The 230,686-nt window shown below is 43.3% G+C and carries 241 protein-coding genes and 4 pseudogenes (2 of these 245 cut by a window edge); 144 read left to right on the top strand and 101 right to left on the bottom strand.

The features are described from left to right. A protein-coding gene (locus tag AACU28_RS17000) for a S8 family peptidase (protein WP_017090254.1) crosses the window boundary here: on the bottom strand, window positions 1-292 show its 5' end (the start). Its footprint begins 1,427 nt before the window's first position; the window shows 292 of its 1,719 coding nt (coding positions 1-292); the start codon lies at window positions 290-292; its stop codon lies off the left edge, out of view. A 504-nt stretch (window positions 293-796) separates the two neighbouring features. Between AACU28_RS17000 and AACU28_RS16995 the strand changes: the two genes are divergently transcribed. The 7 genes from AACU28_RS16995 (at window position 797) to AACU28_RS16965 (ending at window position 9,929) form a co-directional block, all read left to right on the top strand. Beyond that, complete coding sequence (locus AACU28_RS16995; RefSeq protein ID WP_017080700.1) at window positions 797-1,393, top strand: LysE/ArgO family amino acid transporter; 597 nt, start codon at window positions 797-799, stop codon at window positions 1,391-1,393. A gap of 188 nt (window positions 1,394-1,581) precedes the next feature. Then, on the top strand, window positions 1,582-2,238 hold the full coding sequence (locus AACU28_RS16990) for a glutathione S-transferase family protein (protein ID WP_121603289.1): 657 nt from the start codon (window positions 1,582-1,584) through the stop codon (window positions 2,236-2,238). Window positions 2,239-2,746: 508 nt separating this feature from the next. Next, window positions 2,747-3,316: a porin family protein gene (locus AACU28_RS16985; RefSeq protein WP_017078062.1), complete on the top strand. Its 570-nt coding sequence runs from the start codon at window positions 2,747-2,749 to the stop codon at window positions 3,314-3,316. 213 nt (window positions 3,317-3,529) lie between these two features. Further along, on the top strand, window positions 3,530-4,783 hold the full coding sequence (sbcD, locus tag AACU28_RS16980; protein WP_102570878.1) for an exonuclease subunit SbcD: 1,254 nt from the start codon (window positions 3,530-3,532) through the stop codon (window positions 4,781-4,783). A gap of 5 nt (window positions 4,784-4,788) precedes the next feature. Beyond that, complete coding sequence (locus AACU28_RS16975) at window positions 4,789-8,505, top strand: SbcC/MukB-like Walker B domain-containing protein (protein WP_121603288.1); 3,717 nt, start codon at window positions 4,789-4,791, stop codon at window positions 8,503-8,505. Window positions 8,506-8,807: 302 nt separating this feature from the next. Next, window positions 8,808-8,951 (top strand): DUF2256 domain-containing protein, encoded by a 144-nt coding sequence (locus AACU28_RS16970; RefSeq protein WP_017078065.1) that lies wholly within the window; start codon window positions 8,808-8,810, stop codon window positions 8,949-8,951. Window positions 8,952-9,044: 93 nt separating this feature from the next. Then, the gene (locus AACU28_RS16965) at window positions 9,045-9,929 is read left to right on the top strand and encodes a PA4780 family RIO1-like protein kinase (RefSeq protein WP_029221996.1); all 885 of its coding nucleotides are present in this window, start codon (window positions 9,045-9,047) and stop codon (window positions 9,927-9,929) included. Between the two features lie 147 nt (window positions 9,930-10,076). Here AACU28_RS16965 and AACU28_RS16960 read toward each other — a convergent pair whose 3' ends face one another. The 4 genes from AACU28_RS16960 to AACU28_RS16945 all read right to left on the bottom strand — a co-directional run bounded on the left by AACU28_RS16960 (window position 10,077) and on the right by AACU28_RS16945 (window position 14,464). Continuing rightward, a complete protein-coding gene (locus tag AACU28_RS16960; protein ID WP_121603287.1) occupies window positions 10,077-10,817 on the bottom strand; it encodes an SDR family oxidoreductase in 741 nt (246 codons plus the stop codon). Further along, the gene (locus AACU28_RS16955) at window positions 10,817-12,388 is read right to left on the bottom strand and encodes a cryptochrome/photolyase family protein (protein WP_121603286.1); all 1,572 of its coding nucleotides are present in this window, start codon (window positions 12,386-12,388) and stop codon (window positions 10,817-10,819) included. Before AACU28_RS16955 ends, AACU28_RS16960 begins: the two co-directional genes overlap by 1 nt. After that, a complete protein-coding gene (locus AACU28_RS16950; protein WP_121603285.1) occupies window positions 12,385-13,767 on the bottom strand; it encodes a DASH family cryptochrome in 1,383 nt (460 codons plus the stop codon). Before AACU28_RS16950 ends, AACU28_RS16955 begins: the two co-directional genes overlap by 4 nt. 274 nt (window positions 13,768-14,041) lie before the next feature. Then, on the bottom strand, window positions 14,042-14,464 hold the full coding sequence (locus tag AACU28_RS16945; protein WP_004733915.1) for a universal stress protein: 423 nt from the start codon (window positions 14,462-14,464) through the stop codon (window positions 14,042-14,044). Between the two features lie 243 nt (window positions 14,465-14,707). On the opposite strand from AACU28_RS16945, the gene AACU28_RS16940 reads away from it, so the two are divergent. The 11 genes from AACU28_RS16940 to AACU28_RS16890 all read left to right on the top strand — a co-directional run bounded on the left by AACU28_RS16940 (window position 14,708) and on the right by AACU28_RS16890 (window position 23,401). Next, window positions 14,708-15,838 carry a PcfJ domain-containing protein gene (locus tag AACU28_RS16940; protein ID WP_108123212.1) on the top strand — a complete coding sequence of 377 codons (1,131 nt, stop codon included), beginning with the start codon at window positions 14,708-14,710 and terminating at the stop codon, window positions 15,836-15,838. A 24-nt stretch (window positions 15,839-15,862) separates the two neighbouring features. Beyond that, window positions 15,863-15,997, top strand: coding sequence for a hypothetical protein (locus AACU28_RS16935; protein ID WP_017078071.1), 135 nt, complete (start codon window positions 15,863-15,865; stop codon window positions 15,995-15,997). Window positions 15,998-16,063: 66 nt separating this feature from the next. Further along, a complete protein-coding gene (locus AACU28_RS16930; RefSeq protein WP_108123211.1) occupies window positions 16,064-16,498 on the top strand; it encodes a GNAT family N-acetyltransferase in 435 nt (144 codons plus the stop codon). 240 nt (window positions 16,499-16,738) lie between these two features. Continuing rightward, on the top strand, window positions 16,739-16,993 hold the full coding sequence (locus AACU28_RS16925) for a DUF3297 family protein (RefSeq protein ID WP_004733911.1): 255 nt from the start codon (window positions 16,739-16,741) through the stop codon (window positions 16,991-16,993). 499 nt (window positions 16,994-17,492) lie between these two features. Next, entirely contained in the window at window positions 17,493-18,866 is a 1,374-nt protein-coding gene (gene glpT, locus AACU28_RS16920) for a glycerol-3-phosphate transporter (protein ID WP_017083570.1), read from the top strand. Window positions 18,867-18,944: 78 nt separating this feature from the next. After that, complete coding sequence (gene glpQ, locus AACU28_RS16915; protein WP_102444683.1) at window positions 18,945-20,000, top strand: glycerophosphodiester phosphodiesterase; 1,056 nt, start codon at window positions 18,945-18,947, stop codon at window positions 19,998-20,000. Window positions 20,001-20,262: 262 nt separating this feature from the next. Further along, window positions 20,263-20,730 (top strand): ASCH domain-containing protein, encoded by a 468-nt coding sequence (locus AACU28_RS16910; RefSeq protein WP_009846847.1) that lies wholly within the window; start codon window positions 20,263-20,265, stop codon window positions 20,728-20,730. Between the two features lie 93 nt (window positions 20,731-20,823). Further along, the gene (locus AACU28_RS16905; protein ID WP_102481711.1) at window positions 20,824-21,768 is read left to right on the top strand and encodes a D-2-hydroxyacid dehydrogenase family protein; all 945 of its coding nucleotides are present in this window, start codon (window positions 20,824-20,826) and stop codon (window positions 21,766-21,768) included. Between the two features lie 28 nt (window positions 21,769-21,796). Continuing rightward, the gene (locus AACU28_RS16900; RefSeq protein WP_102481725.1) at window positions 21,797-22,300 is read left to right on the top strand and encodes an HAD family hydrolase; all 504 of its coding nucleotides are present in this window, start codon (window positions 21,797-21,799) and stop codon (window positions 22,298-22,300) included. Between the two features lie 112 nt (window positions 22,301-22,412). Further along, window positions 22,413-22,793 carry a SpoIIAA family protein gene (locus tag AACU28_RS16895; RefSeq protein ID WP_102462976.1) on the top strand — a complete coding sequence of 127 codons (381 nt, stop codon included), beginning with the start codon at window positions 22,413-22,415 and terminating at the stop codon, window positions 22,791-22,793. Between the two features lie 206 nt (window positions 22,794-22,999). Then, window positions 23,000-23,401: an NUDIX hydrolase gene (locus AACU28_RS16890; RefSeq protein WP_017099883.1), complete on the top strand. Its 402-nt coding sequence runs from the start codon at window positions 23,000-23,002 to the stop codon at window positions 23,399-23,401. 53 nt (window positions 23,402-23,454) lie between these two features. Here the strand turns inward: AACU28_RS16890 and AACU28_RS16885 are convergent, their stop codons facing one another. Beyond that, window positions 23,455-23,856, bottom strand: coding sequence for a YkgJ family cysteine cluster protein (locus AACU28_RS16885; protein WP_121603284.1), 402 nt, complete (start codon window positions 23,854-23,856; stop codon window positions 23,455-23,457). Between the two features lie 208 nt (window positions 23,857-24,064). Here AACU28_RS16885 and AACU28_RS16880 point away from each other — a divergent pair, with 208 nt between their 5' ends. The 35 genes from AACU28_RS16880 (at window position 24,065) to AACU28_RS16710 (ending at window position 45,085) form a co-directional block, all read left to right on the top strand. Beyond that, window positions 24,065-24,226, top strand: a complete 162-nt coding sequence (locus tag AACU28_RS16880; protein WP_012604036.1) for a hypothetical protein — start codon at window positions 24,065-24,067, stop codon at window positions 24,224-24,226. Further along, window positions 24,199-24,924 carry a pseudouridine synthase gene (locus tag AACU28_RS16875; protein WP_121603283.1) on the top strand — a complete coding sequence of 242 codons (726 nt, stop codon included), beginning with the start codon at window positions 24,199-24,201 and terminating at the stop codon, window positions 24,922-24,924. Before AACU28_RS16880 ends, AACU28_RS16875 begins: the two co-directional genes overlap by 28 nt. A gap of 78 nt (window positions 24,925-25,002) precedes the next feature. Beyond that, window positions 25,003-25,377, top strand: coding sequence for a VOC family protein (locus AACU28_RS16870; protein ID WP_102481714.1), 375 nt, complete (start codon window positions 25,003-25,005; stop codon window positions 25,375-25,377). 96 nt (window positions 25,378-25,473) lie between these two features. Then, window positions 25,474-26,082, top strand: coding sequence for a sugar O-acetyltransferase (locus AACU28_RS16865; RefSeq protein ID WP_061024768.1), 609 nt, complete (start codon window positions 25,474-25,476; stop codon window positions 26,080-26,082). Between the two features lie 160 nt (window positions 26,083-26,242). After that, window positions 26,243-26,581 carry a hypothetical protein gene (locus tag AACU28_RS16860; RefSeq protein ID WP_065681862.1) on the top strand — a complete coding sequence of 113 codons (339 nt, stop codon included), beginning with the start codon at window positions 26,243-26,245 and terminating at the stop codon, window positions 26,579-26,581. A 434-nt stretch (window positions 26,582-27,015) separates the two neighbouring features. Beyond that, window positions 27,016-27,429, top strand: a complete 414-nt coding sequence (locus tag AACU28_RS16855; RefSeq protein ID WP_017087120.1) for a GFA family protein — start codon at window positions 27,016-27,018, stop codon at window positions 27,427-27,429. A 235-nt stretch (window positions 27,430-27,664) separates the two neighbouring features. Further along, window positions 27,665-27,916 (top strand): hypothetical protein, encoded by a 252-nt coding sequence (locus AACU28_RS16850; protein ID WP_017083586.1) that lies wholly within the window; start codon window positions 27,665-27,667, stop codon window positions 27,914-27,916. 234 nt (window positions 27,917-28,150) lie between these two features. After that, the gene (locus AACU28_RS16845) at window positions 28,151-28,360 is read left to right on the top strand and encodes a DUF3955 domain-containing protein (protein ID WP_121603281.1); all 210 of its coding nucleotides are present in this window, start codon (window positions 28,151-28,153) and stop codon (window positions 28,358-28,360) included. A 217-nt stretch (window positions 28,361-28,577) separates the two neighbouring features. After that, window positions 28,578-29,054 (top strand): GNAT family N-acetyltransferase, encoded by a 477-nt coding sequence (locus AACU28_RS16840; RefSeq protein WP_102481718.1) that lies wholly within the window; start codon window positions 28,578-28,580, stop codon window positions 29,052-29,054. Between the two features lie 61 nt (window positions 29,055-29,115). Continuing rightward, window positions 29,116-29,748: an RraA family protein gene (locus AACU28_RS16835; RefSeq protein ID WP_121603280.1), complete on the top strand. Its 633-nt coding sequence runs from the start codon at window positions 29,116-29,118 to the stop codon at window positions 29,746-29,748. A gap of 126 nt (window positions 29,749-29,874) precedes the next feature. Then, window positions 29,875-30,855, top strand: coding sequence for a phosphotransferase enzyme family protein (locus AACU28_RS16830; protein ID WP_102447896.1), 981 nt, complete (start codon window positions 29,875-29,877; stop codon window positions 30,853-30,855). Between the two features lie 116 nt (window positions 30,856-30,971). Then, window positions 30,972-31,574: a glutathione S-transferase family protein gene (locus AACU28_RS16825; RefSeq protein WP_017087126.1), complete on the top strand. Its 603-nt coding sequence runs from the start codon at window positions 30,972-30,974 to the stop codon at window positions 31,572-31,574. Between the two features lie 250 nt (window positions 31,575-31,824). Beyond that, window positions 31,825-32,646 carry an NAD-dependent epimerase/dehydratase family protein gene (locus AACU28_RS16820; RefSeq protein ID WP_121603279.1) on the top strand — a complete coding sequence of 274 codons (822 nt, stop codon included), beginning with the start codon at window positions 31,825-31,827 and terminating at the stop codon, window positions 32,644-32,646. Between the two features lie 110 nt (window positions 32,647-32,756). Then, window positions 32,757-33,110, top strand: a complete 354-nt coding sequence (locus AACU28_RS16815) for a tRNA-binding protein (RefSeq protein ID WP_017083591.1) — start codon at window positions 32,757-32,759, stop codon at window positions 33,108-33,110. Between the two features lie 96 nt (window positions 33,111-33,206). Further along, entirely contained in the window at window positions 33,207-33,464 is a 258-nt protein-coding gene (locus tag AACU28_RS16810; protein ID WP_121603278.1) for a hypothetical protein, read from the top strand. A 98-nt stretch (window positions 33,465-33,562) separates the two neighbouring features. After that, window positions 33,563-33,979, top strand: a complete 417-nt coding sequence (locus AACU28_RS16805; RefSeq protein ID WP_121603277.1) for a nucleotide triphosphate diphosphatase NUDT15 — start codon at window positions 33,563-33,565, stop codon at window positions 33,977-33,979. Window positions 33,980-34,004: 25 nt separating this feature from the next. Further along, complete coding sequence (locus tag AACU28_RS16800; RefSeq protein ID WP_102569678.1) at window positions 34,005-34,442, top strand: NUDIX hydrolase; 438 nt, start codon at window positions 34,005-34,007, stop codon at window positions 34,440-34,442. An 87-nt stretch (window positions 34,443-34,529) separates the two neighbouring features. Beyond that, the gene (locus AACU28_RS16795) at window positions 34,530-34,937 is read left to right on the top strand and encodes a bleomycin resistance protein (RefSeq protein ID WP_102455653.1); all 408 of its coding nucleotides are present in this window, start codon (window positions 34,530-34,532) and stop codon (window positions 34,935-34,937) included. A gap of 151 nt (window positions 34,938-35,088) precedes the next feature. Further along, entirely contained in the window at window positions 35,089-35,520 is a 432-nt protein-coding gene (locus AACU28_RS16790) for a DUF2000 domain-containing protein (RefSeq protein WP_108109447.1), read from the top strand. A gap of 222 nt (window positions 35,521-35,742) precedes the next feature. Next, window positions 35,743-36,663, top strand: coding sequence for an alpha/beta hydrolase (locus AACU28_RS16785; RefSeq protein WP_102447889.1), 921 nt, complete (start codon window positions 35,743-35,745; stop codon window positions 36,661-36,663). Window positions 36,664-36,789: 126 nt separating this feature from the next. Next, on the top strand, window positions 36,790-37,209 hold the full coding sequence (locus AACU28_RS16780; protein WP_121603276.1) for a GNAT family N-acetyltransferase: 420 nt from the start codon (window positions 36,790-36,792) through the stop codon (window positions 37,207-37,209). Window positions 37,210-37,243: 34 nt separating this feature from the next. Beyond that, complete coding sequence (locus AACU28_RS16775; protein WP_121603275.1) at window positions 37,244-37,678, top strand: GNAT family N-acetyltransferase; 435 nt, start codon at window positions 37,244-37,246, stop codon at window positions 37,676-37,678. 89 nt (window positions 37,679-37,767) lie between these two features. After that, entirely contained in the window at window positions 37,768-38,124 is a 357-nt protein-coding gene (locus AACU28_RS16770) for a hypothetical protein (protein WP_121603274.1), read from the top strand. Window positions 38,125-38,160: 36 nt separating this feature from the next. Next, window positions 38,161-38,631 (top strand): GNAT family N-acetyltransferase, encoded by a 471-nt coding sequence (locus tag AACU28_RS16765; protein ID WP_102455649.1) that lies wholly within the window; start codon window positions 38,161-38,163, stop codon window positions 38,629-38,631. Between the two features lie 88 nt (window positions 38,632-38,719). Beyond that, window positions 38,720-39,064 (top strand): VOC family protein, encoded by a 345-nt coding sequence (locus AACU28_RS16760; RefSeq protein ID WP_102455648.1) that lies wholly within the window; start codon window positions 38,720-38,722, stop codon window positions 39,062-39,064. A 119-nt stretch (window positions 39,065-39,183) separates the two neighbouring features. Beyond that, the gene (locus AACU28_RS16755) at window positions 39,184-39,600 is read left to right on the top strand and encodes a VOC family protein (protein ID WP_102454165.1); all 417 of its coding nucleotides are present in this window, start codon (window positions 39,184-39,186) and stop codon (window positions 39,598-39,600) included. Window positions 39,601-39,656: 56 nt separating this feature from the next. Continuing rightward, window positions 39,657-40,070 carry a GNAT family N-acetyltransferase gene (locus AACU28_RS16750; protein ID WP_017078758.1) on the top strand — a complete coding sequence of 138 codons (414 nt, stop codon included), beginning with the start codon at window positions 39,657-39,659 and terminating at the stop codon, window positions 40,068-40,070. 94 nt (window positions 40,071-40,164) lie between these two features. Continuing rightward, window positions 40,165-40,572 (top strand): GNAT family N-acetyltransferase, encoded by a 408-nt coding sequence (locus tag AACU28_RS16745; RefSeq protein ID WP_121603273.1) that lies wholly within the window; start codon window positions 40,165-40,167, stop codon window positions 40,570-40,572. A 66-nt stretch (window positions 40,573-40,638) separates the two neighbouring features. Next, window positions 40,639-41,220 (top strand): HD domain-containing protein, encoded by a 582-nt coding sequence (locus tag AACU28_RS16740; protein WP_121603272.1) that lies wholly within the window; start codon window positions 40,639-40,641, stop codon window positions 41,218-41,220. Between the two features lie 122 nt (window positions 41,221-41,342). Beyond that, window positions 41,343-41,735, top strand: coding sequence for a hypothetical protein (locus tag AACU28_RS16735; RefSeq protein ID WP_017087140.1), 393 nt, complete (start codon window positions 41,343-41,345; stop codon window positions 41,733-41,735). Window positions 41,736-41,933: 198 nt separating this feature from the next. Further along, entirely contained in the window at window positions 41,934-42,191 is a 258-nt protein-coding gene (locus tag AACU28_RS16730) for a hypothetical protein (protein WP_121603271.1), read from the top strand. A gap of 140 nt (window positions 42,192-42,331) precedes the next feature. Next, window positions 42,332-43,336: a S66 family peptidase gene (locus AACU28_RS16725; protein ID WP_121603270.1), complete on the top strand. Its 1,005-nt coding sequence runs from the start codon at window positions 42,332-42,334 to the stop codon at window positions 43,334-43,336. Between the two features lie 151 nt (window positions 43,337-43,487). Then, complete coding sequence (locus AACU28_RS16720; protein WP_121603269.1) at window positions 43,488-43,946, top strand: DUF302 domain-containing protein; 459 nt, start codon at window positions 43,488-43,490, stop codon at window positions 43,944-43,946. Between the two features lie 266 nt (window positions 43,947-44,212). Next, window positions 44,213-44,728: an adenylate kinase gene (locus tag AACU28_RS16715; protein ID WP_121603268.1), complete on the top strand. Its 516-nt coding sequence runs from the start codon at window positions 44,213-44,215 to the stop codon at window positions 44,726-44,728. Window positions 44,729-44,860: 132 nt separating this feature from the next. Continuing rightward, on the top strand, window positions 44,861-45,085 hold the full coding sequence (locus tag AACU28_RS16710; RefSeq protein WP_032555842.1) for a hypothetical protein: 225 nt from the start codon (window positions 44,861-44,863) through the stop codon (window positions 45,083-45,085). Between the two features lie 96 nt (window positions 45,086-45,181). On the opposite strand, the gene AACU28_RS16705 is transcribed toward AACU28_RS16710, so the two are convergent. Then, window positions 45,182-45,514, bottom strand: a complete 333-nt coding sequence (locus tag AACU28_RS16705) for a PBPRA1643 family SWIM/SEC-C metal-binding motif protein (RefSeq protein ID WP_004733856.1) — start codon at window positions 45,512-45,514, stop codon at window positions 45,182-45,184. A gap of 253 nt (window positions 45,515-45,767) precedes the next feature. On the opposite strand from AACU28_RS16705, the gene AACU28_RS16700 reads away from it, so the two are divergent. The 4 genes from AACU28_RS16700 (at window position 45,768) to catB (ending at window position 48,486) form a co-directional block, all read left to right on the top strand. Next, complete coding sequence (locus tag AACU28_RS16700) at window positions 45,768-46,484, top strand: HAD family hydrolase (RefSeq protein WP_102561969.1); 717 nt, start codon at window positions 45,768-45,770, stop codon at window positions 46,482-46,484. A gap of 97 nt (window positions 46,485-46,581) precedes the next feature. Beyond that, entirely contained in the window at window positions 46,582-46,965 is a 384-nt protein-coding gene (locus tag AACU28_RS16695; protein ID WP_121603267.1) for a nuclear transport factor 2 family protein, read from the top strand. 69 nt (window positions 46,966-47,034) lie between these two features. Further along, window positions 47,035-47,766 carry a glucose 1-dehydrogenase gene (locus AACU28_RS16690; RefSeq protein WP_004733853.1) on the top strand — a complete coding sequence of 244 codons (732 nt, stop codon included), beginning with the start codon at window positions 47,035-47,037 and terminating at the stop codon, window positions 47,764-47,766. Between the two features lie 93 nt (window positions 47,767-47,859). Continuing rightward, on the top strand, window positions 47,860-48,486 hold the full coding sequence (catB, locus tag AACU28_RS16685; RefSeq protein WP_121603266.1) for a type B chloramphenicol O-acetyltransferase: 627 nt from the start codon (window positions 47,860-47,862) through the stop codon (window positions 48,484-48,486). A 96-nt stretch (window positions 48,487-48,582) separates the two neighbouring features. On the opposite strand, the gene AACU28_RS16680 is transcribed toward catB, so the two are convergent. Then, on the bottom strand, window positions 48,583-49,761 hold the full coding sequence (locus tag AACU28_RS16680) for a BamA/TamA family outer membrane protein (RefSeq protein ID WP_121603265.1): 1,179 nt from the start codon (window positions 49,759-49,761) through the stop codon (window positions 48,583-48,585). A 118-nt stretch (window positions 49,762-49,879) separates the two neighbouring features. After that, window positions 49,880-50,245, bottom strand: coding sequence for a c-type cytochrome (locus AACU28_RS16675; RefSeq protein ID WP_121603264.1), 366 nt, complete (start codon window positions 50,243-50,245; stop codon window positions 49,880-49,882). A 244-nt stretch (window positions 50,246-50,489) separates the two neighbouring features. On the opposite strand from AACU28_RS16675, the gene AACU28_RS16670 reads away from it, so the two are divergent. The 3 genes from AACU28_RS16670 (at window position 50,490) to AACU28_RS16660 (ending at window position 51,500) form a co-directional block, all read left to right on the top strand. Beyond that, window positions 50,490-50,741: a Rho-binding antiterminator gene (locus AACU28_RS16670; RefSeq protein WP_004733849.1), complete on the top strand. Its 252-nt coding sequence runs from the start codon at window positions 50,490-50,492 to the stop codon at window positions 50,739-50,741. A gap of 8 nt (window positions 50,742-50,749) precedes the next feature. Beyond that, a complete protein-coding gene (locus tag AACU28_RS16665) occupies window positions 50,750-50,983 on the top strand; it encodes a hypothetical protein (RefSeq protein WP_004733848.1) in 234 nt (77 codons plus the stop codon). A 67-nt stretch (window positions 50,984-51,050) separates the two neighbouring features. Further along, a complete protein-coding gene (locus AACU28_RS16660; protein ID WP_029224136.1) occupies window positions 51,051-51,500 on the top strand; it encodes a GyrI-like domain-containing protein in 450 nt (149 codons plus the stop codon). Window positions 51,501-51,650: 150 nt separating this feature from the next. On the opposite strand, the gene gltS is transcribed toward AACU28_RS16660, so the two are convergent. The 3 genes from gltS to AACU28_RS16645 all read right to left on the bottom strand — a co-directional run bounded on the left by gltS (window position 51,651) and on the right by AACU28_RS16645 (window position 55,131). After that, window positions 51,651-52,874, bottom strand: coding sequence for a sodium/glutamate symporter (gene gltS / locus AACU28_RS16655; RefSeq protein ID WP_121603263.1), 1,224 nt, complete (start codon window positions 52,872-52,874; stop codon window positions 51,651-51,653). A gap of 77 nt (window positions 52,875-52,951) precedes the next feature. Continuing rightward, window positions 52,952-54,325: a patatin-like phospholipase family protein gene (locus tag AACU28_RS16650; RefSeq protein ID WP_076647047.1), complete on the bottom strand. Its 1,374-nt coding sequence runs from the start codon at window positions 54,323-54,325 to the stop codon at window positions 52,952-52,954. 209 nt (window positions 54,326-54,534) lie between these two features. After that, window positions 54,535-55,131 (bottom strand): glutathione S-transferase, encoded by a 597-nt coding sequence (locus tag AACU28_RS16645; RefSeq protein WP_258185665.1) that lies wholly within the window; start codon window positions 55,129-55,131, stop codon window positions 54,535-54,537. Between the two features lie 173 nt (window positions 55,132-55,304). Here AACU28_RS16645 and AACU28_RS16640 point away from each other — a divergent pair, with 173 nt between their 5' ends. Continuing rightward, a complete protein-coding gene (locus tag AACU28_RS16640; RefSeq protein ID WP_017083618.1) occupies window positions 55,305-57,560 on the top strand; it encodes a peptidase U32 family protein in 2,256 nt (751 codons plus the stop codon). 170 nt (window positions 57,561-57,730) lie between these two features. On the opposite strand, the gene AACU28_RS16635 is transcribed toward AACU28_RS16640, so the two are convergent. Both AACU28_RS16635 and AACU28_RS16630 read right to left on the bottom strand, forming a co-directional pair. Beyond that, the gene (locus AACU28_RS16635) at window positions 57,731-58,195 is read right to left on the bottom strand and encodes an acyl-CoA thioesterase (protein ID WP_121603262.1); all 465 of its coding nucleotides are present in this window, start codon (window positions 58,193-58,195) and stop codon (window positions 57,731-57,733) included. Between the two features lie 242 nt (window positions 58,196-58,437). Continuing rightward, window positions 58,438-60,261, bottom strand: a complete 1,824-nt coding sequence (locus AACU28_RS16630; protein WP_121603261.1) for an ABC transporter ATP-binding protein/permease — start codon at window positions 60,259-60,261, stop codon at window positions 58,438-58,440. A 576-nt stretch (window positions 60,262-60,837) separates the two neighbouring features. Here AACU28_RS16630 and artP point away from each other — a divergent pair. The 6 genes from artP (at window position 60,838) to AACU28_RS16600 (ending at window position 65,973) form a co-directional block, all read left to right on the top strand. Beyond that, window positions 60,838-61,566, top strand: coding sequence for an arginine ABC transporter ATP-binding protein ArtP (gene artP / locus AACU28_RS16625; protein ID WP_004733840.1), 729 nt, complete (start codon window positions 60,838-60,840; stop codon window positions 61,564-61,566). A 120-nt stretch (window positions 61,567-61,686) separates the two neighbouring features. Further along, complete coding sequence (locus tag AACU28_RS16620) at window positions 61,687-62,418, top strand: lysine/arginine/ornithine ABC transporter substrate-binding protein (protein WP_004733839.1); 732 nt, start codon at window positions 61,687-61,689, stop codon at window positions 62,416-62,418. Between the two features lie 3 nt (window positions 62,419-62,421). Further along, on the top strand, window positions 62,422-63,108 hold the full coding sequence (artQ, locus tag AACU28_RS16615) for an arginine ABC transporter permease ArtQ (RefSeq protein ID WP_017083621.1): 687 nt from the start codon (window positions 62,422-62,424) through the stop codon (window positions 63,106-63,108). After that, complete coding sequence (artM, locus tag AACU28_RS16610; protein ID WP_121603260.1) at window positions 63,105-63,773, top strand: arginine ABC transporter permease ArtM; 669 nt, start codon at window positions 63,105-63,107, stop codon at window positions 63,771-63,773. Before artQ ends, artM begins: the two co-directional genes overlap by 4 nt. A gap of 311 nt (window positions 63,774-64,084) precedes the next feature. After that, window positions 64,085-64,822 carry an HNH endonuclease signature motif containing protein gene (locus AACU28_RS16605; protein ID WP_121603259.1) on the top strand — a complete coding sequence of 246 codons (738 nt, stop codon included), beginning with the start codon at window positions 64,085-64,087 and terminating at the stop codon, window positions 64,820-64,822. A gap of 152 nt (window positions 64,823-64,974) precedes the next feature. Beyond that, on the top strand, window positions 64,975-65,973 hold the full coding sequence (locus AACU28_RS16600; protein ID WP_121603258.1) for a PD-(D/E)XK nuclease family protein: 999 nt from the start codon (window positions 64,975-64,977) through the stop codon (window positions 65,971-65,973). 8 nt (window positions 65,974-65,981) lie between these two features. On the opposite strand, the pseudogene AACU28_RS16595 reads toward AACU28_RS16600, so the two are convergent. Further along, window positions 65,982-66,250: pseudogene (locus AACU28_RS16595) on the bottom strand (IS110 family transposase); the annotation flags it as partial. A 105-nt stretch (window positions 66,251-66,355) separates the two neighbouring features. Here AACU28_RS16595 and AACU28_RS16590 point away from each other — a divergent pair. Both AACU28_RS16590 and AACU28_RS16585 read left to right on the top strand, forming a co-directional pair. Continuing rightward, a complete protein-coding gene (locus AACU28_RS16590; protein WP_121603257.1) occupies window positions 66,356-67,156 on the top strand; it encodes a phospholipase D-like domain-containing protein in 801 nt (266 codons plus the stop codon). Between the two features lie 112 nt (window positions 67,157-67,268). Further along, a complete protein-coding gene (locus AACU28_RS16585; RefSeq protein ID WP_017083627.1) occupies window positions 67,269-67,565 on the top strand; it encodes a hypothetical protein in 297 nt (98 codons plus the stop codon). Between the two features lie 35 nt (window positions 67,566-67,600). Here AACU28_RS16585 and AACU28_RS16580 read toward each other — a convergent pair. Beyond that, window positions 67,601-67,805, bottom strand: a pseudogene (locus tag AACU28_RS16580) (IS110 family transposase); the annotation flags it as partial. Then, a pseudogene (locus AACU28_RS16575) lies at window positions 67,805-67,942 on the bottom strand (IS110 family transposase); the annotation flags it as partial. The pseudogenes AACU28_RS16580 and AACU28_RS16575, both read right to left, overlap by 1 nt. 155 nt (window positions 67,943-68,097) lie before the next feature. Here AACU28_RS16575 and AACU28_RS16570 point away from each other — a divergent pair. The 24 genes from AACU28_RS16570 (at window position 68,098) to AACU28_RS16450 (ending at window position 81,121) form a co-directional block, all read left to right on the top strand. Further along, complete coding sequence (locus AACU28_RS16570) at window positions 68,098-68,481, top strand: nuclear transport factor 2 family protein (protein ID WP_059019760.1); 384 nt, start codon at window positions 68,098-68,100, stop codon at window positions 68,479-68,481. Between the two features lie 118 nt (window positions 68,482-68,599). After that, window positions 68,600-69,208, top strand: coding sequence for a DUF922 domain-containing protein (locus AACU28_RS16565; protein WP_121603256.1), 609 nt, complete (start codon window positions 68,600-68,602; stop codon window positions 69,206-69,208). A gap of 389 nt (window positions 69,209-69,597) precedes the next feature. Next, on the top strand, window positions 69,598-70,023 hold the full coding sequence (locus AACU28_RS16560; RefSeq protein ID WP_017083679.1) for a hypothetical protein: 426 nt from the start codon (window positions 69,598-69,600) through the stop codon (window positions 70,021-70,023). 126 nt (window positions 70,024-70,149) lie between these two features. Beyond that, complete coding sequence (locus AACU28_RS16555) at window positions 70,150-70,521, top strand: hypothetical protein (RefSeq protein ID WP_228607527.1); 372 nt, start codon at window positions 70,150-70,152, stop codon at window positions 70,519-70,521. Window positions 70,522-70,713: 192 nt separating this feature from the next. After that, entirely contained in the window at window positions 70,714-71,085 is a 372-nt protein-coding gene (locus AACU28_RS16550) for an acyl carrier protein (RefSeq protein WP_061024103.1), read from the top strand. Between the two features lie 78 nt (window positions 71,086-71,163). Further along, window positions 71,164-71,808, top strand: coding sequence for an HAD-IA family hydrolase (locus AACU28_RS16545; protein WP_061024348.1), 645 nt, complete (start codon window positions 71,164-71,166; stop codon window positions 71,806-71,808). 116 nt (window positions 71,809-71,924) lie between these two features. Then, on the top strand, window positions 71,925-72,272 hold the full coding sequence (locus tag AACU28_RS16540; protein ID WP_121603255.1) for an SH3 domain-containing protein: 348 nt from the start codon (window positions 71,925-71,927) through the stop codon (window positions 72,270-72,272). A 152-nt stretch (window positions 72,273-72,424) separates the two neighbouring features. After that, the gene (locus tag AACU28_RS16535; RefSeq protein ID WP_017083684.1) at window positions 72,425-72,763 is read left to right on the top strand and encodes a hypothetical protein; all 339 of its coding nucleotides are present in this window, start codon (window positions 72,425-72,427) and stop codon (window positions 72,761-72,763) included. 148 nt (window positions 72,764-72,911) lie between these two features. Beyond that, window positions 72,912-73,313 (top strand): hypothetical protein, encoded by a 402-nt coding sequence (locus AACU28_RS16530; RefSeq protein ID WP_102441526.1) that lies wholly within the window; start codon window positions 72,912-72,914, stop codon window positions 73,311-73,313. 132 nt (window positions 73,314-73,445) lie between these two features. Next, a complete protein-coding gene (locus AACU28_RS16525; protein ID WP_102456829.1) occupies window positions 73,446-74,258 on the top strand; it encodes a class I SAM-dependent methyltransferase in 813 nt (270 codons plus the stop codon). Window positions 74,259-74,390: 132 nt separating this feature from the next. Further along, window positions 74,391-74,807 carry a GFA family protein gene (locus tag AACU28_RS16520; RefSeq protein ID WP_102441528.1) on the top strand — a complete coding sequence of 139 codons (417 nt, stop codon included), beginning with the start codon at window positions 74,391-74,393 and terminating at the stop codon, window positions 74,805-74,807. Between the two features lie 120 nt (window positions 74,808-74,927). Continuing rightward, on the top strand, window positions 74,928-75,332 hold the full coding sequence (locus AACU28_RS16515; protein WP_054543306.1) for an NUDIX domain-containing protein: 405 nt from the start codon (window positions 74,928-74,930) through the stop codon (window positions 75,330-75,332). 213 nt (window positions 75,333-75,545) lie between these two features. Then, window positions 75,546-75,743 carry a hypothetical protein gene (locus tag AACU28_RS16505; protein ID WP_102249980.1) on the top strand — a complete coding sequence of 66 codons (198 nt, stop codon included), beginning with the start codon at window positions 75,546-75,548 and terminating at the stop codon, window positions 75,741-75,743. Continuing rightward, window positions 75,740-76,285: a GNAT family N-acetyltransferase gene (locus tag AACU28_RS16500; protein ID WP_121603254.1), complete on the top strand. Its 546-nt coding sequence runs from the start codon at window positions 75,740-75,742 to the stop codon at window positions 76,283-76,285. Before AACU28_RS16505 ends, AACU28_RS16500 begins: the two co-directional genes overlap by 4 nt. Before the next feature lie 112 nt (window positions 76,286-76,397). Continuing rightward, window positions 76,398-76,880 (top strand): AAA family ATPase, encoded by a 483-nt coding sequence (locus AACU28_RS16495; RefSeq protein WP_121603253.1) that lies wholly within the window; start codon window positions 76,398-76,400, stop codon window positions 76,878-76,880. A 207-nt stretch (window positions 76,881-77,087) separates the two neighbouring features. Then, window positions 77,088-77,510: a hypothetical protein gene (locus AACU28_RS16490; protein WP_017063908.1), complete on the top strand. Its 423-nt coding sequence runs from the start codon at window positions 77,088-77,090 to the stop codon at window positions 77,508-77,510. Between the two features lie 26 nt (window positions 77,511-77,536). Further along, a complete protein-coding gene (locus AACU28_RS16485; RefSeq protein ID WP_121603252.1) occupies window positions 77,537-77,989 on the top strand; it encodes a hypothetical protein in 453 nt (150 codons plus the stop codon). Window positions 77,990-78,093: 104 nt separating this feature from the next. Further along, window positions 78,094-78,498 carry a DUF1801 domain-containing protein gene (locus tag AACU28_RS16480; protein ID WP_121603251.1) on the top strand — a complete coding sequence of 135 codons (405 nt, stop codon included), beginning with the start codon at window positions 78,094-78,096 and terminating at the stop codon, window positions 78,496-78,498. A gap of 194 nt (window positions 78,499-78,692) precedes the next feature. Next, the gene (locus AACU28_RS16475) at window positions 78,693-78,974 is read left to right on the top strand and encodes a hypothetical protein (protein WP_017077829.1); all 282 of its coding nucleotides are present in this window, start codon (window positions 78,693-78,695) and stop codon (window positions 78,972-78,974) included. A gap of 90 nt (window positions 78,975-79,064) precedes the next feature. Then, on the top strand, window positions 79,065-79,523 hold the full coding sequence (locus tag AACU28_RS16470) for a GNAT family N-acetyltransferase (protein WP_102488034.1): 459 nt from the start codon (window positions 79,065-79,067) through the stop codon (window positions 79,521-79,523). Window positions 79,524-79,616: 93 nt separating this feature from the next. Beyond that, on the top strand, window positions 79,617-80,066 hold the full coding sequence (locus tag AACU28_RS16465) for a DUF3291 domain-containing protein (RefSeq protein ID WP_004733818.1): 450 nt from the start codon (window positions 79,617-79,619) through the stop codon (window positions 80,064-80,066). Window positions 80,067-80,170: 104 nt separating this feature from the next. Beyond that, window positions 80,171-80,467, top strand: a complete 297-nt coding sequence (locus tag AACU28_RS16460; RefSeq protein ID WP_121603250.1) for a hypothetical protein — start codon at window positions 80,171-80,173, stop codon at window positions 80,465-80,467. Between the two features lie 71 nt (window positions 80,468-80,538). Further along, entirely contained in the window at window positions 80,539-80,871 is a 333-nt protein-coding gene (locus AACU28_RS16455) for a YnfA family protein (RefSeq protein ID WP_004733816.1), read from the top strand. Window positions 80,872-80,905: 34 nt separating this feature from the next. Beyond that, window positions 80,906-81,121, top strand: coding sequence for a DUF6434 domain-containing protein (locus AACU28_RS16450; RefSeq protein ID WP_121603249.1), 216 nt, complete (start codon window positions 80,906-80,908; stop codon window positions 81,119-81,121). 117 nt (window positions 81,122-81,238) lie between these two features. Here AACU28_RS16450 and AACU28_RS16445 read toward each other — a convergent pair whose 3' ends face one another. The 22 genes from AACU28_RS16445 to AACU28_RS16340 all read right to left on the bottom strand — a co-directional run bounded on the left by AACU28_RS16445 (window position 81,239) and on the right by AACU28_RS16340 (window position 108,078). Further along, a complete protein-coding gene (locus AACU28_RS16445; RefSeq protein WP_121603248.1) occupies window positions 81,239-82,747 on the bottom strand; it encodes an efflux transporter outer membrane subunit in 1,509 nt (502 codons plus the stop codon). Between the two features lie 2 nt (window positions 82,748-82,749). Next, a complete protein-coding gene (locus AACU28_RS16440) occupies window positions 82,750-85,869 on the bottom strand; it encodes an efflux RND transporter permease subunit (protein WP_183091211.1) in 3,120 nt (1,039 codons plus the stop codon). Between the two features lie 10 nt (window positions 85,870-85,879). Next, window positions 85,880-87,013 (bottom strand): efflux RND transporter periplasmic adaptor subunit, encoded by a 1,134-nt coding sequence (locus tag AACU28_RS16435; RefSeq protein WP_121603246.1) that lies wholly within the window; start codon window positions 87,011-87,013, stop codon window positions 85,880-85,882. Window positions 87,014-87,112: 99 nt separating this feature from the next. After that, window positions 87,113-87,991 carry a LysR family transcriptional regulator gene (locus tag AACU28_RS16430; protein WP_121603245.1) on the bottom strand — a complete coding sequence of 293 codons (879 nt, stop codon included), beginning with the start codon at window positions 87,989-87,991 and terminating at the stop codon, window positions 87,113-87,115. A gap of 216 nt (window positions 87,992-88,207) precedes the next feature. After that, the gene (locus tag AACU28_RS16425) at window positions 88,208-88,867 is read right to left on the bottom strand and encodes a sugar transferase (RefSeq protein WP_017083640.1); all 660 of its coding nucleotides are present in this window, start codon (window positions 88,865-88,867) and stop codon (window positions 88,208-88,210) included. 9 nt (window positions 88,868-88,876) lie between these two features. Beyond that, complete coding sequence (locus tag AACU28_RS16420; protein ID WP_017077277.1) at window positions 88,877-90,064, bottom strand: glycosyltransferase family 2 protein; 1,188 nt, start codon at window positions 90,062-90,064, stop codon at window positions 88,877-88,879. Then, complete coding sequence (locus AACU28_RS16415; RefSeq protein WP_121603244.1) at window positions 90,061-91,161, bottom strand: glycosyltransferase; 1,101 nt, start codon at window positions 91,159-91,161, stop codon at window positions 90,061-90,063. The genes AACU28_RS16420 and AACU28_RS16415 overlap by 4 nt, the downstream gene beginning before the upstream one ends. 376 nt (window positions 91,162-91,537) lie before the next feature. After that, the gene (locus AACU28_RS16410) at window positions 91,538-92,962 is read right to left on the bottom strand and encodes a GumC family protein (protein WP_108151623.1); all 1,425 of its coding nucleotides are present in this window, start codon (window positions 92,960-92,962) and stop codon (window positions 91,538-91,540) included. Next, entirely contained in the window at window positions 92,959-94,077 is a 1,119-nt protein-coding gene (locus AACU28_RS16405) for a glycosyltransferase (protein ID WP_121603243.1), read from the bottom strand. The genes AACU28_RS16410 and AACU28_RS16405 overlap by 4 nt, the downstream gene beginning before the upstream one ends. Further along, window positions 94,070-94,855 (bottom strand): acyltransferase, encoded by a 786-nt coding sequence (locus AACU28_RS16400; protein ID WP_102452667.1) that lies wholly within the window; start codon window positions 94,853-94,855, stop codon window positions 94,070-94,072. The genes AACU28_RS16405 and AACU28_RS16400 overlap by 8 nt, the downstream gene beginning before the upstream one ends. Before the next feature lie 92 nt (window positions 94,856-94,947). Continuing rightward, window positions 94,948-96,324 (bottom strand): O-antigen ligase family protein, encoded by a 1,377-nt coding sequence (locus AACU28_RS16395; RefSeq protein ID WP_121603242.1) that lies wholly within the window; start codon window positions 96,322-96,324, stop codon window positions 94,948-94,950. A gap of 248 nt (window positions 96,325-96,572) precedes the next feature. After that, on the bottom strand, window positions 96,573-97,697 hold the full coding sequence (locus AACU28_RS16390; protein ID WP_121603241.1) for a glycosyltransferase family 4 protein: 1,125 nt from the start codon (window positions 97,695-97,697) through the stop codon (window positions 96,573-96,575). Next, complete coding sequence (locus AACU28_RS16385; RefSeq protein ID WP_121603240.1) at window positions 97,678-99,189, bottom strand: sigma-54-dependent transcriptional regulator; 1,512 nt, start codon at window positions 99,187-99,189, stop codon at window positions 97,678-97,680. Before AACU28_RS16385 ends, AACU28_RS16390 begins: the two co-directional genes overlap by 20 nt. Before the next feature lie 217 nt (window positions 99,190-99,406). Then, window positions 99,407-99,817 (bottom strand): Hpt domain-containing protein, encoded by a 411-nt coding sequence (locus tag AACU28_RS16380; protein WP_102490796.1) that lies wholly within the window; start codon window positions 99,815-99,817, stop codon window positions 99,407-99,409. A 378-nt stretch (window positions 99,818-100,195) separates the two neighbouring features. After that, entirely contained in the window at window positions 100,196-101,428 is a 1,233-nt protein-coding gene (locus AACU28_RS16375) for a quaternary amine ABC transporter ATP-binding protein (RefSeq protein WP_004733799.1), read from the bottom strand. Continuing rightward, window positions 101,421-102,320 (bottom strand): ABC transporter permease, encoded by a 900-nt coding sequence (locus tag AACU28_RS16370; protein WP_004733798.1) that lies wholly within the window; start codon window positions 102,318-102,320, stop codon window positions 101,421-101,423. Before AACU28_RS16370 ends, AACU28_RS16375 begins: the two co-directional genes overlap by 8 nt. Window positions 102,321-102,515: 195 nt before the next feature. After that, the gene (locus AACU28_RS16365; RefSeq protein WP_004733797.1) at window positions 102,516-103,508 is read right to left on the bottom strand and encodes an ABC transporter substrate-binding protein; all 993 of its coding nucleotides are present in this window, start codon (window positions 103,506-103,508) and stop codon (window positions 102,516-102,518) included. Window positions 103,509-103,840: 332 nt separating this feature from the next. Then, the gene (locus AACU28_RS16360; protein ID WP_133151093.1) at window positions 103,841-104,047 is read right to left on the bottom strand and encodes a hypothetical protein; all 207 of its coding nucleotides are present in this window, start codon (window positions 104,045-104,047) and stop codon (window positions 103,841-103,843) included. Window positions 104,048-104,064: 17 nt separating this feature from the next. Then, a complete protein-coding gene (locus AACU28_RS16355; RefSeq protein WP_004733796.1) occupies window positions 104,065-104,754 on the bottom strand; it encodes a tyrosine-protein kinase family protein in 690 nt (229 codons plus the stop codon). After that, window positions 104,754-106,853, bottom strand: coding sequence for an SLBB domain-containing protein (locus AACU28_RS16350; RefSeq protein ID WP_121603239.1), 2,100 nt, complete (start codon window positions 106,851-106,853; stop codon window positions 104,754-104,756). The genes AACU28_RS16355 and AACU28_RS16350 overlap by 1 nt, the downstream gene beginning before the upstream one ends. Next, on the bottom strand, window positions 106,850-107,686 hold the full coding sequence (locus AACU28_RS16345) for an OmpA family protein (protein ID WP_017077265.1): 837 nt from the start codon (window positions 107,684-107,686) through the stop codon (window positions 106,850-106,852). Before AACU28_RS16345 ends, AACU28_RS16350 begins: the two co-directional genes overlap by 4 nt. A 62-nt stretch (window positions 107,687-107,748) precedes the next feature. After that, window positions 107,749-108,078: an STAS domain-containing protein gene (locus AACU28_RS16340; protein ID WP_017094038.1), complete on the bottom strand. Its 330-nt coding sequence runs from the start codon at window positions 108,076-108,078 to the stop codon at window positions 107,749-107,751. Window positions 108,079-108,389: 311 nt separating this feature from the next. Here AACU28_RS16340 and AACU28_RS16335 point away from each other — a divergent pair, with 311 nt between their 5' ends. Next, window positions 108,390-109,232 (top strand): DNA ligase, encoded by an 843-nt coding sequence (locus AACU28_RS16335; RefSeq protein ID WP_102502760.1) that lies wholly within the window; start codon window positions 108,390-108,392, stop codon window positions 109,230-109,232. Between the two features lie 118 nt (window positions 109,233-109,350). Here the strand turns inward: AACU28_RS16335 and AACU28_RS16330 are convergent, their stop codons facing one another. Next, complete coding sequence (locus AACU28_RS16330; RefSeq protein WP_004733791.1) at window positions 109,351-110,721, bottom strand: MATE family efflux transporter; 1,371 nt, start codon at window positions 110,719-110,721, stop codon at window positions 109,351-109,353. A 426-nt stretch (window positions 110,722-111,147) separates the two neighbouring features. Here AACU28_RS16330 and AACU28_RS16325 point away from each other — a divergent pair, with 426 nt between their 5' ends. Beyond that, window positions 111,148-111,759 (top strand): riboflavin synthase subunit alpha, encoded by a 612-nt coding sequence (locus AACU28_RS16325; protein ID WP_102497949.1) that lies wholly within the window; start codon window positions 111,148-111,150, stop codon window positions 111,757-111,759. 181 nt (window positions 111,760-111,940) lie between these two features. Here the strand turns inward: AACU28_RS16325 and AACU28_RS16320 are convergent, their stop codons facing one another. Then, a complete protein-coding gene (locus tag AACU28_RS16320) occupies window positions 111,941-112,144 on the bottom strand; it encodes a CPXCG motif-containing cysteine-rich protein (protein WP_004733789.1) in 204 nt (67 codons plus the stop codon). A 74-nt stretch (window positions 112,145-112,218) separates the two neighbouring features. Next, the gene (locus AACU28_RS16315) at window positions 112,219-113,085 is read right to left on the bottom strand and encodes a fructosamine kinase family protein (protein WP_004733788.1); all 867 of its coding nucleotides are present in this window, start codon (window positions 113,083-113,085) and stop codon (window positions 112,219-112,221) included. A 616-nt stretch (window positions 113,086-113,701) separates the two neighbouring features. Here AACU28_RS16315 and AACU28_RS16310 point away from each other — a divergent pair. Next, entirely contained in the window at window positions 113,702-114,046 is a 345-nt protein-coding gene (locus tag AACU28_RS16310) for a DUF3802 family protein (RefSeq protein WP_004733787.1), read from the top strand. Window positions 114,047-114,160: 114 nt separating this feature from the next. On the opposite strand, the gene AACU28_RS16305 is transcribed toward AACU28_RS16310, so the two are convergent. Continuing rightward, on the bottom strand, window positions 114,161-114,646 hold the full coding sequence (locus AACU28_RS16305; protein WP_017083653.1) for a C40 family peptidase: 486 nt from the start codon (window positions 114,644-114,646) through the stop codon (window positions 114,161-114,163). A 104-nt stretch (window positions 114,647-114,750) separates the two neighbouring features. Between AACU28_RS16305 and AACU28_RS16300 the strand changes: the two genes are divergently transcribed. Then, entirely contained in the window at window positions 114,751-116,796 is a 2,046-nt protein-coding gene (locus AACU28_RS16300; protein WP_121603238.1) for a methyl-accepting chemotaxis protein, read from the top strand. A 241-nt stretch (window positions 116,797-117,037) separates the two neighbouring features. Here the strand turns inward: AACU28_RS16300 and AACU28_RS16295 are convergent, their stop codons facing one another. Next, the gene (locus AACU28_RS16295) at window positions 117,038-117,841 is read right to left on the bottom strand and encodes a sterol desaturase family protein (RefSeq protein ID WP_121603237.1); all 804 of its coding nucleotides are present in this window, start codon (window positions 117,839-117,841) and stop codon (window positions 117,038-117,040) included. A 68-nt stretch (window positions 117,842-117,909) separates the two neighbouring features. On the opposite strand from AACU28_RS16295, the gene AACU28_RS16290 reads away from it, so the two are divergent. After that, a complete protein-coding gene (locus tag AACU28_RS16290) occupies window positions 117,910-118,656 on the top strand; it encodes a tRNA-uridine aminocarboxypropyltransferase (RefSeq protein ID WP_121603236.1) in 747 nt (248 codons plus the stop codon). A gap of 163 nt (window positions 118,657-118,819) precedes the next feature. Then, window positions 118,820-119,728 (top strand): N-acetylglucosamine kinase, encoded by a 909-nt coding sequence (gene nagK / locus AACU28_RS16285; protein WP_004733781.1) that lies wholly within the window; start codon window positions 118,820-118,822, stop codon window positions 119,726-119,728. Window positions 119,729-119,914: 186 nt separating this feature from the next. Here nagK and AACU28_RS16280 read toward each other — a convergent pair whose 3' ends face one another. From AACU28_RS16280 to AACU28_RS16255, 6 genes are all read right to left on the bottom strand, one after another. Then, complete coding sequence (locus AACU28_RS16280) at window positions 119,915-120,181, bottom strand: DUF2960 family protein (RefSeq protein ID WP_004733780.1); 267 nt, start codon at window positions 120,179-120,181, stop codon at window positions 119,915-119,917. 282 nt (window positions 120,182-120,463) lie between these two features. Then, window positions 120,464-122,281, bottom strand: coding sequence for a bifunctional molybdopterin-guanine dinucleotide biosynthesis adaptor protein MobB/molybdopterin molybdotransferase MoeA (locus AACU28_RS16275; RefSeq protein WP_121603235.1), 1,818 nt, complete (start codon window positions 122,279-122,281; stop codon window positions 120,464-120,466). Then, complete coding sequence (gene mobA, locus AACU28_RS16270) at window positions 122,281-122,865, bottom strand: molybdenum cofactor guanylyltransferase MobA (protein WP_004733776.1); 585 nt, start codon at window positions 122,863-122,865, stop codon at window positions 122,281-122,283. The genes AACU28_RS16275 and mobA overlap by 1 nt, the downstream gene beginning before the upstream one ends. Further along, window positions 122,843-123,562 carry an energy-coupling factor ABC transporter ATP-binding protein gene (locus tag AACU28_RS16265; protein ID WP_004733775.1) on the bottom strand — a complete coding sequence of 240 codons (720 nt, stop codon included), beginning with the start codon at window positions 123,560-123,562 and terminating at the stop codon, window positions 122,843-122,845. The genes mobA and AACU28_RS16265 overlap by 23 nt, the downstream gene beginning before the upstream one ends. A gap of 10 nt (window positions 123,563-123,572) precedes the next feature. Beyond that, complete coding sequence (locus AACU28_RS16260) at window positions 123,573-124,271, bottom strand: ABC transporter permease (RefSeq protein ID WP_004733772.1); 699 nt, start codon at window positions 124,269-124,271, stop codon at window positions 123,573-123,575. A 231-nt stretch (window positions 124,272-124,502) separates the two neighbouring features. Beyond that, window positions 124,503-125,309: a substrate-binding domain-containing protein gene (locus AACU28_RS16255; protein WP_121603234.1), complete on the bottom strand. Its 807-nt coding sequence runs from the start codon at window positions 125,307-125,309 to the stop codon at window positions 124,503-124,505. A 303-nt stretch (window positions 125,310-125,612) separates the two neighbouring features. Between AACU28_RS16255 and AACU28_RS16250 the strand changes: the two genes are divergently transcribed. The 3 genes from AACU28_RS16250 to AACU28_RS16240 all read left to right on the top strand — a co-directional run bounded on the left by AACU28_RS16250 (window position 125,613) and on the right by AACU28_RS16240 (window position 130,998). Further along, window positions 125,613-127,076 carry a sigma-54-dependent transcriptional regulator gene (locus AACU28_RS16250; protein ID WP_054542123.1) on the top strand — a complete coding sequence of 488 codons (1,464 nt, stop codon included), beginning with the start codon at window positions 125,613-125,615 and terminating at the stop codon, window positions 127,074-127,076. Then, window positions 127,066-129,093 carry a sensor histidine kinase gene (locus tag AACU28_RS16245; protein WP_121603233.1) on the top strand — a complete coding sequence of 676 codons (2,028 nt, stop codon included), beginning with the start codon at window positions 127,066-127,068 and terminating at the stop codon, window positions 129,091-129,093. The genes AACU28_RS16250 and AACU28_RS16245 overlap by 11 nt, the downstream gene beginning before the upstream one ends. A 285-nt stretch (window positions 129,094-129,378) precedes the next feature. Continuing rightward, window positions 129,379-130,998 carry a methyl-accepting chemotaxis protein gene (locus tag AACU28_RS16240; RefSeq protein WP_121603232.1) on the top strand — a complete coding sequence of 540 codons (1,620 nt, stop codon included), beginning with the start codon at window positions 129,379-129,381 and terminating at the stop codon, window positions 130,996-130,998. 134 nt (window positions 130,999-131,132) lie between these two features. Here the strand turns inward: AACU28_RS16240 and AACU28_RS16235 are convergent, their stop codons facing one another. Continuing rightward, window positions 131,133-132,020: a mechanosensitive ion channel family protein gene (locus tag AACU28_RS16235; protein WP_121603231.1), complete on the bottom strand. Its 888-nt coding sequence runs from the start codon at window positions 132,018-132,020 to the stop codon at window positions 131,133-131,135. Window position 132,021: 1 nt separating this feature from the next. Beyond that, window positions 132,022-134,367, bottom strand: a complete 2,346-nt coding sequence (locus AACU28_RS16230) for an ATP-binding protein (protein WP_121603230.1) — start codon at window positions 134,365-134,367, stop codon at window positions 132,022-132,024. 451 nt (window positions 134,368-134,818) lie between these two features. Between AACU28_RS16230 and AACU28_RS16225 the strand changes: the two genes are divergently transcribed. Further along, entirely contained in the window at window positions 134,819-136,402 is a 1,584-nt protein-coding gene (locus tag AACU28_RS16225) for an ABC-F family ATPase (protein WP_017077249.1), read from the top strand. Window positions 136,403-136,589: 187 nt separating this feature from the next. Here AACU28_RS16225 and AACU28_RS16220 read toward each other — a convergent pair whose 3' ends face one another. From AACU28_RS16220 to fdhD, 10 genes are all read right to left on the bottom strand, one after another. After that, window positions 136,590-138,479 (bottom strand): methyl-accepting chemotaxis protein, encoded by a 1,890-nt coding sequence (locus AACU28_RS16220; protein ID WP_121603229.1) that lies wholly within the window; start codon window positions 138,477-138,479, stop codon window positions 136,590-136,592. Between the two features lie 373 nt (window positions 138,480-138,852). After that, complete coding sequence (gene cydX / locus AACU28_RS16215) at window positions 138,853-138,957, bottom strand: cytochrome bd-I oxidase subunit CydX (protein ID WP_080585223.1); 105 nt, start codon at window positions 138,955-138,957, stop codon at window positions 138,853-138,855. Window positions 138,958-138,983: 26 nt separating this feature from the next. After that, window positions 138,984-140,120, bottom strand: a complete 1,137-nt coding sequence (cydB, locus tag AACU28_RS16210) for a cytochrome d ubiquinol oxidase subunit II (RefSeq protein ID WP_121603228.1) — start codon at window positions 140,118-140,120, stop codon at window positions 138,984-138,986. 9 nt (window positions 140,121-140,129) lie between these two features. Then, the gene (locus AACU28_RS16205; protein WP_121603227.1) at window positions 140,130-141,746 is read right to left on the bottom strand and encodes a cytochrome ubiquinol oxidase subunit I; all 1,617 of its coding nucleotides are present in this window, start codon (window positions 141,744-141,746) and stop codon (window positions 140,130-140,132) included. 108 nt (window positions 141,747-141,854) lie between these two features. Next, window positions 141,855-142,463, bottom strand: a complete 609-nt coding sequence (locus AACU28_RS16200) for an HvfX family Cu-binding RiPP maturation protein (RefSeq protein WP_102362192.1) — start codon at window positions 142,461-142,463, stop codon at window positions 141,855-141,857. Beyond that, a complete protein-coding gene (locus tag AACU28_RS16195; RefSeq protein ID WP_121603226.1) occupies window positions 142,460-143,245 on the bottom strand; it encodes an HvfC family peptide modification chaperone in 786 nt (261 codons plus the stop codon). Before AACU28_RS16195 ends, AACU28_RS16200 begins: the two co-directional genes overlap by 4 nt. After that, the gene (locus AACU28_RS16190) at window positions 143,238-144,140 is read right to left on the bottom strand and encodes a DUF692 domain-containing protein (protein ID WP_121603686.1); all 903 of its coding nucleotides are present in this window, start codon (window positions 144,138-144,140) and stop codon (window positions 143,238-143,240) included. Before AACU28_RS16190 ends, AACU28_RS16195 begins: the two co-directional genes overlap by 8 nt. Before the next feature lie 83 nt (window positions 144,141-144,223). Beyond that, entirely contained in the window at window positions 144,224-144,538 is a 315-nt protein-coding gene (locus AACU28_RS16185; protein ID WP_004733741.1) for a hypothetical protein, read from the bottom strand. 1 nt (window position 144,539) lies between these two features. Continuing rightward, window positions 144,540-145,481, bottom strand: a complete 942-nt coding sequence (locus AACU28_RS16180; protein WP_108195274.1) for an MBL fold metallo-hydrolase — start codon at window positions 145,479-145,481, stop codon at window positions 144,540-144,542. A 333-nt stretch (window positions 145,482-145,814) separates the two neighbouring features. Then, window positions 145,815-146,639, bottom strand: a complete 825-nt coding sequence (gene fdhD / locus AACU28_RS16175; protein ID WP_004733738.1) for a formate dehydrogenase accessory sulfurtransferase FdhD — start codon at window positions 146,637-146,639, stop codon at window positions 145,815-145,817. 370 nt (window positions 146,640-147,009) lie between these two features. On the opposite strand from fdhD, the gene AACU28_RS16170 reads away from it, so the two are divergent. The 11 genes from AACU28_RS16170 to cobB all read left to right on the top strand — a co-directional run bounded on the left by AACU28_RS16170 (window position 147,010) and on the right by cobB (window position 158,636). Continuing rightward, window positions 147,010-147,474, top strand: coding sequence for a DUF3305 domain-containing protein (locus AACU28_RS16170; RefSeq protein WP_004733736.1), 465 nt, complete (start codon window positions 147,010-147,012; stop codon window positions 147,472-147,474). Further along, window positions 147,464-148,135: a DUF3306 domain-containing protein gene (locus tag AACU28_RS16165; protein WP_121603225.1), complete on the top strand. Its 672-nt coding sequence runs from the start codon at window positions 147,464-147,466 to the stop codon at window positions 148,133-148,135. The genes AACU28_RS16170 and AACU28_RS16165 overlap by 11 nt, the downstream gene beginning before the upstream one ends. Window positions 148,136-148,434: 299 nt before the next feature. Next, the gene (locus tag AACU28_RS16160) at window positions 148,435-150,096 is read left to right on the top strand and encodes a 4Fe-4S dicluster domain-containing protein (RefSeq protein WP_017087794.1); all 1,662 of its coding nucleotides are present in this window, start codon (window positions 148,435-148,437) and stop codon (window positions 150,094-150,096) included. Window positions 150,097-150,105: 9 nt separating this feature from the next. Next, window positions 150,106-150,774 carry a TorD/DmsD family molecular chaperone gene (locus AACU28_RS16155; RefSeq protein ID WP_004733730.1) on the top strand — a complete coding sequence of 223 codons (669 nt, stop codon included), beginning with the start codon at window positions 150,106-150,108 and terminating at the stop codon, window positions 150,772-150,774. Between the two features lie 76 nt (window positions 150,775-150,850). Beyond that, complete coding sequence (locus AACU28_RS16150; RefSeq protein WP_004733728.1) at window positions 150,851-151,051, top strand: twin-arginine translocation signal domain-containing protein; 201 nt, start codon at window positions 150,851-150,853, stop codon at window positions 151,049-151,051. Window positions 151,052-151,061: 10 nt separating this feature from the next. Then, entirely contained in the window at window positions 151,062-153,917 is a 2,856-nt protein-coding gene (locus AACU28_RS16145) for a formate dehydrogenase subunit alpha (RefSeq protein WP_121603224.1), read from the top strand. Between the two features lie 11 nt (window positions 153,918-153,928). Further along, window positions 153,929-154,537: a formate dehydrogenase FDH3 subunit beta gene (gene fdh3B / locus AACU28_RS16140; RefSeq protein ID WP_004733723.1), complete on the top strand. Its 609-nt coding sequence runs from the start codon at window positions 153,929-153,931 to the stop codon at window positions 154,535-154,537. Window positions 154,538-154,550: 13 nt separating this feature from the next. Next, window positions 154,551-155,624 (top strand): formate dehydrogenase subunit gamma, encoded by a 1,074-nt coding sequence (locus AACU28_RS16135; protein ID WP_121603223.1) that lies wholly within the window; start codon window positions 154,551-154,553, stop codon window positions 155,622-155,624. After that, window positions 155,608-156,024: a hypothetical protein gene (locus AACU28_RS16130; protein WP_017077240.1), complete on the top strand. Its 417-nt coding sequence runs from the start codon at window positions 155,608-155,610 to the stop codon at window positions 156,022-156,024. Before AACU28_RS16135 ends, AACU28_RS16130 begins: the two co-directional genes overlap by 17 nt. A gap of 453 nt (window positions 156,025-156,477) precedes the next feature. Next, entirely contained in the window at window positions 156,478-157,698 is a 1,221-nt protein-coding gene (locus AACU28_RS16125; protein ID WP_102456342.1) for an ammonium transporter, read from the top strand. Between the two features lie 203 nt (window positions 157,699-157,901). Beyond that, window positions 157,902-158,636 carry a Sir2 family NAD+-dependent deacetylase gene (cobB, locus tag AACU28_RS16120; protein ID WP_102534245.1) on the top strand — a complete coding sequence of 245 codons (735 nt, stop codon included), beginning with the start codon at window positions 157,902-157,904 and terminating at the stop codon, window positions 158,634-158,636. Between the two features lie 126 nt (window positions 158,637-158,762). On the opposite strand, the gene AACU28_RS16115 is transcribed toward cobB, so the two are convergent. From AACU28_RS16115 to potA, 6 genes are all read right to left on the bottom strand, one after another. Further along, entirely contained in the window at window positions 158,763-159,551 is a 789-nt protein-coding gene (locus AACU28_RS16115) for a GGDEF domain-containing protein (RefSeq protein WP_121603222.1), read from the bottom strand. Window positions 159,552-159,641: 90 nt separating this feature from the next. Then, window positions 159,642-160,679: an extracellular solute-binding protein gene (locus AACU28_RS16110; RefSeq protein ID WP_004733709.1), complete on the bottom strand. Its 1,038-nt coding sequence runs from the start codon at window positions 160,677-160,679 to the stop codon at window positions 159,642-159,644. A gap of 227 nt (window positions 160,680-160,906) precedes the next feature. After that, window positions 160,907-161,941, bottom strand: a complete 1,035-nt coding sequence (locus tag AACU28_RS16105) for an extracellular solute-binding protein (protein ID WP_017080468.1) — start codon at window positions 161,939-161,941, stop codon at window positions 160,907-160,909. A gap of 148 nt (window positions 161,942-162,089) precedes the next feature. Beyond that, complete coding sequence (gene potC, locus AACU28_RS16100) at window positions 162,090-162,860, bottom strand: spermidine/putrescine ABC transporter permease PotC (protein ID WP_102534244.1); 771 nt, start codon at window positions 162,858-162,860, stop codon at window positions 162,090-162,092. Then, the gene (gene potB, locus AACU28_RS16095; protein ID WP_004733704.1) at window positions 162,860-163,717 is read right to left on the bottom strand and encodes a spermidine/putrescine ABC transporter permease PotB; all 858 of its coding nucleotides are present in this window, start codon (window positions 163,715-163,717) and stop codon (window positions 162,860-162,862) included. Before potB ends, potC begins: the two co-directional genes overlap by 1 nt. Next, a complete protein-coding gene (gene potA / locus AACU28_RS16090; protein WP_017077234.1) occupies window positions 163,701-164,816 on the bottom strand; it encodes a spermidine/putrescine ABC transporter ATP-binding protein PotA in 1,116 nt (371 codons plus the stop codon). The genes potB and potA overlap by 17 nt, the downstream gene beginning before the upstream one ends. A gap of 329 nt (window positions 164,817-165,145) precedes the next feature. Here potA and AACU28_RS16085 point away from each other — a divergent pair, with 329 nt between their 5' ends. The 4 genes from AACU28_RS16085 to ttcA all read left to right on the top strand — a co-directional run bounded on the left by AACU28_RS16085 (window position 165,146) and on the right by ttcA (window position 168,861). After that, window positions 165,146-166,003, top strand: coding sequence for a hypothetical protein (locus tag AACU28_RS16085; protein ID WP_102571466.1), 858 nt, complete (start codon window positions 165,146-165,148; stop codon window positions 166,001-166,003). Continuing rightward, entirely contained in the window at window positions 165,996-166,844 is an 849-nt protein-coding gene (locus AACU28_RS16080) for a glucosaminidase domain-containing protein (protein WP_121603221.1), read from the top strand. Before AACU28_RS16085 ends, AACU28_RS16080 begins: the two co-directional genes overlap by 8 nt. 123 nt (window positions 166,845-166,967) lie before the next feature. Next, window positions 166,968-167,618, top strand: a complete 651-nt coding sequence (locus tag AACU28_RS16075) for a DUF2987 domain-containing protein (RefSeq protein ID WP_102490818.1) — start codon at window positions 166,968-166,970, stop codon at window positions 167,616-167,618. Between the two features lie 349 nt (window positions 167,619-167,967). Beyond that, entirely contained in the window at window positions 167,968-168,861 is an 894-nt protein-coding gene (gene ttcA / locus AACU28_RS16070) for a tRNA 2-thiocytidine(32) synthetase TtcA (RefSeq protein WP_004733695.1), read from the top strand. Between the two features lie 101 nt (window positions 168,862-168,962). On the opposite strand, the gene uspE is transcribed toward ttcA, so the two are convergent. The 10 genes from uspE to ccoN form a co-directional block, all read right to left on the bottom strand. Beyond that, window positions 168,963-169,910 carry a universal stress protein UspE gene (gene uspE / locus AACU28_RS16065; protein ID WP_004733693.1) on the bottom strand — a complete coding sequence of 316 codons (948 nt, stop codon included), beginning with the start codon at window positions 169,908-169,910 and terminating at the stop codon, window positions 168,963-168,965. Between the two features lie 132 nt (window positions 169,911-170,042). After that, window positions 170,043-170,789 (bottom strand): FNR family transcription factor, encoded by a 747-nt coding sequence (locus AACU28_RS16060; protein ID WP_004733691.1) that lies wholly within the window; start codon window positions 170,787-170,789, stop codon window positions 170,043-170,045. Window positions 170,790-170,875: 86 nt separating this feature from the next. Further along, window positions 170,876-171,550, bottom strand: coding sequence for a sulfite exporter TauE/SafE family protein (locus AACU28_RS16055; RefSeq protein WP_004733688.1), 675 nt, complete (start codon window positions 171,548-171,550; stop codon window positions 170,876-170,878). Next, on the bottom strand, window positions 171,540-171,776 hold the full coding sequence (gene ccoS / locus AACU28_RS16050) for a cbb3-type cytochrome oxidase assembly protein CcoS (RefSeq protein WP_004733686.1): 237 nt from the start codon (window positions 171,774-171,776) through the stop codon (window positions 171,540-171,542). Before ccoS ends, AACU28_RS16055 begins: the two co-directional genes overlap by 11 nt. After that, window positions 171,776-174,148 (bottom strand): heavy metal translocating P-type ATPase, encoded by a 2,373-nt coding sequence (locus AACU28_RS16045; RefSeq protein WP_121603220.1) that lies wholly within the window; start codon window positions 174,146-174,148, stop codon window positions 171,776-171,778. Before AACU28_RS16045 ends, ccoS begins: the two co-directional genes overlap by 1 nt. 5 nt (window positions 174,149-174,153) lie before the next feature. Further along, entirely contained in the window at window positions 174,154-174,633 is a 480-nt protein-coding gene (locus tag AACU28_RS16040; protein WP_004733683.1) for a FixH family protein, read from the bottom strand. Between the two features lie 108 nt (window positions 174,634-174,741). Further along, window positions 174,742-175,716 carry a cytochrome-c oxidase, cbb3-type subunit III gene (ccoP, locus tag AACU28_RS16035; protein ID WP_004733681.1) on the bottom strand — a complete coding sequence of 325 codons (975 nt, stop codon included), beginning with the start codon at window positions 175,714-175,716 and terminating at the stop codon, window positions 174,742-174,744. Continuing rightward, window positions 175,716-175,889 (bottom strand): CcoQ/FixQ family Cbb3-type cytochrome c oxidase assembly chaperone, encoded by a 174-nt coding sequence (locus AACU28_RS16030; protein ID WP_004733679.1) that lies wholly within the window; start codon window positions 175,887-175,889, stop codon window positions 175,716-175,718. The genes ccoP and AACU28_RS16030 overlap by 1 nt, the downstream gene beginning before the upstream one ends. A gap of 9 nt (window positions 175,890-175,898) precedes the next feature. Next, entirely contained in the window at window positions 175,899-176,519 is a 621-nt protein-coding gene (gene ccoO / locus AACU28_RS16025; protein WP_004733677.1) for a cytochrome-c oxidase, cbb3-type subunit II, read from the bottom strand. A gap of 11 nt (window positions 176,520-176,530) precedes the next feature. Further along, window positions 176,531-177,958, bottom strand: coding sequence for a cytochrome-c oxidase, cbb3-type subunit I (ccoN, locus tag AACU28_RS16020; protein WP_032497766.1), 1,428 nt, complete (start codon window positions 177,956-177,958; stop codon window positions 176,531-176,533). 258 nt (window positions 177,959-178,216) lie between these two features. Here ccoN and AACU28_RS16015 point away from each other — a divergent pair, with 258 nt between their 5' ends. The 3 genes from AACU28_RS16015 (at window position 178,217) to AACU28_RS16005 (ending at window position 181,606) form a co-directional block, all read left to right on the top strand. Beyond that, on the top strand, window positions 178,217-178,582 hold the full coding sequence (locus AACU28_RS16015) for a hypothetical protein (protein ID WP_017083692.1): 366 nt from the start codon (window positions 178,217-178,219) through the stop codon (window positions 178,580-178,582). Between the two features lie 115 nt (window positions 178,583-178,697). Then, the gene (locus tag AACU28_RS16010; protein WP_004733673.1) at window positions 178,698-179,882 is read left to right on the top strand and encodes an FIST signal transduction protein; all 1,185 of its coding nucleotides are present in this window, start codon (window positions 178,698-178,700) and stop codon (window positions 179,880-179,882) included. After that, window positions 179,882-181,606 carry an ATP-binding protein gene (locus AACU28_RS16005; protein WP_121603219.1) on the top strand — a complete coding sequence of 575 codons (1,725 nt, stop codon included), beginning with the start codon at window positions 179,882-179,884 and terminating at the stop codon, window positions 181,604-181,606. The genes AACU28_RS16010 and AACU28_RS16005 overlap by 1 nt, the downstream gene beginning before the upstream one ends. Window positions 181,607-181,756: 150 nt before the next feature. Here AACU28_RS16005 and AACU28_RS16000 read toward each other — a convergent pair whose 3' ends face one another. Beyond that, window positions 181,757-182,125, bottom strand: a complete 369-nt coding sequence (locus AACU28_RS16000; protein ID WP_048612089.1) for a DUF3693 domain-containing protein — start codon at window positions 182,123-182,125, stop codon at window positions 181,757-181,759. Between the two features lie 213 nt (window positions 182,126-182,338). Here AACU28_RS16000 and AACU28_RS15995 point away from each other — a divergent pair, with 213 nt between their 5' ends. The 11 genes from AACU28_RS15995 (at window position 182,339) to AACU28_RS15945 (ending at window position 189,066) form a co-directional block, all read left to right on the top strand. Then, window positions 182,339-182,635, top strand: a complete 297-nt coding sequence (locus AACU28_RS15995; protein ID WP_121603218.1) for a hypothetical protein — start codon at window positions 182,339-182,341, stop codon at window positions 182,633-182,635. Between the two features lie 2 nt (window positions 182,636-182,637). Further along, window positions 182,638-182,901: a hypothetical protein gene (locus AACU28_RS15990; RefSeq protein ID WP_102441572.1), complete on the top strand. Its 264-nt coding sequence runs from the start codon at window positions 182,638-182,640 to the stop codon at window positions 182,899-182,901. A 2-nt stretch (window positions 182,902-182,903) separates the two neighbouring features. Continuing rightward, entirely contained in the window at window positions 182,904-183,104 is a 201-nt protein-coding gene (locus AACU28_RS15985) for a hypothetical protein (protein WP_016793342.1), read from the top strand. Next, window positions 183,094-184,206: a replication initiation factor domain-containing protein gene (locus AACU28_RS15980; RefSeq protein ID WP_065606962.1), complete on the top strand. Its 1,113-nt coding sequence runs from the start codon at window positions 183,094-183,096 to the stop codon at window positions 184,204-184,206. Before AACU28_RS15985 ends, AACU28_RS15980 begins: the two co-directional genes overlap by 11 nt. After that, window positions 184,194-184,535 (top strand): DUF1293 family protein, encoded by a 342-nt coding sequence (locus tag AACU28_RS15975; protein ID WP_019350628.1) that lies wholly within the window; start codon window positions 184,194-184,196, stop codon window positions 184,533-184,535. Before AACU28_RS15980 ends, AACU28_RS15975 begins: the two co-directional genes overlap by 13 nt. Window positions 184,536-184,551: 16 nt before the next feature. Further along, window positions 184,552-184,779, top strand: coding sequence for a hypothetical protein (locus AACU28_RS15970; protein WP_019350627.1), 228 nt, complete (start codon window positions 184,552-184,554; stop codon window positions 184,777-184,779). Window positions 184,780-184,798: 19 nt separating this feature from the next. Next, entirely contained in the window at window positions 184,799-185,014 is a 216-nt protein-coding gene (locus AACU28_RS15965; protein ID WP_019350626.1) for a hypothetical protein, read from the top strand. 167 nt (window positions 185,015-185,181) lie between these two features. Then, window positions 185,182-186,396, top strand: a complete 1,215-nt coding sequence (locus tag AACU28_RS15960) for a hypothetical protein (protein WP_183091198.1) — start codon at window positions 185,182-185,184, stop codon at window positions 186,394-186,396. 3 nt (window positions 186,397-186,399) lie between these two features. After that, window positions 186,400-186,744: a hypothetical protein gene (locus AACU28_RS15955; RefSeq protein ID WP_019351056.1), complete on the top strand. Its 345-nt coding sequence runs from the start codon at window positions 186,400-186,402 to the stop codon at window positions 186,742-186,744. 1 nt (window position 186,745) lies between these two features. Continuing rightward, the gene (locus tag AACU28_RS15950; protein WP_121603217.1) at window positions 186,746-188,170 is read left to right on the top strand and encodes a zonular occludens toxin domain-containing protein; all 1,425 of its coding nucleotides are present in this window, start codon (window positions 186,746-186,748) and stop codon (window positions 188,168-188,170) included. A 560-nt stretch (window positions 188,171-188,730) separates the two neighbouring features. Beyond that, window positions 188,731-189,066 carry a hypothetical protein gene (locus tag AACU28_RS15945; protein WP_121603216.1) on the top strand — a complete coding sequence of 112 codons (336 nt, stop codon included), beginning with the start codon at window positions 188,731-188,733 and terminating at the stop codon, window positions 189,064-189,066. A 200-nt stretch (window positions 189,067-189,266) separates the two neighbouring features. On the opposite strand, the pseudogene AACU28_RS15940 reads toward AACU28_RS15945, so the two are convergent. Further along, window positions 189,267-189,383 (bottom strand): annotated as a pseudogene (locus tag AACU28_RS15940) (regulator); the annotation flags it as partial. 90 nt (window positions 189,384-189,473) lie between these two features. On the opposite strand from AACU28_RS15940, the gene AACU28_RS15935 reads away from it, so the two are divergent. Next, complete coding sequence (locus AACU28_RS15935; RefSeq protein ID WP_121603215.1) at window positions 189,474-189,659, top strand: hypothetical protein; 186 nt, start codon at window positions 189,474-189,476, stop codon at window positions 189,657-189,659. Between the two features lie 16 nt (window positions 189,660-189,675). Then, window positions 189,676-190,038: a hypothetical protein gene (locus AACU28_RS15930; protein ID WP_121603214.1), complete on the top strand. Its 363-nt coding sequence runs from the start codon at window positions 189,676-189,678 to the stop codon at window positions 190,036-190,038. A gap of 34 nt (window positions 190,039-190,072) precedes the next feature. Here the strand turns inward: AACU28_RS15930 and AACU28_RS15925 are convergent, their stop codons facing one another. Continuing rightward, complete coding sequence (locus tag AACU28_RS15925; protein WP_121603213.1) at window positions 190,073-190,441, bottom strand: phage protein; 369 nt, start codon at window positions 190,439-190,441, stop codon at window positions 190,073-190,075. A 187-nt stretch (window positions 190,442-190,628) separates the two neighbouring features. On the opposite strand from AACU28_RS15925, the gene AACU28_RS15920 reads away from it, so the two are divergent. Beyond that, window positions 190,629-191,975: an ISNCY family transposase gene (locus tag AACU28_RS15920; RefSeq protein WP_121602780.1), complete on the top strand. Its 1,347-nt coding sequence runs from the start codon at window positions 190,629-190,631 to the stop codon at window positions 191,973-191,975. 87 nt (window positions 191,976-192,062) lie between these two features. Here AACU28_RS15920 and AACU28_RS15915 read toward each other — a convergent pair whose 3' ends face one another. Further along, a complete protein-coding gene (locus tag AACU28_RS15915) occupies window positions 192,063-192,194 on the bottom strand; it encodes a hypothetical protein (protein ID WP_259462820.1) in 132 nt (43 codons plus the stop codon). Between the two features lie 400 nt (window positions 192,195-192,594). Here AACU28_RS15915 and AACU28_RS15910 point away from each other — a divergent pair, with 400 nt between their 5' ends. Then, on the top strand, window positions 192,595-193,197 hold the full coding sequence (locus AACU28_RS15910) for a porin family protein (protein WP_121603211.1): 603 nt from the start codon (window positions 192,595-192,597) through the stop codon (window positions 193,195-193,197). Window positions 193,198-193,541: 344 nt separating this feature from the next. Further along, on the top strand, window positions 193,542-194,144 hold the full coding sequence (locus AACU28_RS15905; protein ID WP_121603210.1) for a DUF2971 domain-containing protein: 603 nt from the start codon (window positions 193,542-193,544) through the stop codon (window positions 194,142-194,144). A gap of 99 nt (window positions 194,145-194,243) precedes the next feature. Here AACU28_RS15905 and AACU28_RS15900 read toward each other — a convergent pair whose 3' ends face one another. The 4 genes from AACU28_RS15900 to matP form a co-directional block, all read right to left on the bottom strand. Further along, window positions 194,244-195,464: a hypothetical protein gene (locus AACU28_RS15900; protein WP_017088516.1), complete on the bottom strand. Its 1,221-nt coding sequence runs from the start codon at window positions 195,462-195,464 to the stop codon at window positions 194,244-194,246. Window positions 195,465-195,611: 147 nt separating this feature from the next. Beyond that, window positions 195,612-195,920 (bottom strand): hypothetical protein, encoded by a 309-nt coding sequence (locus tag AACU28_RS15895; protein ID WP_108093245.1) that lies wholly within the window; start codon window positions 195,918-195,920, stop codon window positions 195,612-195,614. Between the two features lie 105 nt (window positions 195,921-196,025). Further along, complete coding sequence (locus AACU28_RS15890; RefSeq protein WP_017082208.1) at window positions 196,026-196,334, bottom strand: DUF3634 family protein; 309 nt, start codon at window positions 196,332-196,334, stop codon at window positions 196,026-196,028. Window positions 196,335-196,357: 23 nt separating this feature from the next. Then, window positions 196,358-196,813 (bottom strand): macrodomain Ter protein MatP, encoded by a 456-nt coding sequence (gene matP / locus AACU28_RS15885; RefSeq protein WP_004733655.1) that lies wholly within the window; start codon window positions 196,811-196,813, stop codon window positions 196,358-196,360. A 188-nt stretch (window positions 196,814-197,001) separates the two neighbouring features. Between matP and AACU28_RS15880 the strand changes: the two genes are divergently transcribed. Both AACU28_RS15880 and fabA read left to right on the top strand, forming a co-directional pair. Then, complete coding sequence (locus tag AACU28_RS15880; protein WP_054542642.1) at window positions 197,002-198,654, top strand: AAA family ATPase; 1,653 nt, start codon at window positions 197,002-197,004, stop codon at window positions 198,652-198,654. A 70-nt stretch (window positions 198,655-198,724) separates the two neighbouring features. Next, complete coding sequence (fabA, locus tag AACU28_RS15875; protein ID WP_010440782.1) at window positions 198,725-199,240, top strand: bifunctional 3-hydroxydecanoyl-ACP dehydratase/trans-2-decenoyl-ACP isomerase; 516 nt, start codon at window positions 198,725-198,727, stop codon at window positions 199,238-199,240. A 248-nt stretch (window positions 199,241-199,488) separates the two neighbouring features. Here the strand turns inward: fabA and rmf are convergent, their stop codons facing one another. The 14 genes from rmf to AACU28_RS15805 all read right to left on the bottom strand — a co-directional run bounded on the left by rmf (window position 199,489) and on the right by AACU28_RS15805 (window position 221,098). After that, on the bottom strand, window positions 199,489-199,662 hold the full coding sequence (gene rmf, locus AACU28_RS15870) for a ribosome modulation factor (RefSeq protein WP_017074275.1): 174 nt from the start codon (window positions 199,660-199,662) through the stop codon (window positions 199,489-199,491). A 160-nt stretch (window positions 199,663-199,822) separates the two neighbouring features. Then, on the bottom strand, window positions 199,823-201,586 hold the full coding sequence (locus AACU28_RS15865; RefSeq protein ID WP_121603209.1) for a DUF3466 family protein: 1,764 nt from the start codon (window positions 201,584-201,586) through the stop codon (window positions 199,823-199,825). Between the two features lie 9 nt (window positions 201,587-201,595). Beyond that, window positions 201,596-203,512 carry an ABC transporter ATP-binding protein gene (locus tag AACU28_RS15860; protein WP_017088511.1) on the bottom strand — a complete coding sequence of 639 codons (1,917 nt, stop codon included), beginning with the start codon at window positions 203,510-203,512 and terminating at the stop codon, window positions 201,596-201,598. After that, a complete protein-coding gene (locus tag AACU28_RS15855; RefSeq protein ID WP_017077217.1) occupies window positions 203,490-203,750 on the bottom strand; it encodes a glutaredoxin family protein in 261 nt (86 codons plus the stop codon). Before AACU28_RS15855 ends, AACU28_RS15860 begins: the two co-directional genes overlap by 23 nt. A gap of 25 nt (window positions 203,751-203,775) precedes the next feature. After that, complete coding sequence (gene rlmKL / locus AACU28_RS15850) at window positions 203,776-205,896, bottom strand: bifunctional 23S rRNA (guanine(2069)-N(7))-methyltransferase RlmK/23S rRNA (guanine(2445)-N(2))-methyltransferase RlmL (RefSeq protein WP_121603208.1); 2,121 nt, start codon at window positions 205,894-205,896, stop codon at window positions 203,776-203,778. A 561-nt stretch (window positions 205,897-206,457) separates the two neighbouring features. Further along, window positions 206,458-207,006, bottom strand: a complete 549-nt coding sequence (locus AACU28_RS15845) for a cell division protein ZapC (protein ID WP_004733648.1) — start codon at window positions 207,004-207,006, stop codon at window positions 206,458-206,460. A gap of 205 nt (window positions 207,007-207,211) precedes the next feature. After that, complete coding sequence (gene pyrD, locus AACU28_RS15840) at window positions 207,212-208,222, bottom strand: quinone-dependent dihydroorotate dehydrogenase (RefSeq protein WP_017082214.1); 1,011 nt, start codon at window positions 208,220-208,222, stop codon at window positions 207,212-207,214. Window positions 208,223-208,557: 335 nt separating this feature from the next. Then, window positions 208,558-213,402 (bottom strand): NAD-glutamate dehydrogenase, encoded by a 4,845-nt coding sequence (locus AACU28_RS15835; protein WP_121603207.1) that lies wholly within the window; start codon window positions 213,400-213,402, stop codon window positions 208,558-208,560. A gap of 228 nt (window positions 213,403-213,630) precedes the next feature. Continuing rightward, entirely contained in the window at window positions 213,631-213,849 is a 219-nt protein-coding gene (locus tag AACU28_RS15830; protein ID WP_004733645.1) for a DUF2835 domain-containing protein, read from the bottom strand. Between the two features lie 237 nt (window positions 213,850-214,086). Next, window positions 214,087-216,693: an aminopeptidase N gene (gene pepN, locus AACU28_RS15825; protein ID WP_121603206.1), complete on the bottom strand. Its 2,607-nt coding sequence runs from the start codon at window positions 216,691-216,693 to the stop codon at window positions 214,087-214,089. 218 nt (window positions 216,694-216,911) lie between these two features. After that, window positions 216,912-217,598 carry a hypothetical protein gene (locus tag AACU28_RS15820; protein WP_054547714.1) on the bottom strand — a complete coding sequence of 229 codons (687 nt, stop codon included), beginning with the start codon at window positions 217,596-217,598 and terminating at the stop codon, window positions 216,912-216,914. Between the two features lie 275 nt (window positions 217,599-217,873). Further along, window positions 217,874-219,868 (bottom strand): carboxy terminal-processing peptidase, encoded by a 1,995-nt coding sequence (gene prc, locus AACU28_RS15815; RefSeq protein WP_004733642.1) that lies wholly within the window; start codon window positions 219,866-219,868, stop codon window positions 217,874-217,876. Window positions 219,869-219,885: 17 nt separating this feature from the next. After that, window positions 219,886-220,509, bottom strand: coding sequence for an RNA chaperone ProQ (gene proQ / locus AACU28_RS15810; protein ID WP_004733641.1), 624 nt, complete (start codon window positions 220,507-220,509; stop codon window positions 219,886-219,888). Between the two features lie 97 nt (window positions 220,510-220,606). After that, on the bottom strand, window positions 220,607-221,098 hold the full coding sequence (locus tag AACU28_RS15805; protein ID WP_004733640.1) for a GAF domain-containing protein: 492 nt from the start codon (window positions 221,096-221,098) through the stop codon (window positions 220,607-220,609). Window positions 221,099-221,187: 89 nt separating this feature from the next. On the opposite strand from AACU28_RS15805, the gene AACU28_RS15800 reads away from it, so the two are divergent. The 4 genes from AACU28_RS15800 (at window position 221,188) to rsmF (ending at window position 228,635) form a co-directional block, all read left to right on the top strand. Continuing rightward, a complete protein-coding gene (locus AACU28_RS15800) occupies window positions 221,188-222,984 on the top strand; it encodes an ABC transporter ATP-binding protein (RefSeq protein WP_017086285.1) in 1,797 nt (598 codons plus the stop codon). A 78-nt stretch (window positions 222,985-223,062) separates the two neighbouring features. Then, window positions 223,063-224,400, top strand: coding sequence for a paraquat-inducible protein A (locus AACU28_RS15795; protein WP_121603205.1), 1,338 nt, complete (start codon window positions 223,063-223,065; stop codon window positions 224,398-224,400). Further along, complete coding sequence (locus tag AACU28_RS15790) at window positions 224,387-227,044, top strand: MlaD family protein (protein ID WP_017077209.1); 2,658 nt, start codon at window positions 224,387-224,389, stop codon at window positions 227,042-227,044. Before AACU28_RS15795 ends, AACU28_RS15790 begins: the two co-directional genes overlap by 14 nt. 169 nt (window positions 227,045-227,213) lie before the next feature. After that, entirely contained in the window at window positions 227,214-228,635 is a 1,422-nt protein-coding gene (gene rsmF / locus AACU28_RS15785) for a 16S rRNA (cytosine(1407)-C(5))-methyltransferase RsmF (protein ID WP_121603204.1), read from the top strand. A gap of 303 nt (window positions 228,636-228,938) precedes the next feature. Here the strand turns inward: rsmF and AACU28_RS15780 are convergent, their stop codons facing one another. Next, window positions 228,939-229,847, bottom strand: a complete 909-nt coding sequence (locus AACU28_RS15780; RefSeq protein ID WP_004733627.1) for a CvfB family protein — start codon at window positions 229,845-229,847, stop codon at window positions 228,939-228,941. A 28-nt stretch (window positions 229,848-229,875) separates the two neighbouring features. Between AACU28_RS15780 and AACU28_RS15775 the strand changes: the two genes are divergently transcribed. Further along, window positions 229,876-230,686, top strand: partial view of a hypothetical protein gene (locus AACU28_RS15775; protein WP_004733628.1) — the 5' portion only. Its footprint extends 545 nt past the window's final position; 811 of the gene's 1,356 nt are visible here — the first part of the coding sequence; the start codon lies at window positions 229,876-229,878; its stop codon lies beyond the right edge, outside the window.

Raw genomic sequence — 230,686 nt, 5'->3', positions numbered from 1 at the left:
GGTAGTCATACACAATATCTGAACCCACGCCCTGAAGTCTTGTGTAGCTCGCCGATAAGTTAAACCAATCGCCGCGCTGTTCATCGGCGTTACTCATCATTCTCATAGAGAAGAATGAAGGTTGAATAGTTTCTCGTGAGTAATCCTCAACAATCGTGCCTTTTACATCTTGAATAAAAGGAGAGTTGATAGGTTGTGGCTCTGGGCTACTCTCGTTCAGAGTCGTAGCTGATACGTGGGTTGAAGCCATAATAGCTAGGGCTATAGTGGTAAGTCTTTGTCCGTGATTCATCTGTGGTGCATCCTTATCATTGTGCGACTAAATAGTTGTGCGACTAACGCTGACTTCTTCGAAACGAAGTGTAAAAAACACGCAGTAAGTCAGTTGAGTGAGAGGGAAATGCCCGCTCAAAACGCAGTTAAAAGGTAATATGCAATCAGACTTGTATCATTCGCTTGGTCAATGAAATGGTAGGAAGATCTCACTGTGATCGATTTTTAATTCTCAAACTTTGAGCTGAATTCTATTAATAAAATCAATATTTATAAAATAAAGCTTGGAATTAAAGGTGTTTAAAATCAATTGATTGGATTGTTAATTATTGTGTCTGAGAGTAGGGTGACTCGTTTCGGTTAGAGTCGAAGTGTGCGTCTGCTCCTCGTGTTTTTGTTACTCTAATGGCCAAAAATACACGAAACGTGTCATTGATAAACAACAGAGTCACTTGTTAACAATCTGATTAATTGGCAGTATTGTGTCAATTATTACCGTCACTACTTTTACAGACCTTTTTCCATGACGACTTATTTTGCTGGTTTTTCCCTTGGGCTTTCGCTGATTCTTGCAATCGGTTCTCAAAATGCATTTGTTTTAAAGCAAGGGCTTAAGAATCAACACTTATTGGCAGTTTGTGCTGTATGTGCCATTTCTGATGCCTTACTAATTAGCTTCGGCGTTACAGGCTTTGGCGCAATCGTTAAACAGTTCCCACAAATTGAGCAGCTCGCTCGTTATGGCGGCGCTATCTTTTTGGGTGTCTACTCATTCTTAAGCTTCCGTTCAGCATTTACTGAAACCCACGCCTTAGAAGCCACTGCTGAAACCAAAGACTCGTTAACCAAAGCGATTGCGATGTGTTTGGCGTTTACTTGGCTTAATCCGCATGTGTATTTGGATACTGTGGTATTGCTGGGTTCTATCTCAACGCAATATCAACCTAATCAAATGTTGTTTGGCGCTGGTGCAGTATCGGCGTCGTTTGTGTTCTTCTTTTCACTTGGATATGGCGCACGCTTCTTGGCTCCAATGTTTAAGAACCCGAGAGCGTGGAAGGTGTTGGAATTTGTCGTTGGCATGATCATGGCGTCTATTGCAATATCTTTGATCGTTTAGCCGCTCGTAATTAGGCATTCAAACATATTATCTAAAGTTCCTACCGAAAGTGACGACTTAAAGTGACTGCCTTTAGTTGCCTTCGTATTTAATTATTTCCACAAAAATGGAATTATTTTTCGTCTTTCGGTTTTGGCGTTCGTCTTAGGGGTACAAATACAAATTAATGACCTAATTCGGAGTCAACCATGATTAAACTTGTTAGCTTTAAAAACTGCCCATTCGTTCAACGTGTAATGGGTGCTTTAGTAATGAAAAATGTCCCATTTGAAATTGAATACATTGAGCTAAATAATAAACCTCAATGGTTCCTAGATATTTCGCCAAACGGACAAGTGCCAGTATTGATTACAGAAAATGACACAGTTCTGTTTGAGTCAGATGCAATTGTTGAATACTTAGACGATAAATATGCGCGGATAGAAGAGGTGTCTCCAGAGCAAAAAGCACTAGATCGCGCTTGGTCTTATCAGGCAAGCAAACATTACATGCCGCAATGTGGAACGATGGGCAGTAAAGATAAAGAAACCTTTGAGACGCGTTTAGCGAATCTTCAAAAATCCTTCCAAAAGGCCGAGAACAAGCTGGGTGACAGCGACTTCTTCAAAGGCGATTACATCTCTAACGTCGACATCGCTTGGCTACCACTGTTGCACCGAGCGTCAGTAATTAAAGAGGGCTCTGGTTTTGATATGCTTGAAGGCTTCCCTAAAGTACAGAAGTGGCAAGTGGCGCTGATTGAATCTGGCTTGACCGATAAAACCGTTCCTGCGGACTTTATTGAGAAGTTCAGCGGCTTTTATTTAACGAATAACTATTTGGCTAGTCTCGCTGAAGCTCGTTAATAATATGAATTAAATTGAAATATATTTTAATAGCAGGCTGTTCTAAATAAATACCCTCCCAAAATTAAACTCATTCTTCTCTTTATATCTTTTATTGGAAAAAGGGAGGAGCAGGATGAGTTTTTATATTTAGGCGTGAAGATTCAGGTTGTTTTTGAGAACGAGTAACAATTTAGTTATTACTGTAACGACATGATTATAAATAATTTAATTTTTATGATGCTCAGGTTTACTATCAGGTTTATACGTATTTTAGTACTCGTTACGCCGCAGGAAATGCATCTGTCTCATAAATAAGACTGGATTAAATATCTATGATTGTTCGTTTGATGACCTAAAAATCTTGTGATACCTTCTCATTCGCTCCGTAAATGAACAGTGTTTTATTATTCATTAGGAGTTGCTTATTTAATTTATTTTAAACAGTAGCGCAACAGGTGAAATAGTGTCGGAAACTATTGGCTGTTGATCAACGTTACTGTAGGACAGACAAAAAAAGGGTATTTTCATGCTTAAATCATCATTTCTATTGGGCCTAATTGGCTTAGTTTCACTTCCTACACTTGCTGCTGGTATTGAGGGCGGTCCATACATTGGCGCAGGCCTTGGTGTGTATCAAGACTCAGACACTGACGGCGCAGGCAGTCTAGATGCTGAAAGCATGGGATATAGCCTTTACGGTGGTTACCAATTTAACCGCATTGTTGGTATCGAACTTGGTTACACAGATTATGCTGATTACGAAAAATTTGGCACTAAGGTACTATCACCAACATCTTTCTCTGTTGCGGCAAATTTGGGTTACACGTTTGATAATTCAATTCGTCCGTTTGTAACCGCAGGCCTTAGCTACGTTGATCTAAACTCTAAGGGCTCTAGTTACATTGATGATGATTCTGGTGCAGGCTTCCATTTTGGTATAGGTGTTGAATACACGCCAGTAGAAAACCTAACCTTACGTTTAATCTCGCAAGCAGATGCAGTAAATATCGAATTCTTCGGCCCTAATGGTAATAGGCTGGCGAGTCGCGATGTCGCGTTTAGCACAGTAACACTGGGTGCTTCGTACAATTTTTAATGACCTCTGTGAAATAACTTACAGTTAATGTCATGGACACCCATAACCGCTCTAACGTTGAGCGGTTTTTTTATATCAAAAATAACGATTGGTCACGCTATGGGCGGAGTTGGTCCAAAGCCTGAAATTAGTTGGTTTTCACAAGCTTATAAAAGGGAATTATGTCGACTATTTTGTTAGATTAAAGGTATTACCGACTTCCAGTGAGCAGCAATGAAGATTCTTCACACGTCCGATTGGCACCTTGGCCAAAACTTCTACAATAAAAGCCGTAAGAATGAACATGAACGGTTTTTACAATGGTTACTTGAGCAAGTTACAGAGCACGACATCGACGCGATCATTGTTGCTGGCGACATTTTCGATACCAGTACTCCGCCGAGTTACGCTCGTGAGATGTATAACAAGTTTGTGGTCGATTCGAACAAGATCGGCTGCCAATTGGTGTTATTAGGTGGAAATCACGATTCAGTCTCTGTGCTTAAAGAGACACAACAGTTGCTCAAATACATGGGTGCAGACGTGATTCCGAACACCAATGAAGATCATGCGACTCAGGTTGTCGAACTAAAAGGCAAGAACGGCGATGTAGAAGCGCTGGTTTGTGCCATTCCTTTTATTCGCCCTCGCGATGTGTTGACCAGCCAGGCGGGTGTCACAGGCGTTGAGCGTCAGAAGCAACTCGGCGATGCAATCAAACAGCACTACCAAAGTGTTTATGATGCCGCTGTAGAAAAACGTGCGACGTTTGAAAACAGCGAGCACATGCCGATTATTGCTACGGGTCATTTAACGGCGATGGGTGTTCAACAATCGGATTCTGTACGCGATATCTATGTCGGCAACCTTGATGGTTTTGCCGCTGATGGCTTCCCAGACGCAGACTATATTGCACTTGGTCATATCCACCGTCCACAAGTGGTGGCAAAGCGTGAATACATTCGTTACTGCGGCTCACCAATACCATTAAGCTTTGATGAACTTAAATCTCAAAAGCAGGTCTGTGTGGTTGAGTTTGTTGAAGGCGAGCGCACCATTTCTCAATTGCCAGTTCCAACGTTCCAACCCCTAGCTGAAATCAAAGGCGACTTGAGCGAGATCGAATCTCAACTGAATCAATATATAGGCTTAGATAGCGACCAAAGCGTGTGGTTATCGATAGAAGTGCAAGCGCAAGATTACTTGTCGGATCTTCAAGAACGTATGCGCGCACTAACCGAAGGTTTGAATGTGGAAGTGCTTCAATTGCGCAGAGCAAGAGAACGTCGTAATCAAGCATTAGAGCAAGAGTCAGCAGAAACGCTGTCAGAATTGAGCCCGATGGACGTGTTTACGAAGCGTATTGCCTTAGAAGAATTTGAAACCGATTCTGAAAAAGCACGTTTAGAGCGAATGACGGTGAAGTTTAAACAAGTGATGGTTGAAGTGTCTGAAAGAGCTCAAACACCAAACAAAGTAGAAGAGTAACCAGTATGAAGATTTTAAGCCTAGAATTTGAAAACCTGAACTCTTTGAAAGGACGTTGGAAGCTCGATTTTACCCAATCACCGTTTGCGGAAAATGGCTTGTTTGCGATTACTGGCCCAACAGGAGCGGGTAAAACCACCATTCTTGATGCGATTTGTTTGGCGTTGTTCCACCGCACGCCACGTTTGAAGAGTATCGCCAAAGGCAACAATGAATTAATGACGCGTGGCACGGGTGAGTGTTTTGCTGAGCTGGAGTTTGAAGTACAGGGCAAAACCTACCGCTCGAACTTCCACCAAAAGCGAGCGCGCGGAAAACACGATGGCGCATTACAAACGCCAACGTGTGAGTTTGCTGATGCGGACACCGACAAAGTTTTAGAAACTATGTTGACCAAGAAGACCAAGTTGGTGGAGCAGGTAACCGGTCTCGATTTCTCACGCTTCACTAAATCGATCATGTTGTCTCAGGGTGAGTTTGCGGCGTTCTTAAATGCCAATGCTAACGACCGTGCAGAGCTACTTGAAGAGCTGACGGGAACAGAAGTCTATAGCCTGATCTCTGAGCGCATCTACGATCATTTCAAGTCGAGTGAAGAGTCGCTTAATCACCTTAAAGCGAAAGCAGAAGGTGTGAGCTTACTCTCTGAAGAGCAAATCAAAGAGCTAACCACAGAACGAGAAACGTCAGAAGCGGAACAGAAGCGTTTGTCTGAGCAGTTAAAAGAGTGGCAAGCGCATCTTAGCTGGTGGAAAGACGTGACCAAAGCTGAGCAAACTATTGCGGCCAGTGATCACGATCTTAAAACAGCTCAAGATGAACTAGACCGAAACCAACCTGCACTAGAGCGTTTGGCAAACAGTGCACCAGCTGAAAAGCTGCGCCCAATGCACAAAGATTTAAAGCGTTGCGAACAAGAGGTGAACACCACTCAAGCTCACTTAGATAACAGCACCAAGTTACTTGCTGTTCGTGATGCAGAGAAGAAAGACGCGCAAACTAAACTGACTCAAAGCAGTGCAATTGTCGAACAGGTTAAAACCGAGCAACAAGAACAAGAGAAGATCATCGATCTTGTCCGTCCGCTAGATAACCAAATTGCCGTACTCAAAGATAAGCAAACTGCGGCCGTTAATGCAGCAAATACGCTAAACGAGAAACATACGCAGCAGCGTAATCAACAAGTCGTTTTAGTCCAAAAAACAGATGCACTGAAGCAACAAGATCAACTCAGCACTGAGTATTTAAATACACATCAAGCTGACCAACATCTGGAAAAATACCTAGGTCAATGGCAAGCCAAAGTTGAGCAAGTTCGTACTTTAGAGCGCCAACATGCAGAACAACTAAACTCAGCGAAGCAAGCTTTGTGTGCGGTTGATGCACAGCAAACGATCATCAAATCTGCGCAAGACGCTAAAGCAACGCAAGACAAAACTTTAAGTGAATTGGTTGTGCTAGAGAGTAGTGCAAAGCAACAGTGGGAAGCATTGCAGGGCAACATCAGCGAACAAGTATTGAATGCGCAAAAAGATCTGTTGGAGTACTGGAATCGCAATACGCACTCATTACTTGAGATCAACCGTGGTTTCCTAAATGCCCAGCAACAGCTGCATGCAAAAACACAGGCACATCAAACTAACATTCAGTTGGTCGACAAGCTTTCGAAAGAACGTGAAGTGCTGGTGGAGCGATATAAAGAGAAAGAGACTTCGCTTGAGCGATTAACGCGTTTGATTGATCAAGAGGGCGAATTAGCAAAATACCGTGCAGCTCTAGAATCTGGATCTGAATGCCCGCTATGTGGTTCAACAGACCATTCGATTGAACAGTCGCAAGACACTGCAAATTTGGTTGCTCAAAAAGAAACGGAAAACCTAGAGCTAACGGCTATCAAAAAAGAAGGCCAAGAGCATCGTCAGCAGTTAGATTCTCTTGCCCCTATGATTGCTGCGCTTAACGATGACATTCAACGTGCGCAAGCGGATATTCAGCAGGCTCAATTGAATTGGCATGGCGTTGTTGGCAAGCTTCAACAGAGCTTATCGGATTTCGTTGGCACGGCTCCTGAACTGGCGCTGCTAACGATTAACGATTTAGGTAATGAAGTTATAGTCGCGACCTTTGCTCAGCAGTGTGAACTTCAACTAAGTCAGAGCTCACAGCAACTCAAAGCATTGGGTGATGCTAAAGCGCACTATGTGGAAGCTGAAAAACAACGCTTGTCTGCAAGCGTTATGGCTGACAAGGCGCAGTCTAATCTCGAGTTGGCCGAGCAACGCTTAGCGGATCTGAATAAGCAAAACCACAGCACAAACGAACAAGTGGCTCAGATTGCTCAAGCGAAAGAGCAGCAATGGAACGCTCTGAAAGAGAGCATGGTTCAAACGGCTATCGAAGCGCCTGAACTTGAACATATCGATGATTGGTTTACTGCGAAATCACAGGCATCAAGCATGTGGCAGCAAACTAAACAACAACAGGCCGATATTGAGAAGCAGCTGATCACTCAAAATGCCGAATTGAAAACCTTAGATGACAAGCTAAGCAGTGTTGAGAAAGAGCTCGCGACACTGAAGCAACAGAGTGAGTCTCTAGTGTTAGAGCTGACTCGTGTAACGGCTGAAAGAACAGAGTTGTTTGGTGACAAAGACATTCAAGCCACCAGCAATACGATGAAGCAAAAAGTCACCGAAGCGGTAAATGCATTTGATGCCGCGCAGTTGGTGCTTAACCGTTGCGAGCTGGAACATCGAACCGAGCAAACCAAACACACTGGTTTCTCGGACGAGTTAGTCAGTAAGCAATCGAGCTACATACAAGCGTCGAATGCTTGGTTAGCAGCGCTGAAAACCAGCCCATTCGAAGATGAGGCTAATTTTGAAGCAGCGTTGTTAGATGAAGAGGTTAGAACTCAACTTCAAAGCTTGAAGAAGTCTTTAGACGAAGCGATTGTCAGTGCGCAAGCTAGGTTGAACACCGCCAAAGCGACACAAGTGGAGCTACAAAATCACGAAAATGCGAAAGCATGGCAAGAGCAAGACCAACAGCAAGTTGAAGAAGCGACTACTGAGTGTCAAAACGCACAGCAAAGCCATGCGACAAAGATCGGTGCAATTTCTGCCAATCTTGAAACGGATAGCCAGAACCGCAGTAATCAGCAAGATCTGTTCAAGCAGATCGACGAGCAGCAGGTCGAGTTTGATGATATTTCACGTCTGAATTCACTTATTGGTTCTAAGAACGGCGACAAGTTCCGTAAGTTTGCTCAAGGTCTAACACTGGAAAACTTGGTGTACTTGGCGAACAAGCAGCTACAGCGTTTGCATGGTCGTTACGAACTTAAACGTAAAGCCGATGATGGCTTAGAACTGCAAGTGCTCGACACATGGCAGGGCGATGTGATGCGTGACACCAAAACCTTATCCGGTGGCGAAAGCTTTTTGGTGAGCTTGGCGTTGGCATTAGCGCTTTCTGATCTTGTGAGTTACAAAACCAGTATTGATTCTTTGTTCTTGGATGAAGGTTTCGGCACGTTGGATAGTGACACCTTAGACATTGCCCTAAACGCGCTCGATAACTTGAATGCATCAGGCAAGATGATTGGCGTCATTAGTCACGTTGAAGCACTGAAAGAGCGAGTGCCTGTTCAGCTTAAAGTAACAAAACACTCTGGCTTAGGTGTGAGTGAGATGGAGAAGCAGTACAAGGTTGTTGCTTAGCTTCTAGTCATATTCATCAGCGCAGAAATAGAAACAGGGCTGGATTAAGCAGATCCCCGACTCAGTCGTTCCTCCTTCTCGAGGATGACGGAGTTTCGGGGCTGTTATCAATCACTCCGCCGTCACGTTCTGCAGTGAAGAGTGATTAGAGTTTCTGTCGCTATTCCCTAAAATGAGTTACGAACGTAGTAGGAACTCTAGGTTTGTTAGTTTTACCTTCGTCATTCCCTGAAGCGAGAATCGAGCGTAATAAGGATTCTCTGGCAAACGCAGGAAGTGGACTCATCAAAAAGGAAACGGCCATGCACAAGAAGCCTCATTTACCAACTAAGACATGTCCTATTTGCCAAAAGCCTTTCTCATGGCGTAAAAAGTGGCAGCGTTGTTGGGATGACGTGATTTACTGTTCTGAACGTTGCCGTCGTCATAAGCCAACTTTGGCGTAATTTCTGTTCGTTTTTAGAACACGTTAATAGTTTCGTCATTCATTTCTTAAGTTAATATTTCTATCTGTAAGACAACTAATGTATAAAGGCGGCATGAAGATACCTAAAAGAATACAGCCCTTAGTTGACGATGGTTTAGTCGACGAGGTGACAAGCCAATTAATGAGTGGCAAAGAAGCGTCAGTGTACATAGTACGCTGCGGCGATACGATCCGTTGTGCCAAGGTATATAAGGAAATAAGCCAGCGCAGCTTTAAAAAAGCAACGGCGTATCGTGAAGGCCGAAAAGTCCGAAATAGCCGCCGTGCTCGAGCGATGGAAAAAGGCTCTGGCTTTGGTCGTGAGCAACAAGAGAAAGTGTGGCAAAGCGCTGAAGTGGATGCCTTGTATAAACTGGCAGAAGCGGGCGTACGTGTGCCTGTTCCTTATGGCTGTTTTGATGGCGTGCTGCTTATGGAGCTAGTCACTGATGATGACGGTTATGTGGCTCCAAGATTGAACGATGTTGTAATGCCACCAGAACAAGCGATTGAAGATCATGCGGTGATGATGACTTACGTGGTTAAAATGCTTTGCGTTGGTTTGATCCATGGTGACTTGTCTGAGTTTAACGTATTGGTTGATGAATACGGCCCTGTGATTATCGATCTACCACAAGCTGTCGACGCTTCGGCTAATAACAACGCTGAGTGGATGTTGGCTCGTGACATCAATAACATCCGTGATTATTACGCTCAGTTTGCCCCTGAATTGGCGAAAACCGAGTATGCCAAGGAAATGTGGGCTTTATACGAGAAAGGCGACTTAAAGCCAGACAGCAAGCTGACGGGCGAGTTTACAGAAACTGACGATTTGGCAGACATCGAAGCCATTATGCAAGAGATAGACGCTGCGCGAATTGAAGAACAACACCGACGCGAGCGTGTTAAAGAAGAAAAAGAAGGTGTAGACGACAGCAAGTTCAATTGGGCTGAGTAGTCGTGATCATCGTTTTTGATCTTTCTTTAAATGTCAGTCATAACGCCTTAAAAAACTAAGGCGCTCTTTCAAAAAGTAACCCAATAGAGCCTCAGCTCTGTTGGGTTTTCTTTTTTTGCACTCATGAAAGACGGCCACTGGTATTAACTACCACTTTAACTGCTCACCATCGTAAGCGTAGAAGTGCCCACTTTTGTCCGGCGTGGCAGTGCGAATAATATCGACCAATTGATGGGCGACATAGCTCGACTCAAACAACTTACCTTCAGGGACATTGGTCTGAAAAGGCTTCGATAAAGCCGTGTCTGTTGTGCCCGGGTGTAGCGCTAACACGGTGCCTTTCTTTATGGTGCGTTGCCATTCAATCGACATGGTTTTGATAAACATATTGAGTGCCGCTTTCGATGACCGATAGCTATACCAACCACCTAATCTGTTATCTGAAATGCTACCTACCTTTGCGGAAACTACAGCAAACTTTGGATTGTCGCTCGTTCTAAGAACTGGTGTGAAGTGCTTTGCCAATAATAAGCTGGGTAGGGTATTCACCGAAATGTTTTTCAGGAAAAACTCAGGGTCGATAGAAGACAAGTTTTTTTCCGGCCCGAGCTCTGGTGTGTGAAGCATACCCACGCAGTTTATCAACCAGTCCAATTTTTCAAACTGTTTGCTGAGTTGCTCAATATCAGCTTCATTGGTTGCATCGACTTTGTGCCAGCTCAAACGACTGTTTTCTAGTTCTGGCTGTTGAGAGTGGTAAGTCGCGTCTACTTGCACATCAAGAAAATCAAACCGAGACAGCTCAGATAATAGGTGTTTAACCACAGCGAAACCAATACTGCCACTCCCACCGACAACTAGTATGTGTAATCTGAGTTGCTCAACCATTATAAATTCTCCAAGTTTGTGATTCGTTGTTCTGCGGTCTCGAGTATCGCTTGTTGGTCTTGTTCATCCATATTGTCCCAAGAGCGATATAACATGCCCATGCGTGGGTTACGGTTTAACGCATCGCGGTGCTGGTTCATAAAGCGCCAGTACAAGCTATTGAAAGGGCAAGATTGTTCTCCGCTGCGTTCTTTTATCTTGTAGTGACAGCCTTTGCAGTAGTCACTCATACGGTTGATGTAAGAACCGCTGGCAGAGTATGGTTTGGTTCCGACGATCCCGCCATCCGCAAAAAGTGCCATACCTCGCGTATTTGGCATTTCGACCCACTCAATCGCGTCGACGTATATACCAAGGTACCAACTGTCTACTTGATCGGGGTCTATGCCCGTAATTAAGCAGAAGTTGCCAGTGATCATTAACCTTTGGATGTGATGCGCGTAAGCAAATTCAAGGGACTGGTCAATCGCATGCTTCATGCAATTCATATTGGTTTGTCCGTCCCAAAAATAATGGGGCAGCTTATTGGTTGCTGAATAATGGTTTTTAATGGCGTACGCAGGCATGTTTGCCCAATAGACGGCGCGTATGTACTCACGCCACCCCAGTATTTGGCGTACAAACCCTTCGACCTGTGCAATGTCGATGCTTGGTTTATTTGAAGAACTGTCTCGATGACTGGATGCTTGGTAGGCCGACAGCGCTGCATCAATCACTTCTTTAGGGCTCAGCAGTTTACTGTTCAGTGAGAACGAAAGACGGCTATGGTACAAGCTCCATTTTGAATCGTGTTCTGTCGTCATCGCATCTTGAAACTGACCGAACAGCGGTAAACAGACTTGGCAGAAGTGCGCGAGTAAAGACAAGCTTTGTGCGCGGTTAACTGGCCATAATAATTGGTCGCCAACTTCACCAATGGTTTGAATTTGATGACGCTCGATGCGTTCTAAAATCGCGGAAATGTCGTTGGCAAACATCAGAGGTTGAGGCAGGCTTTCAATGTCTTGTTTCTTGAGTTTCTTTCGATTGTTCGCGTCGTAATTCCATTTGCCGCCAACTGGCTTTCCGTCTTCTAGCAAAATGTCGAAGCGCTTTCTCATTCGGCGATAGAAGTGTTCCATCATGATGTGTTTGTCTTTCGGAAACTGTTGTTCGATTTCTTCGAATTGAAAGAGGAAGTGTTCGGAATCACAACAACCTTTGGTTGCATTAGTAAGTTTGAGCTTGTTCATCTGCTCTAAAAGGCGATATTCATCTGGCCTTTGATATTCGAATTTCTCAGCGCCGAATTCGTGTACGTAGTGTTGCAATAGAGCATCGAGATTTTCAAATTGCGTGGTGTCATCAAGAGTGAGGTGGAGTACCTGATGACCTTGTTGTTTGAGTTCGTCGGCAAAATAGCCCATCGCAGAGAAAAAAGCGGCCACCTTTTGGATGTGCGATGCAACGTAGTCAGTCTCTTGCTTAAGTTCAGCGATGATGTAAACAACCTCGTCATCAACCTGTTGATACCAAGAGTGCTGGATATTGAGTTGGTCGCCTAAGACAAGGCGCACGGTTTTGAAATTCATAACACATCCTGATTGTTGGTTAAGACAAGTTCTTTGCTTCTGACATTCCACTTGTTGATGAACGCATGGTCTGGGTCGTACATATCCGTTTGCTTACCCAAATCAAAATGACGTGATTTGGGTTGTGCTTGGTTGGCATTCTTTTGCTTGTTGGTTTGAGTGCTTACCTGAGGTCTCAGCGCTCCGGCTATATACGCCCAATTGCCCCAGTTTGATGCCACGTCATAGTCGATAAGTTGGCTCTCAAAATAGGCTGCGCCGTGTCGCCAATCGATCCCTAGTTCGTAGATCAAACAGCTGGCTGCCAGTTGTCTTCCTCTGTTCGACATATAGCCAGTTGTATTGAGCTGACGCATACACGCATCGACAATCGGATAGTTGGTATTGCCACTTTTCCATTTGGCTAAATTCAGGTTCAACGTCGCTGAGGAGTTTGAAGAGTCGAGTTTATGGTTTGAGGTTTCACCGAACAACGAGGAACCCAGTGACAAACACTTCCAATAGAAATATTCGCGCCATAACAACTCAAAGTAGATCCAATAGGTTGAATCGTTAATGCCATGATCGGCTTCGAACTGTTTTAAATGGCAATAAATCGTTTTAGGCGAAACGCAGCCGAGCGCTAACCACGGTGAGAACTTGGTTGAGTTTTCGATGCCGTCAAATGCGTTTCGAGTCTGCTTGTAATTAAAAGCGTAGTCATGTGAAAAGTAGTTTTCTAAATGCGCTAGTCCTGCGTCTTCTCCACCCCAATAATCGCTTATTACTGCGCTTTCATCATTTGGTGAACTGAATAATGAGATTGTCGATGTTAATGCTAGTCTCACTGCTGGTGGTAGAGCTGAAATAACCGTCTCATTGCGATTAACATCCAAGTGCTCGACTAGCTTTCTAAATTTGGTAAAAGAGCTCGGGACTTTTGATAATTCGAACGGTAGCTCATGTGAGTCAAACAAGGTTGAGTGATGTGGTAAACACATTACTAAGTTAGGCGACTGTCTTTGTATTGATCGAATCAATCGTCGCTCATCGTAACCGCAGTGTGCATTGGCGAAAAAGTGGGTGACGTGCTGTGTAGCAATAATTTGGCTGAGTGTTTGCTCAGCAGCGCCTGGTTCTAAATGGTTACTGCGAATCAAGACAAGTTGCTGCCCAAGCTTTACTAAATTCGATTCTAAATTGGCTATCGATTGTGAAACAAAAGCCTGGCGATGTGCGCCATAACTTTGCTCTTGCGCGAGATCAGCAGAGAAACGAACCAAAGTGGGTTCGACAATCACGCAAATGAGATTATCGACGCCATGTGCAGCGCAATTTAGCAATTGATTGTCGTTGATTCTTAAGTCGTTTGTAAAAAGATAGAGACCAATCTTTTTCATTGCTTGCACTCGTGATTTGTTAGTTATTAGACGGTTACGAGTGGATGAGTAAACAAGATCACAAATGATTACGTCAAATGGGTAATGGTTGAATTTGAGGAAAGAAGAGGATCGAGGAGGGAATAGAAGCCAACCAATAATACCGATAGAGGTTGGCTAATGAAGCCTGGCTTTATAAGCCCAAACAGCTATTTTTTAAGAGCGACAGTCTTTAGGAGCAGACCGTCCATAGAAACTCTAGTCCATAGCAGCAGTCAGTCTTTAGGAACGAGCTCTAGTCCATAGGAACGACGAGTATGTCGACGGGAGAAGAGTCTATCAATTGCTTCGAGTGCGAGATGATCTTATGCCAAAAATCATGATGATGACCACAGAGCATTAGATCAATGTTGTGTGTTTTCACAGCATCTTTGAGTTTGTCATTCAAATCACCCGTACCTACAAAAATATGCTGAACCGGCTGTTTAGCGTAAGCCTCAAACTCTCTTAAGTGTTTTATCGCATCATCATTGACAGGTAAGTCACCATTATTTTGTTGAATATCAACGAGTTCTGGGTAGATTTCTCCGTGAGTACCGTCGATATAAACAAACGAAAGTTCCGTTTCTAGTTTGTTCGCGAAGAAGGTTGCTCTATCAATGAGTATTTTCGAGTCATCAGACATTTCAAGTGCGACCAGAATATGTCGGTATTCCATAATTAAAGCCTCTTGTTATTAGTGATGTTACAAGCATAGTTTCTCTCTAAGTAAATGATATCGAAGAGGTCTCATATTGCGTAAAATCATCATTCAAAGATCTTCTAAGTACTCTCGTATTTATATCGCTTTGATTGATAAGAAATTTACAAAAGGTTGTTATAGTGAAGTGAGTTCGATCTTTGCGCTTTTTGCTATTAGATAAGCTCGCTAGTCCAACTCGTCAATAACCAAGAGGCATTAATGACAGCATTACTCACCATCCCAACTCGAACATTAGGCTTTGACTACGATATTGAGATCCGCGATTGGTCTCAAAAGCTTGTCGGTTTTCACGTATTTGAAGATGGTAGACGACCGCTCGATGGTGGCATTGGCTTGAGCTTAAACCTCGTTGAGCAGTTTGATGTGAATGGTCGTTGGTTAGATTCATTGCCAGCTCGTTATCGTGAGATAACCGATGATTTCCCAGAGTATCAATACCAGATGCTTTGGCTCGCGGCGAATACTTATGAAGCTGCTCAACTGCTTGAATTAAGACCGGTTATCTTGGCATTAATCTGCATGAAGCACAGTGTCGATAACAAGAAAGCGTTGGAACTGAGTCGCCTAGGGCAGAAGAGAATCTTAACCAAACTGGGCTTAGACGGCAGTAAAGCCACACTCAAATTTATCGATAAGCTAGAGCTTCATTACAACATCGGTGATGAGCTTGACCACATTGTGCGAATTCTCGAACCGCTGCAAAGACGTGTTCTTAAATTCAAGCATTACTCCAAAGTTGGCTACACAGCGCTTCGTTTGGACCAAGTTCATCCATTTCTAACCGGCAGTCGATTGGGCATTGCGATGGTGGAAGAGGGCAGGCTCAATGCGCCTTCAAAGATGGCGATGTTCCAAGACGCGATATTGTTAGGACTAGATTTGGAGATGGATGATCCATTACGCGCCATTACCAGCCAGAACTCATTTGCGATGTTCGAACAACTTCACGATAGATGGACAGAGCAGCGTCAACTGCGTCGTTTAGAGGGTAACCGCCCGATGGATAAAGACATTCCTTATCCGGTTCCTTTGCTAGGTAACGACAACATTCATCCGCTTACTGATTACTACGACCTTGAAAAAGAAGGCATGGAGCAAAAACACTGCATTGGTGTTTATCATAATCGAATCATGAGCGACCGCTATGTGGTATTCCGCATGTTCAAACCTCAGCGTTTAACCATAGGTTTACGTCGTGTCCCGAGCAAAGCGTTTCCGTTTGAGATTGACCAAATTTGCGGAAAACGAAATGCACCACCGTCGGAGTCGGCTCGCCAAGTCATCCATGACTGGTTAGAAGCGAGTAAGCAAAAGTACCCTAAGCAATAGCCATGAAGTAGAAGGAATAGCAGGATGTTTCAACAAGGCGATTTATGTCCGCATTGTGGTTTGATTATTATTATGCCAACAGATTTGCAAGCCGAATGCTTAGGGTGTGGCGAAGAAATCAATCAAGACCCTGCAGACGATTACGACGAAGAAGAGTAACTTTACCTACACTGATATAAACCAAGGCTAGGATGGCCGTATTAGCCCTTCAAAGGATGGAAAGACATGCAGAAAGTAATCTTTAGAAATTGCGATGAAAGTTCGCCATATTGGAGTGAATTAGAGCGCTTGTTTCAAAGTGAATGGTCGGATTTTAAGTTTAAAGATAACTATAAAGACTGCGTACAATTCCCTCCAGTAATAGTAGTGCTTCGCGATAATGTGGTCATTGGTGGCTTGGCATATTCCCATTTTCAGGAACCTCATCAAGTTCGGGATGTGGTTTGGATTAATGCTGTTTATGTTGATGCTCAATGGCGTGGCCAAGGTATTGCAAGTGAATTGATTAGTCGCGGTGTAAAACAGGTTTCTTCTACAGTACAAACTCAACTGTACGTGTACACCAATGTAATGGAACTCTACCAAGGGTTAGGTTGGTCAGTCGTCGATATCGACTCAGAAGCAAACCATAAAGTGATGAGTATAGAGCTTATTCGATAAGCTCGGAGCAAAGCCGACTATTAGGTTATCTACCTATCGAGTATTGAACCTATCTCTTTATCAACAACGTATAATCCTGTTAAATTTTCGTTTGAAATGATACCTATATCGCCTTTAAATCAAACAACTCGCTGTTGATTAAAACGATCACTACGATTTATTGCAGCAGTTGTTGAGCACAAAGCCTATATTGACTAGAATGGCGCACTTTTTTTATTTACGTACATACAGGTAATGAACATGAGCGATACTAATTCAAAACCAGCTTTACCAGATCATCTAGCAGGTAACCCACGCAGCCCACACCACGTGGCTGAGTGTTTCGAATACCCAATCGGCATTCGTCTAAATGGTAAAGAGCGTACTGATGTTGAAGAATACTGCATCAGCGAAGGTTGGGTTAAGATCCCTTCTCCAAAAGCGCTAGACCGCCGTGGTCAGCCAATGCTTATTACTCTAAAAGGCTCTGTAGAAGCTTTTTACATCGAAGAATAATCGCTTTGTGTGACGCGCTAGTTAGCAAATGTTTTGTCTAATTAGCCAACATAAAGTCACTAAGAGTTATTACTTGAAAGGGTCTAGAGAAATCTAGGCCCTTTTTGTTTGCATTAATGCTGGCGAACTTGTTTAACCAATAACCAATAACCAAAACCACCTTCATAACTCCACAAAGCTTATCGAACTTGTCGACGTCTACTATGCATACGTAGGAATAATGCGTTTACTGCTGGTTGATTTATGTTCGCTCGCTCGTTTTGGGTTGATTCACATTCGAAATTACTGCTGATAAATTAACCCATCAAAAACAAAAATATGAAGCGTAGTCTAACTAAATGAAACTAAAGTGCTGTATTTAAGGTTATTTTTTGTTAATGGCTATCTCTATCACAGAAAATAATCCTGAAGCACATACAATTCCCAGACTTTCGAATGAGCGCTGAACTTTTTTCGTTCGAGCATTTTATTTCTATCGCCCAATACACATGAGGTTCCTATGTTTGGAATATTCAAACCTATGGCGCATATCGATCGCTTATCTACCGATAAGATCGATAGCACCTACACACGATTACGTTGGCAGCTTTTTCTCGGCATCTTTGTTGGCTATGCCGGTTACTACCTAGTCCGCAAAAACTTCAGTTTGGCGATGCCATACCTGATTGAGCAAGGGTACAGTCGAGGAGAGCTAGGGATTGCTTTAGCCGCAGTATCCATCGCTTACGGTTTATCTAAGTTTTTAATGGGCAGTGTTTCTGATCGCTCTAATCCTCGTTATTTTCTCAGTGGCGGCTTGTTAATGTCGGCATTGGTCATGTTCTGCTTCGGCTTCATGCCATGGGCGACAGGCAGCATCACTGCGATGTTTATCCTGCTGTTCTTGAATGGTTGGTTTCAAGGCATGGGCTGGCCAGCTTGTGGGCGAACCATGGTTCACTGGTGGTCGCGTAAAGAACGTGGCGAGATCGTATCGGTATGGAACGTTGCTCACAACGTGGGCGGCGGCTTGATTGGCCCGATGTTCTTATTGGGACTGTGGGCTTTTAACGACGATTGGCGAACCGCTTTTTATGTTCCTGCATTTTTTGCCACTCTCGTTGCTATCTTCGTTTGGTTTACGGTAAGAGACACGCCTCAATCTTGTGGACTACCACCGATTGAAGAACACAAAGACGATTACCCAGACGACTACGATACGTCTCACGAGAAAGAAATGACGGCGAAAGAGATCTTCTTTAAGTACGTTTTCTCTAACAAGTTACTGTGGTCAATCGCGATTGCTAACGCGTTTGTATACCTTATCCGCTATGGCGTACTCGATTGGGCTCCAGTTTACTTAAAAGAAGCAAAAGACTTCTCGGTAGATAAATCCTCTTGGGCTTACTTCCTGTATGAGTGGGCAGGTATTCCTGGCACGTTATTGTGTGGTTGGATTTCAGATAAATTGTTCAAAGGTCGACGCGCTCCAGCAGGGATCCTGTTTATGGTTCTCGTAACTGTCGCAGTGTTGGTGTACTGGTTGAACCCAGCGGGTAACCCAACGGTTGATATGTTGGCACTGATTGCGATTGGCTTCCTTATTTATGGTCCAGTAATGCTAATCGGCTTGTATGCACTTGAACTTGCACCAAAGAAAGCGGCGGGAACAGCAGCTGGCTTAACCGGTTTGTTTGGTTACCTGGGCGGGGCAGTTGCTGCCAATGCCGTGCTTGGTTTCATGGTTGACCATTACGGCTGGGATGGCGGCTTCATGATTTTGGTCGGAGCTTGTGTTGCTTCAATAATTTGTCTGCTTTACGCCTTCCTCGGTGAGCGTGCGCACCATAAACAAAAAGATCTCGAACGAGAGAAAGAAGCGCTAACTCAGTAGTTTATTAGCTGAACCACACCATACTAATAACAACAGAGGCAGGTATATCCTGCTTCTGTTTTATCAAGGGAAACAATAATGAAAACAACGTCACTGTCTCTGACTTTATTAGCACTTAGCTTATCTGCAAATGCGTTCGCCGATCCTTTAGTGATTGCGCATCGCGGTGCTTCTGGTTATTTACCCGAGCATACATTACCGGCTAAAGCACTCGCTTACGCAATGAAACCTGACTATATCGAACAAGATGTAGTGATGACCAAAGATGACCAATTGGTGGTTTTGCATGATCACTATTTAGATCGCGTCACTGATGTTGCTGACCGCTTTCCAGACCGTGCACGAGCAGATGGCCGCTATTACGCGATTGATTTTACGCTTGCCGAGATCAAATCATTAAAAGTGACTGAAGGCTTTAACCTAGATGACCAAGGTAATCGAGTAGCTGGGTTCCCAGCACGCTTCCCTATGTGGCAGTCTGATTTCCGTGTCGCTACCTTTGCAGAAGAGATTGAGCTGATCCAAGGCTTAAATAAGACCTTAGGTTATGACGTGGGCATCTATCCAGAGATTAAAGCACCTTGGTTCCATCGTCACGAAGGAAAAGATATCTCTAAAGCTGTACTTGCCACCTTGCAACAATATGGGTATCTATCGAAAGACGACAAGGTGTACTTGCAGTGTTTCGACGCCAATGAACTTCAACGCATCAATGATGAACTTATGCCAGCGATGGAAATGGATCTTAAGCTCGTTCAGTTGATGGCTTATACAGATTGGAATGAAACCATGACGTACCAAGGTGACAAAGCAACGCCGTACAGTTATGACTGGATGTTTGAGAGGGGCGGAATGGCAAAAGTCGCTAGCTATGCTGATGGCATTGGCCCATGGAAACCTATGCTGGTGGACGATGCATCGACCAAAGATAACATCATTATTAAACCATTGATGAAGTCAGCAAAAGACGCGGGCTTAGACGTTCACCCGTACACGTTCCGTGCTGACCCTGGGAGAATCCCAGCTTATGCCGATAATTTTGATGGCATGTTGGATGTTTTTTACAATCAAGTAAAAGTCGATGGTGTGTTTACCGACTTCCCGGATAAAGCGGTCGACTTCTTAAAACGTTAATTTCCTGCTCAGTTACGAGGTTCTAGTAACGAGATACGAAGAGCTAAAAGCACAGCCTAAAGGCGCTTTTAGCTCTTTTTTACTTTTTGGCTCTTCTTGTACTGGCCTCGAAATCCTACCCATATTCTTCTTTCTCAGCCCACATTTTGATATTCACTCGGTTTACAGCAATAACCTGACTTGATAGGTTACTCCCAATGCAGCCAGATGCTTAATCTATAAGTATTTATCGGCTCAACCTAATATTGAATTTGGAAAGATCATGGAAGAAAGAAGCAAAGCTTATCTTGATAACTACCTCAACACATTGCCAGCAGACATTGCCTCGCAATACACCTCCTTTAGTGCTGATTATTACTGCGCCGACGAGTACAACGCCAACCTCTGCGCGCAGTTGATTTTAAAAGGTGAAAAACAAGCGTCCTGCGGCCTTGAACACTGGTATACCCATGAAGGCGAGACGAGACCCATCGTTGGTCACTTGCAAGTCGTCACCGATTGGGATGGTAAGCCCGTCTGTATTGTTGAGATCACGTCGGTTTCGTCGTGCAAATACAACGAAGTGAGTGCGGAGTTTGCTGCTGCAGAAGGCGAGGGTGACAAAACACTAGAATGGTGGAGAAAAGCGCACTGGAACTTCTTCTCTCGTGAATGTGAAGAGCTCAAGATCTCACCAAGTGAAGACATGTTACTTATGTTGGAGCGTTTCAAAGTGGTTTATCAACAGTGAAGCCCAAGTGAGTGCCGTGTTGAATCTCAAGGCATGGCACTTTGATCTTCATTTGACCAATACAAGATAACTAACAATCACAAGGAGAGTGATGTGAAAATAGCGATATTGGATGACTATCAGAACGTCGTTAAAGACCTCGATTGCTTCAACAAACTCGAACAACACGATGTCACTGTATTTACCGAGACTTATTCAGAGCAAGATCTTGTCGCTAAGTTGATCTCGTTTGAAACCATTGTACTCATTCGTGAAAGAACCGAGATCACCGAATCTTTGTTATCGCAGCTCCCAAACCTCAAGCTCATTAGCCAGACGGGCAAAGTGAGTAATCATATCGACCCACAAATGTGCGAACGATTTGGTGTTACTGTGTTAGAAGGCCGAGGCTCGCCAGTTGCACCCTCTGAATTATGCTGGGCGTTGATTATGGCTGCATCGCGCCACATTCCCACTTATGCTTCAAACCTTAAGCAAAACCAGTGGCAAGATTCTGGCTCGTTAAGGTTAGGTCGAACTTTGAAGGGCTTGAAGCTTGGTATTTGGGGCTACGGCAAGATCGGCAAATGCATTGCACAATATGCCCAAGCATTTGGGATGTCTGTCGTAGTGTGGGGGAGCCAAGCTTCACGCGATCAAGCACAAACAGATGGCTTCAAAGCAGCAACAACCAAAGAAGACTTCTTTCAAGAAGTTGATGTGCTTTCTTTGCATTTGCGTTTGAATGATGTCACCAGAGGATGTGTTACGGCACACGACCTTAGCTTGATGAAGCCGAACTCACTGTTTGTGAACATTAGTCGTGCCGAGTTAGTGGAACCGATGGCTCTGTATCATGAACTACGCGAGGTACCGACCAAAACAGCCGCTATTGATGTGTTCGATTGTGAGCCAGTAACAATAGACACCGAACCGCTATTGTCCTTAGCAAATGTCACTGCGACACCGCATTTGGGCTATGTTGAACAAAATAGCTACGAACTCTACTTCGATATCGCTTTCGACAACATTCTGTCCTATCAAAGAGATGGCCTATAAAGGCGCGATGACTAATGCAGGAGGCAAGATGACAAAGCTAATCGAATTAACAGAAATAGTCTTATTCGACTGGGGCAATACGCTGATGGTCGACTTCCCAGACGCACAAGGGAAGATGTGTGACTGGGAAACCGTACAAGAAGTGAGCGGTGCTCGTGCATTACTGGCTGAACTCTTCAAAAATCATCAAGTCTATGTTGCCACCAATGCTGGTGATTCCAGTAAAGACGACATCATTCGAGCCTTCGAGCGTGTTGGCCTGTCTCAATATATTTTGGGTTACTTTTGTAAGGCGAGCATTGGTTTTTCTAAGTTCGAGTCGGGCTTTTATCCGGCCATCATTTCCAAACTCGGTGTTGCACCACAAGATATCACCATGGTTGGCGACACCTTAGAAAAAGACATTTACCCAGCACTTGAAGCGGGTTTGCAAGCGGTGTGGTTGAACACGGAAGGTGTTGATCTTAAGTCACAGCATCCACGTATCGTGCAAGTTCAATCCCTAAGCGAACTGTTGGAAAAGCGCGATTAACTCTCTGATATTAAGTTCAGATAAAGTGCTTGTTCGTTTTGACGCCAACCTCTCACCTCTTTGTTATTTAATCCTCTAAGCTAACTCTAGTTTCTACTATGAGGGCTAGGTTATGAGTATCGAACGTCATGGAATATCGGTTGGAATTGAACGTGTTAGCGGTGAAACTATCGTTGTGTTCAAAGCGAAAGGCAAACTCACACACGATGACTATCAAGCAATGATGCCAATTCTAAATACCACGCTAGAAGAACTCGATTCATCGAAACTCAAGATGCTGGTCGACATCTCCACCTTAACGGGTTGGGAGTTACGTGCTGCTTGGGATGATTTCAAACTGGGATTAGAGCTCAATTCGAAGATAGACAAAATCGCGATATATGGTGATAAAAGCTGGCAAGAATTCGCTTCAAAAGTAGGGGGTTGGTTTGTGTCTGGTGAGATAAAGTCATTCGAAGACCATGACTCTGCGCTTAATTGGCTAGTCGATTGATTCTATCTGCGGACAGCTAGCTAACAATCCCTAAACAACGCCAATGACAGTAGACGAGCATTGTCTCGAAAGCTGTTATTTTTCGTTTTGGCGATGATATTTCCTATTCGATTTAATAGAATATGTTCACTGCTGGATGTAATATACGCCTAGCGCGATACGTTGTGCTAACCAAAATAATAAACACAATAACAAGGTCTAAGAACATGAATAAGGTAATTGATAAGCTGGCTTGGATATTCATCAAAGACGGTAAGCTGTTGATGGTCAGATCAAAAGGCAAAGAACTGTTCTATCTACCGGGTGGTAAGCGTGAAGCTGGCGAAAGTGACGAGCAAGCACTGGTTCGCGAAATAAAAGAAGAGATCTCAGTAGATTTAATGCCTGATTCAATCAAATACGTTGAGACGTTTACAGGCCAAGCTGATGGCAAAGCGGAAGGCGTATCAGTGCAATTGACTTGCTATCTTGCTGATTATACTGGCGAACTGTCTCCAGATGCCGAAATCGAAGAGCTTAAGTTTGTTGATGGCAACGACAGAGCGGTATGTTCATTGGCAGCACTGGTTGCGCTTGATTGGTTAGAAGCGAACCAGTATTTGGCTTAAGGTTTTAGCGGCTATTAGCTAACGCTGAAGATTGATCTTCAAAAGATCATCGCTTACGAATAGCTTGAAGGGCGGCTGTCTTTCATCAACAGGTCGAGTTTCCTTTGAGCTTTCTTCGTGTCTTGTAAATCCACCACCTCAATCATTTCACACTCATCTCGTACCATCTCATTAATCAGGCTTGGATAGTGTCGGCAATCTTCTGGTCGGTCTAAGTAAATGCTGCATGTGTACTTGGCTTGAGGCTTGGTATCTTTCGTCGGAACTAGCTCCAGAAAAGGGCAGCGAGTTAAACGTTCACCAGATTCAGGGTCGAACCAGATCTCGCTTCCTCGGACATACTCAAAGATGTCTGGGTTGAACAACTCCCACAAATCAATCTCTTCTTGCGTTGCGGCAAGGTCACCATCTCCGTATTTGATACAGCATTTCCCGCATTGATTACAATTTTTCATTAGTGACTTCATTGGTTGGTGAGCTTTTATCATTTTACCACTGATAGGCGTGGCACGTTGACTTTGTTGTTCATGGTTAAACTGTTTCGGGAAGGGAGCCTAAAATAGAAGTACTTAAAATTACTTTAACTACCTAACACCACTCCAAACAAGGCTGTAAACAGTGATACAATTTGCGTCTAGCAAGTTATTAAAACAAGGCATAAAAATGAGAACCGTATACACCACCGAAGGCGACATCAACGCAAAGAAACAGAAAGACGCTTACCCAAAGTTGGCGCTATGTGATAACTGCGTTCGAGACTATGTGGTGATTGCTCAAGGCGAGCGTACTTATAAGCCATGCGCAAAATGTGGTGCCGACGATTAATGCGCCTTGATAAATATCTATGTAAAAGCACTGACCTAACCAAGCCTGAAGCGATTGAACGCATCCATAATGGCGAGGTGAACGTAAACTGTGAGATTGTCACCGATGAATCGACTCAGGTTCATGAAAGCAACGCTATCTTGTTGAATGGCACGCCGCTTAAGTTGCGTGAATTTCGTTACCTCCTAATGCACAAGCCTGCGGGTACTATCTGCTCCAATATCGACGAAGTTTATCCCTCGCTGTTCAACTACATTGAGATAGACAAAGCATCAGAACTGCACATAGCAGGGCGCTTAGATGCCGACACCACAGGCTTAGTCTTGATTACCGATGATGGGCGCTGGTCATTCAATATCACACTGCCAACCAAGTCATGTAAGAAGGTTTATCGCGTGACATTGGCACGAGACATCAAAGACGATGTCGCTGACAAGTTCAAAGCGGGCGTTCAATTGCAAGGTGAGCAAAAACCGACGCGTCCGGCAGAACTCGAAGTGATTACCAATAAAGAAGTGCTCCTGACTATTACAGAAGGTAAGTTTCATCAAGTAAAACGAATGTTTGCTGCGGTAGGAAACCGAGTTGTTGGCCTTCACCGTGAACAGATTGGTAATGTTCGTTTAGATGTTGAAGCAGGTCAGTGGCGTTATCTAACTAAAGCCGAAGTCGACTCATTTCAGCAGGGCTATGAATAAGAGCTCGGAATAAACGCCGTAACCACTTAAAGCGTTAAGCGTGTCAGCACCAGAACATCAACACTATAAGGATGTAGGATGGAAAATCTAAAAGTCTCAGAAATTAAGTCTTTCGTACCCGCGAAAGACTTCGATTTATCCAAGCGTTTTTATCAGTCAATCGGCTTCGAAGTGATGTCTGAGTTTCACGACATCGCCTATCTGCGACACGGCGGTTGTGCGTTCCTTCTGCAAAACTTTTATGAACCTGCGCACTGTCACAATTACATGATGCACTTGCTGGTTGAAGACGTAAAAAGTTGGTATCAACACATCCAAAACTCTAATGTAGTGTCGGAATTTGAAGTTACCGTTTCCGAGGTTGTTGAACAGCCTTGGGGAATGCTTGAGTTTTGTATCACTGACCCAAGTGGTGTGCTGTGGCGTGTGGCTGAAAACATCAGGTCGCGCTGATTCATCCAACTTGCATTGAGGCCAGTGAAAACTTCAAATTATCCATCTGTTTCTTTATTTATGCCGATATAAGGCAATGATCAAATAGGTTCAAACATGGATATAAAGGCTAAAATGCACAGCCAAGACGTTTACTACTGTGACGACGTTGATTTGGTTGCTGAGCAAACTCAATGCTTAGAAGTGCTATACGATTTCAACCATACTCGCCCGAGCGAAGGTGATAAACGACAACAAATCATGAAGCAGTTGTTCGCCGAAGTCGGTGAGGGCTGCTACATTGAACCACCATTACATGCGAACTGGGGGCGTCACACGCACCTAGGCAACAACGTATACGTGAACTTTAATCTAACTCTGGTCGACGACACAGACGTATTCATCGGCGACAACGTGATGATAGCGCCTAACGTGACCATTGCCACTGGCACACATCCCATCAGCCCAGAACTCAGGCTAAAAGCAGCGCAGTTCAATGTTCCCGTTCGTATTGGTAACAACGTATGGCTTGGCGCGCACACAGTCGTACTTCCCGGTGTCACCATTGGTGAAAACTCAGTAATAGGCGCAGGCAGCATCGTCACCAAAGACATCCCAGCCAATGTCGTCGCAGTTGGCAACCCATGCAAAGTGATACGCGAAATCAACGAGAGCGACCGAGAGTATTACCACAAAGATCGCCGCATTCCAGATGAACTAAAGTAGCCGGTTTTTCACACGCCTGAAATTAGCTGTGACATAAGTCATTGTTATGCAATGGCTTAGTTGTATATTACTTATCTATCTTAGAAACTAGACAAAATTATTCTGGAGTTAAGTGCAGAATTTTTCTGTCTGATAGCTGTTATATGTACAGGGAGTTTCAATGAAGGGTTTTCTCAAAGGGATTTTAGCTTATCTTGTTGTGATCTCGGTAGCTCTGCTAATTTCTCGCAATTTTTTTGATTACCTATCCACAATAGACTTGGTTGACTACATTGCATATGCCGGGGTTTTACTTGTTGTATTGGCAGGCATTACATTTGATGGTAACAATCCAGCTAATCAAGACTTTTTATCGTTAATGATTCATCGTGAACTTGTGTCCCGAACCAATGACTTTCAAGACGAAAGTAATAAAGTAAGTTTTGCAGTTAATGTCGGATTGATAGGTATATTTTTACTTATTACTAGTGGTGTAATGGCTTGGCATATTAGTAAGTAAAACATATAACAAGGCGCCTAAATCTGAATTGTAAACGCGTGCCGAACTCGCTTCGCTCAGACATGACACACACCCACTCACAGCGTAGCTAAGCGTTATGCCTCGTATTTCTTCCAGAGTTAAAGCAACTACCATATCTAGTCTTAATAGTTTGTTTAGGTTCACGGTGCCTTTCTTAACTATTTGGTAGAGTGACATTTCAATGAGCATGGAGGTTTTGTAATGGGAACTGTAATCGGTTTGGTGATTCTAGCTGCTATAGATTGGTATCTCTTTCGTAAAACAGGGCTCCATATTCATAAATGGATCTCTAAAAAGTATGCCGCGTATCTGTCGGATAAGGGAAACAAAAAATAGCCTTTTCTTATTACGTCATCGGTATAAAAAACGTTATCCGCTATTCATTTACACACATTGCAAAGATTGGAGGATTCATGAAAGGCAAAGGAAAGTGCCTATGTGGCTCGGTTGAGTTGGAAGTAGAGTACGCCAGTAATGAATTGGGGGCTTGTCATTGTAGTATGTGTAGAAATTGGTCTGGCGGTCCGATGTTAGTCATTGATTGCTCTGATTCCGCCAAAATATCAGGTGAATCAAATGTAGTGAGATATAAGTCATCCGATTGGGCTGAGAGAGGGTTCTGCGGTAAATGTGGTACTCACTTGTTTTACTTTTTGGTGCCAAATAATCAGTATCATCTTCCTGTCGGTTTATTGATGTCTGGGGATGACTACAAGTTAACTCATCAGATATTCATCGATGAAAAGCCCGAATACTACGAATTTAAAAATGAAACACAAAATATGACTGGCGCAGAAGTATTTGCCCACTTTGAAAGTGGAGAGTAGCACTTAGTTTTTATTAGCTTAAGACTAATTCACAACGCTCGGCATTTTTTAGTTTCGGTCGAGTTTTGTGTTTGCGGTGTAATGGTTTTGGTGAGGTGGTAGCGTTGCCCACGCTTAACCTCCCAGCATCAACCCCCAACTTGAAGTGCCTCGAAACTCCATTATGTGAACTCCTAATAGCTGAATAGTTACTCTAATATACACTGAGTTTTCTAATGGCTCTTAGGGGGCGGAAATGACAGATATGGCAATATCAAGTTACCTTGGCTGGTTGTTACTTCTGATAGGTTGTTATCCTTTCTTGCTTGTTGGTGTCAGTATGTTTTTCTATGATGCAGAGCGTAAACAAGCATTAAGGTGGTTGAACGGAGTTAGTTTTCTATTGGCTGCATTCCTTCTTTACATGCATATGCAGACAGAAGTCATCTATGGTCGGGAACTGCTCGAAGCCTGGTATCGTGATAACCCAGAAGATAAGCCTCAATAAAAAGCACATAACAAGTGTCTATTATCCATATCGGTATATAAGAGTGATGTTATACGCTTGGCATTTCCAGCTCGAGTCAATCTTAGTGTTTTCGGCACAATGGTGAGGTGAGGTGATCGCGATGTCAGCCACTTCAAGGGTCGGTAACTCGTCTATCCAATTATGCTTATCGGAGTGAACCATGCTCTCTTATAAAGTGTCTGATATTTTAGATATTCAAATGTTGAGGCTCCGATGAATTTTCTCCGTAAGTATAAAATCAGCTTTCTTTTCTGCGTTAGTGGACTTTTATGTTTCATTGTTTATAACACCATAGGTTCATACGTAGATGAAAATGGTGTGTTGGTTGAGCCATTCGGGTTTATTCCTATATTTTGGCTTTTTGAGCTACTTGCGTTGGTGGCTTTGGTCGTGACCTTCGTTAGACATAAAAAGTGCCAGTAATCCAGTTAAGCTACGAGTACACGAAGGTGTTTTGTGATCACAAACAACTTAAGCGTGATTCGGTACGCTTGGCATTTTGGCATGCGGCGGTATTGGTGTTTCCACTCGTTTTAACTTCAGTGGGTTAGGTGTTAAATTTGAGAGCATTAGTAGCGTTGCCATCTGCTCAAGCAGGCGTTATGTTACTAATTGAATTCAACGTTTATAAAGGATGAACATGGTAGTACTTAGAGGAATGCGCCAAGACGAATATCCAGCATATTGTCAGTATTTTATTGACGATTACAGTCAGGAAATAGCTAGAAACTATGGGCATTCTTTAGACGTTGCAGTCGAATTGGCAAAGAAGGACTTGCATCGCAGCTTCCCTAACGGACTAGAGGGCAATGAGCATTCGCTATTATGCATTGATGTTGAAGTCGATGGTGAACGTAAGCTTGTGGGTTACCTTTGGCACTCAGTAAATATTGGGGATAAATCTACGTTTATCTATGACTTCTTCATTTCGAATGAACATCGAGGCCTAGGTTATGGTACTCAATCAATTTCTGCGTTAGAGACCCAACTACTTGCTATTGGTATCAATCAAATAAAACTGAGGGTCGCATATCATAATGAGCGGGCGCTTAAGTTGTATAAAGAAGTTGGCTTTGAGGTTACCGGTTTCAATATGTCTAAGAAACTAAGCGGGTAGCCTCAACATATCAAGCAACATACATAGACCGGCAGGTTTCATTCAAACATGGAGTGAAAATATGAAGTCAGATTTTTCAAAACTTGCGACAACTGAGTACGGAAACATACTAAGTAACGACCATTTTATCAACTTTAGCATTGGTCCTCTTTGGCAGGGAATGCCGCCAATTTTTGGAGAAGCGTTTACTGTCCAGTTAACGTCTGGTGATAATTTAATGCTTCATTCAGCCATATACGAAGCACCAGAAGGTTCCATCATTGTAGTGGATGGAGTTGATAGCGAATATGCAGTAGCCGGCGGTAATGTATGCGCAGTCGCTAAGAGTCGAGGTATCAAAGGTTTTATTATTGATGGTGTCATTCGAGATTTGAGTGAAATTTCAGATATGAAGTTTCCAGTTTTTGCGAAAGGTGTTCATCCAGTACCGGGAAAGAAAGAGGTCTATTCTGAATTGGGTGCTCCAATCACTTGCGGGGGAGCAAAGGTCTCTACGGGAGATATCATTGTTGCTGATGTAGAGGGTATTGTCGTTATTCCTAAATCAAGAAAAGATGAAGTGTTTCTAATGGCTTCAAAGAAAGCAAGTGACGAAGCTTCATTAACACTCGCTGAGTGGGAAACGAGTCATAGGGCTAAAATAGCCCAAGCAATAACGTCTGCGAAACGAAAATCTGAGAGCACTTTAAACTGATTCGCAATGCGCGGCATTTTGATCTTAGGCTAGCTCTGTATTTGAAGTTTACTGGTTTATCTTTAGCGCTTTGTCGTTTCTCACTGCTTAACGCTACGTCATGTACCTATGAGGTTGATTTGAACTATGAGTGATTTTATTCGTGAGGCAAGTGAACACTGGAGCCAAATCGATCCAGATATGAGTTTAGAGCTGCAATCGTTAGGCGCAACGAATCATGTCTTTCGAGTTCAATCCTCACAGACTTTTTACCTCAGAAAATATCGTGCTCGCGACGTTGTACAAATCCAGCGTGAGCATGAGCTCTTACAAAACCTTTCGAAAAATTTAAACATTATAATTGCTCCAGTTTTGACTAGAGATGACAGTACCTTTTGTAAAATTGGTGAGGATTTTTATGCTTTATTCCCTGAAGCCAAGGGTACGCTAATTGAAAAAGACGAGTTGTCTGAATTGCATGCTTATGAGTTAGGAAAAGCTCTCGCAAATTTGCATATTCAACTCGCTTCCATTACTGGGAATGATTTCCCAACAATTGCTCTCTCTTGGGATAAAAATGCTTGGGTGGGTAGGTTAGAAAAAATAATTGCGGTTATAGAAGCCAATAGTGAATTCAATACGAATGATTCGGTTCTACGAAGAGTAAAGCAACAGCGTGATTATCTCGCCAGTTCAAAAGCTATACACTCGTATACCCCTTTAACAAGCATGCAATTGATTCACGGCGACTTTCATCACTTCAACGTCTTTTTTGCTTCTAATTGCGCCGTAAGCAATGTGATCGATTGGGATCTTATACAAAACATGCCTGCTGGTTATGATGTTGCGAGAGCTTGTATGTACATCTTTAATATGGAACTTACGAGGTCATTAGTTTTGTTAAAAGGTTATCTGTCTGTTAAGCCTCTATCACGATTCGAGCTAAATGATGGGGCAAAGGCGTGGGCTGTTTATGCTGACCATCATGTCTGGGCTTTAGAAGAGGTGTTCTTAAAAAACAATACCGCAGCACAAAAATTCATACCTCAAAGTGACTTTATCCCTTTTATGGAGCAATGGTCCAAAATTGAAAGTGCCTTGTTTGAATCGGTACATAGAAATGTTTAATAATGAATCTTAACATGCGTTATTTTTAGTTGAAGCTAGTTCGGTTTGTCGATAAATGGGGAAGTCCGGTTTCGTAGTTTACAAATTAACGCATCGGCATGCTTTGGGGAGGATGTATGCAAGTCTTATTGTATAGCGCACAAGGATCGAACAGTTCCGAAAGGGTCGAGTGGGTGCTTAATTTCAAGCGGATACCTTACGATAGAATCGAGGTTAACTCTGATGAACTAACGACAACATACCTAGATATAAATCCTTTTGGTTATGTTCCATCACTCTCGGTCGATGGTTCGGTGTTTTCTGAATCAATGGCGATTGTAGAGTATCTTGAAGAGCGATTCCCTAAGCCCAACTTATTTGGTAAAGACCTTGTTGAGAAAACGCACATTCGTAGAGTTTGCGAATACGTAAACTCTAGTATTCATTCCCCTCAAAACAGAACAGTATTAAGGTTTATGCGTCCAGAGCTAGATGAGCGTTCAAAGCGTGAGCTTCGTGGGGAATGGATTATGTGCTGTCTAGAAAAGTTAAGTACGTCAATCTGTCGTGAATCAGAGTTTGCAGTAGGCAGTGACTTTAGCGTTGCTGATATATTTGTGGCTTCAATCTATAAAAAGGCGTTACAACATGGTTGTGCGAGAAATGATTTCTACGACAACCACTTGATGTATATAAGGTTAAATGAAAGTGTTGCAGTTTCAGAACCACAAACAACTTAGATGTGAATCGTGGCATGTGGTATTTCCAAAAATGTGTACGCTTAATGTTTAAGTTAGTCGGGTTTCGGCATTGTATGTGACCGACAGACCTTAACAGCACTTGCCGTAAATGAATCAAAAGGGAACTATGAAAATAACGACGCTGGTTGATAACTCTCGACTGGATAACAGGAAAGATTTAGCCGTTGAGCGCGATGTTCTGGCTTAGAAGTAAAGCTAGGGCTTCATATATGCAAAGTTCAGGGAAAGAATGAAAGTATTAATTGCAGGGGCTAGTGGATACATTGGCCGTCACGTTACATCGCTATTCGCAAAAAGTGGATTTGAAGTTTTTACATACGGTAGAGACAAAATCGTCATTCCTCTTAGAGTAGGGTTGATAGAAGATAGAGCCGATTTTGAAGGTTATTTTGATGTGGTTGTGAATTGCGCGCGTCCACATTGGTCACAATTCTCAGCACATGAAATTGCAGATGTGGAGCAGAAGTTACTCTCTGAGTTAGATCTACTTGCCGCTAAATATGCAACAAAGATACATACATCGGGTGTTTGGCTCTTTGGTAACGCCTCTGGTACTGATTTGCGTCAATTTAGGTTGAAACCCTTGGAATCCGTTAGATTAGACGTAGAAACAATACATAATGCCATTGGAAACAGTTGGCACGTCGTTTACTGTCCTAGTTTGGTTTATGGTGGTGAGAACTGTCAGTTAAAGCGAATTGTTAAATCTTTCGCTAGCCAAACGATTCAAGTAGGTATCCCGTCTATAGGCTTTAACCAATATGTTCATGTCTACGATATTGCGCGGTTCTATTTACTTTTGGCGCAAGGCCGAACCTTAGAAAAGCAGCATTTTATTGCAGAGACTCAAGGTTATAGTCCTGCAGAATTCGTTCAACTCTTATTGGCCGCCAAAGCTGTAACAAAAGTGAGAAAGATCAGTTGGGAAGAGTTTGAGTCAGAAAATGGCTCTATGGCTGTTGGTATTGAACAACTGAATCTAAAACTACCAATTAGTCCTTCGTTTGAGGCTACTGAGTTGGTTGGGAATTACATAATACAAAGCATATAAACGTGACTCTCAACGCTTGGTTAGCGTCAGTGGTAAATTTGAATCTAGTCTCAGCATTGTTAGTGACTTAGTTATACGTTATGTGATTTGGAAACAACGAGGTCTGGTTTATGAAATACGCTCCAATTAAAGATGAAATTACGTTTGATGATTTCGCAAAATTAGATATTCGTGTCGGCTTAATCGTAAAGGTTTCTGAAGTCGCTAAATCAGATAAGCTGATGAAACTCACCGTCGACTTTGGCGATCATCAGCGATCAATCTTGGCTGGCATTAAACAAGAGCGAGAAAACCCGAAAGAAATCGAAGGTAAGCAAGCCTTGTTTGTCGTGAATCTACCCGAAAGAAAGATGGCGGGTGAAATGTCTCAAGGGATGTTGTTTGATATTGGTTATGAAGACAAATTAAATCCGTGTTTAGCTTGTCCTGAAACCGAAATGCCTAATGGTGCTCGAGCTGGGTAACGTACACATAAACGTGAACAATAATGTAAGACGACATAACGCGTATCGTAACTTCAAGCGAACATCATAAATGAAACACAAAACAGAGTACAAGAGATGAAAGCAGGTACGCCAAGAGATTATAGCGAAGACATTTATAGCGTTTATTTTGAAGTTGGAGAGTGGGAGGGAACTGCGCTCAGCATACTTGAGTCGTTTGTTGGTCAGTCACCGTCAACGTCTATTTCACATTTGGAGTTTGGGTATGAACTTGCGATGCCTATCCAATGTGTACCAGATCTCGTGAGGCTTTTGACTGAGAAAAATATCGCTATTTATCAGATCGTACGTGGTAACAAAATACTAGAGTCATAAAGATATTGGTCGAAGTAGAACAGTGAATTAATCGAGATTGATTCGTTATACATGGTACTTATCGTTGAAGGTTGGATTTCTTTCTTAAGGAGTTTTAAGTGAGTCAGGAAGTAAGAGTAGGTGTAGCTGCGGTTATTCTACGTGAAGGACGAGTACTACTTGGAGAACGAATTGGTTCTCATGGGGCTCATACATGGGCAACGCCGGGCGGACACCTTGAGTGGGGTGAAAGTATCGAAGAGTGTGCCAAACGCGAAACACTCGAAGAGGCTGGTTTAGTTGTTAGTGCATTTGATAAGCTGACTTTTACCAATGATATTTTTGAGAAAGAGAACAAGCACTATATAACGCTGTTTGTTGTTGCTTCTGACGCTAGCGGCGAAGCGCAGGTGACAGAGCCTGATAAATGTAAGCAATGGAAATGGTTTAAGCTAGAGGAGTTACCTGAGCCACTGTTTCTTCCTCTGACGAATCTGTTGAGCGATCCGGTCATCCTTGGGAAGCTAGCGCAGTAAACGCGAAAGATTGGAGGGCACATCAATGAGAGCACCTTTTCAGATTTTAGTCTTTCCCTACAAAACAGTCGATAACAAATATCGATTTTTAATCGCACGCAGAAGGGACAATGGTGTTTGGCAGGCAATATCGGGTGGTGGCGAAGACAATGAGTCATTACTTGAAGCAGCAAAACGAGAGCTCTCTGAAGAGACTCAGCTAGTCGGTTGTAATTGGCAGTTGCTCGATTCAATGTGCATGCTTCCAAAAGTCTTTTATGCAGGAAATCACAATTGGACTGAGCATCCATTCGTCATTCCTGAGCATTCCTTCTCAGTTAAAGTGACGGAAGATCCTCAATTATCAAATGAACATACAGATTATCGTTGGTGTGACTACCAAGAAGCTATTGAACTTCTAACATATGACTCGAACAGAAACGCGCTTTGGGAGATCAATGAAAGGCTTTACAAAGCTAGCTAAAGTACACAGATTAATTAACTCTATATTAGAGTGGAAATCCTGATTAGATTCTTACTAATCTCTCGCTATTTAGTGAATAGGTAAATCATGACATTACGAGTAGTTCCAGAGCTTTATTGTTTCGATATTAATGTGAGTAAATCCTTCTTTGTCGATGTGTTGGGGTTTGAAGTGAAATACGAGCGCCCAGATGAAGAGTTTGTTTATCTAACGCTTGATGGTGTTGATGTGATGCTTGAAGGGATTGCGGGCCAAAGTCGAAAATGGCTTTCAGGTGACCTGGAATTTCCTTTAGGGCGTGGCGTTAACTTTCAATGGGATGTTATCGACATCGAACCTCTATATCAGAGAGTTAACGAAAACGCCGCTGATTCTATTTACTTAGTGTTAGAGTCGAAGTCTTATCAATGTGGTGATTCGATCGCGACTCAGAAGCAGTTCATCGTTCAAACTCCAGACGGTTATCTCTTTAGGTTCTGCCAAGATATTCATTAAATCATGACCTTGTTGTTGGATACCAAATACTGGTCTTTGCTCGAAATTATTGGATGGACTAAACGTATTAACTGAGTACTAAGGTTGCATTGCTCACGCCCCAGTAATGCGTTATACAAATACTGTGATTAAGAATGAATGAGGATATGTAGTGAGCCATTTACCAGACGAAAGCCAAAAACGATTCATAGCGATTTTAAGCAAAAAGATGGATTTAGGAAGAACATTGAACGTGCTAGGGCACCTGAGCGTTGGCCTATCTAACCTATTAGAAGGTGACGAGACTTACTACGTTGACTATGAAGACTTGGATGGCAATGTTCACCCAAACCTATCTCACTATCCTTTCATCGTGCTGAAAGCAGACAACTCAAATAAGCTTAGAAAAGTGCGTGAAGAAGCCTTTAGCCGCGGTATTAAATTTACCGATTTTACGAGCTCAATGATCGAAGGTGGTTCTGCTGAACAGCAGCAACGAACCAAAGAAATCAAAGAAGAAGATCTTGAGTATCTTGGTGTATGCCTGTTTGGTGACACGGAAATCCTACGTGAGTTTACAAAGAAGTTTAGCTTGTATAAGTAAATGTCCGTATTACCTATAAATTAATAACACTATTAATGCTTAGTCTTCGAGATCAAACTTAGATTTGGTGCTTTGGTCTGAAGCATTTATGTAGTTATTGCTTTCGGCTTATTAAGAGTCTGAACAAGAGTTTTAATTGAGCTCACAAATTAAGACTGTATGTATGTACATGCCTTTCTTTTGATATATCATCCCTCGATTTTTCAATCATTGAGTCATAAAATGACGAATCATTTAGAACCAGGCATTAAAGATCTAGTCGAAGACTTCCAATCCAATGGTAAACCTTGTCCATCACTCCAAACCATCGAAGAGCGACGTACTGGCTATATTGGCAGTACCGTTTTAGCGGGGAAGAGTCCTAAAATAGAACACGAATTCTTAGATGCATTAAATGGTGTGCAGATAAAAGTTTATAAGCCTACGACCGAATCGAATCTACCTATCACAGTGTACTTCCACGGTGGTTGCTTTATCAGCGGTGGCTTTGAAACACATGATGTTCAATTAAGACAGATTGCCCTTCAATCTAACTCAATTGTTATTTGCATCAAATATAGACTGGCACCTGAGCATACATATCCAGCGGCGCACGACGATGTGTATCAAGCTGTACTTGGTATCAAGGAGTTTGGTCGCAAATATGGTGGCAATATCGAACAAATGGCGTTTGTTGGTGATAGTGCCGGTGGGCAATTAGCGTTGGCGACAACATTGAGACTAAAAAAGTATGAATCTTGGTTACCGAGCCAGCAAATTCTTATCTATCCGATGCTAGATCCTAAAGGAAGTTCACGCAGTTACGTGGAAAATGGCACAAACTATATTATAACGGCAAACATGTTGCTTTCCGGCTTCGAGTTATACACAAATAATAAATCTAATTCATTCAATGAACCTGAACTCAACCTTTTGAACTGTGATTTTAACGGACTGCCAACGACAACCATCATCACTGCCGAGTTCGATCCATTACGTGACGAAGGCGAACAGCTCTATAAGTTAATGGTGTCGCAAGGTGTTGATGCTAGTTGCCAGCGCTATTCGGGTGTAATCCATGGTTTCTTTCAGTTATCGGGTGTTAGTCAATCCGCAAAGCATTGTGTTGAGTTAATTTCAAAAAAATTGATGCCTCGAAATTAAAATTATAGATAGTACAATTAGTTAGGGTTAATCTGGACGCTGTGTATATCTCAATTAGCGCCAGATAGACCTTATTTAAGACTCAATTATTATAAGACAATCGGTTAATCTATAGATAGGAAGTCAATGGAATACCAATTAGATATCGAGCCCTGCGATGAAAACATTAATGAAGTCCGAGGCGGGTTAATCAAACACAACACACCGTTTCTGGAAGGGATAGCCAAGTCTCAAGTTGCGTACTACGCGATGGAGGAAGGTAACAAAGTCGGTGGCATTATTGCTGATCTTTGGGGAAACTGGTTACTGATTAAGTTTCTCTGGGTCGATGATTCGAGGAGAGGAAAGCAAGTCGGTAGTGCGCTGCTTGAACTTATTGAAGAGTATGCGCAGTCTCAAGGTTGTACGTCGTCATTGGTAGATACATTAAGTTTCCAAGCGAAGCCTTTTTATGAGAAACGAGGGTATGAATGCCAGATGGTGTTAGAAAATTACCCTGTAGATTCCTCGCTATCGTTTCTCACTAAGTCGCTCGTCAAAAAGTAGCGTATTAAGCGCCCGTTTATACAAGGAGAGTAGAGTGGTCAACATTCGGGAAATGGCAATTTCAGACTACGACTCAGTGATCGCGTTGTGGTGTCAGACAGAAGGCATGAGTATTCGCGATGCCGATTCGAAAGAAAGCATTGCGAGCTATTTAGAGCGTAACCCCGGTCTGAGTTTTGTGGCTGAAAGTAACAACGAGATCATTGGCGCTGTGTTGGTCGGAACGGATGGACGTCGTGGGTATTTACAACATTTAGCTGTCTCGGGCAACTTCAGAGGGCAAAAGCTAGGTTGTAAGCTTGTCGCAGAGGCGGTCAACGCACTTGCAGGGTTAGGTATCCCTAAGACTCACTTGTTTGTCTATAACGACAACATCAATGCTCAACAGTTTTACGAAAAGTTGGGCTGGTTTCCTCGCGATGAAGTTCGAATGTACTCGTTTAATAGCTCGGATAATAGTAACGTTTAGCCTTATAAGTTCGCGTTGGATGATCTTGAATTTGTAACAGATTCGCGCGCATCCGGACAATATCAAAACAATCCTTAGAGTATTTAGAAATGTTGTTTTCTAGTCTGTCTAAACCATCGGTTCATGGCTCCGAGTTATGTTCTGAACTGCTCAATTTCTTAACCGAGCATAAGAGTGATTTCGAAGAAAAGTTAATCCCAGATCTGTCATACATCGATGATATGGCACATGTGGTGAACGGTATTAAAATCAAAGACGTTCTACACATCAGTAGCAATCAATACCGACTTCAATATTCGTTTGATTGGGAGTTGTTTCTAGGTTGTTCAGATAGGAACGAAATCGGTGTAGAGAATGGAAGTGTTCTATTCACGCTTGAGGACGATAACGTTCTTAATATCAACTTCCCAAACTACGGTTCTCGAGACACTAGCGATGAGCTCTAGTCGGTTTTCCGTGCGTGTTATACAGAAGGAACAACAATGATAACTATCGAAAGGCTTGAAGAATCACATGTGGCGTTAGTTCAGGCCATCCAATTAGCCGATGAACAGGTCAAGTTCGCTGGCACAGCTGCAGAGTTTTTATTAGACGGCAGTGAAACGACGCACTTGCACGTGATTAAGTCTGATAACGAAGTTGTGGGTTTTTTTAAGCTGGATATCGCTTACGCAGAGCACTACGAATTCTGCCCTGAAGGAAGTATTGGCTTAAGAGCTTTTGTGCTTGATAAAAACCAGCAAGGTAAAGGTTTAGGAACTGGCACGGTCAAAGCTTTGTTTCCATATTTAAAAGCGAATTACTCAGCGTATGAGTCGATTTACTTAACTGTGAATTGCAAAAATCCCGCAGCATTTAACTGTTATCAGAAAGGCGGCTTCGAAGATACCAATCAACAGTATCTAGGTGGCGCAGCAGGCCCGCAATTTATCATGCGCGGTCAAATTGCTTAGTAATATGAAACCGACTAATTGTTGATGAGAAATACCTGCACAGCTGTATGCAGATTGAGAGTCTTAAAGAACACGAAAAGGAAATTTGATGAAAGTTCAATATCTTGAAGTGGTTACCCCAGAAGTCGATGTTGTTTGTGCAACATACGCTCAGCTCTACAACGTGAAATTCAGTGGTGCAGATGTGAACCTTGGTGGGGCGCGTACTGCAAAGCTATCTAATGGCGGGGTAATTGGCATTCGAGCACCGCTTCGTGAAACTGAAGAACCAACTGTTCGTCATTACACGCTGGTTGAGGATATTCAGTCTGCAGTCAACGCAGCCGAGAAACTAGGCGCCGAAGTTACGGTGCCGCCAATGGAGTTACCACGTCACGGAATGTGTGCCATTGTTATTCAAGGTGGCGTCGAGCTCGGATTCTGGGAGTTATAGGTGATGCGTAGCTTTTAGATTTTGAAGGACGAGATACTACGATTTATGATGCGACACCTAGTGTCTTTGCCAGCTTCATGGCATCATTCCACGCAGCTAAAACCCCAACAAGGTATGTTATGAAACAGAATATTGTCCACATTGCACTCGTGGTAAAAGACTACGATGAAGCGCTTGATTTCTATGTAAACAAGCTTAAGTTTGATCTCATCGAAGACACGTATCTACCAGAAGAAGATAAACGCTGGGTTGTTGTTGCTCCACCAAATTCAACCGGTGTGAGCCTGTTGCTTGCTAGAGCTTCCAAGCCAGAGCAACTTGACTTCATCGGCAACCAAGCTGGCGGACGCGTATTCCTATTCTTAAACACCGATGATTTCTGGCGTGATTACGAACGAATGATGTCTTTGGGCATTAACTTTGTCCGAGAGCCTAAAGAGCAAGGCTACGGTACCGTTGCTGTGTTTGAAGATCTTTACGGTAACTTGTGGGATCTGCTTCAGTTAAACCCTGAACACCCTATGGCTAACAGATAGACAAGCAAGCTTAGCCCACAACCATAATTCTAGTCATACGGATTGGCAGGAGCGACATGGAAGTCACAAGGTATCACCCCAAGTATTTAACCGCTTTACAGGCGATCTATCTAGAATCAAGACAGAACACCTTTCATTGGGCTGATGCCGACGCTTTTAAGTTATCCGATTTCGATTTAGATACAGAAGGTGAGCAAATATGGGTGGTTGTTTCTGGCGACAAGGTTTTAGGTTTTGCCTCTGTTTGGGAACCTGAAAGCTTCATCCATCACCTCTATGTTTGCCCGCGAACGCTACGTTCTGGGGCTGGTTCTGCTTTACTCAATACTTGCAAACAACATTACTCTGGTCTGACATTGAAGTGTCTGACTGCTAATGAAAATGCGATTGGCTTTTATCAGTCGCAAGGCTTTGCTATCTCGTCCACAGAGGGAGAGGGATTAGAGCGTTATCACTTAATGACTTACTAAGCTTGGTAATAATAAGCTTAGTAATAACAATCATAGGAATTACAAGCGCTGCCATTACAACAAGGGTAATCAAGTCGGGAGTTAAACAGATAATATGGAAATAAAACAGCTGTCAGCGATTGAGGTACTTCCGGTTAGGCATCAAGTGCTTTGGCCTGATAAACCGATGTCGTTTTGTATGGTGCCAGATGACGAACAAGCAACGCATTACGGCGCGTTTATTGGTGAGCAGTTGGTCTGTGTCGCGTCTATCTATATTCAAGACAATGAAGCTAGGTTGAGAAAGTTTGCTACGCTGCCTGAATTCCAAGGGCAGGGAATCGGTTTCAACGTGATTGAGCATGCGATCTCTAACCTCAAAGATTTAAACATCCATTACTTTTGGTGCGATGCACGTACTACGGCTTTAGGTTTTTATCAAAAGTTTGGGATGGCTGTAGAAGGCTCTGAATTTGAAAAATCGGGTGTCGCGTATTACAAAATGTCGGTTTATTGGGAGTAACGCTTCTCTTTGGTGAGGTTAACCCTCCGCACCGCTAAATCACAACTTAAGTTAAGGAAGCTCATCGTGGAAGAAATCAAAGGCATTCTGCAATTCATGGTCGAAATTGAACAATTAAAGGATGTTCATCGTCAAACAAAACCAGTTGGATTGGAGCGATATGAAAACTCGGCAGAGCACAGTTGGCACGTCTGTTTGAGCGCACTCATGTTAAAAGATTATGCCAATGAAGAAATCGATATTACGCGAGTGATGAAGATGTTGCTGATTCATGATCTTGGGGAAATCGATGCTGGAGACACCATCATTTATGCCAGTGAAACCGAAGAAAACAAGCTCAAAGAGAGAAACTGTGTCGAGCGCTTGCTGAAATCATTGCCGAGTCATTTAAGAACCGAGTATTTGGAGTTATGGCTTGAGTTCGAAGCGGGTGAGTCACCGGAAGCTCGATTTGGTAAGGCGATCGATAGAGTGCCACCTTTGCTTCATAACATCCATGGTGATGGTCACAGCTGGAAGAAGCACAACATATCCAAAGACAAAGTACTGACCTTCAATGGCGAGCGTATTTCTAAAGGCAGTCGTGCTCTATGGAATGAACTAGAAGTGCAACTTGAAGGGGCTGCGGACAAAGGGTTATTAAAGTAAAAATTAACTATCTTGCCAAGTAATGACAAAGAAGTTTCAACCTAACAACGTTTAAATTAAACTCGGGAATTCATAGTGTTACTTCAGCGTAGCAAGCCCATTGTTAAAGGAATAAGAACAACATGAAAACCACTGCTTTAGCTTTATTGCTGCTTAGTGTTTCTGGTAGTGCATTTGCAACCAATACCAATATTGAAGCGATCGATTACCAAGTGTCGGTCACTGTCGAGGATTCTGAATCAAAACTCAACTTCCCAACCTTTAAGTTCGACTCTTTCGGACAGGAAGTCACATCTCAAACTGAAAAGTGCATTTATTCGGGTGTTCTTTCTAAGCATGAAGCTAACGCTATTCTATTAGAGGCCAAAATGTCATGCGATTATGAAAATGGTGAGTCTAGTAGTGAGATGCCGGTTTTTATTCTTGATCAAGAGGGTGGAGAAGCAAGTATCGAGCTTGGAGAAGATGAAACAAACCTGTGGAAATACACGGTTCTAATTAAAGCGCTTAACTAAATTTCAAACGATACACAGTTACTCTTTTGTTCTGCTATCGAACACCGCAATGCCTATTAAAGTAGATGCATGACACATGGTATTATCTTGTGTCTCATTTCTTTCTAATAAAACTCTAATGGAAAACAATAAGTTCGAGAATCGAGTGATAAGTTGTTAGTATGCATCAACTTTATAAATGTTAGTTGGCTTATATAAATGCTTGATAATAAGTATATTAAACACCCTTATCACTGTGAGCAGTGCAACGCACTTACCCCGCACCTTGCTGTTAACGCTTCCGATGCTGAATCTAAAGCGGACGCTGAATCTGAAAAGAAGCAATGGAAATTAGGCGTGTTGGTGGAGTACCTGATGACGTTATTGTTTAGAGGTGACCATAATGTTCCCGGTTTTTATGTCGACAGTGATTATGAATACCAATGTGAAAAATGCGGGACTAAGTCGTGGCACTGATTGGGTATGAAAATTTGATATGACCCTAACTATCGAGCTCTAATCCTCGAAATTAACTCGTTTAAAGAACCTGTTAGCTTAAAGAATTAGTGAGTTTCAATCAGGCGTATTATTCCTATTTTGTTATGGAGGACAAACGAGTGATATACCCAAAAGCTTTAAGTATCGGTGACAAAATCGGATTTTTCTCACCGTCATCGCCCGCAACTGTCTTTGCTCCTAATCGATATGCTCGTGCTAAACGCTATTTGGAAAAGCGGGGCTTTATTCTGGTTGAAGGTTCGTTAACTGGAGAGTCAGAAGGGTATCGTTCTGGTTCCATTCAAGCGCGAGCCGAAGAACTCAATCAGCTCATTCGAGATCCTGACGTGCGCTGCATTATGTCGACCATTGGTGGTAACAACAGCAACTCACTGTTGCCATACATCGATTATGATGCCCTTAGAAACGACCCTAAGATCATCGTCGGCTATTCAGATGCCACCGCATTACTGTTAGGCATCTACGCCAAAACTGGATTGGTGACTTTCTATGGCCCGGCACTCGTCGCGTCATTTGGTGAGTTCCCGCCGTTAGTCGACGAAACCTTCCAATCATTTACTGACATCTTATGTTCGGATTCAAGCCAACATCAGTACACGATGCCTGAGAGTTGGACGGACATTAAACACGACTGGGAAACTCAAAACTCTGCAAAGACAGTTTACGATAATGAATGGCGCTTCATGGGAAGTGGTCAAGTAAGCGGTCGCGTGATTGGCGGCAATCTGAGTACCATGGCGGGGATTTGGGGCAGCGAATACATGCCAGAAATTAAGTCAGGCGATATTCTGCTTATTGAAGATTCACTAAAAGGCATCGAAGCCGTCGAGCGCTCATTCGCGCACTTATTGGCTTGCGGAGTGTTCGATAGAGTAGGCGCTATTGTACTCGGCAAACATGAGCTGTTTGATGACAAAGGGACAGGGCGAACACCACTCGATGTACTTATTGAAGTGCTGAACGGTAAAAATGTCCCGATCCTGTATGGTTTCGACAGTTGCCACACTCACCCTATGCTAGTCACTCCACTAGGTGTGCAAGGTACCATCGATTTTGATGACCAGACATTCAAGCTTCAAAGCCAATGGTTAGCGTCGAGTTAGCCTAAACTGATGATAATAAGACGCATTAGAAAAGTGATCCTCTCTGCAAACTGAGAATGGAAACGCGTCTATACTGACATGGGTTGCGTCACTGATTTAAGAAGTGGCGCTATGAATGTAAGTTTGATTAGGCTAAATCTCAGAGGTGACGATGAAAAAATTACTACCACTATGCGCCATTTTACTCTCGGCATCATTTTCAGCTGCGGCTTCTGATGGTTTGATTAAATACCAAAGTAATTACTCAGTGAAAGGGACCGCTGACCGCTTTGAAGAAATCGCCAAAAGCAAAGGTTTGACCTTGTTTGCGAGAATCGACCATCAGAAAAATGCGAGTAAGGTCGATCTTGAATTGAGACCAACGGAAGTCATCATCTTTGGTAACCCAAAAGTAGGGACACCATTAATGCAATGCGCTCAAGATGTCGCGATAGATTTACCGCAGAAGGTATTAGTCACTGAGGATTCTAATAAAGAAGTATGGCTATCTTACAACGATCCTAATTACTTGGTAGAGCGTCACGCAATCAATGGCTGTGACGAAGTGGTTAAGAAGATATCGGGTGTACTAAGCAAGCTTTCAGAAGCGACAGTGGCGAAAGCTGAATAACCGAGCCAATAAGCACTCATTTAGACCATTAATGGGTGCGACTTGACGATGATATAGCTTCCCAATCAACGTTTGGCTGCATTGACAACTAAGCAACAATATATAAAAGTAGTGTTATGAAACTGAATTTAGCGTCATCTAACCAACGAATTATCATCATTCCATAGGAATGGTGGGATTGTTGATGCGCTTTGTTTATCGAACCCACCCGTAAGGTGGGTTTTTTGTCGCTGTCTTATGGGTTTTATCTGAATAGAGGAAGTCATATGAAAAAGGTCGCGGTTTTTGGCAAGCCTGGGAGTGGAAAGTCCACAATCAGCAAAGCGTTAGCACTAGCTACAGGCATAGAGCTTCACCAGTTGGACTCTATTGTTTATAAGGCCAGCGGAGAGTTTGTTGAGCGTGAAGTGTTCGACCTAGCACACGACAACATAATCAATTCTGAAAGCTGGATCATCGATGGTTTTGGCCCTCTAGGCTCATTCAACACACGTTTAGAAGCCGCAGATACTTTGGTTTATATCGACCTTCCTTATCCAATTAGCTACTGGTTTGTTACCAAGCGAATGCTCAAAGGGTTGTTCGTTAAACCTGAAGGCTGGCCTGATGGAAGTTCAGTGATAAAAGGCACGATACAAAGTTATAAGACACTAAAATTGTGCCCGAAATTTTGGAATGACGACTTTAGAGCACGGTTAGAATTACGCGCAAAAGAGAAAGAGGTTCACATCATCAGAAGCGTGAGTGAATTGAATAACTTTGTCCGCCAACACGTCACTTAACAGGTGAGAGCTTACCTTTCTTTGAAACGCTTTAATTTGCTCATAACTTCATGAAAATATTTAGATTTAATTCAACATGTGGCATATTTGCCATATGTTGAATTCGTGCTTTAAGTTAAGGCTATAGATATTATGTATGGAAGTGAGAAGACGAGAGCGTTCTGCTGTAACTGTAAGGAACTTACACTGCATAAGTACACTATGTTCAGTAACCAAGCCGAAAAAGCGCCACAAGATGTAAAGAAGCCAGGGTTGCTGGGAATGATTTTATCGTCATTAGCTTCAAGCGGCGGAACCGGTGACTATAAATGTATAAAGTGTGGAACCAATTTGCGAACACCAGACAATCTAGACTGAGTTTGGCTTGGACAAATAAAAACGGGAAGACCTCAATGATCTTCCCGTTAGGTATTACTTAACTCATCGTGCTATTGGCAGTTTGAGTGAGAAGCCTTATGCACAACACTTCTTGTATTTCTTACCGCTACCGCAAGAACATGGGTCGTTACGGTTAGGTGTCTTTTCGAACGTCATTGTTTTTGGCTTGTTTAGCAACGTGTCGAACTCAAGCGTGTTTTCTTCTTTAGTTGCATCAACAGATACAGTAACAAAGATTGAATGCTCGGCCGCGATTGCTTCAACTTCTGCTTTACGAGCTTCAGTTTGAACCATTACCGCAACTGGTGACTCTTCAGTACCCACTTTAACATCGCGGTTTACATTGTAGCCAGCAAGAACGTGGTTCTGTCTTGTTTCGATACGGCCTTTGAAAAATAGTTTCGACATTGGGTACTCACAAAATTTGGGATGACGCTATTCCTATGATGGGTAGCGTTATAGAGCGGGGGATTATACGCATATATTCCAATTGATAAAGCAGTGATGTGAGTAAAGATTGTTGGTTTTTGTTTGCCAGCAATTATTTGTTTTATAGCTTTATTCTAATTAGACTGATTTTGAAACTCAAGACAATAAGATTTCCCTTAACAGGGCCTCAAGTGATAAATTGAAATCGTCAATTTAAACAACGAGATACCCCATGAAGTTAGATGCCATCCTGTGGGATTACGATGGAACCTTAGTGAATTCAGTTCCAAAGAATATCGCAATTACTAAAGATATTATCTCTGTGGTCGCGCCACACTTATCAGGTGAGAACTTACCTAAATATCTGCTGAGCGAAACGCTTTATCACGAAGCCAACCATGGTGCTAAAAACTGGCAAGCTTTATATGTCGATTATTACGGCTTATCACACGATGAAATGTTGATCGCCGGTGGAATGTGGGCAGAGCATCAAGAGAAAAACCAAACTGCTGTCGCCTTGTTTGACGGGATGAACACTGTGGTAAGTCAGTTTGCTCATCTTCCTCATGGGATCTGTTCTCAAAACTCACAATTGAATATTCGTGGTGTACTCGACAGTTATGGCATTGGCGATTTGTTTAAATCGGTAGTGGGCTATGACGATGTCTCGAACGGCCACCAAAAGCCACACCCGTTTGGTGGCGTAAAATGTGTTGAGAACATATTTGGCGCCGATCCGTCTAACGAGCTTTGTTTGATGTACATCGGTGACCATGAAGCGGACACACAGTTTGCTCGCAATATTGAAGCAGCATTGGGTAAGAACGCAAAAGTGATTGCCGTGGCCGCCGGTTATAGCCGATCTGAACCTGAAAATTGGCAAACCAAGCCCGATTATATTGCCAACCATGTCGATGATCTTTTAACGATCATCGGTAAGTATACGTAGAGGTATATAGTTTAAGCATGCTTAAAGCGATGTCTTCACGTCCATAAATAGCTATGTATGAAAATTCGTTATAACTGAACGATGTTAAGGAAGAATAATGACACCAAAACAAGTGGTATTAGGTTTTTGGGATGCAATGCGCAGTAATGATTTTGCCAAGGCAAGCGAATGGCTAGCCGCAGATTTTGAAGGCTATTGGCCGCAGTCGGCTGAATTGACGGTAGGGCGCGATAACTTTACGGCAATCAACTCTGAATACCCAGCCAATGGTGTTTGGGAATTCACCCTCAATTCGATTGTTTGTGAGGGTGACACGGTAGTCACGGATGTGTCAGTAACTGATAGTGTATTAAACGATCGTGTGATTACCTTTCACACGGTGGTTGATGGCTTAATTCAAAAGCAAACTGAGTTTTGGCCAGACCCATTCGAAGCGCCGGCTTGGCGATCGCAGTGGGTTCAGGTTGTATCGAAAAATTAGTTTGTATCGGTACGATCAGTTTGTAACGAAAACCCAGGTTATAACAAACAAGTGCATTAGGAGGTTTCATTGAGCAAGGTAGTGATTGTAACAGGCGGGAGCCGAGGTATTGGCGCAGCGACGTCTAAATTATTGGCCAGTAAAGGCTATGCCGTATGCGTTAACTTTATACACAATGAGTCGCGAGCTGAAGATCTAGTGAACGAGATTCGCGAACAAGGCGGAACCGCGATAAGCGTGCGTGCGGATGTGTCTGTTGAATCGGATGTGAAATCTTTGTTTGAGATTGCTCGTAACAAGCTAGGCCCAGTGACTCATTTGGTCAATAATGCCGGGATCTTGTTTACCCAGTCACCATTGGTTGATATCGAATTGGATCGCTTTGAAAAGGTGATGAAATCGAACGTATCAAGCTGCTTCTTGTGCAGTAAAGCCTTTATCAAACAAGCTGATGGTGCAGGTTCTATTGTGAATGTATCGTCTGCGGCTTCTAGAACAGGTGCGCCGTTTGAATATGTGGATTACGCAGCATCCAAAGGTGCGATGGATTCACTCACCAAAGGCTTATCACTTGAATTGGCTTCACGCAATATCCGAGTGAATGGCGTAAGGCCAGGCTGTATTTATACTGAGATGCACGCAGACGGCGGAGAGCCAGATCGCGTAGACAGACTAGCTTCGCAGTTACCATTACAACGAGGTGGCACGCCAGAAGAAGTCGCTAACTCTATCGCATGGTTATTATCGGACGAAGCTTCGTATGTAACCGGCTCATTTATTGATATTGCGGGCGGTCGATAGGGCACGTTGGCCTTTACACTCAGATAAACCAGTTAAAACCATAAACACGCAACAAAAGTACCTAACTAAAAGAACGAAACTAAGAGTACAAACATGAAAAATTATTTTGAAAGTCCGTTTGTCGGAAAGTCACTCAAAGAACAAGTGACCAACCCAAACATCATCGTGGGCGAGCACAGCTATTACTCGGGTTATTACCATAACCACAGTTTTGATGACTGTGCGCGTTACCTATTACCGGATAGAACCGACATCGATAAGCTGATCATCGGTAGCTATTGTTCGATTGGTTCTGGCGCAGTCTTCATGATGGCGGGCAACCAAGGCCACCAAAATCAGTGGGTGAGTACCTTCCCGTACTTCTATCAAGACGACGAGAAATTTGAAGATGCGATAGACGGTTTTGAACGCTCTGGTGATACCGTGATTGGTAACGATGTGTGGATTGGCACAGAAGCCATGATCATGAGTGGTGTTAAGGTCGGTGACGGAGCCATCATCGCAAGTCGAGCTGTTGTGACGAAAGACGTCGCACCATACTCGATTGTGGGTTCAAACCCTGCGCGTCACATCCGTTATCGTTTCAATGAAACTGAAATTGCTCAGTTGTTAGAAATGAAATGGTGGGAGTGGAGCGAAGAACAAATCAAAGGCGCAATGTCGTTGATGTGCTCTTCAGATATCGATGGGCTTTATCAATATTGGAAAGCGCTTAAGTAATCGCTGTTACCTGAGCACTTTGTCTCATCGTTGCCGCGTTAGTTTTATCGCTTTCGTTTATCGCTTTGGTTTATTGGGTAAGCACAGCGTAATGAATTAGATACCAGCACCGACTTGGAAGTAGAGGGCGGTATCTTCTTCACTGAACGCAATATCAATCCCTGAAATCAAACCATAGCGTCTTGCGATAAGGTATCGGAAACCGACACCGTAAGCCGCGTGAGAGCTTTGATCAAACATGTCTTTATCGCTGTCACCCGCATAGCCAATTCCCGTAAACACCGCGGTTGACCAACGTGGTGTCCATTGTTTGCTTACTTGAACTTCTGCCGCGACGGTGTGTTCACCTTGATAACGATTACGGGCGATACCCCTGAGTTCAATGTCTGGGTAATATTGAGGAGAAAGCACGCGTTCATTGGTCGACAATGATTTGTACTGTCCTCGCAACGCTAAATTCCACTCCTTGTTTAACTCCCAATAGTTCAGCCCTTCCAAATTAAACGTTTGATAGGTGTAATCACTGCCAATCACATCACCAAACCAAAGGTATTCCGCGACATAGTTGTAGCCTTGCGTCGGATTCAAGAAGCTGTTCTTGCTGTCGTACTCGGCGATTAGACCCAAACCGGAAGAGGTCGGTGACGTGTTGCCAATGTTGTTTAAGATTTCTTGCGCTTTAGGATGATTATTAAGTGAGAGTGTTGGTGCGAAGAACTGTTGAGAAAACCCCAGTAACCATTGGGAGTCAGGTACTCTAAATTGGAGTTTCTGTATCCCGCCCATGCCTTTGAGTCCTAGCTCAACACCTTCGTTTGGATCGAGTGGAGACAAGGCGTTCGGAGAGCTTTGTCTATAAAAGGTCATGTTGATATCGCCATAACCTAATCCACCAAGATAGCGTATTGAGTCCTCATTCCAACTGCGCTTGTGACCAACAAACGCCATCCAAGTGCCATTCTCTGTCGCAAAGCCGCCAATCGCAGTGATTGCAGGGGTGAGAAGCTGGGCGCCACCATCGATGGATTTTTCAGCGAGTTCTTTACGTGTGTTTTTTTGCTCTTCAGATTCGTGCATGAAGATACCAGTGAAGCCGCCACCGTATCCTACCGCAGGCTCTGTAATTAGAATTGGAACAGGAAGAAAACCGTAGGCATTTTCTGCGAGGTATTCTCCCATATCGAGTTGGCCATCAATTTCATCGATAAAGCTGACGGCGTGTGTCGCCGTAGAAACAAGTATAAGGCTACTTAGTGCTAAAGGTTTAAAGGTCATAACATTCCGTATTATTCACTATCCATTAAATTGAGTGTAATCAATCAAATAGATAGCGCAATAGAACGAGGAGTATTAACCGATATATCTGTTCAAAAGGCGAATGGAACAGCGTTTACTATTGGATAGTTTCTACGTACGTCAGAATATCCAGAGCATCTTGCTTGGTAATTGTCCTTTTCCACGCTGGCATACCTTGTTCTACGTTGCCTTCTAAAATGTCATCCGCCAAAGAACTTGGATTGGTAAAAAAGCCGCCTAGTTTATTAGCGATATTGGCGGGCTTGTGTGGCAATGAAGCGGCAGTGGGGCCATCACCGTGTCCTTTGTCGCCATGACACACCCGGCAAAGCTGCGTGTATTTGGCTTTACCATTGGCAAAGTGCCTCGCATCGATTTCTGAGGCGGCACTCGCATTAAACGTCATCATTGAAGCGACTAAACCTAATAAAGCTAACACGTGTAAATGGTTCATGGTTTTCATTGTTTTGTTCTCGATTATTATTTAACAATGAAAGAATAAGCAGGCGTGAGTAGAAGAAACGTGAATGGGTTAAGCTGGATTAAGCTAAGTTTAGAAGTAGGTTTAGAAGCACGTTTAGAAATAGGATTAGAAGCAAGTTTAGTTTCGGACGAACATCAATGTGACTTGGGTAAATGATTGATTATATGCATATTGCATAGTATGGCGTGTCGCATTAGCGTGGTGGATGAATTGGAGGGGTATTATGATTAGTTGCAACGATTACGATTATATTGAGATTGTGTGTATGCACCGATACCCAATCAAATTAACGCTGAAGTCTGGCGAGCAGATTGAATGTGTCGGATTAGATACTCAACGCAATGATAGCCGTGAAGAGTGCATTAAGGTCAGTATTCAAGGTGTAGAACAACTTGTCGTACTCACTGATCTTTCCACACTAGAAGTCTGTGTCGACAATCCTCATTTTCAGCAGATTTCATTCAAAACGTCATAGGCTTTCAAATGAATAACACCATAGAACAATGCTATTGCACCGCGTGCAGAGAAGACACACAACATGTTGTTGTGTTGGTCAGAAAGACGAGTGCGTTTGCAGACAAACCTAACCAAAAGCGAAGCGAGTTTTGGGCAGGCATGATAAAAGGTTGGTTCCTTGGCCCGTTTATCGCGTCAATGGATGAGTTTTCTCGTCACCTTGTCTGTGAAAAGTGTGGCCATAAAGAGATACAAGATTAGTCGTGTTATTTTACAAAACATTGGATTCAATACAGTTAGATCGTCAATTGGCTTAGGAATAAAACGAATGAAAGTAGAAACGATTGAAGCCGTAAAGGCGTATGGTTTTTCAGTAAGAACCACTAATACCGATGAGATTGACCCAGCCAAAGCCAAGATAGGGCAATTGTGGCAGGGCTTTTTTGACCAAGCGTTTCCAAAATTAACGCCTGATTCAAAAGTGTATGGTGTCTACACAAACTACGAGTCTGACTTTACGGGTGAATTTGATGTCATCGCTTGTACTAGCGCACTCACCGATAACAATTTAGATGCGCTTGTCGAAACCGAAATACAAGCAGGTAAATACTTAACGTTTTCTGCTGAAGGTGAACTCCCTCAAGCAGTGATCGACCTATGGGGTGAAGTGTGGGCGTATTTCAACGCAGCGGATTGCCCACATGTTCGAACTTACACGACAGATTTTGAATTCTACAAAGGCGAAACTGAAGTCGAGATTTCGATAGCGATTCAATAAGCTTTGGGTTGTCGTTAGTGATAGTCAAATTGAGTCATTAGCAAAAGAGCCGCTCTGTACGAGCGGCTCTTTTTATTGGGCTACACCGCTTTAATGAATTGGGGTACACCGCTTTAACAAATTGTGGAATATCGTATTAACAAAGGTCAGCTACATCATTCTCATGAAGTAAGGAATAATCAGGGCGTTCGCTAAATCAATGAAGAACGCGCATACCAATGGCACGATGATGAAGGCTTGTGCTGAATGCCCATATTTCTGACTTACTGCCGACATGTTCGCCATGGCTGTCGGTGTTGAACCTAACGAAATCCCTCCGAACCCAGCACATACAACAGCCGCATCATAGGTCTTACCCATTGATGGGAACACGATGAAGATATTGATTATCACCGCGAGTAGCAGCTGCATTGCCAATATCGCGAAGATAGGACCCGCCAAGTCAATGAGCGTCCAAAGCTGCATGCTCATTAATGACATCGCCAAAAATGTACCCAGGGAGATTTCAGCAATTAAGTCGATAGCGGGCGAGCGTGTCGGCCATTTTGCGCCCGAGATTCTTGGGTAGGAGTCTGGCATTACGTTGGTGATCACGATACCCGCAAACAAACACGATACGAACAGTGGAAGCTGTAACCCTGTCTGACTGATCAATTCATTAAGCAACGCGCCGACAATGACACAAATATGGATCGCTAACACGGCGTCTAAAAATTGAAATGATGTGAGGGCTTGTTGTTGCTTTTTGGCATTTGAATCGATTGAGCCTGATTGCTCATCGGTAGGTTTAAGGTTATGACGCTTGATGAGAAACTTTGCAATAGGACCGCCCATAAGGCTGGCTAAAATCAGCCCGAACGTTGCACTGGCGATACCAATTTCCATTGCGCTTTCTAGGCCGAACTCTTCTGCAACCTTGGGTGCCCAAGCAATCGCGGTGCCATGTCCGCCAATCAGTGAAATACTTCCGCTGAGTAGACCAAAGACAGGCTCTAGGCCAAACATTGATGCGACAGAAATACCGACGATGTTCTGCATGATCATGAAGAAGATAGTGATTGCTAGCAAAATGACCAAGGGCTTTCCGCCTTTGAACAGGTCTTTCAAACTTGAGTTAATACCAATCGTGGTAAAGAAGTAGACCAATAATACATCGCGAGCAAACAGATCAAACTGCACTTCAACTGAGGTCGTCGCGTAAAGAGCCGCGAACAGGAGCGATGCCAAAATCCCGCCAGAGACAGGTTCTGGAATACTGAACTCTTTCAAAAAACCGATGACCTGATTGAGCCTCCGACCGATAAATAGAACCACGATCCCCATGGTCACGGCAAAGAATGACCCGAGATGTAAGATGTTGTTTTCAAATTCCATAGTGATCCTTGTAAAGGTGAAATTATGACGTGATCTTTGATTGCCAGATTGCGCTTTGATAAGCAACTAGATTAGCATCATTTGTTATATTCAAATGATAAGAAATTTTGAAATTCCGGATCGGCAACAAGTTGTTTGTTACCTTCTTCAATTAATAGGTCGACGTTTTCTTTGTCTATCATAAAGTCCGTCGGAATTTGATTGAGTAAGTATCGCTTGGCACTGTTGTCTGATTTATTCAAGCTTATCTCAATGAAGTGGGGAGAAACCTTACGACCTTGATGAGAGGCTAGCTCCGACCAAGACTGCAACTCGTCGACGATCAAATCTTTTGTTGTGTCGTTATAGCGATGCAGCTGGATATCGGTGATGACGTCCACCGTTTGTTTCATGGAAGGCGCTTCGATTGACTCTCCAATGCCAGATTCTGGGTTCGTTGATGCATCAACCGAAATGATGACAATAGGACGCGCGTGCTGGGTGTCATACAAGTTTTTCAGCTCTTCGTTGTCGTTGTAACGCAAGTATTCAGACATCTCATACACCGACAGTAAACCGAGGTTGTCAGTAATCCCGCCATCCACAAGGTGGAGATAACTCACATCATCCTTATTGCTATATGACTCTAACGATTTGATCAGATTTCGGTTGCGGTAACTGGTGGCGTCGAATGACGGTTTTGTGTGTTCTGTTTTGTCGCAGTCATTTCTGTTCTCAAGCACGACAGGAGTAAATACAAAAGGGACAGCAGAAGAGGCGGCCACCGAGCTAGACACGGAATAGTTGTTTAAATCTGAGCAAATCAGGTCAAAGTACTCTTGTGTGAATGAAAAACGCGAACCCGTTGAAATGTCAGTTGCGTTAATCACAATGTAGGGCGCATTTTCTCGGTGCATGTCGGCAAACGTGCTTTCACCAAAGATGTTGGCTTTGTAATAGTCGGTGGCTTTGTCTGTTCTAGTGGCGTACGAGAACCAATAACTGGGAGATAAAAGGATGGAAAACAGGTCTTTTGAGACTTCATGATAAAGGAATGCTTCTTCATAATCTTCGAATATCTGGTCGCCATAGATACCATAATAGGCGGCGGTAAAGCTGCCACCGGATACCGAGCTGATCATATCGACTTCATCTAACAGGTTAACCGTTTCACCATCGATTTGGATGTTGGTGTCGCGCAATGCTTGCAACACGCCATATGAGAGCGCTGCCGCACGTGTGCCGCCACCAGAAAAAGAGAGGATTAACGTGACTTTGCTATTGGGTTTATTGAAACTCTTCGCCGTGTAGGCTTGATTCTGCTGCGCGGCAGATTGGCCTGTGTTGGTTGCTTTGTTTTTCGCGCTACAGCCTGAAAGGGCAAGCGAGAAGGCCACTAACAGTGAAACTTTCGCGAACCCTTTAAAATCGGGACTAGGTGTGTTGAACGTGTTCACTTTGTTTTTTGGCATAGCGCATTTCAAACTAACGTTGAGGTTGAGTGAAAGGCTATTTTCGTTGATATCTAATATGCCATCAATGGCGTCACCTGTAATTCAGTGTCACGATTTTCATAACAATCTAGAGGTGAACAAGCTTATTTAGAACTGTTTACAGTCATCTCCAGGAATCTAGAATTATCTTTAGCAATTTGGAGTTATCTCCTGCAATTTATAGATACTTACTGGTATCCAAAAATACAATCTTGCTTGGTTTCATTCCACAAAGGGTATTGCTTCATGACTTGGGTGTAGAGCTTACTTTCCAAGTGCGCTCTTAACCAACGTCCTACGTTTGGATATTCAGATTGCACAAACCACTTCTTTTCGACCCGCACAAACTGGCTGACAAAAGGCATCACGGCAAAGTCGGCTAAGCTTGGGGTTTCTCCGAAAAAGTAGGGCTGATCGGTGAGTAGCGCTTCTAACTGACTAATGAACGCTTCGCAGGCTTGTCGACGTTGTTCAACATCGATGTTTCGGTAACGAACAGACGCTCTGTACTTTTCTAAGTGGCCAATAAAATCTTCATCGTTGGTTTTGATGAGCTGGTGGACTTGTTGGCTCAGTGTTGGATTACTTGAACGAAGAAGATCTTGAGGATCGTTTTGCTGAAGTGCCCAGTTCATCACATCCAAGCTCTGCTCTATGATTTGTCCATCTGGCAACACCAATACCGGAACGGTACCTTTTGGCGAACTGGCCAATAGTTCGCTAGGCTTGTCTTTGGTAACGATTTCTCGAAGTAACACTTTTTGCTGTGATAGTGCGATGCCTATTCGTCCGCGCATGGCGTAAGGGCAGCGACGTAAAGAATAAAGGATAGGTAAATCGGATTCGTTTGGCATTATTGAGGTCATTTAGTTTGAAAAGTGTTGTTAGGTGGTAAAGAGATCGTGAAGTAGGTAGAATACGCGGCTTAAAAATTATAAGTAAGTGAGCGACTTCAAAAATGAGCAGAAAGATTGAGTTATTAGCCCCAGGTGGCGATGTAGAGGCGATTAAAGCAGCTATCGTAGCGGGTGCTAATGCGGTTTATTGCGGTTTAGACACCTTCAACGCTCGTAACAGAGCCTCTAACCTATCGTTAGATGAGTTGAATGGTGTTATTCGCCTTGCTCATGAATACGGTTGTGAAGTGTTTCTGACTCTTAACGTTGTGCTGCTGGAGCATGAAATTAAGAGCATCACTAAACTGTTGAACCAACTTGTGAACACTAAGCTTGATGGCATCATCGTTCAAGATCTTGGTTTGTTCGATTTGGTGAAAAAGCATTTCCCATCGTTAGATGTTCACGCATCGACTCAGTTAACGACACACAACGAAGGCCAGATTAAGTTCTTGTCTAAAATTGGCGCAACACGCGTTAACTTGTCTCGTGAATTGAACCTGCCAGAAATCAAAATGCTGACGGAAGTGGCACACGACCACGATGTATTGACTGAAGTGTTCGTACATGGCGCTTTGTGTATCGCATTCTCTGGCCAATGTTACTCGAGCTCAGTAAGTGTAGGTAACTCAGGTAACCGTGGCCGTTGTAGCCAAGCATGTCGTGATGAATACGAAATCACCGATGCAGGAAACAAGTTTCCACTGAACCTGAAAGATAATTCAGCGTACTACGACCTACCTGAATTGGTTGACGCGAAAGTCGACTCATTGAAAGTTGAAGGCCGTATCAAAGGCGCACACTACGTATACACAGTGGTTGATACGTGGCGCAAACAAATTGATAGCTTTGTAGAAAGTGGTTTGTTGATCGAAGACGATTCAAACCTGCACAAAGTATTCAACCGTGATTTCACTAACTCTTTCCTTAAGGGCAACCTAACGAAAGACATGTTCATTGATAATCCTCGTGACAACAGCATGAACTACGCCGTTGATAAAGCGACGAAAGAGAACAATGAAATCTCAGTGGTACAAATTCAAGAAGTGACCAGCGATCTTTATGAAGCGAAAAATGCCCTAGGCAGCGAAATGCGCGACAAGATTGAGTTCCTTGATATTCGTAAAACACCCGTGTCATTGTCGTTTAGCGCTAAGGTGGGTCAACCATTTACGGTGACAGTGAACACACCAAAAGAAAACTTTACGGTTCAATCTCAATCATTATTGGCAACAGCTAAAGAGACTGCGATTACTCAGGCGTTACTTGAGAAGCGTTTCAAATCAGTGAAGAGTGCTGTTCATACGCTTGAAAACTGTAACTACGACAACTTAGATGAAGGTCTGATTCTTCCTTTGAAAGAAGTGTCGGTCTTAAAAGACGAAATCGATTTCATCTTAAACGGTTCTGTAAAAGTGATTAAGCACGTTGAAGTGCCAGCACTGCCTCAGCAACCGAAGGTTAACGAGAAGCCAACCATGTCGATGCTTATCGCTGATGTGGAAGACTTGCACCTATGTGACGTAACTGACGCGGATGTTTACTTCAAACTGCCTGAAAGCTTCAAGAAGCGTTGTAACAAGTACATCGACATCTTGGCAGCCAACCCACGTTTGATTCCTTGGTTCCCTGCAGTATTAATCGGCAAAGATTACGACGAAGCGGTTCGTATTCTTGAAGAGATCAAGCCAGCTCGCATCGTGACCAACAACACGGGTATTGCTTACAAAGCTTACGAGATGGGTATTGAGTGGGTAGCAGGCCCGTTCATGAACACCACAAACTCTCACGCACTGGTTACGCTGAAAGAAGAACTGAACTGTGCTGGTGCTTTCATTTCGAACGAGATCAACAAAGGTCAGATTCGTCATATTCGTCGCCCAGAGAACTTCAAACTGTTCTACAGCATCTACCACCCAATCTTGATGATGACCAGCCGCCAGTGTTTCTTCCAAAGAACCGTGGGTTGTAACAAGCCAAGCATAGAAGCAGGTTGTATGTTGAAGTGTGAGAAAGCGACCACGATTACCAACGTGAAAGGCATCTCTTTCGCGGTTGATAAACAGAAGGGTGGCTACCCAAGCATTTACAACCACGAGCAGTTCTTAAACCATGACGCTGTAACGGATTTCTCAGGTCTGTTTGACGAGTTCTTCATTGACCTGACCAACATCGGCGCGGGTTCGAAAGAAGTACAAGACAAAGTAGAGCTGATTAAACATTTCCAAGGTTTGATTAACGGTGTTGATGGTTCACAACAGAATCTAGAACAGATGGTTGAAGTTCGTACTAATGCTCAATACGTCCAAGGTCTATAGGCTGTAAGGTTTATAGCTTCTAAGGCAAAGAGCGTTCGGCATTCAAGATCTATAAGTCTTAACCGCTTATAACCGTTTATAGCCGCTTATAAGTACTCTGAACCAATAAACAAAAGGCCACTCAATCGAGTGGCCTTTTTGTATCTGAGCATTTTGAATCAGCGAATACGTTATTCCGTCACGGCTTCTTGTTTGAAGCATGGGTTTTTCAACGTGTTCATCTTTTCAATTTCGTTGGTTAAGCGCAGCGAGAGCAGGGCTTTTTGGTTTGAAGCAAAATCAAACATCACGATAGTCGCGGTGCCTATGGTCGTCAGTTTCTGCTGAGTTTTACTGACAATCGCGTATTCCATGGTGAATCGGTCATCTTGAATATCAGTGACACGAGAGCCAATCATTAAGGTATCTGGATACGTGACTGGGCGGAAATACTTACAGTAAGTGTCACCAAGAACAGGGCCAACTTTGGTAATCGCCATCTCTTCCATCAGCTCAACGTGCTTGAAAAAATCTAAGCGAGCGGTTTCGAAATAGCGAAAATATACGGCGTTGTTAACGTGATTGAGTGCGTCCATTTCTCCCCAAGCGACAGGGATTTCTGTTACTACTGGGTAGTCAGATAATAGTGCTTCCATGCGAACTCTCTTATTGTTATCTGTATAGTTAATGTTATCTGGGTAATTAATATTATCGTCTTATCCTTCATCGGGATAAGTTGTTATTGGAATAAAAACCCTACCGCTAAATTAACAAAACTGCAACACGTGTGATTTAAGTTTTTGAAGCTTGAAACCACACAATGTCAGTGACTTAACTTTCCGTTACTTATTGATTAGTGTCTCACTAAACAAACGACTTACGCACATTCACTCAATGATTACGCATCAAGGTGTTTGAATTGCAGTTCAACTAAGCGTTGGTACAATTCGCAGCTATTGATGAGAGACTGGTGGTCGCCGATGTCTACTAGCTGGCCTTTATCGAGCACCGCAATCTGGTCGGCGTGTTTAATTGTTGATAAACGATGGGCGATAATGATCGTCGTTCTGCCACGCATTAACTCTTCTAACGCTTGTTGTACGTGATGCTCACTTTCGCTGTCTAGCGCACTGGTTGCTTCGTCCAACAATAGAATGTTTGGATCTTTTAAGATGGCACGAGCGATGGCAATACGTTGTCTCTGGCCGCCAGAAAGCCTAACACCGCGTTCACCAAGAAAGCTGAGGTAGCCTTCAGGTAAGTTTTGAATAAACTCGTGCGCGTGTGCTTTCTTAGCCGCTTCGATAACTTGCTCGTCTGTTGCCTGCGGGTTGCCGTAGCGAATGTTATGGAACACATCGTTACTGAACAGAGCAGGTTGCTGTGGAACCAATGCCATCTGCTTTCTTAGCTCGTTAGGATCAAACTGATTCAGTTCAACACCGCCTAAGGTTACTTTACCTATTTGTGGGTCGTAGAAACGTTGCAACAGTTCGAACAGGGTAGTTTTACCGGCGCCCGATGGGCCAACCAGTGCCAATACTTTGCCTTCATGGGCAGTGAGCGTGAGGTTGCTTGTTGCGGGCTGGTCCGGTCTTGATGGGTAACAGAAGGTCACATCATCAAATGCGACTTCTGGCATTACGTTAGCAAGCGAAGTTGGATTCGCAACTGGCGCAACAATATGGCTTTCAACTTGTAGGATCTCGATTAATCGCTCGGTCGCACCTGCCGCGCGTTGCAGCTCACCCATCACTTCAGAAATGGTACCTAATGACGAAGCGACCATAATGGCGTAGAAGACAAACGCCGCTAAGTCACCCGCCGACATGGTGCCGTTGATGACATCACTACCACCAACCCACAGCATCCCTGATATTGCGCTGAACACGATAACAATCACGCCAGAGATAAGAATCGCGCGCTGTTTTACACGCTGGCGACCAATCTCATAAGCCTTTTCCACTTCAACAGCGAACGACGCTTTCTCTTGCTCTTCTCGGCTGTAGCTTTGAACCGTTTTAATATGCTCAATCGCCTCACCGGCATAAGACCCGACATCAGACATCGAATCTTGGCTTTGACGAGATAGGGCTCTTACACGACGCCCGTACACAAGAATCGGAATCAAGATAAATGGCACCGAGGCCAATACAATCAACGTCAGCTTAATATTGGTCGCAAACAGCATGATGATTGCACCAATACACATCAACGCGCTGCGCATCGCCATAGAGAACGATGAACCAATGATACTTTGAAGCAGAGTGGTATCCGTGGTGATGCGCGACATGATGTCGCCACTGCCGTTGGTTTCAAAGTAACTCGGGTGCAGCGTCACGACATGATTGAAAACCGATAAGCGAATGTCCGCACTCACGCGTTCCCCAACAGAAGAAACCAAATAGAAGCGGAAGAAAGTACCAATCGAGATCAACACGACCACGACCATGATGAATTGAATCGCGCTGCCTAAATCTGAGAGTGATTGTTGGCTAAAACCTTGGTCGATAAGAAGGCGAATACCGTGTCCGACTGAAAGGGTTAAGCTCGCCGTGAAGATCAACGCGATCAAAGCAGCAATAACACGACCTTTATAAGGCTGAATGAATTTACTTAGCTCAAACAAAATACTGAGGCTTTTTTTCTCAGGTTTGGGTTCTGGCGCTTTTTGAGTAGAGCGCTGAGTTGAGTCGAGCGCAGAAGAGACATCGTTTTGCATATTACTGCCTTAATGTGTTGTCGCTTTAAAAATAGATGGCTTGTTACTTATTGCTTATTGCTTATGGCTAATTGCTTATGGTTTATGACTTATTGCCTGTACTGCGTGTTGTTCGCTGGGCAGTAATTGTTGTTGAGAATAGAACCCATTAAAGCATTTATTGCGCTGTGACGCTCCCTAGGAAACTCAATTTCCAATATTTGATCATCACCAAGTGCATAGTTCGAAACGACATTAAAGGAAAACTAAGCATTCTGATCCAGTCAGTTCGATAGGAAAGTAGGGGGGTTAACCCTAATTTTTATGCAAGTAAATTAGCGTTAATAGGGGAGTGCGTTCATAAACTAGTAATCGAGTTATGATTTATAAATTGATAGAAAAACGTTTGCTTTTTATCTCGATACTAACCTTATCAATAGCTTGCAATTTTTGGTTGTAAGACCAGTTATAGCGACTGTTTTTTGTGCAATATTTGTTACAAAAATTCAACAAAGTAGTTTTTTATACATTTTTCTTGCATAAAACCTCGGATTGAATAGAATAACCAACAAATGACAATTAATGCAGTATTGTGGCATGAGTATTCAAGTAAAGAGCATCAACAAATCATACGGTGATACCCAAGTTCTTCACGACATCAGTTTCGACTGTGAGAGTGGCGAAACCTTGGTATTGCTTGGCCCAAGCGGCGCAGGCAAGAGTTCACTACTGCGAGTTTTGAACCTGCTAGAAATCGCGGACAACGGCGAATTAGACATTGCTAACGAGCAATTCGACTTTGCTGGTCAGATCCAAGAGAAGCAAGGGCTTAAACTGCGTCGTAAAGTCGGCATGGTGTTCCAGCAATACAACTTATGGCCACACATGACGGTGATGGAAAACTTGATTGAAGCACCAACCAAAGTTGCGGGTTTGGATAAGCAAGAAGCGATTAAGCAAGCTCAAGAAGTACTAAAGACACTTCAACTTGCCGACAAAGCAGACGCTTGGCCACTTCAACTGTCTGGCGGTCAACAACAGCGTGTTGCGATTGCACGTGCGCTGATGATGAAACCGGATGTGTTGTTGTTTGATGAACCAACAGCGGCGCTTGATCCTGAGATCACCAACCAAGTCGTGAGCATTATTAAAGAATTGAGCGGAACGGGCATTACCCAAGTAGTCGTGACGCACGAAGTCGACTTCGCGAAGAAGATTGCTAGCCACGTTCTGTACCTAGAGAAAGGGTACATCGTTGAACACGGCACCAGCGATTCATTCGTTAATCCGCAGACACCTGAGTTTGCTGAATATTTGACTCATTAAGTAAGTCACGTATTAAAAGAAAGTTGACTCACTAGATTTAGCTAAACACAACATCAATTAAAACAATCAAATTATAAGAATGGCCACAGGCCGCTATCAAACAGTATTCGGAGTAACAACATGAAAAAGATTCTACTAGCTTCACTTATCGGCCTTGCTTCTTTCAACGCAGCGGCGCAAGAAGAAATCAAATTCGCAATGGAAGCAACGTACGCACCATTCGAATACATGGATGAGAACAACCAAATTCAGGGTTTTGACGTAGACTTAGCAAACGCACTTTGTGAAGAGCTGAAAGCAACGTGTACTTTCCACAACCAAGCATTCGATAGCTTGATCCCTGCACTTAAATTCAAACGTTACGATGCAGCTATCTCAGCAATGGACATCACTGAAGCACGTCTTAAACAGGTGAACTTCTCTAACGCATATTACGACAACTCTGCAGCATTCATCTCTTTCGAAGGCAAAGTAGCAGACCAAGCTGCACTAGAAGGTAAGCGTGTTGGTGTTCAAAACGGTTCTACTCACCAGAGCTTCCTACTTGAGCAAATGACTGGCGTAACAGCGGTACCTTACTCAAGCTACCAAGATGCATTTATCGACATGAAAAACGGTCGTATCGATTCTGTATTCGGTGACACAGCCGTTGTAGCAGAATGGTTCAAGAAAGAAGACAACCTAACGTACGTTGGCGACCAAGTAACAAACCAAGAGTACTTCGGTAACGGCTTTGGTATCGCAGTAAACAAAAGTAACCAAGAACTTGTAGACCAGCTCAACGTTGCACTTGCAGCAGTGAAAGCGAACGGCGAATACGACAAGATCTTCAACAAGTACTTCGGTAAGTAATTTATGGAATTAACGGGTTACTCTTTAGGACTCGTCGAAGCAAGCTGGATGACTGTTCAGCTTGCATTCGTAAGCCTATTGGTTGGATTGGTTCTAGCAGTTTTGTTTGCAAGTGGTGAGATGTCTCGTCGTATTGCAATCAAATGGCCAACGACTGCATTTGTGACGATTGTTCGTGGTTTACCAGAAATTCTGGTCGTGCTGTTTATCTACTTTGGTTCGACACAAGTTCTGTTTATGATCACTGGCGACTTCATAGAAGTGAGCCCGTTCTTATCTGGTGTTGTTGCACTGTCACTTATCTTTGCTTCTTACGCTTCACAAACCATCCGTGGTGCTTTGAAAGCAGTAAGCAAAGGGCAGAGAGAAGCAGCAAGCGCGCTTGGTATCTCTCAATCACGTTCATTCTTTCGTATAGTTTTACCTCAAGCGGTAAGACACGCGCTACCAGGGTTAACCAACCAATGGTTAGTGTTACTAAAAGACACCGCATTAGTATCACTGATTGGCGTAACGGATTTGTTGAAACAAGCACAACTAACATCAGCGGCAACGCACGAAGCATTTACTTGGTACGCGACCGCAGCTGCAATCTACTTGGTCATCACTTTAATCACGCAAAGATTGGTAAAAGTGATTGATGGTAAGTTCTCTATTCAAGGTTTGGGTAACAAAGGGGCAATGGCATGAATCAACAATACCTCTCTCAAATGCTTGAAGGCTTAGTGACCAGTCTGCAACTTACAGGCGCTTCATTGCTGGTTGGTTGTATCTTGTCACTGCTGATGACAGTAACGCTAATCCTAAGAATACCGGCGATTCACTGGTTAACACGTGGCATCATTACGCTGTTCACCGGCACACCATTGTTGGTTCAAATCTTCTTGGTGTATTACGGCCCGGGTCAGTTCGATTGGATTCGTGAAAGCTTCATGTGGACTTGGTTAAGCCAACCTTGGTTCTGTGCAATGTTAGCATTAGCATTGAACACCGCGGCATACAGCACGCTACTGTTCAGAGGCGCATTCAACGCCATTCCAGCAGGGCAGTGGGAAGCATGTCGTGCACTTGGCATGGACAAAGTCGTAACGCTTAAAGTGTTACTGCCATACGCTCTACGTCGCGCCGTTCCAGCTTACTCGAACGAAGTGATTTTAGTCTTCAAAGGCACTTCACTGGCAAGCACCATCACCATCATGGACTTGATGGGCTACGCTCAGCGTATTAACGGCCAAACCTACGACACGCTCACCGTGTTCGGCATTGCTGGTGCATTCTACTTAGCAGTAAACGGCGTACTAACGCTGATCTTCCGTCAGGTAGAGAAGAAAGCCCTCGCATTCGAAGCCGCGTAACCTAGCTACTCACAGCCTTAACTAACGTATAAAGCCTGCCATTTATGTTCGCATAGATGGCAGGCTTTTTTGTGTTTGGGTATGTGTAGAGGTGCTGTGATTACATACAGTTCGGGAGGGTTTTCTCTAAAATTATACTATGTGGAAATATTCTGCATTTTGTCATTCAATGAGTCTATCTATGTTTTAAGTCACTGAAATGCTGTGATTAATCGTGGTAAATTGCTGTGCATATAAAACTAGATAGAATGATTCTGTATTTAAATGCAGATTTTTCAGTCTAAAAACTGTTATGCATATAAGAGGAAATCATGGCTATTTCGGATAAGAATCGGAAAATTCTTTGGGGTAAATCTGGAAACAAATGTGCAATGTGCAGGCACACCTTGGTTTTCGAAAAAACTGATCATGATTCTGAGTCGGTTGTCGGGGAAGAATGCCATATTATTTCTGGCGCAAAAAATGGTCCTAGAAGTGACGTAGACTTCCCAAGAGACAAAATAGATGATGTATCAAACTTAATCTTGCTTTGTAGGCTTCATCACAAACAAATAGATGATCAGGTTGATACATATACCGCAGAGTTATTGCGAATTATCAAAACGAACCACGAAACGTGGGTAGAAGAAAAATTAAAAGACGCTCCTAGCATTCGAAATGTCAGAGTCGTTCGTGATAAGTCTCAGACTCCAAGTAAGTTAAATGTTGTCCATACTGGCAAAGAAATGTTTGAAATCATCACTGGTTGCCAAGCATTTTATATGGATTACACAGATAACCTTTCAGATGATGAACTTGAGCTCGTTGGTAACTTTCTACAGAATGTAAAGGATTGGTCTGAAATCGCGCAAGAATTAGAACCAATTCAAAAAATTAATGCCAGTAAAGATATCGGCTTGGAGCTAGCAGCTCTTCGTGATTGTAACCTATTCGCTTTTACTGCAGTAGAAATACAGAAAATGGTCGGTGGCATAAGTGGTGAGTTACCTTTCCCTGTTTTGCACCTGACCGTCAGTAAGGCAAGTGATCCTAATGTGGTTTCGAGTTAGTCGGAAAAATATGCATAACAAATTGTTCAAGAGTGATTCGGCACGCGTGGTATTTGTATTATGCGTCAGTTTTAGTGGTTAAGGTGCTATGCAGAGGCTGTTGTATTGCGCGCCTCACACCTTAACAATGCGTTATATTATTTCGGTGGATTATGAATAATTTGTTTAGTCACTCTCCTAAAGAGTTAACGACTGATGGTTTCTTAGCTTGGTTGGTTCTTGAAATCAAAGACAGCAATAATGAAATACTTACATTTTTTAAGTGTTTAGGTTTGTGCTCAGAGCAAGCTAGTAAAATTACAAATGTAGAGGTTAGTCGACAAGAAAAAAATACAGATCTGATTGTCAGATATGATGTTGACTCTACATCTTGTGGAGTTTTGTTTGAAAATAAAACATATTCTAGTATCCACTCAGATCAACTTCGGAGGTATAGAGAAATACTTCCAAAATTCCAACACTATAAATACCTTAAGTTGGCAAGAGTTAACTATGAAGAAAAAAAAGAAACTAAAAATAACGGGTATGATGTCATCGACTCGCGAAGCTTGTTGAAAGCTCTAAATAGCTTGTCGTTGGATAGTGAAATTCTAACGCAATACAAGAGTTTCTTAGAGGAACAGTTTGTTGAACCTATTGCAGAAATTGAATTCACCATGATAGCAGAGAATAAGCATCACTTACTTTCTAACCGCCAAGCACAACAATATTTAATCGATATCCTATATCAATCTGTCGATGGAATTAATGATTCTATTTATTTTAAATCACGATCTAATGTTGGTGGCTCTGCGTGGACTCAGCTAGATATTGCTCATAAACCGAATGCTTACGGAAATATACCTGAGTATATATTTTGGCGCATTGACAAGAAGTCAGGTGATTACTATCTAAGGCTTAATCAATACGCAGGAATAGACAATGAATATAAGTCGAAGAAAAAGGAAAACCTAACAAAACTAAGAGGCGTGATAGAACCCTTATTTAAAGAATATGGCTTAACTACATCTAGCCCTTCAAATCGGGGAGTAAAAGAATCTGAAATTAGTATTATTTTCTTTAAAAATAACAGCTTGGAAAGTGTAGTTGCTGCATTAGTACCGTTAACAAAAAATATAATTGGTCTCTATCAGTATGTCGAGTACCAATAATAGAACAAATAAGGATTAAGGTGTTGCGCAGCTAACACTAAATCCCGAATGTTGAACAAGCCCGAAGTCACTTTATTGAGTGTTCTTGCCCAATATGTGCATCACCACACGCTTCAACGTCTATACGCATGAGTGGCATATTTGCTATTGTAGTCAGTAGTTTAGAACGGGTTACCGACTTGTGAGTGAGTATGACCTTACCATTTGGGTCTACGGCATGAAGACTAAAGTGGTTTTTAGCTAGGTAGATACTGCAGAAATAAGAATAATCAGGCATGGTGCCTCCGATGCATTTAAGTACCACATAAGCGTGGCAGATCCTCGGGAGGGGGATACAGTCATTCGTTAAGTCTCATCAGTTTCACATTCAGGAGAGAAAGAGTTGAAGGTTTCAGAGCTTACGTTAAATGCAATAAAGTCTTACATTACTGGCGATGGGGCTCCTACTCCATATATGTCTGGACCAGAACTCATTAAATTTTTCAATGCTTTCGGGCTATCAGATGAATATAACCGAGAGGGCCTCCCAAATGCATGGTCTAGAAATGAATATGCCTATGAGCGGCTGAAGGAGGTTAATGGAACACCCGAGTTTAAACGCTTAATTGAGGCAATTCCGGATAGCCGAAAGGTCAGCAACCCCGATGATATAGCTTTCGAGTTAAGTGAAATTATCAAGCACGATGGCTACCTCTTCGAAAAAAATGAATTAGGTATTTTTAAAGTCTCGGGTTCTGAACTGAATGATCCTGTACAAATAGCTGCTCATTTTCAAGAAATAAAAAATCAAATAATTGAGTCAATCCAATCTGCGGAATTTACCATCTGGATAGCGGTCGCGTGGTTCACAGATAAGGATATTGGAAATGAGTTACGCCTAAAGCATAAAAAAGGTATTAATGTTCGCGTGATTGTGAATGACGATGATACTACAGACAAGTATGGTTTAGATTTTTGCTCTAGAGGTATTGAATATAAGAAGGTTTCCCCGAATTCTCCATGGGGAAAAAAGTTAATGCATAATAAGTTCTGTATAATCGATTTGTACAAAGTTATACATGGTTCGTATAACTGGACGAGCAATGCTCAATATAATAATGAGAGCATTACAATTATGGAGAGCAGAGATTTGGCAGAAGAGTTTTCAAGGCAGTTTATTGAGCTTCGTAGTCAAAACACTTAACAAACGCGTCAACGCATGGACTAATAAAGCTTTGCTTGGTTCGTACCTCACCAATTTTGGCCAACCATTATTAGCCCGTTATGCGAGACGTTATGTTTTCGGGAGGAATTAAATGAATCCAAATATCCAATCGGCTCTGAATTCGAAGGGCAATATCCAAACCAAGATAAATGCTGGTGAGCGATATAGGTTGATGCATAAAAAAATAAAATCTGGAAGCCTTTGGATTGAAGTACAAAGGGAAGTTTATCGAGTCAAAGTTACAGGTGACGTTAAGCTTAGGCTACAAAATTTTATCACTAAGTTAGTCGAGTCCGATCCAAGTGATGATCAAGGTAATCCAGTTTGGCATGTACCATTTGGTAGGCGTCTCAAAGCTATTATATGTGAGTTCAATCGATTGACTTAGGCTACAAACATAACAAACCACTATGGCGTCAATGATTAGTCGTTGGCTGTATTTTCATCCCACATGGCGCCATCTCTCAGCATAGAATTAAGGGCCACAACTATCTTTCGTACCCACGCGATTGTTGCGACTTTCTTAGGCTTCCCTGCAACGCAAAGTCGAGCATAAGTCGCTTTGGATTACGCGCTTACCTTTGTAGTGCCCACTTTCGTACGTGATTAGAGCGACACCAATGAATGCATATTTACTATTTTAGTCAGTAATTTAGAACGGGTTACTGATTTATGAAGTATGACTTTACCATTTTGGTCTACAGCATGAAGACTGAAGTGGTTTTTAGCTAAGTCGATACCGCAGAAATAAGAATAATCAGACATGGTGCCTCCGATGCATTTAAGTACCATATAAGTGTGGCAGAACCTCGGTAGGGGGAATCCGTGTCATTCATTATGTGACAAGCGTTAATCCATCGCTGGCGAAAGCACTCGATATCTCATATTGTTAGTGTGAAACTTCCCTTCATGAGGCTGCTATGACAAATCAACTTAGACAAAACAAAGACAATGCTATTGCTTTTTATAGAACTGCTTACATGGGTGATCCAGCTAAAGCAGTAGAGTTGTATGTTGGTGATGATTATATCCAGCACAACCCAGTTGTTGCTGATGGTAAGCAGGGCTTTATAGATTACTTTGAAGAAATGTCTCGGGACTATCCAAAAAAGGATATAGAGTTTTTGAGAATTATTGCTGAAGGTGATCAGGTAGCTTTGCATACAAGGCAAACATGGCCTGCTGGTGAAGAGTACGTAACGATGGACTTTTTCCGTTTCGATTCAAATGGAAAAATAGTCGAGCATTGGGATTCAATTCAAGTGGTCCCGAAAGAGTCAGCCAATAATAACTCGATGTTTTAATAGTCACATAACAAGGCGTTCAAGCCAACCTCAAACGCATGGCACTCTTGCTTCGCGAATTGTAGTGCCATCAGCGTTGTGGCGGCTTAACTTAGCGTTATATGCTTCAAGGAAGATGATGAAAAAAATAGTACTTTCAATAGTTTGTTTAATGACATCCTGTCTGGCAAATGCTGACGTTAAGCTAGACTTTACCTTCGAGAAAAAGTTTGAAGTGTATGAGATTAGCGGTAATAGTGTTGAAGAAATTGAACGCTCTTTTAACGCTAGGCCTGGGTTTCTAGTAAATGAAGGCTTTGACGGGTACACCGCGTGGAAATATGACTTCCATACGAATGATGATTCTTGCGAAATTAATGAATTTAAGCTGGAAGTTACCTATACACTTCCGAAATTCGAAACGTCTAAAACTTCACCTGAATCAGCGGAGGAGTTTCGCCCATATCTTGAAAAGCTCTATCGACATGAGCAGATTCACTGCGCGCTTGCAGTTAAGTCGATGCATGAAATTTATTTAACTTTCACAGGTGGACAGAGTCGAGGGTGTAGTGGTGCAAATGATAAGGTTACTGAGCTTGAAGGTGATTTGGTGAAAAGTAATGCTCTGTTTGACGTTTATACATCGCATGGAGAGATTGAATTACCAGAGTCTCCTTTTGGTGAGAAGCCTTACTTAGAAATATGCGAAATACCTTTCGCGCCGATGTCACCACGCTTGGTGTTATAACTTTCATAGTCTTTATCAATGATTTGTCGGCGTAATATTGAAAAATTAGATTTATGTTATTGGATTTACAATCCACTATATGTATATTGAGCTCTCTTTTATAATTAAATCAGTGATTTAAAGGTGAGTGCGTTAAAGATCTCTTCAGTAATTATCTCAGGACTACTAATGTTTGGTTGTGCATCTCCAGTTAAAAATAGATAAATCAAATATAGAACTTGTTACGAAATTATAACAAACAATTTAACCTGACTCGCAACGCGTAGCAGTATTACTTCTAGTCAGGTTTAGTGTTTAAGACGCAATGCAGAATCTTTGCATTGCGTTGCTGCACAAGTTAATTGGGAGTTAAGCGTCATGCGCTACTCCAACTTGAGAAGGTAGTACAAGTGGAAACTAGAGTTAAAAAGTCAGTTCGGTATCTTGCCTTGGGTATTCTTATCTATCCGTTTCTTTACATGATACTCAATTTTATTATCCCGATTCTAATGGCGACTTTGGGCGAAGGTGGTCGCTCGTTAGTTGAAATTCTTGAGTATTTTACTTGGTTTATAATGCCTTTTTTTTCGGTGCTCTATTTGTTAGCTTTCTATCATTTCTCGCCAATGTTAGGTAAATGGCATCAATGGGTTGGGTATACTTTGGTTTTTGCCGCTGCGCTAATCGAAATAGCGATGCCCTGGATGGAATCTGGTCTGGTGTTTAAGACAGCATCTTTTCTATGTCAGCTTTTCGAGATAGGCATTTTGGTTAGTTGTCTGTTCGTTTTTAGCAATAAGTTGAGGCCAAATTCTGAGCTTGGAAGTAACGTATAGCAAGTCTTGGTCTCACCTTACCCGATTGGAGTGCTTATTATAAATGCAAGCTGCTTCATGATAACTTTCAACGCATGGCATGTGGTAATTTTGTGTTTCGTTGCTCAAACCTTAGCAAGGCGTTATGTGCCAGATAGTCTCGAACAGGCAGGTGTCATGAATAATTTGTTCACATATATATCGGCGATGAAAAATGAGCCTGATGGCCTGTCGATAGTAGAGAAAGTAATAAACAAACAGACTTCCGAAGAAGATGGCATTCTCATGGAAAACAGTGATTTGTTCGTAAAGTTTAACAATGGCGTTGCTATAAAAAAGCTAACTGAGCGTGAATTATCCGGACATGTAACGGGCGCAGTTTGCGAGGAGTGTTGGATTTCATATGAAGTAACAGAACAACCGAGCGCTTTAAATATAGCGCCCAAGAAAAAGAACTTTACTAATCAATGCCAAGAGTCGTTTTGGCTAAAAATCAATAAGGTTCAATCAAGCACATGACAGACTACTAAAGAGTGATTCACAATGCATGGCATTTTTACTAAGCCTTCATTTTAGTGATTAAGGTGGTGTCCGGCATCTTTGGTATTACGTTGTTCACCCCTTAACAAGGTGTTAGCTCTCCTTGTTAATTCTGCGTATTGGCGGGGCTGTTAGCTACTTAATTGGGTGTTAAGCATCAAAGAGGAAAATATGAAATATCCCAAACTTGTGTTCTGTTCAGTGTTAGCAATCACGTATTCAAATTTCGTTTGGGCTAATGGCTGTGATGCAGTAGACGATAAAGTATTAAATGCAATGGCTAAGGCTTTCGATGTTCGTGTGGATGAAATTGCTATTGATGGTACATTTTATGATCAAAACTTTGATACTGATGTTTTAGATCTCATAACTGTAGTTGTTGATATGGAAGAGGCTATTGGAGTTGATCTTAAAGACGAAGATGTAGTCGACCCGATAGTTTATTTCGATGAAGAAGAGTTTGAGCCAAAAATTAAAGGCAAGGTAACGGTCCGAGAGTTTCAAGAGATTGTCCAAACAGCGTGTGCTAACTCTCTCGGCTAGGCGTTGGTTGTTGGAAGTACCTAAAGGCGTTATGTTTCATTTCCACGTTTGTATTTGCACATTTAAGGAATAGGTTTGATAAATAGATATTCATGCAATGGTTTTATATTTGATGTAGATGCAACTCTTGTAAACACCACACTGGTTATAAATAATATTTGGAAAGAGTGGGCATTGCAAAAAGGAGTTGAGTTTTCAATAGTACATCCACACGTTCACGGCAGAAAAATTAGCGAAACTTTAGAATTAGTAGGTTTTCAATATGCAAATGCGAATGAAGAAAACGTAGTTAAAAAAATCGCAATAAAAGCAATGGAATCAGCTACTGAAATTGATGGAGCACTGAGTTTTGTAAAAACCATACCTAAGTGTTCGTGGGCAATCGCAACGAGTGGTCCAAGAAATGTGGCTGAGACAAGTTTACGTGCATCCGGGTTTGAGTTACCTGAGATTATGATATGTGGTGAAGATGTTAGCATCGGTAAGCCACACCCAGAACCATTTGTGCTTGCCGCTGAAAATCTAGGTTTGAATGCGATGAGCTGTGTTGCCTTTGAAGATTCGCCAGCGGGTGTCAAATCGGCTAAAGAAGCAGGGTGTTTTACTGTTGCTATATTAACTAGTCATAAAGAATCTGAATTAGCTTTAGCTGATCTAATTGTTAATAGCTTTTCAGATCTGGCAATTGAAAACAGAAACGGTTCATATGAACTATGTTGGTGAAAACTTAACAAGGCGCTTAAGTATGATTCGTGAAAGCATACTATTCTCGCTTCGGTCCAATTTGGGCACACGTTCACTCACAGCTTAACGTTATGTAAATGGAGCAGAAATAAGCTATGGAATACAACGTCGTTAAAAATTATAAGGATGATCCAGAATTACCTATTCGAATCGTAAAAGGTGAAAAATTGCAGTTTGTAGAAGAATCCAACCCAGAAGGTGATTGGGCAAATTGGATTTTTTGCCGAGGAGAAAATAAAGAAGGCTGGGTTCCAAAACACATGTTAGCTGTAAATAACAGTGAAGTAACCGTACTTGAGGACTATTTTGCCAAGGAACACCGTTTGATAGTTGGTGACATTCTAGTAAAGGAACATGAATTAAACGGCTGGATCTGGAGTTATAAATTAGGTAATTCGGAAGAATTAGCTTGGGCTCCTTTAAATCATCTGTGCGCTGTATAAATTCATATCGAAAGTTGCTAAAGCAAGCAGCTAACACTTAGCATTTTCGCTTTGCGTTACGTTTGTGTTTAAGGTTGTCCACTCAAGATTCAGTATTTCCTTGATCACACCTTAGCTTTGCGTTTTGTAACAATGAGGAAAAGATAAATATAATGAACAAGTTAATGTCATTTGTAGTTACGTCAAACTTTCTATCTCTTGGTTTTGTTTATTTGTTCGAACGGTTGACAGGTTCTTTAGCAATCCAGTTCTTGAGTGACTACGCCTTTTACTCAATGCTCCTACTTATTGGGCTCGGCAGCATCTTCTCTTTTTCGGGGCACAAAGTAGGTTACAGCGATCCAAGTAATGTGGCGGGTGTAGCGGCAAGTAGTTTGATTGAAAATAACTCTTCTAAACATACTGTTGTAACTAAGCTTGAAAGTACCGGGTTAGGTGGTCGTTTTTTACTCGCTAGTTTATTCCCTTTAGCTTATTGCGTGATCGCATAGGTCAACTAACCACAATAAGAACTTTAAAAGTGATTCACAACGCATGGCATCATCATTTCAGTAAGTTTAATGACGATTGCACTATGGTCTAAGTAAGGTGCTAGCGTCGTTCATACCTTAATTTGGCGTCATACGAATGGAGTAAATAATGTACAAGGAAACAGATTTTCGACTAAGCCAAAAAGAGTTTAGCTTCAAAAAAGATTCATACCCTTTATCAAAAATTAATGATGTGAGAGTTAAAAAACTCGGTTTGCTCGACAATGTGGGGCAAATAATATTTTGGCTATTTGTCTTCTCTGGAGCAGTTTGGCTAGCAGTTCCAAGCCTTGAAAGTACCCCGCTTTGGCTTAAAGCCATAGTTGTTATCTTAACTTTTGTAGGCTTTGGATTTGGTCTACTTCATTGTTCAAAATATGCATTACAAATTGAGTTTCGTCATATTGACGATACAGGAGTTCAATGGGTAAATGTAGCTAAGTCTACCTCTGAATCTGACAATGGGTTATTTGAGCAACAAGCTGCGGCATTAAAGGTAACATTTGAATAATAAGCGCTTAAGTAGACTACCAACACTTGGTATTTTTAACACGGTTTAGCTTGAGTGATTTAGGTGGCAGTTTGAGTGTATTGGTAACGTTGTCATTTACTTCATTTGGTGTGAACTGGATAGGAGTGAGTCGTGCAAGAAGAGTATATGGATTACTACGCGAAATTTGACGAAGAGAAGCGTCTACTTTCTCAAAACATAACGCGTATTGAATTTGATACAACAATTAATGTTTTGGGGTCTTATCTCGAATCAGCAGGTCGTTTGACGGAGCTTGGTGCGGCTACTGGTCGCTATTCACTTCATTATGCTCGACAAGGTATGGATGTGACAGCAGTGGAGCTAGTTCCAGAATTAGTCGAGCAACTTAAATATAATGCTGAGACCCAGAATTTAGACTTGGTTGTTCACGAAGCAAATGCAACTAACGTGAGTTTTATTGAAAACGGTACTCAAGACGTTGTTTTAGTATTGGGGCCGCTTTATCACATACAATCGAAGTCAGGCCGAGAAGCAGTTTTAAAAGAGGCAAATCGAATATTGAAACCAAATGGTGTAGTTGCGATAGCGTATATCAGTCGTTTCTTTGTGGCGGGTTTGCTTGCCAAAATGTCCAGTAGCTTAGTTTCCCCTGATATTCTAAGTGAATTGAATGAAAGTGGCTTGGTCTCTTCTCCCGATGTAGATCCATTTTTTAGAACGGGATACTTTGCTAAGCCTTTAGAGATTGAAAGTTTGGTAATTGAATCTGGATTTAGTATCGAAAATCATATTGCAACCGATGGGTACGTTCGGTTTATTGGTCAGGAAGTTAATCAACTAAATGAGCAACAGTATCAATCATGGTTTAAGTATCATTTATCGACATGCTCCGAGGTTTCATTGCTTGGTAGCAGTAATCATGGTTTAGTTATTGCAAAAAAATGCAGAGGAAAAAGCGCCTAGAACCGATTCTCAATGCTTGGCATTTTCACTGAGCATTGGTCTTAGTTATTAAGGTTCCTTTTAGCGGCTTAGTTATTGCGTGGCTCACCAATAGGGCAGCGTGTATGTTTCATCAATCTAGGAGCTCTTTCAATGTATTATTCTGAGGCTAATTGCCTTTGTGGTTCTGTCAAAATTACGGCTAAAAACATCGATCCTAAGTTTACAGTTTGCCATTGTCAGTCATGTCGAACTTGGGGTGGTGCTCCGTTCTTTGCTTTGAAATGTGGTACTCAAGTGAAACTGGAAGGTGAAGATAAAGTAAAGATGTACAAATCTTCTTCTTGGGCTTCACGAGGTTTCTGCAGAGAATGTGGAACCCACTTATTTTATAAATTCAAAGAAACAGGCGAGTACAATATGCCAGTGGGCTTGTTTCCAAATTTGGAAGGGTTGGAAATGGACATGCAATATTTTAGTGACATGCGACCTGGTTACTATTGCTTTTCCAATGAAACTAAGGAAATGACCACCGAAGAAATCATGGCCTACTTTGCAGACAAGGTATAACTATAGGCACAGCAACCAGTTTAAGGGAGACTCTAATGCTTGCCAGTTTAGCTTACAGTATTGCAAGCGTTTGTAGCCCCCTCAACGTGAGTATTGTTTTCCAAAGGAAGATTCATATAAATGAAAAATGTAGTTCAACTTGTCTTTGTCTCTAGAAATCAGTTATTGCTCGCCTTCCGCCAAAATACTGAAGCGTTTGACCAGTATTGGGGCTTTCCTTCTGGACGCATAGAGGACGGTGAATCTCCTCTAGACGCAGCAGAACGCGAAGCTTTGGAGGAAACTTCGGTTAGCACTAATGAATTGAATTTAGCGGCTGAATTGGTTGACCCTACTTTGCCGATTCGTCATTACTTTTACCTATGTTTTGATTGGGTTGGCAAAATAGAGAACGCAGAACCTAACTTGTGTCGAGAGTTGCGTTGGTTCAACCTCGACGAATTGCCAGAAAAGTGCACTCCAATAACTTACGTAGCAATGAAAAAAATTAAAAACGCGTTGCGTGACCATCAGCAACGAACTTAACGCTATAACCTCTTAGCGCTATAACCTAAGAGGGATATATGGGACTTAGATCATTTGAAAAGGAAGACTATGGCCTACTTATTTGTTGTATAGATTCAGATAAATTGAATTATCAATGGGGCGGCCCAAACCTAGAGTTTTCATTGGATTAAGTTCAAATTAGTTGGCACTGCTCATATCTATACACCAAATTTTTACTGCGAGGGAATGAACATGAAACAACGACTTTTCAAGAACTTGAAGCTGGCATTAGGGGTTGGCTTTGGTGTTGCCATTCATCAGTACTTTTTTCTTACAGATGGTGCGTTTGATTTCTATCGGCCAATGGTGGCGTTTGCTTTTACGTTTGTCGTTAGCAGTATTGGAACACTTCTAAAAGAAAGAATCATGCGTAAGAAGGAGATTACATGAGAATATCGGAAGCCGCTTTGTCAGATTTAGAATCCTTTTTCGAATACATAGGAGCACAGCTTCTTGAGAATGCGGATGATAACTCTCCACTTTTCCAACCGATCTCTAAAGAGAGTTGTGTAGTTTCAGAACGATTTAAAGACAAGTTTCGAAATGGTTTTGAGGCAAGCCTTGGTGAACATGGTTGGAGAAAGCTCTGGGTAATCAAAGACTCTAATGAACGAGTGTTTGGTCATATCGACCTACGTCATTATAGTGAAGAGTACAAGTTTCATCGTGTGCTTCTGGGCATGGGTGTTGATTCAAGCCTAAGAAAGCAGGGGTTGGGTGTAGAACTGATTAAGTGCGTGACTGAGTTTTGTAACGAGAGCCCAAGTATCGATTGGTTAGATCTCAATGTTCTCACGAATAATCTTCCTGCGAAAAATTTGTATTTGAAATGTGGTTTCGAAGTGATTGGAGAAGTCCCAGATTGTTACCTTATAGAAGGACAGTCTGTGTCTGAAACAATGATGACACTATGCACAAGAAGTTCTGGGTAAGAATGCTTTGAAGAATGAATTATGACGCTTGGCATCCTAAGCTTATCTTGGTGCTTAAGCTTGGTGTCAGCGCTTTTACACAGCAACTCTACCTATAAGCAAAAGAGGCATCATGACTAAAATCTATTTCGTATGTGGCTTTATCGGTTCGGGTAAAACGACTTACTCTAAAGCGCTTGCAGAAAAGCATGGCGCCTTTCGTTTCTCGATCGATGAGTGGATGATTCCTTTGTATGGCGAGCATATGGAGCGTGAGGTTTTTGGTAGCCGGCTGGCTACGCTACAAGGGTTATTCAAGGGCTCTGCAATACAGCTGTTTTCCTTGGGTGTTCCGGTAATTTTTGACTTTGGTTTTTGGCGTAAATCAGACCGAGATTCTTTTACAAGCTGGGCATCAAACCTAGGTATGGACAGCGAAGTTCACTACCTTGATGTTCCCTTTGAGACTTGTAAGCAGAGGGCATTTAGCCGTAACTCGGAACTGAATGGTAAGTCTTATGAAATGACACCTGAAATGTTAGATCTGTTTTGGTCTTGGTTTGAGGTTCCAACTTCAAACGAAAATGTTGTTTGGGTTCAACAGGGCGCTCAATAAGGTATGCAGTCAGGTGCGAAGGTGAGTGGTATTTTTGTTATCTAGTTTGTGTTCTAAGTCTTCCGTTACATTGGGTTTATGAAAGTCTGAGTCGTCCATCGAATAGTCGTGTAACAAGGGCATTTCTCATGCCGTATTTTTGGTAATTAGTTCTTCCTGTCGATTATCGAATTTGTCCTAAACCCACTATTAAGGCAGGGAACCCCAATGAATAGAACACTATGGTTCGCACTCATTTCGCTTTTGTTTTCAATGACAATGGTATTTTGTACATACAGTTATGGCATAGAGAGCCACGTTGAAGTAACCACACTCACTTTAGTATTGTCTGGCCCTCTGATTTTTACCTTTGCGCTTGTTGTCATTTTTTGTGGCGCACCAGTCATTAGCAAGTACAAGTTACTTGGAACCATCGCAATTTGTGTGCATGGATTTACAGCCTCACTGCATGTGCTGTGGAACGGATTTATGTTCGTCGATGTGATTAATAAACAAGGCTTAGGTCCGGGACAAGGTTATTCTGGCTTGATACTTTGGGTTGGTAGTATCAAGGCGATGCTACTTGGTTTGGTTGTGGGAGTATGCCTGCATTACTTGCTACGATTATTTAGAAAGGCTGCAGTAAGATAACTGTTGGCTAGTTAGTGGGTTGTTCGTTGTCTATAGGAGTTGTCGCTGTGTTTTATAATAAGGAATTCAACAAGGGATTGCTGCTCATCCTTGTTGCGATAAGTGCTTTCATTGTCGTTACCTCTGATAATAACTCCGGGACATTAATCGCTCACGCCATCAATGGTTTAATTGCTTTGCTCTTTTTCTCTATGACCATTGAGGTCAAAGACAATGTACTAAGTTGGTATTTCGGCTTTGGCTTTTGGCGTAAGAATGTAGAAGTGTCAGACATTACAGAGACATCGTTCTATCAAAGCAAGTGGTATCAAGGTATTGGTATCCGAATGCTGAGCGATGGTTGGTTGTATAATGCATCGATAGGTTCAGCGCTGAAGTTAAGCCTAAACAATGGAAAGCATGTTTACATTGGTTGTAAGGATACGGACGGTCTAAAGCTGGCGTTGAAAACCGCTAACGAACAGGTAACTCAAAAGTGATTTACGAGGCTTGGCACTTTTTGTTTTAAGTTGCGCTAATGTTTAAGGTTCTATGCTTTAAGTGAGCTGCACTTTAATATCACAACAAATGAATCGGAGGTTGAATGGACCAAGCAATCAAAACACATTTCGACGAGTATCCCGATGATGTTCGAGATCGGCTTGAAGAGTTGCGTTCATTAATCTTAGAGCTTTGCTCTGATTTGGATTTAGGTGAAGTCGAAGAGTCTCTGAAATGGGGCGAACCAAGTTACAGCGTTAAGACGGGCAGCCCAATTCGAATTGATTGGAAATTGAAATCGCCAAACAACTATTACTTGTTCTTTAACTGTCAAACGAAGCTAGTCGACACATTCAGAGAATTGCACGATGGCACATTGGTATTTCAAGGTAATCGGGCAATCGTCTTGAACCTAACTGAACCACTTCCTAGGGCACTTATTAAGCAGTGCTTAGAGTTAGCCTTAACTTATCAACAACGAAAACATCTACCGCTTCTTGGAGCGTAACTCTTACGCGCTGTCATTATATTTCTTAAACCGGTTATCTGTGTTCTAGCTATCACTCTTTAAAGCGCTAAGACTGTACCATCTTGATTAGTATCAAGAGGCTAGGGAAACTCGATAACCAACGCTGATTGTATTGCTTACCGTTTAAAAAGGTGTTCTAGTCACCTTGTATTTCAGACTTAAAAGGAAGTTGTATGAATTTAGATAAAGCCAAGAAACGCATCGCGAAGCAGGTTAAAAAAGGCGACAACGGATACCCAAAAATCACGTTAGCGTATTACGGGACGACCAAAGATCTCGCAACGGAAGTCGCAGTTCAATTTATGCTGGGTGAGAGCGATGGTGTCCAAGAAGAGCGTTTTTCTTGTGAAACCGAAATCCGAGATAATGAACTAATCCAAACGACGTTACTCAAGATAATCGAACGCGCTAATGTTAACTCAGTGATTGAAGTTGAAGGCGTAGCTGTTCTTTAGTTTGCCTCGTATCTGTAAGTTTATGAGTGGCTGTCGTTGTCTCGGTAATGTGGTATTACATGGGTTAGTTGATTCAGGATATTTAGAGTAATGCACTTAAGAAAAGCACAGCTTCACGAGTTAGATTCCATTTATACAATGGGCTTCGATGTTTGGGGTGATGGCTTGACGTTAGACGATTACTTAGCAGGTTGTCGTAACAGTGAAAAGTACTTGTCTGGCACTTGGTATGTGTTAGTCGAGAAGGATAGAGTCGTGTCGTCTCTTATCGTTTACCGTGACATGTTTGGCCTTGCAAAAGGATGTTTCGGTATTGGCTCTGTGGCTACGCCTCAAGAATTACGCCACCAAGGTTATGCGTCTGAGTTGATCAACTTGGTAAAAACGGAGTTATTCACTCGTCATTCTTGTAAGGCTTTATACCTACACAGCGACATTGAGCATCAATTTTATATCAGGCTTGGCTTTGTGAGCATAGTAGGTTCTGATTGTATGTATATTTCGAACGACTCTTCTGAGTTTGATGGACGAATACCAGATTACTTCTAGGCGTGAGTATTTTGATTCGTTATAAAAGTGAGGGCTTAGAAGGTTAAGTGTATCCGAAGTGTTTTACTCATAATTTATCAAGGAAGAAACATTATGAAATTAGCTCAGTTAAATATCGCTCTGGCGAAATACCCGTTAGATGCGCCAGAAATCAAAGAGTTTGTCGATAACTTAGAGTTGGTTAATGGAATCGCAGAAAGCAGTGAAGGGTTTGTTTGGCGTCTGAAAGATGAATCTGGTGACGCCACCAACATCCAAGCTTTCGATGATCCTAATATGATCGTGAACATGTCGGTGTGGGATTCTGTGGATTCGTTAAAGAACTTCATGTTCCGCACACATCACCGTGATTTCATGCGTCGAAAGGGGGATTGGTTTCATCGTTTACCTGAAGATACTTATGTTCTTTGGTGGATCGAAGAAGACGATATTCCGACACTTGAAGAAGCGATAGAGCGACTTGAACACCTCAGAGAAGTCGGTGATACGCCGTATGCCTTCACTTTTAAAACCAATTTTACAGAGTCGGAAGCGCCCAAATAGCGTTCATAGATAACCAAGGTTATGTTTTTTAGACGTTTTATGGCAATTCCCGTGAAGATGAGTCGATTGTTGGTATGATGTTTCTATAGTCTTCGAGAGGTTTTATGATGTTGAAAATGAAAAGTAGTGTACTTGCGGTGTGTTTATTCGGTTTCAGCATGAGTGCTAGCGCTTCAACACTGGAAGAGTGTGCCAAACTCCTTCCTGATGGTCACACGTATAAAGTAGAGATCATTTTAGACGTAGATAAGACTGAGAAGGATCCAATGGTCAAAGGCAGTTTTGGTGTGACGGGCGGAGCCGATGCGCCAGATACTTTCGATATCGGTGATTTTGTCGAGTGTGCTGGTCCTCTGATCAAAACCGTAGATACAGACAGCAACGATGCGTCTAATTCCTAGTCACTGGTTATTGCGTTTGTCGGCCCTAGACGCGAGAGGGTATCCTGCATTTAAACAGATAAAGGTAAGTTGTGATTGAATTTAAAACGGTCGGTCTTTTTGTACTTACGGCGGTCGCCGAGATAGTAGGGTGTTATCTACCTTATCTTTGGTTGAGAGAAGACAAGAGTATTTGGTTATTGATTCCAGCTGCGATCAGCCTGGCGTTGTTTGCTTGGTTATTGACGCTTCATCCTACAGCGACAGGGCGTGTTTATGCGGCCTATGGCGGTGTGTATATTTCTGTTGCCCTGATATGGCTGTGGCTTGTTGATGGCGAAAAGCCGACAACGTGGGATCTGGTCGGTGGCTCAGTTGCACTACTCGGTATGGCGATTATTATGTTTGGCCCTCGAAACGCATAATTCATGCACTGAGATGACAGGAAGAGATTAAACCATGAAAAAGGTTGATTGGCACAAGAATCAGATTGATGACAGTACCGTCATTACGGACAGCTACAAAACGACTCAGAACGTGCGTCGATATTTTAAGTCCAAGCTTGATGAAGAGTTTAAATTTGACCGTGATTTTATGCAGTGGATGAACAATGCGACAGGATTGACTATGGGTGATGCCTTACAAGAGTGGGCGAAGCGTAACGATACAAAGTAACGGATTATCTTGTTGGTCAACTTATTAGCCAGTTAACGAGTTCATAAAAATACCGCCGTAATCAACGGCGGTATTTTTTATTATGCTTATTGCATCGTTCAGCTGAGAACAGAGAGTCTAGTTAACGTGGGCTAATTCGACACTCAGTGTTTCATTAGCGACTTTCCAATCGCCACCTAAGGCTTTATACACGGCAATCGTGGTGTTGGCGGTTTGAAGCTTGGCGGCCACTTGGCGATCTTGCATCGCTTTTTGTTGTCTTTGTGCGTCTAACACCGATAAGTAATCCACTAGGCCTGCTTTGTATAGCGACTTTGCTTTGTTCACCGCGTTATCGACGGCAAGGGTAGCTTCATCGATGCGCTTTTGGTTTTCTTGGCTACGGCCATAGGCAAACAAGCTTGAATCGACTTCTGCAAAGGCGCTGTCTACCGAGTGTTGGTAGTTAAGCGCTGCAGAACTGAACCTTGCTTCGTTCATTTCCACCATGGCTTCGCCTCGACCACCATCGAATACATTCCAACTGATGCCTGCAGATGCCGCCCAACCGAATGAGTCGCTACTGAACAGATCATCAAAACTTCCGGCTGTCACTCCTGGCGTACCCGTTAGGAAGAATTTTGGATAGCGATTGGCAATGCTTGCGCCGAGTTCTTCGTTAATGGCTGCCATTTCACGCTCTGCAATTCGGATGTCTGGGCGTTGTTCTAACAAGTCAGAAGGCAAGCCTGTAGGAATCACATCCTTCATTCTCGGTAACGTAAATTCACCCGCTAAACGTTGGTTCACGCTCGTAAGTGATTCGCCTAACAACACTGCCATGCGTTGTTTGTGAACTTGCTCTGCGATTTCAAGTTGAGGAACAATGGATTCAGTCGCGGCAAGCATGGCTTTGGCTTGAGCTAGATCTAACTCCGAGCCATAGCCGCTGCGAACAACTTTGGTGACCAGTTCTAAAGTCTGCTTTTGGTCGGAAATGTTCTCTAGTGCGATCGCTTTTCGCTCTTGAGCGCCGCGATATTGCAGGTAGTTGTGAATGACATCTGCAGTGATCAAGGTATTCAAACCCGATTGGAATATCTCGGCTTGTTCAACTCGAATCGTCGCCGCGTTCGATTGCTTATCGATACGTCCAAACAAGTCCATTTCCCATGCGATGCTTGCACCTAAGAACCCGCCATCGTGTTGCGCTTCCAGCAGCGACATCCCCGTTGCTGATTCAACCGCATCAGAGGCGCCAAATACCGGGCCGAGTAGGGAGTCGTTCTCACTCAGTTGGTAATTGTAATAACCACCGCCGACATTGATGGTTGGGACTTTGAATGATTCAACAACGCTTTTGTATGAGTTCGCCATGTTGATTCGCTCAGCGGCCAGTTTAAGCGGGATATTCTGGCTTTGAACATCAGCCACTAACTGATTGAGCGTTGGATCATTGAACTGTGCCCACCAATGGTTGTGCTGTTCGTTTTGGCTCACGCCATCTTGGTTCACATCACCTTGGCTATATAAGAAGGTCTCAGCCATAGTCGTTTGCGGTTCATCGTAATCAGGGCCAACCGCACAACCTGTTAGCAACAAGGCAAGAGCAATAGGAGCCACTTTAAACTTAGTTAATGGATACATGTTTATTGCTCCTTGTTGAATGAGGTTGGAGTGCCGATGTTTGTAGTTTGAGGCGTCGCATCGAGTACAACTACAGCATCTTTAATGGCTTCAGCCACTGTCTTTTTTTCTTCAGTTCGATAGAAGAGCTTGTACAGCGCAGGCATTACAAACAGAGACAACACGGTTGCCGCAGCCAAGCCACCGATAATGGTTGCCGCCATCTGGTCAAACAGCAGGTCACTAAGCAACGGGATCATGCCAAGTGCTGTGGTGAGTGCGCCCATCGAGATCGCCATAGTACGGTTCACGGTTGCTTCTTTAATTGCGTCTGACAGTGAGCGACCGTCTTTACGTTCAAGCTCGATCTGGTCCATCAAAACGATGCCGTTCTTGATGATCATACCTGTCAACGTTACCGCGCCAATCAACGCCATGAAGCCGAACGGTTTATCCAACAACAACAAGCTGAACGTTGCACCCGTCGCCGCAAGCGGTAGGGTGGTGAAGATGATCACTGGCTGTTTGAAGCCGTTAAACATCGCAACTAGGATGATCACCATCAACAACATCGCTTTAGGTAGCTGTTTAAGAATATCGCTGACCGCTTTATGCTCGTCGTAATATTCGCCACCCCATTCCAAGTGGTAACCGTGTGGAAGGTGAATGGATTCTATTTGTTCTTTAACTGAGTCTCTCACTGCTGCAGGTGTGGTGTAGCGACCAACGCCAGCTTGTGCTGTGATGGTTTTTACTCGGTCGCGACGCCAAATCATGGTCTCTTCGCTGGTAAGCTCAAACCCGTCAATGACTTGACCTAGTGGAACGCTGTGGATGCCCAATAAAGAACGTACCGGCAAAGTTTCTAGCGATTGAATAGAGCTTTCTGTACCACGCAGTTGAATCGTCACCAGTTCGTCGTTTAAGTTCATACGACCTAGCGGCATGCCTTCTGACGCGCGTTTCATCGCGAATGCAATATCTGCACGGTTAATGCCTGCAAGACGCATCTTGTCTTGGTTGATGACAGGTTCTAGCACTTTGCTCTTTTGACGCCAGTCGTCACGAACGTACTTGGTGTCTGGATGTCGAGCAAAGATAGCTTTCGCTTGTTCAGATAAGCCGTGCAGTACCTCGATATCTGGGCCTGAAAAACGCGCTTCAACACTGAATTTATCCGAAGTCGCAAGCTTTAAGCTTCTAAAGCGAGGATCGGCGTTTGGAAACTCTTCCATTAACCATTTGTCGCCACGCGCAATCAGCGGGCTGAGTGAAGGGAAATCGGTCGCGTTAATCAAGATCTGACCGTAAGCAGAGTCAAACGGCTCTGGCTCAATGGTCACTGAGAAACGAGGAGCGCCAGCACCAACGTACGTTGAAATACTCTCGACTTCCGGCTGCTCTAACAACCATTGTTCGATACGCTTCATGTCTTCTGAGGTCTGCTCAACCTTGGCGCCATTTGGCAGCCAGTAATCTAAGAACAGAATGGGTCTGTCGGCTTGTGGAATAAAGTTAACGGCAATATTCGGGATAGCTAATGCAGTAACCAAGATCAGCGGAATAAGTCCCGTCAGTGCTTTGAGTGGGTTATCTACCGTCCAGTTTACGCTCTTACGGTATAAGCTCACTTTGGTGTTGTCAGCTTGCTTAGTTGGCTTGATGAAAAACCAACACATCAAAGCTGTGAAGGTCATTGCGACAAACCATGACAACAACAGTGAAGAGGCGATAATTAGGAATACTGAGCTTGCGAACTCAGCGGCATCGGTTTTTGAAAAGATAACAGGGCTCGCACCCATGATAGCAATGACTGTCGCACCAAAGAGTGGTGTAGCGGTCTCTTTAACAGAATCGATTGCGGCTTTGGTTCGGTCGATGCCTTTGTTGATTTTCACAATCATCATATCGGTGATGACAATGGCGTTATCTACCAACATACCAAGCGCAAGAATGAAGGTACCTAGCGAAACTCGGTGTAAATCGATTGAAGCGATGTTCATGTAGATAAGCGTCAGCAAGATAGTCAGCAGTAAGCTTGAGCCGACAATCGTTGCGCTTTTTAGCCCCATGAATATAGACAGGACGATGAATACAATCGCGACACTCTCTAGCAAGTTACTTACGAAGTTGTCGATCGATTTCTGAACTTCTTCCGGCTGGTTAGCAACTGTCGCGATATCAACACCTAACGGCAGGGTTGCTTGAAAATCGCTGACGATTTGATTGATTTCATCACCAAGTGATACCACGTTTACGCCGGTGACTGGGCTCATCGCTAATGTGACTGCTGGTACGCCGTTGTAGCGGTTCTCTGTCATCATTGGCTCTTGGTAGCCCATTGTGACGTCTGCAATATCGCCTAAGCGGATTAAGCTAGTTCCTAATTCACTCACGCCGCCTTTGATCATCAGGTTTTTGATGTCGTCTAATGAACCAAACTCACTCGACTGTTGAACTCGGATTCGTTCAGTTCCTGCTGAAAACTTACCGGCATCGAAGGCCATGTTTTGCGTATTCAGCTGCGACCAAACTTGTGTGATAGATAGGCCGTATTGCGCTAACCTTTCATCTGGGATGTCGATATGAACAACGCGTGGTTGAACGCCGTGTAATTCGATCTTCTTAATACCATCGACGGTTTTAATTCGACGTTGCAACTCTTCTGCGTAACGTCTTAGTTCAGCAGGCGATGCATCTTTACTGTGGATAGAGAAAAGCATGCCGTAGACTTCAGAAAACTCGTCTTGTACGACACTGATCTGTGCAGTCGAAGGCAATAACAGCTTCATGTCAGATACTTTGCGACGCAATAAGTCCCACTCTTGAGGAAGTGCCTTTGAATTAAGAGACTCTTTGAGATCGACAAACACCATCGACATGCCAGGGCGAGAGAGTGAACGAAGTCGGTTTAATGACCCCATCTCTTGCAGTTTAGTTTCGACGGTATCAGTAACTTGCTGTTCCACTTCTTCCGCAGAAGCACCGGGGTAGAGCGTTACTACGACGGCCGTTTTGATGGTGAAGCTTGGATCTTCGAGCTTGCCAAGATCAAAGTAAGAAAACAGGCCTGCGATAACACTCAATGCAGTGAAAAACAGGATGAAGGTGCGTTGTTTGATCGCAAAATCAGCTAGATTCATCATGATTTACCTACAGACTCTTAACTTGAATATCGGAGAAGTGTTGGCCTTCCATGACGTACTGAGCACCACTCACCACGACGAAATCGCCATCGTTGAGCGTTGATTCAACACACACGGTATTTTGAGACATTGAAACCACGTCCACAGTCACGCCATGCGCTTGTTCGTTTTGAACGGTGAATACTTGCTCGATGCCAGATTGATTCACCAACGCTGAATACGGTAAACAGAAATTGTTGCTAGCTTCGCCAAGTTGAGTTGTCAGTGTGACGGCTTTTCCTGGCAACACTGACTTGTTGGTTGTCTCTACATGGTAGGTAACCGCGTAGGTTTGCTTGATAAGATGAGGTGACGTGGCAATTTCAGCGGCGTACCCAATCAGCTTTTCCTCTGAACCATACCAATTGATAACAGCGGTTTGATTCGGTTGGAACTCATGAATCAAGTTTTCTGGGACTTGGATTTTAACTTCAAGCTGATCTGGGTTGTGGATGGTGAAAACCGAAATGCCCGGCAGAACTTGTTCAAACTGATCGAAGTTCGATGCCGCTACAACGCCGTCGAAGGGTGCGAGCAACTTGGTATAACGAATCGAATCTTTCGCACGGCGTATGTTCTGTTCTACGACTTTAACCGCCGCTTCACTTCGTTCATAACCGCTGATTGCACGGTCTAGATTAACATCGGCAATCGCATTATCAGCGATGGCTTGTTTTACTCGTACAAGTTCGGATTTCGCTAATTTGTGTGCAGATTTCGCTTCGAGTGCTCGTGCTTGTAACTCTTCTAACGCGACTTGATAATCATGAGGGTCTAACTGCGCAAGTGGTTGGCCTTTCTTAACTGAATCACCAACCGAGACCATCATTTTTTGAATAGTGCCAGGTACACGAAACGCAACGCCAGCGGTTTCTGATGACTGCAATTTGCCTGTGAACGATTTTTCAACTTGATGAGAGAGAGGTTCAAGTTGGATAACTTGAATCGGGCGCGTTTGTTTTTGAGCTATCGTCGCCTCAGAGTCATTACAGCCAAACAGAGCGGTTAGGCTTAGTGCCATGACTGTGTATTTGAAGATAGGTGCCTGCTGAAAGATAGACGAACGCTGCAAAACAGATGAATGTTGAGATATAGGCTTCATGGATTACTCCTGTCAATTTATGGAGTAATTCTATCTTTCAGTCTTGTTTAGATAATCTAGTCTTCACGTGAAACACTGTCACAATATTCGTTACAATAACTAGAGTTTCGGAAGCTCTTGTAATAAAAAATCAATCAAAAGCTGTGCTGAATGGCTTAACGCTTTACGCTGAGGATAGAGCAGCCATGCTTCTTCTTCTTGAAGATTCTCGTCGGGGAACAGGTTAATCAAGGTGCCGTCTTTGAGTTGCTGTCGTACCAAGAGTTCTGGTAACAACGCGATGCCTCTATGTCGAATTACACCGCCTTTCACGAAGCCAATGCTGTCGCTGACGACCGAAGGCTCAACTTTGATGGTGTGATCTTTGATGTCCCATTGTTTATCGATGTCGCCACTTGGCCACCTGAAGCAAACAAATGGGTAATTGGAGAGCTCTCTTAGGTTTGAGGGCGTGCCTTGTTTCTCTAGAAATTCAGGGCTTGCGACAAAAATACGTTGGAGAACCATCACTTTACGAGCAACCACGTTAGCGTCGCTCAACGTACCACCATGCATCGCGAGGTCTAACCCTTGACGGTACATGTCGACAAAGGCGTTACTAATGTTGCGAATATCCAGCTCAACCTTAGGGTACATATCTTGGAATTTAAAAAGAGTCGACTGCATGATGTCGCTGGTTTCAGGCAATAGACCAATCTTAATTTGCCCGTGTGCAACCTCTGAAAGGTTGGAAGCGACATGGTTCGCTTTGTCGAGCGCACTCAATGCATTGAGTAGTTCTTTGTAATAGAGCTCGCCAGATTTGGTTAAGGAGAGGCTTCGTGTGGTTCTAAAGAACAGTTGAATGCCGAGAGACTTCTCAAGGTCGTTAATTCTACGGCTAACGTTAGCTCGGGGAAGGTCAAGTGCATTGGCTGCGGCAGTAAAACTACCCAGTTCGACAACGGTGGTAAACAGCTTAAGATCTGCGATTTTCATAACAACGGCATTTAATCGTTTTTAGAACAGTATGTTGGCATCGTATACCAATTGGATTTTAAAATCGAAGCGTTCTTGGGTTTGGCTTGTTTTAAGACAGTAAAAAGCCAGCTGACAAATCATTATCAAAGCTGGCTTTGTGTTCACATGGGACAGACTGCTCTATTTTTCACCTTGGACTAGACAGCTTGTTCTTTCGCCTCACACCATATCAGTTTAACGACCTCGACCGTCGACCATCACAATGATAGTTTTAGAAATGATGCTGAGATCTGCGGCAATCCAAGACTTCACCGAACATAGGCTTAATGCGTAACTGTGGTCAAAGCCCACTTTACGACGTACATCATCAATACAGGTATCATAACCTTGATTCACTTGTGCAAGCCCCGTAATACCAGGCATTACGCCGTATGTACGGTCAGCAAAGTAAGGGATTTCGTTCTCTAGTTTGGTGTAAAAAGTAGGGCGTTCAGGGCGTGGACCAATTAGAGACATTTCACCTTTCAATACATTGAACAGCTGTGGGAGCTCATCAAGACGTGTCTTTCTCAAAAAGCGGCCAACAGGTGTGATTCGTGGGTCATTCGCTGTAGCCCAAACTGCGCCAGAACGCGTTTCTGCATCTTCGTACATGCTACGGAACTTCATGATTTCAAAGATTGCCATTTTCTCCGGCGTAGATTTACCGACACGCAATTGGCGGTAGAAAATAGGACCGCGAGAAGTCAGTGCAATTGCCATCGCTATCAATGGAAATACTGGCGCTAACAAAATCACCGCAATCAATGAGCTAACGAAATCGAAAGTACGTTTAGCTCGTGAGATTTTGTATTGGTATAAGTTTTGAGTAGATAGCTGTTCAATGTTCATCATAATAAGTCCTTAATGATTCGCTCGTGTCCAAGGTGAGTTTTCTAGTCCGATTAGGTAACGAATGCCACCAATGAAGTTGGCATAGTGTCCAACTATCAAATAAGAGATTAATGAAATAGGTTTGTTTACTAGACGCTTTGGCAAGATGCAGCCAAGTACGCCAATGGTATAAACGGCAACTTGAGCCCATAACAGTGCTTCAAATACCAAGTAGTTGCTAAGTAAGATTGAGCACACTAAGCAAACAATCATTAAATATGGAGTGAGTAGGCGAAGCCCTTTTCCGGAGAAGAACGCAAACGCGATGCCTTTGAACTTGGGGCTGAACAAGCCAAACAATCGAATCGCTTGTTGCATGTTGCCCGCTGAAATACGAAGTCTTCTTTTGAAGTCTGTTTCTAGGTTCGATTCTTCTAGCTCCAGTGCCACCATTTGTGTTTCGTATTCTGCAATGTAACCTTGTTTAACGATTTGCATTGGCAAGATGAAGTCATCGTTGATGGTGTTTAGAGGCAGTAGTTCAAACAAATGGGTTCTAAACAAGTAGAACGCGCCATGAGAACCCAAGCTCGAACCTAATGAAGCCTCAGACTCTTTAACGGCGGTTTGATACTGCCAGTACGCGTTTTCACCTTCGTTGCCCGTTGGGCATAGTTGATACGTTGCGTTTACCACACCAACCTTGTCACTTTCAAAATGAGCGGCTGCAATAAGCAATGCATCCAATGAAATAAGGGCTGATACATCACTTAGTGCCGTGATATCGCTTTTTATATTGGTCACTTCTTCATTGATAACCGCAACTTTCCCTCGGTTGGTCTTGTGGTCATGTATCTCGAAATAGATATCGCTGCACATCGCTTCTTGAATCGTCATTTCGGCGATTTCTACCGTGTTATCAGTGCAGCCATCACAAGCAATAATCACTTGTAGCTTCTTTTTTGGGTAATCTAATGAAGCAAGGTTACGAACTTTATCGGCGATCCACTGCTCTTCGTTAAATGCTGGCACAAGAATGGTAATGGTGGGTAGTGTGCAATCTTGTTGTTCGTCTTTATAACAACGATGGCTCTCTTCAATCTGACGCGCCGGGTGACTTTTCGCATACCAACGCAGTAACAGTGGATAGGCAGCGTGATGGTAGACAATCAGCGCACCAGAGAATAAGCAAAGTCCTGCAAGCAACCAGTCGATCATGCGCAAACTCCTTTTGAGATATCGTTGTAAGAGGCAACCATTTTTACAATGTCGAAGTTTTCGAGTACGTAACGACGAGGTGACAAAAAGCGTTCATTTTGCTTTTCTAATAGCGCACTAGCTAACCCCACAATGCTGCCGCTTTTGACGAGGGCGCCGCTGACTGGACATAAGGTTTCATCGACAGCTCCTACATTCATCGCGACGGTAGGGATGTTGCACGCCTGAGCTTCTAGTGTAGAAAGTGGCAGCCCCTCATGACGAGAAGGTAGACAGAACGTGTCTAACGCGCCGTAAAAGGTAGTCATGTCTTCAATTAGGCCAAGAAAGATCACACGGTCGCTTAAATTCAAGCGGTCAGTGAGTTGTTCCAGTTGCTTGCGTTTTGAACCATCACCAGCCAATGCGACAACGGTGTTAGTAGGAAGTAAGGTAAGCGCTTTAATCAGTTGGTCTTGACCTTTCACATGCTCTAAACGTCCCGCACAACCTACGATGTGTTTATCGGTTGGTAGATCGAGTGTTGCTCTCGCGTCTGCTTTTGACATCGGTTTGAACTTCTCGCAATCCACACCGTTTTTAATCGTGATGATGTTGTTGTATGAAAAGGCAGAGCGCAGTTGGTTGTAAACACGGGTTGCATCGGCCACCAAAGTTGGCTGAGCGGCTTTAAGTGCTAATGCTTGTAAGCGACGACGTTTGTTATTTTTCAAATGCCAAGCATCATGTTCGGTATGAATTCGAGTAGGAACCCCTGATACACGGGCAGCGTAACCCGCGTAGAGCAGTGGGCCTATGTGATGGGTATGAACAACATCAGGGCGAATTCCTCTAAATGCTTTGATGAGTTTTATGATGATGTTGAATTGAGCACCGGGCTCTTTATCTAAAAACACGATTTGGTTGTGGTAAGGCTTCAGCTTCGGCCAGTTTGCGATGGATTCTGTTTTCGTGCCTTCTAAACTGACGATCAACACTTGGTCTGTTGGTTTAGCAAGGCGCAGCAAATCTAACGTTAGGGTTTCTAATCCGCCTGGGGCAAGGTGTTGAACAACGTGTATGATCTTCTTGCCATGCTTTGTTATCTGGTTATTCATAATTTGGACCCTGCCTTTATAATTCTTGTTTCGGCTTTCTGACGTTTCTCTTGAAGTAACTTCTTTAAAACGTTTGACTACACAAGGAGATTGCAGGAGTTGTGCCAATTAAATAATCAATATATTTCAGTAATTTACGTTGAATGGTTCGAGGGCGATTTTCGTTTCTCAAAATGGGAATCAAAACAGGATACGAGTGAATGGCTATTTGAATCGTGGTGCTTGGGGAAATCGAAAGTGGGATTAATAATTGGGGCTTTATAAAAGCAAAACGCCAACCGAGTGTTGGCGTTTAGTACTTGGAAACTAAAGAGCTAGCAAGCACGAAAATAGAAAGCTAAGAAGCTAGCAAGTTAAAAAATGGCTTTAAGGCTAATCAACTCATTTTAGGGATAACGGTAATTACGGGAACACCTAAGATGTCTTCAATTTCATCTTTACGCTTGATTGAAGAGTCAAACAGCTCAAACAATATCGCCAACCCAATGCCTAGGCCTATACCTGCAACGAAACCAGCCAAAACAAACACAAAAGAAGGTATGTTAGATTTGATACTAGGCGTGAAGGGCAAGTCGATAATCTTCACACGTTTGTTTTGCTCGAATACGCCAAGCGAACCCGTTAATTGAGCCATTTCATAACGCTCTGTCAGTTCATCGTATAGCTGACGCTTGATTTCAACTTGGCGTTTAAGGCGATACATCTCTTTTGCATTTTCACCGAAGTTATTCGCCTTGTGTTCTAATTCGAAAATCATAGTACGAAGGCTTTTCGTTTCTTCAGTTAAAGACTCAAAGCGAGCACGAACCAGTTGTAAGCTGTGTAGCTGGGTGACCAAAAGAGGTTGGGTATCAGACAGTTTGTTCAGTGTCGTGCTACTTGCAATGTCCCAAAGCTGGTCGCTGTTCATCGTAGGTTGAGTTACATCGAGTAAACTCTTTCTCTCATTTTCAAGTCTGTCTAGTTCACGAACTTTAGCTTGTACGGCACTGTGTTTGTTTGTGTATTTGGCTTGAAGTAGAGCCAGCTCACTACGAATATCGATGATCTGATCTTCTATTCGACCTATCACGGGGTTGGTCTTTGAAAGCTGTTGATCGATTGACCCTAAGCTTTTTTCAACACCGGATAACTCGGCCTCTTTTTCTGCCAGTGTTTGTTTGAGTGACGCTAAGCGATTCAAACTTTGGCTCTGTACCTCAGGCGTCGAATGAACATTTTCATTCATGTATAAGGCAAGAGCTTCTTCTGCTACTTCAAGTTCAGCACTGCGTTTATCTATATGAATTTTCAAGAAGTTGCTCGAGTCTTCAATCGAAGAACGTTCTGGTGCTAACAGTTGCTCAATAAAATGTTCACTTACCGAACGAAGCGTCGCTTCCATTCCATCTGGCGTGTTTGAGCTTAAGCTGATTTTTAGAAAATCTTTTCCAAGCTGAGTCACCGTTAGACGTTGAGATAGGTCAGTAATGATCTCTTGTTTCTCAGTTTCAGGCATATCGGGCGTGGTTAATTGCAGTTCATCAGCGACCGAATAAAGAACATGTCGACTATGAAGTAGTGTTCTCAACGCGTTAAGGCGGTCTTTGAGCATGGTAGAAACCGCGATGTCTTCCAGGAATGGATTCATTTTGGCCGTTTCTTGAATCAACATACTGGTATGCGCGTCATATTTAGTCGGAGCCAACTTGCTCACACCAAAGCCTACAAAGGGCAAAATAAGGATTGGTAGAACAATAACGTAGCGTTGGCGCCACATGGCATTGATGATGACCAATAACCGCAATTTCAGATCATTCATAATAGCTCCAACATCCAATGTACGAAGTTACCACGGTTCTGCCAGCTGTCTTTAGAGACAACAGAGACTGGCGAGTTTTCAAGGTGACGGCTTTGCTCGAGAGCTTCGACCATCTGTTGTGCATTTTCAACGGACGTAACGTGATTCTTATAAGGAACCATTGCAGGAAAAGGGGTGGTCACGATAGGAGTTCCCGCGGCAAGGTATTCCATCAGCTTTAATGGACTGCATGCTCGGATCTGTTCGTTATCAACGAAAGGTAATAGGCTCACATCCCAGTGTTGTGAATAGCTTGGCAACGTGTGATGTGGGCGAGGCCCCAAGTAATGAACATTATCGAGGTTAGGCAACGACAATGTATCAAGCTCATTAGGGCCGATGAATACAAAGTCCCATTCCGGCATTGCTGTCGCCACATGTTTGACCATGTCGTAATCCAGCCATTCAGATAAGCTTCCGTAAAAGCCTGCAATTGGGCGGTGGTTGCTTGGCAAGTCGTGTGCTCTTGGAGCTGGTGTAGAAAATAACCCGACATCGACACCATGTGGTAAGAGTTGAGCTTTCTCACTAGGGAATTTGTCCATCAGCTTTTCACTAGCAGCGAAGATCAGATCTGATTTCTCAATCAATTCCAATTCATGCTGTGCGACAGTTTTGTGGTCAACGCCCGCGAGCGCACTAAAGTCATCCCCGCAGTAATAAACAACCGCTGACTCGCCTAAGTGTCCGCATAAATCAACAGCGGTAGGAAGGGAAGTCCATAGGATAGGCTCGTTAAGATTAAGCTCCGCAATAACCGGTTTTAGTTGGTGCAACATCATTTGCTGAGCCAGCTTTCTAGAAAACTTTGAAGCAGGCGCAGGGATTGTCTTTAAGTTAACGATAGTAATGTTGTCGTGCCCCTCAGAGTCGAGCATGTTTTGAGTAACGGCCTTGGTTTTACCAAACAACTTGTTGAACGCTCGGCTTACATCTTTGGCGGACAGCTTCGGTTGTCTTAAGCCAATAGAGTTGACCCATAAGACTTTGTGTTGTTTAGCCAAGTGGCGAACCAAGTGTTGAGTCGATGAAGGCAGACCGCCAAAGTCTTCACCAAATACGATTAAATCACGCATGGTCGCCTCCATGAGTCTCTAACGAATCGAACACATCGGATTCTGTCACTTCAACGGATTTAATCTGACCGACAATTCGAGCAGGGTTACCGCCTGCGATTGCGAAGGCAGGGATGTTTTTTGTTACCACGCTGCCTGCGGCTATTACGGCACCTTCGCCGATGGTTACGCCACCTTTAACGGTAACATTGGTACCTAGCCATACATCTTGTTCAAGAATGATGTCGCCGATTTGCTGAGGGTCATCGCCTTCACCTAGTGCTCGACGTTTTGCATCAAGCGGGTGTCCAGAGTATCCAAACAGGAAAGCACCGCCAGCGATGCGTACGTTGTCAGAAATAACGACTTTACCTCCAACTGCGATAGTCGATTGCCAACCGATGTCTACATTGTTGCCAATCGACAGTAGCGGGTGTTCCAAGCCTTCAAGTGGTTGGGTACAACCAGAGAATGTCGTGTGGCCAGAGATACGGCAGTTATCGCCAATCGTAATTTGTACCGGACCGCTCACGAAAGGGAGGCCACCGTATAAATACAGGCGTTTGCCACATTGAGCGACACGACCTTTGAAAGCCGGAGTCCAGTAGAAGAATCGCATAAAGCCAGAAACCAAATTCACCACTAGCTTGTGCGCTTGATATAGGCAACGATTAAGTACTTGAGGGGTAGGTAGCTCTGTGCTTCTGATGTTTTTCAAAATGATAAACACATTTCTAATTCGAGAATTAGGATGAAACTTAAGCCAATGTTTGAATTGATGTATAGATACTGACGTCATAATGAAAATCCTCTTTTTTGTTATATAGAAGTACTTTCATATATTGTGCCATTTAATAAATGCATTATTTTCAATGAGTTACAAGTCTGCTTTTAGATTTTCTCATTTTGACAGGCAGTATGAGATACGTTAGAGACGCAAACTGTGAGTGCTGCGAGGATGTAAATCGGCCAATTGAAGCCTTGAGTCAAAAATGTACCCGACACGATGGTGCCAATTAACCCAGCATATACGGCGTAAGCCGCGGCATTGAGATTTGGGTCGATTGCGTTGGTCGTCTCTGAAAGCTGTTTGAGTGTCGAGCGTATTGTTTTGATCAGTGAGCCAATCAATATCAGAAAGATAATCAACCCTAGAAAGCCAGTTTCAGCGAGCACGCCAAACCAAGTACTGTGAACAGCATGATTCAGTCCGTCCCAGTGCGAACTATAAAAGAAGTAATTAGAAAAGAAATTGTTTAGGCCGACTCCGGTTAAAGGGTTATCCAGTGCCATTTTGAACGCGGCTTCCCATGCATAGATTCGGCCCATTGCAGATTCATCAACCCCTTGTTCAGCAGCACCGCCTGATGCTCTGTCTGAAATTCCAGCAACAAAGTAAAGGCCAATCGCTCCGATAGCGCCCAAAGTGATCAACAGTGATTTTGAACGTATTACTTTGAACGCAAAAATCCCGACGACTGCTAGCGCACCAAGTAATCCACCACGGCTTTGGGTTGCAACGATAGCGGCAAGTAACAATACAGCGACACCAATACTCAATACACGCTTAAAAGCATGAATGCCATGGGTGGTCGTCTGACTGAGCGCAAACGCAAGTGGAAACAAAAGAACCAGTGCTAAATCATTAGGATCTCCTAACATCGAACCAAAATCGCGGCCAATAGTGACACGTGACCCTTCGACTAATCCGATACCATTGATTGAGTTGTTAATTGCAATAAGTGCGACTAACGAACCGGCCATCATGATGATTGTCGATGTCTTTGCTAAGTTTTCGACGCTGTTTACCAGCCACACGATAGCGAGTGTCATCACCATTATTTTCCAATACACGCCTTTAAATTCAGCTAACGCTATTGGACGGTTAGACGCGAAGATCAGGCCGATAAAGACGAGAGCCCAAAAAACAGCAAGCCAGCTCAATGTAGGGTGCCAGAATATTTTAAGTTCTTTGCTGATGAAAGCATGCCAGAGCAAAGCGGAAAGCGCGCCTAGCGAGAGTAATAGCGGTATCTTTAACGAATAGAGTTGAGGTATCGCTTCATGGATTCGAAAAAATGAAAAGACAACGAACAATATCACAATCCAAAAGGTCTTGTTAATAACAAACATTCCAGCCAAAGGAAGAAGTGCTAGCGCAACAATAACAGCGGGATGCGGCACGAAGTACCAGACAATACCGAGCCCGACACACAAGGTGCTGATCGTGATGATGACTGGCAATCTATTGGCTTCAGGGTTGACCATTGTGACCTCTATTCGCAAATAAACTCTTCATGACTCGCTCGCAATCTTTTGAGACGTAGTTACACCTAATGTTAAATATTGCAAAGCGAGTGCCAGTTATGCATTTTGTTTAACTAATTGATTTAGTGTTGGATTATTAAGTGAGGGCTTAGCCTTGGTGAGTTTTGTCAATTTGAGAATCAGTATAAGACTGACTAGAACGGCTAAGTTATCCAGCTAAAATAACCAATTACCGACTAAGACTAGTATTAACGGTCGAGTTGATAGATTTCCAACAACTGCGGGACAACAGCTTGTGGCGAGTATTGGTCTTTCACGGTTTCTATCGCGTTACTCTTGAGAGAGTCACGTTGCTCGCTCGTCAATGACATCCACGAGGATAAATGCTGTTCTAGTACTAACGCTGTTTCTGAATCAGATTCTGAATTGGCGAGGTAGCCATTAACTTGGTGCACGATGAGCTTAGGCAAGTTACCAACTGAGGTAGCGAGAACGGGAATGCCGCGAATCATGGCTTCTAATGCCGCCATAGGTAAGCCTTCAAAGCGGGAAGGGATGATTAACAAATCGATTTGGCTCCAGACGTCGTCCATATTGGTCTGATGTCCATGAAAAGTAACATTATCAGGCTGCGATTTAGCTAAGACGTCCATTTCTGGTCCGTCACCAAAAAGCTCAAACCTAACATCAGGAAACTGTTTGGCTAATGCGACAAATCGATCAGGCGCTTTTTCATGGCTTAATCGGCCCACAAAACCAACATGGAATGGGCTTGATGAAGGGGAGTTTGTTAACCCAGTTGGGACTTTAACGAAGTTATTCAATTGATGGGTTTTACTCGGTACTTTCGCTTTAATCTTCTCACTGACCACGAGCGACTGATCAGAAAGAAAGCTGCTGTAACGATCGAGCCAGTCATAAAGCCATACTTTGCCTGTTGGGGTTTCACCTGCGTGATAAGTGGTGATTTGTTTGGTGTTGTTAAAACAAGGTGGGAGCTTGATGAGTTTACTGACCAAACTGGCTTTGTAACCATGAGCATGGATAAGCCTTGGCTGATAATGTTGAACTGCACGTTTAAGCTGTGTCGCGCTATTGCCGCTTGAATCTAAACAGCATAAGGCTAAATCGGAGAGGTAACTAAAAGGGATGTTCAGCGTATTCAACTTTTCAACGATGATCGCTTCAGGATTAAACTGAGTCAAAAGTACGATTCGAACAGCATCTGAATACTGAGCGCTTTCAGAAATCAGGCCTTGTGCTAATTCTAAAACATGCGTTTCTATACCTCCAAAAGTTTGGCTGTCGATCAACAGCCAAATCTCATGAAGGTTTACGTTGAGTACACCTTGGCTAGGCTTGGTTGTACTCATCTTCCGATTCCCAAGCCTGCTTTTTACGGTAAACGGTAGAAGGGCTAAGTTCTAACAACACAGCAGCGTTTAACACATTCCCATCACAATGATTGATCGCGTGTTGAATGGCTTCGCGCTCTATTTGCCACATTGGACGAATAGCACCTTCGCTTGTTGTAAATGTGGGCGTCATCGGGTCGTTGTTAGCGGGAACAACTGACGATTGTTCCAACTCTTCAGGAGTAATCGGTGGCAACTTAGCTTCTGGTGCTTCCACAACAGCAGCTTGGGGTGCCGCTACTCGAATTGGTGTCACTGATTTCGAGGTTGGAGCTGCGTCTATTTTATTAATCGGAGGCGGTAACATGTCTTTGGTCACGCTTGTTTCATTGTTCAACACCACGATGTTACGGATGATGTTTTGCAGCTGACGCACGTTGCCTGGCCACGCATAACGTTTAAGTAGATTCTGCGTTTCTTTGTCTATTGATTTGAACTTCTTCTTGTCTTGCTTCGCGTACAGCTTTAAGAAGTGATCACAAAGAGTGACAATGTCACTTTCTCGTTCACGAAGCGGTGGCATCTCAATAGGCACGACGTGAACACGATAGTAAAGGTCTTCTCTAAAACGTCCTTCTTCTACCTCAACCAGTGGGTCGCGGTTGGTCGCACAGATAATTCTGACATCCACTTTAATCTCGCGGTTGCCACCGAGTGGGGTAAACGTACCAGTTTGCAAAAATCGTAGGAGCTTCTTCTGCATCTCCAATTCCATTTCACAAAGCTCATCGAGAAATAGGGTACCGCCATGTGCTTGCATCGCTGCACCTTTACGGTCGGCTGTTGCTCCGGTAAATGCACCTTTAACGTGACCAAAGATTTCACTCTCCATTAGGTCTCGAGGGATAGCACCACAGTTAATCGCAACGAAGGGCTTACCATTACGCTGGCTCTCTTGATGAATCGCTTCCGCACACACTTCTTTACCCGTACCACTTTCGCCATTAATAAAAACGCTGGCAGTGGTTGGCGCGACAGAATCAATAATCTTGTAAACCGCCTGCATAGGTAGGCAAGAGCCAATGAAATTATGAAAGCGGTCACGATCGAACTTGCTTTGCATGTCATCAACGAGGTTCTCTAGCTTAGCTCGTTTCAAATGCAAGCGGACAGAGGTCTTAAGTCGATCGGCTTGAATTGGCTTTTCCAAGAAGTCTTCCGCACCGCGCTGGATGAGGTCTACAGCAATATTAACTGAGCCATGTGCTGTCGCGATAATGACGGCGGTCGGTATTTCGTTCGCACTTATCCAATCTAAGACTTCTTCGCCTGGCATGTCGGGCAGCTTAAGATCGAGAATAACAAGCTGTGGAGAGTGCCTTTCAATGAAGATCTTAGCTTCCGCGCCGGTTTCGACGTGGAAAATATCGTAGGGCTCGTCTTTTACGTACTGCTTGTAGAGTACGGCGAGTGAGGTGGAGTCTTCAACTAACAATACCTTAGGGCGCATTGTGTATTCCTTTTGAAACTTTATCCCAACCAATCAATAACATAGTGGTATGTATCCATCAACACGAGACTTGTGTATTTGTTATCTACCGCATGCAATCTCTTAAGAAATGATAGGTGTACTTTCTCGCGTTGTTGCTCACGATGGAGTGCCTATTAATGGTAACTATATTAATAACGATTATGTTGAGTATTTATCTGATACCGATGATGAGCATTCAGAGCTCGCAGAAACCAGCCTCTTTTCTATCAAGCAAGGCTTTGATTGAACGCTCTGCGAGTTCTAGTAACTCGTCAACTTGTCGAAATGCCGCATCATGACTCTGTTCTAAACATTGCTTCTCTAAAGCGCGAGCCAACTCACCCAAAGGGCGATTACCTAATGATAGGGCCGTACTGCCAAGAGTGTGGACCTCGAACTCAAGTGTTTGAGCGTCGTGCTGAGCGACAGCCTCTTTTATGGCGACCAAGCGTGTTTGTGACTCTTCGACATAATGGTCGATCAAGATCGGGATAATATCCGCACTTGTATCTCGAATCATTTGCTCTAGAACGCTTTCATCAACAAGCTCGCTAACTTCTTGTGAGTTTAGATGTGCAGCTGTGTCTGACGCTAAAGTGGAATTCATCAAACTAAGTCCTTCTATTGAGCCTAATAGCCATGAGTACTAATAAGTTCTAGTCATTTTCTAGAATAATTTCAACTGGTTGCTGTACAAATAGAGCATTTAATTGGCATCTCGCTCATCTTGCTACTAGGTTTGTGACAAACCTAACGAACGGATTTAATTTTGTTTTCTCTTATGAAATATAAACTTAGGTGCTTATAAAACCTAAGGTAGGGGTCTAGCTCAGGATAAAACGAGGCCGATACAAATAAAAAAACCACTGCGGTGAATTAACAACAGTGGTCTTAGAGCGGGTTAAGTAGTTTAGGCTAATCTAAATAGCTGTAATTCAAACAGCTATAATTTAAACAGCCGTGCTTTAAATAACGAAAAGTAGAACTACGAAGCTTTATCAATCTTTGGCTTTGGGTCGGCTTCTACTTCTTCCTCGCTACTTTCAGAGAAGATATCAGCAACGGCGCTTCTCTCTAATTCACCCTTCAGATTACCTTCTTCGTCGACAACTGGAAGGGAGTAGTCACAAGACATAGTGTCTGGAAGTACTTCTTCAATTACCGCATCTGGTAAAACAGCAGGAACCTCTTCGTAAATCTCATCGCTGAAGTCATGGACAGAGGCATCTTCAACCGCGTCTTGTAAGCTCTCTTGAGTTACCAAACCCTGATAGCCTTCGTCCGTTACGTGATAAGCGTAATCGTTTTTAAGCATCTTCATTTGTGCCAGAGCACCTTCAATCGTTTCTGAAGTGATTCGATAGAGAGGAGGCTGCATAACCGTTTCAACCGTCAATGCACGAGCACGGTTTACGTCTTTAACGAATGCCTCTACATAGTCATCGGCTGGATTCAGTAGAATCTCATGTGGCGTACCTTGTTGTACCAACTCGCCATCTTTCAAAATTGCGATTCGATCGCCGAGACGGAGTGCTTCATCCAAATCGTGGGTGATGAAAACAATCGTCTTATGAAGCTTTTCTTGCAGTTCAATGAGCTGATCTTGCATTTCACTTCGAATCAAAGGGTCGAGTGCCGAAAAGGCTTCATCCATTAATAAGATTTCAGCGTTAGTACACAGTGCTCGCGAAAGTCCAACACGTTGTTGTTGCCCGCCCGAAAGCTGGGCAGGGTACTGTTTGCCGTAACCTTTCAACCCTACCGTTTCTAACCATTCATTGGCTTTTGCTAATCGGTCTTCTTTCTTGATGCCTTGTACTTCCAACCCGTACGCAACGTTTTCTACCACGGTGCGATGAGGCATTAAGCCAAAGCGTTGGAATACCATCGACATTTTATGACGGCGGAACTCTTCTAATTGCTTGGTGTTGAGGCTCATTACATCAATGCCTTCGACCATAATCTTACCCTGCGTTGGGTCAATTAAACGGTTGAAGTGGCGAATTAGAGTCGATTTACCCGAGCCGGAAAGCCCCATGATAACGAAGATTTCACCGCGGTTAATCTCGAGATTAATCTCTTTTAAACCGACGGTATGACCTGTGTCCGCAAGAATCTGATCTTTGTGTTCGCCGTTCTGAACTCGGTTCATAACAGACATAGGTTTCGGTCCAAACACTTTGTATAGACCACTAATTTCAATCAATGGTTTAGTCATGCTTGAGTCCTCCTAAATGCGCATTGGTTCTTCTTGCGTATGCCTGTGAAGCGCGGTCAAAAAGAATTGCGAGGGCAACAATGGCAAAACCGTTCATCAAGCCTAATGTGAAATATTGGTTGGTGATGGATTTAAGAACTGGTTGTCCTAAGCCTTTCACGCCAATCATGGATGCGATAACAACCATAGACAGTGCCATCATAATGGTTTGGTTGATACCCGCCATGATCGTTGGCATTGCTAGAGGGAGTTGAACACCCCATAAGCGTTGTTTCTTGCTCGCACCAAAAGCGGTTGCTGCTTCAAGGACTTCTTTATCGACTAAGCGTATGCCTAGGTTGGTTAAACGAATCACAGGTGGGATAGCGTAGATAACCACGGCGATCAGACCTGGAATTTTACCGATGCCGAGTAACATCACCACTGGGATCAAGTAAACGAATGCCGGCATGGTTTGCATGATATCAAGCATAGGTGTAACGATAGATTGAGCTCGATTTGAACGAGCCATCGCAATACCAATCGGAATGCCTAAGAATATCGAAACCAAGGTACAAACAGTGATGATACTGAGCGTCCGCATGGTGTCTTCCCACATTCCAAAGTAACCAATAAGGAGCAGAGAAACGACACAACCTAAAGCCAGTTTCCAAGAACGACTCGCGGCGTAGACAAGGCTCGTACAAACGGCGAGGACTATAATCCAAGGGGTTGAGATAAGAAGTTTTTCAAACCAAACAAGGAATGAAAGAAGAGGGTCAAATAGAGATTCAATCATTTCACCGTATTCACGAGAGAATTCACGGTATGCGCCATCTAGCGTCTTTTTTATGGTTCGTAAATCAGCGCGTTCCATCTCTGGAAAGGTTGATAACCAATTGGTGTCAGCCATTTTATATCCTTATAGTTCAGAGCCACTTGTTCATGCGATGAGGTAATCGCCTATGAAAAGGGCTCCGAATCATGAATAACATCAAGTATAGCGACGTTATTTCCGTATTATTGAAGCTTAGTGCTTAGCCTTAGTGCACAGTGCGTTTCGAAATATAGCTATCATTGAAATATAACGGCTATCGAAATGCTGCGATTAAAGCTCAGCTTCAACTTTCTTAGCGACTTCTTGAGAAACCCATGGGTGCCATACTTCTGGGAATTCACTCAAGAAATGCAAGCTCGCTTCTTCACCATCCGCTTGATTGTCTTCCATCCAAGCAAGCAGGGAGTTCATCTTATCGTTTGTGAAGCCACGTTTAGTGAAGTAGTCATAAGCTTCAGGTGCACGTGACGCAAAACTCTCAGTGGTGATCGTGTGAACGGGTGAAGGCGGGTACATGGTCGCTTTAGGTGAATCACAGTCTTCTTTGGTGGTACAAGTTAAGAACTCTTGTTCATTAACACCACTACCAAAGTCAACTTTAACCATGTCGTATTTGCCTAGAACGGCAGTTGGCGCCCAGTAGTAACCAAACCAAGCTTCTTCGCGCTCATAAGCTTTTGCGATAGAGCCAGATAAGCCGGCACTCGAGCCTGGATCAACAATCGTGAAACCACTGTCTTCCAGCTCAAGAGCGTTAAACAAGTTTCCGGCGCTGATCTGACAGTTCCAGCCTGCTGGGCAACTGTAGAATGCTGATGTATCTGGGTCTTCAGGGTGCTTAAATAAGCTAGCGTTTTTACGTACACCTTCGATGGTTGCCATCTCCGGGTATTGTTTAACTAAGTAAGCTGGAACCCAAAAGCCTTCTTCACCGCCATTCACAAGTGCTTTACCTGCGTAGCGAAGACGTTTTTCTTGGACACCCTTGTCCAATGCGTCTTTTAAGCTGTTGCTCCAAAGTTCAGGTGCAACATCAGGCTGGCCTTTTTCAATCATGGATGTGCCTGTTGGCATGGTGTCGCCAGGGATAAGTTCGGCATCACACCCATAACCATGTTCTAGGATGAATTGGTCGATATTGGCGATCAGTGTTGCAGAGTTCCAGTTCATATCTGCGATTGTTACGCTGCCACATTCTCCAGCGTTAGCATTACCGCTGGCTGCTGCTACTAACAAAAATACGGAGCTTAACTTGTATTTCATATTGAGTTTCCTTTCTCTTTAATAATACAACTAAGGTAACCAAGGTAAATTGGTTATCTAAATTGCTCGATGGTGATCCTTTCCGTGTATTTGAACCATTTGAGCAGAAGGAGGGATGGGTGAAGTTTGAATAGATAAACGTGCAAAGTCAGTGAAGTGTGATTTGCCAATTCATCCACTGTGTTTCAACAGCCATCGGATAACTTTGTCAAACTATTACAAATTCGTCAAAAACCACCTCTATTTATAATCTTAGGGAATAATCGTACGAATTCCATCTTTGATGCGATTTACATGGCACTTTAACCGTCTGTGTCACATTACCGCTAAAGTTAGGCATGGGGCTGTTGATTTTTGAAGGGATTTAAAGGTGGTAAGACCATGGTTGACGTGTGTGAAATGCGTTGAATGGTTTTTAAAATCTTATTTTCAATAATAATTTCGCCAAAAACACCCAATTTGGTTTTGGGGCATTTAGAGCTGTCGGGGGCTTGAAGTTTAATAGGATAGGTGGCTGTCATGGTATCAATGACAGCCATAGAACGGCGCGAAAAAGTTACATCGGCAGGTTTAAAAACTCATTTTGATACAGCTTGTTTGCCAAGCTATCGCGAAGTTTAGTTGGAAGGAATTTCATTCGATTGATTTGTCTTACCAACTCTTGTGCAAAGCTAGGTGTTTGTTTCATGTTCATCACACTGCCCATTAGATTGATACTCTGTGCATCAAGCAGCTTTTTCGCTTGTTCTAGGTGGTGAGTTGACGTTTCACCATAGGCGACAACCATCAATGTGCTGTCACAGGCACTCGCAACAGACTGTGCAGGGATATTCCCTTTGTTAATGTTGAGAAGCGGTGAGGTGTCGATGATGACTCTGTCGTATTTCTCTAGCCATTTGTTGACCACTTTTTGTAACGTTGTCGGGTCTTTATAAGCAAGCTGTGTTGATGCCACTTGAGGTGCCGGGACACCAATGAACATCCGGTGAGACTCAACATGTTCTATTAACTGCCCCTGTTGACTGTCTTCTAACATGTTCAAATCTTTGAAAGCGGGGTTGTATAAGTTGAGGTCAACATAAAGCGTAGAATGACCAGCAAGGAGAAAACGTTCTGCTAATGCAGTTGCAACAGAAGTTACCCCGTCACCTGAGTGGCAAGCCGTCACACAAATCGATTTCTGTCCGTTAAGTTCAGAAGCTAAATACAGTTGCTCGACTTCGGCATGGGTCGCTGAAATTGTCATTATAAAGCTCCTATTAAGACGATCATTGTTGTTAGACGTAATATGTCTTCTAGACCTACACGAGCTTTTTCCATAAAGCTCTCACGGCGATCTGGGATGTAGATAGTGTCACCAGCGCGTAGCACAGGTAGATTGTAAATATTGGCTGTTTTGCTGAACTCAACAAGGTCGAAGGTACGAGCTTGACCTTGGCAACAAGACATATTCACAATGGTAATTTTCTCTACGTAAGCATTGTCGGTAGGGCCTGCCGCTTCTGCCAATATATCTAGAATGGTCATGTTGTCGTTGAACACATAACGACCTGGGTTGTTAATCGCACCAAGCACACGAACGGTTTCTTCTTTCGGTGTGTCTAACCAGTTTTTACCTTTCTCTGGAATGTAAATGGTGTCACCAGTGGTTACGTTTGGCAGCAAGGATTCGTCACCGGTTTCGAAGTACAGTGATAAATTGAGTTTGCTTACTTTAGAGTAGGTTTTATCACGATGCGTGACACGAACGTTGTGTATATCAGCATCCTTAGTAGGACCGTCAGCCGCAGACAAAATGTCTAGAAAGTGCATGTCTTTGGTGAAGCGGTAACGACCGGGTGCATTCACTTGTCCAAAGATGTAGATCGAAGCATCAGAGCTTTGACGTACCCATTGAGATTTATTGTCTGAAGGATCTTGTGGTAAGTCGTGGACACGGACGATAGAGCCCGCGCGAATTTGCGGCATCAGATCTCGTGGCGCGCCATTTCTGATGAAATCATCAAGATTAAACACAACCATCTTTCTACCTGTCACAACTTCAATTTTTGAGGTGTCCGCTCTCAACGTAGGACCGCCGACGTGAGCCAATAATCCCATGAAGTTCATTTCATCTGACCATTCAATACGACCAGGTCGGTTGACCTCACCGATAACGTTAACCGCTCTGTCTGGTGCAATCTTCAACCAAGACTTCTCGTTCATGTCGGTTTTCTCTGGAACGAAAATAGCGTCACCGGCTTTAATACTCGGTGGGTTAGAGTTAGGTAGACCTTCTGTGTAAGCTGCTAAATCGAATTTAAGTACTCTGCCATCCGCTTTGATCACACGTATTTGGCGCGATTCTGCAAATCGAGTCGGCCCACCAGCATTCGCAAGGATATCCATGAAGGTGGCGTCTCTTTTTCCTTCAAAAGCGCCGGGAGCGGCAACTTCACCCATGACGTAAACCATGTTGGCGCCGGATTTGATCTCTTCTTCTTGCTTCGGCACAAAAATGGTTGCACCCGGGCGTAAGATTGGAAGTAGGCTTTCGTCACCAGAATCTAAATAACGTTTAAGGTTGAACAGCGTAGGCGTGTTGTTTGAAATTACTCTGATTTGCTCAACACTGGCATAACGAGTCACACCGCCCGAGCGCATTAGTACGTCGACAAGATCGGTGCTCTCTTTATAAGTAAACGAACCCGGTGCATTTACCTCGCCAAATACTTTAATTGAATTGCGAGAGTCGGCACTGTCACCAGAGTTAGCAAGCTTTGCTGCATCGAACTCTTGTTCAATATTGCCTACTAATGGCGATGCTGGAACAAAAAGCGAATCGAGTGATTGCAGAGTAGGTAGCGTTGATTCGTCACCTGAATCAAGGAAACGTTTGTAGTTAAACTCTTTCTTGTCCGCGCCTCGCTTAAGAATCAATTTGTCCAGTTGTGCTCCTGAACGTAATCCACCGGCTGCGTAAAGCGCCATTTGGATGCTAGAACCCAATGCCAGTGTGTATTCGCCAGGCTGTTCGACATAACCCTGAACGTAAATAATGATTTGTTGTTCTTTGACGTACACCGAAGCGTTCGAAAGATCTTTATAAGCGGTAGCCAGTGATTCTAGAACGACTTTGTTAAGCTGCTCACTGTCATAACCGGCAACAAATACGGCGCCAACTTCAGGAAGGGTAATGCGGCCACGTTTATCCACTTGGAACCCTGTGTTCAACGTACTTTCACCGGGTACGTTAACTTGGATAAGGTCACCGACTTGAACCGCGTCTGAAAACTCTTCGCTCGCATTCACGACACTCGTAAAGCTTAACGATAGGGTGATGATAAAAGCGATCAATAATTTCATAATCCACCTCCCATTTTCTCGGCATTTTTAGGGGAGATAATTTCGATACTCACTCGGCGGTTAGTTAAACGCGTACCGTCTGATTCGCCTTCAAAAAGAGGAACCGTTTCACCCACAGACACGGCTTTAATTCGCTGAGCACCTAAGCCAAAAATAGTCAGGTAGCGTTCGACTTGTTTAGCACGTCCAAGTGCCAAGTCATCGTTAAATTTTTCGGTACCCGTAGCATCGGCATGACCCGTAACAACAAGGTCTAGAGATTTATGTTCTTTCAGTAGTGTGGTCGCCTCGGCAAGTCGTCCCATGTACTTGGGATTGACTTCGGTAGAGTTTTCCGCGAATTGGTTGTCAACGTTAAGCAGGTCGTACAACTGTTCGATAACCGACAATTGCATTCTAAATTGGTTTTCATTTTTTGGTGGTTCACAGCGGGCTTGTGAGGTCACATAGTCCAGTTGGACTTCAAGTTCGTTTAAGCGTTTTCTTTGAATGACTAGGTCGTTGGCCGCATCTAGAAGCAGGCCACCTTGCAGTTCACGAGCGATTCGATTTTGCTTCTCTATCGCTTGCACAACAGCAGCGGGGAAGCACCAACGGGCGCCTTCTTGAATCAAAGCATCAAGATGTAATTTAGCCAGTTGCCAATCAAAACGTAATCCGTGTTCAGGACCAAGAGGTTCGTCTGGCATGACAGGAGAAAAGTCGGAATTTTGGTAATTAATAGAGTCATAACTTTCAGCCAAACCGCCGGTGCCTTGTTCAGGGTAGCTAGTACAGCCACCTAGAACCAAAGCAGACAGAGAAAGGGCTATGTAGTTTTTCAGTATTTTCATGCCAACGTCCTATGTTTTTACTTTTTATTATTATGTTTTGTTACTTCTAGCTTAGTGGATCTTCATGAATTTGTAGGATTTTTTGAATTTACTGGGATAGCGTGGCCAATACGTAGCAAGTTCATAATTTCAAGAGGCTGGCCAGTCACATTTTCAAGTCGCATGTTGCGCTCGCGCTCAGTTAGGCGTTTGAACATGTAAACAATTGCGCCAACACCAGATGAATCTAAAAACTCAACTTGGCTAAAATCAACTTCGATTTCAGGATGGCCATCATTTGAGATTACATCGTCAATATCGCTCTGAGCATCACGGCTACCTGCTGCATCTAAATCACCGAAGATAGAAAGAGTCAGTGTGGTTGTATTCAAATCAATCTTACGTAGTTCCATAGCGATATCTCCTTTTGAGTATGTATGGACAATTGCACTGAATGTGCCAACTTTTATATTTATATTTTTCAACGACTTAACTTGGCCGCTAATCTCTATCTCATATTGAGAAAGTCGGTTTCTCAATATGAGAACTAAAAATGGGTGAACATTTGAGACCCATAAGTCATTAATTATATGAATGAAATTTAAAGTTAAATAAGGTTGGCGTGTGGATCGCATCTTCTAGCAAAGGTTGTCTACCTACGTGTCAGAACGCTTAGGATTAAAGGCGTTTGTTGACCACTACAGATATCAATACGGAGCAGATGATGAGATTAACTAAATTGGCGATAGCAACTCTATGGGCGTGTTCGCTTTCTTCTCATTCATCCTATTTACCTCCCGACCATCTGGTACTGGCCAATACATACCAACAAGGCATTGATGTTTCTGAATACTGGAAGAGTGAAAAGCTTGATGGGATTCGGGCTCTTTGGGACGGACAACACCTTTATACTCGAAACGGAAATCGCATTTACTCACCGAAGTGGTTTACAAAAAACTTGCCTAAGGTGCATCTCGAAGGGGAGTTGTGGGCAGGAAGAGGTAAGTTCCACTTAGTCCAATCTACCGTCCTCGATCATACGCCTAGTGACGTAGCGTGGCGCCAAATAGATTTCATGTTGTTTGATATGCCAGGGGCTGCTGGTGATTATCAAAAGCGCTATTACAACATCTTGCATTGGGTAAGCATGATTGGAGAACCTCATGTCAGCTACATCGAACATGTACCGGTTCACAATGAAGAAGCTCTGTTCCATCAACTCGATAATGTCGATGAGAGTAATGGTGAAGGTTTGATGCTTCGTAAGATCACCAGTCGCTATCAAGCCGGTCGAAGTAATGACCTTTTAAAGCTTAAAAGGCATCACGATGCGGAAGCCACGGTTATTGGTTACAAAGGTGGAACAGGGAAGTATAAAGGGATGATGGGTTCGATTTTGGTTCACACAGAAGAGGGTGTGGAATTTTATATTGGAAGTGGGTTCAGTGACCAGATGAGGCTCGCACCGCCCGAAATAGGCAGCCGTATTACTTTTCGATACAATGGCTTTACTCAAAACGGTAAGCCCAAGTTTGCGCGCTTTGTTAGAGAGAAGAGTGAATACTAATCTCTTGAGTATAAACTAATCGCCCCTAAATCATTTACAGCCGTAAGCGAAAAGAGCCCTGAAAATCAGAGCTCTTTTTGTATGTAATAACGGCGATACCGGTTTAGCGAGTACGAATCTAACGAGAGCTAAACTCTAACTGAACATCATCGTCTTGTTTATGCATCCAATGCAAACGCATACCGAGCATAATGGCAGCTGATGTTAGGCCGACAATGAAACCAATCCAGAAGCCATGTGCGCCCATAGGTTCAACAATCCAATCTTTCATTCCTAAGATGTAGCCGATAGGAAGACCAAGTAACCAATACGCTACGAAGGTAATGTTGAAGATCGAACGCATGTCTTTGTATCCACGCAAAGCACCTGCAGCGATAACTTGGATTGCATCGGTACATTGATAAACCGCAGCGAACAACAATAATTGCATTGCAACGGTAACTACCGCCGTGTTCTCTGTGTAAAGTAACGAAACCTGCTCTCTAAACAATACTGTTAATGCCGCAGTCATAAAGGCGGTTACCAAACCGACGATGATACCCACGTGTGTTGCGATTTTCGCACCTTCCGTGTTGTTTTCACCAAGCTTATGGCCAACACGAATACTCACGGCGGCACCGATACTCATTGGAATCATAAACACGAGAGAAGAGAAATTAATCGCGACTTGGTGCGCGGCAACAACCAATGAACCTAATGGGGCAACTAATAGGGAAACCACAGCGAACAGCGTGACCTCGAAGAAGATAGCGGCAGCAACTGGAAAACCAAGTCTAAACAAACGAATTTGAGCTTTAAGTTGAGGCTTGTGGAACGTCCCGAAGATGTTGATTTTAGCCAAACGCTTTGATGTTAAAACGTAAGCGAACAGCAGTGCAAACATCACCCAATAGACGATAGCCGTTGCAACGCCACAGCCAACACCACCCAGAGCAGGAGCACCAAGTTTCCCGTATACGAACATCCAGTTTAGCGGGATGTTTAATAGCAAACCGATAAAACCGATCACCATGGCAGGCTTAGTTAAAGACATGCCATCAGTAAAACTTCTCAATGTTTGGAACAGCAAAAACGCAGGCACAGCAAACATCACCGCGTTCATATAACCGATGGTCTTGTCTGCCATGAGTTGCTCAATGTCCATCCATTCCAATATCAGCTGCGTTTGGAACAGCACGCCAATGATAGGTAACGAGATGACGAGCGCTAAAAATGCACCTTGCTGAATCTCAAATGGAATTTTGACTTGGCGGCCTGAACCGTTCAGTTGTGCAACAACAGGAACCAACGCCATCAAAAGACCTACACCAAATAATATTGATGGTAGCCAGATACTTGCTGCAATCGAAACCGCTGCCATATCGATAGCACTTACGCCACCGGCCATCACGGTATCAACAAAACCCATTCCGGTTTGTGCAACAGATGCAATCAAAACTGGTGTCGCAAGTTTGATTAGATTCGAGGATTCTTCTTTGTAACGATGCACAAACAACTCCAAATAAGAGGGAAAATTAGAATAATAGTGTAGGAAAGGACATTCTGAAGGAATCAGAGGTAATGATCTTAAGCTTCCACTGGACGAATCATAAAGAAATGTCACAATAACTGCTATGAAAAACTGTTATTAGGGCGTGTTGTTCTTTCGAGCTGATTTTTGCAGCGAGTTGCTGGGTATTTATATAAGGCAGAGGCTTTGATGTGTAGCTAGCCTACATGAGAAGCCGATAACGTAGTAAAAATGACCAGCAAACGCTGCCCGAAGGGTTCGGCTAAAAGCGTTTTACTCTTTGTTGAGGGAGATTTGCTTAGGATGCTAGGCTACTTCCCCCTCGCCGCGATTAAAACGCTTTTATCTCGAACAAAATTTAACCGCGAAAGGTCAACACGCCCTAGAATGCTAAATAGGAATCTTATGTTTACAGGTATCGTTCAAGGCATGGCAACACTGGTTGCAATAAACAAAAAAGAGCTGTTTCAGACTCATACCATTGAGTTAACAGATGAAATGGTTGAGGGATTAGCAATTGGTGCCTCAGTAGCTCATAACGGTTGTTGCTTAACGGTAACGGAAATTTCGGGCAATCAGATTGCTTTTGATTTAATGCAAGCCACATTGCGATTGACGAACTTGGGCCAACTGGATGTTGGTGACAAAGTGAATGTTGAGCGTGCAGCAAAGTTTGGTGACGAAATTGGCGGACATAGCATGTCTGGCCACATTACTCTGATGGGTAACCTCGTTGATGTGATTAAGACAGAAAATAACCGTACGCTTTGGTTTGAGCTGCCGCAAGAATCAATGAAGTATGTGCTGAGCAAGGGCTACATTGGCGTTGATGGTTGTTCATTGACAATCGGTGAAGTGGAAGAGAACCGTTTCTCTGTTCACCTGATCCCAGAAACGCTGAATCGTACTCTGTTTGGCGGCCGTGAAGTAGGCGATCAAGTAAATATTGAGTTCGACCCTCAAACACAGGCGATTGTTGATACTGTTGAGCGCGTATTAGCAAACCAGAAGTTGTAGTGACGGTTTATCAATAGCATTTGCCCCAAAAGCGACACTAAGTAAAAGTCGAAGATATTAAAAAAGAGCACATTAGGTGCTCTTTTCTATTTTTGTGTATTTGTGTTTTTCTAGGCTAGCCTCAAAATCGAGGTGTAGCGCTAAATCGAGGTGTAGTGCTAACTCGACAAGAGAGTAGGTGTTAGAAGACTTGTTCGTCATCTGCATCAATTGAGAGATTAATTCTGTCTCTGACTTCATCTACCTGCATATCGAGGTGAATGGCATTGCAACACGCTGGACAATCGTCATAAAAATCCTGGCTCCCATTAGAAGCATCGAGCGTTATGCTGATTGCATGCCCACAGTGGGGGCACGAGACATGTTTCTCTGTGTATTTATGCATGGCTAATTCTCCTCACTGTAACTTGTCCAAATCGCAGTAGCTTTATAGAACGCAATAGCTAGCTGTGATAGGTATTAAACGGCTTGTATCTTCTGAATGCATGCTTCAGTTTGTGCTAAATATTCGCCGCCAAATTGATTGCAGTGGTTAAGAAGATGGTACAAGTTGTAAATGTCTTTCCGATCAGTATAGCCAACGTCGAGTGGATTGACGCTCTGGTAACCTTCATAAAACTCTTTTGGAAACCCTTCAAACAATTCCGTTAACGCTAAGTCACATTCATGGTCGCCCCAATAACAAGCGGGGTCGTAACAGATTGGCCCAAAGGCTGAATTCGCTACGTTGCCATTCCATAGGTCACCATGAAGCAACGAAGGGCGAGGGTTGTGGCCAGCAAGACGCATATTCACCACATCAACGATGTCATCAATATCACCGAATTCAATGCCTTTCTCTTTTAGCAATTGCAGTTGGAAGCCGATGCGTTGTTCAGAGAAAAAACGACCCCATTTCTTATGCCAAGGGTTAGGCTGAAGCGTACTACCAATATAATTATCTTGGTCACAACCAAACTCTTTTTGCTCGCCCCATTTATGAAGCTGAGCAAGCTGCACCCCGAAATCAAAGCTGTTGTTACCCGTATCAAGCGGCTTAGTTGGCAAGTAATTGAGAATAATGAATGAGCATTCTTTGGTTTTACCAATCAGTACCAACTCAGGCACATAAACGGTGGAGGTTTCTCTTAACAAGCGTAAGTTCTCAGCTTCGATTTCAAACTTAGGTAAAAATTCTCGCTGGTTCACTTTTACGAAGTAGCGTTCATTACCATCGCTGATCATATAGCAATCGTTAATGTCACCACCAGAAACCTTAGTACGTTCAGTAATCTGAAAGTTAAATAGAAGAGTATCTGAAAGTTGTTGAGAAATGGCCTGCCACATAGGAAATCCTCAAAGACTGAAAGTTAAAAAATTGAAGGTTAGAAATACTGTTTGTTAGCCATAGTTTAGGATAAATTTGAGCAATTTATAGACGTACTCGTCAATGTTCTTATCTGTTCTTTACCTTATATAGAATCAATTGGCTGATTTGTGAACTCGAACTGATTCAAGCTCTTTGAAATACAAACAGAAATTGGCAACGCAAAGTTATAGAATTGTTTGGAACAGGCCTCACAATCGAAACGGTTTTGGTCGAAACAAACTGGAAAAGTAGTTGGAGCTTGTTATTGTCTACGCATCAACTTAAATGTGCTATTAGAGTAGGTTGAAACGACTATAGTTAACGATAGGGCACGTGACCATCTGAGCTTGCTAGCTCTTTACTAACTCTTTAATAGCCGAGTAATGATGACGTGCTGAGTCTGCAAGTATCTTGACCAACAGACATCTAGCGACACGTATATATTCAGCTATTGGTTTAATATTTAAGCTGAAACACTAACTAGGATCATTTTAATACGGTTTTTGGTAATAAAGTGATGACAAATCGCTTCATTTACATAGTATTAAGCAAGTACGTATTAATCTGCTCTTGAGCTTAAAACGGAGATTTATTGTGGTTGTAGAAACCGATGGCTATTTGGCTCTGATCGAGCACTTATCGTTTAATCTGGATGTCTTTACAAATAGTAATGGCGATACAGGCAATGAGAGTGTTGAAGACATCATCACAGACATGATTTCAACAAACATCATGGCTATTTTTGAGCAAAATCCAGAGTTGCATTCGAGTGTTCGTTTTCAACTTTTGAAAGAAGCCGATGCTGTGGTAGCGGATTTAGGCGAAGTATTAGCGGGTGTATGGGCTAAGAAAGCGACCAACGAGCAAATTGTATTTCTAGATGAATACATCGCGCTAGTGAAGAATCTATTTGATTCTGCTGTTGCTAAATACGACTAACTATTTGTCCATTTCCTCGTTAGTCATTTTTTCACGTTGATTATGTTCACGATGATAGGCGTTTACGTCGTAGCTTTAAAAGTGACTTCGTTTAGCGGTTAAGACTTTAAACCGCTATAAACGCCTAAAGTGCCAAAACTTAGAAGCCCAATAAGGGTTATCCAACCTCGATATGATGACACCTTTCGATGTCGAAGCATGTAGGAATTGATTATTTCCTAAATACACACCTACGTGTCTTACCGTCATCGACGTTTTGAAAAATACCAAATCTCCGCTTGTTGCTTGTCCATACGCTATTTCTTTTCCCTTTTTACTCTGATCTTTTGTGGTTCTCGGTAGGGCTTGTTGTGTCGCATTTTGCACGGCAATTTGAACAAAAGCGGAGCAATCTACGCCTCGAAATGATGTCCCACCGAAATGGTATGGCACACCTTTCCACTGTTCATACACGCTCATATAAGCGTTTGTAGTCAATTGTTCTGACTTTGATAAGGGTTTCTGTGCGGTTTGACTAAGCTGAGAAGGCGATGGTGACGAGCTACAAGCAGCCAATGTTGCTAAAGTTATTGTAACTACAGCCATTTTTCTGAATTTCATATGTAACTCTTCTGACAAAAAACTGAAATAAAAACGTCATCAAGGACTTCTAGTATACGAACTAACTTAAGGATATCTCTTTTCGTAGTCAAACTGGATTTCACATGCCCGACACAAATTTATCAATAAAACCCTCACGTTATACATTCTCGCTCATTCAAACCGTCACTGCTGTATTTATTTCCATTCTTTTACTCGTTAGTTTTTTATCAATGGTTAGCATTCGGGGAGTTGAACGGGTCGGGGGACATTTTGACGCACTTTCAGAACAAGCTTTACCCCTTGCTTTACACAACGCCGAATTAACGCAAAGCGTATTAGAGCAAGTGAAACTTCTCACCTATAGCACCCAGTCAACCGACTTAGATGCGCTGAATTCGACAAGGGTTTCAATTGATCAACTCGCAACAGAGAGTAATACCACGCTTGAGGAACTCCTTTTTATCTCCCAATCTTTTCCTGATGCGATCTCTTTAGAGCAACAACAAAACCTTATTGATGATATGGCCCAACTGCAAACCATGACTAATACGGTACTGCTGGCGCAGATTGAGATTCAAAGTAAGCAAAATCTGATCGACAGTAAAATGGGCGAGTTTCGTTATGGTGTTGGATCGATCGGACCTGAAATGAACCGAATCAGCTCATTCTTGGTTGAAGACAACCCAGAAGCGAGCGATGCAGCGAACCGATTTACATCCAGTGCGTCTGCTATGGCGAACACCTTCTTGATGTTGATGATGCAATCTGACATTGACAAAGCACAAGACGAATACCGTCAATTGAGAAACCGAATCGCAGGCCTTAACTTGGCTTACAGCGATTTTGCCGATTGGCACCCAGACATCGCTGAGTTCGCGAGCTTGACGGCGCCTTACGAAATGGTGAAAGAAGGCTTCACCGAGCAAGGGATAATCAAACAAATTCTCTTGAAACTCGAACTGGTTCAGCAGCAAGAGCAAAACTTAACGCAAGTCATCACCCTAGCGAATACCGTCATCAGCACACTGAATCAGTTGTCTTCTACCGCCTCGCAACTGATTGATGAAAGTGAATTGGTTGTAAATCAAACCATCACCAACATCGATCGTGTGTTGTTTATCAACGGGCTAGTGATTGCCTTTATTATTGTGATCTCATGGTTCGTGTTACGCCGTTGGATGAATAAAGGGCTTAAAAACATTACTCAACAATTAAGTTCACTTGCAGATCACGATTTCTCTAAACAGAGTGAACTGATGGGGCCGCTAGAGTTGCAAGTTATTACTTCAAAACTCAATACGGTCGTTGATTCCACCGCGGATTCGGTTCGTTTAGTAACGCGTAACTGTGAAACGCTTTATCAAACGGCTGAAGTAAGCCATGACGCCGCAGAGCAAACCAATTCAAGCTTGAACGAGCAGAACGAATCACTACAGAATATGATTACTACGATTACTGAACTTGAAGCATCCATTGGTGAGATTGCTCGTATCTCTAACGCATCGAATGACGACGCGCAGATAGCAGAAAACGAATCAGTCAATGGTAGCCAAGTGATCGGCCTTAATCAGAAGCGATTACAAGCACTCGAGCAATCTCTTAGCCTGAATCAAGAATCGATGACGGACTTGGATATTCGCGTTAAACAGATTCGTGAAATGGTTGACGTGATCAGTGGTATTGCTGAAAACACCAACTTACTCGCATTGAATGCCGCAATAGAAGCAGCGCGAGCAGGGGACCAAGGTCGCGGGTTTGCCGTGGTTGCCGATGAAGTACGAAAACTGGCGAGTGGTACCTCCCAGCAAACCACTAATATTCGTAATATGATGAACGAGCTAGTAGCGGCAGCTGATCGCTCACGTGCTTCTGTAACGGAATCTAGAAGCGAAATGGCGAATGCACTGGAAACCAGTGGCGATGTAAAGCAGGCCTTCGAGAAAATCGAATTCGCGGTTAGCCAGATCAAAGGCCGTGTTGAGCAAATCATGGTGGCAACCGAACAACAAGCCCGTGCGACTGTCGATGTAACGCATTCAATTACTCGCGTGTCTGAGCAGGGGGAGAATACTAAACTGCAACTTGAATCCATGATTGAAAGCTCAGAGCAAGTCGGAGAGATAGCAGGGCACCAACAAGCTATGCTTCATAAATATGTACTGAAATAAACAAGCGTGCTGAAATAAACGTACGTGAGAGTTAAGTTAGTGTGCGCAAGAGCTTAAGCACTAGCCGCACTTAATCACTAACTACGCTTATAACGACTATCGATACAGAAGCGCCCTTAAATTCTCACAAGAATCTAAGGGCGTTTTGTTTTGGCATTCAGCTAAGTTTGTATTTAAGCTAACTTCGTTATTAAGATAAGTTTGGTCTCAAGATAAGCTTGAGCCTCAAACGAATTCAAACCTAGTTTTTCGTCGTCGGGAATTGAGTAAATGGCTGACGTAGCATCAGATCTAACCGTTGTTCTTTACCATCTTGAATCTCTGGAACGCCAATCTGAACGTTATCGTGACCAAGCTTTGGTTGAGCGCGGTAAGTCTTAAACCAGATGTCCCACACAGATAAAAAGAAACCGAAGTTTGAGTGGGTTTCTTTCACGATAACCGAGTGATGAACGCGGTGCATGTCTGGGGTCACGATCACTTTTCTCAATCGCTTATCCATCCACAGCGGAAGACGTCCATTACTGTGGTTAAACATCGCACTCGCATTAAGAACAATTTCAAATATCACGACCGCAATGACAGGGACACCAAGTGCGATTACCAAACTCACTTTGATGAGCATTGAAAGAATCATCTCAATAGGGTGAAAGCGCGTTCCGGTTGTGACATCGATATCTAGGTCCGCATGGTGAACTCGATGTAGCTTCCACAACCAAGGAACACGGTGAAACACCAAGTGCTGCAGGTAAATGGCGCAATCTAACAGTAATACGCAGACCAGAATGGTGAGTTCTTTCGGAAGTGACAGGGTATTGAACAGACCCCATTGGTTTTCTTGTGCAATGACCGCCGCTTGGAATGCTGCGATAGGAATTAGAGTGGCTAATAGAAAGCTGTTCAAAGCAACCAACGCAAAGTTGTTTCCCCAACGAAACCATTTGCTTTGAGTCAGCGTTTTACGCGGAAAACGGTATTCCCAAAACGCACACAATCCAAAAACGACAATAAAACAAACAAGGCGAAGCAGTGATGGGTCTTGCATGGGAATTCCTTCTATCATTCTAAGGACACTGTAAGTACAATCGTGCCACTTTTCTAGAGTTATCGTTATTGTCCATGAGAATCCACGCTTTTCACCGTTTATATCAACATCGTTTGTCCATTGCTACCAAACCGTTTAATGCGCGCGGGTGTAAAGTCGTGCGATGTGAATTCTGTAAAATCAAACAAGACAGCTGTATCTGTGAACATCAACCTAACGTTGATACGGACGTCGCGACTATGTTGATCTTGTCAGACAACGAAATCTTAAAGCCAAGTAACACTGGTCGTTTGATTGTTGATACGGTTAAAGACAGTTACGCCTACCTTTGGCATCGTACTGAGCCAAATCAAGAGATGTTGGATGTCCTCAAAGATGAAAAATACCAACCTGTGATCGTATTCCCTGAAGACTATACCGACGACAAAAAGCGTGTTGTTCAAGATCTGCCACAAATGCGCGACCCAAACAAAATACTGTTGCTGATTTTCATTGATGGCAGTTGGCGCGAAGCACGACGTATCTTCCGCCGTTCAGAGTATCTGCAAGATTTACCGGTGTTGTCGATTGAACCGGAATCGGTTTCTCAATACATGATGCGTAAGTCAGACAACGAACAACATCTATCAACAGCCGAAGTAGCGAGCTTAGTTTTGAAACAAGCCGGTGAAGAGCAGGGCGCTAAGACTTTACAGCTATGGTTTGAAGCATTTCGTGAAAGCTACATGTTGAGTAAGACACGTTATAAATCGGATCCAACCAAACCAAGCCTGAATGCTTTCATAGAGCATACTAAAAGTGAGACGTCACTCTAACCTTTAACCGCTTTGTGCTGACTTGTTGTTCAAACAGATTCGAACACAAGATAAGTTTGTTATCTATCACGGTTTGTAGGGGGAGTGTTATGGATAATGCTTCCTAGTTGTTTAATTTAAAAATTTTATTTGCCCGAATTTAGGGAAAAATTGGAGAGATTTCATGTATTACGGCTTTGATGTTGGCGGCACAAAAATTGAGTTTGGTGCGTTCAATGAAAAACTTGAGCGAGTAGCAACCGAACGCGTACCAACGCCTACTGAAGATTATCAACTGCTACTTGATACGATTGCCGGTTTGGTAAAAAAATACGATAGCGAATTCTCTTGCGAAGGCAAAATTGGCCTTGGTCTTCCTGGTATGGAAGATGCGGACGACGGCACTATGCTCGTTGTTAACGTACCGGCTTCAACAGGTAAGCCATTACGCAAAGACTTAGAAGCGCTGATTGGTCGTAGTGTTAAAATCGAGAACGATGCGAACTGTTTTGCGCTGTCTGAAGCGTGGGATGATGAATTGAAAGATGAACCATCAGTAGCGGGCCTAATTTTAGGTACTGGTTTTGGTGGTGGTTTGGTTTTTGATGGCAAAGTATTCTCAGGACGTAACCACGTTGCTGGCGAGCTCGGCCATATGCGTCTTCCTATTGATGCATGGTTCCACCTTGGCGACAACGCACCGTTACTAGGCTGTGGTTGTGGCAAGAAAGGTTGTTTAGACAGCTACCTATCTGGTCGCGGCTTTGAACTGATTTATGAGCACTACTTCGGTGAGAAAAAGAAAGCGATTGAAATCATCCAAGCGTACAACGAAGGCGAAGCAAAAGCAGCTGAGCACGTTGACCGTTTCATGGAACTATTGGCTATCTGTTTCGCAAACCTATTTACTGCACTTGACCCGCATGTTGTAGCACTAGGTGGTGGACTTTCAAACTTCGAACTTATCTACGAAGAGATGCCAAAGCGTGTTCCTAAATACCTATTGTCTGTAGCGAAATGTCCAAAGATCATCAAAGCGAAGCACGGTGATTCAGGCGGCGTTCGTGGCGCAGCATTCCTTAACATTAAGTAATCGTTACTTACCGTTAAGCTAATTAAGGTTAGATAGTTAAAAGCACAAACAAAAATACCGCAATCTCAAAAGAGGTTGCGGTATTTTTATTGTTCGGTGTTTTCGTTTCTTTAGCTCTTAATTCTTAGCTCTCAAGTGCAAACGAAAAGCTAGAAGCTACAGATCGAGAAAAAGAAGCCAGAGGGCTTACTTCTTCTTTTTACCAACACCAAGGTTGTCTTTTTGCTTCAACGTAAGCTTAGTAAAGCCAAGCTTGCGGAAATAGTTGTCTTGGTAGTTACGAACCGCTTTAGTATCAGAAATAAACTCAAGCTGTTGCTCAGTTTTTAGGTACTCAGTGATGTCGATACCTTCGGCTGCAGCTACAGCTTCTTGGATCGTGCGGTGTTCTTGTTTCGAAAACAGTAACTCTTTGTCTTCGTCTTTGTAAGTGTACAGAATGGTACGAGCCATGATGCTCTCCAATAGAATTATTACTTTGCGCGCACTCTACATAAAAACAGTACGTGGCTCAAGGTTATGATAAAAAATCTTAAGATTATCGTTCTTCAGGCTTATCGCTATTTAAGCTTTTCGTCTTTTAAGGAACGAACAGGTTGTCTTTTATAAAACGAACAGAAAAGATAGCCCCATAACATCGAAAGCTCGATAGAAGGGGCTTCATCTATGTTTTGGAAAAGAGCTTCTAAGTCAATTAAAAAGCGGCCAAGTCAATTTAGGTGTTTGAGCTTTGAATCAAACGCGACCTTGTAGCGGAATGATCGTCACTGTCTCACCAACTTTCACGGTATCAACCGCTGGTGAGATTTCGATTAAACAGTTTGCTTCGCTCATTGAACGCAGGATACCTGAACCTTGCTTACCCGTCGTTTTTACTTCAAGCACACCCGATTCATTCATCGAGAACACACCACGGCTGAACTCGGTACGACCTTGGCGTGAACGCAACTGTTCGGTCGCTACCGCGTTCGCTTTAACTGGTGTCCAGTTGGTTTGACCTTGTAGCTTGCGGATCGCTGGCTCTACAAAGTTAATGAACGACACCATCACAGCAACTGGGTTACCCGGTAAACCGAAGAAAGGTTTGTCTTCAATTTTGCCGTAAGCAAGAGGGCGACCCGGACGCATATTGATACGCCAGAAATTGATTTCACCCAGCTTATCTAACGCAAGCTTGATGTAATCCGCATCACCGACAGATACGCCACCAGAAGTCAGAACCATATCGGTTTCAAGCGACGCTGAATGCAGAACATCCATCATCTTCTGCTCATCATCTTCAATGATACCGTAATCAACGATGTCACAGCCAAGCTTTTGAAGCATGCCGATGATAGTAAAACGGTTCGAGTCGTAGATAGAGTTTGGTTTTTGCTCGCTGCCCGGTGCTTGAACTTCATCACCCGTCGAGAACACACCCACTTTAACTTTACGCAGAACAGGGCAGTTGCCAAAACCTAACGACGCCATCATGCCCATTTCTGGCGCTTCGATGCGTGTTCCACGTGTAAAGACAGGTTGGCCGATTTCTAAATCTTCACCAGCCATACGGACATTTTGTCCAATTGAGATTTTCGCACCTGGGAAGCTAACCTTATCGCCATCTTGAACGGCTTGTTCGCGCATCACAACAACATCAACGCCTTCAGGCATTGGTGCACCCGTCATGATCTTAACAGCTTCACCTTGTTGAACAGTTTGCTCGTAGCTGTGACCAGCCATAACTTCAGCAACCAGTTGGTAACTATCCAGTTCTAAATCTTCACTACGAATTGCGTAGCCGTCCATTGCTGAGTTGGTGTTTTGAGGCACATTGATTGGCGAGATTACATCTTCAGCCAAAACACGACCGTAGCCCTGCAATAGTTCAACACTCTCTGTGAGATCGAGCGCGTCAATGCTATCAACAATCTTTTGTTGGCCTTGAGTAACGGTTAAACCAGCAGGAGAGAACGAATCACAACACACTGCGGGCGTGTTATCTTTTGAAGACGAACAAGAAGCGGTTTCGCTTATTTTCGAGGAACCGTCAAACGACTGAGCATATTCAATAATGAAATCACGAATAGCTTCTAAGTCACTGATCGCCATTTGTGGCAGTTCGGATTCCACTTGGCTGTCTGCAGCAATGGCAATAATGTTGTCATCGTTCGGGTATAACCAAGGTTTACCGACTTCATCTCTGTGCAATTCAATTTTAGGGAAAGGAATGTTCTTGCAGCCTTCAACCAAAATCAGATCAAGCGTGTTGGTATCGAAACGTGTCAGAAGGTAATCAAAATCAGCTTCGGCTTCTGGCGTTTCTGTCATCATCACGTGACGATTACGAGAACCGATCAGCATTTGATTCGCGCCAGCTTTACGTAAGCGGTAACTGTCTTTACCCGGCTTATCGACATCAAAATCGTGGTGAGCATGTTTTAACACACCAACTTTTAAACCCGATTCAGTCAATAACGGAAGCAGAGCTTCAAGTACCGTTGTTTTGCCTGTACCGCTATAAGCTGCAAAGCCCAATAGAGGAAGGTTAGGGCGTTGTTTAGAATCTTTCATTATTGAAGCGTTCCGAATTGGGTGAGTTCTTCTGGCGTGTTCAGATTAACAAAGCAGTTAGGAGAATCGCTGAAATCAACGTATTCGGTAACACATTCTTTGTATAGCAAGATGATTTTACGATCACCACGTTCCAAAAACGCTTCTAGCTTTGGCAGAACACGTTTGTGGAATAGGGTGAATACAGGTTGCTTAAATTCGCCATCATGCGCGACAAGAATGTCACTGTCTTCTTTAACTGCAGAACAAAAACGCTCAACAAGGTCGTCACTGATTTGTGGGCTGTCGCAAGGGACAAAGCCGACCCAGTCTGTGCTCGCGTTTTTAAGGCCAGCATGAATACCGCCCAATGGACCTGGATAGTCAGGGAAAGAATCGGAGACAACCGGAGCAAATGCTTGGTAACTGTCTAAGTTACGGTTGGCATTAATGGTGATGCTGACATCTTGTTGTGACAGCTTGTTTATAACGTATTGAATAAGCGGAGAACCGTTGAGCTCAACAAGTCCTTTATCTTTTCCGCCCATGCGGCTGGCCTGTCCGCCAGCCAAAATAACCCAACTAGTTTGCGTTGGAAGCAGCATAAATATTCTCTTGTGCTTTATCTTTCTGAATAACTTGCAGAAGCGGCGATTCGGTCAAAGTATTGTCTTTGATCCACCATTGCTTCTTACATAAGTCGGTTAACGCGTTAGTTTGGTGACTCGTGATGACTAAACTCGCGCCTCTTTGAAGAAGATCTTCGGCCATTATCACCAATCTTTCAATAGATTCTTTGTCTAAAGAGGCACTTGGTTCATCCATAAGCAAGATTGACGGCTTAAGAATCCAGGCTCGTGCCATTGCAACGCGTTGACGCTCACCCCCAGACAACACAGAAATGTGTTCATCTGCCAAGGTTTCTAAACCTACCATTCTCAGCGCATTAATTATTTGAGCTCGCTTATCTTTTTGGCTCTCTTTGTTAAAGCGAATGCCATAAGCGACATTTTGGTACACCGAACCATCAAAAAGATAGGGGGTTTGATGCAGGTAGATAATGTCTTTGAACTTGAGCCTAGGGAATAAGATCTGCTGCCAGCTTTGTGTTGGAGACTGAATGCGGCCAGAGCTTGGCTGAATCAATCCAGACAATATTTTGAGTAGGGTCGTTTTACCCACACCATTATCTCCTTTGAGATAAATGGCATCGTTGGGTCCGATCGACAATTCGGGAATATGGAACAAAACACGCTCTTTGTAGCGCATTGAAATTTGCTGCGTTGTTATTTTTATACTCATGACAGCGTTCCTAAGTTCTTAAATAGCCTTTTCCTCTCACACTGGAAAGGAAAAAGTTAAGGGCTAATGCCAATGCTAATAACACCATACCGAGGGCGACGCCTTGAGCGAATGCGCCTTTGTGGCTTTCCATAGCGATAGCTGTTGGGATGTTTCTTGTCATCCCCATAATGTTGCCACCGACCATCATTGAACAACCAACCTCAGTGACGATACGAGAGAAGGCAGCGATAGTTGCAGCTAAAAGAGGGAAGCGCGTTTCCCAAATTAACGTACACGCCACACGAGTCGTTGATACGCCAAGCGTGCGCGCCGTTTCAACCGCTCGGCGGTCACTGGCTTGGAGAGCGCCGTGCATCATCGCGACTAGGATTGGGAAACAGATCAGCATCTGACCTAGAATCATCGCCTTTTGGGTGAACAGTAATTGCCAATCACCGAGTGGGCCAGAACGAGAGAGCATCATGTACATCAACAAACCGATAACCACGGTTGGGATAGCTTGCAGGGTGTTGATCACCGATAACAATGCCCACTTTCCAGGGAACTCGGTATAAGCCAATAAGAAAGCCATAAGGATTGCAGGAACAATCACTAATGAGATGGCGGACAAAGATACGCTGAAAGATACCGCGACGATTTTCCACAATTCGTGGTCAAAACTCACTAGTAGGTTCATTGCATCAATCGTTGTTTGCCATAGGGTCATGAAGTATCTCGTGTGAATCGATAATAGGTCTTTATCGGTAATGACTGATGTTAATCATAGCTGACACAAACTATTTGAGCTTGAATTGGCCAGCTATTGTTTTTAAGAGTGTTTCGTTAACTGTTTAGCTAAGTGTAGTGCTTGTTGGTTTTGACTACACCTTCAACGCTACGCTTTACTTACAACCAACGACTCATTGCTTACAACAAACTACTCTGCGCTTACAACCAACTATTCTGCGCTCGCAACAAACAGCTGTTTGCCGTGCAGTTTAAAGTCGTTAATCAGTTTCTGACCTTTAGGGTTAACCAGCCAATCACTGAATACTTTCGCAGCTTGGTAGTTGATGCTCGGGTGGCGTTCTGGGTTAACAAGAATCACTTGGTAAGGGTTAAACAGGTTCTTGTCACCTTGGAAAAGGATTTTAAGATCCAATTTGTTTTGGTAAGCCAACCAAGTACCACGGTCTGTCATGGTGTAGCCTTGCATTTCTGACGCCATGTTCAGAGTAGGGCCCATGCCTTGACCAACACTGCGATAACCACCGAAGTTTGGTTCCATTTTAGTTTGTGCCCAAATACCCATCTCTTTCTTATGAGTACCAGAGTCGTCACCACGAGAAACGAAGGTCACGTTATTGTTCGCGATTGCTTTGAACACATCAGTCACTGCTTTTTGAGATTCAATCTTCGCCGGATCGCTTTGAGGACCAACAATGACAAAGTCGTTGTACATCAGCTTGCGAGGTAGAACCCCGTAACCTTGTTCAACGAAATTCGCTTCAGCCTTTGGTGCGTGAGTCATCACTAGGTCTACATCGCCATTCTCACCCATACGAAGTGATTTACCTGTACCCGCCGCTAGAACATCAACTTTGATACCAGAATCTTTTTCGAACTCAGGTAATAAGTAGTCAAGTAGACCTGAGTGGTAGGTACTTGTGGTTGTTGCCAATTTGATATGGGTGGTGTCTTCCGCGCTGCTAGCCGTGTAACTGACGATAGATAGAGCTGCAATAGTTAGGGGAATTGCTTTCATTATTATTATGTCCATTCTGTTATAAATGAATGACATGCCTTCAGTTTTAAAGGGCTCAAAAAAGGGCATGTGCATAAGACGCTAATTGTTGTAATTAGAAATCTACACCTTATAAGCAATCTTAATGCCAATAAATCATGCATCAGATCTCATTAAATTGCTGTTATTTCGGACAAAACTGCGTCATTTAGCCCTCTAAAATGAATCAAAACATGAGCTAGGACAAAATGTCGCACATTGTCCCTGTTGCACAAAAGGTTAATTGGTACACTCTGTCCCAACTTTCCCCACCGGCTAATCATTATGTCTATACCTAGTTCATCTGCACCCAACCTCAATCCGAACACATTGACTCAATATCAAGCGTTTTCCGTCTTGGTTGTGGATGATGAAATGGGTATGCAGGCTATTTTAAAGAAAGCTCTGGGTAAGTTCTTTGGCAAGGTATCGAGTGCGGGGTCGGTTGAAGAAGCCGAAATACTGCGCTCGAGCGAGCATTTTGATCTCATTGTTCTTGATATCAACCTGCCAGGTCGATCTGGTATTGAGTGGGAAGAGGCGTTTAACGACAACGACAAACGTGCCGATGTGATTTTCATGACAGGTTATGCTGATTTAGAGATGACGATATCCGCGCTTAAGCTTGGCGCTTCAGATTTCATTCTTAAGCCGTTCAACTTAGAACAGATGATACAAGCGGTTCTACGTTGTATGGACAAGCGCCTTGACCAAAGAATGCAGTATGCGTTGAAGCGTGATGTTAGCCGTCATATCAAGACCGAATTGATCGGCAATTCAGACAAGACTAAACAGCTCAAATTGCTGATCAGTCAATTTGCACCGTCGAGAGCATCAGTTCTTATAGAAGGTGAGTCAGGTACGGGTAAAGAGTTAGTTGCTCGTGGTGTACATGAAGCCAGCAAGCGTAGTGGCCCATTTGTGCCAATCAACTGTGGTGCAATTGCGCCTGAACTTCTAGAAAGTGAGCTATTCGGGCATACCTCTGGTGCATTTACCGGCGCGAAGAAAAACCGTGAAGGTTTGTTCAGAGTCGCAAGTGGTGGCACCTTGTTCCTTGATGAGATCGGTGAAATGCCACTGCCAATGCAAGCTGCGCTGTTACGTGTGTTAGAGCAACGTACGATTCGTCCTGTCGGTAGCGAGAAAGAAATTGCCGTTGACGTACGTGTGGTGGCGGCGACTAACCGAAACCTTCAAGAAGAAGTCGATAAAGGCCACTTCCGTCGCGATCTGTTCTACCGACTCAATGTACTTAAAATTGATGTTGTGCCATTGAGAGAACGACCGTCTGATCTGATAGAGCTTGTTCCATACTTCACTCGTCTTTTATCAAGTGAACTGGGTATGCCTGTTCCAAACTGGGCACATGAAGATATCTTGGCAATGAATGAATACGAATGGCCGGGCAATATCCGTGAACTTAAGAACCTAGTCGAAAGATGCATTCTTTTAGATAAGCCACCAGCACACTATTGGCGAGAAGTGAATGGTGATCCAGCCCCAACCAGCATTTCAGTGACGGTGTCACATGGAGCGGAAATACCAAACTTGAATAATGCAGACGCTGCTGAGGGTTACCCGAACACCTGGACACTCAAAGAAGTAGAAAAATCTCACATAGAACAACTGGTGAGTTTCCATGATGGCAATAAATCTGCAGCTGCGAGAGATCTCGGTGTGGCACGTAAAACACTAGAGCGTAAGTACAAAGAGTGGAACACAGAAGGCTCAGAATATGCCGATTAGACGTCATTGGTGGACAAAGTGGGCGTTCCGGTTCAAAACCATGGTGCGTTATCGCCTGCTATTTTTAACATCCGCTCCCATCATTCTTACCTTATGTGCGCTTGTCGCTATAACACTGTATTGGTCAGTGCATTACACGTGGCAGGGTGCTCTGATTGATGTCGATGAGCGTTTGGATGTTGCCGACAACAGTATCCATCTAATTCAGAACCAACAGGCCTATAACGTTCAAGCATTTGCTGAGTCTTACAACTTCCGAATCAAACTCACGAGTGATATTTCGAAAGAAGAGCTCACACGTTGGGTTTCAGAAAACAAATCTCGCTATGAACTCGATTTCCTGCGCTGGCGTAGCGTCGAGAGCATGGAGAAAAAGCTTGAATACCTCAACATGACACACAAAGAATCGTTCTTTAGTGTATTGAGCCAAAACGAACTCAACGATTTAGACCAAAATCTTGCCAGGCAAGCCGAAGTCCCAATGCTCAATAGTCAAAATGTTGAAACTCGGGGGTTAGTTAGCCGCACCGTTGTGTCGATTCGTGACAAGAATGATCACGTGATTGGTTTTCTTGACGGCGGGATCCTCCTTAATAACAGCACACAGTTGGTTGATCAGATCAGCAATCTCATTTATCCGCAACGCGAGGGGTTCAATCGTCGTATTGGCACCGTTACTGTGTTTCTTGATGACCTACGTGTCAGCACTAATGTACCGTTGAGCAGCGAAGAAAGTGCAGGGCGCGCAATTGGTACTCGTGTTTCTCACGAGGTTCATTCTAAAGTATTGAATGAAGGCAAAGAGTGGCTAGATAGAGCGTATGTTTACGATGCTTGGTACATCACTGCGTATCAACCGATTCATGACCAATTCGATAACGTCATCGGCATGCTTTATACCGGTTATCTGATTTGGCCATTAGTGGAAACATACTTGACTAACCTTGGCGAAATCAGCATTACGATTGTGTTGTTGTTACTGGCTTCTGGTTTGATCGTTCACCGTGGTGCTCGTGATCTTTTCAACCCAATTGAACGCATTCACAAAGTGGTGAAGCTAGTCCAGATGGGGCAAGACAAGCGAATTGGCACTCTTGGTTTAAACGATCAACACGAGCTGACTTTGCTCGCTAAACAATTCGATAAGATGTTGGATTTGCTGCACGAACGTAATCAAGAGATCCAACAAGCCGCTTCAGAACTCGAATGTAAGGTTCATTCACGTACTGCTAGCTTGAAAGAGAAAACCGAAGAACTCGAACTGCATATCAAACTATTAAACCAAGCTCGAGACAAGCTGGTGGTCAATGAAAAGTTAGCCGCGCTAGGCGAATTAACCGCGGGCATCGCCCATGAGATTAACAACCCGACAGCGGTGATTCTTGGCAATGTAGAGTTGATGAAGTTTGAGCTCGGTGACGAAGTCGCTCGTGTAGACGAAGAAGTCCACGCGATCATGGAGCAGATCGACCGAATCCGAAATATCACGCGAAGCCTGCTTCAATATAGCCGTCATGGCGGTGTACAAGACGAAATTACGTGGCAACATATCAATCCAATAGTGGATGAAAGTATTACGCTCGTAAAAACAGGCGCGAAAAAGAAAGGCATTGTCTATGTATCACAACTGCATGCTAAAACGTCTGTGGAAGTTAACCGAAACCAACTTTTGCAGATTTTGGTTAACCTACAGATGAACGCGATTCATGCCATGGACGGACAGGGCACATTGACTATCTCAAGTGAAGACTGGGTGGAGAATGGCGTGTCTCATGGTGCAATCGTTCATGTCGAAGACGAAGGCTGCGGTATCAAAGAAGAACAATTGAAACGCATCTTTTCGCCTTTCTACACCACCAAACGTGACGGTACAGGCTTAGGCTTGTCAGTATCTCAAAGTATCTTGAGCCAAACGGGTGGCGAGATACGTGTCGAATCAGAAGTAGGCAAGGGAAGCCGCTTTAGTATCTACCTTCAGCAAAAAGCGACACCACAGTTATTGGTCTCAAACCTATAATTTTTTAGCTTTAAGCTCGAATCGAATCCAACCATATTATCACCCGATAATATCTCTACTGCGCTTGGGCTGTTACATGAACGTTTCAGCCCAAGCACGAAAATCCTGCACTACTAAACTATCGCCAACTAAATCTCAACCTCTGACTGTTTGACGAGCACCTCTTTTTGAATATGTAACACAGTGTATATCTTTTGATCTTGATGCATATCATCTGAACTGTACGGATTTTTGATACATTGACCCCAAATTCATAATCAAAAAATATAATAAAGTCAGTCAGCTATGAAATTAAGTAATCTATCTATTAAATCAAAACTTATTTCCATCGTCATTTTATCGGTTGTTCTATTGGTAATGGCGTCATCTTTCAACCTAATGCAACAACGTGAAAGCTCAATGCAAGAGCGCCAAGATAAACTCAGTGCTCAAGTCGAAACCGCGGTCAGCTTAGCGAGCTACTATTACAGCCAACGTAACGTACTCGGTGAAGAAGTAGCAAAGAAACAAGCGCTGCAAGCAATTGAAACGCTTCGTTACGACACCACCAATTATTTCTGGATCTTAAACCAACAACTCAACGTTGTTATCCATCCATTAAAACCTGAACTCAATGGCAAGAACGCAGGTAACTTTAAAGATGGTGCAGGTAAACACCACTGGCGTGAGATGGTCAGCATTTCACGTACCCCAGAGGAGAAAGGGTTTCTTGATTATCAATGGATGAGCCCGCAAGGTGAACTCAAAGACAAGATCTCATATGTACAGCTATTCCCTGAGTGGAATTGGATTGTTGGCTCGGGAATCTTAGTTGCGGATATTCAAGACGCTTTCTATGCACTAGCGCTCAAAGAAGGACTGGTCGCGGTTGTATTATCAGGCCTGTTGTTTGCTATGGGCTACGCGATTTCTAACAATATCCTTGTGCCACTTAACAAGCTTATCAGCAACACCCATAAGATTGCAGATGGGGATCTTCGTGTACGCATGAACATGACACGCAAAGATGAACTGGGCGATATGAGTAATCAAATTGATACCATGCTCAACAAGTTACAAAGCACGCTTCGTACAGCGAATGAATCAGCAGATTTATCCAGCAACATGGCGAGTCACATTGCACAAGCCAGTGAAGAGGCTGCGACCAGTGTTAACTCACAGCATGCACAGCTTGAGTTGTTGTCGACAGCGATGACAGAAATGAGTGCCACCATTTCTGATGTCGCTGTTAATGCTGAAAATACTGCCGCAAGCACCAATAAGGTTGTCGAGCACGCAAACCAGAACGACCAGAACATGCAAGTAACGTCTAAAACCATATCTCAGGTTTCAGAAAACATTTCGACGGCGAACGATCTCGTCAGAGACTTACAATCTGGTGTCACAGAGATAAGCCAAGTGGTGAGCGTGATACGTGATGTATCTGAGCAAACGAACTTGCTAGCACTTAACGCCGCGATAGAAGCAGCCCGAGCAGGAGAGCAAGGCCGAGGATTTGCAGTTGTGGCCGATGAAGTCCGTAACCTAGCAAGCCGCACTCAGAATTCAACCAATGAAGTTCAATCGACGATTGAAAAACTGACTCAGCAAGCCGAGCGTACCTTTAAAGCAATGCAAAGCAGCAATGAGAAAGTCGATCACAGTGTTGTCGCGTCTAACGAAACTCGCCAACAACTCGATGTGATCGTAAATGAGCTGCACAACGCCAACGACATGGTGGCTCAAATTGCAGCAGCCTCAGAGCAACAAAGCACGGTAGCAACCGAAATGAGTGAAAGTGTCACTGGGATTCATCTGGCGGCTAACGAAGTATTGCAAGCTTCACAGTCGTTAGCTGAGGATAGCCAGAAAATGGCCAATACTACAGAACACCTTACTGATCAGTTAAAGTACTTTAAGGTCTAAACGAAAACCTCATAAAAAAACACCTCCGCACTTGAGACAAGTTCGGAGGTGTTTTTGTTTGTAGATGACTGGATTGTTAACTTGCTCAACAAAAGAAGAGCGTTAAGAAAAAGAAGCGCGTTAAGCCAATCTTGTTAATGTGCAGTCACTGAAATCTTCGGAGGGTTGATATTGTGCTTTCTAAACTCTTTCATCACACGCAAGGTAATATCGGTTTCAAACAGCTTTTCATACGCCGTGTCGACCACATAGGCCTTACAAGTTAACTGTATCGCCAAGTAATTATCCGTGATCGTCTGTTTGACTAGAACCGTAACAGGCTTAGGCAAGTGGATGTAACGACTTGAAGACGCCGCTTCTTGAATCAAGTCACGGGCTAGGGTGATGTCTTCATTCATACCGACATAAAATGGAATCACCACCTGCATATCCAGCGCGCCATAGTTACCACTAGTCGTTACTTCGTTTAAGAACTTGTTGTTTGGGATCGTGATAATGTCATCGTTCAGGGTTCTCATTCGAACAGAACGCAAACCAATGGTAATGATGTCGCCATAGTTACCTTCAAACGTGACGCGGTCACCAACTTGAAAAGGTCTGTCAATCATCACAGTGATACCGGCGATGAATGATGCTGCCAAGTCTTTAAGCGCAAAGCCGACCGAAACGGCGAGGGTACCACCAATCAAAGCCAGTATTTGATCGTTGATTCGAAAGCTCATCATGAACACAATAAGGCCAGTGCTTACGTAAATAAAGAATTGAGTAAACGACTGCAGTTTCTGTAGCAGCATTCGATATTGCACGAACTGACTACCAAAACTGGTCACCAACGAATTGATGAACTTAAGCAACAACCACATTGCGGCAATAACGATCATGGAGAAGAACACGCCGCTCCATCGCACCAAGCTCGCAATCTTTGAGATGTTTTCTACGTTAGCTAACTCTTCCGTCGCCAAGGTCGGGAAACTGACAACACTTGCCAAGCCAACAAATAGTAGGATAAATAACTTCTTCATTTTACTTCACCAGTAGATGTTGACGGTCGAGAACGTTTGTAATGTGGCGGAACCAGTGCTCAGAAATTCGAGCCTTTTCTTCATGCCAACCAATATAACCACGGCTTTCAAAATAACGTAGAATCCCGGTTATCTCTGCAATGCTCAGTTGAGTACATTCAGACAACACCTCCGGAGAAGCTATTTCCAGTTGCACGATAGAGCGAAGTACAGCCAGCATAGGTTTTGGCATATTCTCGAGTTCCTGCGCTTCAGGAACATGGAACAAACGTACCACTGCTTGATCTGTCTCTTTATTTCGGTTCAAAGAGAGTCGGAAGAAACGCAGCGCAACGGTAGGGTTGCCATCAGAGTAGTGCCACAAGATTCGATAGAAGCCTTGGCGTGCGCGTTCTTCTTCACTCATGTCATCTTGGTCCCACTGTTTAGGGACAACTAAACCATCAAACGATAACGGCTTTTCAAGTTCCGTATTGATACGGCTATTTAGAAGATCACCGACTTGTTTTTCTGTCCAACGTGGTAGGAAACACACCAAATCAAACAGCAGACGCTCACCACGCGCTCTATCAACAAATCGCCAGCTTGATTTGGCAATCGATATCACGATACGGTGATTCTTTTTAGAACGACGGAGAAGATTGGTTAAACGAATCAAATCAGACAGGCCACCGACCATTGGCTTAACCAATCGTTGGGCATTATCAATCGCAATTAAGTACGTGGTGTTACTTTTACGAAGGTGCGCCAAGATCTGAATCTCAGTCGCTTCTTCTTCCAAGCCGATGCTCACGGCTAGATGCGCTAAGAGCTCTTGGTAACCCGCGTAAGGGCAACTCACGTAAACAGGCTCTGCGTTGGATACTTTATGCAGCAAGGTATAAAGCAGCGTTGTAGCGCCCACACCACGTTCGCCTGAAACAATACAAATAGCAGGGCTGTCCGACATCAAATAACGAGAGAGTTGCTTAACCTCATCGCCCGCGTAATCAATTAAGGTGCTATCGATATTACCCGGCAGAATGTACTCATAGGTTTTGTCTCCTTTGATTCGAACCAAGTTTTGTTGGTTTTTATCAAGATCCGACTGTTTAGCCACTTCGATTCGAAAGAGATAAGCTAAGGCCTGACTAAACAACGTGTAACTAGAAAGCAATGCCATGATTCGATGTTGGAAGTTGTAAACACTCAACCAGACGATTCCAATTGCCGTCGCCAGTATATTAAGTAAGAAGGTTTCCTTACGGTTTACCGCCCAGTTAACCCACACCGGACGATCGGAGATGTGTTGCAGCGTATCGAAGACTTTCGCTCTCCATAATCTAAGTACCGATATCGTGACCAGCACGAACCAGAAAAACAGCGCACTGTAGATCCAGCTGTAAATGGTGCCTTTACCCAGTGTGATGCTCGATATCTGCAAAGTCAGACCTGCAACAATAATACTCCAAACATAGCGACGAATAGTCGATAGTCTCAGCGCGATGACTTCTTGATTTGATGTGCGACCCAAGCGATACGCAAATTCAAGAATAAAGCTGATAGCAATCGAACCACCTAGAATCCACCACGTGAATATTTCTAGGAAAATCAGGTGCTGCAGGCTAGGGATGCTAGAAAGCACTCTCAAAGAAAGTGTGATAGCGATTAACCAAGCAATCGCACGCTCAGCGCGGCTGATATACCAAATCACACGAACCAGAAAAGGAGGGTTCGTTTTCGCTTCGAGAAAGTTAACTCGAAACAACTCAATCAAGCGAGTGCTGTTGGCAAGCCACCATACTAAACCGAAGTAAATGAACAGCACCTTTAGAGAAGCCCAAATGACAGGCACTGGAGAAATAAAAATGTCTTTAACTAATGCTTTAAAGCTACGAATTTGGAAGTAAACAAGATACTCAATATTGAGCTTGGTTAATTCCCACTCTTGTTTAAATTGAGTCACGCCGTATGGGCCAAAACCGGTTAAGCGCTCTTTATTCGCGGAGTTTGTCTGCTCTAAAAGATGCTGTTTACTTACGTTCAAGCTATTCAATGTGACGTAGCTCGTTTGCACGGAAAACCATTGATCGGCGTCGTTGTTATCTCTATAGGCTTTTACCTGTTGCTCGAAGGTTTTGATTTCCAGCTTTTGAACTCGCAGAACTTCGGCAAGTAAAATGTTGACTTGGCGTCTGTCCGACTGCTCCATAAAGAGGGGATCCGGTAGGGAATCAATACGCTTATCCAGATCTACCGCAGTATTAGATACCTGAGGTTGAGATTGTAAGTCATATTCCAAGTTGGCATGACTCGGCCAAGAGAGAATGGCCAAAGTGAAGATTAAGAAGCGCGAAAGTGAACGCATAAAAGTCTCTTAGAATTATGAGGTTAGGATTACTATAGTTAGTTAATCTTACTTTGTGAAATCCAACCCCGTATCGGGGGCGAGTACTTTATTCCCGTTTCGGCTGATTTTGTCATGAAATTGTCAGAGATTAGGCTAGTCTTGCCTGTGTCTGTTGTTGCTTTGATCGGGTTAGTTTTACTGTGACCAATCAGCATACGATATATTCAATGGTTGGCATGATTTGGGACGTTATATACCGCCCATTATGGGGTGCTGTTCGATATTTTGTTTTTCCTGAAAGTAGATGGTTTTTTAACGACAAATAGAAAATCAAAAATGTGAGTCAGCTCAAACTATGATTTGGCTAGGTTATCACTCACTTAATGGCGAGTAATTGCAATCAAGACTTGCAGTTAAAGCCCCGAAGAAGTAACGTTGCGGCGTTTTTCACATTAAAAAGGTAACGGCATTGATCTCCACAGCAAATATCACCCAACAATTCGGCGCTAAGCCACTTTTCGAAAATATTTCAGTTAAGTTCGGCGAAGGCAACCGCTACGGTTTAATCGGCGCGAATGGCTGTGGTAAATCGACGTTCATGAAGATCCTATCTGGTGAACTTGAGCCAAGTGCTGGTAACGTAAGCTACGATCCAAATGAGCGCGTTGCTAAGCTAAACCAAGACCAGTTTGCTTATGAAGAATTCACGGTAATCGACACGGTTATCATGGGTCACAAAGAGCTTTGGGCGATCAAGCAAGAGCGTGACCGTATCTACTCTTTGCCTGAAATGAGCGAAGAAGACGGCATGAAAGTGGCTGATCTTGAAGTTCAGTTCGCTGAAATGGACGGTTACATGGCAGAAGCGAAAGCAGGTGAGCTTCTTCTTGCGGTAGGTATTGAAGAATCACTGCACTTCGGTCTAATGAGCGAAGTAGCACCGGGTTGGAAACTTCGTGTTCTATTGTCTCAAGTACTGTTTGCAGACCCGCATATCATGCTTCTTGACGAACCAACGAACAACCTGGACATGGACACCATCAAGTGGTTGGAAGATACGCTAAACCAACGTAACTGCACAATGATCATCATTTCGCATGACCGTCACTTCCTAAACTCAGTTTGTACACATATGGCTGACCTTGATTACGGCGCACTTCGTCTGTTCCCTGGTAACTACGATGAGTACATGACAGCAGCGACACAAGCTCGTGAACGTCTACTTTCTGATAACGCGAAGAAGAAAGCACAAATTGCTGAACTTCAAACGTTCGTTTCTCGTTTCTCTGCTAACGCATCTAAAGCGAAACAAGCGACATCTCGTGCTAAACAGATCGACAAGATTCAACTAGATGAAGTAAAAGCGTCTAGCCGTCAAAACCCATTCATCCGTTTCGAACAGTCTAAAGAGCTATTCCGTAACGCACTTGTGGTTGAAAACCTATCTCAAGGTTTTGAAGAAGACCTATACAACAAGTTCGATGCGATTTTCGAAGTAGGTGAGCGTGTTGCTATCATCGGCGAGAACGGTGTAGGTAAAACAACACTACTTAACACACTAGCGGGTGCACTAGAAGCGCGTACTGGTGAATATAAGTGGTCTGAAAACTCAAACATCGGTTACTACGCTCAAGATCACGCACATGATTTTGAAGAAGATCTAAACCTGTTTGACTGGATGAGCCAATGGCGTCAAGAAGGCGAAGACGAGCAAGTTGTTCGTAGCTTCCTAGGTCGTATGCTGTTTGGCCAAGACGACATCAAAAAGTCGGTAAAGGTTATCTCTGGTGGTGAGCAAGGTCGTATGCTTCTTGGCAAGATCATGATGCACAAGCCAAACATCCTGCTAATGGATGAACCAACAAACCACATGGATATGGAATCTATCGAAGCGCTTAACTTGGCTCTTGAGAACTACAAAGGCACATTGTTCTTCGTATCTCACGACCGTGTATTCGTAGACTCTCTAGCGACTCGTGTTCTTGAAATCAAAGACGGCAAGATCAACGATTTCCGCGGTACTTACGCAGAATTCTTGAAAGCACGTGCTTAGTACGCATTAAACATGAATACGTAATACAACGTTAGTACGTATCCCTGATTAAAAAGGCCTCTATCTTTATGAATAAGATAGAGGCCTTTTGTTTTTCATATCAGTTTTTTATATCAATCTCTTTGTATTAAAAAACGTCGAGTGGTTGGTCGCAAATACCTTTACTCATCAATACTTACACTGCTCATTAATACTTAAACTGCGCGACAATCTTCTCAAGCTTCACACTCACGTTCGATACTTGTTCACTACAACGAACTGACCCTGAAACCACGGTATGAGTATCACTGGCTAAATGAGCGATATCGGTAATGTTCCGATCGATGTCCGCTGAAACCATGGATTGCTCTTCAGACGCCGTGGCAATCTGGCTGTTTAAGTCGAACATCTCTCCAACTTGAAAGTGTATACCTTCAATCGCATTTACCACATCTTTGGTTTGGTGTTTAACTAACCCCGTTTGTTCTAGGCTTACCGACATCTTAGCGACCGTTTTTGCTATTCCAGACGTTAGGCCATGAATGGTTGATTCAATTTGATGAGTTGAATCATTGGTCATTAGTGAAAGCTCTCTCACTTCAGAGGCCACGACTGCAAACCCACGACCGTGATCGCCAGCGCGCGCAGCTTCTATCGCTGCATTTAGCGCGAGTAGGTTAGTTTGTTCCGCAATGCCTTGAATCGTAGTAACGACTTGGTTGATCTCACGACTCTGATCTTCGAGCTGAACAATTAGGTTTTGAGACTCTGCTATATTCTCGGCCAGCACATTAATGCTGTCATTAGTTGCGTGGGTTTCTTGCAACGCCTGATGTGCATTGTCTTTGATCTTCTCAGCATTCATCGCTGCGTTTTCTATGTTCGCCGTTACTTCATTACTGGTCATCACCAGCTCATTAACTGCCGTCGCTACTGATTCAGATTGTTGCTTCTGCTTCTCAGCATTACTCATACTTTTGATTGCCGCTTCTTCAGAGCTACACGAACTATCGGTCAACACCGTCATCACGCCAGACAACTCTTTAATATTGCCATGCAGTTTATTAATGAAGGTATCGAAGGAATGCGCCAACTGAGCAAGTTCATCGTTGCCTTTGGCGTTCATGCGCACAGTTAAGTCGCCATCTCCATTGGCAATTGATTCCATCATCACGTTTATCGCTTTGATTCGCGCAAGTATGTTTCGCCCAATGAACACCAACAGCAAAGAGAGCAGCGCAACAATCGCCGCACCAAAAAGGTGTAGTGTGTTTTTGGTATGTGTACTTGCGGCGGTGATAGCTTGGCTTATCTCGGTTTGTACGGCTTCAATGGCTTGTTCTGTTTGGTGGACGTTGCTACGTAAGGCGCCTCTAAGACCGAGTTCTGCCGACAAGCCTAAATTGGTGTTGGCCAACAGGAGCGTTTCAACCGCAGCTTTGTAGTCCGAATAGGCTTGCTCTGTCGCAACCGACGTTTGAGAGTAGGGTTCAAACTCTTTAAGAGCTTCAGCTAACGCCATATGGGTTTGGTCATTGATATGAGCGAGGTAATGGAAGTCTTTTTCAATCAACTCCAACAACGCAAGTTCTAACGCCAAGCTTGATTCAGATTCGATCGCTGATTTTAACGCGGTTCGTTTTCCATCTAACGTAGCGACAAAGCCTAAGGGCGCGGTCGTACGTTCAATGTTATTTACTTGTTCGACAATTTGGTGAAACTGCTTTTGATATTGATGAAGAGTGTCCGAAATCCGCGTCATTTGGTCGGACAAATGAAGCTCGTGTGAAGCTAGAGTTTGGTTCAACGTCACCAATCGTTGATTCAGGGTGTTGGCGGTTTTGTCGAAGCGTTCTGCGTATTTGTTATCGTGGCGAGACAAGAAATCTTTTTCGTGTCGCCTCAGGGTGAGTAGGTCAACAGAGCTCCTCAAGTTTTCAGTGGCAGCACGCTCCAAGGATTCAAGCTTATTTAAGCTTAACTGCTCGTAGATGGCATAGATAAAGACTGAAACAAACAGGGTGAGGTTGATTAGAATGAATTTACTGCGTATTGAAAGAGACAGCGAATGACGCTGAGTTTCCGATGGATTATTCATGGTTAATTCCCTTTAAGCCAGTGACGTTAATATTCATCTTTGTTTTGTAATTAATAGATTCATTAAAATGATGAATATGTAACTAATAGCTTATAAGGTTGTTAAAGCAAGGTTCATTGGTAGCAAAGGTTACTTAAAACCTGATATGCAAAAACTAAGCGATTTGAGACGCCAGTCCCCTTGATGCAATACGCAAAGGCTACGATACAAAAAAGCTTAAATACACAGAACTCACATAGAACAAGGTATGAATAAGAAAGCCCTCATTAACACGAATGTCGGTGATCTTTGAGATCGTAGGCATCGCATTTAATGAAGGCTTTTAAGTGAGTTAGCTTATTGTTTAGTTAACACTTATTACTGAATTTACCGTTCAGTTTTGTTCATCGAGAAAGTCGGTGTGTTCTAACCATAGCGCATTAATAATTCCAAACGCGCAGGCTAGTAATACGCCCAGTACCCAACATAAATACCACATAGGTTATCCTCCTATTTCATCTCTAATTAATACAGTGACGAACTGTTATCGTGAATGTATTGGCTATCTAGTCGACCGAACATTTTGTAGTAACACCAGATTGTGTAACCCAAAATAATTGGCACCACGATAACTGCGACAACCAAGATAATGCTCAGTGTTAACTCACTCGATGTTCCGTCCCATAGCGTTAAACTATGCGAAGGCATCAAGCTAGACGGCATGATCATTGGGAATAGGGCAACGCCCGCTGTCGTTATGATGCTTGCTATTGATAAGCTCGAAGAAGCGAAGGCCAAACCAGCGCGGTTAAGTCGAGTCATCACGGCACAACTCAGCATTCCGATGATACCTAGAGCGGGAATTGCCAAAAGTATCGGGTAGTTTTCGTAGTTATGTAGCAGTAAGTCATCAAACTTCACTACATGCTTTAGTAATGGGTTTGAAACACCATCGGTCACAACTGGGCTAGTAATCAGGTAACCCGGAAGTGTATACGCGTATAGCCCACCAACAATAAACAGACCTACAGTCACAAGCGCCATATATACGATCACTTTCTGCGCACGTTGTTTTAAATCACCCGTCGTTTTCATCTGTAGGAATGCCGCGCCTTGCGTGACAACCATCGCCAAGCTCACCAAGCCACATAATAGTGGGAAGGGCGTGAGTAGATCCCAGAAACCACCTTGGTATGACATCATTAGCAATTCGTTAAATTCAAACGGAACGCCAATCATCAAGTTACCGAAACCAACACCAAAGATAACCGGAGGAATGAAACCACTGACGATAAGCGCAATATCACAGGCTTTCTTCCATTGCGGGTTGTCGATCTTAGCGCGGTAATCCATACCGAGTGGTCTTAACCACAAGGTCGCCAACACTAAAATCATGGCTAAATAGAACCCAGAGAACGCAGCCGCGTAGATTGCAGGCCATATCGCGAAGATAGCGCCACCCGCCGTAACCAACCATACTTGGTTGCCATCCCAGTGAGGGGCAATCGAGTTAATCATAATCCGTCGATCAACTTCCGACTTCCCTAGAACAGGGAGCAATGCCGCAACGCCCATGTCGAAACCATCGGTAATGATAAATCCGATCAACAACACGCCAATAACTGCCCATGTAAACAGGCGAAGATTTTCGTAATCAAACATCTGAATTCCTTAATGAAGAGCGATAGTTTTATCTAGCTGACGCGGTGCGCTTTGCTCACCTGTAATAGCTAGATCTTGGTTTGATTGCTCATGATGATAGCGACCCGTTTTCAGTGCGCTAGGGCCCATTTTTGCAAACTTAACCATCAGAAACATTTCTATAATCAAGAACGCGGTGTAGAACAAATAAACCAAGCCGATAGAGATCCACAGACTTGAAGCGGGTAGATTAGAAGCCGCCATGTTGACTGGTAGAATCTCACCAATTGCCCATGGTTGACGGCCATATTCCGCAACAAACCAACCTGCTTCACAAGCAATCCAAGGAAGTGGAATCGCGCATATCGTTGCTTTCAGTAACCAACGATTGGTACCAATCTTACGGCGACAAATTTGTACGAATGAAAGACCAATAATCGCGAACATTAAGACTCCACACACCACCATGATGCGGAAACTCCAGAATAGAGGGGCTACCGTTGGGATTGTGTCTTTGGCTGCTTGTTTAATCTGTTGTTCTGTTGCATCCACCACGTTGTCGCTGTATTTCTTAACCAGTAATCCATAACCAAGATCATGTTTAACCAATTCAAAATCATCGATATTTTGTTGTGATTTATCACCAGAACGCAGTTTTTCTAATAGTCCATAAGCTAAGATGCCGCTGCGAACACGTTCCTCATTCTTTGCCAATAGATCATGAATCCCTACAACTGGCGTATCCAAAGAACGCGTTGCGATAATACCCATCACGTATGGGATCTTAATCGCGTAGTCCGTTTCCATGGTTTCTTGGTTTGGGAACCCGAACAATGTGAATGAGGCAGGGGCTTCTTCGGTGTGCCATTCAGCTTCGATAGCCGCTAGCTTCACCTGTTGAACATCTCCCAACTCATAACCAGATTCATCACCTAGCATCACTGTCGACACAATCGCAGCCATACCAAAAGCACTTGCAACTGCAAATGAACGACGAGCGAACGGTAAATCACGCCCTTTAAGCATGTAGTAGGCACTGATACCCATAATAAATAGCGCGCCGGTTGTGTAACCCGCCGCAACGGTATGCACGAACTTCACTTGAGTCACTGGGTTGAAGATCACTTCGACGAAGTCTGTCATCTCCATACGCATGGTTTCGAAGTTAAACTCTGCGCCCACTGGGTTTTGCATCCAGCCATTGGCCATCAGAATCCACAGGCCAGAGAAGTTCGAACCCAAAGCCGTCAACCACGTTACCGATAAGTGCTGACGCTTAGAGAGCTTGTCCCAACCAAAGAAGAACATACCCACTAAGGTTGATTCCAAGAAAAACGCAACAAGCGCTTCAATGGCAAGCGGAGCACCAAAAATATCGCCTACGTAATGCGAGTAATAAGCCCAGTTGGTGCCGAACTGGAATTCCATGGTTAAGCCAGTAGCAACACCGACAGCAAAGTTAATACCAAACAATTTACCCCAGAACTTGGTCATGTCCTTGTAGATGGTTTTGTTGGTCATGACATACAGCGATTCCATCACTGCGAGTAAGAAGGAGAGGCCTATAGTTAGGGGGACGAATATAAAGTGATAAAGAGCGGTACTTGCGAATTGAAACCGCGACAGATCAACGACATCTGTAAGCATAAAAACTCCTTCCCGCCACGAGTGTGACGGGTAAGACAATGGAAAATAAGATGATAATTAGAGAGAACTAATTAAGGGTTTTACATGTAGCTGTGTGAAAAGAATCTATTACCAACGAAGTGCTTTATTTTGTTTTCTAGAGAACTGTTTACGTAGCCAGTAATCTGCACTCACGTAACGACCACCACCATAAACAAGCAATACCAGCAGCATCACGAAGTAGGTGCCTGCGAACTCCATACCATTGTTCAGCATTACCGGGTCGCCAAGTTCAGTTATGTAGTTGTATCGACCTGGGAAGTTAACCGAGAGCCACTCGATGAAGCCATTAAGTCGAATGGTTGCTTCCATATCGCCAGTCGCAATCGCATCCCAACCGTGTTTCCAGTGAACCATTGCACTCGCGACGCTCATCATGAAAATCATTGGAATTGATATAAAGCGAGTAAACAGACCTAACGCGATACAGATACAACCCAATACTTCGGTCGCTGCCGCTAGGAATGCCAATAACTCTGGGAAGGGAAGATTAAGGCCACCATCGGCTGCCGAGGCACCAAACCATGCCACAGTTCCCGAGAAGCCCAGCACTTTAGAGCGTGCACCGACATAAATAACCGGAATCAAATAGAGACGTACTGACAGTAGTACCAAGTAATCGTATTGTTTGCATTTTTCGACAATTGCGTCGTACCAGCTGAGGGCTGACTTAATCATAATTTTTCTCCTAAAGAGTGAACGCCAATCAGTTCAATTTCACTGAAGTGTTCGACCCAATTAATAAATTCGAATCTCGCCAATTGTTGAGCAATTATTTGTTTTATATCGGCTAAAGAACGATTTGGTTGCTGTTGGATTATTTGGATAATCGCAACATCAATTTCTCTTAGTTTTATCGTGTTGACGCGTTGGTCAGAGTCGCGATAAATCGCGTAATAAACGGGATACCGCCTTTGTGTTAGAAACGTCAGCGACTCACCATGAATAATGAAAGGAACCTGCACGAGCTTCATCGTACTGTTGACTAACAAACCCAATTGAAGCTGTCGTTCATCGACGTGAAAGTCACGCGTTCGCGACAAAGGCAGAACTTGCTTTGAAGAGTCAATCTCAACGCAAAAGGCACACCATTCGTACTCCAACACCGCGAGTTGATCGGCTGTAAGCTCATGACTCGCACTCAAGGTAGACAAATCACTAAAACTAGAGATGTACATTGGTTGAGTTCGACGTTGAACAAAGCTGACAAACTCAGTTGCTATATGGTGAAACTCCGGCTCTGAGGCGTAATGCACGACCACAAATTCATCAACTAACATCAGTAGTTGGTCTTGGTCGACTTGCTCGCAAAACAGCGGGAATGTGTTGTTTAATACACCAAATACGTTGTCTCTAATGAACTCGCTGTATCGACACACTGCGTTGCCTTCAAGTGGCGAACGTATCAGCGCGGTTAGTGCGTGTGTTTGAGTAATCATCATGCTAGGAGGGTTATGCATAAACCAACTCCTGATTCATTGGGCGATGAGCAACACCAGCATCTAGAACCTGACTGTGCATCGTTCGTAATTCCTCAGTCAGCACTACCAAAGGCGGTACGTTGTTGTCTCTTTCCAGTAACAACGGTTTGCTGCCATGAAGAACGAACACATAACGCGCCAAGTCGATAACCTCTTGCTGTACTTCCATACCGTGGGTATCAAGTAGCGACTTGTTACTTTCAACCGCTGTGTTACCTGCAACCGATCTGTCACTCTCAACCAAATGCCCAGCAATGTGGTAATAGCGAATAGCATCACTTGGCAAAGCCTTAAGCATTTCAGCGGCATTAAAGTGGTGGTTCTGACTGTTCACGTAGAGATTGTTGATGTCGACTAACAACTCACAGCCACTACGCTTGGCTATTTCAGCGATAAACTCACCCTCAGGCATCTCATCTCCGTAATTGTGATAATAAGAGATGTTCTCCATGACCAAAGGACGTTGAATGATGTCTTGGACTTGCTTGATTCTGTCCGCTAAATAGCCGATGTTTTCTGCGTGACGTGGCACGGGTAACAGTTCATACAGATACCCTTGGCTGTCTCGAGAGAAACTCAAATGCTCGCTGTATACCTGAATATTCAGTTCATCGAGAAATTGACCAACCTGACGTACAAACTTCGTGTTAAGCGGCTGACAATCTCCAATGGATAAGCTTAAACCGTGTGCGATTAAAGGGTATTGCTTCGCTATATCCTGTAGTTGTTCGCGCTTAAGACCACCTAAGCTCATCCAGTTCTCGGGAGCCAATTCCAGAAAATCAATATCAGGATGCTTTGGGGAACGAGCGAGCAGTTCAATATGCTCACTGCGTAGCCCAATGCCTCTGTCTGTATTCCGAATGGTTCGCACTTTATGGTTTAACTCGCTGGTTTTAGGGGCTCGGTCATTTGATGCTAAAGCCTTAGTTTTTAAAGCATTAGTTTTATGCGTTTCTACTGGCCACATACTCCACCTGTCACCTTGCTATTCGCCGTTAGGATGCGCTCTTTACTTGGCGAGATACCTTCAGCCGTTAAGCCACATTTCCCGTCACGAGCACGCACTAAACGGTCTTGAGGATTGCTGGTCAGTTCCGCTTTTTCGAAGCGTTTTTCTGTACCACATTTACCCGCAGCACATTTACCACCGTGTCCTGAAGATTGTTTAGCTTCAACAGGGGCTTCGGCAGGTGCATCAGCAAACGCCATTGCAGAGTTAAGGCTAATCACAGACGTGATCGCGATTGAAAGGGCGATTTTGTTGTTCATATTATTTCTCCTTTACAGCAGACATAGGGAAGCTCGCTAAATCACGACCAGACATGATTGGTCCATCGTAGTATTCGCGTACAATTTTGATTGATTCAGATTTGCGCTTAAGGCCTAGACCCATCCAGTGGTTAAGTACCAACATTTTTGGATTGATCTCTTTCGCAATTTCACCAATGACAGAAGGCTTAGCGTGCATGAATGTAGAGACACCATCGGCTTGTTCATGAATCGCCATTGGCATCATCATGATGTCGGCGCCACGAGCGAAGTCTAAGAACGCAGGGTTGCTACCGTTTTGGTCAGCTGAAATCACCATCACGCCTTCTTCACTTTCAATTCGGTAAGCGAGACAAGGCACATCACCATGAGGAATACCCAGAGCAGTGATCTTCAACCCATCTTTTTCATAAACAACGGTTGGCACTGTGGATTGATAGTCAACATCGGTAAGATTGACTGGGAATAGACCATCGGTTCCGTCGTATAAGCCGGCAAGGTAAGCGTATGCGCCATGGTCAGGGTCAAAATTCGCTGCGAAGTAACCGTTGAGGCTAGGGAACGCTGAACCTGCGGCTGGACCTGAAATCTCCAACGCCTTTTCACGCTCAAAGAAGTAGCCACCTTTAAGAAGAGCGGGCATGTCATTTACGTGATCGGTATGGAAGTGAGTGATACCCATGAAATCTAGATCTTCAAGTTTTGCACCCGCTTGACCGAAACGTAGGTAAACACCGCCACCGGCATCAATCATGATTCGTGACCTGCCTTTCCACCATACGATTTCACCTGATGATGCACGTAGGTCATCCGAGATAGGGCCACCTGAACCCAGTATTTGTAATGTAAAGTCTGTATCGACTGGCTTAAGTTCAATTGCGTGACAGTTGGCGCCCAAGGTCAATCCAAGAGCTATTGCTAAAGCTTTTAAAGGCTGTTTCATATTGTTATCCAATTCTTTTTTCTTATGTGTTTTCTTCGAAGTGAGCATTCAAAGAAGTGAAGCTTTTACCAAGCAGCACAATAAGTGCGTGCTTCGTTCTGTTCACGGAGCACAAGATAAAGAATTGTTAACGTTCGGTATATCTAGTAATTTTGAAAATAACGTTCAATAAAACAAAACGAAAAGATCGAACTCGTTTTTAAAAGGGAAATGTACTTGAGAAATAGAGGGGAGATTAGGAGTTTGGAACGAAAAGAAAGGTGGAATTGAGGTGCAAGCTTACACTTGCACCTTTCTTCTAATAGATAACCAATGTCTAAAACGAATTATCGTTTACTGATCACCTTTTACATCGAATTCAATCTTCTCTGCGCCAGTGAACACTTGGAATCGCAGGCCTTTAGCGCGAGCAATGGTCGTGATACCAAATTGCTGAGCCAAGTCTAAGCCCATTTGCGTTACGCCAGAGCGTGATAGCAGAACAGGAATACCCATCTGCGCTACTTTGATGACCATTTCCGAGGTAAGGCGACCTGTGGTGTAGAAAATCTTGTCTGTGCCGTCTTCTTTGTTAAGCCACATCTCACCGGCCAAAGTATCAACCGCGTTATGTCGGCCAACATCTTCAACAAACGATAGAACCTTGTCGTCTTTGCAAACAGCGCAACCATGTACAGCGCCAGCTTTCTTGTACGTGTCGTTGTAATGAGTCAGTGCTTCTAAAGCCGTGTAAATTTCAGATTGCTTAATTTTGGTCTGAGGCACTTGGTAATCTTCCAACTGCTTCATCACGTTACCAAACATGGTGCCCTGACCACAGCCAGAGGTCACCGTCTTCTTCTTAAGCGCTTGCTCAAGTTGGCTCGTATCTTCTTTGGTGATAACCGCTGCAGAGCTGGTTTCCCAATCGATGATGATAGATTCAACCGCTTCAGGGTCAGAAAGGAAACTTTGATTCTTCAAATAACCCAAGACTAAAGATTCAGGGCGCGAGCCAAGCGTCATCAGGGTTACGATCTCTTTCCAGTTCAACATAACGGTAAGAGGGCGTTCACAAGCGATCTGTTTGGTTAGCTTCTCACCATATTCATCAAACACTTCAACTTCGATTGTCTGAAGTGGGTTTTCACTAGTTTTTATTATGTTTGGTTTTACCACAGTCACGTCCTACTTAATGAGATAGCGATTTTAAGAGATAAGAAGTTAACAAGAGGGTCTAACGCCGTTCTTGTTCATCGATTCTTTAACTCATGCTTAAAGCAAATCTTATTCCAAAATAACGGGTATTCAGGAAAACATGAAGCATTCGATTAAAATAGCGCAAAATATGAGAGTTCACCGAGTGGAGTTGTCTGAAATAACCAGTATCAACTAACGTTATAGTGACAACTTGATAACGAACGCTATAGATACGCTCTCGCAGTTAATCCGTATTGGCGTGTTTATTGCTTTATGGGGTGTATATGATTGCGCACAGTACAAAATGTCCTAAGTGCATTCAGACCAAAGAAAATCAATTGGGTGAAGTATGTCTGAGATAAAAGAATTCAAAGAACAATATGAAAAAACAGAAGCAGCTTGGCCAATCGGTGTCCAAAGAATAGAAAAAGAGATCAAAACAGGTATCTGGGTAACTACTCAATGGGAATTGACGGGGTTTGAACTGTCGCCAGAAGACGATGCCCAAGACGTTTGTTTACTCCAATTACATAAAGATGAGCGTACAGACTATCGTTTCAACCTAAGCTCTCAGCAGCCTAAGCTTTTCTTAGTGATGGATAATGTCGATTCTGGTGTTAAGCCCGTCATTCAGTTACTTACAGCATCACAAACCGTTGCAGGGCAATACATGGACGGTGACAACCAAGTCCTTTCATACGACATTCCTTTACCCGTACAGGCTTGGATGGAAGCATTCATCGGCCGTCATGGTGAGTTGCTAGAAGCAAGACGTAAGAAACGTAAAGGTGCGGGTCGATCAAATGGCAACTAACTTCTTTAGCCGTTGGTCTCAACGAAAGCTTGATGAATCCACTGACGAACCTTTGGAAGTAGAGCAAACACTGGAAGCACCAGAACTCACTTCCTCTGATTCTTCTTCTGAGGTTTCGCTTGAAATGGAAGCAGCAGCGCCTCAGTCTTTAGAGAGTGATGCTTTAGAAACCAATGAAGAAGTTCATGCTTCTGACGTTCAAGATCCCGCACCAGAAGCCACTGAAGACTTGTCTGTTGCTCAATTATTGGTATCAGAAGCTTCAGAAAGCGTAAAAAAAGCCGCATTGCGTAAATTATTTCTATCCGAAGAGTTTAACGTTCGTGATGGTTTAGATGATTACGACGACGATTACAGTAATTTGAAGTCTCTTTCTGAAGGGGTTGCGGAAACCTTGCGAGATTGGGTTAAAGACAAAACGGAAGAAGAAACCACACCAGAAGAAGAGCAAGTCATTGATAATAAGACTGAAGGTGAAGTTTTAGAACATTCTGAAAGCGATCTTGAGGTATCTGATAATGAATTTGAAACGTCAGAAAGTGCCGAAATAACCGAACACGAAAAAGAACTGTATAAAAACACAGTATCAGATGATAACGCTACAATGTCAGACGAAGCTGACCTGAAAGAGATGGGACAAAATATACCACACAAAGAATAGGTACATTTTGACTAAATACTCAATGAACCGCTTGCGACAAAATGTCCCAAGCGGTTTTTTTATACGCACAATAAACGCTATAAAGAATTAAATTATTGATATATAAGGCTTATTAAATTGGCATGGCATTTGCTAAATAACGTTTATTATCAACTTTTTTGTAGATAGACGAATTCATAGTCTGACGAGCGGGACACTGGCTAAAGGGTTAGTTGTTAACGGATTACTCAGCAAGTTCTCTATCGCTTACTACAATGAAGGTTGAACAGATTATCCATGTCCAAAGATGGAACTGAGCAATGCTTAAACAATTATTAGAACAAGCAACTTCAAATAACGCTAAAGCAAGACTGTATGCATTTGAAAATACAGTTGAGTTAACAAATCTGATTCCACCTACTGTTAGCTACGAAAGCGGCGGTAATACTCTTGTTATTGGTCCAACTGCGATCATTGAAAGTGCTGCGGCTCAATTACCTCAATTGACGAGCTTAACCTTATTGTCGACAGACGGCGAAAAGGGCAAAAACCCAGAACTGTACTTCGCGAATTCGGTTCAAGTATCCGGTTTCCTTGGCACGTTTGAAGTTGTGATTGAGAGTAAAGGCACATCAAGCAACTTGGCGAAAATCGCGATTAATCACGATTGTTTCGATGTTGTTCTAGACCTATGTCTGAATAGCTGCATGACAGAAGAAGTGCCTGTACCGGGTTATTACCCAGTAGGCCGTGGCTATCCAAAACTGGCCGAAGCACTGGAAGAGATTCCAACGCTAATGGGCACATTTGATAAGCCTAAGTTCTTCCGTTTAGACACTGACCTTTGTGCGCACAGTTCGCGTGGCGTAAAAGGCTGTGAACGTTGTGTTGATGCTTGTCCTGCTGGCGCACTATCAAGTGAAGGCTCAGACAAAACAGGTCACAAGATCGAGATTAACCCTTATCTATGTCAAGGCGTCGGAACTTGTGCAACAAGCTGTCCTACAGAAGCGATTACCTATGCGCTTCCAAACCCTGACGATACTCAAAAGTTCATTGAACGTACGCTAGCCAACTATGAACATGCGGGCGGTCTGGATCCAATCGTACTTATCTGTAGCTCTCGTCATGAGACTTACAATGTAATGGCGCTAAAAGCACTGCCAGATAACGTGATTCCAATCGTGGTTGAAGAACTGCCTTCTATTGGTATTGATACTTGGTTTGCAGCACTAGTGAATGGGGCAACTCAGGTTCTGTTTGCGGCTTCTCGTTTTATGCCAGAGACGATCATTCGTGTTCTGAATAACGAAGTAGGGATTGCTCAAGAGCTACTAGACCAAATCGGTGTTCCAAAAGAAACCATCGATATCCTGTATTTAGAGTCTCTACGTGAAGGTCCTCCGACATTATGTGTGGATTCGTTCGATCTTGCACTTGGCGATCTTCAAGGCAATAAGCGTCAACGTTTATTCACAGCACTTGATGCGATGTCTTCATCTCGTATTCCGGTTGAAAACATTGTTGAGCTACCTTCGAATGCGCCATACGGCACGGTTTCGTGTGAAAGCAAAGATTGTACTTTGTGTATGAGTTGTGTGGCTGTGTGTCCAACACGTGCTCTGCATACCGACGGCGCGTCTCCATCACTTAAGTTTGTTGAACAAGATTGTATTCAATGTGGTCTGTGTGAAAAGGCCTGTCCTGAGAATGTTCTCACTCTGACACCTCGTATGAATTGGGTGAAAGAAGAACGTCAACAAGCGGTTGTGATTCATGAAGAGAAAGCGGCGGAATGTTTACGTTGCCATAAGCCATTCGCTCCACAGTCTATGATTGACATGTTACAGAACAAGTTACGCGGTCACTCTCATTTTTCAGATGAAACTGCGATTAATCGTATTGCGATGTGTGAAGACTGTCGTGTAGTGGACATGTTCGACTCAATGGCTCAAGACCCATTGAATCAATTGAAATACTAGGAGTTGGCATTGGATACTAATTTGGATCAGGCACAAGAGCCTGAGCTCGCAAAAGAATTAAAGCAAGAACAGACACTAAGAACTGAAATCTATTTGGTTCTTTCTGCATTGTTTCGTAGCGCACCTTCTGAAGAGGTGATTGATTTCCTAAAAACGCTCGATATTGAAGCGTCTGAAAGCGCAATGCAAAAAGCTTGGATTGCGATTCAACAAGCAGCAACGGAATCAAATCGCGAAGCATTAGAAGACGAATATCAAGACCTGTTCATTGGCATTGGCCGTGGAGAGATTGTTCCATTTGGTTCTTGGCATAGAACTGGCGCCATGATGGAAAAACCATTGGCAGAGATTCGTCATGACTTAGAGCTTTTAGGCATTGAGCGTGATGATCAAGTGAAAGAGCCAGAAGATCATATTGCGGCATTGTGTGAAGTAATGGCCATGCTAACCGGTGAAGAAGAAGCACTTCAACAAGCCGTTTTCAATAAGCACCTTGGTCCTTGGTTCAACTCTTTTACGCGTCAGCTTGAAAGTGCAGAAAGTGCGAACTTCTACAAATCAGCAGCTCAGCTGTGTGAAGCATTCCTAACGTTAGAGCAAGTGCGTTTTAGCGTTAATACAAAAAGCAGTAAACATAAATTAAAGATTGATGTGAAAAACGTCACTGATTACGAGTAATCGAGCAGTACGCGATTATATCGATAGAGGGGCATTAAGCCTCCAAAAAGATCTACCGCAAGGTAAGGAAGCAATGATGAAAGATAATAAAGAAATAAACACAAGCCGTAGGGACTTACTCAAAGGCTTAACAACTGCAGCCGTAGCGGGTGCCGTTGTCGCTGGAACAACGAAGGTGGCAACTGCTTCAGAAACGGTTGAAATGCCGAAAGAAGACATGAAGAAGACGGGCTATCGTGAAACGCAACACATTCGCGATTACTACGACACGCTTTAGGAGATAACGGATGAAACTTGTCAAACGCTCCGATAGTGTGAGCAAAGAAACCAATCAACTGGGTGTGTCTCGACGTGCCTTCATGAAAAACTCCTCTCTAGCGGCTGGTGGTGCGGTAGTAGGCGCTGGTCTATTCGCTCCGGGTATGATGAAAAAGGCGCAAGCTAAGTCAGTCGACCCTGAAGCGAAAACAGAAGTGAAACGCACTATCTGTTCTCACTGTTCTGTGGGTTGTGGTATTTACGCTGAAGTTCAAAACGGTGTTTGGACGGGTCAAGAGCCTGCATTCGATCACCCATTCAACGCTGGTGGACACTGTGCGAAAGGCGCAGCTCTGCGTGAGCACGGCCACGGTGAGCGTCGCCTTAAGTACCCAATGAAATTGGAAGGCGGTAAGTGGAAGAAGCTTTCTTGGGAACAAGCGATTGAAGAGATCGGTAATAAAGCGCTAGAACTTCGTAAAGAGTCTGGTCCTGATTCCGTTTACTTTCTAGGTAGTGCGAAACACAGTAACGAGCAAGCTTACGCATTCCGTAAGATGGCGTCGCTTTGGGGCACCAATAACGTTGACCACCAAGCGCGTATTTGTCACTCAACCACAGTAGCCGGTGTTGCAAACACTTGGGGTTACGGCGCGATGACAAACTCGTTCAATGACATGCACAACTGTAAGTCGATGCTGTTCATTGGTTCGAACCCTGCAGAAGCTCACCCGGTTGCGATGCAACACATCCTAATCGCGAAAGAGAAGAACAACTGTAAGATCGTTGTTGCGGATCCTCGTCGTACGCGTACTGCTGCGAAATCTGATCACTATGTTTCTCTACGCCCGGGGTCAGATGTTGCGTTTATCTGGGGTCTATTATGGCATGTCTTTGCTAACAAGTGGGAAGACCAAGAATTCATCCGCCAACGTGTATTCGGCATGGACGAGATCCGTGAAGAAGTTGCGAAGTGGAACCCAGCAGAAGTTGAGCGTGTAACAGGCGTTAGCGAAGAAGACGTTTACCACACAGCAAAACTGCTTTCAGAAAACCGTCCGGGTTGTATCGTTTGGTGTATGGGTGGTACTCAACATACTACGGGTAACAACAACACACGTGCTTACTGTGTACTTGAGCTTGTGCTCGGTAACATCGGTAAATCAGGTGGCGGTGCAAACATTTTCCGTGGTCACGATAACGTACAAGGCGCAACTGACCTTGGCGTACTATCAGACACGCTACCGGGTTACTACGGCTTGTCTGAAGGTTCGTGGCGCCATTGGTCTAAAGTTTGGGATATCGACTTTGACTGGGTTAAAGGACGATTTGACGACAACGCATACGGTGGTCAAAAACCAATGAACAGTGCAGGTATTCCTGTTTCTCGTTGGGTTGATGGCGTGCTTGAAGACAAAGACAAGATTCGTCAACGCGAAAACATCCGCGCCATGTTCTACTGGGGTCACGCAGTGAACTCTCAGACTCGTGGTCCAGAGATGAAGAAGGCGATGCAGAAGCTGGATATGATGGTTATCGTTGACCCATACCCAACAGTCGCGGCAGTAATGAACGATCGCACCGACGGCGTTTACTTGCTTCCAGCAACCACTCAATTTGAAACCTACGGCAGTGTAACGGCATCAAACCGTTCTCTACAGTGGCGTGACAAGGTGGTTGATCCTCTGTTCGAATCTAAGCCTGACCACGAAATCATGTACCTTCTTTCTAAGAAGCTTGGTTTCTCTGATCAACTGTTCAAAAACATCCGTGTTGAGAACAACCAACCATTGATTGAAGACATCACTCGTGAATTCAACAAGGGTATGTGGACGATCGGCTACACAGGTCAAAGTCCAGAGCGTTTGAAAGAACACCAACAAAACTGGCACACGTTCCACAAAACAACGCTTGCTGCAGAAGGTGGCCCAGCGAATGGCGAGACTTACGGTCTGCCTTGGCCATGTTGGGGCAACCCAGAGATGAAACACCCAGGTACGCATATCCTTTATGATACGTCTAAACCGGTTGCTGAGGGCGGCGGTAACTTCCGTACTCGTTTCGGTGTGGAATTTGAAGGTCAAAGCCTATTGGCTGAAGACAGCTACTCAAAAGGCAGCGAAATCAAAGATGGTTACCCAGAGTTCAGTGACAAACTGCTGAAACAACTGGGTTGGTGGGACGATCTAACAGCAGAAGAGAAAGCTTCTGCTGAAGGTAAAAACTGGAAAACCGACGTTTCTGGTGGCATCCAACGTGTTGCTATCAAGCATGGTTGTATTCCGTTTGGTAATGCGAAAGCGCGTGCGATTGTTTGGACATTCCCAGACCGCGTACCACTGCACCGTGAACCACTTTACACACCACGTCGTGATCTAGTCGCTGACTACCCAACGTGGGATGACAAGGAAGCAATCTTCCGTGTTCCTACGCTGTACAAATCCATTCAAGACCAAGATAAGTCTGGTGAATACCCGATTATTCTTACGTCTGGTCGTCTGGTTGAGTACGAGGGTGGTGGTGAAGAAACACGTTCTAATCCTTGGCTAGCAGAACTACAACAAGAGATGTTTGTTGAAGTGAACCCGAAAGACGCAAACGACATTGGCTTCAAAGATGGCGATGATGTTTGGGTTGAAGGTGCTGAGAAAGGCCGCATCAAGGTGAAAGCGATGGTCACTCGTCGTGTGAAACCGGGTTTAGCGTTCTTGCCGTTCCACTTCGGTGGTAAGTTTGAAGGCGAAGATTTGCGTTCTAAATACCCTGAAGGCACTGATCCTTACGTTATTGGCGAAGCAGCCAATACAGCAACCACATATGGTTACGACCCTGTCACGTTGATGCAGGAAACGAAAGTAACCCTTTGTAATATTCGTAAAGCGTAAGGAGTCTTAAAATGGCTAGAATGAAATTTCTTTGTGACACCAAACGTTGTATCGAATGTAACGGTTGTGTCACTGCATGTAAGAATGAAAATGATGATGCTCTGGAATGGGGTATTCAACGTCGCCGCGTTGTCACACTGAACGACGGTGAACCGGGTGAAAACTCTATCTCAGTAGCATGTATGCACTGTACTGATGCGCCATGTATGGCAGTTTGTCCTGCAGACTGTTTTGAACATACAGAAGACGGCATCGTACTTCACAATAAAGATCTATGTATCGGTTGTGGTTACTGCTTGTTTGCTTGTCCGTTTGGCGCACCTCAATTCCCTAAACAGGAAGCCTTTGGTGAGCGCGGTAAAATGGACAAATGTACCTTCTGTGCTGGCGGCCCAGAAACAGAGCCAGGTTCTGTGGAAGAGCGTCAGAAATACGGTGCGAACCGTATTGCTGAAGGCAAGCTACCAATGTGTGCTTCTTTGTGTTCAACCAAAGCACTGCTAGCGGGTGATGCAGAGAAAGTCTCTGATGTATTCCGCCAGCGTGTTGTTGAGCGTGGTGCGAAGGGTGCAGGCTGGACAGACGGCAATGACCTTTCTTACGATGCGATGAAGAGCTAGTTAGGAGAGACATATGCTTACAATGTTTAAGCGTCTCTTCCTTGTTGTGCTGCCAATGTTGGCAGCATTAACAATGCTGTCTCCTATGAGCCATGCATCAGAGACTAACGCTTCACAAACTCAATCGAGTAGTGCAGAAAGAGAAATCACACAACTTGCTGGCGCTGATTTTTGGCGACAAGTAAGAAACGGTGAAGAAGGTTACACCACATCTCAATCGGCTGAGCACGGTGTGTTGATCAGTACTCCAGGTCAAACGTGGTACATATTGAAAGAGAAGTGGATGTCACCAGCCGGTGCTGTCGCTATTTTTGGCAGTATTGCTTTCGTTACCTTAATGTACGTTGTGATTGGCCCACTAATGCTGAGTGCGCCAAGAACGGGTCGTAAGATCAAACGTTGGTCGCGACTGGATCGTGCATTGCACTGGAGCATGGCGTTTACCTTCTTAACACTGGCGTTCAGTGGTTTAATGTTGGTTTACGGTAAACACTTCTTGAAACCTTATATCCCAACCGATTTATGGGGCTTCATCGTTCTACTGGCCAAGCAATACCACAACTACATCGGCCCGATTTTCTATGTGCTGTTGATGGCTGTTCTTATCAAGTGGTGGCGTAAGTCGATCTTCAAAATGGTCGATATCCAGTGGTTCATCAAACTAGGCGGCATGGTAGGGAAACACAAAGGTTCTCATCCATCTGCAGAGTTTTCGAACGCGGGTGAAAAAGCGCTATTTTGGCTGCTTATCGTTATGGGCAGTGTCGCAGCGATCAGTGGCTTGGTGTTAGATTTCCCAATCTTTGGCCAAACACGACGTGATATGGAGCTTTCAAACCTAGTCCACATGTTGGCTGCTCTGATCCTTATCTGTGGCTTTGTGTTCCACATCTACATCGGCTTGTTCGGTATGGAAGGTGCACTTGAGGGTATGGTAACAGGCGAAGTTGATGAAACTTGGGCTAAAGAGCACCATGACCTTTGGTACAAAGAAGTGATGGAACAAGAGAAAAGCGGCACAGAACAAAGCGCAAACGTAGCAATAGAGAAAACCGAAGAGGTGAATAAGAATGAACAAACCTCATAAAGGTATTTGGGTCGCTTACATCCTAAGCTGCTTTACACCATTTACTTGTCTTCTCTCTGGTGTGGTCGCGATTATCTACGCAGGCTATCGTTTAGATAAAGGTGAAGACGGCGAAGTAGTGGATACGCATTATTACGGCTTGATTCGCTCTTTCTTCTTGAACCTGACGTTCTTTGTTGTGCTTATCGTCACGGTAGCGACCTCTAATGGCGTGTTGATCGGTGTTAACGATTACTGGTATCAAAACCATATTATCGATGACATCGCTTACTACATCCCATACGTAGGCATGTTGTTTGGTGGTGTGGCGATTGTGGTTTGGTTTATTCGTATGTATCAAGGCATGCAGCGCTTAAGTCAAAACCTACCGCAAAGCCCGACAACAGGACCAAACCTGTAGTGAGTATCAGACGAACTAGATAACAAATTATCTAGATCGATTTACTCAAAACAACCATCGTATAGAAAGCCCAGTGATTCGAGTCGCTGGGCTTTTTTTGTCCACCTAGAACAAGTGTCTAGTCAACTTAGAAGAAGGTTTTTAGTGAATTCTTCAAAATATTTGGGGTAGTTCTAAAACAGAACCAAGCCTGATATTGACCGCGCCAATATGGTGCAACTCCCTTAATTGGTGCAATTAATTTTAAACATCCCTCCATCTCAAATATCCAAAAAAGTGCAGTGGTGATTTTAATTCTTTAAAATCATAAGTTTAAAACAAAAACTTGTTGCACGAAAATTACGTGAGCGTGTTGGAACGCATCTTGCGTTTACTGTTGAGTCTTTAATTAATTACGACATCAATTCGCACGGTTCTAGTGCAATTGAGACAAAGCTAAGGGAGAGAGCTTTAATGAGTCAAACGGTTACCCAAGTTCATAGCGCAGTAGAGAGCTTGACGCAGAGTTCAGACACTCTATTTCTATTATTAGGCGCCATAATGGTCTTCTTAATGCACGCAGGCTTTGCATTTTTGGAAGTCGGTACAGTAAGAAAGAAAAACCAAGTGAACGCGCTGGTTAAGATCCTCTCGGATTTCGGCGTTTCTGCCATTGCCTATTTCTTTATCGGTTACTGGGTGGCTTACGGTGCGCATTTCTTTGCAGATGCAGAAACCTTATCGCAAGGTAATGGTTACGAGCTGGTGAAGTTTTTCTTCTTGATGACGTTTGCTGCGGCGATTCCAGCGATCGTTTCTGGTGGTATCGCTGAGCGTGCACGTTTCTATCCAATACTCATCGCAACACTGTTCACCGTAGGCTTTGTTTACCCATTTTTTGAAGGGATCATCTGGAATGGTAATTTTGGTTTCCAAGATTGGCTTGAAGCTCAATTCGGTTATGGATTCCATGACTTCGCAGGCTCTGTAGTAGTTCACGGCGTTGGCGGTTGGATTGCTTTGGTCGCGGTTTACTTCTTAGGTATGCGTAAAGGTCGTATTCGTGCAGGTAAACACACTAACTTCGCACCATCTAACATCCCATTCTTAGCACTAGGTTCTTGGATCCTATGTGTGGGTTGGTTTGGCTTCAACGTGATGTCAGCTCAAGCGATCAATGGCATCAGTGGCCTAGTAGCCATGAACTCGCTTATGGCGATGGTCGGCGGCATTCTAGCGGCTTTAGTCGCAGGTAAAAATGACCCAGGCTTCATCCACAATGGTCCTTTGGCTGGTCTCGTAGCGATTTGTGCAGGTTCAGACTTAATGCACCCACTTGGCGCTCTCGTTACAGGTGGTGTAGCGGGCGCATTGTTCGTTTACCTGTTTACTTACATGCAGAACAAAACACAGATTGATGATGTGCTGGGTGTATGGCCATTGCACGGTGTGTGTGGCGCTTGGGGTGGTATTGCAGCTGGCATCTTCGGCCAGCAAGCACTCTGGGGGCTAGGTGGCGTGAGCTTTGGTGCTCAGGTTGTCGGTACTTTGGCGGGTATCACTGTGGCTTTGGTTGGCGCACTCATTGTTTATGGTGTGTTGAGCAAACTAACAGGCCTACGTTTAAGTGAAGAAGACGAGTTCAACGGAGCAGACCTTGCTATCCACAAGATCTCATCCATCAACGAAGACTGATCACGGTTCAATAGATAAACACTTAGCGGCTTCGGTCGCTTTTTTTGTGTCTGGTCATTCTTAATCCGCCGATATCGAGCGAGTTATGTCACAAATAACCAATGAATTCAGTTGGCTAAGACTATGGTCTAATCCCTAAAACTATTGTTGGAATTTGAACAGTGCTAAGCTGTTACAAAGTGACATATTGAAAAGGACGTTATATGCATTTCCCATATCGAAATATCGTAATTCTTACTGGCGCCGGCATCTCTGCGGAGTCGGGGATTCAAACATTCCGAGCACAAGACGGATTATGGGAAAACCATAAAATCGAAGATGTCGCGACACCAGAGGGTTTTGCAAAAGATCCAGATTTGGTGCAAGAGTTCTACAATAAACGTCGTCATGGCTTACAAGGTGAGAGCATTCAACCAAATTCCGCCCACAAGGCGCTAGGTGAGCTCGAAGACAAACTTGATGGCAAAGTAACAATCATCACTCAGAACATCGACAACCTGCACGAGAGAGGCGGTAGCAACAATATTATTCACATGCATGGTGAACTTCTTAAGGCACGTTGCAGCGAATCAAACCAAGTTCTAGAGCACAAAGACGATATCCATACCGGTGAATTGTGCCATTGTTGCCAGATACCAGCTCAAATGCGTCCTCATATTGTTTGGTTTGGCGAAATGCCATTAAGAATGGGTGACATCTATTCAGCGTTAGAAGAAGCGGATCTGTTCATCTCGATCGGCACGTCAGGTGTGGTTTATCCAGCCGCAGGTTTTGTACATGACGCTAGAATGCATGGCGCACATACAATTGAAATCAACCTCGAGCCAAGTGCGGTTGAGAGCGAATTTGAAGAGAAACGCTACGGCAAAGCCAGTATTGAAGTGCCGAAATTAGTGGGTGAGCTCTTGTGTTCAGAGAAGGGCTCTTTAACCGCTTAAACTCGTTATAGCTGGTACAACAGTTACAAAATGTTTATTACGTTTAGCTAAAAAGGCAAATGCGTGTCTGACTGCAACTAAGTCAGATGGGTGTTTGTTTTTTTGTTTCTGCTATTCATATAACACCTAAGACTTGTCAGTTTCAGAACGCTGGGCTTTTTTCATCTCATACATGGCTCTGTCCGACTCAACCAATGCTTGCTTAAAATTATCCCTGCAAGTGACCTCAATACCATATGAAAACGATATCTCCTCCCCTTGGAGTAAGCGACTTACTTGCTTAACAAACTTACCACCACGGCCAAGTTGAGCCGTTACTACAAATTCATCGCCACCAACACGAAATACCATTTCATCTTCAAGTGTCACTTGGTTCAAGGCTTGAGAGAAACGAACAATCATTAAGTCACCCATTTGATGTCCTTTACGGTCATTCACCATTTTTAGACCATCTAAATCGAAGTAGATGAGTTCAAACTCTTCAAGCTTAATCGCATCGAACTTTTTGCGATTATATGAACCCGTAAGTTCATCTAATTTACTTTGATCTTTTAACTTACTAATAAGCTCCGTGAGCCCGTATGCAATGAGTAAAAAAGCGACTTGTAACAAGCCATCATCGAGCAACGTATTCCAAAGTTCATGCTTATCAGACCATTCATCGAAAACTCTAAACTCTGTAGATACATCGTAAATAAGGCTTAGAATAAGTAGGCAAGCACCATAATGAAGCACTTTTTGTGGACTAATCGTGCTACGTGCGATGAAGTAAATATACAAGGCAATAACAAGAGTATTCGTTTCAAAAAACAAATCATAAATGGAATCTACTTGAATAATCGAACTTAAGCCAAGCGCCATAAATGATGCCATTAGCATAAGAGCAGTTAACAATAAAAGAGGGTTTGCTGGCATATCAGTTACGTTTCAATCGTTTATGATTTTTATAATACTTAGATAAAAATAAAGCGGCTTACGCCGCTTTATTAACCTGTCAGTAACAATCTAGTTGTTTACTTTAAGTTTTTGGAAGTACTCGTCATAAATAACGCTCGCTTCGCCAACTTCATCCTGCCAAACGCCGTTATCCATCACTGATTGCGGTGGGAAAACGTTCTTATCTTCAGAAAATTCTTTAGGTAGAAGAGGGTAAGCCGTTTTAACTGGCGTCGGGTAACCGATCTCTAAAGCAATCTTAGCGGCATTTTCAGGGCGAAGAAGGAAGTCGATCATCTTATGTGCCGCTTCAACATTTTTAGCACCTGATGGGATCGCTAGGCTATCCATCCAGAAGATAGCGCCTTTCTCTGGCCAGATGATGTCAATTGTCGCGCCTTCTTGGCGTGCCATGTAAGCAGAGCCATTCCAAAGCATACCAAGAGATACTTCACCTGCTAGGTAAGGGTTAGCTGGGAAATCTGAGTTAAATACCAATACGTTTGGCATCAGCTTACGAAGTTCTTCGTACGCTTCTTTGATTTCTTCAGGGTTCGTCGTGTTTGGAGAGTAACCCAGTTTAGACAGTGCGATATGGAAAACCTCACGAGAGTCATCCATCATCATCAGTTGACCTTCCCACTGTGTATCCCACAGGTCGCCCCAGTTTTTAACTGAAGACTTGTCTAGCATATCTGAGTTGATACCAATACCCGTTGCGCCCCAGATGTATGGGATCGAGTAGTTGTTGTTTGGGTCAAATGGCTTATCTAAGTAATTTGGATCCAAATCTGCAAAGTGGCTTAGCTTAGTTTTATCAAGCTCTTGAAGCATGCCTTCTTTACGCATCTTAGAAACGAAGTAAGTAGAAGGAACCACTAAGTCGTAACCCGTACCTTGAGTTTTTAACTTAGCGTACATGCTTTCGTTAGACTCATAAGTTGAGTAATAGACTTTAATGCCAGTTTCTTCTGTGAAGTCTTCTAGTACTTCATTTGGAATATATTCAGACCAGTTGTAAAAATACAGTTCTTGGTCAGCTGCGAAAGAGGGTGTAGAAAGTAAAGTAGCAGCACACAATGCGCCGGTATACAGTGTTTTTTTCATTACTGTTCCGTTCATTTGTTTGATTTGGAGCTGGGTAGTGAACCCAAAGTAAATGGATTTCTAAAAATCGCGCTAGATTATAGCAGTGATATAACAAAATAGGCAGCCTAAGCTGCCTATTCATTGATATTCTTATTTTTAACGTGTTGATTACCTAACTCGGGTTGTTAAGTAAACCAGTTACTTATCAGCGTCTGTTGACCAGAGCAATGAGATAACGAACTCGCTTACTGACCCGCTTTAAGCTTCATGAAGTAATCTTCGTACTTCACTGTCTTATCGCCAACCGCGGCTTGCCATTCAACACGGTCAAGATCTTCTTGCGACGGGAACAGAGCAGGGCTGTCTTTGAACTTCTCATTAGACGCTTTAACTGCCGTTAGGTAACCGGTGTCACGAGAGATTTGTTCTGCGATTTCTGGGCGAAGTAGGAAGTCGATCATCTTATGAGCTGCTTCTACGTTGATTGCGCCAGAACTGATAGCAAAGTTATCAACCCAACCAATGCCGCCTTCTTTAGGGAAAACCAGTTTAATCGGTAGCCCTTCATTTTGCGCTGCTGCGGCAGAACCGTTCCAAAGCATACCAAGACCAACTTCGCCAGACATGTATGGCGCGCCTGGGTTATCTGAGTTAAACACAAGAACGTTCGGCATCAGCTTACGCAGTTCAGCGTAGGCTTCGTCGATTTCTTTTTCGTTAGTCGTGTTACCTGAGTAACCTAACTTACGCAGTGCGATGTGGAACACTTCACGCGTGTCGTCCATCATCATCAGCTGACCTTCAAGCTCAGGGTTCCATAGGTCAGCCCAGCTTTGAAAATCTTCTGGATCGTACATGTCTGTGTTAACAGCTAGGCCCGTAATAGCAACAACATGTGGAATCGAGTAGTCGTTGTTCGGATCATATGGCTTATCTAGGTAGTTGGTATCTAGATTCGCAAAATTGTTTAGCTTGGTTTTGTCGATCTTTTGAAGCATGCCTTCGTCGCGCATTTTAGACACGAAGTAGGTCGAAGGAACCACAAGGTCGTAACCTTTATTGTGCGTTTTCAATTTTGCGTACAAAGTTTCATTCGATTCGTAAGTCGAGTAAATCACTTTGATGCCAGTTTCATCAGTGAACTGTTCTAAGATCTCACTATTGATGTAAGGTCCCCAGTTCATGAATACCAATTCTTTATTATCTTTTGCAAATGATGGTGCAGATAACATTGAAAGCGCACATGCACTACCAGCTAATAGAGTAGCCCATTTTTTCATTGACGTTAGCTCCAAACTAAACGTTGCCCGAAGGCAGTAGATAGAAAAACAGAATGGCAATTTACCATTCTGTTTATGAATAACACTTTTGTTAAACTTGAAGTATCTTAACTTCTTATCAAGTCAGCCTCAGTAAAGAGTAGGAGACTTACTTGATTTTCTCTCTCGCTAACAACTGGGAAATAATCACCAGTACTAACGACACCACTAACATCACTGTTGCTAGGGCGTTGACCTCTGGAGATATACCGACTTTAACCATCGAGTAAATCTTCAGTGGCAATATTTCATACGTTGGGCCCGTTACGAAAGAGCTGATGATCACATCGTCCAAAGACAGAGTGAAGCTCAATAACCAACCCGCAGCAACAGCTGGCTTAGCAAGAGGCAAGATGATCTGTTTTAGAATCGTCCATTCACTTGCCCCTAAATCTTTTGCAGCTTCTAGCATCTTCACATCAAAGCCATTCAAGCGACTGTAAACCGTAACAACAACGAACGGCAGACAGAAAGTAATGTGCGCCGCAAGTAGGGTAAAGAACCCAAGTTGTACACCCATAACTAAGAATAGCGCAAGAAGCGAAATCGCCATTACGATATCTGGAGACATCATCACGATGAACAACATGCCATTTACTATGCCTTTACCTTTAAATTGGTAACGGAATAAGGCTACTGCTGTCAGGCTGCCAACAATCGTTGCGGCAGTTGCTGAGAACACCGCGACGTTGATCGAGTGCCACGCAGCCTGCATTAGGCTATCGTTGTTAATCAGCGCGTCATACCACTTGGTGGTAAAGCCACCCCATTTCATACCAAACTTATTGGCATTAAAAGAGTTGGTAATTAATACGATAATAGGTAGGTATAGAAAAGCGTATACCAGCGCCATAAAGCTGAACTTAACTGTGCGACCCATTAGTCTAGCTCCACTTTCTTATTCAATAACTTGCCTGCACGGTAGTAGGCATAAAGCATCACGGCCATAGCGGTAGTCAGTGCAATACTGGTTGCGGCGCCAAACGGCCAATCACGGGCATTAAGCACTTGGCTCTTAATGACGTTACCGATCAACAAGTTCTTAGCACCGCCCAACAAGTCTGAAATGTAGAACATTCCAAGCGCAGGGAGCAATACAAGTAAACAACCACCGATAATGCCTGGCATCGTTAGGGGTAAAACAACCTTCAATAGCGTTTGAAGTTTGTTCGCACCTAAGTCTTTAGCCGCTTCTAAATAAGTATCGTCTAGCTTTTCAATCGCTGAGTACAACGGCAAAATCATGAAAGGCAATAGGATATACACTAACCCGATCATTACTGCCGTTTCTGAATACATGATACGAAGTGGCTTATCGATAATGTCTAACGCCAACAAACCTTTGTTCAACACACCTTGAGTTCCCAGAACCACTTTTAACCCGTAAGTACGAATCAAAGAGTTGGTCCAGAATGGCACAATCACTAAGAACAACATGATTGGGCGCCATTTCGTAGGCATTTTTGCCACGATATAGGCAAATGGGTAACCAATAATTAAACAAAGTAGGGTTGCGACAATCGCCATATAGAAAGAGTGCATCAGCACTTTAAAATACAGCGGATCAGCCAAACGCAGGTAGTTATCGAGAGTGAAGGTCATCTCGATCAAGTTCGCTTCATCACGAGTTAGAAAGCTAGTGCCGATGATCATGATGTTTGGAATCATCACGAACAGCACTAACCAACCTGTGATTAAAGCAACAATCGCGTTTTGTAAATTAAACTTCTTGCTCATCTTCTAACACCACTTCCCAGCTCTCAACCCAAGTGACTGCAACTTTTTGGCCCAATGAGTGATCAACATCAGGGTCATCTTCGTTGAAGAACTCGCTAACCATGACACGCATACCTGATTCAAGTTCTACGACTGAATCTAATGTCATGCCTTTGTAGGTTCGCTCGACAATGTGGCCGACAATACCGCTTTGATCCGACTCTTTAATTTCTTCGATACGAAGATCTTCAGGGCGAAGTAGTACTTGCAGTTTTTGGCCCGGTGCTACGTCTTTATCATGATAGATAATTGACTCTTCACCTTCGATTGTCGCAACAATGCGCTTTTCATCTTGACGAGATTTCGCTGTCGCTTCGAATACGTTAATTTCACCAATGAAACGAGCAACAAATAAGTTCTTAGGCTCTTCGTAGATTTCTCTTGGTGTTCCGTCTTGTTCAATCACGCCATCACGCATAACAATAATACGATCAGACATGGACAATGCTTCTTCTTGGTCATGCGTTACAAAAATGAACGTGATACCAAGTTGGCGTTGCAGTTGTTTAAGCTCGATTTGCATCTGTTTACGTAGTTTGTAATCTAGAGCAGAGAGAGACTCATCCAACAAAAGAACTTTAGGCTTATTAACGACAGCACGAGCGATTGCGATACGTTGCTGTTGACCACCGGATAGCTGGTGTGGCTTTCGTTGTGCCATTTGTTCTAGGCGCACCATTTTTAAAGCATCCATGACACGAGGTTCAATCTCGGTGTTTGGCACTTTTTGCATGCGTAAACCAAATGCCACATTGTCGAAAACGGTCATATGTGGGAATAGGGCATAGCTTTGGAATACAGTGTTAACATGCCTTTGTTCAGCAGGAACTTGGGTTACATTCTGTTGAGCTAATAGTATTTCACCACTATCTGCCGTTTCAAACCCTGCAATCATCCTTAGTACCGTGGTTTTACCGCAACCGGACGGGCCTAATATCGTGAGAAACTCACCATGATTTACGTTTAGATCAAGATTGCCGATGACTTCCTTACCATCGAAACTTTTACTAATGCCAGTTAACTGTACGACTGGCTTTCCTACTGATTTTTTAGCGTTCAACGTCTGTTTTTCTCCACCTTGGTTCTATTTGAGACCTGTTGCTATACACCTTTAAGGCGCGCATCATAATCACCAAAAACGTGAATTCAAAGCATTTTTTACCATTCATAGATAAAAAAATTCGCAGGTAAAAGTAAACATCCTTTACCATACTGTTATTTATTGGGTTCACACCCTAACAAGTGTCTAATTATTAACCATTAAGACGCAAAAGCAAGCCTTGTTACAGATTCATATTTTAGTTTGTAGCCGACATATGGGTATAATGAAGGCAATTTTTTATCAATAAGTTAGGTGGCTTCGTTTAGTTGGCGCACCTAGGTACCAATATGAACAACGACATCGAAAAAGATTTTAATTTGGGCGGTAGTATCGACCGTGCACTTTCCGGCGATTATGAGCTCAAAGCAACGGCTGTATTCCAAGAAGCTTGGAAACATACGATAAGTCACTTTCTTTCGTTTTCCCCTGCGATTGTTGCGCTGATGTTCGTGCAATTGGCTATCTTTTATATCGCACTAAAACTGCAGCTTGGTGACCCCGCGATTATCTTAGACGCGGTTATCGACCCAGAGGCATTTACACCACAGGTCGTTGAATCCATTTTTATTGCTAACTTTAGCTACGAAGTAATCAGCGCGCCTATCTATGCTGGCATCTGTTTAATGGCAATGAGCCACGTCGCAGGCTTACAAACCAAAGTGCGTCATATCGGAAAAGGTTTACAGTTCACGGTTCCAGTCATTCTCGTTACTTTGTTCAGCCTCATGCTTCAAGGCATCGCAGGTATGCTTTTGCCATTTTTGTCTATCTACTTCTCACTAGCATTCAGCAATTCAATTCTGCTGATTTGTGATAAGAAAGTACCGCCAATGCAATCGTTGCTGCTTTCTCTAAGAGCGGTAAATAAGAAAATCTTCGTCGTCGCATCTATCTACTTAATGGTTATGCTGATGTTCATTGTGGCAGCAATGATGTACGGCATTGGCTTGATATTCGTTCTTCCGTTTTTCTTTCATGTGAAAGGCATCATCTACCGTGAAATGTTTGGTATCAAACTGAAGGTTATTGCGTCAGATCGACCTAATAGCGATGACGACAACAACAACGGCGACGACAGTAATAACGACGGCAACAACAGTAACGATGGTAACAAAAACAAAAACCCTCAGGTGTTCGATGCGTAATAATGTCAAAGGCAGCGCAAGTAAATCACTTGCGCTAAAGGTAACTGCACTAGCGATTGTGGGGTCTATCTCACTGGTTGGTCCATACATTTACCAAGAAGAAGAGCGCCGACGTTCGGCAGACCAAAGTTCAAATACATCAAGTGAGTTTGGTGATTTGACCGTAGCTTCAGATCGACCAAATTTTGCTGCCATCGAAGATGTGAACGTAAAAAAAGACACATTCTTTTCGTTCCTTCGCCCAAGCATCAATATTGAAAACAAACGTATCACCAAAGAACGCGTGTTTTTAACTAAGCTATCTGAATCTGGTTTGAGCAATATTGACTCTGAAGACGCGTCTTATGCGAAAAGGCTAGGGAAGTTGTACAGCTTACCAGTGCCTAGTGAAGGTTTAGATCAGGCATGGCTGACAGAGATGCTGAGCCGCGTCAACGTACTGCCAGAGGCGCTAGTACTGACACAGGCTGCTAATGAATCGGCTTGGGGGACATCGCGTTTCGCCACCAAAGCCAACAACTATTTCGGACACTGGTGTTACACCAAAGGTTGTGGACTTGTTCCGCTACAACGTAACGAAGGTAACTCGCATGAAGTAGCAACATTCTCTTCAAGCCAAGAATCGGTGCATCGTTACTTCATGAACCTTAACCGCAACCGTGCTTACGCTGATTTAAGAGCCATTCGTGCAAAACTTGCTGCACAAGGTGATGATCTTTTAACTACCGAAACAGCGACAGAGCTCACTAACGGCTTGTTAAAATATTCTGAGCGAGGTTCAGACTATGTGACTGATTTACAAGCTATGATCCGTCACAACAAGGTATACTGGAAAAAGTAACTCATTTTGATACCAACTTGGTTGCCTTCGAAAGTCGGCTTACACCAAGTAACATCACAAAAAGAGCAGCTCATTGGCTGCTCTTTCTATTTATAAACGCTCAACTTCGACAAGATTATAATAATGAAAAAGACAGTACTCGCTCTAATAGCCACTTTAAGCCTTGGCGTTTCTCTTCCTGCTTCGGCGCAAGAATACATGTTCACGTATTCTAAACTCTATACTCAGCTGAAAAACAATACCAAAGAAGGGCACGATGATGTCAAAGTTGCGGTCTTCTTTGTTGACCAACAAGCACAGAAAACCTGCCACATCAGCAAAGCTTGGATGGAGAAAGAAGAGCATTACGAAGAGTTAAAAGTGTCTCCTGCGAATGAGCTGCTTCTACCGGTAGATAAAAACCTACGCTCAGCAAACCCTCTTATCTTTGTACAAACCCAAGAACAAGAATGTGCGTATTCGCTCGTCGTAATGACTCAGGAGCCTTTGGCTGGAACGGTTGAGGTTGCACAGTTAGAAAACCTTTTACCACAGATGCAAGCGATGCTAGAAGACGTCAGCGGCATGTTCTCAAGTTGGTTCACTCCTGATATTCAAGGTTTGACGCTAGAATTTGATAGTAAACTTGAAGGCAATATTGCCCTGTCTAATGGTAAGCAAATCCCAATCAAAGAAGGGCGTGCGAAATTCACGCTGGACGAACTGAACGGAAGTGACAGCATCACGTTACCAGAAGCCACAGTTCGTGTTTTGCCTTACATCCCTGCGCAATAATAACTACCGGCCAGAATCTGTTTGCTCAGTTTAAGATCTTAACGAAACAGCCTGTTCTCCGTTGAACAGGCTGTTTTCGTTTAAAGTCTTAAACCTAAACCTTTAAATCTTAAAATCTTGCCAAATCACATATCTCGACGGCCTTTCATCTTTGATTCTTACCTCTTATTGCGACATATTTCTCTCACCGCTAGAGGGCAGATCGTATGATAAGGCGGAATCTTTCTCCTGCTGGCTTGTTTATCCTGTCGTTGCTGTTCCAACCTGAAATAAAAATCCGTATAATCCACGCCCTAAAACAGTCCCACTAGCAATCTACAGTCGGTAATACGACGGTGTGAGAGTCGCAATGAACCAAAACGAAAATAAAAAAGATACACTTGAATTCAACAAGCTTCAGAAACTTCTAAGAAGAAATGTTGGGAATGCCATCGTCGACTACAACATGATCGAAGAGAATGACGTAGTAATGGCGTGCATTAGTGGCGGTAAAGATTCATTTGCGATGCTAGACATTTTGCTACGTTTGCGTGAAGCAGCACCCATCAAATTTGATGTTGTTGCCGTAAACCTAGACCAAAAACAACCGGGGTTCCCTGAGCATATTCTTCCTGAGTACTTTGAAACTCTGAACATTCCTTACTACATCGTAGATAAAGATACGTACTCAGTGGTAAAAGAAAAAGTGCCAGAAGGTAAGACAACTTGTGGCCTTTGTTCACGTCTGCGTCGTGGTACGTTGTACTCGTTTGCAGAGAAGATTGGCGCAACGAAGATTGCTCTAGGTCACCACCTAGACGACATTGTTGAGACTATGTTCCTGAACATGTTCCACGGTGCTCGCCTTAAGGCTATGCCACCTAAGCTTCGCTCTGACGATGGTCGTAACGTTGTCATCCGTCCTCTGACTTACTGTCGCGAAACGGACCTAATCAAATACGCAGAGCACAAAGAGTTTCCGATCATTCCATGTAACCTGTGTGGTTCTCAAGAAAATCTGCAACGTCAAAACATCAAAGCGATGCTAATTGATTGGGATAAACAGACTCCAGGCCGTGTTGAGAAGGTCTTCAAGTCAATTCAGAACGTGAGCCCAAGCCAATTGGCTGACCGTGAGTTGTTTGATTTCATTAACCTTCCACTGGATCGTAGCGAAGATCGCAAAGCATACGAATTCGAAGAAGCTGAAATCTCGTCTTCAAACATAGATGAGTCAATGTTCATCGACGTAACTAACGTATAACGCGATATAAACGATTCTGTTGTTGGAATCGCGTAAGCTTTAGATAAACAAAAAACGCCTCAAGCATTGCTTGAGGCGTTTTTTTATAATTAAAAAATCAGCTATTTAGACAGGTTCGGATCGAGAGGGCTAACGTAACCTGACGGTTTAAGAGCCAGTACATCGCAGTTAATCTTGTCGATGACATGTTCCGCAGTATTGCCGATAAACACGGCAGACAAGCCAGTACGACCTGTTGTACCAAGGATAACCATAGCAGCATTGTGTTCAGACGCTACACGAGGAATAACATCTTCAGGCAAGCCTTGCTCAACCACGGTTTGCTCTTCACACATACCGTGTTTCTGGCGTAGTGCTTTCATCGCGGTTAAGTGATGGCCACGAACCGCATCAGTATAAGAGGTTGGGTCAAACTCTGGCAATTCGATTGTGATATTCGCAGGTGTCACCGGGTAGGCGTTCACCAAGAACGGTTCAGCATCCAAACGACCAGTGATCTCAAGTAATCTGTCGACCATCGTATCATTGAGCTCTAAGTGAGCTTCTGTTTCAGAGCCAACATGAACGGAAGCGTAGATCTTCGCGTGTTCTGGCCAGAAATCATTTTTAACCAACAGCACTGGGCTAGGGCACTTTCTCAATAGGTGCCAGTCGGTTGGAGTAAATATGACCGATTCTAAGGTATCGTGCTTACGCGTGCCTTTGATCAAAATGTCATGCTCACCACTGTAAACCTCAGCAATGATCGCTTCATACGGGCGATTATGCCAAACCACTTGTACGTTAAACTCAATAGAATCATCAAGGTAAGGAGCAGCAACCTTATTCATCCAAATTTCACGCTGATGAATTACGCCTTTGCGCATTGCGTCTCTCTCATCGACAGAGAGCATAGATGTCATTTCATACGAGAAGTCGTAGATCGACAAAAAGAAAGTGATGTGGCTTGTTGAGGTGCTTTTCTTGGCAAGTTGGATAGCACGAACTAGAGCAGGTTGCTCATCGTGATTAATGTCTGCGACAACTAAAATTTTGTTATAGATACTCATAACTAAGCCTACTTTTCAGACCGAACATATAAATAATGTAGCGTAGTTATGGAGAGAATAAGAGAAATATAAGAGGTTTTAAGAGAGAAACATGATGTAGCTCATTATTGAACTACATCATTGATATCTAGACTATTCTTTTGAAACGCCAGCAAGTTCCATCAACGCATCGTGATCTTCGATAGTGATGTATTTGCCTTTAACGCTCAAGATGTCCGCTTTTTGGAAACGACCTAACAGACGACTGATTGTTTCAACAGTCAAACCAAGATAGTTACCAATATCGCCACGAGTCATCGTTAAGCGGAACTCACGAGGGCTGAAGCCACGCTGAGAGAAGCGAGTTGAAAGGTTGTAAAGGAATGCCGCAAGGCGCTCTTCCGCGTTCTTTTTAGAAAGAAGCAGAATCATTTCCTGGTCACCTTTAATCTCATTACTCATCAAACGCATAATCTGCTGACGCAATTTAGGCATTTTCCCTGATAAGTCATCGAGAATCTCATATGGAATTTCACATACCATAGAAGTTTCCAAAGCTTGAGCGAAACTAGGGTGTTCGTCACCCGTAATCGCGTCAAAGCCAACAAGATCGCCCGCTAAGTGGAATGCAGTAATCTGCTCATCACCTTGCTCGGTAATCGTATAGCTTTTAATCGTTCCAGAGCGAATAGCATAAAGAGACTTAAGTTCGTCTCCCGCTTTAAATAGCTCTTGGCCTTTTTGAATAGGTTTCTTTCTTTCAATGATCTGATCAAGTTGATCTAGCTCAGATTCATTCAAAGTAAATGGGATACAGAGTTGGCTAATACTACAATCTTGGCAGTGGATCGCACAGCCACCAGACTGAACTCGTTTCGTCACAGGCTTTTCAGAAATCATAACAATCTTTCACTATTTGATATACGTCAATATTTTAGCATTCCTTAATCCTAAAGGGTAGTAAAAAAACCGGATTAAAGATACCGCTATACGGTATAAATAATGAGCTGTAGCGCCATATAACCGGTATAGAAGCCGTAAATGAGGATTAAAATTGCGCCAAACTGGCGAAATAAGTCAGCTTGTTGCAGTTTTTTGAGGAAATTGGCACCCATTCCAACCGTGAGCATCGCTGGAAGAGTACCTAAACCGAAAGCAAGCATGATACCCGCTCCGTTATACCAACTTCCTGATACGGCCGCCCACGTTAGCATTGAGTAAACAAGACCACATGGAAGCCAACCCCAGATAAAACCAAAAGGTAAAGCATGACTAGGGTGCTTCAATGGTAGAAATGATTTGCCTAAAGGAGAGATATAACGCCATAGCTTCTGTCCAACTTTTTCAAAGAACAACAAGCCAAACCACCATTTACCAATATACAAACCTAAGACGATCATAAAACCAGCAGCAAACAAACGCAGCCAGCCCAGCAGAGCATTAAAATCGCTCAGCTGACCTATCGAAGAGATTGCACCACCAATAACACCGCCAATCACAGCATAGCTTAGCAAGCGCCCTAAGTTATAAAGCAGGGGAATGACAGGGGAAGGTTTACTGTTGCCAATCGAAAGAAGCGACGCAATGCCACCACACATTCCCATGCAATGGCCTGCGCCGATCAACCCAACAACAAAGGCTCCGATCCAATCAGGCGTCATCGTTCTTTTTGTCTAAGTTAGTTTGGCTTTCTACGTTGGCTTTCTCATTCTTGACAGGTTTACTATCAGAATGATGATGAACATTAGTATCTTCATCAAACAGAATGTTATGGCCTTGGCGTTCAAGGTCTTCAAACTGCTCGCTCTTCACTGCCCATAGAAAGATTCCAACCGCGATACATACAAGTACGATCGCAATTGGAATGAGTATGTATAAACTTTCCATTATTTACCTTGCTCTTTTAAAAGCCTTAACGAGTTAGATACTACAATAATAGAGCTAGCAGACATGCCAACAACGGCAATGTATGGAGCAACCAAACCTGCGACAGCCAATGGAAGAATAAGTAAGTTATATCCTAGTGACCAAGCTAGGTTTTCACGGATTATCCTACGCGTTTTTAGCGCCAAAGTACGAGACTTAAGTAATCTATCGAGCTTATCACCCAATAGCACCATATCCGCAGAGGCTTTCGCCACATCAGTACCGCCGCCCATAGCAACAGACAGGTGAGCACCGGCAAGAATAGGGGCGTCATTGATACCGTCACCAACCATCATGGTGATGTCACTTGCGTCTCTAGAGTTTAAATAAGCAAGCTTGTCTTCCGGCTTCGCGTTAGCAACAATGTCAGTAATACCAATCTCTGCTGCAACAGGCTTCGCATTAATCAAAGAGTCGCCAGTCAGCAGCGTGGTTTTGATTCCCGCTTCTTTGAATTGCTTAATAAACTCGATACTTTCTTTGCGAATCGGATCTTCATAAGTGAATGTTGCAATATGACGACCAGACATCGACAAGTAAATACCGTTACTTTCAGATGGCTGAGCTTCACCTAGAATGAACTCGCTGCTACCAATCGCCACTTCTTGCCCATTCAACTCACCAGTAATGCCCGAGCCAATCACGTTGTTTACCGACTCTACTTCGATATCATCAGAAATATAAGTTTTGAACGCTTTAGCGATAGGGTGGTTAGCGTGTTGCTCTAGGCTTGCTGCAACTTGCAAACAAGTGTCTTTATCAAGGTCAGCAAACGTCTCAACTTTACTGATACGAATATCACCTTCAGTCAGAGTGCCCGTTTTATCGATGATTAAGTGGTTTACCTTGCATAAGGTTTCAAATACGTGACCTTTGCGCAGCAAGATACCGAAGTTACCCATGCGAGAAGTTGAGCAAGTAATCGCGGTCGGCGTCGCAAGAGACAGAGCGCAAGGGCAGGTCGCCACTAATACTGAAAGCATGATCCAGAAAGCGTCCTCTGGTCGTGTTTGATGCCAGTAGAACCAAGTCCCGAATGAAATGATTAAGATAACCGCGACAAAGTATCGAGCCACCACATCGGCGATTTCAGCAATTCGGGGTTTAGACAATTGAGCTTCATCTTGAAGACGAACGATATTAGAAATAACCGAATCCGCTTTAGAGGTCATCACTTCCAATTCAAACGATTCATCACCATTCAATGTGCCAGCAAAGACCGTATCACCTTCATTCTTGACCACATGGATAGATTCGCCAGTCAGCATGGATTCATCGATATGAATTCTGCCAGACAATACTTTGCCATCTGCGGGAATATGTTCACCCGGTAGAACGCGAATCTGGTCGCCAACTTTTAAGGTTTTTACCGGTACTTGCTCACCGTCTAGCGTTGTCGCCATCGCAGGAACGAGCTTAAGCAGGTTACCGCTAGCTGCTGCAGCTTTACGACGCGCGCGCATCTCAAGGAAACGACCAAGCAACAAGAAGAAGGTGAACATCGAGATAGATTCAAAGAACACTTCGCCTTGCTCTGTCACTGTTGCCACTAAACTCGCAACGTAAGCAAATAGCAGAGCGATCGAAACGGGTACATCCATACCCAATGTTCGGCCTTTAATACTGCGCCACGCATTAATATAGAAAGGCAATGCAGAGTAGAGCAGAACCGGTGTTGCGAAGATTAAGCTCACCCAACGGAAGTAGCTTTTGAATTCGGGCTCAAGGTTACCAAAGACTTCAAGATAAAGCGCCACAGCCAACATCATGACCTGCATGGTTGCTAAACCAGCAATACCAAGACGATAGAGATAATTCTTCATCGAACGATGATAGGCAGCTTCTTGTTGATCAGCCTCGAATGGAGCGGCTTTATAGCCTAGGGTATGGATTGCAGACAACAGCTCGCTCAGTTTAGCCTGAGTTTTGTCCCAGCTGAGCAGGGCGCGGTTAGTCGTGGTATTAACACGAATGCTAACAACCCCTAACTTTGAAGAGACTTGCTTTTCAATAAGCCATGCACAAGCAGCACAAGAGACACCTTCTAGTGACAATGTCACTTCAGATGTATTTTCAGAGTTACGGACGAACTCCAATTGGACATCTTCGTTGTCGTAATGACTGAGTGCCAGAAGTTGCTCTGGCACGAGATCCGCCTTTTCAGCCGGAGCGGTACGATATTGGTAATAAGAGACCAAACCGCTATCAACGATTGTCTGGGCTACAGTTTCGCAACCTGGACAACACATCGGTCGAACCGATCCTAAAATTTCTACTTTAAAATCCGTTTCCGCTGGTACATCTTCACCGCAGTGATAACAGGATTCACACATAAGCTTTAGTTCGTTAGTTGAGTAGGAGTATCAATTGGGAAGTTCATGCGACCTTGCACTAACCATTCAGAATCATGCGGAGAAAGCTCGATAAACCATGGACCTTGCATTTCATGGTCCAGAGTCAACGTGTAGTTACCGCTCGCATCAGCGGTCAGTAGCTGAGTAAAATCACGGTCAGGGAGCGTTCGGTGCACGAACATAGCGCTAATAGCAGGGAAGTGGTCTAGCTTGCCTTTGTCTAGGGTAATGATAACTGAGTTACCTTTCTCGCTAACTGAAGCTGATAGGCCAAGCTTTTTAGCAACGTTTACTTTTGAAATGTCGACATTAATACCTTTACCTTTTTTATAGTAATCTTCAGTGACAACGTTAACTGAATGGTTGGTAAGTATTGCGACTCGAACCAATGTTAGCATAGAAACGCCAACGGTTAGGAAGATCAAAAACCACGGCCAAAACTGCTTATACCAAGGTTGTACCATATTATTATTCTCAATATATCCAATGAAATAAAACTAATTTTTACAAACACTTAAGGTTATAACTGTAAAAGAAAGACAGCCCCTTAAGAAGGGGCTGTTATTATTATGTTACTCTTTATCTGAGTTGCTGAGGCTCCAGACGTAGGCAGCGACGAGCTGTACCTTATCCTCACCGAGGATGTCCTTCCAAGCCGGCATTACACCAGAACGACCGTTCATTACTGTTTCAGTTACATCAGCACGAGAATCGCCAAACAACCAATCGCGGTCTGTTAGGTCAGGAGCACCAACAGCAGGGTTACCCTTACCATCTGTACCATGACACGCAGCACACACTACGAAACGTGCTTTACCAGCTTCTGCTTCACGTACGTTCACGCTACGACCAGAAAGGCTAAGAGTGTAGCTAACCACTTCTTTAACGCCTTCTTCGCCAAGTGCATCTTTCCACGCTGGCATTTGACCGACACGACCATGCATGATGGTAGTAACGATCGCTTGTGGTTCACCGCCATATAGCCATGCATCGTCAGTCAAGTTAGGGAAGCCCTTTTGACCACGAGCATCAGAACCATGACACTGAGAACAGTTTTGCAGGAACAAGCGTTGACCAACTTTGATTGCGTCAGCATCTGATGCAATGTCAGGAACAGAACGAAGACCGTTCTCATCATGAGCTAGCTTTTTAAATGCTTCGCCAAAGTAAGTGTTCGCGTCATCAAGCTCTTTTGCGTACTCATCTAACTGTTTGTTAGCTTGAGCTGCAGCGATTGCAGAGCGAGACTCTTCTACGCTACGAACTGTTTGGTTTGAACTCGTCCAACCTAGTAGACCTTTAAAGTTGCCAAGGCCCGGGTATAGAGCAAGATAAACGGCTGCAAACACAATTGTGCTAACGAAAAGGTATGTCCACCATTTAGGTAGTGGGTTATTAAGCTCACGAATACCATCGTATTCATGGCCCATGTCATGACCTTCTTCTACACCTGTTTTATCGTTGGAACACCAACGAAGTAAGGCTGCACAGCCAATCAGCGTACCGATTGTGATGACTGTTACCCAAATACTCCAGAATGTACTCATTACTTCGTCACTCCTTGATTTTTATCTTTCGCAGGTGCTTCATCAGCGAACACTAGGTTTGCATCTTCGTCGAAGCGCGACTTACGATTTTTACCGAAAGCCCACCAAACGATGCCGATGAAACAAGCAAAAACAGTAACAGTCCAAACACTTTGAAATGTAATAATGTCCATAATTATTCCTTATTTCATTGCGTGGCCAAGCGATTGAAGGTAAGCGATGATTGCATCCATCTCTGTTTTTCCTTCAACATCTTGTTTAGCGTTAGCAATTTGTTCGTCTGTGTAAGGAACACCAAATTGATTACGGAAGATTTCAAGCTTCTGCTTAGTCAATTTGCCATCAAGTACATTCTCAGCAAGCCATGGGAAACCAGGCATGTTTGATTCAGGAACAAGTTCGCGAGGGTCGAGAAGGTGAACACGGTGCCACTCATCAGAGTAACGATCACCAACACGCGCTAGATCTGGGCCAGTACGCTTAGAACCCCATAGGAATGGATGTTCCCAAACACTTTCGCCAGCTACAGAGTAGTGACCGTAACGTTCAGTTTCAGAGCGGAAAGGGCGAATCATTTGGCTGTGACATACGTTACAACCTTCACGAATGTAAATATCACGACCTTCCATTTCCAGAGCAGAGTAAACACGTAGGTTTTCTACAGGTTCAGTCGTTTGCTTTTGGAAAATAAGCGGGGTGATTTCTACTAAAGCACCAAAGCTGATTGCGATAACAATTAAGATCGCGAGTAGACCAACGTTTTTCTCGACCAACTCATGGCGATTATTTGAATTTGAGCTCATTCTAAATCTCCTTAAGCCGGTTGAGGGATAGCTTTAAGGCTATCTTTAGGTGCAGAAACAGTTTTGTACGTGTTGTATGCCAGTAAGAACATACCAGATAGGAAGATAAGACCACCTAAGAAACGTACAAAGTAGAACGGGTAAGAAGCTTCTACAGATTCTACAAAGCTGTAAGTCAATGTACCGTCAGAGTTAACTGCACGCCACATCAGACCTTGCATCACACCAGAGATCCACATTGCAACAATGTAGAAAACTGTACCAATCGTTGCTAACCAGAAGTGAACATTGATTAGGGATACAGAGTACATACGCTCTTGACCAAATAGTTTAGGAACTAAGTGGTAAACCGAACCGATAGAAACCATAGCAACCCAACCTAACGCACCAGAGTGAACGTGACCGATAGTCCAGTCCGTGTAGTGAGATAGCGCGTTAACCGTTTTAATTGCCATCATAGGGCCTTCGAAAGTCGACATGCCGTAGAATGATAGAGAAACGATAAGGAAACGTAGGATTGGGTCGTAACGTAGCTTATGCCACGCACCAGATAGAGTCATAATACCGTTGATCATGCCACCCCAAGATGGAGCAAACAGAACCAAAGACATAACCATACCTAGAGACTGAGTCCAGTCTGGAAGTGCAGTGTAGTGTAGGTGGTGGGGACCAGCCCAGATATACAGTGACACAAGAGCCCAGAAGTGAACAATCGACAAACGGTAAGAGTAAACAGGGCGACCAGCTTGTTTAGGAACGAAGTAATACATCATACCTAGGAAACCAGCTGTCAATAGGAAGCCTACCGCATTGTGTCCGTACCACCATTGCACCATTGCATCAATTGCACCTGCATAAATCGAGTAAGATTTAAACGCAGATACAGGAACAGCTAAGCTGTTAACTATGTGCAACACGGCAACCGTGATGATGAAGGCTCCGAAGAACCAGTTTGCTACATAAATGTGCGATGTCCTACGTTTAATCATGGTTCCAAAGAACACGACTGCGTAAGCTACCCACACAAGAGTAATAGCAATATCGATTGGCCATTCAAGTTCTGCATATTCTTTACCAGAGGTTAAACCTAACGGTAAAGTAATTGCAGCGGACAGGATAATCGCTTGCCAACCCCAAAAGGTAAAGGCTACGAGAGGGCCACCAAAGAGACGCGTCTGACAGGTACGTTGCACAACATAATATGATGTTGCAAACAGCGCACTTGTACCGAACGCAAAAATAACCGCATTAGTATGCAGGGGACGTAAACGACTGTACGTCAACCACGGCGTATCAAAGTTTAGCTGTGGCCAAACTAATTGAGCGGCAATCAAAACACCAACGCCCATACCGACAATACCCCACAAAATTGTAACGAGGGTAAATTGACGGACGACCGTATAGTTGTAGTTTTGTTCAAGCTGCTTTTCTTGGCTCATTTGCATGCTTCCAATTTCTTATTTACTACACTTTACTTCCAACACGACTCACGTCGTAATGCCACCCAAATTAGAAAAGGAAATTCAGCCTATTCAGGGCTTTATTTCCACTTGCTGATTTTGAAAAAAAGTGGCATTTTCAACGCGACACTATACTTGAATTAACAAATCAATGACAGAGTAGTAACCTTACGCTTGGTCTGGAATTGGATTTTTATTTAAAAACTTTGAACTTTGTAACAAGGAGTAAAGATTATAATGGCGGCACAAAAGCTAACAAAGGGCAGGCTCGTACAAATTATCGGCATGTTGGTTATTTTAATAGCGGCATTTACTTGGAGAACAGTAACATACGACAATAACGAAACAGTAAGCTGTATAATTTCAAAACCGTGTGAATTTGGTATTGATAATCATAATGTTTTAATTTCGGGCGATAGATCAGGGTATTCAATCGAAACATCTAAAACTGGCAAATTTATCATTAGCTACAATGAGAGTGGAATTCTAGAAGAAAAAGGGCCATCGAATTGGCTGTTACAAACTAATGATAAGACCTCCTCAATAACAGTTACATTTCCACAACAGATAAGCACGTTTTCCGTAAACCTTTCTAAAGAGTAATAGAGGGAAAACTGAGTCACGCCTCGGTTCTTTTGATAGAAATATGTACCAAATCAGTGAAACACCATGCATTAAAGTGTTATAAAGAGGACATTAATAAAGTTTCCCGGAATCTATGAAATTTCTATCAAAAGTCTCTTATTCCCTAGACGATAAAATCGCAGTAGATGAGTTGCTCAATGGGGTAGAAAACCCTGACGATATTGCCTGTCTTATTTGCTACTGCACAGAAGAGTACTCAACACTCGCTGTGCAGAGATATTTCGTAGATGCTCTCCCTAACACCCCAATACATGGCTGCACCACTTGTCACGGCATTATGACCGAAACTGGGTTCCACTCCGGCCCAGTGATAGGCGTACTCATCATCTATGACTCCGGGATCAACGCCTATGGTACGGGTATCGAGCACTTTAGCGACTCCATAAACCAAAGCACCTTCAGCGCCATCGATAAAGCACTTAAGAACGCCAACCGAGAAGGTGAAATCCCTGATCTTATCTTACTGCATTCCACTCCTGGCAATGAAGAGAAGGTGATGGCGGCTATCGATAAGAAGTTTGGTACTGAGGTACCTGTTATTGGTGGCAGCGCGGCGGACAATCAGGTTTCTGGAAACTGGAGTATCTTTACCGAAGAGTCACTCTCTATCAATGGCGTATCTTTAACTGTGGTATTTGCTTCTCAGTCCATCTATTCGTCTTTTAGTGCAGGCCATACGCCCACTCGCTATTCTGGGACCGTGACTAAAGTAAGAAACCGAATATTGTTGGAGATTGACCATAGACCAGCCGTCACCGTTTATAACGAATGGACCAATTTCCATCTAGGTGGTAGTGATGATGGCTATATATTCGAAAAGTCGTCCGTGTATCCGCTAGGGCGAAAAGTTGGCTCTTCATACGACTACCCATATTTCAAATTGTCCCACTCAATCAGAGAAACAGAGTGCAATGGAATCGAGCTATTCACAGATATCAGTGAAGGCGACACCATTTATTTGATGCAGGGCTCTAAACAGCAATTGATAAGCCGTGCCGCTAATATTATTCACTCTTCTTACTACAACGACATGGATTTAGAAGAGAAACTAGGTGCGATCAACATCTTCTGTGCAGGTCCAATGTTGAACCTTAAGCAAGATATGGACGAAGTATGCGATCAAATAAATCAAGCACTTAACGGACTCCCATACATATGCCCATTCACCTTTGGTGAACAAGGAAGGTTATCTGGCGGTGAGAGTGCGCACGGAAATTTAATGGTATCGTCTGCAACGTTTTATAGGTTGAAAAAATAATGGGCTCTGAAGGTCAAGAAGCGCTGCAAGAAGCACGTATTGAACTGCAAAAACTAAAAGCCCGTGAGCGAAAACTGGCTGAAGAGAACAGGGTGATCTTATCAACCATCTCTGCGATCAGTAAGGCAAGTAACATATCTGAGATATTTTATAGCCTTGAATTTGTGCTCAAAAAATACATTAAATTTGATGACTTTATCGTAATATCTAGGGTAGGGAACGAAGGCAATTTCAAAACCCTTCTAACCAATAACAAAGTCTTCGAACAAATGAATTGGAGTGATTGTGGCAAGCTATCTCGAGTGATCAATGGAGAATGCGCCATCCTTTTTGAACCCAAGTCTCTGGGTGAGTTCAATTCCTTACATCCCATCATTCTCGATCAAATCAACTCTGTTCTAATTACTGGTATCGATAGCGGACTAACACAATCCGTAATCATCTTTATCCACTCCAATACCAAGCACTTTAGTGTTGAAACCAAAGCAACCCTAAACCGCTTTAGACCACTAATTGAGCGTGCTGTATTCGACATTGAAAACAAAGAAAAGCTTGAAGCAACCGTTCGAGAACGAACAGCAGAGCTTGTCACAGCAAGAAAAGACGCAGAAAGAGCCAACAAGGCCAAGTCTGAATTCCTCGCAATGATGAGTCATGAATTAAGAACACCGCTAAATGCCATCATTGGCTTGATAGACACGCTGAAATCCACACCTCTGAACGACGAACAACAGTCTATACTGCTTAATATGAGCACATCATCTGAGCTTCTACTGGCAATTATCAGTGACGTATTGGATTTTTCTAAGATTGAATCTGGATGTTTCTCACTAGCACCTCAATGGAGCAATGTAAGAGACACTGTAACTTTTGTATTGTCTGAACAAAAGAAGACAGCAGACGATAAAGGGTTGGCGCTAACGGTAACCAGCGATATCCCTGAAGGTGAACTTCATTACATCGATCCAAGCCGCTTGGCACAGATCTTATTTAACCTGATTGGCAACGCGATTAAATTTACTGAGCGTGGGCATGTCCATGTTTCTATCAAATACCTGCAGAGCTCATTCTATATAACAGTAGAAGACACCGGGATTGGCATTAGCTCACAACAACTTTCGTCGCTGTTCAGTCCATTTGTGCAAGCTGATAGTACAATCACACGCAGATTTGGTGGTACCGGTTTAGGCCTAGCGATAACCAAACGACTGGTAGAATTGATGCGAGGACGCATATCTGTAGAAAGTGAGCCAGGTAAAGGATCTAAATTCGAAGTACAGTTACCAGTGCTTACCAGAGTCACGAACAATCTAGCTCACTGTGAAGAAGACAAATCTTCAAGAGAACTCAGAAGCCGCTATTCAGTTTTAGTTGTCGAAGACAATCCTACAAATCAAATGGTGATTAAATTGATTCTAACGCGACAAGGCCACGAAGTTTTTATCGCAAGTAACGGTGAAGAAGCCATTGGCTTTGTTGAAAGAGGAAACGACTCGATAGACATTATCTTGATGGATGTGTCGATGCCAGTAATGGATGGCCTAACGACAACTAAATACATGAGAGACGCGAACATCAAAACGCCAATCGTCGCGCTAACAGCACACACATCACTGGAAGATAAATATTCGTGCTTAGATGTAGGCATGAATGATTTCGTTACCAAACCAGTAAGAACCAAAGAGATCACAGAGGCTATTGATCGATTAATGCTTGAAATCTAATAAACGTATTCTTAATCGAAGATTAGGATATATGTTTATTAGGTATTTTATGGTAAATAGCCTTACTGTTAAATAGAACGCCAATTTGGTAGATAAACAAGAGGCAGGGCATCACACAAAGATACCTGCCTTATAAACGCTAAAGCCAATTTAACATAATATACATAATACGCACTGAATCGTGGGGTCAACTGGGGTGGTCGCCATCAATGCTAATCCTGCGCAAGTCATTGAAATTGTTTTTAATCCTAGCCCGTTGCACTTTTTTGCTATGTGTTCCCATAGCTGTTTAATCTGTGGATTATCGTTGCGGTCAACGTGACAACCTAACAAAGCCATCTCAGGGTCAATACCTGCGCTTTCTGCTAGAAAAACTGCTTCAGAATCAGATATATAGCGAGTTCCTTTTCGCATTTCACCAATCCGTTGTCTCGGTAGATTCAAATCATGTGCAATCTGCTTATCTTGTACGTAGTTTTGAGCCTTTTTGTAGGCATCTAACAGTTCATTTTGATACATAAGACATTCTCCCTTTAGGTACATTCTAGCTGATTAGGCATGATTTTCCGTGCTTAACAGGCACAACTTTTCGTGCCTATAATCTCCCTCAGCGAAACAAGCTTCCTTGTTTCAATACTTTGACTGTCTAGGTCTGGGCTGTTCGCCCTTGACGCTTATAGCTCAACTTAGACGGTCAATCCCAATTCTCAATAATCAGTCAAGGTGGTTGTTATGTTTACAGTTGAATCGATTCAATACGGCTCTGTGCTCAAATCTGAACACGTCAGCTTCTCTAACTATCCAGATTTCACACACGCGTCCGTGTCTCTTCATAACTCACCACTAGAAATCTGCTTTGAGTTCCTTGTTAGCGAACTTGAGTTTGGCCAACGCACTATCGGTGAAGAACTTTTCCACACTGTCAGCTATAAGAATCCGCTTTATAACTCTGAAGACTCTTTCACGCTTACGTTTGATAACGACCAAGAGCTTGAACAGTTCTGCGCGTTCTACGGTTTGGAGCGTTAATCATGAATACCTCATCGGCTCTAGTCATTACTGTTCAAACCAAATCAGGCACTCGATTCTTTTGCGGTTTTGGTAAACGTCAGCATGTTAAAACGGCTTGGCATATTGCGGGTTCAAAGTTCTTCACGTCCGAAGCTCTTTCAGATGATGTTCGTGAAGTTTGCGACATCCTTACATCTAAAGGAAAAACGTTTTCTGTTCATGTTGTTAAAGGCCTGCTTGAAGAGCCTTTAGATCTCACGACTCCTTTGTTTGTTGGTAAATAATCATGGATTCAATCTACTTCGACAACGAACCCAATCACGGCATCAACGCTTATTTTCCTTGGGGTCATAACTTCTTTAAGTCTCAGCGTGAGTTCTTCCAGTTCATGGAAGTTCATTACGGCATGGTGTCATTTCAGATTGTTGAAATCACCGACGAGAACTACCAAGAGCTTTTGGTTAAGGGTGTGTTCCATGCCATCTAAAAAACCACATAAGTTTCATGATGAGATTCGTCCGGTTCAAGTGGATCACCTAGCCTTTTCGTTTTCGTATGGCTCGCTTAGACATTTGGACAGCTCGAACGAACAAGACTTTATCAACATGCAGTTTCCTGAGTTTAAAAAGCAAACCGTTAACGGTCGCCTTAACTCACCAGAAGCGATAGAGAAATCAATTGAGTCACACCGTAACAAATGTCGCAAGGTTTTAGCCGATAGGTTTGATGAGTTCATGTCTAAAGTCTTTAACTTCCGTATCTCTCCGATGCGTGGCCGTGGCTTACATGGCTATGAAGATTCAATGGTGATTTACGATTCTACGGGAACGGTTGAATGCGGTCTGGTTGGTGTTGGTGGTAACAACGATACGGTCTACGTGCAAATCAATGGTACGGGTTGCGCTAAGTTGTTTGACTTCACCACACACAAAAAGGTGCATTGGTGGTTGTCACTTTTGGGTATCACTCGCCTAGCCCGTTTAGATCTCTGCGTGGATGACTACACCGGAATCTTTGACTGTAAGTATGCTGAGAAATGTTTTTATGAGGGAGCATTTCGCACTGCTTCTCGTGGACGTGGTCCCACAATGGTTCCTCATAAGCGCGTTTCACAATCCGGTGAATTATCAGAGGAAGCCGTTCTTGTTGGCTCTCGTACCTCTGCAATCTACTGGCGTGTGTACAACAAGAAGTTCGAGCAAAACATCGCTGACCCTGAAGTGATTTGGTACCGCAATGAAGTGGAATTAAAGAAGTGCGATTTGGCACTACTCGCCTCGCCTGCTTCGGCCTTTGCTGGTCTGTGTGACTTCTCCGCCAGTATCGACCCAGCTGAACCAATGAAGATTGAGCTTAACAAGAAAAAAGCGGGTCTTGAGTTCTTCGCTCGCATTGCTTGGGTTCGTCGCCAATGTGGCAAAGCTCTATCTGAAGTTGTGGCAATGACTGAGGGTGACTTGGGTGAAGCATTCGGAATGCTCATTCCTACGCACCATAGACGCGCAAACTTTGAAACCTCGTTGGGTATTCCTGACGAATACACTAAACAGAAAATCGAAATTTTGGAGTCAAGAATATGCCTACAATAACTGGTATTGCTATCAAGCGTTTCCCTAAATCCAACATGGAATTTGCGGAATTGTCTGTCCTACGTGCCGTTGAAGAAGTCGATAACGAGAAGTTTCAGCAAACGGGTATCGGTTACTCGACTGACATCCCTTACAACAAACAAGCGTTGAAAATTGATGTGGCCTACGCTCGTCAGCTTATCCAATCTCGCGCTTTTGTTGCCAACCGTGACTACGAACTGAGCTTTGGCGCTAACCCAAATGATCCACTCGATATCTTGGTTACCAAGCTTGTTCCTGTTGATGAAGAAATTAAAAAGCACTTCGATAACTTTATGAAAGCTAAGTAATTAGGTCTTAGGTGCTATGTCTATTTGTGTGACTGTTATTGATGGGATTTTGCAACAATCATCGGGGGATGTTTGTGAGTATGTCTTGGTCTCTAAAGAACAGTTAACGCACTTGGTTGATGGTCAATTTGATTGGTCATTACTTGAATTCGACAAATCTTTGTATGAATTCGTTGTCGGTCAGAGCTTGGCAACCTTTGTTGGTGGTCATGTTCTAGGCCGTGTATTAAAACACTTTCGTTAATCCATTTAGGAAAATTATTATGTTGAAATTACGTCAATTGGTTAGCAATAAAATCCTTGTTGCTTCTGTCGCTCTTACTTCTAGCTCTGCGTTCGCTGAAGGTGCAAATGAAACCGCGATCACTGCCGCTGTCGATGCGGGTAAATCTATGGTCAGTCTTACTACTTCTGGTGTAATTGGTATCGCTGCACTTGGTTTCGGTCTAGGTATGGTTGTCGCTTGGCTCCGTAAGTAATGATTGTCTCCGTTGTTCTTGGCTCTTTAATGTGTGCCTCATTCCTTTATGGGGTTTACACCGGAGTCATAGCAGGTTGATTGATTGGGAGCTTCGGCTCCCTTTTTTATTGGGGGTAACTTGTGTATTCAAAATACTCTATATCTTTGCTTTTTCTGACCTTGGCAATGAGTCCTTATAGCTTTGCCTACTACAAAGTCACTAACATTGTGACCGCTGGCCATTGGTGCAACGTCTCTTACTCAAAAGGCCAAACTTATACCGAAGGTTCTAACCCATGTAACGGAGATACCGCTAGAAAATGGCATTACGAAGAAACATCTTGGGTATCAGCAGGAAAGGTTTATGCCAAGCAAGTCTACAACACGACAGGCAACTATAAGAGTGTAGTAGTCGCAAATGTAGCTTGGATAGATGAACCGACATGCAAATCAATGAAGGGCAAAAGTTTAGGTACTGTTACCTTCCCTGAAGGGACTCGCGACGTTGCGACACTTTGTAGAAACTCTTGTCAGGCTAATTCAGACATTTTTTTCCCTGCTGCCACTCCTCCTTATGGCGTTTTCACCTACACAGGCGAATCATGTGACGATTCAGAAGGCTCTGGTGGTGATAGTTCTACTGGCGGTGATGGTTCTACTGGTGGTGACGGTTCTACTGGTGGTGATGGTTCTACTGGTGGCGATGGTTCTACTGGTGGTGATGGTTCTACTGGTGGTGACGGTTCTACTGGTGGTGATGGTTCTACTGGTGGTGATGGTTCTACTGGTGGCGATGGTTCTACTGGTGGTGATGGTTCTACTGGTGGTGATGGTTCTACTGGTGGCGATGGTTCTACTGGTGGCGATGGTTCTACTGGTGGCGATGGTTCTACTGGTGGCGATGGTTCTACTGGTGGTGATGGTTCTACTGGTGGTAACGGTTCTACTGGTGGTAACGGTTCTACTGGTGGTAACGGTTCTACTGGTGGCGGCAGTTCTAATAATGGTGAAGGTCTCACTAAGGGAGATATCAAAGACGTTCTTGAAGATGTCTTTGGAAAATCAGGATCATTCAGCGCTCCAGGGCAAGGTGATGGATACGCGACTAACACTGTACTCACCACAGCAGTTGATGATCTAAAAACTGAAATTGATGACCTAGAAAAAACACTTGAAAGTAAGGTAAAGGAATCCCCTTTGAAGCTCGGTCAAATGTCATTCTCTGACGGCTCATATGACGGTACAAGCTTCTTTCTTAGTCGATGGGATGTTGATGTGGGTTTCAATCTTTTCAGCACTTTAGGCTCCAACAATAGCAATATGATTCGAACCGTTATCTTATTCATCGCCACTCTATTAGCTGGCTTTATCTTGCTTTCCTCTGGTCGCTCTAAGGTATAAATCATGGAATATTTCTACAGCGCACTTGATTACATTGTTTCTGTCTTTGGCAGTATTTACGACTTCTTCGCCACCATACCGGACTTGTTTCTGGACGTGTTCACATACGCATGGTTTTGGTTCATTAAGCTCTATATCTACCTAAAAATCCAAATGCTAGAAATGGCCTATAACGTTGCCTCTTTGCTGCTTTCTGAATATGAGGTCTACACGGTTTTGAACATGGCCTTTAACAAGCTTCCCTCAGACTTACGCTTTGCCTGTTACCAGTTCGGCATTGTTGATTCAGTTCGAATTGTTGTTGATGCGTTTGCTACGGCATTTGTGCTTAGAATTATGGGGTGGTGATATGGCTGTTTCCTTTCGTCATGGCTCTAACGGGGCTTATAAAACCGCTTATGTCACATGGTTCGAAATCCTCCCTGCTTTGCGTGAGGGTCGTATCGTTGTCACTAATATTGAGGGCTTGAAACCTAAAGAATCTATCGAAGAATTGTTAGGTGAAAAGTTTCCAGATTCAGCACGCTTAATTAGGATCTTTACACGATCTTCTGAGGGGGTAATGCTCTGGCAAAATTGGTTCAACTGGATGCCTCTTGGTGCATTCGTTGTGATTGATGAGTGTCAGGATTTGTATTGTCCCGAAGCAGGATTTAAGCGTGAGAAATTCTTACAAAAACCCTTTTCTGAGTTCGTAGATTACCTACCCAAAGACTTTTCAGAACTGTTCTATTCTCGTTGGCTTCCGGTTGACCCTGATTCGTTTGAAGTCGGTGACGTTGATGATTGTGAACGAACCCAACTCGATGAAAATAACAGACTGCTCTACCCGTTCGACTTCTACGGTGCCTTCATGCGACATAGAAAATACCAATGGGATATTGTCATGCTTACACCTGATTACACCGCAATCCCCACTTGGTTAAAAGGGTGTGCCGGTGAAGCTTATTCTCACCGCTCAACAGATACATTCTTTCGAAGTCGTAAGCCTAGGATTTTTAACCACCCTCCAAAATCCACTAAGACAGCTCCCTCCACTAAGGCCGACATGGCCAGTAGTACCACCAAGAAAGTTCCTGTTGATGTGTTCGCGCTTTATCAGTCCACAGGAACCGGAGGCTTTAACGCTACTAAATCTGATATCTCGGTTTTGAAGTCTCCAAAATTCATTCTTGCGATCATTATTGGGGTCGCGGCCATTGGCAAATTTCTATGGGATTTATCTTATGTACTATCTGATTCTGATGTGGGTGAAGTTCAAACGGTTGATGCGCCAGCTGCCTCTACCAACTCGCCTGCTCTATCTACTCCGGTTAACTTTCCAGTATCTGAAAATGTTCCTATCAAAGATGGGGAAAGTTCTGTTCGGGTGGGTTCTAGCAATGCTACTTCTCAAGCTTCTGCTGAAAGTCTTCCTGATGCTGTGAATCCTTTCTTTGATGCTTTTCCCGTATTCAACGGCTCTACAGCGGTCTATCTTACGTCAGTAAGTAGAACGGTTTATCCAAAGGGCTTTGGTGAGTATTCGGATTTTGTCTTTAGGATAGATAAAGGTGTAGACACCTTTTATATACGCTCGGCTGTATTGAACCGCTACGGCTACCGCTTCGAATTGCTTGATGATTGCTTGATTCAAGTGCGCTCTAAAACAGTGTCGAGGGTTTTAACGTGTCCACCTACATCGAGTGGCGTTGCTATCGCTTCTGAGAGTAACGATTTGATGAGTGGTAGAGTCGAAGACGTTCAAAGGTCTGTCGATATCTTCAGCATGTGACGAATGACATACTTGAACGGTGGTATGTCAAAAAATGACATACTCGCCCCGCAGGGATAAGGGCACTCGATACAGTTCTTGGGTATGACTTCCCCAAATGCCCGAAAAGCAGCGAAGCGTAACTGACTTGATGAAACCACATCACTATCCCTTCACATTGCCAAGATCACCCTAGCAGAGCCTCACAACATCAGTGGGGCTTTTTGCTACTGCAACCCATCTTACTAACAACTCTTTTCTATTCTGCTCACAGCTTCGCGTGAGTCGTGAGAGCTGAACAGCGAGCGCGACGCTGTGGGCAGCAACCCCCGTGTTGTATCACGGGGGTAAATTCGACATAGCTATCAGCACTCACACAACCCTGCTCTAGTTGCAAGCTGCACGCTAGTTCCTTACTTCGGAATTAAGCTGATTAATTTTATGCTTTGATTCAACAAGCTCATTTATATGTATAAGGCATTGTTCATAAAGGAAGATTATTAGTAGAATTGCATTAACTAAGTACTAGGCGGAGTTTTCTGCATTTAAATATTGAAACAAGGGCTGAAACGGAGAGTCATATGAACCCAATTAACGATAAACGAATTCATGTATTGAATGATATTTTTTTAGATAGAATGGTAAATACTACGATTGAACCATATGAAACAATCGGCGAGCACGATGAGGAAAACTTAAGCGTTAGTTTAGAGCAGAAGCGAGACGATTCCCTAAAAGTTGCTATATTGTCGTTTAATGTCAAAGCCAATTTATCAGAATTCGATTGTACACTGATGAAACAATTTCCACTTAGCAACAAGAAATGTTCAGGTAGGTTTACTGATGATTCACTTTTCATTAATGATTTATGTATTAAAAATTGGAATGATCTTGAGCGTGTATGGGATGCAAGCTAACAAGTGTTTATGAGTAATAGAAAGCCGGACTCAATGAGCCCGGCTTCTTTCTCCTTGATATGACCAAAAAGGAGGACTGGATATCTAAACAGGACGTGTCTTCACTCCAGCCAAAACCACCTTACCAACAAAGATCACTTCGTGCGAATCAGCGTAACTAAGCTTTGAATTGGCCTTGAGAAAACCATACTTTTCTAGTCCTATTTCTTGATTTTTGCAATCGCTCTAGCAAGCCCAAGTAAGTGAGTTGAAGTCTTGATTTCTAGTTCAGACTGAATTCCCAATAAAGCAATCCCTGCTAATATTTGTTGTGGCCTCTGTTCAATTTAATTTAAACTGGTATTAAATTTCACCTGCTTATATAATTAACAAACGAAACCAAGCTATCAGTAATCGGAGTAGTAGTTATGGCTACCATGATGAAAATTCAAGATTTAAACCTTACATACTCTTCAACGAGAGGTGTCTCTTTTGAACCCTCAACGATGAAAGCTGCTCTAGAAAGCCAATCTCACGTTGTGCCAGTGTTTAAGACTAGAGAAGAAAAACTGAAATGGATGAGAGAAAAAGTTGCACAAGCTAAAGACTATTGAGCAAACAGTCTGGTACATGGAACAATACCTGTCACAGCCTACTCAATTCCAAATTCTCCTTGACGATTTTGAAAATACAATCAGAAAATATGGTCTTTGGGGTGGAATGCTAGACGGAGCTGTAAGAAAGTCAGACCGTGTAGATAAATCAAGCTCTTACTATCAAGATACAGTAGAACTTTGTAATGATTATAGGTTATATCATTACCATATAGGTTGGGAGTCTTATAATGGCAAAGGTAATGATGGAAAATTCACATCTAACTGGGTAGTGCATTTACATATCGAAAACCCACATCATTATCGATTAGTAGGCATTGGCGAGCATTCTCCTATGCATCTACCTCTACAAATAAAACACCCAAACGTTTTACCGTAGTATTTGCAAAGATAAGGCTCCAATGGAGCCTTTTTTATTTCTTAATTTTGTTAATTGCCCTGGCTAGCTTTAACAAATGTGTTGAAGTTTTTATCTCTAACTCAGATTGAATCCCCAAAAGCGCAATCCCTGCTAAGATTTGTTGCGGCCTCACCACTTGGCCTGTAGGCAACTCCATACTGTCGTATAACATTTTGAACTGTATCCAGTCTTCGCTAATGCTTAGTTCTCGACCTTTTGCCATTCTCATTAGTCTTTTGCACTCAGGAGGTATTGGTTTTCCTTCGTCCCATCCCGTGACCGTTCTCACAGTTTTAAAACACAGTTCCGCGACCTCTTCCTTGGTCATTTGGCACTCTAACTCTCGAAAAATGTAATTCTTACTCATTTCGCGATACTTCAATGATAAAACCTCTAAATACAAGAGGTTGCACTGATTCAAGGAGATATGCACGATTGAACATAAGCAGACATAATACGCACTTGGGCTGTTAGAGCAATTTAGTAATGTCCGGTTTGAGCCATTTTAAAATGTCCTCCTAAGCTTACCTATATTGGTCTGCTTAGGAGTTATCCGGATGCTTATTACTATGAGTGAAAAAGATATTCAGCGATTCAAGGTGCTTACTGACGTACGTGAAAAACGACTACGCCAAGTTGACGCTGCTATCATTTTGAATCTGTCTGCGCGTCATATCCGACGTTTGGTAAACAAACTTGTCTCTCTTGGCGCTCAAAGTCTTACACACGCAGCGCGTGGACGCCCAAGTAATCGACGCTACTCAGAACATTTCAGAATTGAAATACTGAAACTTATCCGTGAGCATTACTCTGACTTCTCACCAACGTTCGCTCTGGAAAAACTGACTGAACGACACAATCTATCCGTCTCTAAAGAAACACTCCGTCAATGGATGATCGCCGACGGACTGTGGCTTCCACATTCACAACGCAAACCTCGAGTCTATCAGCCTCGTTACCGTCGTGATTGCTTGGGCGAACTTATCCAAATTGACGGCTCCCATCATGACTGGTTTGAAGGCCGCAGCGACAAATGTTGCCTATTGGTGTTCATTGATGATGCAACTGGCCGTTTGATGAACCTAAGATTCAGCGAGACAGAATCCGCATTTGACTACATGTTGGCGACGCGTGAATACCTCAATGAGCACGGTAAACCCATCGCGTTTTACAGTGACAAGCACTCAATTTTTCGAGTGAATCAGGAGAAACACAAACAAGTTGGCCAAACTCAATACGGGCGCGTGCTGAAAGAACTGGCCATAGAACTCATCTGTGCCAACAGCTCCCAAGCCAAAGGCCGCGTTGAGCGAGCCAACCTCACGCTGCAAGACCGGCTGGTTAAAGAGATGCGCTTACAAGGTATCGACACCATCGAACAAGCCAACGCCTGGCTTCCCTACTTCACCGCCGATTTTAACCATCGCTTTGCTAAGCCCGCTCAATACCCAAAAGACATGCATCGTCCGGTTCGAGAGTCCAAGCAAGAACTCGACGATATTTTCAGTTGGCAAGAAACCCGCAAGCTCTCAAAGTCGCTGACATTTCAATACGATAAAGTGATTTATCTCATTGAACCTACTGAAGAAAACAGCCGACTAGCGCACGAACATGTCAAGATACTCGACTACCCAAACGGTGAAATCGCCATCCAATACGGGCATCGAAAACTCGAATTCAAAACCTTCGACAAACTCGAGCACGTTCAACAAACCCAAATCGTCGACAACAAACGCCTCGGCCAAGTTTTAAAGTTTGCTCAGCAACAACAAGAAGAATTCGAACAACAACAGCAACGAACCCGCAGTAAGAAAGCCCCCAAACGCCGTGCACAACAAAGAGCCCTTCAAACTGCCCCTCGAACCATCAACCCAGTGCTCACCGAACCATTCAAAGCCTCCAGTCGAAAGACCTAATAACGGGACATTTCTATTTGGGGCAAATGAGGACATTTTAAAATGGGATTGACATGGGCTGGTTTGTTTTTGAGGGGCTTTCTGGGCTCATACAGAGATTCTGAACGTTGTTACTGACAAGGTTTTACGAGCATGTTCCATTGCTTGCTGATCTGTCTCATATGGCCCATAGATTTTTACGTTGTGGTTTTCATCTTTATCAACGCTTGTAACTGACATGAACCAGTCACCAACATTGGTGTTCATTGATGAAAGATTTAGTGAGACAGAATCTGCATTTGTAGACTGAAAAGACTTGGTTACTCTTTTTCGCATAGATATAGCTATGCCAATCCGAACCACTACCTTTGATTTACTTGATACTCAACAGTCATTATTGCCAGACGTTTCCATTCAAAACGTACTTCTATAAACAGCTTGGTTGACAATAAGTTACAGTTCAACACAAAGTACTACTGTCTGGACTGTAGTACTTTGTGTCACAACTGCGATAATGACACTTCTATTACCAACAAGTCTTTAAAATTAGATATTTAGACGAGTTTTCAATTAGTTAGAGTACTTGCTGTTTGTTAACATATTCTGGAATTGAATAACTTACTATCTTAGAAGGCTTTGCATGAAAATCAGTACAATCGCCCTATCACTATTCACCGCATTTTTTGGCATCAGCTCGCAGGCGCTTGCTAGTCAAACCGAAAACTCACTTAGAGATTATGGTCATTTTTATGCTGGTGTTGATATCGGCTTTTATAATGAAACTGAATTAGAATATCGTGGCAGCGCCATTGAAGATTCATCTGACCTATCAGACTTTAGCTATAACTTGGTTGGAGGCTACGAATTCAATACACACGATGTCGTCAAACTGGGACTAGAGGCCGAGTACCGAAAAATCGGAAAAGTTAGCTATAGCGACTTGATGGATATTGAAGGCCAAACTTTCTTCGTAAACATTAAACCAAAGTTTATTGTTCAAGGTGACGTCTTAGATCTGTATGTATCTCTATTAGCCGGTGTTGGCTCTATGGATATGGAAGCGAAAGCTTTTGGAGTCTCAGGCTCTAAGTCTGAAGCAGCCTACCAAGTTGGAGCTGAGCTTGGTGCGATAGTGACAGACAACATCGACATCCATATTGGTTACCGCTATGCAAACGTTGAAATAGAATCCATCGACGTGTCACCCCAAACCGCTTACTTAGGTGCTAGGTACCACTTCTAAACTTGATTCACTCGTAGGCTCAATACAATTAAAGCCGTCCTTTTAAAGTTCGGCTTTAATCTTGGTCACCTATTTACCCTTTCCCTGCTCAACCTCTACTTTAACAAGATAATTCAACCATAAATAAAGTTACGTTGTATCTTCCTTAAAAGCTACAACTTGAAAGGTTAGCCTTTATACAAAACAAACCACTTAAACCGGTCACTATTTCGTGTTTAAATTTTGATCTATCAAACAGTTGTGCCAATAAATTTGGTGATTGAGCAATCAAATGCTATGCATTCGGGTATGAGCTATGAATTAAAGTGTTAACATCAAGCAATGTTGTAAACTAGGTGTTTGATATGTTGCCTAAACTTTATAAGTTCAGATCTCTCCACGACAGAAACATACAATCTATTGCCGAATGTTCGTTATGGTTTGATTACGCTAAGACCTTTAATAACCCATTTGAGTCTAACCATCTGCTCGACAAAGAACTTCAGAACGATTTCAAGGTTGTGTGTTTTTCTCAGTCAAGTGACCACCCAATACTATGGTCTCAGTATGGCGACAACTTTAAAGGCATGTGCATCGAGTATGATCTCAATTGTTATAATGGTGAGGCCAAGCTCAATTGCTTTGGAGTCCAGTATGAAGACGACCCAAACATATTCCACTTAGAATCGTTGAATGAATTCCAAACATCTGAATTGGATGTAGAAATATTTAAGATCAAGCATTCTAATTGGCGCTACGAAAAGGAATATCGCTGGGTGTTGCCTGATAAGGAGATGCTCGGCAATAAGCTGTACCTTAATAGAGAATGCCTAAGTTCTGTGATCCTCTCTGAACACGCTCCTGCCGACAGGAAGCTTAAAGTTCTGATGACTTGCCAACGCCTTGGTATTCCCGTTAAGCACGCAACAGCAAAACAAGAGTCGTTTACATTCGAAGTGGTCAGCTAAAATAACACAACCAACTGATTATTATTGAAAAACTAGCAAATTATCATAAGTTGCAGTGTAACAAAAAGGGAGCCACATTTAATGTGGCTCCCTTTTTATTTACATGTTCGTCGTCAGTTGTCCAGGCACTCTAGCCTGCATTTGTTCAATTGTCGTTATAGACATTTGAACTGTGGAAAACCAATAAGGGCGATGCTTAACGTTAAACAATTCGCTGTTATCCAACGCTTCGAAAATAGAAAACTTTCGACCTTGGGCGAGAGCCGCGCCATAAACTGTTCGCTCAAGCACGGGGATATCATTCACTTCCTCTAGAAGCGCCCTCTTAATGAACAGATTACTTGGGCTCCAATCTACAAATTCAACGAGATTTTTTAGTAGCTTAAGCTCCAATTTCTCTACCATTACTTCGAGAAACTGTGTGTTTGGTATCACCTCTGTACAAGCATAATATTCATCATGCTTGTCACTTGCTTCACGATAGCCAAGCATCGTTTTTACCAATGCATCTTCAAAAGTTGAAGAAAAGTGGTTACAAATCAAGAATAAAGGCAGAACTCTCAAAACACCTAGTAGAATACCGACGTTAGGATCTTTTACCGACGTTTCTTGAAGTCGAATTCGAGTCGCATTTGAAGTCACTACCAGATGCTGCCAAACCTTAGGCGAGATGTGCTTGATGTTGCCATCACTCCATTTAATAAGCTGTTGGCTCATCAGCAATGGAAACAACAAACGACAGTTCTCGATACCTATTTGCCGCGCTGCAACTTTAGGGTCGAGAATTACCTTGGATTTTTTACCGTACTTTTCAGTGAACTCACGATTGGAAACAAACTCGATTAAGCTTGAACTCAATGCACTACTTTTAGCTGATATTTCATGAAGCTTAGAAAAATTTAAGGATGGCGAATAGCCAACATTAGCGAACTGGTTGTAGTCTGGTAGCTCTGAAAACAATGTGCTTATTAAGGTCCCTTGAAGCTTCTCAAGCATAAGCTCCGAGGCTGCATTACTTACATCATCGACCACGTAACGCAGTGTTTGTTGCTTCGCGACGACTTTCTCACGATGAGCGTTAACTCTATCTTGTTCACAACGCAATAAAATACGTTGATTGTGAGATATGCGGTCAGATTCATCAAAAATAACGCTATCACAGTATCTATTTTCCAAACTCAGTAATGTATCTACCGTAGATTGTTCGAGTTTATACTCCGGAGAGATCAGCCACCGATTAAAGCGAGCCTCAACATTTATTGAGACTTTTCTAGATATCTCAATCACTTCAGGGGGGTAATTTTTATGTGCTAACAACAACAGTGACTTTCCTTTGCCCTAAATGCTCTTTTGTCGGCATATCCTGCCTTTATAATAAAACTAATATTAATAGAAATTAGAGATTGGTTCACGTAATTGTTTCAATAAAATTAAGGTTATTTAGTTATAGTGCATGACATCGGATTATTATGTGATATGGAGGCGGATGTACTTTTCAGGAAAGCTGTATTTGAACTTTTTCTTCCTCGGTAAGTGCTTTTTAGCTTGTTTGCATGCTTTGCTATCGCCAGATGCCCTAACCTTTTTAATTCTGGCATAACCTTTAAAGTGCTTCATTTCTATCATCAGGTCGCAATAGCCATCAAAATCAATATTACTCTTATTGAGCCCTTTCAGCACTGTGGCTTTGATTTTTTTGGCTACGGGGTTAACCAATGCATCGTCGGCAAAAACGAATGGGGATAAAAAACACGACAAGAATATTAGATATCTCATACTGCTCTCTCTTTATTGGGGGTGAGAACAGTATGCTTACAGTTAAGGGGGATGAAGAATTAACTAAGTATGACGTTTTACCAGATAACGCGTAATTCTCGACAATTACGCTTTCTTTGAACCTTTGGATTTAAATCCATTATGCGGAAATACGTTACGAATACGTTGTTGAACGCTTTTAGGTACATCTTTAGTAAATTTGAGATTGTAACCAGAGCGCTTCGCATACACTTTCAACTCACCCTTGAAGGAATTATTGTGGCCAATTTCTTGAAGGTTGTGCTTAAAGCTCGGTGGAAGATGACCTTTAACTTGCTCGATCGCCCCGTCACTAAATTTGATTTTCAATACCGGCCGATCAACTGCGACTAACCAAAAAACCAACGCTGCACCAATTAAGATTACATACATCATAATGTCACCACTACTGTTGACGGTTATTTATCGTCAGAAAGGAGCTTACTCAAATCTTCTTTAAGGCTAGTAACTGTCTTGCTGGCCTGCTCACTTCGAGACGCTTCGCTAACCAAATACTCTATCGCATCAGATAACGTACAACCGAGTTCGTTTGCTCGTTGAGATAACTTCTCCCAGACTCGATAATCAAGATCGATAGACTTCTTTTTAGTATGAACTTGCTCAGCGTTGAAATGGCGCTTACGTTTGGCTCTGATCGCTTGCTTGAGTTTGTTATCAAGCTCAGGCGACATGTTATTTGAGATCCACTCAAGAACCCCTGTAGGTTGGTGTTCTAGCTCCAACAAAGCTTTCACGGCAACATCAGCTTCACTTGAATCTATATGGCAAGTGATCGAATCACCTTCTTTCCATTTTTTTACCAAGTAGTTCCATTTCCAACCACATTCTAAATTTTCAAGCTGCTGATATTTCATGTCTAATCTCGAGAGTTAACCTAGTGACAGCGTAACCCATAATAGGTCACTTAACAATTATTGTCTTGAAAGAATAGACCAAGATCATACTTATATTAGCTTAGTGTTTAGTAACTACAACATAGACCTATATGAGTCCTCGGTTTTTCTATATACTCCCTACCTTATTATCATAATCAGACATTTAAATGACTCAAGTAGATTGGCGACATGTAACGCCTCAGTACGATGAATATAGCGCTCAACTAGAGCAATTCCCTGACATCTCTCCTTTCACATTCTCAGATATTCAACATAGATTTAGAGATGCGCTAACCCGTTTTGTACGCCTATCCAATCTTTCACGAGTTCTACTTGTTAATGCGCCTGACAACTCAATCTATCGTCAACTTATCGTTGAATCTTTGACGACAGAATTAAAAGACGATGCTCAGCCTGTTATAAAAACCGAATCTTTAAATGCAGCCACTTTATTTGACCAAGTTCAGTCTAAAAATGGTGAAATTGTAGCGACAAAGCCAGGTCTACTTTCTAGAGCGAACAATGGTTACCTCGTTGTCTCAGCGAATCTGATCCTTGCAAATCCAGGAAGTTGGTTGTTATTGAAATCCGCACTTCTCGGTGAAGCAGTCGAACCAATTAGCAGTTTTCCAGAGCATCTAAATCAAACGCCTATCGCTGCACTGACATACAACATTAAGTTGATTGTTGTCGGAGACCGCGCTCAACTTGGTGATCTGGACTATCTAGATGGCGATATTCAAACAGGGTTTTGTCTATTCAGTGAAATAGAACAAGATATCAAGCTTTCACACGATACTTTGACCCAATATCTTGGGTATCTAAGATGGCTTCAGCAACGTTATAACCTCCCATACATTACGCAACAGGCACTAATTGGGATTCTTACCGCTGGCGCGCGTGAGACTGAAGATCAGAGCTATATCCCTTTATGCCCTATTTGGCACAATGCGCTATTGAGCGAAGCTTTAGTTGAAGCGGACAATGGTGACATTGATATTCACCATATTCAGCAAGCTCAACAACACAAATACAACCGCGAGTCTTACCTTCCTGAACGTGCTCTCGATGATATTCGAGATGGCCAAGTCATAATCGAAACTGAAGGTGAACAAGTAGGCCAAGTTAATGGCCTGACTGTTATCGATGTACCGGGGCACCCAATATCGTATGGTGAACCTGCACGAATTTCATGTGTTATTCACTTTGGTGATGGTGATATTGCAGATGTTGAGCGCAAAGCCGAACTTGGTGGTAATCTTCATGCGAAAGGCATGATGATCATGCAAGCATTTTTAAGTAGCTCGCTAAACTTAGAAGACCCGTTGCCATATGCTGCTTCTGTTGTGTTTGAGCAATCATACTGCGAAGTTGATGGCGATAGCGCTTCCCTTGCTGAACTTTGCTCTCTGGTAAGTGCTTTGTCGGAATACCCTATCAATCAACAAATAGCGGTAACCGGTGCTGTCGACCAATTCGGCCGTGTACAAGCCGTTGGTGGGCTAAACGAGAAAATCGAAGGCTTCTACCATGTGTGTAAACACAACGGGCTAACTGGCGAACAAGGTGTGATCCTTCCAAGATCTAACTTAAGACACCTTGCTCTGAAGCCAGACCTAATTGAAAGCATCAAAAACAAAGAGTTTCATATCTGGTCTGTGTCTAATGTAGATGAAGCGATTCCTCTTATTATGAACGCACCATTTAGGGACGAAGAACAAGAAAGCGTTCTGAGTAAAATCGCGGAACGTATTGAAAACTTTGAAAGACATGAGCACCCTATTGGAATCGTTGGACGCATTAAAAACTGGTTTGTCTAGTACTGATCGGACTTGTTTAGCGTACACCTGTTCACTAATATGCACCTATCAAAAATCGGAGTAATTGATAATGCAAAACAAACGTGATTCTTACACTCGCGAAGATCTTCTAGCATCAAGCCAAGGCGAACTATGGCCAGAAGGTCCTCAACTACCAGCACCGAACATGTTGATGATGGATCGCATCACTAAAATGTCTGAGACTGAAGGTGATTTCGGTAAAGGTTTGATTCTTGCTGAACTGGATATTACTCCTGACCTATGGTTCTTCGACTGTCACTTCCCTGGCGACCCAGTAATGCCTGGTTGTCTAGGCCTTGATGCAATGTGGCAGCTTGTTGGCTTCTACCTTGGTTGGGTTGGCGGCAAAGGAAAAGGCCGTGCTCTAGGTGTTGGTGAAGTTAAATTCACTGGCCAAATCTTACCTACGGCTAAAAAAGTAACTTACGAAATTCACATGAAGCGTGTTGTTAACCGTCGCCTAGTAATGGGCCTTGCAGACGGTCGCGTTCTTGTTGATGGTAAAGAGATCTATGTTGCTAAAGATTTGAAAGTTGGTCTTTTCCAAGACACATCAGCATTCTAATCTAATAGTTAGATTTTTAATAAAGCAGCCAATGGTTGCTTTATTTTTATTCCAACACATTTAGTTATAGTGCATTAGGATATAACTAAGTAACTCTCATCAATTATATATCCACCAGCGAAACAACTTAAATCACTTTCTAATCAGCCAGCTCTCGGTTTATAAGACCTTGTATGGTTCTCAGAAACTAACAAGGCTCCAGCTGTTATACAACATGGAGCCTTGACCTTTGAATATGTTCGCCCTATCTACTTATAGAGACCTGAATGCTTATCATCTTTGGCATCACGCCAACCACCTAACCAATACGATTTAGAATCCATTTGGCTGTATGGGCAAGCTTCTTGTGACCTGCCGTTTAAACCAGCTTTGTAACCTTGAGATTGTGCTCGTTCTAGGCGATCACGCTTTTGTCTCTTCATAGTGCAGTCCTCATACGGGTGTTCGTTTACTAACATACAATGATTACAACTTCGTGGAGTTTTGTTGACTCCAACTTTAAGAATCGACCACTTTTGCACTTTTCTCAAGGCGAAAAAAAGCCCGAGTTCAGAATTGTGAACTCGGGCTCAAGAGATAAAATTATTTAAATTTTCTGCGGAACCCTAACAGACCAAGCATAGTCAAAGTTAACCAACCTAGGCTACCACCTTGACGATCGACTTTCTCAGTATCGGTGCTACGAGTTTGAATATCATCTTTAGTAGCACCAGCAATTGGAACCAGTTTAACGGCTACAACCTGTTCTACCGCGTTAGACGCCGCGCCACCACAATATGAATTGTGAGACGTAGTATCGTATGGTTGAGTCGTGCCACCAACGGTACATTTGATCGCAGTAGCAGAAATTACACCAGCATCGTTAATGTCAGTAGCATCGATGATTCGGAACTTGTTGTTCTCTCCAGACACGTTGCCGTCATTTGTTAGATCATCTAACCACCAAGCTTTGCTCTCAAACAACGCAATTCTTGATACATCAGTGCCGGTTGCTTGATACGGGTAAATAAAACCACGATGTCTACGCTCACTACCCTCGACTTCACGAGTCGTTTCCGCATCAATCTGGCCAACAAACTCATTGAAGTTATTGACCGCTTTAGCTTCACCGCTCGCGCCACCAAAGAAGATGCCACCAGATAAATATGTCGCAGTTGGATTTCTCGCGTCAGTAACAACAAAAATCTTGTTACCTGCACTACCACTCTCTGGCACGTAACCATTACGTTTAGAATAACCAACAGCGAACAAGTTATCGTTAATATCAGTAGCTACAGAGTTACTGTATCTAGCATCATCGTTATTTGAGCCTGAATTAACTTCCGCACCGCTAATCTGTTTAGTCGTCCATTTAGCAGTATCAAGTTCTAGTGAATCACTCACAAAAACACTTGCATTCATGTCTTGTCGGCTGCCGTTACCGTCTGCGGTGTTATAGCCAACACCATAGAAGATATCTACTGACGGCTGAGCTGATGTTTGTCCGATCGTAATAGATCTCATGCTACCTTGGGCAAAGTAGTCATCTTCTTGAGCATTACCACCTCTGATCCAATCAATTTCTTTTGTTGTAGTACCATCCCAAATTGCCGCTTTAGAAGCAAACGCCTTATCTGGTTCAGATGTACCTGTCGGAGCAAACTCTTCAGAGACACTACCTACATTATAAACTTTGCCGTTACTCGCTTTTATTGCACGCCACGCACGGGTTTCCGAAGAACCAGCTGGAGCTATTGACTCAGTATGAAGGGCATTATTACGGATCCCATCTTTAGATTTAACACCTAAAGGCTCAACGTCTAATGCATCGTTCACATAAAGGGAATTAATAACCGTATTGCGGTCTTCAAATGTCGCACCACCTTCAACAAATGCTTTAGCGTTAACGTAAGTAAGGTCGTTTCTTTCCTTATTCCAAGTATCGTACCAGCGATTATCTGCCCAACTTTCACATGTAGAATATCCCAGCTCTCCGTAACAGTAATTTTCGAAATCGTCACGATCTTGAATGTATTGGAATAGAGCATCCATTGCGAAAGGAACTTCTTCACGATAACTAACAGCTTCAAGAGTATCGCGAGTTTCGCCAGCAAGTTTAAATGTACTATCCGCACAATTAGTTGCATTAGAATCAAAGCAACCTAGAGGTAACTCATCATCAGGTAATGTTGGCAATACTGCGTTAACGTTTACAGCTTTACCAGGCTGAATCGCAACACCAAATATTTCAGATGCACCAGTAATAGAAGGCGTTACTTCAACTACCTTGTAAAGCGCAGCGTTGGCATTAGTTGCAGCCAAAACTAGGGCTGCAACTGTTGTTAATTTAAATTTAGTACAAGTCATTATTACTTCTTAACTTTCCTGTTGTAGTGCCTCGAGCTCTTCCCAGCGCTCAAAAGCAACTTCAAGCTCCTGCTCTACTGCAGATAGCTTATCTAATACTGGTTGTGTCTGCTCTACAGATTTTGAAAAGAAGCTTGGATCGTTGACTTCTTCCTGAAGAGTTTCAATTTGAGTTTCCAATTCTTCTAAACGCATTGGTAGCGCTTCTAGTTCTCGTTGTAGCTTATACGATAACTTCTTAGGTTTAGTTTTAACTGGCGCAGTTTTGGGAGTTTCCTCAACAACTTTTTCAGTCTTTGCTGGCTTTTCAACCTGACGATACTCAAGTGCTTGTGCTCTTTGCTTCTGAGCATCATGGTAACCACCAACAAACTCTTCAACTACACCGTTACCTTCAAATATCCAACTCGTCATTACCGTATTATCAACGAACTGACGATCGTGGCTCACGAGAAGTAACGTACCCTCATAGTTGGCAAGCAAATCTTCTAAAAGTTCCAATGTTTCGATATCTAAATCATTGGTAGGCTCATCGAGAATCAACAAGTTATTCGATTTAAGGAAAATACGAGCCAATAACAATCGGTTTTTCTCGCCACCAGACAGTGCTTTAACTGGAGTACGAGCACGTTTAGGAGAGAACAAGAAATCTTGTAAGTAGCTCAGTGCATGACGCTCACGTCCGCCTACGGTTACTTCTTGCTTACCATCAGCCAGGTTATCAATCACCGACTTCTCAGGGTCTAGAATTTCACGGTATTGGTCGAAGTAAGCCACTTCCAGCTTAGTACCGCAATGCAAGCGACCTGAATCGGGTTTAAGTTGATCAAGAAGCAGTTTAAGCACCGTACTCTTACCACAGCCATTTGGCCCGATAAGTGCGATGCGATCACCGCGCATGATGTTGAAGCTAAAGTCTGTAACGATCTCTTTGCCTTCAAATGCAAAGTTAAGGTTCTCTGCTTCAAATACGATTTTACCTGAACGTGCAGACGTATCGATTTGGATATTCGCTTTACCTTGTACTTCACGACGATCTTGACGCTCTTCACGAAGCTTTTTAAGAGCACGAACACGGCCTTCATTACGCGTACGACGCGCTTTGATGCCTTGACGAATCCAAACTTCTTCTTGCGCTAGCTTTTTGTCAAATTCTGCGTTTTGCATCTCTTCAACACGTAGCGCTTCTTCTTTCTCTAGCAAGTAGTTGTCGTAGTCACCAGGGAAAGAACTTAGCTTGCCACGGTCAAGGTCGACAATGCGTGTTGCCATTGATTTAATAAAAGCACGGTCATGCGAGATAAAGATGATTGAACCACGGAAGTCTTTTAAGAAAGCTTCTAACCATTCGATCGTTGCTACGTCTAAGTGGTTGGTAGGCTCATCAAGCAGTAATACATCTGGGTCACATACAAGCGCACGTGCAAGTGCGGCTTTACGTTGCCAACCACCTGACAGTTCCGTCAGTTTAGTATTTGCTGTGAGTTTAAGTGCAGCAAGAACATTACTTACGCGATCTTCAAAACGCCACGCATTGGCATGATCCAATTTTTCTTGAACGCGAGTAAGGCGATTTAAATTTTTCTCGCTAGGATCTTCTGCAATCACATCAAGTAAGTTGTGGTATTCCTTAAGCAACTCACCTACCTCAGCTAAACCACCCGAGACGTATTCGTAAACAGAACCTTGCTCATTACGCGGTGGATCTTGCTCTAGACGAGATACAACCACATCTTGTGTAATCTGCATCTTGCCGTCATCCATGATGATGTTGCCAGACAAAATCTTCATCAACGTTGATTTGCCTGCACCATTACGGCCAACCAAACACACACGTTCGTTTTCTTGCAGTGCGAAATCCGCACCATCTAATAATGGGTGATCGCCAAACGCTAATTGCCCATTATGAATTGTAAGTAATGCCATTCTTCTTTAACCAATCGTTAAGTTCTAACAAGCCAAAAGGCCAGTTAAGCTCTGAGTGTTTAGACAAGTCAGAGCTTTCAAATTTGAGTACCGGAATAGTGACCCCGTAACGGGAGAAGAGCTCATCATCCAATGCGATATCCACCACATTGATCTGATGACTTATATTCAGCTGTTCCGTGAGTTTGAATGCCATCTCACATAGATGGCACCCTTCTGTACTGTAGAGAGTCAGCACTATATATCCTTATACAATCTCTTAATTACTTATGAGTAATCAACCAGCAGTTATGAATGTGCTTGTTGCGAGAGAAATCCAGAGGCAACGTCTTAGACGAGATATTCTGAGCTTTAAGACCCAGCTCTTCCAGACCTTCCATATCCATCTTGAAATGACGCTTGTTGTTAGAGAACACAATCGTGCCTTCTTCTCTTAGAAGACGCTTTAAATCTTCCATCAACTGGATGTGGTCACGTTGAACATCAAAAGATTTATCCATACGCTTAGAGTTTGAGAATGTTGGCGGATCAATAAAGATCAAGTCGTAAGATCCTTGCTCTTTCGCCAACCATTGTAAGCAGTCAGCTTGAACAAATTGATGTTGACGACCAACACGGCCGTTCAGTTCCATGTTCTCTTTTGCCCACTCAAGATACGTGTTCGACATATCAACAGTCGTTGTAGAGCGAGCGCCACCTACTGCAGCATGAACAGAAGCGCTGCCTGTGTAAGCAAACAGGTTCAAGAAGTCTTTACCACCAGCCATCTCACCAATACGGCGACGAGTGATCTTATGATCTAAGAACAAGCCTGTATCTAGATAGTCATGAAGGTTAACAATCAACTTAACGCCGTATTCGTTTACTTCTAGGTTAGAAGAGTCTTGAGCCATCTTCTGGTATTGAGAACGACCCTTCTGCTTCTGACGAACCTTAAGCACTACGTTGTTTGCTTCAACGCCAGTCACTTGAATAGAAGCGCGGATGATATCGGTTAAACGACGCTTAGCTTTATCTTCCGGCACATCTTTAGGTGCTGCGTATTCTTGAATCACAAGGTGACCGGGGTATACGTCAATCGCTACATTGTATTCTGGTAAGTCAGCATCGTAGATACGGTAGCAATCTAGTTGCTCTTTCTTAGCCCACTTACCGATCTTGCCGATGTTCTTTTTAAGACGGTTCGCGAAATCAGGTGCAATCAACTGTTCTTGCTCGCCAGTTGGACGCTCAGACATAGGACGGTCTGAAATTGAGTAGTTTTTCTGGTGACACGGTAACGCACCGTTATTCAGTTTGAACTGTTTGTCTGCACGCATACGCAAGCAGCTAAGTAATTCATCAGAACTTGAGAAGATAGACGCGTTGCAGCCGCCAAACTCAGCCTTCAGTTGAGCACCAAATGCTGTGTACAGTGCAATCAAGCCCGGCTCTGTACCTAAACGCTCACCATAAGGAGGGTTTGACACAATCACACCATCATTGAACTCTGCAGGGCGTTTAAGCTTTGCTGCGTCACCTACTTCGAATTCAATCAACTCTTCAACGCCAGCACGACGTGCATTGTCACGCGCCGTTTTGATCATGCGTTCGTCGTTGTCATAACCGAAGAACTTACATTCTACTTTCTTAACGCCACGACGGCCTTGAACGTTCGCTTCTGCTTTCACTTCAGCCCAAAGCTCTGGTTCGAAATCTTCTAATGATTCAAAACACCATTTCTGACGTTTCACACCAGGTGCCATGTTTGCAGCCATCATCGCCGCTTCAATCACTAACGTACCTGAACCACACATAGGGTCTAGGAAAGGTTTCGTTGCATCCCAACCACTACGAAGAAGAATCGCTGCAGCAAGAGTTTCACGCAGTGGTGCGCGACCTGATTCTGGACGGTAGCCACGTTGATGAAGGCCACTGCCTACCATATCCACACCAAGAATCGCTTTGTCACGATGCAGACGAACGTGAATACGAATATCTGGATTTTCTTTGCTAATAGATGGGCGCGGTAAAGACTTCTTCTCGAAGCAATCTACAACGGCATCTTTTACTTTCATCGCACCGTATTGGCTATTACGGATTTCGTTGTTCGTGCCATTGAAGTCAACAACGAAACGCTTAGTGCTATGGAATTGATTTACCCAGTTAACCGCAGTGGTCGATAGGTAAAGATCCATGTCATCCATACAAGTGAATTCTGAAAGGACACGTACAAATCGAGAAGCCAAACGGCTCCACAAACAACAACGATAAATTTGCTCATTGGTGGCTTTGAATTTAACACCTGCTTGAACAGGTTTTGCGTTTGTAATCCCTAGTTGGGTTAGTTCTTCAACTAATAAATTCTCAAGGCCATTTGAGGTAACCGCTAGATATTGATTCATAGTGTTCTTTTATTGATAAAAATGAGCTCGATTATACCTGAATTTGCTATTAGAGCATCACACTAAACTCGTCTTTTCATTGAATCTTTCTACTAACTGCTTAGCAAATGGTCAGTCATGAAGCGATCGCTTACCCGCACTCCCTTACAACACAACAACTCTCAATCTTACAGAAATAACACTCATCGATAGGCTTAAATCATTAAGTGCATTTATATTCACCCTTAAATTGGTATATACCAGACTGAAATTTAGGTTGAAATTTAGCAACAAAAGACCCCAAACAGGGAATAAACAGAGGAAAACCGCTATCGATAATGAGAGAATCGGTCTAAATTTAGGTTAAAAAAGATACGTTTTTTACAAATTAAATAAGTGAACAACGTCATTCAAATGAATGAACTACGTCGTATTTATTGAGATAGGCTTTTTTAGGCACAAAAAAATCGGCTATTAAGCCGATTATGGGGAAGGTATTACTGGTTTATTCGTAGCGATGGTTGGTCGAAATAATGCTCTAGTGATGCTCTAGATTAGAGATTAGAGATTAGAGATTAGAGGTTAACCCACCATAGCAATATGCGTTTGATGAAGGATGGCATTTGCATCAGTCATTCTATCGTGCATGACTTTAATCGAGTCTCCAAAGCGTAAACCTTTTGAAGGCGTTAAGAGGAACTCTTCTAAGTCTACAAATGCGCATAGGCTCGCACACTCTCCTACTTCTAATACAATGAAGTAACCAAGGCTATGCTCGTTATTCATTTGTACAATATCCCCTTCTTGAGGATATTCATGGCCAGCGCCTTGTGAGTCGAAGAACCAGCTTTTAGGCTGTACAGGCTTATGGAAACGCTTTGCAGCCACACAATAAAGTGCAAGCTCTGCTTGTCGTGGCTCAGACAGTTCTAAGCCAGAAATTTGTTCTTTGAAGGTTTGGTAGGAAGATGCATCATCAACAGTGAATTCATTATCTTTAAAAGCGCAGTCCACCAGCTTATTGCGGACCAGATTCGTTTTAAAAATCATATCCTCTCCGAGGTTTAGCATCAATGAACATTGCTGCTCATCGTAATACCAACTCCATGTATCGCTAGGTTTAAGCATCATTTCGTCTCACACTGTTGAACCATTCCATTAGGTAAAACGCAAAATTACCTTCAATTACAGTAATTTTACTGTGCGATAGGCAAAAAAAAAGAGGAAATGAATTCCTCTTTCTTATCGCTTTTCTCTACAACTCAGTGAGTTACAGTGTCTCTTTTAGTAAGACGATGCCGGATTGTAGTCTTTGGACTAAGATCGTTTTTACGAACTATAGATTTTTGACGATGTCGCCTACAAGGCCTGGACCTTTGTAGATGAAACCAGAGTAAACTTGTACAAGCTTCGCGCCCGCCATCATTTTCTCTTTTGCAGCAACATACGAGTCAACGCCACCTACCCCAATGATTGGTAATGTGTCACCAAGTTCTTGGTGAAGTTTACGAACAACTTCAGTACTGCGAGATTGAACTGGACGTCCGCTTAGGCCACCCGCTTCGTCGCAATGCTTCATGCCTTCAACGATACTGCGATCCAATGTCGTGTTGGTTGCGATCACACCATCGATCTTATTTTTGATCAATGATTCGCAAATCTGGCTGATTTCGTCATCACTTAGATCCGGAGCGATCTTAAGAGCAAGCGGGACATATTTGCCATGCTTCGCTTCTAATTCAGATTGCTTGGTTTTTAGTTCAGACAACAGATCATCAAGTGCTTCGCCGTATTGTAGCGAACGAAGTCCTGGAGTATTTGGTGAAGAGATATTTACCGCAATGTAACCCGCGTATTGGTAAACTTTCTCCATACAGATAATGTAATCTTCTGCGCCCTTTTCAATTGGCGTGTCTTTGTTCTTACCAATATTGATACCTAAGATGCCGTCATAGTTAGACTTCTTAACATTCTCAATTAGGTTATCTACGCCTAGGTTGTTAAAGCCCATGCGATTGATAATACCTTCGGCTTCAACAAGACGGAACAGACGTGGTTTGTCATTACCTGCTTGTGGACGAGGAGTAACAGTCCCTACTTCTACAAAACCAAAACCCATTGCGCCAAATGCATCAATACATTCGCCGTTTTTGTCTAGGCCGGCAGCAAGGCCAACTGGGTTTTTAAAAGTAAGACCCATGCACTCTACAGGTCGGTGAGGTAATTGTTGGCGATACAAAAGATCAATAGGTGTGCCAGTGAAGCGTTTGAAATTTTGAATTGCAAGATCATGAGCCTTTTCGGCATCAAGTTGAAAAAAGCCAGTTCTGGCTAGACGGTAAAGCATTGTGCCTCCGATAGAAAAAAGCGCCGTGTAAACGGGGCGATATTATTTACTTATTTACCCAACTATTCAATCTATTACTGTCTGTAAGGGTAAGATAATCGAGTTTGCTAACGAATGAGGTTTATTATTAAGCAAACGTTACCGTTTCCTGTCGCGAACAGCCTATTTGACTATCATTCATATAACGAGCATAGATTAACTCGACTAAGGATAAGCTAACTTGACCAAGCATAAGTGGCTCAACGAAATAATTGGACACGTCATTCATGAATCAGCCAAACGAAAAAGGCAGACCTAATGGCCTGCCCTTGTTTCTTTTCGTTTTTATCTAGTCGCTAGTCTGTTGACATGCAGTTTAGATTCAATAGCATCAATTCACGTAGTGCTACTGAGAACTTAGCAAACTCATGAACCGAACCCACTTTGAATTCGTTCAAGATGCTTTCCCAACGATGCAGAGAAACCGAGTTACTTTCCATCCAGTCATCAAGCGCTTTAATCACATCGATATCTGAAGCACAACCGCAGTTAAGCACTTGGCCAGTTAGCTGACGTTGCTGCCAATCCAGATCTTCTCTGAATGCTGCACGTGCCAGCGCTTGCCAATTGTTGTCTACTGCTTGACCATTGATTTGCTTCAAGAACCAGTGCAAAGACAAGCGATCGCCAAGATTGAAGTAAAGCTTAGACGCTTGTTGTACTGTTTTACCTGTTTCACGAGCCACTGTGGATATATCCAGTGCTGAGTACAAGCTAGACAAACGCGCAACTGAATTAGCCAACTCAGCGTTTACGCCTTGGTCAATCCATAACTGTGCCATTGCGTTATGCTCTTCTACTTCAGAAGCCACTAGGTTTTCATCCAGTTTCTCCGTGATAGTAAGAACATCGCCTTGGTAAAGTTCAATCAATGCTTTCACTGACTGTTTACCTGTACGGTTTCTTAACAACCAACGCGCCAAGCGACGAAGTGTGCGGCGAACATGGTAAATCAATTCATACTGAGCTTCAGAACTTGAAACATTATCCAGTTCACGGATGCTCTTCAGAACATGGCCAAGACCGTAGATTTCACGTGATGCCGCGTAAGCATTTGCAATATCAACAATGTTTGCGCCCGTCTCTTCTTGCAGACGAGTAACGAAGTTACAACCCATTTCGTTAACCATTTGGTTAGCCAGCGCCGTCGCAATGATTTCAGAGCGTAGTGGATGGTTATCCATATGCTGAGAATAGTTACGACGTAACGCTGTTGGGAAGTATTGCATAAGCTGTTGAGCATGGAATTCATCATTAGCGATATCATCACTAACAAGATCTTCTTTAAGTACCATTTTACCGTAAGCGACAAGTACAGAAAGCTCTGGTCTTGTTAAACCTTGGCCCTGCTTCTCACGCTCAAGCAGTGTTTCGTCATCTGGGATGTATTCCAAACCACGATCCAAGTACCCTGCTTTTTCCATAGTATGGATGAAGCGGATTTGCTCTTTGACTAAGCCAACACCTTGATGCTCAGTAACCGAAATAGACTCAGCTTGGCAATATGCGTCGTCTAGTACGATTTCACCCACTTCATCTTCCATCGATTCAAGCACTTGGTTACGCTGCTTAACGGTTAGATCACCATTAGACACCAAACCATTCAAGAAGATCTTAATGTTTACTTCATTATCCGAGCAGTCAACACCACCAACGTTATCAACAAAGTCGGTATTAACTCGGCCACCCGTCAGCGCGTATTCAATACGACCCAATTGAGTCATACCCAAGTTACCGCCTTCACCAACAACCTTAGCTTTCAGGTCACGGCCATCGATACGAAGCACGTCATTTGCACGGTCACCAACATCAGTATGAGTCTCGTTTGAAGACTTAACGTATGTACCGATACCGCCATTCCAAAGAAGATCAACCTGCATAGACAAGATCGCTTTGATCAAGTCATTTGGTGCCATTGATGCTTTCTTAGTACCTAGCATTTTCTGAATTTCAGGCGTCAAAGAGATAGACTTCGCTCGACGAGAGAAGATGCCACCACCTTGAGAGATAAGATCTTTGTTGTAATCTTCCCAGCTTGAGCGAGGTAGATTAAACAAGCGCTCACGCTCTACCCAGCTTGATGCTGATTCTGGATTCGGATCGATGAAGATATGCATGTGGTTAAACGCAGCTTGCATACGAATATGCTTAGACAACAGCATGCCGTTACCAAACACATCGCCCGCCATATCACCTACACCAATAGCGGTGAAGTCCGTTGTTTGACAGTTGATGCCCATTTCACGGAAGTGACGCTTAACGGATTCCCAACCACCTTTCGCGGTAATACCCATCGCTTTATGGTCGTAACCGTTAGAACCACCAGAGGCAAATGCATCGCCTAACCAGAAGTTGTATTCGTCAGATACTGAGTTTGCGAGATCTGAGAACGTTGCTGTACCTTTATCGGCAGCAACAACCAAGTACGGATCATCTTCATCGTGACGAACAACACTCTTCGGTGGGATAACCTCGCCTTCAATGATGTTGTCTGATACGTCTAGTAGTGCACGGATGAAACGTTTATAACAACGTTGACCTTCAGCGAAGATCTCATCACGGCCAGACATCATGTGCTGACGCTTACAAACGAAACCACCTTTTGCACCAACCGGTACAATTACTGTGTTCTTAACTTGTTGTGCTTTAACTAGGCCTAGAATCTCAGTACGGAAATCCTCTTGACGATCTGACCAACGTAAACCACCACGAGCGACTTTACCGCCACGTAGATGCACACCTTCAATGTCTGGTGCGTAAACGAAGATCTCAAACGCAGGAACTGGCGCTGGGATATCTGGGATCTCGCTTGGTCTCATTTTCAGAGCCAACCAAGGTTTAGATTGTTTGTTGTTGTCGTCTAACTGATAGTAGTTAGTACGAAGCGTTGCTGTGATCATTTCCATGTAGCGACGAATGATACGATCATCATCCAAGCTTTCTACATGATCCAACTGTTCAGTGATCTTCTTAATAAGATCTTGTTGGCCTTTCGCGCTGCCCTTCAATTTAGGATCAAAACGCTTGCCGAATAAGCTCACTAACCCTTTCGCTAGATCTGGGTAATGAGACAATGTGTCTTCAATGTATTGTTGGCTGAATGGGAAACCAACTTGGCGCATGTAACGCGCATATGCACGTAAGATTGAAATTTCACGTCCAGAAAGGCCAGCACCCAGCACTAAGCGGTTGAAGCCATCGCTGTCTAACTCACCCGCCCAAATCGCAGCAAAGGCTTGTTGGAATAGATCGCGAGCTTCACGAAGATCAATCGTCTTGTCACTCTTATGCAGCATCGAGAAATCAAGGATCCAATAAGTCACTCCATTGGTCTTGCGCACTTCATAAGGTGATTCACCAATAACGCGCAGACCAAAGTTTTCAAGCATTGGCATAACATCAGACAGATGAATCGGCTCATCACTGTGGTAGAACAATTTCAAACGAACAGCTTTAGAGTCTGCCGCTTCTTCTTGAGGTCGGTAGAAAAGCATGCCAAGTTTGTTGTCTTCACTTAGTGCTTCTAGACGCTCGATGTCTGCAACAGCAGAACCAGGCATCATGTCTTCTTTGTACGAACGTGGGAATGCACGCATGTATTCTTTCGATAACGGAAGACCTTTGCTCTCACCGAAGTTAGCAACGATTGATTCAGACAGGCGGTCATCCCACGTAGACGATACTTCCATTAAATTTTGCTCAATTGTTTTCACGTCCACATCCATGTTGTTGTTATCAACACGAACAATATAGTGCGTTCTTGCCAGTGGGCTTTCAGAGAAGTACGTCGTGAATTCAACTTCTTCTTCGCAGCCAAAGTATTGCTTCAAGATGCGCTGGGTTTGACGACGAAGCTCGGTGTTGTAACGATCTTTTGTTACGTAAACCATACAGCTGAAGAAACGGCCAAACGGGTCTTTGCGAACGAACAAACGCAGAAGATCGCGATCCTGCATTTGTACAACGCCCGTACCCACTTCAAGTAGCTCTTCTTCTCGAGCTTGAAGCAGTTCATCACGCGGATAGTTTTCTAGAATATTGTGCAGTGCTTTATAAGAGTATGAACCCTTGCGGTAACCACTTGCATCTAAGATACGCTCAACTTTCTCGCGAACTAGAGGAATGGTTTCAACGGTTTGGTTATAAACGGCAGAAGTGTAAAGACCCGTAAAGCGGTGCTCACCAATGACCTTGCCGTTTTTATCAAACTTTTTGATACCGATGTAATCATTGTAAGCTGGGCGGTGAATACGTGAAGCCGTGTTGCCCTTGGTTACGATCAATACATACGGTTTTTTCGCTTCTAAGCGTGCCGAGTCTGAAAACTCAGACAGCTTAACGTTGCGTACACGATCTGAATTTGCGAACAAACCAAGGCCTTGCTCCTTGGTAGGTTGTAGTTCCGTGTCGCCATTTACAGAAACAAGGTCATATTCCTTGTAGCCCATAAACGTAAAGTTGTGCTCGCCTAACCAACGAAGGAAAGCCAGAGTTTCATCAAAGCGCTGGCCATCGACTGGAATCGTCTCTTTTTGCTGTTCAACTTGATTGGTGACTTCTTCAAGTCTTTCTACCATTTGTAGCCAGTCATTAACCACAAGGCCAGTATCGGTAAAAATATCCAGCAGCTCTGTTTTAAGCGCTGTCATTTCAGCTTTGCTGCTAAGACGGTCAACCTCAATATGGAAAAGCGATTGGAATGCACCTTCATTGTTGCTGACACCAACAACACTTCCCTTATCAGAACGGGAGATTTGTGTTGGGTTGTGAAGCATAAGGTGAGAAGAGAGGTCGAGGCGAGTTAATGCCATTTTTACAGAGTCAACGAGGAATGGGCTATCTGGTACCACTATCTCAACGATAGTGTGAGTAGATTGCCAGCCTTGGCGACTTACTGTCGGGTTAAAAACACGGACAGAAATTTCGTCGGCTTTCTTTTCATTGATGTGATGCCATAAGCTAACTACAGCACCGTATAAATCGGATTCGTTTCTCTGAGTCAGGTCGTCGTGAGAAACGTTACTAAACAAGTGTTGAGCAAGTTGAGTTACGAGAGGTCGATGAGCAAGGTCAAGTTTGTCTTGAATCAGTTTGTACACTTTTTCAAGTAAAACTGGAACCACAGTTTCACGTGCGGTCATAGTCACACTCCACAATTAGAATTATATTTTATTATTAGGGGGCTTACTTAAGCTGGTGTTTGAATTGAGCCGTTGAGCTCTTTTCTACTAACGAGTTAAGCAAAGGTAATGCATTCATTTATTGTAAAAGCATTATTGAGAAATAGTTAATTGTTTTGGAGGTGGTAAGAGGTGAAATGTTTGATTATGTGATTAAGATTCCTTTTAACTCACTAGGCACGCCAAGGTTTACAGAGCTTCCAACTTAATAAACTTATTTTTTTGGTCAGTTGTCAGTCTAAACTGCCCTCTAACCCCTATTTGTGTAAGAAAAGGTCTGAACCGAGTTGCAGGTAACTGTAGGCGTAATCCAGTGGTCGTTATCACTTGGACTTTACTTGCCGCACCAGAATAGCTGGCCAAAAACTGCTGATATGAGATGTTAAGTTGGAAAATATAGCGATTCATACAATACCTGTGTAAATATACAGTACCAGTGTTTTTTGGCACTTAACGATGCCTGACTGTACAACTGAGCTTGAAACTGCTCTAGCTTATCGAAAATTCGATGACCCAGAAACAAAAAAAATCAGTGGCAGATATTCTCTACCACTGATGACTTTTTGTTATTAATAAACCGTTTGTTAGCAAGCCGCTTATTAGCAAACCGCTTATTAACAAACAGTTACGTGAATGAGCGCGAGCTTAAGCCTCTAGTGCTTTCGTCACTTTCTCAAACAAGTCTTTTGCTAAGTTGTCCATGTTCTTTAACGTCTCAAGTTCTTTTCTGATCAGAGCTTGGCGGGCATCGTCGTACTTACGGAACTTAAGCAGCGGGTCAATCAAGCGCGAAGCCACTTGCGGGTTGCTGCTGTTCAGCTCACGTAGGATCTCGCCAGCAAACGCATAACCTTGTCCTGACTTGTCGTGGAATTGAACCGGGTTCATGTTTAAGAATGAACCGACCAAGTTACGAGTACGGTTCGGGTTTTTCAAACTAAACGCTTGGTGTGACATAGACGCCTTGATCACTTCAAGTGCGTTTGAACTTGGGTTCGTTCCTTGAAGAGCAAACCACTTGTCCATGACAAGGCCATCGTGTTTCCACTTATCGCTGTAATCCGCCATTAAAGTTTCACGACATGGGAGTTGTGCACTGTTCGCCGCGCCCATTGCTGCCATGGTGTCTGTCATGTTGTTTGCTTGCTGGTACATAGCGACAACCAAGTCATTACCCTTTTCAGTATGAGCCAAGTAACTTAGACAAACTTTACGCAGAGTTCGCTTACCAATTGAATCATGGTCGATCGTGTATTCTGTTAATGCGTGACTGTGGTAAACCGCAGCAAGTTCATCTTCGAGTTCTTTCGCTAGCGTCACTTTCATCGCTTTCAATACAGATGCAACAGCATCGATATCGACACGCTCATACCAACCAGACACTTCATTATGACTTGGTAGAGAAAGCATCTCAGCAATAAACGCTGGCTCTAAAGAATCACTAAGCAGTACGCCACGGAATGCATCAACAACAGAAGCTGAAAGTTCAAACTCTTGACCTTGTTGAACCTTCTCAACGTTACTGCGGATGTACTTAGCCAATAGCATTTGACCCGCATCCCAACGAGAGAACTCATTGCGAGCATTCACCATCAGGAAGATCAGCTCTTCATCTGAATAATCGTATTCCAATTTCACTGGCGCAGAGAATTCACGAAGTAGCGATGGGATCGGTTGATCTGAAACGTTTTCAAACACAAACGTTTGTTCTGCTTCTTTCACATCTAATACATTGTGAACTGGCTGACCGTTACATTGTAACTCAATCACATCACCCGACGCTGTGTATAGCTCGATATCTAGTGGAATATGCAGAGCCTGCTTTTCGGTTTGCTCATGAGTTGGCGCTGTTACTTGGCGAGTCGTTAACGTGTACTCTTTTTTCTCTGCATCGTAGTGGCTTTCAACAGAAAGCGTCGGCGTACCAGACTGGCTGTACCATAAACGGAACTGAGACAGATCAACACCCGATGCATCTTCCATTGCCGCTACGAAGTCTTCACATGTTGCCGCCGTGCCATCGTGACGTTCAAAGTACAGCTTCATGCCTTTTTGGAAACCTTCCTCACCCAACAATGTGTGGATCATTCGGATCACTTCACTGCCCTTTTCGTACACCGTCAATGTGTAGAAGTTGTTCATTTCTATCACTTTTTCTGGGCGAATTGGGTGAGACATTGGGCTCGTATCTTCAGCGAATTGTGGCCCACGGATAATACGAACATTGTTGATACGGTTTACTGCGCGAGAGCCAAGATCAGAAGAGAACTCTTGGTCACGGAATACCGTTAAACCTTCTTTCAAGCTTAACTGGAACCAATCGCGACAAGTGACTCGGTTACCAGTCCAGTTATGGAAATATTCATGGCCAATGACGGCTTCAATACCTAGGTAATCTGTATCAGTTGCTGTTTGGTCATTTGCTAAAACAAACTTAGAGTTGAATACGTTCAGGCCTTTGTTTTCCATCGCGCCCATGTTGAAGAAATCAACGGCCACGATCATGTAGATGTCTAAGTCATACTCAAGATTGAAACGCTCTTCGTCCCACTTCATTGAGTTAATCAAAGAAACCATCGCGTGGTTTGCGCGGTCGAGGTTACCTTTGTCGACAAAGATTTCTAGATCGACATTACGACCTGACTGCGTTGTATACACGTCACGAAGTACATCGAAGTCACCCGCAACTAAAGCAAACAGGTACGCAGGTTTTGGGTGTGGGTCTTGCCATTTCACCCAGTGACGACCATTTTCAGCTTTGCCTTCATCTAAACGGTTACCATTACTTAATAAGAATGGGTTTTCGGCTTTGTCTGCGATGACCGTTGTCGTGAATTTCGCCAACACATCTGGGCGATCCATATAATAAGTAATACGACGGAAACCTTCCGCTTCACATTGAGTACAGAATGCACCACCTGATTTGTACAGGCCTTCAAGCGCGCTGTTCCCTTCAGGGTCGACTTCAGTCACGATCGTTAGCGTAAATTCTTTCGGAAGGTCATTCAGAGTAAGTAGAGTTTCAGACTGCTCATACTGCGTCCACTTCGTGCCTTCTACCAAAACAGACACCAACTTCAAGCCTTCACCATCAAGTACTAATGTCGAGCTTTCTTTCTCCTGCTTAACACTAGAAACAGCGGTAATGATAGATGCCGAATCGTACAAATCGAAAGTAAGATCGATTTCAGAAATAGTGTGAGATGGTGATTGATAATCTTTACGATACTTGGCTTGAGGTGTATGTGCCATGACGGGTTCCTTTTGATCGTTATACGTAATTATTTTTTAACTGTATATATCTAAAGGTTGAGCGCCAAGAACACAAGAGGATTATTGAAAAAAGGAGGCATTGTAGGAAAATGCCTCCATGTTTTGCTATTTTATCAATCAAATCAGACAGGAACGGCTAAGAAATGAACTGTGAACCATATTATCAACGAGCCCGACTTTACGGCGAGATATAGAGCTTAACGAATGCGATTGAGCACCGCAAACATGTCTCCTTCTTCACCTTGAAGCGTCAACACATCACTGTTCAGTGTGTAACGAGTACCGTGTTCGCCATTTTCATACAGCAATACTAATTGGTCGCCTTCGGTGTAATACACTCCGCGACGAATCACTTCACCCCCTTCTTCATCGGACACTCGGAACATGAAGATAAAGTCAGGCTGAAGCACTAAATCCATTTTTTGAATGTTACTGGCACGCAAATCGCTTCCGGACAGTTCGGCACTTGACCATATTCCTGCCAGGGCGTTGGGCAAGGCTTTGGTGAACATAACACCGTTAAGGTTCAGCATATTGTGATTACTGCTGTAAGCGTAAACCTGAGGCTCAGAAGTATTTAATCCCAAAATAATCGTGTCTTCATTGGCGTTATACAAACCTTCCCAATGGTCGACACTGTAGTCTTTCTTCTGAATATCAATGGAGAAAGAGTAGTTTGAGTCGAGAGTCAGTTTGATTGCTCTAAAGTTTTCAGTACCTTGCTCAGGATCTGGGTTCATCAAATACCAATCACCAAGCAACAGAGGAAGGTCAAAATGAGATAGATTGCTATCACTTTTTGATTGTTGATCGCTCGAAGCTGCTACCTCACTCCCAAAAGCAACAAAACTTAAACAAGATAAAAATAGTAGAATCCATTTCATACGCACCCCCTCGTTTTCTTTAAGCTTAGGCACGTAATGATTAGAAAGCGAAAAAATATGATCCAAGTCACTAAATTTTAAGTGCAAAGTAACTTAAATGTCATTGTTCGACGCAAAATAGAGCTAAATGACCCTGAGTATTGAATGTTCTTTGCGACAATCTCAACGGTTACAATCAGGTATTCCTGTCAAATCATAGACACAAAAAAAGCGAGCCTAGGCCCGCTTTTTAAATTGTGCATCTTTAAACAATCACCTTTTAACAGGTATTTGCTCTATTTCTTGATCATATCCAGCATGATAGCAACAGACTCATCAAGATAAGCATCCGGGGCTTCATAGTCTTTAGGAATATCATCTAACGTTTTAAATGCCTCTAATTTAGCGGCTTTTTGACGTTGGTTGATACGATCTAGACGAAGCGTATCCGCATCATCGCTCTCTTGCTGACGTACCTTTTCATTCAAAGAAAGGTCGTTATCGTCTTTATCTGCCTTATATTTTTCAATATCTTGCGCGATAAAGCCGAATTCCATGTCAGTAGCAATGCGAGCTTGATGTTGGGCAGTCAAAGCAATTATTTCTTCATCGTTACGCTGTAACACTGAATAATTTGCTTTATCAATACTGTCCCAAGGCAGAGCATTATCTTCAACACTTTCACCAGTATCAGCAGGATCAATTGGCGTTGGATAAGCAATATCAGGCACTACACCTTTGTTTTGCGTACTGCCACCATTGATTCGATAGAATTTCTGGATTGTGTATTGAACGTAGCCCAACTCTTTATCGAATAAATCATAGATATGATTCAAAGAGCGATGTTGTTGCACCGTTCCTTTACCGAAAGAGTTTTCGCCAAGGATGATTGCACGACCGTAATCTTGCATCGCTGCCGCAAAGATCTCAGAGGCTGAAGCACTGTAGCGATTGACCAATACCGTTAGTGGACCTTGGTAACTAATTTCGCCATCAGTATCACTGTTCACTTTGACACGACCGTAGCTATCACGCACCTGAACAACGGGTCCCTCTTTGATAAACAAACCAGAGAGTTCAGTTGCTTCAGTGAGTGCACCACCACCGTTGTTTCTCAGATCAACAATAATGCCTTCAACACCTTGCCCTTTAAGCTCAGTGATCAGTTTGTCTGTATCTTTAGAAAGACCAACATAGAAACTTGGTACTTCGAGTACACCAATCTTCTTGCCATCTTTCTCGATAACTTCTGATTTAACAGCGCGGTCTTCTAAACGAATCTTATCGCGCACAATTGTGACAACGTGACTTTTTGCATCTTTACCATCTGGCAAGATCTGTAGCTTAACTTTGGTCCCTTTCGGTCCTTTAATTAATTGCACTACATCGTCTAAACGCCAGCCGATAACATCAACAATCTCTTCGCCATCTTGACCAACGCCAACAATACGGTCGCCGTCGCTCAATTGTTTGCTGTTTGACGCAGGGCCACCAGCAACGAGAGATCGAATAACGGTGTAGTCGTCAGTCATCTGAAGTACAGCACCAATACCTTCTAGAGATAGATTCATCTCTGATTGGAATTGCTCTGCATTTCTTGGAGAAAGGTAGCTGGTGTGAGGATCAACTTCACGCGCAAATGCGTTCATGTAGATTTGGAAAGCATCTTCATTATGCGATTGCGTGATACGCTTCATCGCATTGTTGTAACGCTTTTCCAAAACTTCTTGAATCTCTGGCCATTCTTTACCAGTAAGTTTTAGATTCAACGCATCGTATTTAACACGCTTCCTCCAAAGCTCATTCACTTCGGCGATATCTTTCGGCCATTCCGCTTCATTGCGATTGAGCTCAATACTTTCATCGGTATCAAACTTAATCTCAGTGTCTAGCAAAGACAGCGCATACTGAAAACGTTCAAAACGCTTCTGCATAGAAAGATTATAAACATCGAAAGCAATCTGGTTATTACCCGCTTTCAGCTGATCATCAATTTGAACAGATGATGAGGAGAAAGAGTCAATATCAGCTTGAGTGAAGATATTACGATTATAATCCAGCATCTCTAAATAACGATTAAAGATAGCTTGAGAGAAATCATCGTTGAGATTGAAGTGTTTATAGTGAGAACGAGTAAATCGAGAAGTAACACGTTTACTAGCAGTTTCGTGTTGGGCCTCAGGAACGAGTAAAGGTAAATCGTCCTGATCTAATTTGGCTTCAAGAGCCTGAGCTGAAGCTGCTAGACAAAAGCTAGCAGCAATCAGTGTCAATTTTGAACGGCATTTCATGCGTAGGAGTATCTCCTTTAAGCGCGCAAGTGCTCCGCTTTAACAACCATTTGTAGGCCGTTTGCTAACTGAACACGCACATCTTCCTTATTGATTTCAACAATGGTCGCAGCCATGTTTCCTGTACCCATGTTCACATTTACTTCTTTGCCAGCGATGAATTCGTCAGCGTTCAAAGCGCGTGTTTCTACAGGCTTTTCTACTTTCGGTGCTTTAGGCGCTTGACGACGAGGCTGTTGAGCTTTCTTCGCCTTAGCTTTCGCTTTGCCTTCTTCACGAGCTTTCTGTGCTTGTTCTTTACGACGAGCCTGAACTTTCGCTTTGCTTTCTGCAAGTGTAGCTTTAGCGTGCTCAACGTGCTCTTCTTCTAACGTTCCACACGTGTTGCCGTCTAGGTCAACACGATCTGCGCCAGCTTTTACGCCGTGCAGGTAACGCCATGATGATGTGTACTGTCTTAACGCTGCACGAAGCTGAGTCTTACTTACTTTTTCGTCTTCATTTAGACGTTCAGCAAGATCTTGAAAAATACCAATTTTAAGTGGTTTTGCTTCACCTTCTAGAGTAAAGCATTTAGGGAAACATTCAGCAATATATGCGATAACTTCTTTGCTGTTTTTTAACTTTTCAGTGTTTTCCATGTGGGTTCCTGGTTTTTGCGGTTTTCCGCGAGCATTAAGAAAATATTTTTACGTATTATAGAGAGATGCTTGGGAAAAACCACAGTAAGAGAATAATTTATGCCTTGTTCGCGTGCGAATTAAGCACCTTTTCCACTTCGGCCATAAAAAATGTCAATCCGTCTTCATCAATTTGAGAAAAACGACCAATATTTGGACTATCGATATCAAGAACACCCACAACTTTGCCATCGATAGAGAATGGAATAACGATTTCTGAGTTACTTGCAGCGTCACAAGCGATGTGACCTTCGAACTCATGCACATCATGAATACGCTGAACTGTGTTTGTCGCAACCGCAGTTCCACACACACCACGCCCTACCGGAATTCGAACGCACGCAGGTTGACCTTGGAATGGACCCAGTACTAGTTCGTCTTTTTCCTTAGCTAGATCCTGCTTCATTAAATAGAAACCCGCCCAATTCAAGTTATCCAATTCCATGAATAATAATGAACTAATATTTGCAAGATTTGCAATTAGATCGGTTTCAGATTCAATTAATGCAACGGCTTGTTTGGTTAAGCGTTGGTAATGTTCTATTTTCATATTAACTTCCAATTAAATTGAGACTTCCATTATCAAGAGAACGCAGTAAAATGCGGTCATCAAACTAAATAGGACTTATTCTCATTACAATGAACAATTCAGAAGACACTATTAGCCGTTCTTGGTTGATAACTCAAGTAAAAAAACACAAGTCCAAATTACTGTTTGCTAACTTTGTTGCCATTATTGCAACCCTGATTAGCGTCCCTATCCCTCTGCTTATGCCACTCATGGTCGATGAAGTTTTGCTTGATAAGCCAGCTTCAGGGTTAGAGATGATGAATCATCTACTTCCAGTCTCATTGCAAACGCCAACTGGTTATATTGCGCTTACTCTGTTGTTGGTTATCTTAATGCGCTCGGCCAGCCAAGCGCTGAATATTCTACAAGGTCGCCAATTTACATTGGTTTCCAAAACGATCACCTACCAGATGCGTAGCAAGATGATCGATAAACTTGGCCGCATTAGCATCCGACAATATGAGACCAAGGGCAGCGGCGGTATTAATGCTCACCTAATTACAGACATAGAGACCATTGATAAGTTCATTGGCTCAACCCTTTCTAAATTTATCATCAGTTTCTTAACGGTATTCGGAACCGCTATCGTCCTACTATGGTTAGAGTGGCGACTTGGGCTATTTATCTTACTGGTCAATCCTGTTGTTATTTATTTTTCTCGTAAACTCGGCAGCCGAGTTAAACACCTCAAAAAATATGAGAACCAGTCTTTTGAGCGTTTTCAGAATCGCTTAGTTGAAACCTTGGATGGCATCTATCAGCTCCGTGCCGCTAATAAGGAGCGTATCTTTCTTGATGAACTTAAAGTTCAAGCAAACCAAGTGAGAATCGATGCTGATAAATACGCTTGGCAATCGGAAGCTGCCGGTCGTGTTTCGTTTCTACTGTTCTTATTAGGTTTCGAGCTTTTCCGAGCCGTCGCCATGCTAATGGTGTTGTTCAGTGACTTGACGATAGGTCAGATTTTTGCGGTATTCGGCTATTTATGGTTCATGTTAGGCCCTGTCCAAGAATTGCTAGGGATTCAATTCTCTTGGTATAGCGCGAAAGCAGCGCTGCAACGTATTAACGACCTACTGCAACTAGAAGAAGAACATCGCCCTGTTAGCAAGGTAAACCCTTTTGATGACCATAAAGAAGTGACAGTCGACATTGAAGACGTTACATTCTCTTACACATTAGAAAACACTGTTTTAAACAGGCTATCACTACACATTCCAGCAGGGAAAAAAGTCGCCCTAGTGGGTGCTAGCGGTGGTGGTAAATCAACGTTGATCCAGTTGTTAATTGGGGTTTATCAAGCCGACTCTGGTTGTATACGCTTTAATGGTGAAACAACGGACGACATCAGCTTTGACATAATACGCAGTCAAATTGCCGTTGTTTTACAACAACCTATACTCTTTAACGATACATTAAGGCATAATCTGACCCTTGGTGCTGAATACGATGAAATGTCGTTGTGGCGGGCGCTTGAAGTCTCTCAAATGCAAGATGTTATCAAACAGCTGAGTAATGGCTTGGATACGCAAATTGGTAGGAATGGCGTTCGACTGTCTGGCGGTCAACGACAACGCTTAGCGATCGCCCGCATGGTGCTGAGTAATCCTAAGTTTGTTATTCTTGACGAAGCAACATCTGCACTGGATACAGCAACAGAGTCAGCACTGCATAAAGCACTAAGCGAGTTTTTGAAAGATCGCACAACTTTGATAGTGGCTCATCGATTATCAGCGGTGAAACAGGCCGATCTAATCTATGTTTTAGAAGATGGGCAAGTCACACAGACGGGAACGCATGGTGAATTGGTTGAACAACAAGGACTATATCAAACACTCTATGGCAGTGTGCAATCGCACGCCTGATGTTTATTGTTCTAGGGATTTAAGTCCGTGTAGTTCTAGGCATTTAAATCAGCCTAAAAGTCTGATTAGTGTTTCAACTTGGGAGGTCGCGTGACCTCCCCATCCGAAACCAACTCTTTATCGACTCAGCACCAGTTGTCAACTGAGTCTCCGTTGGCAACTAAGTCTCCGTTAAGAACCGGGCACCAGTGCGATAGCAGCTCTGTACGCCTTTGTCAGGGCTGTGAACTCCCCGTTGATAAAATGGATATCCCTCTGGGGAAATCCGCATATTGTCCAAGGTGTGGCACCCAGCTTTACCGAGGCGGTACACCTAGCCTGTCTGGAAACCTAGCAATCGCGATTACCTGCTTATTGCTATTTATCCCCTCACACTTTTTTGAATTTATCAGTATTCGTCTGATTGGCGTCATGATACCTGCGACGTTACCATCAGGTGTCTTTACTTTAATGGGTGAAGGCTTCCCTCTATTAGGCCTACTCATCCTATTCTGCAGTTCGATCGCCCCGTTACTCGTTTGTACCTCTGTACTCATCACTCATGCAGCACTGCGCTTTAAGATTTTCACGCCATTTAGGTATGCGTTATCCATCATCCAGACATTAAAGCATTGGATGATGTTGGATGTATTTCTGGTAAGTTTGGCTGTCTCATGCTTCAAACTGCAGGATTATTCCGATATTTTTGTCGGCCCTGGTTTAGTTGGATTGATTTTACTGCAGCTTTTCAGTGTATTACTGGTAAGCCGTATCAGTGTGCGTCGTTATTGGGAAGCTTGGGCTCAAGAGTCTGATTACTCTTTTGTAGAAAGTAAGAACGTACACTGCCACAACTGCCACCTTTCTCAACCTGAAGGTCATACTTGCGTACGTTGTCACCATGACTTATATCACCGTAAGCCCTACTCTATACAGAAGACATGGGCTCTGTTGTTTGCTGCGTCAGTGGCTATCGTACCAGCCAACGTTATTCCTATTTCTATCCTTATTACAAACGGACAAAGGTTAGAAGACACGATAATTTCTGGTGTCGCTTCGCTAATCAATAGCGACATGTATGGCATCGCAGCGATCATTTTTATTGCCAGTATCGTCGTGCCTGTTGCGAAAATACTTGGCCTAACGTACATCTTAATTTGTATCAAGATGAAGCGCGCGGTTTACCACAGGCAGCGCATGACCATCTATTTCATTGTGAAGTGGGTGGGAAAATGGTCGGTGATGGATCTGTTCGTTATTTCGATCATGATGACCTTGGTCGACCGTGGACAGATTTTAAACTTTACACCAGGTTATGGTGCAGTCGCTTTTGGTGTCGTTGTTGTTCTCACGATGCTGGCAGCGGAAAGCTTAGATCCTAGGCTAATTTGGGATAACTACACCTCTAAAGATGAGTCAGTGAATGAACAACGATAACCAATCACAAACGTCATATTCACCAGAAGTAAGGAAAAACAAAGGCATTTCACCTTTGTGGATTCTACCGATATTAACCGTCGCATTAGCCGGTTGGTTAGTCATGAAATCGATACACGATGCAGGGCAACGTGTGCAGATATACTTTTCAGATGCCGCAGGTTTAGTCGCAGGTCGAACAACAATTCGTTACCAAGGCTTAGAGGTGGGTATGGTGCGCGACATCACCTTGTCCAAAGATTTATCGAGCATCTATGTCGATGCTGACATCTACCCAGAAGCGAAGAAGCTACTTTCAAAGGGCACACGTTTCTGGCTCGTAAAACCAACGGCGAGTTTGTCTGGTATCTCAGGGTTAGACGCGCTTGTTTCGGGTAACTACATTGCTATTCATCCTAGCGAAACGAAAGAAGAACCAGAAACCGTTTTCCAAGCCCTAGAATCGTCCCCTTCTGATTTACTCGCTTCTGAAGGTTTGAACATTTCACTGACAACCAAAGATCTGGGCGGCGTGTCTGTTGGCTCTCAAATCGTTTATCGTAAAATTCCAATTGGTGAGGTTTACAACTACCAGTTAAACGACAACGCGAAATCCGTTACGATCCAAGCGTCGATTAAAGATGAATACAGCCATATCATTACCGACCAAAGCCGTTTTTGGAATGTCAGTGGTTTAGGTGCCAGTATCGGATTTTCTGGTGTTGATGTTCGTTTAGAGAGCCTAAGTGCATTGCTTGGTGGTTCAATTGCGGTTGACTCTCCCGGAGAAGGTCAGCCCGTCGAGATGAACACCAAGTTCAAGCTCTACCCAGATTTGAAAACCGCCGGTCGTGGCATCTCTATCAAGATCGCCGTGCCAGATGACAACAAGATCAGCGCAACAGGCGCTCCGATCATGTATCGAGGCATTGAAATCGGTCAGATCACTGATTTATCTTTAAGCGAAGGTCGCGAAAACGTGGTCGCATCTGCCGCTATCCAACCGGCATTCAGTGACTTTTTGAATAGCGGCAGTAAATTCGTTTTAGAAGAAGCTGAACTGTCACTTACTGGTATGAAAAACATTGCCAACTTAGTGACAGGTAACTTTTTAACCTTGGTACCGGGCGAAGGTGAAAAGGCGCGTCGATTTACTGCGATTCGTAAAAACGAGTTCAGTCAGGAACAAGAAAAGTCAGTCGCGATTCGCTTAACATCGAACAATTCATTCGGATTGGATGTCGGTACACAACTACTCTACAAAGGCATTGCCGTTGGCTCTATCATTCAAGTTGGCTTAGTTGATGGTGTTGGCACTGGCTCTGACAAGCACGAAGTGTTTATGGATGCGCTTATCGATAACGAATATGCGCACCTAATCAAAAGCCACAACCGTTTCTTTGTGACAGGCAGTGCGACCGCAGAGCTGACCGAATCAGGTCTAAGTGTTACGGTTCCACCGGCAAAACAGCTTCTTACTGGCTCGATCAGCTTTGTGAGTGAAGGTAAACCTGAAGCTCGAACTGACTACCAACTTTTCCAAAGCAAGTCGTTAGCAGAAATCGCTAAGTTTAATCAGTCAGGCTCAAAGACGCTTTCGTTATTTGCTAGTGAGTTACCTTCAATTTCTAAAGGCAGCCCACTGCTCTACCGTAACCTACAAGTGGGTAGCATTTCGGATTTTCAGCTTGCAGATGGTGGTGTAAGAATCAAAGTCACGATCGAAAATCGTTACACGCACTTACTCAATAAGCATACGGTTTTTTGGAACCGCTCAGGCGTTGAGATTGATGCTTCGCTATCGGGTATTAGTATTAAAGCGGCACCCGTTAAAACGCTAATTCAAGGTGGTATTGCTTTTGATTCGCTTCCCGGTATAGACAATAAGCTTGGTGATGTGTGGAAGCTGTACAAAGATTCTAAATCCGCTCGAAAATTTGGCCGCGCGATTACGATTACCTCTTCTGGTGATCAAGAAGTAAGCAAGGGTATGGCGATCAAATACCAAGGTGTCACTGTAGGTGAGGTCACTTTGGTGATTCCTAACTTCAATAAAGGCGGCATTGAAATTACCGCGCGAATCTTACCTGAGTACGTTGACAAGATTGCCGTGGCGAACAGTCACTTCTGGTTGGCAGAACCTGAGATCGGCCTTAATGGCATCAAAAACGTCTCTGCGCTTCTCTCTAAGCACATCAACGTAGATCCGGGCAATGGTGACAGAAGTACGAAATTTAAGCTTAGCAAAGGACCAGTGCAGCCTGAAGGCAAGATATTCCAGCTACAAAGCGAAACGCGAGGCTCGGTGTCTGAAGGCACGCCTATCCTATTCCGTGAGCTAGAAATCGGTAGTGTTATCGATGTTCAACTAGGCGAGTTTGCTGACCGCATCATCTCTACGATTCAAATAGAACCTGACTACGCGTATCTGATCCGCGCAAACACTGTGTTCTGGAACGTGTCGGGTGTCGATGTTTCTATCGGCCTCTCTGGTGCAAACATCAAAGCAGGAACGGTAGACAGTTTATTAAGAGGCGGAATTACCTTCTCAACGCCACCGACGAGTGAACTTCAGCCTGTGGCAAGCGAAGATCAGTCTTTCTACCTATACCCTCAAGCAGAAGATGAGTGGAAGTCATGGAGAACCGCGATTCCTCGCCCATAGAGTGAATCCTCAGAAGCTCCATGCAAATTAATACAGCTTAACGAAGATTAATTCTTCATCAAAATGCAGCCATTCGGCTGCATTTTTGTTGTTTGCCGTAAATATGGTTTAGGACGACCTCATTTTGCTTTAAACTCCCCGCATTAATGCAATAATTCGAGATACTCTTTTGCACGCTAACGTATATATTCCTGAAGAATTCCTAACGCACATCGAAGCGATCATGCCTAGTCACCTAGATATGGCTTCTTTTGTTGCTTCATGCCAAAAACCACTTCGTAAAAGTATTCGAGTCAACACACTGAAAATCAGTGTTGAAGACTTCCTAATACGAGCAAAAGAGAAAGGCTGGGAACTGGAACCTGTACCTTGGTGTGAAACAGGTTTTTGGATTACAGCCGATGAAAGTGAAGCGCCTCTAGGTAATACGGCAGAACACATGTCTGGTCTTTTCTACATCCAAGAAGCCAGTTCTATGATGCCACCTTCGGCACTTTTCCAAGGCGAAGCTGATTACCAAGCCGTGCTAGATACTGCTGCTGCACCCGGTTCTAAAACAACGCAAATCGCTGCGCTAATGAATAATCGCGGCGTGTTGGTGGCCAATGAATACGCTGCAAGCCGTGTGAAAGTACTTCACGCCAACATCGAACGTTGTGGCGTTCGTAATGCCGCACTCAGTAACTTCGATGGTCGAGTTTTCGGTGGTTGGTTGCCAGAACAGTTTGATGCTGTCTTGCTGGATGCACCCTGCTCTGGCGAAGGTACCATTCGTAAAGACGCTGATGCGATGAAGAACTGGACGTATCAATCTGTAGTCGATATTGCCGACACGCAAAAAGACCTGATTGAAAGTGCATTCCATACTCTTAAACCTAATGGTGTTTTGGTTTACTCAACATGTACGTTAAGCACTGAAGAGAACCAACAAGTGTGCCATCACCTAAAAGAAACCTTTGGTGATGCGGTTGAGTTTGAATCTCTTGAATCATTGTTCGACAACGCAAAAGCAACGACTACTGAAGAAGGCTTTCTTCACATCTTCCCTCAGGTGTATGACTCTGAAGGTTTCTTTGTTGCACGTATCCGTAAACTAGCGTCTGCGACTCCACCAGAAGTTAAAAAACGAATGGGTAAATTCCCATTTGAAAAAGCGTCAAAGAAAGCTCAGCAAGAAGTCGCTGAACAACTGCTTAGTGCTCTCGATATCGAACTACCAAGTGATACTCAAGTTTGGATCCGAGATAAAGACGTTTGGCTATTCCCTGAGGCGCTTGAGCCTATGATCGGTGCATTCCGTTTCTCTCGTATGGGCATCAAGATCGCTGAAACCCATAAAAAAGGTTACCGATGGCAACACCAAGTCGCGACAACGCTCGCGACAGGTAATGAAGCTAACATTGTAGACCTCATCATCGAAGATGCTCGAGAATGGTTCATGGGCCGAGACGTTCGCCCAGAAGGCTTGTCAGGCAAAGGCGAAGTGCTAGTAAAATACAACGGCGCAATCATCGGCCTTGGTAAATGGGTAGGTAACCGAGTGAAGAATGGCTTACCAAGAGAACTAGTACGCGACAAAAACCTGTTCTAGTCGTTCGATTAAAGCTCACACTGTACTGAGAAAAACAAAAGCCCAAACAACCTTCATTGTTTGGGCTTTTTCTATTCTTGTCGGCTAGTTCATTTCAAGGGAAGCACTGAAAAATCAACACTTAATTACACAAATATCAATTCAAGTCGCTATTTCCAATAACAAAAATCGCTTATTAGGGAATTTAAACTAGACTTCAGTTTAACAGTCAAAGAATTAAAACGATTAGCGTAGGCTCTTCGGAGCCCTTTCCCCTAAGCCCAAACAGGAAGGTTTGGGCTTTTTTTTGACCGACAAGCTCGCTTATTTAACTAGGCTGATGCCTTCTTTGTCGATAGTGATCTTGCCAGACTTGTACAAACCACCAATTGTCTTCTTGAACGTACCTTTGCTGGTTCTGAATGCAGAGAAAATAACTTCCGGAGAAGATTTATCATTCAAAGGTAAGTAACCACCTTTCTTCTCAAGCAGATCGAGAACCTTAGTGCTTAGGTCATCCATTTTAGCCACACCAATTTTCTGAAGAGACAAGTCAATCTTACCGTCTTCTTCACGAACGTTTTTAATGTAGCCTTTTAGCGCTTTACCTATGAATAGCTTACCGATGATGTCTGATGGGAAAATCATGCCCCAATGCTCACCGTTCACGATCGCTTTGTAACCTAGCTGGCTGCGCTCAGCTATAATGAGATCCACTTGCTCGTTTTGCTTATAAGTCGCAGGCGTGTTGTCTAACCACTTGTTGAACTTTGTTGTACCTACAATGCGGCTAGATGCTTTATCAATATACACATATACTAAGATTGACTGACCTTCGTTTAAACGGCCACGTTGCTCGCTGAAAGGAACAAGAAGATCTTTACCTTTCACGCCCCAGCTCATGAATGCACCGGTGCTGTTTACGCCTTCAACCGTCATCAAGCCAAACTGCCCCACTTGAGCAATTGGTTTTTCAGTCGTTGCAGCAATCTGGTTGTCAGAATCAATGTATAAGAAAACATCCAGTTTTTGACCAATTTCAACACCTTCAGGAGTAAATCGTTTTGGCAGCAACACGGTTCCATAGTCGCTAGCGTCAAGGAATACACCGAAGTCGGCTTGCTTTACTACTTCTAAGTTGTTTATTTGACCAATATTAATCATCAAGATTTTCTCTACTTTAAATTTGGCGGTGATTATACGTGATCTCTGATATGCTTTCGCTAGTTTCATTCATATTTTTACATTCTAGGAGACATCGTTGATCACCGTTGATAAACAAGATGCGATAACACTCAAAATTAACCATGCAATGGCGAAGACCAAAAAGCTCGACATGGACGTTTATCTATTCATTCCCGGTGAACTCGGACTCACTCCCGAAGTACTTTCTGAAAGTGCCTTTTTCTACAGCTCAATTACTCAAAAGCGCGCCTACTACAGTGACAAGACACTGTTACCTTTGGTACACAGTCGCTTGGCAAAACGTGGACGCTTATCAACGACACAGTATCGTGTGAGTTTGAGTTTGTTCGCATATCAATATGTTATTGCTTTAGATAAAGCCGTGAGCAGTTTAAATAAGACTGATAGTGACGACGTAACAGCTGATGAGGTTGATGAGGTCATTGAGCTTGCGTTAGACATCTTGAAGAAGCTTCGCCGAAGTATTCCTTATGAAGAAAACCTCAAACGCTACTACGCAAACATTGATAACTATCTTTCTTGGTACACAGAGCAAAAGTTCTTATCTCTGGTCTCTCATATGCCGCGTGGCAGTGAGTACTCGACGATAAAAGAGCGACTCTTGACGTTGTGTGACAAAGAGACTGCCCATCGTAAACTTAATCGCTATAACTCAGCCAAAGTTCGTGAAGACGTAACGCGCCTGAGTAACAAGATGCGACTGCTGCGACGTTTGATAGAGCACCCTATCGTACTCAAGGAGAAGACCACCTCCATGGGTAAAAACGTTAAGCGTGCCGTTAAAGGTATTGCGACAGGCTTAGTCATGGTGGTCGTGACGACAACCGTCATATTGGCTCGTGATTTTCTAGGAGAGATTACCGCTT

Origin of the sequence: Vibrio sp. SBT000027 (assembly GCF_963894355.1) — a bacterium.
Taxonomy (GTDB): Bacteria; Pseudomonadota; Gammaproteobacteria; order Enterobacterales; family Vibrionaceae; genus Vibrio; species Vibrio splendidus.
This window is presented reverse-complemented; position numbering and strand designations above follow the sequence as displayed.

Bases quoted from the DNA above. Each gene is read 5' to 3' on its own strand.
- AACU28_RS16075 (WP_102490818.1), top strand. From the start codon at position 166,968: ATGAAAAAGACAGTACTCGCTCTAATAGCCACTTTAAGCCTTGGCGTT.
- AACU28_RS16755 (WP_102454165.1), top strand. From the start codon at position 39,184: ATGAAACAGAATATTGTCCACATTGCACTCGTGGTAAAAGACTACGAT.
- AACU28_RS16300 (WP_121603238.1), top strand. From the start codon at position 114,751: ATGCCCGACACAAATTTATCAATAAAACCCTCACGTTATACATTCTCG.
- AACU28_RS16235 (WP_121603231.1), bottom strand. From the start codon at position 132,020: ATGAAGAAGTTATTTATCCTACTATTTGTTGGCTTGGCAAGTGTTGTC.
- AACU28_RS16465 (WP_004733818.1), top strand. From the start codon at position 79,617: ATGAAATTAGCTCAGTTAAATATCGCTCTGGCGAAATACCCGTTAGAT.
- AACU28_RS15780 (WP_004733627.1), bottom strand. From the start codon at position 229,847: ATGAAACTAGCGAAAGCATATCAGAGATCACGTATAATCACCGCCAAA.
- AACU28_RS16105 (WP_017080468.1), bottom strand. From the start codon at position 161,941: ATGAAAAAATGGGCTACTCTATTAGCTGGTAGTGCATGTGCGCTTTCA.
- AACU28_RS16170 (WP_004733736.1), top strand. From the start codon at position 147,010: ATGTCTGAGATAAAAGAATTCAAAGAACAATATGAAAAAACAGAAGCA.
- AACU28_RS16700 (WP_102561969.1), top strand. From the start codon at position 45,768: ATGAAGTTAGATGCCATCCTGTGGGATTACGATGGAACCTTAGTGAAT.
- AACU28_RS16885 (WP_121603284.1), bottom strand. From the start codon at position 23,856: ATGAAAAATTGTAATCAATGCGGGAAATGCTGTATCAAATACGGAGAT.
- AACU28_RS16200 (WP_102362192.1), bottom strand. From the start codon at position 142,463: ATGATTAAGTCAGCCCTCAGCTGGTACGACGCAATTGTCGAAAAATGC.
- AACU28_RS16890 (WP_017099883.1), top strand. From the start codon at position 23,000: ATGAATAAGGTAATTGATAAGCTGGCTTGGATATTCATCAAAGACGGT.
- AACU28_RS15920 (WP_121602780.1), top strand. From the start codon at position 190,629: ATGAGTGAAAAAGATATTCAGCGATTCAAGGTGCTTACTGACGTACGT.
- gltS (WP_121603263.1), bottom strand. From the start codon at position 52,874: ATGGAATTTGAAAACAACATCTTACATCTCGGGTCATTCTTTGCCGTG.
- glpT (WP_017083570.1), top strand. From the start codon at position 17,493: ATGTTTGGAATATTCAAACCTATGGCGCATATCGATCGCTTATCTACC.
- AACU28_RS15800 (WP_017086285.1), top strand. From the start codon at position 221,188: ATGAACAATTCAGAAGACACTATTAGCCGTTCTTGGTTGATAACTCAA.
- AACU28_RS16635 (WP_121603262.1), bottom strand. From the start codon at position 58,195: ATGGAAGCACTATTATCTGACTACCCAGTAGTAACAGAAATCCCTGTC.
- AACU28_RS16085 (WP_102571466.1), top strand. From the start codon at position 165,146: ATGAACAACGACATCGAAAAAGATTTTAATTTGGGCGGTAGTATCGAC.
- AACU28_RS16375 (WP_004733799.1), bottom strand. From the start codon at position 101,428: ATGACTAAACCATTGATTGAAATTAGTGGTCTATACAAAGTGTTTGGA.
- AACU28_RS16850 (WP_017083586.1), top strand. From the start codon at position 27,665: ATGACAGATATGGCAATATCAAGTTACCTTGGCTGGTTGTTACTTCTG.
- AACU28_RS16815 (WP_017083591.1), top strand. From the start codon at position 32,757: ATGAAATACGCTCCAATTAAAGATGAAATTACGTTTGATGATTTCGCA.
- pyrD (WP_017082214.1), bottom strand. From the start codon at position 208,222: ATGCTTTACCGTCTAGCCAGAACTGGCTTTTTTCAACTTGATGCCGAA.
- AACU28_RS16445 (WP_121603248.1), bottom strand. From the start codon at position 82,747: ATGTATCCATTAACTAAGTTTAAAGTGGCTCCTATTGCTCTTGCCTTG.
- AACU28_RS15935 (WP_121603215.1), top strand. From the start codon at position 189,474: ATGGCTACCATGATGAAAATTCAAGATTTAAACCTTACATACTCTTCA.
- AACU28_RS15915 (WP_259462820.1), bottom strand. From the start codon at position 192,194: ATGTCAGTTACAAGCGTTGATAAAGATGAAAACCACAACGTAAAAATC.
- AACU28_RS16505 (WP_102249980.1), top strand. From the start codon at position 75,546: ATGAAACAACGACTTTTCAAGAACTTGAAGCTGGCATTAGGGGTTGGC.
- AACU28_RS16990 (WP_121603289.1), top strand. From the start codon at position 1,582: ATGATTAAACTTGTTAGCTTTAAAAACTGCCCATTCGTTCAACGTGTA.
- AACU28_RS16810 (WP_121603278.1), top strand. From the start codon at position 33,207: ATGAAAGCAGGTACGCCAAGAGATTATAGCGAAGACATTTATAGCGTT.
- rmf (WP_017074275.1), bottom strand. From the start codon at position 199,662: ATGAAGAGACAAAAGCGTGATCGCCTAGAACGAGCACAATCTCAAGGT.
- AACU28_RS16335 (WP_102502760.1), top strand. From the start codon at position 108,390: ATGAGATTAACTAAATTGGCGATAGCAACTCTATGGGCGTGTTCGCTT.
- pepN (WP_121603206.1), bottom strand. From the start codon at position 216,693: ATGGCACATACACCTCAAGCCAAGTATCGTAAAGATTATCAATCACCA.
- AACU28_RS16055 (WP_004733688.1), bottom strand. From the start codon at position 171,550: ATGACGCCTGATTGGATCGGAGCCTTTGTTGTTGGGTTGATCGGCGCA.
- AACU28_RS16710 (WP_032555842.1), top strand. From the start codon at position 44,861: ATGTATGGAAGTGAGAAGACGAGAGCGTTCTGCTGTAACTGTAAGGAA.
- AACU28_RS16650 (WP_076647047.1), bottom strand. From the start codon at position 54,325: ATGCCAAAAAACAAAGTGAACACGTTCAACACACCTAGTCCCGATTTT.
- AACU28_RS16130 (WP_017077240.1), top strand. From the start codon at position 155,608: ATGAACAAACCTCATAAAGGTATTTGGGTCGCTTACATCCTAAGCTGC.
- AACU28_RS16385 (WP_121603240.1), bottom strand. From the start codon at position 99,189: ATGCGCCCTAAGGTATTGTTAGTTGAAGACTCCACCTCACTCGCCGTA.
- AACU28_RS15830 (WP_004733645.1), bottom strand. From the start codon at position 213,849: ATGAATCGCTATATTTTCCAACTTAACATCTCATATCAGCAGTTTTTG.
- AACU28_RS16660 (WP_029224136.1), top strand. From the start codon at position 51,051: ATGAAAGTAGAAACGATTGAAGCCGTAAAGGCGTATGGTTTTTCAGTA.
- AACU28_RS16925 (WP_004733911.1), top strand. From the start codon at position 16,739: ATGAGCGATACTAATTCAAAACCAGCTTTACCAGATCATCTAGCAGGT.
- AACU28_RS16940 (WP_108123212.1), top strand. From the start codon at position 14,708: ATGACAGCATTACTCACCATCCCAACTCGAACATTAGGCTTTGACTAC.
- AACU28_RS16165 (WP_121603225.1), top strand. From the start codon at position 147,464: ATGGCAACTAACTTCTTTAGCCGTTGGTCTCAACGAAAGCTTGATGAA.
- AACU28_RS16420 (WP_017077277.1), bottom strand. From the start codon at position 90,064: ATGATCGACTGGTTGCTTGCAGGACTTTGCTTATTCTCTGGTGCGCTG.
- AACU28_RS16195 (WP_121603226.1), bottom strand. From the start codon at position 143,245: ATGCATAACCCTCCTAGCATGATGATTACTCAAACACACGCACTAACC.
- AACU28_RS16010 (WP_004733673.1), top strand. From the start codon at position 178,698: ATGAAATTTCTATCAAAAGTCTCTTATTCCCTAGACGATAAAATCGCA.
- AACU28_RS16080 (WP_121603221.1), top strand. From the start codon at position 165,996: ATGCGTAATAATGTCAAAGGCAGCGCAAGTAAATCACTTGCGCTAAAG.
- AACU28_RS16115 (WP_121603222.1), bottom strand. From the start codon at position 159,551: ATGCCAGCAAACCCTCTTTTATTGTTAACTGCTCTTATGCTAATGGCA.
- AACU28_RS16060 (WP_004733691.1), bottom strand. From the start codon at position 170,789: ATGATTTCTGAAAAGCCTGTGACGAAACGAGTTCAGTCTGGTGGCTGT.
- AACU28_RS16475 (WP_017077829.1), top strand. From the start codon at position 78,693: ATGAATTTAGATAAAGCCAAGAAACGCATCGCGAAGCAGGTTAAAAAA.
- AACU28_RS16695 (WP_121603267.1), top strand. From the start codon at position 46,582: ATGACACCAAAACAAGTGGTATTAGGTTTTTGGGATGCAATGCGCAGT.
- AACU28_RS16985 (WP_017078062.1), top strand. From the start codon at position 2,747: ATGCTTAAATCATCATTTCTATTGGGCCTAATTGGCTTAGTTTCACTT.
- AACU28_RS16495 (WP_121603253.1), top strand. From the start codon at position 76,398: ATGACTAAAATCTATTTCGTATGTGGCTTTATCGGTTCGGGTAAAACG.
- AACU28_RS15950 (WP_121603217.1), top strand. From the start codon at position 186,746: ATGGCTGTTTCCTTTCGTCATGGCTCTAACGGGGCTTATAAAACCGCT.
- AACU28_RS16605 (WP_121603259.1), top strand. From the start codon at position 64,085: ATGGCTATTTCGGATAAGAATCGGAAAATTCTTTGGGGTAAATCTGGA.
- AACU28_RS16355 (WP_004733796.1), bottom strand. From the start codon at position 104,754: ATGACAATTTCAGCGACCCATGCCGAAGTCGAGCAACTGTATTTAGCT.
- potB (WP_004733704.1), bottom strand. From the start codon at position 163,717: ATGAGCAAGAAGTTTAATTTACAAAACGCGATTGTTGCTTTAATCACA.
- AACU28_RS16450 (WP_121603249.1), top strand. From the start codon at position 80,906: ATGAAAAAGGTTGATTGGCACAAGAATCAGATTGATGACAGTACCGTC.
- sbcD (WP_102570878.1), top strand. From the start codon at position 3,530: ATGAAGATTCTTCACACGTCCGATTGGCACCTTGGCCAAAACTTCTAC.
- AACU28_RS16145 (WP_121603224.1), top strand. From the start codon at position 151,062: ATGAAACTTGTCAAACGCTCCGATAGTGTGAGCAAAGAAACCAATCAA.
- AACU28_RS16015 (WP_017083692.1), top strand. From the start codon at position 178,217: ATGGCGGCACAAAAGCTAACAAAGGGCAGGCTCGTACAAATTATCGGC.
- AACU28_RS16930 (WP_108123211.1), top strand. From the start codon at position 16,064: ATGCAGAAAGTAATCTTTAGAAATTGCGATGAAAGTTCGCCATATTGG.
- AACU28_RS15980 (WP_065606962.1), top strand. From the start codon at position 183,094: ATGCCATCTAAAAAACCACATAAGTTTCATGATGAGATTCGTCCGGTT.
- AACU28_RS16240 (WP_121603232.1), top strand. From the start codon at position 129,379: ATGAAATTAAGTAATCTATCTATTAAATCAAAACTTATTTCCATCGTC.
- AACU28_RS15970 (WP_019350627.1), top strand. From the start codon at position 184,552: ATGTCTATTTGTGTGACTGTTATTGATGGGATTTTGCAACAATCATCG.
- AACU28_RS16370 (WP_004733798.1), bottom strand. From the start codon at position 102,320: ATGGCTGACACCAATTGGTTATCAACCTTTCCAGAGATGGAACGCGCT.
- AACU28_RS16260 (WP_004733772.1), bottom strand. From the start codon at position 124,271: ATGACCCTATGGCAAACAACGATTGATGCAATGAACCTACTAGTGAGT.
- AACU28_RS16515 (WP_054543306.1), top strand. From the start codon at position 74,928: ATGAAAAATGTAGTTCAACTTGTCTTTGTCTCTAGAAATCAGTTATTG.
- AACU28_RS16735 (WP_017087140.1), top strand. From the start codon at position 41,343: ATGAAAACCACTGCTTTAGCTTTATTGCTGCTTAGTGTTTCTGGTAGT.
- AACU28_RS16430 (WP_121603245.1), bottom strand. From the start codon at position 87,991: ATGAAAATCGCAGATCTTAAGCTGTTTACCACCGTTGTCGAACTGGGT.
- AACU28_RS16600 (WP_121603258.1), top strand. From the start codon at position 64,975: ATGAATAATTTGTTTAGTCACTCTCCTAAAGAGTTAACGACTGATGGT.
- AACU28_RS16380 (WP_102490796.1), bottom strand. From the start codon at position 99,817: ATGAATTCCACTTTAGCGTCAGACACAGCTGCACATCTAAACTCACAA.
- fabA (WP_010440782.1), top strand. From the start codon at position 198,725: ATGCAAAACAAACGTGATTCTTACACTCGCGAAGATCTTCTAGCATCA.
- AACU28_RS16570 (WP_059019760.1), top strand. From the start codon at position 68,098: ATGACAAATCAACTTAGACAAAACAAAGACAATGCTATTGCTTTTTAT.
- glpQ (WP_102444683.1), top strand. From the start codon at position 18,945: ATGAAAACAACGTCACTGTCTCTGACTTTATTAGCACTTAGCTTATCT.
- rlmKL (WP_121603208.1), bottom strand. From the start codon at position 205,896: ATGAATCAATATCTAGCGGTTACCTCAAATGGCCTTGAGAATTTATTA.
- AACU28_RS16540 (WP_121603255.1), top strand. From the start codon at position 71,925: ATGGAATACAACGTCGTTAAAAATTATAAGGATGATCCAGAATTACCT.
- AACU28_RS16765 (WP_102455649.1), top strand. From the start codon at position 38,161: ATGATAACTATCGAAAGGCTTGAAGAATCACATGTGGCGTTAGTTCAG.
- AACU28_RS16670 (WP_004733849.1), top strand. From the start codon at position 50,490: ATGATTAGTTGCAACGATTACGATTATATTGAGATTGTGTGTATGCAC.
- AACU28_RS16770 (WP_121603274.1), top strand. From the start codon at position 37,768: ATGTTGTTTTCTAGTCTGTCTAAACCATCGGTTCATGGCTCCGAGTTA.
- AACU28_RS16325 (WP_102497949.1), top strand. From the start codon at position 111,148: ATGTTTACAGGTATCGTTCAAGGCATGGCAACACTGGTTGCAATAAAC.
- AACU28_RS16185 (WP_004733741.1), bottom strand. From the start codon at position 144,538: ATGAACAACAAAATCGCCCTTTCAATCGCGATCACGTCTGTGATTAGC.
- potC (WP_102534244.1), bottom strand. From the start codon at position 162,860: ATGGGTCGCACAGTTAAGTTCAGCTTTATGGCGCTGGTATACGCTTTT.
- AACU28_RS16315 (WP_004733788.1), bottom strand. From the start codon at position 113,085: ATGTGGCAGGCCATTTCTCAACAACTTTCAGATACTCTTCTATTTAAC.
- AACU28_RS16900 (WP_102481725.1), top strand. From the start codon at position 21,797: ATGACAAAGCTAATCGAATTAACAGAAATAGTCTTATTCGACTGGGGC.
- AACU28_RS16125 (WP_102456342.1), top strand. From the start codon at position 156,478: ATGAGTCAAACGGTTACCCAAGTTCATAGCGCAGTAGAGAGCTTGACG.
- AACU28_RS15865 (WP_121603209.1), bottom strand. From the start codon at position 201,586: ATGACTTGTACTAAATTTAAATTAACAACAGTTGCAGCCCTAGTTTTG.
- artM (WP_121603260.1), top strand. From the start codon at position 63,105: ATGAATCAACAATACCTCTCTCAAATGCTTGAAGGCTTAGTGACCAGT.
- AACU28_RS16110 (WP_004733709.1), bottom strand. From the start codon at position 160,679: ATGAAAAAAACACTGTATACCGGCGCATTGTGTGCTGCTACTTTACTT.
- AACU28_RS16440 (WP_183091211.1), bottom strand. From the start codon at position 85,869: ATGAATCTAGCTGATTTTGCGATCAAACAACGCACCTTCATCCTGTTT.
- cydB (WP_121603228.1), bottom strand. From the start codon at position 140,120: ATGTTTGATTACGAAAATCTTCGCCTGTTTACATGGGCAGTTATTGGC.
- AACU28_RS16975 (WP_121603288.1), top strand. From the start codon at position 4,789: ATGAAGATTTTAAGCCTAGAATTTGAAAACCTGAACTCTTTGAAAGGA.
- AACU28_RS16535 (WP_017083684.1), top strand. From the start codon at position 72,425: ATGAACAAGTTAATGTCATTTGTAGTTACGTCAAACTTTCTATCTCTT.
- AACU28_RS16205 (WP_121603227.1), bottom strand. From the start codon at position 141,746: ATGCTTACAGATGTCGTTGATCTGTCGCGGTTTCAATTCGCAAGTACC.
- AACU28_RS16295 (WP_121603237.1), bottom strand. From the start codon at position 117,841: ATGCAAGACCCATCACTGCTTCGCCTTGTTTGTTTTATTGTCGTTTTT.
- AACU28_RS16715 (WP_121603268.1), top strand. From the start codon at position 44,213: ATGAAAAAGGTCGCGGTTTTTGGCAAGCCTGGGAGTGGAAAGTCCACA.
- AACU28_RS15995 (WP_121603218.1), top strand. From the start codon at position 182,339: ATGTTTACAGTTGAATCGATTCAATACGGCTCTGTGCTCAAATCTGAA.
- AACU28_RS16405 (WP_121603243.1), bottom strand. From the start codon at position 94,077: ATGCGTGATTTAATCGTATTTGGTGAAGACTTTGGCGGTCTGCCTTCA.
- AACU28_RS15990 (WP_102441572.1), top strand. From the start codon at position 182,638: ATGAATACCTCATCGGCTCTAGTCATTACTGTTCAAACCAAATCAGGC.
- AACU28_RS16955 (WP_121603286.1), bottom strand. From the start codon at position 12,388: ATGAATTTCAAAACCGTGCGCCTTGTCTTAGGCGACCAACTCAATATC.
- AACU28_RS16265 (WP_004733775.1), bottom strand. From the start codon at position 123,562: ATGAGTATAAAAATAACAACGCAGCAAATTTCAATGCGCTACAAAGAG.
- AACU28_RS16860 (WP_065681862.1), top strand. From the start codon at position 26,243: ATGAAGGGTTTTCTCAAAGGGATTTTAGCTTATCTTGTTGTGATCTCG.
- AACU28_RS16875 (WP_121603283.1), top strand. From the start codon at position 24,199: ATGCGCAAAATGTGGTGCCGACGATTAATGCGCCTTGATAAATATCTA.
- AACU28_RS16880 (WP_012604036.1), top strand. From the start codon at position 24,065: ATGAGAACCGTATACACCACCGAAGGCGACATCAACGCAAAGAAACAG.
- AACU28_RS16675 (WP_121603264.1), bottom strand. From the start codon at position 50,245: ATGAAAACCATGAACCATTTACACGTGTTAGCTTTATTAGGTTTAGTC.
- AACU28_RS16845 (WP_121603281.1), top strand. From the start codon at position 28,151: ATGAATTTTCTCCGTAAGTATAAAATCAGCTTTCTTTTCTGCGTTAGT.
- AACU28_RS16280 (WP_004733780.1), bottom strand. From the start codon at position 120,181: ATGGCTCGTACCATTCTGTACACTTACAAAGACGAAGACAAAGAGTTA.
- artQ (WP_017083621.1), top strand. From the start codon at position 62,422: ATGGAATTAACGGGTTACTCTTTAGGACTCGTCGAAGCAAGCTGGATG.
- AACU28_RS16030 (WP_004733679.1), bottom strand. From the start codon at position 175,889: ATGGACATTATTACATTTCAAAGTGTTTGGACTGTTACTGTTTTTGCT.
- AACU28_RS15910 (WP_121603211.1), top strand. From the start codon at position 192,595: ATGAAAATCAGTACAATCGCCCTATCACTATTCACCGCATTTTTTGGC.
- AACU28_RS16000 (WP_048612089.1), bottom strand. From the start codon at position 182,125: ATGTATCAAAATGAACTGTTAGATGCCTACAAAAAGGCTCAAAACTAC.
- AACU28_RS16275 (WP_121603235.1), bottom strand. From the start codon at position 122,281: ATGAAAGATTCTAAACAACGCCCTAACCTTCCTCTATTGGGCTTTGCA.
- AACU28_RS16865 (WP_061024768.1), top strand. From the start codon at position 25,474: ATGGATATAAAGGCTAAAATGCACAGCCAAGACGTTTACTACTGTGAC.
- AACU28_RS16830 (WP_102447896.1), top strand. From the start codon at position 29,875: ATGAGTGATTTTATTCGTGAGGCAAGTGAACACTGGAGCCAAATCGAT.
- AACU28_RS16425 (WP_017083640.1), bottom strand. From the start codon at position 88,867: ATGATGAACATTGAACAGCTATCTACTCAAAACTTATACCAATACAAA.
- AACU28_RS16550 (WP_061024103.1), top strand. From the start codon at position 70,714: ATGAAATATCCCAAACTTGTGTTCTGTTCAGTGTTAGCAATCACGTAT.
- AACU28_RS16760 (WP_102455648.1), top strand. From the start codon at position 38,720: ATGAAAGTTCAATATCTTGAAGTGGTTACCCCAGAAGTCGATGTTGTT.
- AACU28_RS15905 (WP_121603210.1), top strand. From the start codon at position 193,542: ATGTTGCCTAAACTTTATAAGTTCAGATCTCTCCACGACAGAAACATA.
- AACU28_RS16480 (WP_121603251.1), top strand. From the start codon at position 78,094: ATGGACCAAGCAATCAAAACACATTTCGACGAGTATCCCGATGATGTT.
- AACU28_RS16320 (WP_004733789.1), bottom strand. From the start codon at position 112,144: ATGCATAAATACACAGAGAAACATGTCTCGTGCCCCCACTGTGGGCAT.
- AACU28_RS16950 (WP_121603285.1), bottom strand. From the start codon at position 13,767: ATGAAAAAGATTGGTCTCTATCTTTTTACAAACGACTTAAGAATCAAC.
- AACU28_RS16005 (WP_121603219.1), top strand. From the start codon at position 179,882: ATGGGCTCTGAAGGTCAAGAAGCGCTGCAAGAAGCACGTATTGAACTG.
- AACU28_RS16500 (WP_121603254.1), top strand. From the start codon at position 75,740: ATGAGAATATCGGAAGCCGCTTTGTCAGATTTAGAATCCTTTTTCGAA.
- artP (WP_004733840.1), top strand. From the start codon at position 60,838: ATGAGTATTCAAGTAAAGAGCATCAACAAATCATACGGTGATACCCAA.
- AACU28_RS16460 (WP_121603250.1), top strand. From the start codon at position 80,171: ATGATGTTGAAAATGAAAAGTAGTGTACTTGCGGTGTGTTTATTCGGT.
- AACU28_RS16250 (WP_054542123.1), top strand. From the start codon at position 125,613: ATGTCTATACCTAGTTCATCTGCACCCAACCTCAATCCGAACACATTG.
- uspE (WP_004733693.1), bottom strand. From the start codon at position 169,910: ATGAGTATCTATAACAAAATTTTAGTTGTCGCAGACATTAATCACGAT.
- ccoN (WP_032497766.1), bottom strand. From the start codon at position 177,958: ATGAGCCAAGAAAAGCAGCTTGAACAAAACTACAACTATACGGTCGTC.
- AACU28_RS16255 (WP_121603234.1), bottom strand. From the start codon at position 125,309: ATGAAAGCAATTCCCCTAACTATTGCAGCTCTATCTATCGTCAGTTAC.
- cobB (WP_102534245.1), top strand. From the start codon at position 157,902: ATGCATTTCCCATATCGAAATATCGTAATTCTTACTGGCGCCGGCATC.
- AACU28_RS15880 (WP_054542642.1), top strand. From the start codon at position 197,002: ATGACTCAAGTAGATTGGCGACATGTAACGCCTCAGTACGATGAATAT.
- AACU28_RS16435 (WP_121603246.1), bottom strand. From the start codon at position 87,013: ATGAAGCCTATATCTCAACATTCATCTGTTTTGCAGCGTTCGTCTATC.
- AACU28_RS16665 (WP_004733848.1), top strand. From the start codon at position 50,750: ATGAATAACACCATAGAACAATGCTATTGCACCGCGTGCAGAGAAGAC.
- AACU28_RS16785 (WP_102447889.1), top strand. From the start codon at position 35,743: ATGACGAATCATTTAGAACCAGGCATTAAAGATCTAGTCGAAGACTTC.
- AACU28_RS16135 (WP_121603223.1), top strand. From the start codon at position 154,551: ATGCTTACAATGTTTAAGCGTCTCTTCCTTGTTGTGCTGCCAATGTTG.
- AACU28_RS16350 (WP_121603239.1), bottom strand. From the start codon at position 106,853: ATGAAATTATTGATCGCTTTTATCATCACCCTATCGTTAAGCTTTACG.
- proQ (WP_004733641.1), bottom strand. From the start codon at position 220,509: ATGGAAAACACTGAAAAGTTAAAAAACAGCAAAGAAGTTATCGCATAT.
- AACU28_RS16565 (WP_121603256.1), top strand. From the start codon at position 68,600: ATGAAAAAAATAGTACTTTCAATAGTTTGTTTAATGACATCCTGTCTG.
- catB (WP_121603266.1), top strand. From the start codon at position 47,860: ATGAAAAATTATTTTGAAAGTCCGTTTGTCGGAAAGTCACTCAAAGAA.
- AACU28_RS16305 (WP_017083653.1), bottom strand. From the start codon at position 114,646: ATGAAATTCAGAAAAATGGCTGTAGTTACAATAACTTTAGCAACATTG.
- ccoS (WP_004733686.1), bottom strand. From the start codon at position 171,776: ATGGAAAGTTTATACATACTCATTCCAATTGCGATCGTACTTGTATGT.
- AACU28_RS16840 (WP_102481718.1), top strand. From the start codon at position 28,578: ATGGTAGTACTTAGAGGAATGCGCCAAGACGAATATCCAGCATATTGT.
- AACU28_RS16825 (WP_017087126.1), top strand. From the start codon at position 30,972: ATGCAAGTCTTATTGTATAGCGCACAAGGATCGAACAGTTCCGAAAGG.
- AACU28_RS16530 (WP_102441526.1), top strand. From the start codon at position 72,912: ATGTACAAGGAAACAGATTTTCGACTAAGCCAAAAAGAGTTTAGCTTC.
- AACU28_RS15975 (WP_019350628.1), top strand. From the start codon at position 184,194: ATGCCTACAATAACTGGTATTGCTATCAAGCGTTTCCCTAAATCCAAC.
- cydX (WP_080585223.1), bottom strand. From the start codon at position 138,957: ATGTGGTATTTATGTTGGGTACTGGGCGTATTACTAGCCTGCGCGTTT.
- matP (WP_004733655.1), bottom strand. From the start codon at position 196,813: ATGAAATATCAGCAGCTTGAAAATTTAGAATGTGGTTGGAAATGGAAC.
- AACU28_RS16640 (WP_017083618.1), top strand. From the start codon at position 55,305: ATGAGCAGAAAGATTGAGTTATTAGCCCCAGGTGGCGATGTAGAGGCG.
- AACU28_RS16965 (WP_029221996.1), top strand. From the start codon at position 9,045: ATGAAGATACCTAAAAGAATACAGCCCTTAGTTGACGATGGTTTAGTC.
- mobA (WP_004733776.1), bottom strand. From the start codon at position 122,865: ATGCTGCTTCCAACGCAAACTAGTTGGGTTATTTTGGCTGGCGGACAG.
- fdh3B (WP_004733723.1), top strand. From the start codon at position 153,929: ATGGCTAGAATGAAATTTCTTTGTGACACCAAACGTTGTATCGAATGT.
- AACU28_RS16490 (WP_017063908.1), top strand. From the start codon at position 77,088: ATGAATAGAACACTATGGTTCGCACTCATTTCGCTTTTGTTTTCAATG.
- AACU28_RS16230 (WP_121603230.1), bottom strand. From the start codon at position 134,367: ATGCGTTCACTTTCGCGCTTCTTAATCTTCACTTTGGCCATTCTCTCT.
- AACU28_RS16820 (WP_121603279.1), top strand. From the start codon at position 31,825: ATGAAAGTATTAATTGCAGGGGCTAGTGGATACATTGGCCGTCACGTT.
- AACU28_RS16585 (WP_017083627.1), top strand. From the start codon at position 67,269: ATGAATCCAAATATCCAATCGGCTCTGAATTCGAAGGGCAATATCCAA.
- AACU28_RS15965 (WP_019350626.1), top strand. From the start codon at position 184,799: ATGTTGAAATTACGTCAATTGGTTAGCAATAAAATCCTTGTTGCTTCT.
- AACU28_RS15835 (WP_121603207.1), bottom strand. From the start codon at position 213,402: ATGACCGCACGTGAAACTGTGGTTCCAGTTTTACTTGAAAAAGTGTAC.
- nagK (WP_004733781.1), top strand. From the start codon at position 118,820: ATGTATTACGGCTTTGATGTTGGCGGCACAAAAATTGAGTTTGGTGCG.
- AACU28_RS15845 (WP_004733648.1), bottom strand. From the start codon at position 207,006: ATGATGCTTAAACCTAGCGATACATGGAGTTGGTATTACGATGAGCAG.
- AACU28_RS15890 (WP_017082208.1), bottom strand. From the start codon at position 196,334: ATGATGTATGTAATCTTAATTGGTGCAGCGTTGGTTTTTTGGTTAGTC.
- AACU28_RS16720 (WP_121603269.1), top strand. From the start codon at position 43,488: ATGAAAAAATTACTACCACTATGCGCCATTTTACTCTCGGCATCATTT.
- AACU28_RS16910 (WP_009846847.1), top strand. From the start codon at position 20,263: ATGGAAGAAAGAAGCAAAGCTTATCTTGATAACTACCTCAACACATTG.
- AACU28_RS16150 (WP_004733728.1), top strand. From the start codon at position 150,851: ATGAAAGATAATAAAGAAATAAACACAAGCCGTAGGGACTTACTCAAA.
- AACU28_RS16895 (WP_102462976.1), top strand. From the start codon at position 22,413: ATGAGTATCGAACGTCATGGAATATCGGTTGGAATTGAACGTGTTAGC.
- AACU28_RS16870 (WP_102481714.1), top strand. From the start codon at position 25,003: ATGGAAAATCTAAAAGTCTCAGAAATTAAGTCTTTCGTACCCGCGAAA.
- AACU28_RS16620 (WP_004733839.1), top strand. From the start codon at position 61,687: ATGAAAAAGATTCTACTAGCTTCACTTATCGGCCTTGCTTCTTTCAAC.
- AACU28_RS16395 (WP_121603242.1), bottom strand. From the start codon at position 96,324: ATGGTCAACCCTGAAGCCAATAGATTGCCAGTCATCATCACGATCAGC.
- AACU28_RS16160 (WP_017087794.1), top strand. From the start codon at position 148,435: ATGCTTAAACAATTATTAGAACAAGCAACTTCAAATAACGCTAAAGCA.
- AACU28_RS16935 (WP_017078071.1), top strand. From the start codon at position 15,863: ATGTTTCAACAAGGCGATTTATGTCCGCATTGTGGTTTGATTATTATT.
- AACU28_RS16390 (WP_121603241.1), bottom strand. From the start codon at position 97,697: ATGAGTACAACCAAGCCTAGCCAAGGTGTACTCAACGTAAACCTTCAT.
- AACU28_RS15955 (WP_019351056.1), top strand. From the start codon at position 186,400: ATGGAATATTTCTACAGCGCACTTGATTACATTGTTTCTGTCTTTGGC.
- AACU28_RS16945 (WP_004733915.1), bottom strand. From the start codon at position 14,464: ATGGAATACCGACATATTCTGGTCGCACTTGAAATGTCTGATGACTCG.
- AACU28_RS15895 (WP_108093245.1), bottom strand. From the start codon at position 195,920: ATGAGATATCTAATATTCTTGTCGTGTTTTTTATCCCCATTCGTTTTT.
- AACU28_RS16340 (WP_017094038.1), bottom strand. From the start codon at position 108,078: ATGGAACTACGTAAGATTGATTTGAATACAACCACACTGACTCTTTCT.
- AACU28_RS16970 (WP_017078065.1), top strand. From the start codon at position 8,808: ATGCACAAGAAGCCTCATTTACCAACTAAGACATGTCCTATTTGCCAA.
- AACU28_RS16680 (WP_121603265.1), bottom strand. From the start codon at position 49,761: ATGACCTTTAAACCTTTAGCACTAAGTAGCCTTATACTTGTTTCTACG.
- AACU28_RS15930 (WP_121603214.1), top strand. From the start codon at position 189,676: ATGGAACAATACCTGTCACAGCCTACTCAATTCCAAATTCTCCTTGAC.
- AACU28_RS16520 (WP_102441528.1), top strand. From the start codon at position 74,391: ATGTATTATTCTGAGGCTAATTGCCTTTGTGGTTCTGTCAAAATTACG.
- AACU28_RS16730 (WP_121603271.1), top strand. From the start codon at position 41,934: ATGCTTGATAATAAGTATATTAAACACCCTTATCACTGTGAGCAGTGC.
- AACU28_RS16780 (WP_121603276.1), top strand. From the start codon at position 36,790: ATGGAATACCAATTAGATATCGAGCCCTGCGATGAAAACATTAATGAA.
- AACU28_RS15790 (WP_017077209.1), top strand. From the start codon at position 224,387: ATGAACAACGATAACCAATCACAAACGTCATATTCACCAGAAGTAAGG.
- AACU28_RS16705 (WP_004733856.1), bottom strand. From the start codon at position 45,514: ATGTCGAAACTATTTTTCAAAGGCCGTATCGAAACAAGACAGAACCAC.
- AACU28_RS16245 (WP_121603233.1), top strand. From the start codon at position 127,066: ATGCCGATTAGACGTCATTGGTGGACAAAGTGGGCGTTCCGGTTCAAA.
- ccoP (WP_004733681.1), bottom strand. From the start codon at position 175,716: ATGAGTACATTCTGGAGTATTTGGGTAACAGTCATCACAATCGGTACG.
- AACU28_RS16360 (WP_133151093.1), bottom strand. From the start codon at position 104,047: ATGGCTGTCATTGATACCATGACAGCCACCTATCCTATTAAACTTCAA.
- AACU28_RS16410 (WP_108151623.1), bottom strand. From the start codon at position 92,962: ATGAATGATCTGAAATTGCGGTTATTGGTCATCATCAATGCCATGTGG.
- AACU28_RS16470 (WP_102488034.1), top strand. From the start codon at position 79,065: ATGCACTTAAGAAAAGCACAGCTTCACGAGTTAGATTCCATTTATACA.
- AACU28_RS16835 (WP_121603280.1), top strand. From the start codon at position 29,116: ATGAAGTCAGATTTTTCAAAACTTGCGACAACTGAGTACGGAAACATA.
- AACU28_RS16040 (WP_004733683.1), bottom strand. From the start codon at position 174,633: ATGGTACAACCTTGGTATAAGCAGTTTTGGCCGTGGTTTTTGATCTTC.
- AACU28_RS16795 (WP_102455653.1), top strand. From the start codon at position 34,530: ATGACATTACGAGTAGTTCCAGAGCTTTATTGTTTCGATATTAATGTG.
- AACU28_RS16800 (WP_102569678.1), top strand. From the start codon at position 34,005: ATGAGAGCACCTTTTCAGATTTTAGTCTTTCCCTACAAAACAGTCGAT.
- AACU28_RS16995 (WP_017080700.1), top strand. From the start codon at position 797: ATGACGACTTATTTTGCTGGTTTTTCCCTTGGGCTTTCGCTGATTCTT.
- AACU28_RS15805 (WP_004733640.1), bottom strand. From the start codon at position 221,098: ATGAAAATAGAACATTACCAACGCTTAACCAAACAAGCCGTTGCATTA.
- AACU28_RS16400 (WP_102452667.1), bottom strand. From the start codon at position 94,855: ATGACGTCAGTATCTATACATCAATTCAAACATTGGCTTAAGTTTCAT.
- AACU28_RS16750 (WP_017078758.1), top strand. From the start codon at position 39,657: ATGGAAGTCACAAGGTATCACCCCAAGTATTTAACCGCTTTACAGGCG.
- AACU28_RS15945 (WP_121603216.1), top strand. From the start codon at position 188,731: ATGAACCCAATTAACGATAAACGAATTCATGTATTGAATGATATTTTT.
- AACU28_RS16220 (WP_121603229.1), bottom strand. From the start codon at position 138,479: ATGAATAATCCATCGGAAACTCAGCGTCATTCGCTGTCTCTTTCAATA.
- AACU28_RS16960 (WP_121603287.1), bottom strand. From the start codon at position 10,817: ATGGTTGAGCAACTCAGATTACACATACTAGTTGTCGGTGGGAGTGGC.
- AACU28_RS15820 (WP_054547714.1), bottom strand. From the start codon at position 217,598: ATGAAATGGATTCTACTATTTTTATCTTGTTTAAGTTTTGTTGCTTTT.
- AACU28_RS15985 (WP_016793342.1), top strand. From the start codon at position 182,904: ATGGATTCAATCTACTTCGACAACGAACCCAATCACGGCATCAACGCT.
- AACU28_RS16045 (WP_121603220.1), bottom strand. From the start codon at position 174,148: ATGTGTGAATCCTGTTATCACTGCGGTGAAGATGTACCAGCGGAAACG.
- AACU28_RS16415 (WP_121603244.1), bottom strand. From the start codon at position 91,161: ATGAATAACCAGATAACAAAGCATGGCAAGAAGATCATACACGTTGTT.
- AACU28_RS15960 (WP_183091198.1), top strand. From the start codon at position 185,182: ATGAGTCCTTATAGCTTTGCCTACTACAAAGTCACTAACATTGTGACC.
- ttcA (WP_004733695.1), top strand. From the start codon at position 167,968: ATGAACCAAAACGAAAATAAAAAAGATACACTTGAATTCAACAAGCTT.
- AACU28_RS16180 (WP_108195274.1), bottom strand. From the start codon at position 145,481: ATGAAACAGCCTTTAAAAGCTTTAGCAATAGCTCTTGGATTGACCTTG.
- prc (WP_004733642.1), bottom strand. From the start codon at position 219,868: ATGAAATGCCGTTCAAAATTGACACTGATTGCTGCTAGCTTTTGTCTA.
- AACU28_RS15860 (WP_017088511.1), bottom strand. From the start codon at position 203,512: ATGGCATTACTTACAATTCATAATGGGCAATTAGCGTTTGGCGATCAC.
- ccoO (WP_004733677.1), bottom strand. From the start codon at position 176,519: ATGAGCTCAAATTCAAATAATCGCCATGAGTTGGTCGAGAAAAACGTT.
- AACU28_RS16745 (WP_121603273.1), top strand. From the start codon at position 40,165: ATGGAAATAAAACAGCTGTCAGCGATTGAGGTACTTCCGGTTAGGCAT.
- AACU28_RS16855 (WP_017087120.1), top strand. From the start codon at position 27,016: ATGAAAGGCAAAGGAAAGTGCCTATGTGGCTCGGTTGAGTTGGAAGTA.
- AACU28_RS16345 (WP_017077265.1), bottom strand. From the start codon at position 107,686: ATGAAAATACTGAAAAACTACATAGCCCTTTCTCTGTCTGCTTTGGTT.
- AACU28_RS16630 (WP_121603261.1), bottom strand. From the start codon at position 60,261: ATGCAAAACGATGTCTCTTCTGCGCTCGACTCAACTCAGCGCTCTACT.
- AACU28_RS16365 (WP_004733797.1), bottom strand. From the start codon at position 103,508: ATGAAATACAAGTTAAGCTCCGTATTTTTGTTAGTAGCAGCAGCCAGC.